197 protein-coding genes, 5 tRNA genes and 1 riboswitch (2 of these 203 only partly in view) are annotated in these 230686 nt (G+C 55.1%); of the genes, 145 read left to right on the plus strand and 57 right to left on the minus strand.

Annotated elements, in window-relative coordinates; all coding sequences use genetic code 11:
- The 3 genes from G536_RS0102560 to G536_RS0102570 form a co-directional block, all read right to left on the minus strand.
- A protein-coding gene (locus G536_RS0102560; RefSeq protein ID WP_071837664.1) for a TonB-dependent receptor crosses the window boundary here: on the minus strand, positions 1–23 show its start. Its footprint begins 2431 nt before the window's first position; the window shows 23 of its 2454 coding nt (coding positions 1–23); it begins with the start codon at positions 21–23; its stop codon lies off the left edge, out of view.
- 145 nt (positions 24–168) lie between these two features.
- The gene (locus G536_RS0102565; protein WP_022822017.1) at positions 169–1530 is read right to left on the minus strand and encodes an Nramp family divalent metal transporter; all 1362 of its coding nucleotides are present in this window, start codon (positions 1528–1530) and stop codon (positions 169–171) included.
- Positions 1531–1759: 229 nt separating this feature from the next.
- A complete protein-coding gene (locus G536_RS0102570) occupies positions 1760–4120 on the minus strand; it encodes a T9SS type B sorting domain-containing protein (RefSeq protein ID WP_084708457.1) in 2361 nt (786 codons plus the stop codon).
- 863 nt (positions 4121–4983) lie between these two features.
- Between G536_RS0102570 and G536_RS0102580 the strand changes: the two genes are divergently transcribed.
- From G536_RS0102580 to G536_RS0102605, 5 genes are all read left to right on the plus strand, one after another.
- Entirely contained in the window at positions 4984–9495 is a 4512-nt protein-coding gene (locus G536_RS0102580) for a fibronectin type III domain-containing protein (protein ID WP_084708458.1), read from the plus strand.
- Between the two features lie 356 nt (positions 9496–9851).
- On the plus strand, positions 9852–14747 hold the full coding sequence (locus tag G536_RS0102590) for a T9SS type A sorting domain-containing protein (protein ID WP_022822022.1): 4896 nt from the start codon (positions 9852–9854) through the stop codon (positions 14745–14747).
- Positions 14748–14889: 142 nt separating this feature from the next.
- Entirely contained in the window at positions 14890–15546 is a 657-nt protein-coding gene (locus G536_RS25940; protein WP_022822023.1) for an HD domain-containing protein, read from the plus strand.
- A gap of 123 nt (positions 15547–15669) precedes the next feature.
- Complete coding sequence (locus G536_RS25945; RefSeq protein ID WP_022822024.1) at positions 15670–18135, plus strand: S9 family peptidase; 2466 nt, start codon at positions 15670–15672, stop codon at positions 18133–18135.
- 391 nt (positions 18136–18526) lie between these two features.
- Positions 18527–20293: a T9SS type B sorting domain-containing protein gene (locus tag G536_RS0102605; protein ID WP_022822025.1), complete on the plus strand. Its 1767-nt coding sequence runs from the start codon at positions 18527–18529 to the stop codon at positions 20291–20293.
- Between the two features lie 383 nt (positions 20294–20676).
- Here G536_RS0102605 and G536_RS32000 read toward each other — a convergent pair whose 3' ends face one another.
- Positions 20677–21228 carry a hypothetical protein gene (locus G536_RS32000; RefSeq protein ID WP_157530342.1) on the minus strand — a complete coding sequence of 184 codons (552 nt, stop codon included), beginning with the start codon at positions 21226–21228 and terminating at the stop codon, positions 20677–20679.
- Positions 21212–21529 carry a hypothetical protein gene (locus tag G536_RS0102615; RefSeq protein WP_022822027.1) on the minus strand — a complete coding sequence of 106 codons (318 nt, stop codon included), beginning with the start codon at positions 21527–21529 and terminating at the stop codon, positions 21212–21214. The genes G536_RS32000 and G536_RS0102615 overlap by 17 nt, the downstream gene beginning before the upstream one ends.
- A gap of 382 nt (positions 21530–21911) precedes the next feature.
- On the opposite strand from G536_RS0102615, the gene metK reads away from it, so the two are divergent.
- Positions 21912–23174 carry a methionine adenosyltransferase gene (gene metK, locus G536_RS0102620; protein WP_022822028.1) on the plus strand — a complete coding sequence of 421 codons (1263 nt, stop codon included), beginning with the start codon at positions 21912–21914 and terminating at the stop codon, positions 23172–23174.
- A 149-nt stretch (positions 23175–23323) separates the two neighbouring features.
- Here the strand turns inward: metK and hpf are convergent, their stop codons facing one another.
- The 4 genes from hpf to G536_RS0102640 all read right to left on the minus strand — a co-directional run bounded on the left by hpf (position 23324) and on the right by G536_RS0102640 (position 26171).
- Positions 23324–23623: a ribosome hibernation-promoting factor, HPF/YfiA family gene (gene hpf, locus G536_RS0102625; protein WP_022822029.1), complete on the minus strand. Its 300-nt coding sequence runs from the start codon at positions 23621–23623 to the stop codon at positions 23324–23326.
- A 36-nt stretch (positions 23624–23659) separates the two neighbouring features.
- The gene (locus G536_RS0102630; protein ID WP_022822030.1) at positions 23660–24547 is read right to left on the minus strand and encodes a tyrosine-type recombinase/integrase; all 888 of its coding nucleotides are present in this window, start codon (positions 24545–24547) and stop codon (positions 23660–23662) included.
- A 141-nt stretch (positions 24548–24688) separates the two neighbouring features.
- Positions 24689–24886: a 30S ribosomal protein S21 gene (rpsU, locus tag G536_RS0102635; protein ID WP_022822031.1), complete on the minus strand. Its 198-nt coding sequence runs from the start codon at positions 24884–24886 to the stop codon at positions 24689–24691.
- A 145-nt stretch (positions 24887–25031) separates the two neighbouring features.
- Positions 25032–26171 (minus strand): acyl-CoA dehydrogenase family protein, encoded by a 1140-nt coding sequence (locus tag G536_RS0102640; protein WP_022822032.1) that lies wholly within the window; start codon positions 26169–26171, stop codon positions 25032–25034.
- A 246-nt stretch (positions 26172–26417) separates the two neighbouring features.
- Here G536_RS0102640 and G536_RS0102645 point away from each other — a divergent pair, with 246 nt between their 5' ends.
- The 6 genes from G536_RS0102645 to G536_RS0102670 all read left to right on the plus strand — a co-directional run bounded on the left by G536_RS0102645 (position 26418) and on the right by G536_RS0102670 (position 34298).
- On the plus strand, positions 26418–27338 hold the full coding sequence (locus tag G536_RS0102645) for a polysaccharide biosynthesis/export family protein (RefSeq protein ID WP_033369490.1): 921 nt from the start codon (positions 26418–26420) through the stop codon (positions 27336–27338).
- A 52-nt stretch (positions 27339–27390) separates the two neighbouring features.
- A complete protein-coding gene (locus G536_RS0102650; protein WP_022822034.1) occupies positions 27391–29862 on the plus strand; it encodes a polysaccharide biosynthesis tyrosine autokinase in 2472 nt (823 codons plus the stop codon).
- 14 nt (positions 29863–29876) lie between these two features.
- A complete protein-coding gene (locus G536_RS0102655) occupies positions 29877–30653 on the plus strand; it encodes a tyrosine-protein phosphatase (protein ID WP_022822035.1) in 777 nt (258 codons plus the stop codon).
- Positions 30654–30713: 60 nt separating this feature from the next.
- Positions 30714–31721 (plus strand): NAD-dependent epimerase/dehydratase family protein, encoded by a 1008-nt coding sequence (locus G536_RS0102660; protein WP_022822036.1) that lies wholly within the window; start codon positions 30714–30716, stop codon positions 31719–31721.
- Positions 31722–31871: 150 nt separating this feature from the next.
- Positions 31872–33269, plus strand: a complete 1398-nt coding sequence (locus G536_RS0102665; RefSeq protein ID WP_022822037.1) for a tetratricopeptide repeat protein — start codon at positions 31872–31874, stop codon at positions 33267–33269.
- 198 nt (positions 33270–33467) lie between these two features.
- Complete coding sequence (locus tag G536_RS0102670; protein ID WP_022822038.1) at positions 33468–34298, plus strand: phosphosulfolactate synthase; 831 nt, start codon at positions 33468–33470, stop codon at positions 34296–34298.
- 172 nt (positions 34299–34470) lie between these two features.
- On the opposite strand, the gene G536_RS0102675 is transcribed toward G536_RS0102670, so the two are convergent.
- Entirely contained in the window at positions 34471–36732 is a 2262-nt protein-coding gene (locus tag G536_RS0102675; RefSeq protein WP_022822039.1) for a PAS domain-containing sensor histidine kinase, read from the minus strand.
- 504 nt (positions 36733–37236) lie between these two features.
- Between G536_RS0102675 and G536_RS0102680 the strand changes: the two genes are divergently transcribed.
- The 6 genes from G536_RS0102680 to G536_RS25955 all read left to right on the plus strand — a co-directional run bounded on the left by G536_RS0102680 (position 37237) and on the right by G536_RS25955 (position 42615).
- Positions 37237–37803 (plus strand): GNAT family N-acetyltransferase, encoded by a 567-nt coding sequence (locus G536_RS0102680; RefSeq protein WP_033369491.1) that lies wholly within the window; start codon positions 37237–37239, stop codon positions 37801–37803.
- A gap of 74 nt (positions 37804–37877) precedes the next feature.
- Complete coding sequence (locus G536_RS0102685; protein ID WP_033369492.1) at positions 37878–39233, plus strand: PQQ-dependent sugar dehydrogenase; 1356 nt, start codon at positions 37878–37880, stop codon at positions 39231–39233.
- 200 nt (positions 39234–39433) lie between these two features.
- Complete coding sequence (locus tag G536_RS0102690; protein ID WP_022822042.1) at positions 39434–40345, plus strand: TraB/GumN family protein; 912 nt, start codon at positions 39434–39436, stop codon at positions 40343–40345.
- Positions 40346–40370: 25 nt separating this feature from the next.
- Positions 40371–41027, plus strand: coding sequence for a spermidine synthase (locus G536_RS25950; RefSeq protein WP_022822043.1), 657 nt, complete (start codon positions 40371–40373; stop codon positions 41025–41027).
- Between the two features lie 77 nt (positions 41028–41104).
- Complete coding sequence (locus tag G536_RS0102700; RefSeq protein WP_026879772.1) at positions 41105–41761, plus strand: DedA family protein; 657 nt, start codon at positions 41105–41107, stop codon at positions 41759–41761.
- 116 nt (positions 41762–41877) lie between these two features.
- On the plus strand, positions 41878–42615 hold the full coding sequence (locus tag G536_RS25955) for a shikimate dehydrogenase family protein (RefSeq protein ID WP_022822045.1): 738 nt from the start codon (positions 41878–41880) through the stop codon (positions 42613–42615).
- Between the two features lie 100 nt (positions 42616–42715).
- Here G536_RS25955 and G536_RS25960 read toward each other — a convergent pair whose 3' ends face one another.
- The 4 genes from G536_RS25960 to G536_RS0102730 form a co-directional block, all read right to left on the minus strand.
- A complete protein-coding gene (locus tag G536_RS25960) occupies positions 42716–45202 on the minus strand; it encodes a TonB-dependent receptor (protein ID WP_022822046.1) in 2487 nt (828 codons plus the stop codon).
- Between the two features lie 300 nt (positions 45203–45502).
- Positions 45503–48112 (minus strand): TonB-dependent receptor domain-containing protein, encoded by a 2610-nt coding sequence (locus G536_RS25965; RefSeq protein WP_022822047.1) that lies wholly within the window; start codon positions 48110–48112, stop codon positions 45503–45505.
- Between the two features lie 380 nt (positions 48113–48492).
- Positions 48493–49335 (minus strand): ABC transporter permease, encoded by an 843-nt coding sequence (locus tag G536_RS0102725; protein ID WP_084708460.1) that lies wholly within the window; start codon positions 49333–49335, stop codon positions 48493–48495.
- A gap of 112 nt (positions 49336–49447) precedes the next feature.
- A complete protein-coding gene (locus G536_RS0102730) occupies positions 49448–50386 on the minus strand; it encodes an ABC transporter ATP-binding protein (protein ID WP_022822049.1) in 939 nt (312 codons plus the stop codon).
- 139 nt (positions 50387–50525) lie between these two features.
- Between G536_RS0102730 and G536_RS30220 the strand changes: the two genes are divergently transcribed.
- On the plus strand, positions 50526–51896 hold the full coding sequence (locus G536_RS30220; protein WP_022822050.1) for a sensor histidine kinase: 1371 nt from the start codon (positions 50526–50528) through the stop codon (positions 51894–51896).
- A 105-nt stretch (positions 51897–52001) separates the two neighbouring features.
- The gene (locus tag G536_RS0102740; RefSeq protein ID WP_022822051.1) at positions 52002–52736 is read left to right on the plus strand and encodes a LytR/AlgR family response regulator transcription factor; all 735 of its coding nucleotides are present in this window, start codon (positions 52002–52004) and stop codon (positions 52734–52736) included.
- Positions 52737–52899: 163 nt separating this feature from the next.
- Here the strand turns inward: G536_RS0102740 and wrbA are convergent, their stop codons facing one another.
- The gene (gene wrbA, locus G536_RS0102745) at positions 52900–53514 is read right to left on the minus strand and encodes an NAD(P)H:quinone oxidoreductase (protein WP_022822052.1); all 615 of its coding nucleotides are present in this window, start codon (positions 53512–53514) and stop codon (positions 52900–52902) included.
- Between the two features lie 388 nt (positions 53515–53902).
- Here wrbA and G536_RS0102750 point away from each other — a divergent pair, with 388 nt between their 5' ends.
- The 6 genes from G536_RS0102750 (at position 53903) to uvrB (ending at position 59950) form a co-directional block, all read left to right on the plus strand.
- Positions 53903–54601 (plus strand): RNA polymerase sigma factor, encoded by a 699-nt coding sequence (locus tag G536_RS0102750; protein ID WP_026879774.1) that lies wholly within the window; start codon positions 53903–53905, stop codon positions 54599–54601.
- Entirely contained in the window at positions 54582–56216 is a 1635-nt protein-coding gene (locus G536_RS0102755) for a hypothetical protein (RefSeq protein WP_157530344.1), read from the plus strand. The genes G536_RS0102750 and G536_RS0102755 overlap by 20 nt, the downstream gene beginning before the upstream one ends.
- 31 nt (positions 56217–56247) lie before the next feature.
- Positions 56248–56628, plus strand: coding sequence for a DUF6970 domain-containing protein (locus G536_RS25975; protein ID WP_157530346.1), 381 nt, complete (start codon positions 56248–56250; stop codon positions 56626–56628).
- 50 nt (positions 56629–56678) lie between these two features.
- Entirely contained in the window at positions 56679–57035 is a 357-nt protein-coding gene (locus tag G536_RS25980; protein ID WP_026879775.1) for a DUF6970 domain-containing protein, read from the plus strand.
- A 151-nt stretch (positions 57036–57186) separates the two neighbouring features.
- Positions 57187–57681: a hypothetical protein gene (locus G536_RS0102770; protein ID WP_157530348.1), complete on the plus strand. Its 495-nt coding sequence runs from the start codon at positions 57187–57189 to the stop codon at positions 57679–57681.
- 232 nt (positions 57682–57913) lie between these two features.
- On the plus strand, positions 57914–59950 hold the full coding sequence (gene uvrB / locus G536_RS0102775) for an excinuclease ABC subunit UvrB (protein ID WP_022822058.1): 2037 nt from the start codon (positions 57914–57916) through the stop codon (positions 59948–59950).
- A gap of 121 nt (positions 59951–60071) precedes the next feature.
- Here the strand turns inward: uvrB and G536_RS0102780 are convergent, their stop codons facing one another.
- From G536_RS0102780 to G536_RS25985, 4 genes are all read right to left on the minus strand, one after another.
- Entirely contained in the window at positions 60072–60800 is a 729-nt protein-coding gene (locus tag G536_RS0102780) for an esterase family protein (protein WP_022822059.1), read from the minus strand.
- A gap of 53 nt (positions 60801–60853) precedes the next feature.
- Complete coding sequence (locus tag G536_RS0102785; RefSeq protein WP_022822060.1) at positions 60854–61462, minus strand: GDSL-type esterase/lipase family protein; 609 nt, start codon at positions 61460–61462, stop codon at positions 60854–60856.
- 157 nt (positions 61463–61619) lie between these two features.
- Positions 61620–62384: an oxygenase MpaB family protein gene (locus G536_RS0102790; RefSeq protein ID WP_022822061.1), complete on the minus strand. Its 765-nt coding sequence runs from the start codon at positions 62382–62384 to the stop codon at positions 61620–61622.
- Between the two features lie 246 nt (positions 62385–62630).
- A complete protein-coding gene (locus tag G536_RS25985) occupies positions 62631–65408 on the minus strand; it encodes a rhamnogalacturonan lyase family protein (protein ID WP_022822062.1) in 2778 nt (925 codons plus the stop codon).
- 768 nt (positions 65409–66176) lie between these two features.
- Between G536_RS25985 and G536_RS30225 the strand changes: the two genes are divergently transcribed.
- Complete coding sequence (locus G536_RS30225; RefSeq protein WP_022822064.1) at positions 66177–66776, plus strand: RNA polymerase sigma-70 factor; 600 nt, start codon at positions 66177–66179, stop codon at positions 66774–66776.
- A 246-nt stretch (positions 66777–67022) separates the two neighbouring features.
- On the opposite strand, the gene G536_RS0102810 is transcribed toward G536_RS30225, so the two are convergent.
- Positions 67023–67367 carry a hypothetical protein gene (locus G536_RS0102810; protein ID WP_157530350.1) on the minus strand — a complete coding sequence of 115 codons (345 nt, stop codon included), beginning with the start codon at positions 67365–67367 and terminating at the stop codon, positions 67023–67025.
- A gap of 27 nt (positions 67368–67394) precedes the next feature.
- Positions 67395–67889, minus strand: coding sequence for a Panacea domain-containing protein (locus G536_RS0102815; RefSeq protein ID WP_022822066.1), 495 nt, complete (start codon positions 67887–67889; stop codon positions 67395–67397).
- Between the two features lie 386 nt (positions 67890–68275).
- Between G536_RS0102815 and G536_RS30230 the strand changes: the two genes are divergently transcribed.
- Genes G536_RS30230 through G536_RS0102830 form a run of 3 tightly spaced genes read left to right on the plus strand, consistent with a single transcriptional unit; the run spans position 68276 to position 70894 of the window.
- The gene (locus G536_RS30230; protein ID WP_022822067.1) at positions 68276–69052 is read left to right on the plus strand and encodes a hypothetical protein; all 777 of its coding nucleotides are present in this window, start codon (positions 68276–68278) and stop codon (positions 69050–69052) included.
- Between the two features lie 41 nt (positions 69053–69093).
- The gene (locus tag G536_RS30235; RefSeq protein ID WP_022822068.1) at positions 69094–70152 is read left to right on the plus strand and encodes a sensor histidine kinase; all 1059 of its coding nucleotides are present in this window, start codon (positions 69094–69096) and stop codon (positions 70150–70152) included.
- Positions 70133–70894 (plus strand): LytR/AlgR family response regulator transcription factor, encoded by a 762-nt coding sequence (locus tag G536_RS0102830; RefSeq protein WP_022822069.1) that lies wholly within the window; start codon positions 70133–70135, stop codon positions 70892–70894. Before G536_RS30235 ends, G536_RS0102830 begins: the two co-directional genes overlap by 20 nt.
- Before the next feature lie 92 nt (positions 70895–70986).
- On the opposite strand, the gene G536_RS0102835 is transcribed toward G536_RS0102830, so the two are convergent.
- Together G536_RS0102835 and G536_RS0102840 are read right to left on the minus strand one after the other, a co-directional pair.
- On the minus strand, positions 70987–71529 hold the full coding sequence (locus G536_RS0102835; RefSeq protein WP_022822070.1) for a GNAT family N-acetyltransferase: 543 nt from the start codon (positions 71527–71529) through the stop codon (positions 70987–70989).
- Positions 71530–71886: 357 nt separating this feature from the next.
- Complete coding sequence (locus tag G536_RS0102840) at positions 71887–72243, minus strand: hypothetical protein (protein ID WP_022822071.1); 357 nt, start codon at positions 72241–72243, stop codon at positions 71887–71889.
- A gap of 402 nt (positions 72244–72645) precedes the next feature.
- Here G536_RS0102840 and G536_RS0102845 point away from each other — a divergent pair, with 402 nt between their 5' ends.
- The 6 genes from G536_RS0102845 (at position 72646) to G536_RS0102870 (ending at position 77845) form a co-directional block, all read left to right on the plus strand.
- Entirely contained in the window at positions 72646–73959 is a 1314-nt protein-coding gene (locus G536_RS0102845) for a site-specific integrase (RefSeq protein ID WP_022822072.1), read from the plus strand.
- Positions 73956–74882 (plus strand): hypothetical protein, encoded by a 927-nt coding sequence (locus G536_RS0102850; protein WP_022822073.1) that lies wholly within the window; start codon positions 73956–73958, stop codon positions 74880–74882. The genes G536_RS0102845 and G536_RS0102850 overlap by 4 nt, the downstream gene beginning before the upstream one ends.
- A 113-nt stretch (positions 74883–74995) precedes the next feature.
- A complete protein-coding gene (locus tag G536_RS33035; RefSeq protein WP_022822074.1) occupies positions 74996–75331 on the plus strand; it encodes a helix-turn-helix domain-containing protein in 336 nt (111 codons plus the stop codon).
- 35 nt (positions 75332–75366) lie between these two features.
- Complete coding sequence (locus G536_RS0102860; RefSeq protein WP_157530352.1) at positions 75367–75771, plus strand: hypothetical protein; 405 nt, start codon at positions 75367–75369, stop codon at positions 75769–75771.
- Positions 75768–76928, plus strand: a complete 1161-nt coding sequence (locus G536_RS0102865) for an AAA family ATPase (RefSeq protein WP_022822076.1) — start codon at positions 75768–75770, stop codon at positions 76926–76928. The genes G536_RS0102860 and G536_RS0102865 overlap by 4 nt, the downstream gene beginning before the upstream one ends.
- Positions 76929–77197: 269 nt before the next feature.
- Entirely contained in the window at positions 77198–77845 is a 648-nt protein-coding gene (locus tag G536_RS0102870) for a hypothetical protein (RefSeq protein WP_022822077.1), read from the plus strand.
- A gap of 231 nt (positions 77846–78076) precedes the next feature.
- On the opposite strand, the gene G536_RS0102875 is transcribed toward G536_RS0102870, so the two are convergent.
- The 5 genes from G536_RS0102875 to G536_RS0102890 all read right to left on the minus strand — a co-directional run bounded on the left by G536_RS0102875 (position 78077) and on the right by G536_RS0102890 (position 85018).
- Positions 78077–79663, minus strand: a complete 1587-nt coding sequence (locus tag G536_RS0102875; RefSeq protein ID WP_022822078.1) for a hypothetical protein — start codon at positions 79661–79663, stop codon at positions 78077–78079.
- Between the two features lie 61 nt (positions 79664–79724).
- The gene (locus G536_RS32005) at positions 79725–79895 is read right to left on the minus strand and encodes a hypothetical protein (RefSeq protein WP_157530354.1); all 171 of its coding nucleotides are present in this window, start codon (positions 79893–79895) and stop codon (positions 79725–79727) included.
- A gap of 200 nt (positions 79896–80095) precedes the next feature.
- Positions 80096–81970 (minus strand): site-specific DNA-methyltransferase, encoded by a 1875-nt coding sequence (locus G536_RS26010; protein ID WP_022822079.1) that lies wholly within the window; start codon positions 81968–81970, stop codon positions 80096–80098.
- A 15-nt stretch (positions 81971–81985) separates the two neighbouring features.
- A complete protein-coding gene (locus G536_RS0102885) occupies positions 81986–84778 on the minus strand; it encodes a restriction endonuclease (protein WP_022822080.1) in 2793 nt (930 codons plus the stop codon).
- Between the two features lie 167 nt (positions 84779–84945).
- Positions 84946–85018 (minus strand) — tRNA-Gly (locus tag G536_RS0102890).
- A gap of 160 nt (positions 85019–85178) precedes the next feature.
- Here G536_RS0102890 and G536_RS0102895 point away from each other — a divergent pair.
- Genes G536_RS0102895 through G536_RS0102905 form a run of 3 tightly spaced genes read left to right on the plus strand, consistent with a single transcriptional unit; the run spans position 85179 to position 87148 of the window.
- Positions 85179–85412 (plus strand): hypothetical protein, encoded by a 234-nt coding sequence (locus G536_RS0102895; RefSeq protein ID WP_157530356.1) that lies wholly within the window; start codon positions 85179–85181, stop codon positions 85410–85412.
- A gap of 55 nt (positions 85413–85467) precedes the next feature.
- Positions 85468–86004 carry a GNAT family N-acetyltransferase gene (locus G536_RS0102900; protein ID WP_022822082.1) on the plus strand — a complete coding sequence of 179 codons (537 nt, stop codon included), beginning with the start codon at positions 85468–85470 and terminating at the stop codon, positions 86002–86004.
- A 55-nt stretch (positions 86005–86059) separates the two neighbouring features.
- A complete protein-coding gene (locus tag G536_RS0102905; protein WP_157530358.1) occupies positions 86060–87148 on the plus strand; it encodes a hypothetical protein in 1089 nt (362 codons plus the stop codon).
- Between the two features lie 21 nt (positions 87149–87169).
- Here the strand turns inward: G536_RS0102905 and G536_RS0102910 are convergent, their stop codons facing one another.
- From G536_RS0102910 to G536_RS0102925, 4 genes are all read right to left on the minus strand, one after another.
- Positions 87170–89428, minus strand: coding sequence for a B12-binding domain-containing radical SAM protein (locus tag G536_RS0102910; RefSeq protein WP_022822084.1), 2259 nt, complete (start codon positions 89426–89428; stop codon positions 87170–87172).
- Between the two features lie 74 nt (positions 89429–89502).
- On the minus strand, positions 89503–90909 hold the full coding sequence (locus tag G536_RS0102915) for a hypothetical protein (protein WP_022822085.1): 1407 nt from the start codon (positions 90907–90909) through the stop codon (positions 89503–89505).
- A gap of 119 nt (positions 90910–91028) precedes the next feature.
- Positions 91029–91571, minus strand: coding sequence for a helix-turn-helix domain-containing protein (locus G536_RS0102920; protein WP_033369493.1), 543 nt, complete (start codon positions 91569–91571; stop codon positions 91029–91031).
- A gap of 41 nt (positions 91572–91612) precedes the next feature.
- Positions 91613–91894: a hypothetical protein gene (locus tag G536_RS0102925; RefSeq protein ID WP_169515032.1), complete on the minus strand. Its 282-nt coding sequence runs from the start codon at positions 91892–91894 to the stop codon at positions 91613–91615.
- A 203-nt stretch (positions 91895–92097) separates the two neighbouring features.
- Between G536_RS0102925 and G536_RS0102930 the strand changes: the two genes are divergently transcribed.
- Positions 92098–92379 (plus strand): hypothetical protein, encoded by a 282-nt coding sequence (locus G536_RS0102930; RefSeq protein ID WP_022822088.1) that lies wholly within the window; start codon positions 92098–92100, stop codon positions 92377–92379.
- A gap of 80 nt (positions 92380–92459) precedes the next feature.
- On the opposite strand, the gene G536_RS0102935 is transcribed toward G536_RS0102930, so the two are convergent.
- Positions 92460–93557 (minus strand): YncE family protein, encoded by a 1098-nt coding sequence (locus tag G536_RS0102935; RefSeq protein ID WP_022822089.1) that lies wholly within the window; start codon positions 93555–93557, stop codon positions 92460–92462.
- Positions 93558–93602: 45 nt separating this feature from the next.
- The gene (locus G536_RS0102940; protein ID WP_022822090.1) at positions 93603–95579 is read right to left on the minus strand and encodes a TonB-dependent receptor; all 1977 of its coding nucleotides are present in this window, start codon (positions 95577–95579) and stop codon (positions 93603–93605) included.
- Positions 95580–95740: 161 nt separating this feature from the next.
- Positions 95741–95979, minus strand: a riboswitch (cobalamin riboswitch).
- A gap of 117 nt (positions 95980–96096) precedes the next feature.
- On the opposite strand from G536_RS0102940, the gene G536_RS0102950 reads away from it, so the two are divergent.
- Positions 96097–96699 carry a DNA-3-methyladenine glycosylase gene (locus G536_RS0102950; protein ID WP_022822092.1) on the plus strand — a complete coding sequence of 201 codons (603 nt, stop codon included), beginning with the start codon at positions 96097–96099 and terminating at the stop codon, positions 96697–96699.
- Between the two features lie 76 nt (positions 96700–96775).
- On the opposite strand, the gene G536_RS0102955 is transcribed toward G536_RS0102950, so the two are convergent.
- Both G536_RS0102955 and G536_RS0102960 read right to left on the minus strand, forming a co-directional pair.
- Positions 96776–97981, minus strand: coding sequence for a class I SAM-dependent methyltransferase (locus G536_RS0102955; RefSeq protein WP_022822093.1), 1206 nt, complete (start codon positions 97979–97981; stop codon positions 96776–96778).
- A 240-nt stretch (positions 97982–98221) separates the two neighbouring features.
- Entirely contained in the window at positions 98222–98848 is a 627-nt protein-coding gene (locus tag G536_RS0102960) for a hypothetical protein (protein WP_157530360.1), read from the minus strand.
- Positions 98849–98989: 141 nt separating this feature from the next.
- Here G536_RS0102960 and G536_RS0102965 point away from each other — a divergent pair, with 141 nt between their 5' ends.
- Positions 98990–99745, plus strand: coding sequence for a DUF4397 domain-containing protein (locus G536_RS0102965; protein WP_022822095.1), 756 nt, complete (start codon positions 98990–98992; stop codon positions 99743–99745).
- Between the two features lie 128 nt (positions 99746–99873).
- Positions 99874–101193 carry an adenosylhomocysteinase gene (ahcY, locus tag G536_RS0102970; protein WP_026879779.1) on the plus strand — a complete coding sequence of 440 codons (1320 nt, stop codon included), beginning with the start codon at positions 99874–99876 and terminating at the stop codon, positions 101191–101193.
- A gap of 104 nt (positions 101194–101297) precedes the next feature.
- On the opposite strand, the gene G536_RS0102975 is transcribed toward ahcY, so the two are convergent.
- A complete protein-coding gene (locus G536_RS0102975; protein WP_022822097.1) occupies positions 101298–102344 on the minus strand; it encodes an LLM class flavin-dependent oxidoreductase in 1047 nt (348 codons plus the stop codon).
- A gap of 135 nt (positions 102345–102479) precedes the next feature.
- On the minus strand, positions 102480–103358 hold the full coding sequence (locus G536_RS0102980; RefSeq protein WP_022822098.1) for an SDR family oxidoreductase: 879 nt from the start codon (positions 103356–103358) through the stop codon (positions 102480–102482).
- Between the two features lie 351 nt (positions 103359–103709).
- Here G536_RS0102980 and G536_RS0102985 point away from each other — a divergent pair, with 351 nt between their 5' ends.
- The 7 genes from G536_RS0102985 (at position 103710) to nadD (ending at position 109107) form a co-directional block, all read left to right on the plus strand.
- Positions 103710–104477 (plus strand): glycosyltransferase family 2 protein, encoded by a 768-nt coding sequence (locus G536_RS0102985; RefSeq protein WP_022822099.1) that lies wholly within the window; start codon positions 103710–103712, stop codon positions 104475–104477.
- A gap of 46 nt (positions 104478–104523) precedes the next feature.
- Complete coding sequence (locus G536_RS26015; protein WP_022822100.1) at positions 104524–105570, plus strand: glycosyltransferase family 9 protein; 1047 nt, start codon at positions 104524–104526, stop codon at positions 105568–105570.
- Between the two features lie 16 nt (positions 105571–105586).
- Positions 105587–106876 carry an O-antigen ligase family protein gene (locus tag G536_RS0102995; RefSeq protein WP_084708462.1) on the plus strand — a complete coding sequence of 430 codons (1290 nt, stop codon included), beginning with the start codon at positions 105587–105589 and terminating at the stop codon, positions 106874–106876.
- 72 nt (positions 106877–106948) lie between these two features.
- Positions 106949–107596, plus strand: coding sequence for a sigma-70 family RNA polymerase sigma factor (locus G536_RS0103000; protein ID WP_022822102.1), 648 nt, complete (start codon positions 106949–106951; stop codon positions 107594–107596).
- 12 nt (positions 107597–107608) lie between these two features.
- Positions 107609–107902 (plus strand): hypothetical protein, encoded by a 294-nt coding sequence (locus tag G536_RS0103005; protein ID WP_157530362.1) that lies wholly within the window; start codon positions 107609–107611, stop codon positions 107900–107902.
- Positions 107903–107911: 9 nt separating this feature from the next.
- On the plus strand, positions 107912–108496 hold the full coding sequence (gmk, locus tag G536_RS0103010) for a guanylate kinase (protein WP_022822104.1): 585 nt from the start codon (positions 107912–107914) through the stop codon (positions 108494–108496).
- Positions 108493–109107 (plus strand): nicotinate (nicotinamide) nucleotide adenylyltransferase, encoded by a 615-nt coding sequence (gene nadD / locus G536_RS0103015; RefSeq protein WP_022822105.1) that lies wholly within the window; start codon positions 108493–108495, stop codon positions 109105–109107. The genes gmk and nadD overlap by 4 nt, the downstream gene beginning before the upstream one ends.
- Positions 109108–109178: 71 nt before the next feature.
- On the opposite strand, the gene frr is transcribed toward nadD, so the two are convergent.
- The 3 genes from frr to G536_RS32860 form a co-directional block, all read right to left on the minus strand.
- Positions 109179–109742 carry a ribosome recycling factor gene (frr, locus tag G536_RS0103020; protein WP_022822106.1) on the minus strand — a complete coding sequence of 188 codons (564 nt, stop codon included), beginning with the start codon at positions 109740–109742 and terminating at the stop codon, positions 109179–109181.
- 92 nt (positions 109743–109834) lie between these two features.
- On the minus strand, positions 109835–110617 hold the full coding sequence (gene pyrH, locus G536_RS0103025; RefSeq protein WP_022822107.1) for a UMP kinase: 783 nt from the start codon (positions 110615–110617) through the stop codon (positions 109835–109837).
- Between the two features lie 395 nt (positions 110618–111012).
- Positions 111013–111516 (minus strand): acyl-CoA carboxylase biotin carboxyl carrier protein subunit, encoded by a 504-nt coding sequence (locus G536_RS32860; RefSeq protein WP_022822108.1) that lies wholly within the window; start codon positions 111514–111516, stop codon positions 111013–111015.
- Positions 111517–111614: 98 nt separating this feature from the next.
- Between G536_RS32860 and G536_RS0103035 the strand changes: the two genes are divergently transcribed.
- The 51 genes from G536_RS0103035 to G536_RS0103285 all read left to right on the plus strand — a co-directional run bounded on the left by G536_RS0103035 (position 111615) and on the right by G536_RS0103285 (position 150819).
- The gene (locus G536_RS0103035; RefSeq protein ID WP_026879780.1) at positions 111615–114212 is read left to right on the plus strand and encodes a M1 family metallopeptidase; all 2598 of its coding nucleotides are present in this window, start codon (positions 111615–111617) and stop codon (positions 114210–114212) included.
- A 251-nt stretch (positions 114213–114463) separates the two neighbouring features.
- Positions 114464–114546: transfer RNA gene (locus G536_RS0103040), tRNA-Tyr, on the plus strand.
- Between the two features lie 73 nt (positions 114547–114619).
- Positions 114620–114692 (plus strand) — tRNA-Gly (locus G536_RS0103045).
- A 60-nt stretch (positions 114693–114752) separates the two neighbouring features.
- Positions 114753–114824 (plus strand) — tRNA-Thr (locus tag G536_RS0103050).
- 172 nt (positions 114825–114996) lie between these two features.
- Positions 114997–116187 (plus strand): elongation factor Tu, encoded by a 1191-nt coding sequence (gene tuf, locus G536_RS0103055; protein ID WP_022822110.1) that lies wholly within the window; start codon positions 114997–114999, stop codon positions 116185–116187.
- A 117-nt stretch (positions 116188–116304) separates the two neighbouring features.
- A tRNA-Trp gene (locus tag G536_RS0103060) sits at positions 116305–116375 on the plus strand.
- 63 nt (positions 116376–116438) lie between these two features.
- Positions 116439–116633, plus strand: a complete 195-nt coding sequence (gene secE, locus G536_RS0103065; RefSeq protein ID WP_022822111.1) for a preprotein translocase subunit SecE — start codon at positions 116439–116441, stop codon at positions 116631–116633.
- Positions 116634–116644: 11 nt separating this feature from the next.
- Entirely contained in the window at positions 116645–117205 is a 561-nt protein-coding gene (nusG, locus tag G536_RS0103070; protein WP_022822112.1) for a transcription termination/antitermination protein NusG, read from the plus strand.
- Between the two features lie 193 nt (positions 117206–117398).
- A complete protein-coding gene (gene rplK, locus G536_RS0103075) occupies positions 117399–117842 on the plus strand; it encodes a 50S ribosomal protein L11 (RefSeq protein ID WP_022822113.1) in 444 nt (147 codons plus the stop codon).
- Between the two features lie 17 nt (positions 117843–117859).
- The gene (gene rplA, locus G536_RS0103080; protein ID WP_022822114.1) at positions 117860–118555 is read left to right on the plus strand and encodes a 50S ribosomal protein L1; all 696 of its coding nucleotides are present in this window, start codon (positions 117860–117862) and stop codon (positions 118553–118555) included.
- A gap of 19 nt (positions 118556–118574) precedes the next feature.
- Positions 118575–119129, plus strand: a complete 555-nt coding sequence (gene rplJ, locus G536_RS0103085; protein WP_022822115.1) for a 50S ribosomal protein L10 — start codon at positions 118575–118577, stop codon at positions 119127–119129.
- A gap of 69 nt (positions 119130–119198) precedes the next feature.
- Positions 119199–119576 carry a 50S ribosomal protein L7/L12 gene (gene rplL / locus G536_RS0103090; RefSeq protein WP_022822116.1) on the plus strand — a complete coding sequence of 126 codons (378 nt, stop codon included), beginning with the start codon at positions 119199–119201 and terminating at the stop codon, positions 119574–119576.
- A gap of 270 nt (positions 119577–119846) precedes the next feature.
- Positions 119847–123749 (plus strand): DNA-directed RNA polymerase subunit beta, encoded by a 3903-nt coding sequence (gene rpoB / locus G536_RS0103095; RefSeq protein WP_425402113.1) that lies wholly within the window; start codon positions 119847–119849, stop codon positions 123747–123749.
- A 342-nt stretch (positions 123750–124091) separates the two neighbouring features.
- On the plus strand, positions 124092–128444 hold the full coding sequence (gene rpoC / locus G536_RS0103100) for a DNA-directed RNA polymerase subunit beta' (protein ID WP_022822118.1): 4353 nt from the start codon (positions 124092–124094) through the stop codon (positions 128442–128444).
- A 111-nt stretch (positions 128445–128555) separates the two neighbouring features.
- Positions 128556–128894, plus strand: coding sequence for a DUF3467 domain-containing protein (locus G536_RS0103105; protein ID WP_022822119.1), 339 nt, complete (start codon positions 128556–128558; stop codon positions 128892–128894).
- A 233-nt stretch (positions 128895–129127) separates the two neighbouring features.
- Positions 129128–129556 carry a 30S ribosomal protein S12 gene (rpsL, locus tag G536_RS0103110; RefSeq protein ID WP_022822120.1) on the plus strand — a complete coding sequence of 143 codons (429 nt, stop codon included), beginning with the start codon at positions 129128–129130 and terminating at the stop codon, positions 129554–129556.
- 85 nt (positions 129557–129641) lie between these two features.
- A complete protein-coding gene (gene rpsG / locus G536_RS0103115) occupies positions 129642–130109 on the plus strand; it encodes a 30S ribosomal protein S7 (RefSeq protein ID WP_022822121.1) in 468 nt (155 codons plus the stop codon).
- Between the two features lie 104 nt (positions 130110–130213).
- Entirely contained in the window at positions 130214–132358 is a 2145-nt protein-coding gene (gene fusA, locus G536_RS0103120) for an elongation factor G (RefSeq protein WP_022822122.1), read from the plus strand.
- 20 nt (positions 132359–132378) lie between these two features.
- On the plus strand, positions 132379–132684 hold the full coding sequence (gene rpsJ / locus G536_RS0103125; protein ID WP_022822123.1) for a 30S ribosomal protein S10: 306 nt from the start codon (positions 132379–132381) through the stop codon (positions 132682–132684).
- 289 nt (positions 132685–132973) lie between these two features.
- Positions 132974–133594, plus strand: a complete 621-nt coding sequence (gene rplC / locus G536_RS0103130) for a 50S ribosomal protein L3 (RefSeq protein WP_022822124.1) — start codon at positions 132974–132976, stop codon at positions 133592–133594.
- Between the two features lie 8 nt (positions 133595–133602).
- The gene (gene rplD / locus G536_RS0103135) at positions 133603–134241 is read left to right on the plus strand and encodes a 50S ribosomal protein L4 (RefSeq protein WP_022822125.1); all 639 of its coding nucleotides are present in this window, start codon (positions 133603–133605) and stop codon (positions 134239–134241) included.
- Positions 134241–134528: a 50S ribosomal protein L23 gene (gene rplW, locus G536_RS0103140; protein ID WP_022822126.1), complete on the plus strand. Its 288-nt coding sequence runs from the start codon at positions 134241–134243 to the stop codon at positions 134526–134528. Before rplD ends, rplW begins: the two co-directional genes overlap by 1 nt.
- A 43-nt stretch (positions 134529–134571) precedes the next feature.
- On the plus strand, positions 134572–135399 hold the full coding sequence (gene rplB, locus G536_RS0103145) for a 50S ribosomal protein L2 (protein ID WP_022822127.1): 828 nt from the start codon (positions 134572–134574) through the stop codon (positions 135397–135399).
- Between the two features lie 3 nt (positions 135400–135402).
- Positions 135403–135681 (plus strand): 30S ribosomal protein S19, encoded by a 279-nt coding sequence (gene rpsS, locus G536_RS0103150; RefSeq protein WP_022822128.1) that lies wholly within the window; start codon positions 135403–135405, stop codon positions 135679–135681.
- Position 135682: 1 nt separating this feature from the next.
- A complete protein-coding gene (gene rplV, locus G536_RS26020) occupies positions 135683–136150 on the plus strand; it encodes a 50S ribosomal protein L22 (RefSeq protein WP_022822129.1) in 468 nt (155 codons plus the stop codon).
- Positions 136151–136155: 5 nt separating this feature from the next.
- The gene (gene rpsC / locus G536_RS0103160) at positions 136156–137037 is read left to right on the plus strand and encodes a 30S ribosomal protein S3 (RefSeq protein ID WP_022822130.1); all 882 of its coding nucleotides are present in this window, start codon (positions 136156–136158) and stop codon (positions 137035–137037) included.
- Positions 137038–137074: 37 nt separating this feature from the next.
- A complete protein-coding gene (gene rplP, locus G536_RS0103165) occupies positions 137075–137500 on the plus strand; it encodes a 50S ribosomal protein L16 (protein ID WP_022822131.1) in 426 nt (141 codons plus the stop codon).
- 1 nt (position 137501) lies between these two features.
- The gene (rpmC, locus tag G536_RS0103170) at positions 137502–137714 is read left to right on the plus strand and encodes a 50S ribosomal protein L29 (protein WP_022822132.1); all 213 of its coding nucleotides are present in this window, start codon (positions 137502–137504) and stop codon (positions 137712–137714) included.
- Between the two features lie 2 nt (positions 137715–137716).
- Positions 137717–138007: a 30S ribosomal protein S17 gene (rpsQ, locus tag G536_RS0103175; protein ID WP_022822133.1), complete on the plus strand. Its 291-nt coding sequence runs from the start codon at positions 137717–137719 to the stop codon at positions 138005–138007.
- A 1-nt stretch (position 138008) separates the two neighbouring features.
- Positions 138009–138377 carry a 50S ribosomal protein L14 gene (rplN, locus tag G536_RS0103180; protein ID WP_022822134.1) on the plus strand — a complete coding sequence of 123 codons (369 nt, stop codon included), beginning with the start codon at positions 138009–138011 and terminating at the stop codon, positions 138375–138377.
- Between the two features lie 3 nt (positions 138378–138380).
- Entirely contained in the window at positions 138381–138647 is a 267-nt protein-coding gene (gene rplX, locus G536_RS26025; RefSeq protein ID WP_022822135.1) for a 50S ribosomal protein L24, read from the plus strand.
- 15 nt (positions 138648–138662) lie between these two features.
- Entirely contained in the window at positions 138663–139220 is a 558-nt protein-coding gene (gene rplE, locus G536_RS0103190) for a 50S ribosomal protein L5 (RefSeq protein ID WP_022822136.1), read from the plus strand.
- Positions 139220–139489, plus strand: coding sequence for a 30S ribosomal protein S14 (gene rpsN, locus G536_RS0103195; protein ID WP_022822137.1), 270 nt, complete (start codon positions 139220–139222; stop codon positions 139487–139489). Before rplE ends, rpsN begins: the two co-directional genes overlap by 1 nt.
- Positions 139490–139684: 195 nt before the next feature.
- Positions 139685–140083, plus strand: a complete 399-nt coding sequence (gene rpsH / locus G536_RS0103200; RefSeq protein ID WP_022822138.1) for a 30S ribosomal protein S8 — start codon at positions 139685–139687, stop codon at positions 140081–140083.
- Between the two features lie 16 nt (positions 140084–140099).
- The gene (gene rplF, locus G536_RS0103205; RefSeq protein ID WP_022822139.1) at positions 140100–140654 is read left to right on the plus strand and encodes a 50S ribosomal protein L6; all 555 of its coding nucleotides are present in this window, start codon (positions 140100–140102) and stop codon (positions 140652–140654) included.
- A 9-nt stretch (positions 140655–140663) separates the two neighbouring features.
- Positions 140664–141014, plus strand: coding sequence for a 50S ribosomal protein L18 (gene rplR / locus G536_RS0103210; RefSeq protein WP_022822140.1), 351 nt, complete (start codon positions 140664–140666; stop codon positions 141012–141014).
- Positions 141015–141020: 6 nt separating this feature from the next.
- Positions 141021–141629 (plus strand): 30S ribosomal protein S5, encoded by a 609-nt coding sequence (gene rpsE, locus G536_RS0103215; protein WP_022822141.1) that lies wholly within the window; start codon positions 141021–141023, stop codon positions 141627–141629.
- Between the two features lie 6 nt (positions 141630–141635).
- Complete coding sequence (gene rpmD, locus G536_RS0103220; RefSeq protein WP_022822142.1) at positions 141636–141815, plus strand: 50S ribosomal protein L30; 180 nt, start codon at positions 141636–141638, stop codon at positions 141813–141815.
- A gap of 12 nt (positions 141816–141827) precedes the next feature.
- On the plus strand, positions 141828–142274 hold the full coding sequence (rplO, locus tag G536_RS0103225; protein ID WP_022822143.1) for a 50S ribosomal protein L15: 447 nt from the start codon (positions 141828–141830) through the stop codon (positions 142272–142274).
- 13 nt (positions 142275–142287) lie between these two features.
- The gene (gene secY, locus G536_RS0103230; RefSeq protein WP_022822144.1) at positions 142288–143607 is read left to right on the plus strand and encodes a preprotein translocase subunit SecY; all 1320 of its coding nucleotides are present in this window, start codon (positions 142288–142290) and stop codon (positions 143605–143607) included.
- A 6-nt stretch (positions 143608–143613) separates the two neighbouring features.
- Positions 143614–144384, plus strand: a complete 771-nt coding sequence (gene map, locus G536_RS0103235; RefSeq protein ID WP_022822145.1) for a type I methionyl aminopeptidase — start codon at positions 143614–143616, stop codon at positions 144382–144384.
- Positions 144385–144388: 4 nt separating this feature from the next.
- A complete protein-coding gene (gene infA, locus G536_RS0103240; RefSeq protein WP_022822146.1) occupies positions 144389–144607 on the plus strand; it encodes a translation initiation factor IF-1 in 219 nt (72 codons plus the stop codon).
- A gap of 8 nt (positions 144608–144615) precedes the next feature.
- Positions 144616–144732: a 50S ribosomal protein L36 gene (gene rpmJ, locus G536_RS0103245; RefSeq protein WP_022822147.1), complete on the plus strand. Its 117-nt coding sequence runs from the start codon at positions 144616–144618 to the stop codon at positions 144730–144732.
- Between the two features lie 26 nt (positions 144733–144758).
- Positions 144759–145136, plus strand: coding sequence for a 30S ribosomal protein S13 (rpsM, locus tag G536_RS0103250; RefSeq protein WP_022822148.1), 378 nt, complete (start codon positions 144759–144761; stop codon positions 145134–145136).
- Positions 145137–145215: 79 nt separating this feature from the next.
- On the plus strand, positions 145216–145608 hold the full coding sequence (gene rpsK / locus G536_RS0103255) for a 30S ribosomal protein S11 (RefSeq protein WP_022822149.1): 393 nt from the start codon (positions 145216–145218) through the stop codon (positions 145606–145608).
- Positions 145609–145738: 130 nt separating this feature from the next.
- Positions 145739–146344: a 30S ribosomal protein S4 gene (rpsD, locus tag G536_RS0103260; RefSeq protein ID WP_022822150.1), complete on the plus strand. Its 606-nt coding sequence runs from the start codon at positions 145739–145741 to the stop codon at positions 146342–146344.
- Between the two features lie 145 nt (positions 146345–146489).
- On the plus strand, positions 146490–147479 hold the full coding sequence (locus G536_RS0103265; RefSeq protein ID WP_026879784.1) for a DNA-directed RNA polymerase subunit alpha: 990 nt from the start codon (positions 146490–146492) through the stop codon (positions 147477–147479).
- Positions 147480–147657: 178 nt separating this feature from the next.
- Positions 147658–148263: a 50S ribosomal protein L17 gene (gene rplQ, locus G536_RS0103270; protein ID WP_022822152.1), complete on the plus strand. Its 606-nt coding sequence runs from the start codon at positions 147658–147660 to the stop codon at positions 148261–148263.
- A 220-nt stretch (positions 148264–148483) separates the two neighbouring features.
- Positions 148484–149755, plus strand: coding sequence for a phosphopyruvate hydratase (eno, locus tag G536_RS0103275; RefSeq protein ID WP_022822153.1), 1272 nt, complete (start codon positions 148484–148486; stop codon positions 149753–149755).
- A gap of 136 nt (positions 149756–149891) precedes the next feature.
- A complete protein-coding gene (locus G536_RS0103280; RefSeq protein ID WP_022822154.1) occupies positions 149892–150209 on the plus strand; it encodes an FtsB family cell division protein in 318 nt (105 codons plus the stop codon).
- A gap of 121 nt (positions 150210–150330) precedes the next feature.
- Positions 150331–150819 carry a hypothetical protein gene (locus G536_RS0103285; protein ID WP_022822155.1) on the plus strand — a complete coding sequence of 163 codons (489 nt, stop codon included), beginning with the start codon at positions 150331–150333 and terminating at the stop codon, positions 150817–150819.
- A gap of 56 nt (positions 150820–150875) precedes the next feature.
- Here the strand turns inward: G536_RS0103285 and G536_RS0103290 are convergent, their stop codons facing one another.
- Together G536_RS0103290 and hscA are read right to left on the minus strand one after the other, a co-directional pair.
- Positions 150876–152093: an anhydro-N-acetylmuramic acid kinase gene (locus G536_RS0103290; protein WP_022822156.1), complete on the minus strand. Its 1218-nt coding sequence runs from the start codon at positions 152091–152093 to the stop codon at positions 150876–150878.
- Between the two features lie 202 nt (positions 152094–152295).
- On the minus strand, positions 152296–154155 hold the full coding sequence (gene hscA, locus G536_RS0103295; protein WP_022822157.1) for a Fe-S protein assembly chaperone HscA: 1860 nt from the start codon (positions 154153–154155) through the stop codon (positions 152296–152298).
- A 424-nt stretch (positions 154156–154579) separates the two neighbouring features.
- Between hscA and G536_RS0103300 the strand changes: the two genes are divergently transcribed.
- The 9 genes from G536_RS0103300 (at position 154580) to G536_RS0103340 (ending at position 166675) form a co-directional block, all read left to right on the plus strand.
- A complete protein-coding gene (locus G536_RS0103300) occupies positions 154580–156679 on the plus strand; it encodes a DUF4331 family protein (protein WP_033369496.1) in 2100 nt (699 codons plus the stop codon).
- Positions 156680–157130: 451 nt separating this feature from the next.
- Positions 157131–159239: a DUF4331 family protein gene (locus tag G536_RS0103305; protein WP_022822159.1), complete on the plus strand. Its 2109-nt coding sequence runs from the start codon at positions 157131–157133 to the stop codon at positions 159237–159239.
- Positions 159240–159391: 152 nt separating this feature from the next.
- A complete protein-coding gene (locus tag G536_RS26030; protein ID WP_022822160.1) occupies positions 159392–160717 on the plus strand; it encodes a tetratricopeptide repeat protein in 1326 nt (441 codons plus the stop codon).
- Positions 160718–160773: 56 nt separating this feature from the next.
- A complete protein-coding gene (locus G536_RS0103315) occupies positions 160774–161442 on the plus strand; it encodes a HupE/UreJ family protein (RefSeq protein WP_022822161.1) in 669 nt (222 codons plus the stop codon).
- A 93-nt stretch (positions 161443–161535) separates the two neighbouring features.
- On the plus strand, positions 161536–161922 hold the full coding sequence (locus tag G536_RS0103320) for a hypothetical protein (RefSeq protein WP_022822162.1): 387 nt from the start codon (positions 161536–161538) through the stop codon (positions 161920–161922).
- Positions 161923–162026: 104 nt separating this feature from the next.
- Positions 162027–162251, plus strand: coding sequence for a hypothetical protein (locus G536_RS0103325; RefSeq protein WP_022822163.1), 225 nt, complete (start codon positions 162027–162029; stop codon positions 162249–162251).
- 47 nt (positions 162252–162298) lie between these two features.
- A complete protein-coding gene (locus G536_RS0103330) occupies positions 162299–164665 on the plus strand; it encodes a TonB-dependent receptor (RefSeq protein ID WP_245575739.1) in 2367 nt (788 codons plus the stop codon).
- 99 nt (positions 164666–164764) lie between these two features.
- Positions 164765–165619, plus strand: a complete 855-nt coding sequence (locus G536_RS26035) for a murein L,D-transpeptidase catalytic domain family protein (protein WP_169515033.1) — start codon at positions 164765–164767, stop codon at positions 165617–165619.
- A 228-nt stretch (positions 165620–165847) separates the two neighbouring features.
- Positions 165848–166675, plus strand: a complete 828-nt coding sequence (locus tag G536_RS0103340; protein ID WP_022822166.1) for a murein L,D-transpeptidase catalytic domain family protein — start codon at positions 165848–165850, stop codon at positions 166673–166675.
- 73 nt (positions 166676–166748) lie between these two features.
- Here the strand turns inward: G536_RS0103340 and G536_RS0103345 are convergent, their stop codons facing one another.
- The 4 genes from G536_RS0103345 to G536_RS0103360 all read right to left on the minus strand — a co-directional run bounded on the left by G536_RS0103345 (position 166749) and on the right by G536_RS0103360 (position 171477).
- The gene (locus G536_RS0103345) at positions 166749–167810 is read right to left on the minus strand and encodes an Ldh family oxidoreductase (RefSeq protein WP_022822167.1); all 1062 of its coding nucleotides are present in this window, start codon (positions 167808–167810) and stop codon (positions 166749–166751) included.
- A gap of 85 nt (positions 167811–167895) precedes the next feature.
- Positions 167896–168873, minus strand: coding sequence for a transglutaminase family protein (locus G536_RS0103350; RefSeq protein WP_022822168.1), 978 nt, complete (start codon positions 168871–168873; stop codon positions 167896–167898).
- Between the two features lie 114 nt (positions 168874–168987).
- Complete coding sequence (locus tag G536_RS0103355) at positions 168988–169923, minus strand: alpha-E domain-containing protein (RefSeq protein WP_022822169.1); 936 nt, start codon at positions 169921–169923, stop codon at positions 168988–168990.
- A 63-nt stretch (positions 169924–169986) separates the two neighbouring features.
- Positions 169987–171477 (minus strand): circularly permuted type 2 ATP-grasp protein, encoded by a 1491-nt coding sequence (locus G536_RS0103360; RefSeq protein WP_245575741.1) that lies wholly within the window; start codon positions 171475–171477, stop codon positions 169987–169989.
- Positions 171478–171854: 377 nt separating this feature from the next.
- Here G536_RS0103360 and G536_RS0103365 point away from each other — a divergent pair, with 377 nt between their 5' ends.
- On the plus strand, positions 171855–172931 hold the full coding sequence (locus G536_RS0103365; RefSeq protein WP_022822171.1) for a zinc-binding metallopeptidase family protein: 1077 nt from the start codon (positions 171855–171857) through the stop codon (positions 172929–172931).
- Positions 172932–173060: 129 nt separating this feature from the next.
- On the opposite strand, the gene G536_RS0103370 is transcribed toward G536_RS0103365, so the two are convergent.
- Both G536_RS0103370 and G536_RS0103375 read right to left on the minus strand, forming a co-directional pair.
- A complete protein-coding gene (locus tag G536_RS0103370; RefSeq protein ID WP_026879789.1) occupies positions 173061–174014 on the minus strand; it encodes a Ppx/GppA phosphatase family protein in 954 nt (317 codons plus the stop codon).
- Positions 174015–174080: 66 nt separating this feature from the next.
- Entirely contained in the window at positions 174081–174965 is an 885-nt protein-coding gene (locus G536_RS0103375) for a class I SAM-dependent methyltransferase (protein ID WP_022822172.1), read from the minus strand.
- A gap of 140 nt (positions 174966–175105) precedes the next feature.
- Between G536_RS0103375 and G536_RS0103380 the strand changes: the two genes are divergently transcribed.
- The 14 genes from G536_RS0103380 to G536_RS0103445 all read left to right on the plus strand — a co-directional run bounded on the left by G536_RS0103380 (position 175106) and on the right by G536_RS0103445 (position 191749).
- On the plus strand, positions 175106–175588 hold the full coding sequence (locus G536_RS0103380; RefSeq protein ID WP_022822173.1) for a DinB family protein: 483 nt from the start codon (positions 175106–175108) through the stop codon (positions 175586–175588).
- An 11-nt stretch (positions 175589–175599) separates the two neighbouring features.
- Positions 175600–176397: a diaminopimelate epimerase gene (gene dapF / locus G536_RS0103385; RefSeq protein ID WP_022822174.1), complete on the plus strand. Its 798-nt coding sequence runs from the start codon at positions 175600–175602 to the stop codon at positions 176395–176397.
- An 8-nt stretch (positions 176398–176405) separates the two neighbouring features.
- Positions 176406–176921: a GNAT family N-acetyltransferase gene (locus G536_RS0103390; protein ID WP_022822175.1), complete on the plus strand. Its 516-nt coding sequence runs from the start codon at positions 176406–176408 to the stop codon at positions 176919–176921.
- A gap of 311 nt (positions 176922–177232) precedes the next feature.
- A complete protein-coding gene (locus G536_RS26040) occupies positions 177233–178480 on the plus strand; it encodes a glycosyltransferase family 1 protein (protein ID WP_051166828.1) in 1248 nt (415 codons plus the stop codon).
- Positions 178481–178526: 46 nt separating this feature from the next.
- Positions 178527–179714 carry a UDP-galactopyranose mutase gene (glf, locus tag G536_RS0103400; protein WP_026879790.1) on the plus strand — a complete coding sequence of 396 codons (1188 nt, stop codon included), beginning with the start codon at positions 178527–178529 and terminating at the stop codon, positions 179712–179714.
- Between the two features lie 190 nt (positions 179715–179904).
- The gene (locus G536_RS32585) at positions 179905–181218 is read left to right on the plus strand and encodes a family 1 glycosylhydrolase (RefSeq protein ID WP_211223313.1); all 1314 of its coding nucleotides are present in this window, start codon (positions 179905–179907) and stop codon (positions 181216–181218) included.
- A 1-nt stretch (position 181219) separates the two neighbouring features.
- Positions 181220–182155, plus strand: coding sequence for an SDR family oxidoreductase (locus tag G536_RS32590; RefSeq protein ID WP_026879791.1), 936 nt, complete (start codon positions 181220–181222; stop codon positions 182153–182155).
- Between the two features lie 206 nt (positions 182156–182361).
- Entirely contained in the window at positions 182362–185766 is a 3405-nt protein-coding gene (secA, locus tag G536_RS0103415; RefSeq protein ID WP_022822176.1) for a preprotein translocase subunit SecA, read from the plus strand.
- A gap of 150 nt (positions 185767–185916) precedes the next feature.
- Positions 185917–186585 carry a deoxyribose-phosphate aldolase gene (gene deoC / locus G536_RS0103420; protein WP_022822177.1) on the plus strand — a complete coding sequence of 223 codons (669 nt, stop codon included), beginning with the start codon at positions 185917–185919 and terminating at the stop codon, positions 186583–186585.
- Positions 186563–187126, plus strand: a complete 564-nt coding sequence (locus G536_RS26050) for a hypothetical protein (RefSeq protein ID WP_022822178.1) — start codon at positions 186563–186565, stop codon at positions 187124–187126. The genes deoC and G536_RS26050 overlap by 23 nt, the downstream gene beginning before the upstream one ends.
- 80 nt (positions 187127–187206) lie before the next feature.
- Positions 187207–188397, plus strand: coding sequence for a M20 metallopeptidase family protein (locus G536_RS0103430; protein WP_022822179.1), 1191 nt, complete (start codon positions 187207–187209; stop codon positions 188395–188397).
- Positions 188398–188434: 37 nt separating this feature from the next.
- A complete protein-coding gene (locus G536_RS0103435; RefSeq protein ID WP_157530368.1) occupies positions 188435–189265 on the plus strand; it encodes a hypothetical protein in 831 nt (276 codons plus the stop codon).
- A 232-nt stretch (positions 189266–189497) separates the two neighbouring features.
- Complete coding sequence (locus G536_RS0103440) at positions 189498–189941, plus strand: Hsp20/alpha crystallin family protein (protein WP_022822181.1); 444 nt, start codon at positions 189498–189500, stop codon at positions 189939–189941.
- Between the two features lie 290 nt (positions 189942–190231).
- A complete protein-coding gene (locus tag G536_RS0103445) occupies positions 190232–191749 on the plus strand; it encodes a Do family serine endopeptidase (RefSeq protein ID WP_026879793.1) in 1518 nt (505 codons plus the stop codon).
- Positions 191750–191842: 93 nt separating this feature from the next.
- Here G536_RS0103445 and G536_RS0103450 read toward each other — a convergent pair whose 3' ends face one another.
- From G536_RS0103450 to G536_RS0103460, 3 genes are all read right to left on the minus strand, one after another.
- Entirely contained in the window at positions 191843–192253 is a 411-nt protein-coding gene (locus tag G536_RS0103450; protein WP_022822183.1) for a hypothetical protein, read from the minus strand.
- Between the two features lie 201 nt (positions 192254–192454).
- Complete coding sequence (locus G536_RS0103455) at positions 192455–192883, minus strand: hypothetical protein (RefSeq protein WP_022822184.1); 429 nt, start codon at positions 192881–192883, stop codon at positions 192455–192457.
- A 41-nt stretch (positions 192884–192924) separates the two neighbouring features.
- Positions 192925–193422: a hypothetical protein gene (locus tag G536_RS0103460; RefSeq protein WP_169515034.1), complete on the minus strand. Its 498-nt coding sequence runs from the start codon at positions 193420–193422 to the stop codon at positions 192925–192927.
- Between the two features lie 220 nt (positions 193423–193642).
- On the opposite strand from G536_RS0103460, the gene amaB reads away from it, so the two are divergent.
- Positions 193643–195241: an L-piperidine-6-carboxylate dehydrogenase gene (gene amaB, locus G536_RS0103465; protein ID WP_084708466.1), complete on the plus strand. Its 1599-nt coding sequence runs from the start codon at positions 193643–193645 to the stop codon at positions 195239–195241.
- A gap of 67 nt (positions 195242–195308) precedes the next feature.
- Here amaB and G536_RS0103470 read toward each other — a convergent pair whose 3' ends face one another.
- Positions 195309–195824, minus strand: coding sequence for a hypothetical protein (locus G536_RS0103470; protein WP_022822186.1), 516 nt, complete (start codon positions 195822–195824; stop codon positions 195309–195311).
- A 199-nt stretch (positions 195825–196023) separates the two neighbouring features.
- On the opposite strand from G536_RS0103470, the gene G536_RS0103475 reads away from it, so the two are divergent.
- The 8 genes from G536_RS0103475 to G536_RS0103510 all read left to right on the plus strand — a co-directional run bounded on the left by G536_RS0103475 (position 196024) and on the right by G536_RS0103510 (position 207447).
- Entirely contained in the window at positions 196024–196593 is a 570-nt protein-coding gene (locus G536_RS0103475) for an RNA polymerase sigma factor (RefSeq protein ID WP_026879795.1), read from the plus strand.
- Between the two features lie 99 nt (positions 196594–196692).
- Positions 196693–197484 (plus strand): hypothetical protein, encoded by a 792-nt coding sequence (locus tag G536_RS0103480; RefSeq protein ID WP_022822188.1) that lies wholly within the window; start codon positions 196693–196695, stop codon positions 197482–197484.
- Entirely contained in the window at positions 197481–198791 is a 1311-nt protein-coding gene (locus tag G536_RS0103485) for a hypothetical protein (RefSeq protein WP_022822189.1), read from the plus strand. The genes G536_RS0103480 and G536_RS0103485 overlap by 4 nt, the downstream gene beginning before the upstream one ends.
- A gap of 73 nt (positions 198792–198864) precedes the next feature.
- Positions 198865–199428, plus strand: coding sequence for a PPC domain-containing DNA-binding protein (locus G536_RS26055; RefSeq protein ID WP_022822190.1), 564 nt, complete (start codon positions 198865–198867; stop codon positions 199426–199428).
- Between the two features lie 133 nt (positions 199429–199561).
- Complete coding sequence (locus G536_RS0103495; RefSeq protein WP_022822191.1) at positions 199562–202870, plus strand: hypothetical protein; 3309 nt, start codon at positions 199562–199564, stop codon at positions 202868–202870.
- Positions 202857–204824: a DUF3857 domain-containing protein gene (locus G536_RS0103500; protein WP_022822192.1), complete on the plus strand. Its 1968-nt coding sequence runs from the start codon at positions 202857–202859 to the stop codon at positions 204822–204824. The genes G536_RS0103495 and G536_RS0103500 overlap by 14 nt, the downstream gene beginning before the upstream one ends.
- Before the next feature lie 34 nt (positions 204825–204858).
- Positions 204859–206847 carry a DUF3857 domain-containing protein gene (locus tag G536_RS0103505; protein WP_022822193.1) on the plus strand — a complete coding sequence of 663 codons (1989 nt, stop codon included), beginning with the start codon at positions 204859–204861 and terminating at the stop codon, positions 206845–206847.
- A gap of 90 nt (positions 206848–206937) precedes the next feature.
- A complete protein-coding gene (locus G536_RS0103510; RefSeq protein WP_022822194.1) occupies positions 206938–207447 on the plus strand; it encodes a DUF4442 domain-containing protein in 510 nt (169 codons plus the stop codon).
- A gap of 895 nt (positions 207448–208342) precedes the next feature.
- Here G536_RS0103510 and G536_RS30245 read toward each other — a convergent pair.
- Entirely contained in the window at positions 208343–209575 is a 1233-nt protein-coding gene (locus G536_RS30245) for a metallophosphoesterase (protein WP_084708468.1), read from the minus strand.
- 463 nt (positions 209576–210038) lie between these two features.
- Here G536_RS30245 and G536_RS0103525 point away from each other — a divergent pair, with 463 nt between their 5' ends.
- Positions 210039–211760: a CotH family protein gene (locus tag G536_RS0103525; protein ID WP_084708469.1), complete on the plus strand. Its 1722-nt coding sequence runs from the start codon at positions 210039–210041 to the stop codon at positions 211758–211760.
- Between the two features lie 104 nt (positions 211761–211864).
- Here the strand turns inward: G536_RS0103525 and G536_RS30250 are convergent, their stop codons facing one another.
- Together G536_RS30250 and G536_RS0103535 are read right to left on the minus strand one after the other, a co-directional pair.
- Positions 211865–213433 carry a DNA integrity scanning protein DisA nucleotide-binding domain protein gene (locus G536_RS30250; protein ID WP_022822198.1) on the minus strand — a complete coding sequence of 523 codons (1569 nt, stop codon included), beginning with the start codon at positions 213431–213433 and terminating at the stop codon, positions 211865–211867.
- A 126-nt stretch (positions 213434–213559) separates the two neighbouring features.
- Complete coding sequence (locus G536_RS0103535; RefSeq protein WP_022822199.1) at positions 213560–214387, minus strand: TonB family protein; 828 nt, start codon at positions 214385–214387, stop codon at positions 213560–213562.
- 112 nt (positions 214388–214499) lie between these two features.
- On the opposite strand from G536_RS0103535, the gene G536_RS0103540 reads away from it, so the two are divergent.
- From G536_RS0103540 to G536_RS0103580, 8 genes are all read left to right on the plus strand, one after another.
- On the plus strand, positions 214500–214958 hold the full coding sequence (locus G536_RS0103540) for a RidA family protein (protein ID WP_022822200.1): 459 nt from the start codon (positions 214500–214502) through the stop codon (positions 214956–214958).
- Positions 214959–215727: 769 nt separating this feature from the next.
- Positions 215728–216255, plus strand: a complete 528-nt coding sequence (locus G536_RS26075) for a hypothetical protein (RefSeq protein ID WP_245575743.1) — start codon at positions 215728–215730, stop codon at positions 216253–216255.
- Between the two features lie 180 nt (positions 216256–216435).
- Complete coding sequence (locus G536_RS0103555) at positions 216436–218643, plus strand: TonB-dependent receptor plug domain-containing protein (RefSeq protein ID WP_026879797.1); 2208 nt, start codon at positions 216436–216438, stop codon at positions 218641–218643.
- Between the two features lie 135 nt (positions 218644–218778).
- Complete coding sequence (locus tag G536_RS32685; protein WP_022822204.1) at positions 218779–220725, plus strand: MutS-related protein; 1947 nt, start codon at positions 218779–218781, stop codon at positions 220723–220725.
- Between the two features lie 149 nt (positions 220726–220874).
- Positions 220875–221843, plus strand: a complete 969-nt coding sequence (locus tag G536_RS0103565) for a bestrophin family protein (protein ID WP_022822205.1) — start codon at positions 220875–220877, stop codon at positions 221841–221843.
- 163 nt (positions 221844–222006) lie between these two features.
- Positions 222007–223575, plus strand: coding sequence for an FAD-dependent oxidoreductase (locus tag G536_RS0103570; protein WP_022822206.1), 1569 nt, complete (start codon positions 222007–222009; stop codon positions 223573–223575).
- A 53-nt stretch (positions 223576–223628) separates the two neighbouring features.
- Entirely contained in the window at positions 223629–224507 is an 879-nt protein-coding gene (locus G536_RS26080) for a cyanophycinase (protein ID WP_051166830.1), read from the plus strand.
- Between the two features lie 236 nt (positions 224508–224743).
- Positions 224744–226111 (plus strand): DUF389 domain-containing protein, encoded by a 1368-nt coding sequence (locus G536_RS0103580; RefSeq protein WP_033369498.1) that lies wholly within the window; start codon positions 224744–224746, stop codon positions 226109–226111.
- A gap of 9 nt (positions 226112–226120) precedes the next feature.
- Here the strand turns inward: G536_RS0103580 and G536_RS0103585 are convergent, their stop codons facing one another.
- A complete protein-coding gene (locus G536_RS0103585; RefSeq protein WP_022822209.1) occupies positions 226121–227524 on the minus strand; it encodes a chloride channel protein in 1404 nt (467 codons plus the stop codon).
- A gap of 283 nt (positions 227525–227807) precedes the next feature.
- On the opposite strand from G536_RS0103585, the gene G536_RS0103590 reads away from it, so the two are divergent.
- The gene (locus G536_RS0103590) at positions 227808–229958 is read left to right on the plus strand and encodes an FUSC family membrane protein (RefSeq protein ID WP_022822210.1); all 2151 of its coding nucleotides are present in this window, start codon (positions 227808–227810) and stop codon (positions 229956–229958) included.
- 229 nt (positions 229959–230187) lie between these two features.
- Positions 230188–230686, plus strand: the 5' end (the start) of a protein-coding gene (locus G536_RS26085; protein WP_022822211.1) for an MFS transporter. It continues 791 nt past the right edge of the window; the window shows 499 of its 1290 coding nt (coding positions 1–499); its start codon is at positions 230188–230190; its stop codon lies beyond the right edge, outside the window.

Consider the following 230686-nt stretch of genomic DNA (forward strand, 5'->3'; position numbering starts at 1 on the left):
GAACCAAAAACCACCAGAAGCATAAGTACGCTAAGAAAGTAGGAGAGCTTCATATTGTGAAGGCAAACAACAGGTGAGTTTAATGCTGCTTAAAAATATTTTTAGACAAGTCTAAAAGCGTTGTCAAAAAAAGGTGCAGCCACATCAGCGTAGCTGCACCTTTCAATACTAACCGAAGAAGGTTTCAAACAACAAATACACATTCAGAACGATGATAATGCTGGACACCAGCCAGGCGAGGGCTTGCACCCAGGGCCGGTTGACGAATACGCCCATCTTGTCTTTGCTACCCGTGAACAGTACCAAGGGCACCACAGCAAAGCTCAGCTGAAAGCTGAGAATCACCTGGCTGAGCACCAGTAGCTCACTAGTACCTTTTTCGCCGTAGAGCAGCGTTACAATGAGGGCCGGCACCACCGCAATACCACGCGTAATGAGCCGGCGGAGCCACGGTTTCAGCTTGAGGTTCAGGAAGCCTTCCATCACAATCTGGCCAGCCAAGGTGCCCGTCAAAGTGGAGTTCTGGCCCGAAGCCAGCAGTGCTATGGCAAATACGGCACTAGCCGCTCCCGCCCCCAGCACCGGCGCCAGCAGCTTGTGCGCGTCGCTGATGTCGGCTACGCTGTGCAGGCCGTTGCGGTGAAACGCCGCCGCCGCCGTAACTAAAATGGCCGCATTCACGAAAAACGCGAGAAACAAGGCTACTGTCGAGTCGATGGTAGCAAACTTGATGGCCATACGCTTGCCGCTTTCCGTCTGCTCGATGGCCCGGGTCTGCACAATGCTGGAATGCAGGTACAGGTTGTGCGGCATAACGGTGGCGCCCAGAATACCAATGGCAATGTAAAGCATCTTGGGATTGGTGACCACCTGCGGCTGCGGTACCAGCCCGCCCACAATGCCAAACCAATCGGGCTTGGAAACAATGATTTCGTACAGAAAGCAGCCGAAAATCACCACCGATAACCCCGCCACGATACTCTCCACCACCCGGAAGCCCCGGCTTTGAAATAACAGTACCACCAGCACATCCAGAATAGTAAGCACCACGCCCCAAGGCAATGGCAAGCCAAACAGCAGGTTAAGCGCAATAGCGGAGCCAATGACTTCAGCCAAGTCGCAGGCGGCAATAGCTATTTCGCACAGAAACCACAGCACCAGTCCTACCGGGCGAGAGTAATGGTCACGGCAGGCTTGCGCCAAGTCACGGCCCGTTACAATACCTAGTTTGGCAGCTAGGTGCTGCAAGAGCATGGCAAACAGGTTGGAAATCAGGATAACCGATAGCAGGGTGTAGCCGAATTGGGCGCCGCCGGCAATATCGGTGGCCCAGTTGCCGGGGTCCATGTAGCCTACGGCTACCATCAGGCCGGGACCCCAAAAGGCCAGCAGCTTGCGCCAGAACGAGGCATTTTGCGCGGGTACTTTAATGCTGCCGAATACCTCACTCAGAGAGGGGGCATTGCGCGGCTGGCGCCACCCCGGCTCTGACACGGGTACTACAGGAGGAGTTTCAGTAACAAGGGGCATAAACTCGGGTATGGAAGCAGACACAAGATACGTTTTTTAGGCGTATCTAAATTAATTTTTAAAGCGGTATAAATACTGATTAGCCGTCTGATTTGTTTCCGGACTTCAGAAAACACCTGTTGGCTTGTTACCAGAATTACGATAGAACTTCATAAAAGTGCTTGCAAGGGCCAAAGAAAAAGGGCGCTGCAACTTGCAGCGCCCTTTTAGTAGCGTGGTTAGGGGAGGACTAGCGAGCTAGCTCAACCCAGCCTTTGCTGGTTCTACCGTCACGGTTGGTGAGCAGGTAGTAGTACACGCCAGCGGGCTGGTCTTTGCCGTCCCAATTGTTCTGGTAGCTGGCGTACTCTTTTACGAGGCGGCCCCAACGGTTGAAGATCTGGATTTTGCCACCCACTTCTTCGGTTGACAGCACCAGTACGTCGTTCTTGTTGTCGCCATTTGGCGTGAATACGTTTGGCGTCTCGAAGGGCAGGATTTGCAGCTGCTGCGTGAACTCGCTCGGCGTGCATTCTGTGCCACCAGCGCGGTTGCTGATGCGCAGCTTGAACTCATACGTGCCACCTTCTGGTACACGCAAGGTTAGTTCGCGCGGCGTGAAACGGCGTGAGAAGATTACAACAGGCTCGCCGGTTAGGGCGTTGCCGTCTTTGTCTTTCACGCGCTGATAGGTCCAGGTTGATGTAACGGCGGCTGTATCAGTAGGAGTAGCAGGCGTTGGAACCGTCGACGCATTAACAAACGAGAAGATACGGGGCGGAATAGCACCGACGTTGGTAATACCCGACTGCGCAGGGAAACCGGCGCGGCCAGTAGCCGTGAAGCGGGCCGTGAGAGCCGGCGCCACGCGCACCAGAATCGACGTGGTGTCAACGCAGGTAGGAGCTGGGTTCGAGCGGAAGTCGCGGGCAATAATGCTCACCCGGTAGCGGGTGGTCTGGGTAGGACGCACCGTAACGTTTTGCTTGTTCAGGTCGGCGGTAGCCAAACCGTTAGCTGCAACCCAGGTATAATCGTAGCCGGCGAGGCGGGGTGTAGGCGCAGGAGTACCAATGCCTTGCAGCACCGAGTCGGGGCGGGTAGGGGTGGCCGTTAGGTTAACAGCAGTACCCGAGCATACGAAGGTGTTGTTGGCAGCAGCTACTACGCGAGCCGGGTTGCGGCTCTTCACCGAAATAACGATAACGCGGCTCTGCTGACCAATAATAGGGCAACCATTGTCACGAATCTGAACCGGAATGCGGAAGGTTCTGCCAGCAAATCTTACATCGGGCTGGAGGTCGAAAATACCAACCGGACGCCGCGTACCGTTGCCTACCACGCGGAAAGTGCCTGCGTCGGTATCAAGATAGGTAGGGTCGCCAGGCTGAGCAGCAACCAGCGCCGGATAAGTTACCGTTAGCAAATCGTTCGGGTCGGGGTCGGTGAAGCGCACCAATACCCGAGTGTAGTTGCAGGTAGAAGCCTCGATGAAAGTCGAGTCGACGGTATTGCGGATGGTTACGCCCGAGCCAGTGTTGTTGCCGGTAGCAACGGGGTTGCCGGGAACGGCATTCGAGCAGTCGATAACTACCACGAAAATGTCCCGACGTACGCTACCAATCAGGGTGCGTACACCGTTGATACGGCGGTACTCCGATACTTTGCCCGTTACAACGTACTTGTTCTCAGGGCTATCAGGAATATTGGTGTACAGGTACGGGGTAAAAGTGAAGCTACCAGTAGTTGCGTTGAACGTGAAGGTAGGAACCCCAGTTTTCACAGGGCAAGCACCCGTGAAGTTGAAAGAAGCAATGGGGAAGGCAGCGCTGTAGGTGCTAGTAGCAGCGCCTAAGTCACCGATGCAAGGACCAGTTGCGGGAGTAGTTAAATCAACGTAACGGCCGATCGTGCTAACCGGACGATAAGGAATTGGGTCGCCGCAGTTAGATAGAGGCTGCTCCAGCGAGTACACTAGTTCGTCACCGTCTACATCGGTAGCCGTGAAGTTGAGGGTGGATTGCTGCTTCCAGCAAACGAACGGAACGGGTACGTTCAGCAAGTCAAACTGAGCCGAGGTGTTGGATGGGTTGGGCGAGCCAACGAGGGGCAAGTTGTTGAGGGTGGCCTCGTAGTGAATGTTATCCTGTCCTACCAAGTTGGCGGTGGAAGGGCGGGCGCTGTCGTTCACGCTGATACGCCACTCGGCTTTCGGAGGCAGGGTTACTTCGGCCTCATAGCGGCCAGTTTCGTAGTTGGTGGGCAAGCCACTGCCGCAAGGGTTAGGGCCGGCTGGGGCGGTAGCGCAGTACGGCGAACCGATAGTAGAGCCACCGAGCAGGGGTGCTACAATATCGCCAGGGTCACCAGCGGCACCTGTAGAGCTACAGCCATTGCTCCGGAACCGGAAGGTAGCCGTAGTGTACAAGTCAGCTCCGCCGCAGTCACGGAACACCCGCAGTGTGAACTTGTAGCGGTTTGGAATGCCCGGAACGGGTGCGTAAGTGATTTGCCCGCCTTGGAAGTGGGAGGCTGAGGCCGACTGTAGCCCGACGAGTGACAAACACCACGACGCGACTAGTAAGAAGGTGAAATGTAAAAGTCTCTGCATGAGAAGGGTGAATGGATGAGGAAAAGAATGAAAAAGCAGGGTGGTGGGAAAACGTTGCGGTAATATAAAAACAAATTCCCCTAATGACCATAATTTATAGTCGATTAAGTAAATTTTACGGCAACAATAACCATGCCCTTTGAACTATTCCTATTAAAAATAGGTTAGTCGTGCTTGAATTTTATACGTGGTTATAATTTAACGGAGCTAATAGGACTGTTTATTCTCTATATACATTAGTTTGCAAGATAACGGGAGTGAGTTGCAGCCCTTTGAAAATAGTTATAGGTTGGGTTGGAATTATGATGAGTATTGCTTTTAACTACTCGTTCACTTATCGTAAGTAATCATACTACTTATAAGAAATGTCACAAGGAACAGATGTGTGCTATCTGCGACTACCCTCATACTCTATATAAGGCAGATGCAGCATAAAGCTTATGCCTGTGCGGGCATGTAGGCTAAATCTAGTGTATACTCATACTTGTGAGGTTTAGTAGGTGAGGCGGTTGCTGAGGTGCAGCATGGCACTGACCAGATGCCTTGTATGTAGCCTTAAAATGTATGCTACCAATAATGATTTGAGAGAAAAACAGAGCTGATAATATGCTTTGATGAATCTTTTATATTTATTAGATGCCGCTTACCACCCCCACTTCTTTTTTACTAGGCTGATTTGCAGCCCAGCCCTTGCATAAAGGCTGGCTTGCTGAAGAACTCAACTGCCGCTTCCATTGCTACACGCTGCATGCGTGCTAGCATAGTAGCGGCACAGCTGTACCCAGCACTTAAAGAGGCAACCACCCGCGCTTTTACACCCAAATACCAGTTTTTCTCTTCACCCACATAAACCCTTGCACTGTATGGCATCACGCTTACAAGCACTTAGTAAACACTGGCGACTTTGGCGCAATGCCTTGGTTACCACGCTGGGCATAGGCCTGGCAACCAACGCTGCGCAGGCGCAGGACGTCAGCACTTACACGCTGACTTCCACGGCGGGTACCTACACCCCGGTTACCGGCGGCACTGCCCTGCCCGACATGCTGGCAGACACCTACATTACGCCCACGGCTATTCCGCTGGGTTTCACGTTTGTGTTCGACGGTACACCTTACACCCAGGTAAAGGCGTCGTCGGATGGTTTTCTGAGCTTCAACTCAGCGGCCACTAGTGGCTTCTCAACTTTAGCGGGCGCTTCGGCTGCCAACCGCCCGCTAGTAGCCCCGCTCGGCGACGACCTGGATGGCCGGCCCACCGGGGCTACGGCCCTGGCCTCGTACCAGACTACGGGTACGGCGCCTAACCGGGTATTCACCTTCGAGTGGCAGAACTGGGAGTGGCGCTGGAACGCCAGCGTAGCGGTGCTTTCCTTCCAAGCTAAGCTTTATGAAGGCACCAACCGCGTAGAGTTTGTGTACCGCCAAGAGGCAGGCGCCACCAATGCTACCGCTACCTCGGGAGCATCTATTGGCTTGGCCGGTGCAGGTACTGGTGCGGGTTCATACCTGTCCTTGAGCGACGCTACCGCCAGCCCAACGGCCAGCTCGACCACCGAGAATACCAATATCAACGTCAAGCCGGCTACCGGCCAGGTGTACGCATTTTTGCCGGGCCCAACTCCGGCCTGTCCGGCCCCACGCAACTTTGCTGTGGGTGCGGTTACGTCGACCACTGCACCTGTTAGCTGGACCAGCGTAAGCACCGGCAACACCTACACGGTGGAATACGGCCCAACCGGCTTCACACCAGGTGGTACAGGTAGCACGCGCGTACCCAACATCACCGGTACCAGCTATACCATCACCGGCCTTACTCCCTCAACTGCTTACCAGGCATACGTAACGCAGAACTGCGGTACGGCCAACGGCAACAGCACCCAGACCGGGCCTATTTCCTTCACTACTCTCTCTTTGCCACCTGCCAACGATGACTGCGCTAACGCGGTACTGCTGACGGCAGGAGCCACCTGTACTACCACCAGCGGTACGGTACTATCGGCTACGCAATCATTAGCGGCTAGCACCTGCGGCACCGGCACTGCGCCTACTACCGCTCGCGACGTTTGGTATCGGTTTGTGGCCACCGGAACATCCCAGCTGATAACGGCCACGGCCAGCTTCACGCCAGTGCTGGAAGTACGTTCGGGTAGCTGCGCCACTTCGGCCAGCGTGGTTTGCGCGGCTGGCACTCGGCTGGCAGTAGCCGGCCTGACGGTAGGTAGCACCTACTTCTTGCGGGTATATCCAAGCTCCAGCACGGCTCCTACCACGCCTACCTTCACGGTGTGCGTAACCGATGCACCGAATGCTCCGACCAACGACAACTGCACTACGGCTACTGCCCTGCCTGCTCTGGCTCTGACGGGTGGTTGCACCAACGTAACGGGCACCAACGTGGGGGCCACCGATACGCCCAACGTACCAGCCCCCGGTTGTGCCAGCTACAGCGGCGGCGACGTATGGTATTCGTTCACGGTACCTGCCAACGGCGTAATTACGGTGCAAACCGACTCGGTAGGCGGCAGCTCGATTACTGACACGGGCTTGGCTCTGTATTCAGGCGCTTGCGGCAACCTGACGTTCATTGAGTGTGATGACGATGACAGTCCGAATGGTAACTTTTCGCTGATTACACTGACGGGTCGCACCGCCGGCGAGGTTATTTATGCCCGCGTGTGGGAATTCGGTAACGATGCCTTCGGTCGGTTCAAGATCTGTGCTTCTTACAATCCGCCACCCGCCAACGACGACTGTGCCAACGCGGCACTGCTGACGTCGGGAGCAACTTGCACGCCAACGAGCGGCTCTATTTTGGGCGCCACGCAGTCGTTGGCCGCCAGCACCTGCGGTACGGGCACGCCGCCCACCACCGCCGGTGACGTATGGTACCGCTTTGTGGCTACGGCCAGCGGCCAGACCATTTCAGTAACCAGCTCGTTTTCTCCGGTAATTGAAGTGCGCTCGGGTAACTGCACCACTTCGGCCAGCGTATCGTGCGTAGCCGGCTCACAACTGGCGGTATCGGGGCTGACGGTAGGTACTACTTATTACGTGCGGGTGTACAATAGCTCTATCACGGCTCCTACCACACCTACGTTTACCATTTGCATAACCAACCCACCCGCCAACGACGACTGTGCCAGCGCGGCACTGCTGACGTCGGGGGCAACCTGCACGCCAACGAGCGGCTCTATTTTGGGCGCCACGCAGTCGTTGGCCGCCAGCACCTGCGGTACGGGCACGCCGCCCACCACCGCCGGTGACGTATGGTACCGCTTTGTGGCTACCGCTGCCGACCAAATTGTTGAGGTATCGTCTTCTTTCACGCCTGCCGTTGAAGTGCGCTCGGGTAGCTGCGCTACTTCGGCCAGTGTAGTATGTGGTACCGGCTCGCGGCTGGTAGTTAACGGGCTGACGGTAGGTACTACCTATTTCCTGCGCGTTTATAACAGCAGCAACTTTGCGCCTACGACACCTACATTCACGGTATGTGTAAGCAACGCACCGAATGCTCCAGCCAACGATAACTGCACCACGGCGCAGGCGTTTCCAACTTTGGTAACGGGTGCTGGCTGCAATTACGTAACGGGCACCAACGTGGGGGCCACCGATACGCCTAACGTACCAGCCCCCGGTTGTGCCAGCTACAACGGCGGCGACGTATGGTATTCGTTCACGGTACCTGCCAACGGCGTAATTACGGTACAAACCGACTCGGTAAGCGGCAGCTCGATTACTGACACGGGCCTAGCCTTGTACTCAGGTACTTGTGGCAACCTCACTTTGCTCAACTGCGACGATGACAGCAGCCCGAACGGTCTTTTCTCGTTGATTAGGCTTACGGGCCGCACACCTGGCGAGGTTATTTATGCCCGCGTGTGGGAATTCGGTAACGATGCCTTCGGTCGGTTCAAGATCTGTGCTTCCTTTGATGTGGCGCCAGCCAATGATGAAGTGGCCAATGCTGTAACCCTCACATTCGCGCCTGACTGCATCACGCCAGTGCAAGGCTCGAACACGGCGGGCTCTACTACTACGCCTAACGGCTACACCAATGGCTCTGGCAACTGTGGCACCAACTCCACGCCGCTCGATGTGTGGTACAAGTTCACGACGGCCGCTTCGGGCCGGGGCTCTACGGAGGCTACTCTAACGGTAACAGGTGCTGGCTCGGGTGTGCTGCGCTTGTTCACGGCGCCATCGGCGGCTGGTCCGTTCACGGCCGTAACCAACGGCTGCTCGGCAGCGGCTTCGGCATCTGCGGCCATTGCTGGGCGTACATTTACGGCTACCAACCTGACTCCTGGTACCACGTATTACGTGCAGGTATCTAACTACAACTCTTTCGACGGTGGCACAGCCTTCACTATCTGCCTCACTGCCCCAAGCAACTGCCCAGTTCCGGCCGGCCCGGCTGCTACTGCGCTTACTTCCACTACCGCTACGCTGAGCTGGTCGGTAGGAGCTACCACGCCAAGTGGTACGTTCACGCTTGAGTACGGCCCACGCAACTTCGTGCTGGGTAGTGGTACGCGCGTTACGGGTATTTCCGGCCTTTCCACTACGCTTTCCAGCCTCACCCCCGACACCGAATACTGCTTCTATGTGCGGCAGGAGTGCGGTACCGTGAGTGGTAACAGTGCCTTCGCTGGCCCAGCATGTTTCCGTACCAGCATAGCTCCATCACCCAACGATGAGCCGTGCAATGCTACTGTTCTCACGGTAGGTGCCGCTGCTGTAACAGCCAACAACATTGGTGCTACCACTACCACGCCAGCCGGCTACCAAAACCCTGGCTGCTCGACGGCCGGTGCACCTAGAGACGTCTGGTTCCGTTTTGTGGCCACGGCTACCTCGGCGGATATTACGGTGACGGGCAACCCCGCCGGCCAAGTACGCCTGTTCTCGGCGGCTACCTGCACTGGGCCATTCACCTCGTTGGCCTGCCAGGCTAGCGCCGGACCGAACACGGCAGCCGGTGTGCTGAACGCCAGCGGCCTAACGGTGGGCACCACTTACTACGTATCTGTGTCGGGCTACAGCTCCAGCGACTTCACGGGTTCCTTCACCATCCAGTTGGCTAGAGTACTGTCAACAGGCAAAGGTGAGCTAGCTAACGGTGAAGTAAGTGTGTACCCTAACCCAAGCCACGACGGCACGCTCACGCTGAGCTTGCGCGGAATTGATGGGGTGAGCAGCACGCAGGTGGAGATGTTCAACTCATTAGGTCAGCGCGTACTTACGCAGCCAGTAAGCATCCGTGGTGGCGCAGTAGAGCAGCCGCTAGCTATACAAGGCTTGGCCAAGGGCATCTACACGTTACGTGCTCAAATCGGGCAAACCACCATCACCCGCAAAGTGGTGCTGGAATAGCTTCTAGCAAGTAGCGGGCAGCTCGGCTCTAGGGCAAGCTGCCTGCTTTTGCAATGCTAGCCATGTATTTGAATACAAAAAGGAGCGACGCCCTGCGTCGCTCCTTTTTGTTTGGTAACGGGTCGTTCCAAAGCGGCATCTACAAGGAGCAGCACCCGAAACCGTGGGGATGGAAATGGGTGCTTGCGCGGCAGGGCGCATCCTGCTTTGTATCGGTAAAATTCTATTTGCTGCTTTAAAGTAGGGGCGGGGTTGCGCTTAAGGATGAAAAAATGGGACTTGACTAATTAGCTAGTACGCTTATCTTTAGCCGTCCTGCTCCAGGATTCACCCTTCTTTCACCCTTTTTCCACCTTATGGTCACACCTTTACCTTGGCGTTTTTCAACGCAAATTTTTCATGGTGCCCGCTACTTGCTGCTACTAGCCGTTTGGCTGTTGGCTGCCGGTGGCGCTTTGGCCCAAACGACTACCATCGGCTCGACAGCTGTACCGGTAGTAGCGCCGGCAACCAGTTCCTACTTGTACGGGCCCATTTACCGGTCGTCGGCTAGTTCCACCTTTGATTACTCTCGTTACGCGCACCTCTACACTCCTGCGGAGTTGGGAGTGCCGACAGGAGCGGTTATCACGGAACTTGCTTGGTTGAAATCGGATGCTGGTACTCTGACCGGCAACAACGTATTCAACGTGTTGCTTTCCAACACAACTACCACCGCGTTGGCAAATAGCACCAACTGGACTACGCTTTCTGCTGGTGCTACTTCGGTATACACTTCCACCACTCAGCAGATTACGGGGGCAGCCGGTACCTACTTCAGCGTAACGCTGACCCAGCCTTTCGTTTATAGCGGCGGCAACTTGCTGGTACTGCTCGATCATCAGAAGCAAGGTACTGCATCAGGCGCTATCAATTTCGTAACCAACCCAGCCGCTGGCTTTGCTATTGGGTATTCCGATTCTGGCCCCATAACTGGCGGGCTGACTACAACGAGCTACGGTGACCGGCGGCCTACGCTGCGGATTACGTACGCTCCTGCCAGTGCATGTACTGCTCCCCCTACGGCCGGTACCGCACTAGCTTCTGCTGGCTCAGTGTGCCCTGGTAGTTCGGTGGTTCTGACCTTGCAGGGCGCTACATTCGGTACGGGCCTAACGTATCAGTGGCAAGAATCTACCAACGGCACCACCTACACCGACATCAGCGGTGCTACTGGCTTCACGTACACCACGCCCAACCTAACGGCTACGCGCTATTACCGTGCCCGCCTAACGTGCAGCGGCCAGTCGGCTACTTCCACGGCTGCGCAAGTAACCGTGGCCCAAGCAACGTACGCCACCTTGCCCGTTATCCAGAGCTTTGAAAACACCTGGGTGGACATCTGCACCACCCGTGATGCGCCCAATGCCAACTGGCGTACCAACCCCACTACTGGCAATACCTCGTGGCGCCGCGACGATGACGGCGCCTCCGCCGGCTGGACCAGCCCTACTGTGGGCATCTACACGCCTACGGCTAGCCAAGGTAGCCGCTCGGCCCGGTTCCATAGCTACTATGCTGGTGCCGGTGGCGTAGGTAGCCTTGATTTGTATGTGAACCTGAGCACCGCTGGCGGTAAGCGCCTAGCTTTCGACTACATCAATACGGCTGGCAATGATTCGTTGCTGGTAACGGTGTCCAATGACGGCGGCGTTACGTTTGGCGCGCCTGTGTTACGGCTCGGCAACAGCGGTACGGTGGCCCAGGGGTTCCGGCCCCAGAGCGTAACCCTGACTGGTACGTCGGCTACCAGCGTTGTGCGCCTGACCGGCAAAGTAACTGGCACGTTCACTTCGGATATTGGTATAGATGATTTGCGGCTTGAGTCAGTGAACAGCTGCTTGTCGCCGTTGGCTCTGACTGCTACTGGCGCCACGGCTACTACCGCAATAGTATCGTGGACTAGCGCTGGCACGGGCACTTACACCGTGTTTTATGGTCCGGCTGGCTTCACGCCGGGTGGCACAGGCAGCCAGCAACTAGCGGCCACCGGTACCACGGCTACTATTACGGGCCTGACGGCCAGCACCAACTACGAGTTCTACGTACGGCAGAACTGCGGTGCCACCTCGTCGGGCAATGCCGGTCCGGTAGCGTTCCGCACCGACTGCCTGACGCCGCTTTACGCCGCGCTGCCCGTTGTTGAGAGCTTCGAGAATACCTGGCTTAGCCGCTGCAACACCAACGAAGTGCCCAGCAACAACTGGCGCAACACGCCCGCTACCGGCAATGCCTCCTGGCGCCGCGACGACGACGGCACCTCGGCCGGCTGGTCTAGCCCTACCTCGGGCACCTACACGCCAGCTGCCAGCCAAGGCAGCCGCTCGGCCCGGTTCCACTCGTACTTGGCTACCGCGGGTAGCATCGGCACCCTCGATTTGTTTGTGAACCTGAGTGCCGCCGGCAGCAAGCGCCTGTCCTTCGACTACATCAATGTGAGTGGAGTGTCCGCCACCCGCGCCGACACGTTGACGGTGCATCTATCAACTGATGGGGGCGTAACTTTTGGGCCGGCGCTGCTGCGCTTGTTGCCTACGGGCGCGAGCAATGGTTGGTCCAGCCAAGCTATTATATTGAGCAGCACTTCGGCTACGGCCGTCGTGCGTTTCCGCGTCAATTCCGATTTCAGCCTCACCGACGTAGGGCTGGATAACGTGCGGCTCGAGTCGGCGCTGGGTTGCTTGGCCCCCGTCAACCTGACCACTACCGGCACCACGGCAACTTCGGCAGTGGTATCGTGGCAGGGAACTGGTACCGGCACCTACACCGTGTTTTACGGAGCCCCTGGTTTCACGCCGGGCGGTACGGGCAGCCAACAGATTACGGGCCTCACGGCTACTACCGCCACTATTTCGGGCCTGGCCGCCAGCACCAGCTACGAGTTTTATGTACGCCAAGACTGCGGCGGTTCCTCGTCGGCCAATGCAGGACCAGCTACCTTCCGCACGGCCTGCCTGACGCCACTCTACGCTACGTTGCCCGTTATTGAGAGCTTCGAGAATACGTGGCTTAGCCGGTGCGACACGCGGGAAGTTCCTACCAACAACTGGCGCAACACCCCCACCACCGGCGACAACTCGTGGCGCCGCGAAGATGATGGAGTAGGAGGAGCTTGGTCGAGCCCAACTTCTTGGAGCTATACCCCATCGGGTAGCACTGGCTCGCACTCGGCCCGCTTCCACAGCGGCCAAGGGGCTAGCGGCACCATAGGTACCTTCGACCTATTCGTGAACCTGAGCCAGGCTGGCAACAAGCAGTTGTCCTTTGACTTCATCAACACCAGTGGCTCCGACTCGCTGACCGTTCATCTCTCCACCGACGGTGGCCTCACGTTCGGGCCAGCGCTGTTGCGCCTCGGCCAAAGCGGTAGCACCACGGCTGGCTTCAGCCAGCAGGCCCTCATCCTGAACAGCACTTCAGCTACGTCCGTCGTACGTTTCCGCGGCCGCGCCGACTTTGGCGTAACGGATATCGGCCTCGACAACATTCGTCTGGAATCGGCACTGGGCTGCCTGACACCGGTGAACTTGGCTGTTACGAATACCACCACTACCTCGGCTACCGTAACGTGGCAAGGCACTGGTACGGGTTCGTACTCAATTCAATACGGCCCGGCGGGCTTCACGCCTGGCAGTGGTACTACTCTGCCGAACGTAACTAGCCCGTATACCATCACGGGGCTGACACCGGGCACGCAGTACCAGTTCTATGTGCAGCAAACGTGCAGTGGCACGCAGTCGGGGTTGGCTGGTCCTATCAACTTCAATACCCGCATTGTGAACGACGAGCCGTGCGGCGCTATTACGCTGACTTTGGGCAGCGACTGTACGGCCCCGGTACAAACCACCAACGACGGCGCTACCACCACTACGCCCAACGGCTATACCAACGGCGGCTCCGGCAACTGCGGTCCGTCGGGCCTGACTACGCCGCGCGACGTGTGGTTCAAATTCCGTACGAACGCGGCTAACCGCGGCGCTACCGAGGTAACTCTGACTGTGACGGGGGCTCCGGCTAACGTGGTGCGCGTGTTCTCCGGCGCTTTATGCTCCGGCGCGCTGGTGCCAGTAACCGGTGGCTGCGCGGCGTCGGTATCGTCTACCTCACCGGCACCGGTGCTAAACCTGACGGGTCTGACGCCAAGCACCGACTACTACGTGCAGGTTTCGGGCTACACCAACACAGCTACCCAAGGCAACTTCACTATGTGCGCTGTGGCTCCAAGCACTTGCCCAGTACCTGTTGGGCCAGCTGCTACCACGCTCACCTCGACTACGGCTACGCTGAGCTGGTCGGTGAATTCGGCTACGCCAAGCGGCACGTATACAGTAGAGTATGGCGCACCGGGTTTTGTAGTAGGTAGCACGGCTGGTACCCGCCTCACGGGCATCACCGGCACTTCCACCACCATTACCGGCCTGACCTCTGATACGCAATACTGCTTCTATGTGCGGCAGGAGTGCAACGCGGCCAGCGGCATCAGTGCCTTCACCGGCCCTACTTGCTTCCGTACGGCCCTCGGCCCAGCTGCCAATGATGAGCCCTGCAACGCTACCGTTCTCACCGTAGGTGCTGCTGTAACGGCCAACAACATTGGCGCTACCACTACCACGCCAGCCGGCTACCAGAACCCTGGCTGCTCGACGGCCGGTGCACCCAGAGACGTCTGGTTCCGTTTCGTGGCTACGGCCACCACGGCCCAAGTGCGGGTAACGGGCAACCCAGCGGGCCAAGTACGCCTGTTCTCAGCGGCGGCGTGCGCAGGTCCGTTTGCGCCACTGGCGTGCCAGGCTAGCACGGGTCCTAACACGGCGGCCGGCTCAATGAACGCCAGCGGCCTGACCATCGGTACCACCTATTATGTGTCCGTGTCGGGTTATAGCTCCAGCGACTTCACGGGTAGCTTCACTATTCAGCTCCTGACGGTGCTTTCATCGGGCACGGGCCACTTGGCACAGGGCGAAGTGAACCTGTACCCCAACCCAAGCCACGATGGTACGCTGAACTTGGCTATTCGCGGCGCTGGCTCTGTGGGCACGGTGCAGGCTGTGCTCTTCAACAGCCTCGGCCAGCAGGTATTCACTCAAGCGGTGGCTGTGCAGGCCGGCAATGCCGATAAGACGCTGCCCGTGCAGAACCTCGCCAAAGGGTTGTACACGCTCCGCTTGCAGGTCGGCCAGACGATTATCACCCGCAAGGTGGTGCTCGAATAGCTTGGGCTACATTCGCAAACCTGAAAAGGGGAGGAGCTTTCCTCCCCTTTTTTTGCGCCTTACTTTTTGCGTTAGCGGGGGTGTTGGAGCCTCGAAACCAACGGATGCCTTACATTTAGCTTGTTCCAGTTGCTACTTCTCTATGAACACTCAACTAGCCACTCACTGGCACCAGCTTACCACCCCCTTGCTGGCCGATGCCGCCCGCCGCGACGCCATGCTGCACCACTTGACGGCCGCCTACACGGCTTCGGGAAGGCACTACCACAATCTGCGCCACGTGGAGGTGCTATTGAACGCCGTGCAGCAGCAAGCTGATGCCGTGCAGGATATGCCGGTAGTACAGCTGGCCGTGTGGTTTCATGATGCGGTGTACAACGCCCTGCGCGACGACAATGAAACCCGTAGCGCCGAGCTGGCCCTGACGTTTCTGGCGGAAACCACGCTACCCTTGGACCGGCAGCAGCGGGTTGCCTTTCTCATTGAGCGCACCAAGGATCACACCCAACCCCAACCGCCCGACGACACCGACCTGCATCTGTTTTTGGATGCTGACCTCGGGATTCTGGGGGCTCCCGAAGCTACCTATTGGGAGTACGCCCAGCACGTACGGAAGGAATACCGCCTCGTGCCCGATATCCTGTACCGCCGTGGCCGCCGCAAAGTGCTGGAAAAATTGCTGCATACCTCCGTGCTCTACCAGACCGAAACCTACCGCACCCAACTAGATGCCGCCGCCCGCCGCAACCTGCAAGCCGAACTGCACGCCTGGGAGCAGGAGGGGAAGCTACCTTCTTAGCCTTATCCCCCAAGGCTAACAGCTAATAGCACTTTCAAGCAGGGGTAGCCCCACGCTTGCAACGATTAGCGGCGCAACCCCATCCTTTCGGTCCGCCATTTCTTCACTCGTCATTCTCGTCTGATGCGTTTTTACTCTTGCCTGAGCTTAGCTCTTCTTGGTTCAGCTTCTGCTTTTGCCCAAACTCCAACTGCCTCAACGGGTAGCCTGGCCCCGCTTACCGTTGAGAAAATCATGCGCGACCAGGCGCAGTGGTTGGGCACGGCGCCATCGAACATCTACTGGGCCGAGGATGGCAAGCAGATTTACTTCAACTGGAACCCCGACAAAAACCGCCGCGACTCGCTCTACCAAGTAGCGCCGACTGGCGGCGCGCCGCGCAAGGTGGCTCTGGCGGCGCAGCGGAACCTACCAGCCAGTGAAGGCCAGTACGACACCAAATACACCTGCAAAGTGTACGAGCAGGACGGTGATATTTACCTGCTCGACCTGAAAACCCAGCGCCGTCGCCGCGTAACCAACACCGCCGAGCGGGAAACCGACCCGGCCTTCGCCCAAGGCGAAAAGCTGGTGGTGTACACTCGCGCCCAAAACCTCTATACCTGGGACCCTACCACCGGCGAAACCACGCAGCGCACCGATTTTCGTCGCGGCAGCAAACCCGGCAGCCCCCTGCTCGACCAGTCGGAGAAGTACTTGCGGGCGCAGCAACTGGCCTTGTTTGAGGTGCTGCGGCAGCGCGACCAGGACCTGAAAGCGCGCGAACGGCAGCAGAAAGCTCTGGCCAAGCTACGCCCCAAAGCCATTTACCTGGGCCAGCAAACCGTGCGCGACCTGCAACTCAGCCCCGATGGCCGCTACGTAACCTACACGTTGGCGCAGGAGCCTACCACCACCAAGCCCACCGTGGTGCCCAGCTACGTGACGGCCTCGGGCTTCACCGAAGATTTGAACTCGCGCACCAAAGTAGGCGGCCCCCAAACGGCATTTGAACTGGGCGTGTACGACGTGGCGCGGGATACCACCTTCGTGCTGGGCTACCGCGAATTGAAGGGCCTCGACGAACAACCAGCGTATCGCAAAGAGTACCAACTGCCCGCCAAAGCCCCGCAGCCCACCGATACCACCAAAGCCAAAGCCGCTAAAAAGCAGAAGCCCGCCACCGAGCTACGCCGCGTGCGGCCGTACGGGCCGTTCTGGTCGCCGGACGGGCAGCGGGCCTTCCTGGTGATGCGCTCCGCCGACAACAAAGACCGGTGGATTGTCGCCCTGGACCCCACCACGCAGAAAATCAGCTTGCTCGATAGGCAACACGACGACGCTTGGATCAACGGCCCCGGCATTGGCTACGACGAAGGCAACGTGGGCTGGCTTGATAACCGGCGCATCTGGTTCCAGAGTGAAGAAACCGGCTATTCTCACCTCTACACCCTGGACGTGGTAGCCAACCAGAAAAAGGCGCTGACCAAAGGCAACTTCGAGATTCAGAAAGCCCAGCTCAGCCATGACCGGAAAACCTGGTACCTGACCGCCAACGCCAGCAGCCCCGGCGAGCAGCACTTCTACCACATGCCCGCCGACGGGGGGGCGCTCCGCCAGATTACCACCCGCCCGGGTGCCCACGAAGTCACGGTGTCGCCCGACGAGAAAACGCTGGCTGTGCGCTACAGCTACGCCAACAAGCCCTGGGAGCTGTACGTGCAGGATAACAAGCCCGGCGCCAAACCGCGCCAACTCACCCATTCCACCACTCCCGAGTTTGAAAGCTACTCCTGGCGCGACCCGGAAATCGTGCAGATAAATGCGCGCGACGGAGCCACCGTGTACGCTCGGCTGTACCGCCCGGCGTCGCCGCAGGCGCAGGGGCCGGCCGTTATTTTCGTGCACGGCGCCGGCTATTTGCAGAACGCCCACAAGTGGTGGAGCACCTACTCGCGCGAGTACATGTTTCATAACCTGCTGGCCGACAAAGGGTACACTGTGCTGGATACCGACTACCGGGGCTCGGCGGGTTACGGCCGCGACGTGCGCACCGGCATCTACCGCTACATGGGCGGCAAAGACCTCACCGACCAAGTGGACGGCGCCAAGCTGCTTACCGATAAGTATGGCGTAAGTCCGCAGCGCATTGGTCTGTACGGCGGCAGCTACGGCGGCTTCATCACCCTGATGGCCATGTTCACGCAGCCCGACGTGTTTCGGGCCGGCGCCGCCCTGCGCTCCGTTACGGACTGGGCCCACTACAACCACGGCTACACCGACAACATCCTCAATGAGCCCTACAACGACTCTTTGGCCTATGCCCGCTCGTCGCCCATCAACTACGCCAGCGGCCTAAAAGGCGCCCTGCTCATGTGCCACGGCATGGTGGATACCAACGTGCATTTTCAGGACATTGTGCGCCTTTCGCAGCGGCTCATCGAGCTGAAAAAGGAGAATTGGGAGCTAGCCGTGTACCCCGTGGAGGACCACGGCTTTGTGGAGCCTAGCTCCTGGACCGACGAATACCGCCGCATCCTGAAGCTGTTTGAAACCAACCTGAAAACGACGGGCCCGGCCTCAGCGGGCGGCAGTAGCGGCGGTAACTAGTCGGCAGACTGCCTAAACAAGGCCGCCAAGCTCAAAAGAACGCGGCCAACGAAGCTTGTAGTGGGTATAATAATTCAAATAGTGCCGCTGTTGCTATGCTTGAGTAGCGGCAGCGGCAAATTGCATTACGTCCGGTTAGGATAGGTTGCTGCCAAGACAAGCCAGGCAAACGCTTGCACTGGTTTTGCGCGAAGCTGGCGCATATTATACGCTGGTTTGCCGGCCTTTATTTAGAAGAAGCGAAAAGGATCAGACTTGAATATTGTGGGGTTTGAATAGCGTAAGCGGCTTTATATCAAGGATGTGAAATAAAAATAGATGGATTGCTATATGGGAGAGTGGATTGTTATTTGCGGTTCACCCATATAGTAAAATCTTATTCCACCTCTTCATGAATAGAACCACTACCCGCCTTTTCACGCTTGCTCTCACCCTCGGCATCGGCAGCCTCCTCCGGCCGGCCGTTGCTCAAACCACCTACGTGCCGGCCGCCGTTACCGGCTACACTGCCGATGTAATTGCCAACGGCCAGGGCTCCGTCATCAGCTCTACCACCAACACCGTTGATAGGGGCAACTCCGATGTGCGCTGGTGCTTTGCCGACTCCACGTTCCGGACGCCGGCTGGTTTGCGGCCCACCCGTGCGCTACCTCCCAGTGGCTTTTTCCGGAGTATTACCACGCCAGGCCTCACTTATCAGATGGGCCCCAGCGCCGGCAACAACTCCCTGCGTATTGATGGGGCTGGCTCCGGCACGCTTACCCTCACCAACCCGCAGCCGTGCAGTGAGGTGATGGTGCTGGCCACCGAAGGTAACGGCAGCACTGCACCCAAAACCTTCACCGTTACCTTCACCGACGGTACCAACCAGGTATTTCCCAGCATAGTAGTGCCCGACTGGTTTGGGGGCTCCATCACACCGGCTATTCTGGTGGGCAGCCGAGTGAACCGCGGCAACAACCCCGTGGATGGCATCGACAACCCCATCACCGACCCCCGGATTTATGAGGTGCGCCTGAACTTGGTCGTAGCCAACTACAGCAAATCGGTGCAGAGCGTGAGCGTATCGAAAACCTCCACCGACCCGGTGCTGAACATTATGGGCATTAGCCTAGGCTCCAACTGCCTGGGCGTACCGGTTGGCGGCACGGCTACGGCCAGCCCGGCCAGTGTGTGCCCCAGCCAGCCCGTAGTGCTAGGCCTAACGGGTGCTACCGTGTCGGGTGGCATCACCTACCAGTGGCAGGCTTCCACGGATGGCGGCACCACCTTCACTGACATTGCCGGTGCCACTACCAACCCCTATACGGTACGTCCTACTGTTACCACCCAGTACCGCGCCCGCCTTACTTGCCGGCTACAATCCACTAACTCCGCGGCCGTTACGGCCACGGTATTGCCCAACACGGCGGCCGTATCCTATGTTGCGCAGGGGGCAGCGGCCACGTTCTGCCAGTCGGGTACGGCACCGGTGTTGGTAGCCACTCCAGCCGGGGGACGCTTCAGCAGCACTACTGGGTTGGCCATTGATGCTGCTACTGGCACCATCAACCTGGCTACTAGCACAGTGGGTACCTACACTGTGACGTATACCATTCCCACGCCGTGCCCGGCCACTGGCACTACCACGGTAACTATTGCGCCACCTGCCACCGTGCTGAGCTACACGTGCCCACCCTTCTACAAAAATGGTCCTAATGCCGTGCCGACCATTACGCCAGCTACCGGTAGCCGCTTTTCAGCCCCAACCGGCCTCTCCATTGATGCTGCTACTGGCTTTGTCAATCTGGCCGCTTCCACGGTGGGTACCTATACCATAACCTACACCACGGCCAATGGATGCGTGAGCACCAGCCGCTTTGAGGTAGGCAAAGAACGAATCATACCCAACGTTATTACGCCTAACGGTGACGGGCTTAATGATGTGCTGTTCGTGCCTATTCCCCGCTACAGTAACCTTCCGATTACTCCCTCACTAGACAATTTCCACTTTCAAGTATTCAATCGTTGGGGCCGGCGTGTATACAACAGCCATGATCAAAGCGATACTTGGACTGCTGCCGAAGCCAGTGGTGGCATGTATTACTACCTGCTGGAATACACCAACTGCGCCGGCGTCCGCGAATCATATAAAAGCTGGCTGGAAGTGGTGAAGTAAGCAGCCACCTAAAGCATCAATTTTCAACATAGAAAAGGTCCTCATCCATTGGTGAGGACCTTTTCTATGTTGGTGGTATTGTTTTCTAATAGAGCAACACTCCTAGTACTACCGTTTCGAAGTGGCAGCATCGGAGTCTGCATTGAGCCGATACCCTACCATTAGGCTCAGGCTTCAAGGCAGATAAGTGTAATTAGAAGCCTTGTTACCATTGTAGTAGAAGTAGGTGTTCTCCATATATATTCGGCCGTTGAGCGTCAGCATCAGCCGGTCGCGCTTGATGCCGGCTTCCAGATAAGGCAGTGGAGTGCCGTAGAACCGGTCTAGGAAATACTGCTGTCTGCCAAGGGAAGACAGCCGGGAAGTCTGGGGCCAAAATACGTTCAGCTCGTACCGCCCCCCACTACCACCTGGTAGTCGGTGCCCACCGGCAGGAAACCACGCAGCCCAAACTGCAAATATGCCTGGGCACCCCGCCAAGCAAAGCTACCCGCTGCCGAGCTACTGCCCGAAAACTTCACCGGATTTATTCGGCCGAAAGTGGTGGCCAGCACTGCAGTATGACAGGCCAGCCGCCGTCCGGAGTTCACAATATCAAGGTACATGCCGCCTTGCAGATGGGGAAAGTTATCGGCACTCAGCCTATCGAGTGCTCCACGGGTCTTGTCAGCAGCCTTAAAACGCAAGGAATTATAACGGACCCCACCCAATACTCCAATTCGTACCGCTATAGTACCGCGCTGGGGCGTAGCCGACCGGATAACCTGTTCAGATTGTGCCTGTCCTGAGCACTGCTGATTATAAGTATGCACTAGGTGCTGAAGGGCCTCGGCAGTGAAAGGAGTGGTAGGTAAGAGGTTGACTAAGGCCTCACAATCACCAAAATACACGAGGAGCTGGCTTTGGTAGTCGTTGGCATCAATGATGCTCCTCACCCCCATTAACTAGGCCTAGGTACCTCCGGCCGCTAAGCTCTAGGTGCGGCTGGCCGTGGCGCTGCACCCAGTAATGCTCTGTTCCCTCCAGGCTGGCTCCTTGCAAAGATGCCGGGCCCAGCACCAGCACATCGGCCAGCACCGAATCTGGCTTTTGCCGCCGCACATCCCCGTAGTTCAAGAAGCTGTAGCGGGTTTCGGCGTATCGGTCAACGGGCAGCAACTCATGGCGCATGAGCCGGCCAGAAGCCAAATACACGCTTTTTAGCTGCCGGGCTGGGTAGGGAGCTGGCCGAACCATGGGGCCTTCGGAACCGCACTACACTGGGCGGATCCTTCCAAAAAGCATTTTCCAGTTCTCCACGTAATGTGTCGCCAGAAGTCAGTACTAAGTAGCCAGGCTCAAAAGACTGGCTGCAAGCGGCCTGTGCCCATAAGCACAGCAAGCCAATAATTCCGTACCGCATACGTGCGTGCTTGAACTCTTAACAAGTATAATCTTGATAATCTAATATTGCCCAAGTATAGGCAACCTCAACCGCTAAGTAAGATTTTCCAATATAGGAGGCAGGCAATTCTAACTGAAATGATTCACACTTTTATAAAACTCGTAGCTTTGCGGTCCTGCCCAACGGCAGGGCGGGGGCTACCGGCCCCGTCAGCTGACCATTCAACTACTTCTGATGCCGTACCTGTTCACTTCTGAATCTGTTTCAGAGGGCCACCCCGATAAAGTAGCCGACCAGATTTCTGATGCCATCCTCGACGAATATCTGCGTCAGGACCCCGCTTCGAAAGTCGCCTGTGAAACCCTCGTTACAACAGACTTCGCGCTGGTAGCTGGTGAAATCAAATCGAAGGCGCACGTAGATGCCGAGCCGATTATCCGCGACGTTATCCGTCGTATCGGCTACAATAAGCCCGAATACCTGTTCAATGCCGATACCTGCGAGGTGATGAACCGCCTGCACGAGCAGTCGCCCGACATCAACCAGGGAGTGGAGCGCGCCAAGGATGAGGAGCAGGGTGCCGGCGACCAAGGCATGATGTTCGGCTATGCCACCAAGGAAACGGAAAACTACATGCCGCTGGCCCTGGACCTGTCGCACCGCTTGCTGCGCGAACTGTCTGCCATCCGCAATGAAGGCAAGGAAATGACCTACCTGCGGCCCGACGCTAAAAGCCAGGTAACCATCCGATACGCCGACGATAACACGCCTGAGGCCATCGAAACCATCGTGGTAAGTACCCAGCACGACGACTTCGATACCGACGAGGCCAAGATGCTGGCCGTTATTTCCGAAGACATCAAGAACATCCTGATTCCGCGGGTGAAGGCTCAGCTCAGCGCCGACGTGCAGGCTCTCTTCACCGCCGACATCATCCACCACATCAACCCCACTGGCAAGTTCGTAATCGGTGGCCCGCACGGTGATTCTGGCTTGACGGGTCGCAAAATCATTGTGGACACCTACGGTGGCAAGGGCGCCCACGGTGGTGGTGCTTTCTCCGGTAAAGACTCTTCGAAAGTAGACCGCTCGGCCGCATATGCCACCCGCCACATTGCCAAAAACCTGGTAGCCGCCGGCGTGGCCGACCAAGTGCTAGTGCAGGTAGCCTACGCTATTGGTGTAGCGCAGCCAGTAGGCGTGTTCGTTACTACCTACGGTACCACCAAAGCCACTGGCGCCAACGGCCAGAAACTCACCGACGGCCAGATTGCCGAGAAAGTGCAGCGGCTGTTCGATCTGCGCCCTTACGCTATTGTGCAGCGCTTGGGCTTGCGCAACCCTATCTTCGCTGAGTCGGCGGCATACGGCCACATGGGGCGCCAGCCCGGCAGCAAGCAGGTACAGAACCTCGATGGTACCATCCGCACCGTGGAAACCTTCACGTGGGAAAAGCTCGATTACGTTGATAAAATCAAGGCTGAATTCGGTTTGTAGTTCTGTTACTGTTAGCCATTAGCTGTCGGCTACTAATTTGCAGCCGCTTGAAGTTGGCAGTAACCCAACAGAAAACAAAAAGCCCCATCTGACTTCTCAGATGGGGCTTTTTGTTGAAAAAGCTAACAGCCAATGGCTAATAGCTATAATTAATGGCTCATTATTTTCTCTTTATGCTTGGTAATCTGGCGTTTCAGGCTGTCAGCAGCGGCATCGGCGGCGGCTTCAAATGAAGCGGCATCTTCCTGCGAGAAAAGCGTAGCGCCCGGTACTAGGAGCTTAATTTCTACGGTTTTATTGTCAATCCCATCTTTGTTGTTCAGCTTCAGAATCACTTCACCTTCTGTGACACGGTCATAGAAAGTTTCGAGCTTGTCGAGGCGCTTCTGGATGAAGTCGAGCAGTTTTTGGTCGGCGTCAAAATGAACCGAATGCATCTGTACTTTCATCAGGGGTAGGGGTTAAATTAGAAAAAGGAACACAACTCAGGCCTTTGGATGGGCCTGTTCAAAAACCGATTTCAACTTGTCGATTGACAAGTGAGTGTAAACCTGAGTAGCCGCCAAGTTGGCGTGGCCAAGCAAGTCTTTAATAGCGTTTAGGTCGGCGCCTTTGTTAAGCAGATGCGTGGCAAAGGAGTGGCGCAGAACGTGTGGGTGCTGTTGTGATGAGGCGGTGGTTATCTGGCTCAAATAGTGCTTCACGGTCCGATAAACCAACTTTTCATACATCGGCTCCCCCTTGTCTGTAACGAGGAGCGCCGCGCTGGTGTTGTCGATAGCACCTATTTCTCGCTTACGAAAAGCTATATAGCGCTCTAGCACAGCTAGTAAACTTTGGTTGAGCGGTACCAGCCGTTGCTTGTTGCCTTTGCCGGTTACGCGCACCGTTTGCCCGTATAAGTTCACGTCATCGGGCGCAATGCCAATCAGCTCGGAAAGGCGGATACCGGTACCATAAAGCAGTTCCAGTACCAGCTGGTCGCGGGCGCCCCCAAACGTGTCCGGAAACTCGAACGAGTTCAGCAGGCTGTTCAGGCTTTCTTCCGGCACAAAGTCGGGTAGCTTCTTGGCCATTTTGGGGGCCTTAATGCGCAGCATGGGGTTTCGGCTGATACGGCCTGTAGTTAGCAGAAACTTGAAGTAGGAGCGGAGGCAGGCAATCTTGCGGTTGACGGTGCGCGGGTCGAGGTCCTGCTGCATCAGCGTCACCACCCATGAGCGAATAAGGGTGTGGTCGGCTTCGGCGAGGTCCGTTAGCTCATACGTGGCTTGCAGATACGCAGCAAACTGACGCAAATCCGTCTGGTAGGACAGGAGCGTGTGCGAACTATAGCGCCGCTCCGACCGGAGATAGTTGAAAAATAAATCCATACATCGGGTGCCAACCGCTGAGGCTGGACAACCAATGTATGGATTTCAAGGCAGGAAAAAAATCGAAATACTCGGACGCGAAAAAACCGGCTGAAGTGCCCTAAAGCAACTTAGCCGGTTTAATTCGTAACGGGGCGAAGACTACGCGTTGGCGTCGTTGCCGTAGGTCACCTGCTTGTAGATGGCCTTCTGCTTCTGCTTACGGTTGGTGATAGAAGGCTTCTGGAAGAACGTGCGACGACGCAGCTCTTTCAGAACGCCCGTGCGCTCAAACTTCTTTTTGAACCGCTTCAGCGCGCGGTCAACCGACTCGTTGTCTTTGATTTGTACGATGATCATATGTTCAGGGGAGTTGAAATTCAGCTTTGAAGGGCCGCAAAGATAATGATGGATTTCACAGATTAAAAACGCATTACGCAGATTTCAAAGTTAAAGGCTATTTAAATCTTCAGAATCTGCGTGAAAACCGTCTAATCCAAGATTGTTATTTCAGCAATGTGCGGGCAATAACCAATTTCTGAATCTCGGAAGTGCCCTCACCGATGGTGCAAAGCTTGGCGTCTCGGTAATATTTTTCGGCTGGATAATCTTTGGTATAGCCATAGCCACCAAAAATCTGCACGCCCTCGTTGGCCGTCCGCACCGCCACTTCCGACGCGTACAGCTTAGCCATTGCCGATTCCTGATTCACGTTCAAGCCTCGGTCTTTCATGTCGGCCGCCCGGTACGTAAGCAGCGAAGCCGCCTCTATTTCAGTAGCCATATCGGCTAGTTTGAACCCGATACCTTGGAAGTTGCTGATGGGCTGGTTGAATTGCTGCCGCTCTTTCGAGTATTGCAAGGCTGCTTCGTAAGCGCCTTGTGCAATGCCCAAACTCAGCGCCGCAATGCTGATCCGGCCGCCATCCAGCACCTTCAACGACTGTACGAACCCGTCGCCCACTTTACCAATTACGTTTTCCTTGGGTACGCGGCAATCGGTGAAAATCATTTCGGTGGTTTCCGAGGCGCGCATACCTAGTTTGTCTTCCTTACGGCCCGCCGCAAACCCAGGGGTGCCGCGCTCCACAATAAAGGCCGTCATGCCGTGCGAGTCACCAACTTCACCGGTGCGGGCGATAACTACGGCCACATTACCGGACTTGCCGTGGGTGATAAAGTTCTTGGCGCCATTTAGCACGTAATGGTCGCCATCGGCAACAGCTACGGTACGCATGTTGCCGGCGTCGGAACCCGTGTTGGGCTCAGTGAGGCCCCAAGCGCCAATCCACTCGCCGGAAGCCAGCTTGGGCAGGTACTTGCTTTTCTGCTCTTCGGAAGCGTGTTGCAGGATGTGGCCAGTGCAGAGGGAGTTATGAGCAGCCATGCTCAGCCCGATGCTGCCATCGATTTTCGACAGTTCCACAATGGCCGTTACATATTCTGTGTAGCCGAAGCCGGAGCCACCGTATTCTTGCGGCACCAGTACGCCCATCAGGCCTAGTTCGCCTAACTTATGAAATACATCAATCGGAAATTCCTGTGACTCGTCCCACTTCATCATGTGGGGTTTAATATGCTGCGCACCGAAGTCACGCACCATCTGGGCAATCATTGTCTGGTTTTCAGTGGCGACCAGTTCCATGGGCAAAAGAGGTAAGAGAGTGGGATTTAGGGTAGTAACTGTTCAGGAGCAGCTTTGGGTTCGTGAAAGTACGATTTTGCTCCGGCTCCGGCCAAGTATAGGATTCCGGCTAGGACCGCCAATTTTGAAAGGCGGCGCCAATTAGGTTACTTTGAAGGTTTTTAGGAGTTTTTACCCCACCCGGACGCTGCCCCGCCAGGGCGCGTCCTTTCACTTTTCCGGCTTCCCTGGGTTGCCTCCGTCTGCATGCGACAATCCGCCTTCTATTCTATTTCCCGCCTCCTGTCCTTATGCGTGCCGATTCTGCTGCTGCTTTCAGCCTGCGGAACTACGCGTGTGTACAATCAGCGCACCATGTTCCGCCTCAGCGACGGTAAAGGGCTGGATACAATGAAGCTACGCGGCGTAGTAAATCGGGTGAATCGGAACTATATCATTCAGCCCAACGATTTACTGGCGGTGCGGGTGTATACCAATAACGGCGAGCGAATCATCGACCCTAATGGTGAACTGCAATTTGGAGCGCCAGCAGGTATGCTCCCAACGGGCACCAACGGCAGCCGTACGCTGGCTACCAACGCCGGGCAAGCCGCATCGCCCTCCGGCGACTCGGAGTTTACAGTGCAGACAGATGGTACCGTGCGCCTACCACTTATCAACCAAATCAAAATAACCGGCTACACTCTCTTGCAGGCTGATAGTGTGCTAAAAGTGCGTTATGAAGAGTTCTATAAAGGAGTATTTGTGGTAACCCGTGTAACCAACAGCCGAGTGGTGGTATTGGGCTCACCGGGCGGTAAAATTATTCCGCTCGTAAACGACAATATGAACCTGATTGAAGTGCTGGCTGCTGCTGGCGGTATTGATGGTGGAGGTAGTGGAAATAACGCTGGTGGTGGTTCGCTGTATCGTTCTGGAGGTAGGGCTTCTAATATCCGAATCATCCGCGGCGACCTGAAGAACCCTCAGGTAGAGCAGGTGGATTTAACTACTATTAACGGGATGCGTCGTGCTAATTTGCAGGTAGAGCCCAATGATATTATTTACGTAGAACCTGTTCGTCGCCCTGTTTCTGATGCTTTGGTTGATGCTAGCCCAGTAATAACACTGTTCAGTGCAGTGGTTGGTACTTTGCTGGCTATTGTTAGTATCTCCAGAACTCTCTAGTAAACGGCTATCCGTAATTTAGCTGTTTGTGCTAAACTTCTTATTCATTTAGATGGCCGTTAACGAAAACGCCGAACTGGAAGAACTGATCCGCAATGCCACCGGTGGGGTGCCAAATGCCCCTGTTGCGGAAGCAGAGCCTACCGATGAGGGGGATAGCCTCGACCTTGACACACTGTTGTTAGTGGCACGGCGCAGCTTGCTGTGGCTATTACTGCTTATCGGGTTGGGTCTTACTGGTTCTTGGCTGTTTCTGCGCTATACTAAACCTGTCTACCAGTCATCGTCTCTGTTGAAGATTGACGAAAAGACTGAAGCTGGCGCACTAGGTCTAGGTGGCGCACTCGGATCTGCTGATAACCAACATAGTATCAACAAACTGTCAGGAGAAGTCGAGCTAATCAAATCAAACATTATTTATCGTCGGCTACGCGACTCACTGGACCTTAACGTAAACTACTATGCTGAGGGCACAGTATTGGAATCAGAACTGTATGGCTTATCGCCATTCGAAGTTGAATACAGCGGCGGTATTGTATACAATACCAAGTTCAATCTAAAATTCGTAAGCCCTCAGAAGTTTCAAATCAGCTACTTGTTAGGTGGGCAAGAGCAAAGTAGCACTCAGGTTGTTGGTAAACCATTCCAGATTGTAGGCATGACGCTGGTTGTACGACCGACCATCCATTTCAATTCGGAAGTACTGGAACGGAGCTACCACTTTATTATCAACGACGAAGGTGCTATTAATAGCTACCTCGACCGGAACCTGCTGGTAGAAATAGTAAATCCTAGTGCTAATACCATCCAGATTTCTTTCCTAGAGTTCAATCCCGATAAGGCCCGCGCCATCGTCAACCGGATTGACACGGTGTATCTACAGGAAAAGCTGGCTCAAAAACGCGCAGCTAGTGCCCAGACGTTGAAATTTCTGGATCAGCAACTCAATGAGAACGGCCAGAACTTAGAGCGCGCAGCCGAAAATTTCCAGGATTTTGTTCGTCGTACTAAAACGTACGACGTTCGCTCGAGCGTGACGGATTTGAAAACTCGGGTAGAAAAGCTCGATGATGAGCGGCTGGCATTGGAAGAAAAGCGGGTATTACTCAACGATTTGACAGGACGGGTCGAGCGTGGCAACATTACTACGCGCGAAGATCTAACCGTGGAACAAAGTATTCCAGGGCTGACTACCTTAGCCGACCCACAACTCTCGCAGCAGCTCAGCGACCTGAACGGCCTGCTGCTCGACCTGCGGCGGGTAGAACGCTCCAACCGGGAAACTACCGAGGCAGTGAAGTCGCGCCAGGACCGGATTGCGTATGCCAAAGATAACATCCGGCAAACCTTGCTCCAAAACCAGCGCTTACTAGGCAAGCAGTTGGCCAAGCTGAACGAGCAGTGGAATGCAGTCAACGCTGAGTTGCAGCTGGTACCCGAAAGGGCCACCGAAGAAGACCGGCTGAAGCGCCCGCTGGCGCTTTATGAAAACACCTACGTAATGCTGATGGGCAAAAAAGCCGACTTCAACATTGCCATGGCCGGCACTACCCCCGACTTTCAGATTCTTTCTCCGGCCAGCTTGCCAACGGCGCCTATATCGCCGGTACGGCTGATGGTGTACGCTATTGGGCTGGCGGGCGGTATTGCGCTGGGTTTGGGGTTGATGGCCGTGCGTTACCTTATGCATAACACCGTCACCAACGTGCGGGAATTGGAGCGCGCTACTACGGCCTCAGTGCTGGGCGTGATTCCAACCTATGACAAGGAGAAAATGGCAGTGTCGAAGCTGGTGGTGGACAAAAGTCCTAAATCAGCTATCAGCGAATCAATCCGCTCTATCCGAACCAACCTGGATTTCATCAGCTCGGCCAAGAAAAAGCGGCTGATATCCGTAACGTCTACCATTTCCGGTGAAGGCAAAACGTTCGTGTCGGTGAACTTGGGCGGCATCATTGCCTTGTCGGAGCAGCGGGTGGTAATTTTGGACCTGGACATGCGTAAACCGAAGGTGAACATTGCCTTTGGAGCCGAGAATGTTAAGGGCATTAGCACCATCCTTATCGAAAAGCACAGCGTGATGGAGTGCATCCAGCACACCTCCATTCCCACACTCGACTTCATTTCGGCTGGCCCGACACCTCCTAATCCTTCAGAACTGATTCTAAGTCCGAAGTTTGATGAGATGCTGGCTGAATTGCATCAAGTATACGACGTGATTCTGATTGATACGCCGCCGGTAGGACTGGTGACGGATGGCATTCTGATTATGCGTAAAGCTGATATTCCGATTTATATCGTGCGGGCCAACTACTCCAAAAAAGCCTTCCTCAAGAACATCAACAAGCTGATTCGAGCCAACAATTTCACTCGGCTTTGCACCGTGCTCAACGATGCTCGGGCTAGCGGCCTTTATGGCTACGGGTATGGTTATGGTTATGGTTACGGCTACGGGCAAGGTTACTACGAGGAAACCAAACCAGTGGACAGTACCCTAACGCGCTTGCGCAAACGCTTCTCCTGATACCGGTTTCAGCTATGGTATCCTTGCTGCAAAAGTGGTTTGGCGGTAAAGTGGAACAGGCCTCACCGCTAGTGGGGGCTGACGGCTTGGTGTCTCTACGAACCGATATGCACTCCCATTTGCTGCCCGGCCTTGATGATGGTGCCGAAACTGTGGAACACTCAGTGGAGTTGCTGCGGGAATTACGGGCGCTGGGCTACCGGAAGCTGGTGATGACGCCTCACATTATGGGCGACTTCTATAAAAACACGCCGGAAGGCATCAGGGCGGCGTTGGCCGCAATGCAGCAGGCTGCCACCAAAGCCGGTCTGACAGACGTAGAACTCCATTGTGCGGCTGAATACTACCTCGACGAGTGGTTTGGTAAACGGCTAGACCGAGGCGACGAGCTACTCACCTTCGGCGGCGACAAACGGTATCTGTTGTTTGAAACCAGCTACATCAACGAGCCTTTCAACTTGTCAGAAACCGTGTTTCGGCTGCAAAGTCTGGGCTATAAGCCCGTATTAGCCCATCCAGAGCGCTATACCTACTTCTATGGCCGGTTCGACGACCTGAAGAAAGTGCGCGACAACGGGGTGTTGCTTCAACTTAACCTCAACTCGCTGGCTGGCTATTACTCGTCGGGTGCGAAGCGGCTAGCGGAAAAGCTGATTGATGCCCGCATGGTGGATATGGTAGGCACGGATGCGCACAACCTCAAGCACACCACTACCCTACGCGACAAAACCTTGTCAGCCGGCTATATGCGCAAGCTGCTCGATCTGCCATTGCTCAATTCTACCTTATAACGTTTTGGAACGCGGAACGCAGTCAGTTTTCCAGCTTTCAGAGTTGCAATACCTCAAGCAATGATTTTCGTTACGGGCGGCAGTGGCCTTGTAGGTAGCTTTCTGATTCCGGCGCTAGTAGCCCGCGGCTTACGGGTGCGCGCGCTCTACCGCAAGGAAATTCCACTTATTGCAGCTGCCGACGCAGTGGAATGGGTGGAAGGTGACCTGCGCGATACTACTCTTCTGAAAGCCGCTCTGGAAGGCGTAACCCACGTTTTTCACTGTGCGGGGCTGGTATCGTACGCGCCCCAAGACGAAGAAGCATTGTTGCAGGTGAACGTGGAGGGAACCGCCGCCGTGGTAGATGCCTGCCTGGAGCAAGCAGGCGTCCGGCTCTGCCATGTGTCGTCGGTGGCGGCATTAGGGGGCGGTAAGGCGCAGGACGCTGGTACCGTCTCGGCTAGCCCGGAAGTGCTGGACGAGAGCAGCAAATGGGAGTTGGGCGCAGCACACGGCGCGTATGCTACTTCCAAATACTTGGCCGAACTGGAAGTATGGCGCGGCATTTCAGAAGGCCTTTGGGCCGTGATGGTCAATCCGTCGGTTATTCTGGGGCCCGCCAACTGGCAGCGCAGTAGTACCCGGCTGTTTCGCTACGCTTGGCAGGAGCATAGCTTCTACACCCCCGGCAACCTTAACCTAGTGGATGTGCGCGACGTGGTGGGGCTGATGCTGCGCCTGACACTGGATAGTGCCACCGGCGGCGAACGGTACATTTTGAACGGCGGCACGTTGCCGTTGCAGGAGTTTCTAAGTCGGGTAGCAACCTGCTTTGGCAAAAAGCCTCCTACCATAGAAGTGCCGGAGTGGGCCGCTGAAACTATTTGGCGTTTGGAGCACGTCCGGTCGCTGGTAACGGGTGCCCGGCCGCTCATCACCAAGGATACAGCTCGCGCCGGCCGCCATCCTGTTGTGTACAACGCCGGTAAAGTGCAGCAGGCAACCGGCCAGCCGTTTAGGCCGCTCTCGGAAACCATAGCGTGGTGCTGTCAAGAACTGAAAGCAGCGGAGCAAGCTGCAATGTGAGGCCCGGAAAGCGCCTCTACCAGAACTTGCCGGGCTCCGGTGCGGTTGTTGTATATTAGGCCATCACCCTCCTGCAAGGAGTTTCTACCCGAATAAAGTGCACTGAACTGCCGTTTTGACGGTTCGGTACTTGATTGTAGCTGAATGAGAATGAATGAAAATTTTGAGGATCGAGACGAGGTTCTGGACACCGTGCGCCGTTTCGAGCGGATGGTAGCCAACAATGAGCCTGTCTTTTTTGATTTGGCCGACTTCGAGAATATAATCGACCATTATACCACCAACACTCAATACGACAAGGCCTTACAAGCCTGCGAAGCTGCAATTGCCCAATATCCTTTCAGCACCGAGTTGCTGATTGACCGCTCGCAAGTGCTGGCCATGAAAGGCGAGTACACCGCCGCGGCCACCCAGATTGAAGATGTAGCCCAACTCGACCCCGACAACCCCGATGTGGCCGTTACGCGTGGCATTATTGCCACCCAGAAAGGTGAGTTTGCCGAGGCCGTGGCGTTTTTTCAGCAAGCTGCCGAGCGGGCGCCTGACCGTGACGATATCTACTTCAACTTAGGCTTAGCGTACCAAAGCTGGCAGAAGTTCAAGAGCGCGGCCAAGTATTATAAGAAAAGCCTGCGCCTGAACGCCGAAAACGACGTGGCCGTGCAGGAACTGCTGTACTGCCTGGAAGTAAGTGAGCGGCTGGAAAGCAACCTTGACTTCTTCCAACGCTTCACCGACGATGACCCGTACTCGGCGGTGGCGTGGTACAATTTGGGCCAGGCGTATTACCGGTTGGAGCAATTTGATAAAGCCATTGGCGCTTTCGATTATGCCATCCTAATTGATGCTAAGTTCTATGAGGCACATGCCTATCTGGCTAGCACCTACGTCAGCCAGGAGAAATACCGGGAAGCCATTCAGGAGTTCGAACTAAGCTACGAGGAAGGCCAGCCGACCCCGGAGGCGCTCTGCAACATTGGCGAGTGCTACGAAAAACTGCGCGAGTGGGACCTGTCGCGCCGGTTCTACCAGCGGGCCATCGACCAAGACCCAACTATGGACGAGGCATGGTTTGGTATTGGCATCATCATGAACGAGCAGGAGCGCCACTTCGAAGCCATTCACTTTTTCCGAAAGGCAGTGGAGCTGTACGCCGAAAGCGTGGAATATTGGTTGGCCCTGGCCGCCGCCGAATACCAAGTGGGCAACGTGGTCAGCTCCCTGGAAGCCTATGAAAAAGCCACTGAAGTAGCCCCCGACAGCAAAGATGCGTGGCTGAACTGGAGCATCATCCTGTACGAGCAAGGTAATTTCAGCGGTGCCATTGACCTGATGCGCAATGCAGTGGAGGTACAGCCCGCCGAGGCTGAACTGCACTACCGCCTGTGCGCCTACCTGCTGGCCGCTGGCCGCTACCGTGAAGCCTACGAAACGTTGGAAAACGCCTTGGTACTGGACTTCGACAAGCACCGCTTGCTATTCGACTACTTCCCGGAGTTGGAGTCGCAGAAAGCACTGTCCCGCCTGATCGACCAGTATCGAAAGTAGCCGCTCTGCTGTTCTTGGTTTCAGATACTGGCATCTGATGATAGGTTACAATTAAAGAAGGCGCCTCACTGCCTAGTGGGGCGCCTTTTGCTTTAACGGCGCTGCTTTATAAAATTCAGGGCTACTTTTGACGCAGCATTTTCAGAGCGGGCTTCCCCAACCGGCCGCAAGCCCGTAAGATTCTAAGACCCATACAGAATGAATTACAATCTTTCTCAACTGCCCGAGCGGACTGAAAAACCTCGTGAGCAAGGCTTTACCATGGTGATGGACAAAGGCTTGAGCGTGCGCGAAACCGAAGACTTTCTGGAAGTCGGGGCCCCGTATACCGACATTGTGAAGCTAGGCTGGGCCACGTCCTACGTGACGCCCAACCTGAAACGCAAGCTGGCGGTGTATAAAGAGGCCGGTATTCCAGTGTATTTCGGAGGCACTTTGTTCGAGGCATTTATCATCCGTAATCAGTTCGATGATTATCGGCGGTTGCTGTCTGAGTTCGGGATGGAGTACGCCGAAGTATCGGACGGGTCTATCGACCTCAACCACGACCGGAAGCTGGACTACATTCGGGAGCTAGCCAAAGACGTGAAGGTACTGTCGGAAGTAGGGTCGAAGGATGCCGAGAAGATTATCCCGCCTTATAAGTGGATTTCACAGATGAAGACCGAGCTGGAAGCCGGCGCCATCAAGGTAATTGGTGAGGCGCGTGAAGCTGGCAATGTGGGCCTATTTCGCAGCACCGGTGAAGTTCGTTCGGGCCTTGTAGAGGAAATTCTGACCCAGATTCCGTTCGAGAAAATTCTGTGGGAAGCTCCACAGAAGGCGCAGCAAGTGTGGTTTATTAAGCTGCTGGGCCCCAACGTAAACTTGGGCAACATTGCCCCCAACGAAATTGTGAGCCTGGAAACCATCCGTCTGGGTTTGCGCGGCGACACATTCACCGATTTCCTCGACATGGATAATGTGAGCGAAGATTTTCGCCCCGAAAAACCTACTGGTCGTCCCGGCACCTCAATGCCCCGCGGCTAAGTAGGTAATAAGTAGTAGGTAGTAAGCCAGTAACCGGTGCGCTAAGAAGTAGGCAACGACTGTTGGCTGCTTTCTATGGAGTGCTGGCTACTTAGCTCACGGACACTAAGAAACCCAACGGCCCGCCTGGTTAACCAGGCGGGCCGTTGGGTTTCTTAGTGTCCGAAAGTTATTATAAAGTAACACGGAAGGTAGTGCCTTGGCCCGGTACGCTTTCCACGTCGAGGCTACCGCCATGATCCTCAACTATACGGTTGATGAGGTAAAGGCCGGCAGCAGAGTTTATTTGCTGTGGTGAGCGTGAAGCGCGCCCGCCTACCCGTGAAGGTTCCAATCCCAAGCCGTTGTCCTGCACCACCAGCTGGGCACGGCCAGTTGGGCCAGGCTTGCTTTCCAACCGAAGCCGTAAGGGGCGGCTAGGGTCATGCTGCCTAATGGAATTGCTTAGCAGGTTGGTGATAATGCTGAGCAAGTGCGGCCGCACATACGACACGGTAGGCAAACTTTGAAAATGGGTGGAAACTTCACCCCCTGAAGCTCGCAGGTGCGGATGCAAACCCAGCAATGCTTCGCGGGTAAGTGTTGCCAACGACAACTCCTCGGGCGGTAGCTGGTGCTGCTCTTGAGCTTTCACGAGCTGCGTTAGGTTTCGGACTGTTGCATTCCAGCGGCTCAGGCTGTTATCGGCCATTACCAGCAAAGCGTCGGCATCAGGGTCATGAAACGTTACGGCCTCGCGCATCTGCCCAAATAGTGCCTGCAAATTATGGATGGGCTGGCGCAACTCATCCGCCGCCGACTTCACAAAGGCATCTAACTCACGGTTCGCACGAGTCAATTTCTCGTTTTGCTTCTGTAGCTGCGTTGATTCTTGCTTTAGGGCTTCAATATCAGTGCTGCTACCGTACCATTTTACAATGTGGCCTTCTGCATTGCGTAGAGGTTGGGCGCGGTGTAGAAACCAGCGTAGCTCGCCATCATGCTGGCGCAATTGGCTTTGGTATTCCCAGGTAGCGTCGGCCTCAAGGCTGTGTTGTTGCTCAACTAAAGCTTGCACTACATCGGCCCCAGGAACCAGGCTGGGGACACTCTCGCCAGTAGATTGCTGCACTTCGAAGCCCATGTAGGAAATAGCTGCCTTGTTTACAGTGGCCGCTGTACCGTCGGGGTTAAGCGTCCACAGTAATTGAGGTAGCGTATCAGTCAGTTCCTGGCACGGGTCGGGTTTGTCGGAGGGGGGAGTGCTGGTAGATGTGGGCTGCAAATCTTGCACATCGGTCATGGTACCAAACCAGCGCACTACTCGGCCGGCCTCGTTACGAGTGGGCGCCATATGCGCAATGTGGCGCCGGTATTCACCATCGTACCGCCGAATACGCGCATCCCAGCTCCACGGCTCTCCTTTGCTTAAGTGCTCGGGTAGCTCGTGCAGTATCTGGGCCCAATCGTCGGGGTTGAGGGCATCCACCCAATCGTGGGTATGAATGGCTTCCGGAGGCTGACCAGTGTAGCGAAACCACTGGGGGCTCAGGTATTCTACCACGCCTTCACCTGAACTGATAGAAGTTATCTGCGGTAGATTCTCGACTATATCCTGGTAAGGAGTAATAGGCTCTGCTTCAAGGTCTTGCTGAACATGAGCCGTAACCTCTTGCCCAAACACGAGCACCCCGGTAATGCGTTGGTTGGTATCGAGCAGAGGCCGGAGGCTGACGTCGAAATAGCGGGGCTGGTTGTTGGCATCAGGCAGGGCAAGGTTGTGTGCCGCTGCTAGTTGGCCGGTTTGGTAGGTGTGGCGAATGGCCTGTAGCGCCTCCGGAGCCTGAAGGTCGGTCAGGACGTTGGCGGCCAACCGGCCTAGCAACTGGTTTTGATTGAGCAGCGCCGCCACCGCTGGGCCAACGTAGCTAATGCGGTGTTCTGGCCCGTGCAGCGTGATGACATGGCCCGGAACGTGGGCTAGGGTGTCGCGCAACTGAGCAGCCTCCTCAGCTTGAGGCGCAGTAAAGGGCGCAGCCGGGCTAGCTGGGGCTGCCAAGGCCGTATTGTGGGCCGTAGCCAACCAGTGCGTAACTGTTTGGTCGCCGAGGTCTATGCGGGTTAAGCTCGGCTGCCACCATCTGGCTTCGGCAATGGTGCCGGCCGACGCTGCTACTGGAAGCAGTGCTGGCGGCTGCACCCAGGGCATCGAGCGGACCACGCTGTGCGCGTAGGCCCACGCCGTAGCCACTGGCCCTAGCTGCAACTGGGCGTCGTGTAGAAGCTGGCCCACCAGCACCAGTGGGGTAGCAGCAGAAGGCGCAAGCTCCGCCAAGCCTACGCTGCTTGCCACGATGCGACCATCGTTATCAAGCAGAAGAGTAGGGGTAGGCAGGTAAGAAAAGGCCTCAGCAAACGGGTGTGACGCTGGCTGAGCGGACAGAGCGAAGGGCATTAGATAAGGCGCAAAAGCAACTTAACAACAAGCGGGAGCTGCTTAAAAAACGGGCAGGGAAACCCGGTACTCTAGCGGTAACATAATTTAAATTATTACAAGTATATGTAATAATTCCCAGAATGCTACTCGGGTATTTTCATTTTAGTACGTAATACGCCTAAATCATATAGCCAGGATTGATTAAGCGGTGAAGAATTAGTTGGTACTATTGCAGAAGCCTGTGAATGAAGTGCTTCGAATGAAAGATCATCTATCAGTCGGTCGCCATTTTATGAGGCAAACTCAACCGCAAAACTGGTGGCTGGTAAATCAGATTTCTCAATCGGAGAAATTACCGCGTGTACGATAAAGTTCTTGCAACGTGTAATTTCAGAAAGAAAAAATATTCTTCAGCAAAGTACGTCTAACTGCGTAACCAGCCAACAGCTACTCTCTATAGATTGGAGTGAATAAGCAATTGCCTATCATTGGCAGCCAACGCATATTCCCAGCCGCCCTCCTGTGCTATCCATCCAATTGAACCCGTTCCCGGAGCTTCGCACGGCCCGGCTGCTACTGCGTGAGCTAACTGAAGCAGATGCACCTATGCTGCTGGTGCAACGCTCAGATATCCGCATCATCGAGTACTTGGAGCGGGAACCTGATACCACCATAGCCCAAACGCTGGAACTTCTCAGCTTAATAAAGCGCAACATCACCGAGAATAAGGGTATCACCTGGGGAATAGTGCGGCCAGCAAGCCCGGATGTGCTGCTGGGTACTATTGGGCTCTGGCGCATGATTCCCAAGCACCATCGGGCCGAAATTGGGTACGCGCTGCACCCCGATTACTGGCAGCAGGGTATTATGAGCGAAGCCATGGCCGCAGTGCTGGCTTTCGGCTTTGAGGTGCTGAAGTTGCACAGTGTGGAAGCCAACGTAAACCCACGCAATAAAGCGTCGTGCAAGCTTCTGGAGAAACACGGCTTTGTGCAGGAAGCGTACTTCCGACAGAATTACTTTTTCCGTGGGCAATTCCTGAATTCCAGCATCTACTCCTTGCTTACTCCCGAGGCCCGGCAAGGCTAGTCTGATACGTAAGTGCAACTATAGCAGCAAGAAAGAAGTAGGAGAAAAGAAACGACGTGCTTTCTTTTTCTTTTATGCTACGATTTCCTTTCCAGTTGCCGGTAGCGGCCTTGGTACTGCTGGTCTCTGCCTGCAACCAGGGTAAACCTGCTGCCGATACTCCTACTAACACGCCTGCTCCGCCAATGGCCGCTTCGCCCGACTCTGCGGTGTCGGAGGCGGCGGCTCCTACGCTACCCGAACCGTACGCCACCAAATCGGTGACCAAGCGCAGCAAGGTGATAGGCTGGCCAGCCGGCAAAACGCCGGTGGTGCCCGCAGGCTTCACCGTAACGGAGTATGCTGCCGACTTCAAGAGCCCGCGCTGGGCTTATATCACGCCCAACGGCGACGTGCTAGTGGCCGAAGCCAACACTATTCCCACTACTTTCAAGAAGAAAGTGGCCGCCAAGCTGGACCTCGACCCCTCGAAGTCGTTGCAGGAAACCAGTGCCAACCGCATTACGTTGCTGCGCGATACCAACAAAGACGGTAAGCCCGATGTGCGCGAAACGTTCCTGGCCAACCTCAACCAGCCTTTCGGGATGCTGGTGCTGGGCAATTACTTCTACGTGGCCAATACCGACGGTGTATTACGCTACGCCTATAAGCCCGGCCAAACCAAGATTACCGGCCCCGGCGAAAAGATTCTGACCCTGCCTGGCAAAGGCTACAACAACCACTGGACCCGCAACTTGCTGGCTAATGCTGATGGCTCGAAGATTTACGTGAGCGTGGGCTCCAGCTCCAATGTGGGTGAAAACGGCATGGAGTACGAGCAGCGCCGGGCCAATATTCTAGAAATCAACCCCGATGGCACGGGCGAGAAAGTGTACGCCGCCGGCCTGCGTAACCCGGTAGGCATGGATTGGAACCCGAGCACCAAAGCCTTGTGGACGGCCGTAAACGAGCGGGATGAACTAGGCGACGACTTGGTACCCGACTACCTGACCAGCGTGCAGCCCGGCGCCTTCTATGGCTGGCCCTACTCGTATTTCGGCCAAACGGAGGACCCACGCCGCAAGGGTGAGCGGCCAGATTTGGTGAAGAAAGCCGTGGTGCCGGAAGTGCCGTTAGCCCCACATTCTGCTTCCTTAGGGCTGGCATTCTACGATGGCAAGGCCTTCCCGGCTAAGTACCAGAAAGGGGCTTTTGTGGGGCAGCACGGCTCCTGGAACCGCTCGGAGTTTACGGGCTACAAGGTGGTGTTCGTGCCGTTTGAGAACGGCAAGCCCGCTGGTAAGTCTGAAGACTTTGTGAGTGGCTTTGTGGCCAACACCGGCGACAAGGAAGTGTACGGCCGGCCCGTGGGCGTAACGGAAATGCCCGATGGCTCACTCCTGGTGCTCGATGATGCTGGCAACAAAGTATGGCGTGTAGCCGCCCAATAGTTGCCTGAACTACTGTAACGGAAGCCCCGCTTTGCAATTCAACCTATAGCCGCACTTATATGGGCTTAGAGGTGGTTGTAAGGCGGGGCTTCTGCTATTGATTGGTGTTGCGCTGGCAATAAAATCTTGGGGAGGTGTAATGAATTGCAAAGGCCCGCGAATAATGTGGCATCTTTCCTGTCACTCTCTATTCAAGCACTATGTTTTTGCCGAAAAAAATCACGCTGCTGGCGGTGTTGGCCCTGGCTTCTTTCAGTACTCAGGCCCAAAAGGCCCCGCGTAAAGCCACCGCTACCAAAACGCAGGTTGCCTCAGCTGCTCACTCACTCCTGTGGGAAATTTCTGGTAAAGACCTGGCGCAGCCTTCCTATTTGTTTGGCACCGTGCATCTAATATGCCCCGCCGATTTGTTGGTGAGCGAGCCGCTGAAACAGGCATTCAGTAAAACGCAGCAGGTGGTAATGGAACTCGACATGGATAGCCCCACCATGATGCAGGAAATGCAGAGCGACATGCTGATGAAGGACGGCCAGAATCTGCAAAAGCTCCTCTCTACCTCCGACTACACCGCCGTTGGCACCTATATGCAAGCGAAAGTGGGCTTGCCGATTGATAAAGTTGGAGCCGTGAAGCCCTTCATTCTCAGCTCTATGCTCTACCCGGCACTGCTGGGCTGCACGCCGGCCAGCTACGAGGGTACCTTTGTGAAAATGGCACAGGAGCAGAAGAAAGAAGTGCTGGGTTTGGAAACCGTGCAGGAGCAGTTAGGCCTGTTCGACAAGATTCCGTACGGTGAGCAAAGCAAAATGCTGGCCGATATGGTAAACAAAGAAGCGGAAGCCAAGCAGGAACTGCAGAAAATGATGGCGCTCTATAAGACGCAGGATGTGGAGCAACTGCACAGCCTCACGGCCAGCAGCATGTTCAATTTCGAGCAGTACGAAGACTTACTTCTCGATTCGCGCAACCAGCACTGGATTGCTGGTATTGGGCAGTATGCTACGGCCAAGCCCACGTTTTTTGCCGTGGGTGCCGCTCACTTGGGCGGTCCGAAGGGCGTGCTGGCGCTACTACGGCAACAGGGCTACCAAGTGAAGCCGGTGGTGCAATAAACCCGTTGCTTACCTTTGCGGGCGTATGCTGACCCCGCTAATTCGCCTGTTGAGCTACTTGGTTCCCATCACCCGCACCGTACAATCAGAGGTGAGCGGGCCGCTGGAAGTGACGTGGCGCAAAGGCCATAAGGTGCTCGATACGCGCCACGCCAACTACTCGTACGGCTCATTGCAGCAGGTGCTGCGCTATGGGCTGCTGTTCGTGAAGCCCCGGCAAGCCAGCCATACCCTGCTGCTGGGGTTGGGGGGCGGCTCGGTGGTAGCTACTTTGCGCAAGGAGCTAGGGTACGAGGGGCAGATTACGGCCCTTGAGCTGGACCCCGTAGTTATCAGGCTGGCCGATGCGGAGTTTGGTGTGCGGCCCGATGCCCAACTCGATATTGTGTGCGCCGATGCCTTCGACTGGATACGCACCGCGCCGGCCAGCCAGTTCGGCCTAGTGATTGTGGACTTGTTTGTGGACCTGCACCTGCCGGCCGGGCTGCAAACCGCCGACTTCTGGCAGCACGTGCGGCGGGTGCTGTACCCCAGCGGTTACGTGCTGTTCAACACGCTCAGTGAGGTGCCGCTGTACGTAGGCAACGACGAACTGCCGACTTATTTGGCCGGGGCTGGCTTCTCGGTGCAGGATCTGGAAGTAGAGCGCCTCAATCAGCTGCTGATTCTGCAGAAGTTGTAGCCGCGCAAGGATTTATGCGCCGCCGGGCCGTTCGTTCGGTGGGCATGTGCTTTCTTTGTAGCCTAAACCCGGCTTCTATGGAAATCCTGAAACACTTTGTTGATTTTATCCTGCACCTCGACAAGCATTTGGGGGCAATTATTCAGGATTATGGCAGCTGGACCTACGCCATTCTCTTTCTGATTATTTTCGTGGAAACCGGGGTGGTGGTGCTGCCCTTTCTGCCCGGCGACTCCCTGTTGTTTGCGGCTGGTTCGTTGGCCGCTTTGCCCGGCTCACCCCTAAATGTGTGGGTGATGATTGGCCTGCTCATTTTGGCTGCCGTCCTTGGCGACACACTCAACTACCACATCGGCGACTATCTGGGGCCGCGGGTGTTCCGAGAAAATTCCCGGTTTCTGAAGCGCGCCCACTTGGAGCGCACGCAGCAGTTCTATGAGAAGCACGGCGCCAAAACCATCATTCTGGCCCGCTTTATCCCTATTATCCGCACGTTTGCGCCGTTTGTGGCCGGCGTGGGTACCATGAGCTACAGCAAGTTTTTGAGCTACAACGTGGTAGGCGCGGTGCTGTGGGTATCGTTGCTAACGCTGGCTGGCTATTACTTCGGGGGGTTAGAAGTAGTGCAAAAGAACTTCTCGTTGGTGGTGCTGGCCATTATCGGGCTGTCGGTGCTGCCGGTGATATTCGAGTTCATTAAGGCACGCCGCACCAGTGGCCGGCCAGTGGCGTAGGTTGGTTACTGCCCGCGCTTCGTCAGAATAATCTTATTTCTTTTATAAAAACCACTCGTTCCTTGGGGGCGGGTGGTTTTTTGTGTTGCTTGCTGCCAAATTGCTAGTTGCTTGTTATGTCTGAATTCGGATTGCTCGGCCGCTCTTTGAAGCACTCATTTTCGCAAACGTATTTCACCCAGAAATTCTATAGCCTCAACCTGACCGAGCACCACTACGAGCTGTTCGAGTTGCCAACCATCGACGAGCTACCGGCGCTGCTGGCCGCTCACCCCGATTTGCGCGGCCTGAACGTCACGATTCCTTACAAAGAGCAAATCTGGCCTTTCCTCAATGAGGTGGCCCCGTCGGCGGCCCGCGTGGGTGCCGTCAACGTTATTGAGTTCACCGACGACGGCCGTCTGATTGGACACAACACCGACCTAGCCGGGTTTCGGGAGTCGGTGCGCGGGCTGCTGCCGGCGGGCTTCACTAGCCGGGCCCTGATTCTGGGGAGCGGCGGTGCTTCCAAGGCTGTAGAAGTAGCCCTGCGCGACTTGGGTATCGGCTATTGGGTGGTGTCGCGCAATCCGCTGGGCGCGGGTCTCACCTACGCCGACCTCACGCCGCAGCTGTTCCAAGACCATCTGCTCATTATCAACGCCACCCCGCTCGGTACCTACCCCGAAACCGACCAATATCCGCCTATCCCGTACGAGTACCTCACCAGCCAGCACCACCTCTTCGACCTCATCTACAACCCCAGCGAAACCGAGTTCATGCGCCGCGGCCAAGCCCTGGGTGCCCAAACCAAGAACGGCTTCGAAATGCTCTGCATCCAAGCCGAAGAAGCCTGGAAGATTTGGGCGCGGTGAAGTGGTGAGATGGTGAAGTGGTGAGATTGATGTTCCGCTGGCGCAAGCTGCGTGGTTGAAACGTCAAACTCACAATTTCACCATCTCACCACTTCACCACCTAGCCTCCGTTGTTGCTGCTGCCTTGCTTGCCATCGTTGTTTTGGATGGAGCGGCGCTGACGCTGGGGGCCGTTGTCGAGCTTGCCGAAGCGGTAGTTGAAGGACAGACGGAAGTTGCGCTGATACGAGTAGAAGTTGGTGTCGCTGCGGAACTGCGCGGTTTCGGTGCTAGCGCGGAACTCGCGGCCGGGTGCCAGGAAGTTGCTGGCGTTGAAGGTGAGGTCGGCTTTCTCTTTGAGCAAGGTGCGTTTAGCGCCCACTGTGTAGTAGTAGCCGCCGGAGTAGCGCGACTGAAGCTGTACGCCGCCGGTCCAGAAGCCGCCGTAGCTTTGCAGCGTGTACAGCTTGCCGACTTTCAACGACGCATTCAGGTTCATGAACAGATTCAGGCGGCTGGTGGTACGGTTGAGCGCGGCGCTGTTGAGGCGGGTGTAGTCGGCGCTGATGTTGCTGCTCAGGTCCAACTTGGTGGTCGGCTTCAAGGAACCATATAAGCTCAGGCCATAGCTGGTGTTGGTGGCAATGTTGCCGTAAGTGGTTTCGGTGCGGGCCAGCGAATCGTTGTAACGGTTGTACTCCTCAATGGAATTGCCGGTGCGCCGCGCGTAAGACGACACGTTGAGCGAGCTTTTCTCCCCGAAAGTGCCGTACGTCAGCTCAAACACGTCGGCCAGCTCGGGCGCGAGGTTGGGGTTGCCGTAGCTGACGTTGTTGGGCGTGCTTTGGTTGACGTAGGGGTTGAGGTAGTAAATCTGGGGGCGCTGAATTCGGCGGGAGTAGCTGAATCGTATCGTCTGGCCGGGCTTTTTGAGGGTTCGGGTCGCACTTACGTTGGGCAGCAGGTTGATGTAGTTGCTGGTGAATCGCCCCGCTTCACTCCGAAACTCCCCCGCAATAGCCGTGCGCTCCAGGCGGGTGCCCAAGCTGAAGGCGTACTTTTTGCCTCCCGAGAAATTATAAGTGCCATAAGCCGCCAACACGTTCTGCTGATAATTGAAGGCATTAGAGCGCAGAAGGCTGCGGATAAAGTCGGTTTGCTGGGCCAGCAGTAGCGAATCGAGCGAGTAGTCGCTGCTGACTTCGCGACGGATTAATTTGGCCCCAGTTTCCAGCGTAGTCGAGTCGCGGAAGGGGTGGGTGTAGTCGGTTTGGAGGGTGGTTTCCAGATTGCGCGACAGGTTGGTGCTCCGTTCCCGATACTCCAGGGGGCCGCTCAGTACGTCGGCACCGCGGTATTGGTCTAGGCGGTAGTTCTGGTCGTTGTTGCTGCGGGTGTGTTGGGCCAGCACACTCCACTCGCGCCGGGCCTGGGTTTCGCCGAAGGTGCGGGTATAACCAGCGTTTAGGTCGTAGTTGCGGTTTTCGTAGCGTTGCAGAATGTCGCGGGTGTACAGCGCATCGAGTTTCAGCGTATCGGGACCATCATACTGGTTGAATAGGTCCTGCGGGGAACGGTTCTGGTAGGCATTGCCATTGCCGCTGAGCGTGAAGCTGTGCAGCGGCGACGGGTCGTAGGTGAGTTCTAACTGCCCGAACCCGCCGCCGCCCGTGCTGCGTGAGGTGGTGCGCTGGTCCAGACGGCCTTCGCCGAAGGACGTAAAATCGGTGCGGGTGGAGCTGCTCTTGTAGGGGTAGCGGTTGGCAAAGCCGCTGAGCTTGGTGTTCACCCCAAACTTGCCGCGCCGCACGTTCAACGAGCCGTTCAGGTTCTGGTTTCGGTTGCCGGCACTGGCTCCTACACTGCCGTTGGTGCCCTGCAAGCTGTTCTTTTTCAACACAATGTTGATAACCCCGCCCGAGCCTTCGGCGTCGTACTTAGCCGAGGGGGCGGTTACCACTTCAATGGCCTTGATTTGGTCGGCTGGAATCTGCTTGAGCGCCTCAGCCAGGTTGCCCGACAGCATGGCCGAGGGCTTGTTGTTGATGAGGATGCGCACATTGGAAGTGCCCCGTAGCTGCACGTTGCCGTCGCTATCCAGGTTTACCATGGGCGTTTTGCGCAGCACATCCGAAGCCGTGCCGCCCGCGTTGGTGGCGTCCTGCTCGGCGTTGTATACCAGGCGGTCGGGCCGGGTTTCTACCAGCGCCCGTTGGCCGGTTACGGTTACTTCGCCCAGCTTTTGGGTGGAAGCCGTCAGCTTGAGCGTGCCCAGCGCCACGGTCTGGGCGGTTACCGTTACGGCTTCCAGCTTGGTGGTGTAGCCCACAAAGCTGATTTGCAGCCGATACGAGCCGGGTGGAACATCCTTCAGTTCAAACTTGCCCTGCGCATCACAGGTGCCGCCGCCCACCGGCGTGGTGCCCGTTTCGGGGAGCAGCGCCACGGTGGCAAATTCAACGGGTTTCTGGGTGGCAGCATCCACCACGGTGCCGGTGAGGCGGCCGGTTCCTTGGGGTGCGGTGGTGGCGGAAGTGGCCGGAATCTGAGCCCAGGCAGCAGGCGAAGCCAGCACGGCTGCCACAAGCAGCGTAACAATTTGTTTCATAGAACAAGGCAGGATAAGCTAAGAGGATAAGCGCACTGTATCAAAGACTCCACCGGGCAGTAATTGGTGGCACAACGTTATAAAAGTATATAGTAGTATTTCAAAGTAATCTTGAATTCAATCAAATCTACCAGCCAACAAAAACGTCTGCCATCCTGAGGCGGTAACCAAGGACCTTCCCTTAACTGAACGTCAGCCGTGGCAACGACTTGTTCTGCGGGTATGTGGTCCTTGGTTGCTGCTTCAGAATGGCAGACGCAGGTCTAGCTACTTACTAGCTATTGCCTACTATTTAGTTGGTTACTGTTGGCCCTGGCCGCTTTCACCCTGCTTGGTATCGTCGTTCTGGATGCTGCGGCGGCGCTTCTGGGGCTGGGTGCCCACCTTGCCGAAGCGGTAGTTGAACGACAGCCGCACGTTGCGCATGTAGATGTAGTTGTTGTTTTCCTGCCGGAACTGCTCGGTGTCAAGCACGGTGTTCAGGTTGCGGGTGGCTTTGATGAAGTTGTCGCCGCTGAGGATAATATCGGCTTTCTCTTTGAGCAGCGACTTGCGCATGCCCAGTGAGTAATACGTCCAAGCGGCTTGCTTGCCCTGAAGCTGGATGCGCGGCGAGTTCAGGCCGGTATTAGCCTGGATGCTCAAGCCCTTGTTGAGCTTGTAGCTGGTGTTCACGTTCACGCTATACATCACCCCGCTATTAGAGTACGCCGAAGTGTTGATAGTACCATCGCCGAAGCTGAGCGACGGACTTTCCAACGACACGTAGTACACGTTCACGTTGCCGCTCAAATCCCACTTCGGTACCGGCTTCACCGAGCCAAACAAGCTCACACCGTAGGTGGCATTGCGCCCGATGTTGCGGAAAGTCTGGTTGTTTACGCCGTTGACATCAATGAAGCGCACCGTTTCAATGGCCTTATTGGTGCGCCGCATGTACGCCGACATATTCAGCACCGAACCCTTGATGAAGGTGGTGTAGTTCAGTTCCACGCTGTGGGTCAGCTCGGGGTTGAGGTCGGGGTTGCCATAGCTGATGTTGAGCGTGTCGGAGGCGTTGACGAACGGGTTCAGGAAGAAAATCTGGGGGCGCTGAATGCGTTGGGAGTAGGCTACGCGTACCGTCTCGCCCGGTTTCTTGGGGTTCTGGGGCTGGTAGCTTACGCTCATGTTGGGCAGCACGTTGGTGTAGTGCTGCTTCACGCCCGAGTTTTCGGCTTGCTGCTGCTGCTCGAACGTGCCCTTGATGCGGGTGTCCTCCACCCGAGCCCCCAGCTTGAAGTTCACCTTTTTACCGGCCGCAAACCCGTAGGTGCCGTATGCCGATACCACATCCTGGTTGTAGTTGAACAGGTTGGAGCGGTTGGGGTTGAAGGTCTCGGCTAGGCCGTCGTATACATCATAGTCGCTGCTCACGCGGCGCATAATGGCCTTGGCGCCAACTTCGAGCAGCGCCGTTTCCGACATCGGGTGCGCGTAGTCGGTTTGCAGGGTGGTTTCCAGATTGCGGGCCAAGTTGTCGCTCCGTTCCCGGTAGGTTACCGTGCCGTCTTCGTTGCGGCCGTCGTACTGGTTGAGGTCGTAGTCCTGCACGTTGCGGTTACGGTTGTGCTGGGCCAGCACGCTCCACTCGCGCCGCTTCTCCTCGAAGGTGCGGGTGTAAGAGCCGCTCACATCGTAGCTCTGGGTACGAAACCGCCGGTCCGATACCCGCGAAAACTCGTCCTGAGCGGCTGCCGGAAACAGCACGTTGTTGAACTGGCGGTAGTCCACGGTGTTGCGGAAGGCGTTGCCCTGCACGCCCAGCGTGATGTTGTGGTACTTAGCCGGGTCGTAGTCGAGGCCCAGCCGCCCGAAGCCGCCGCCGCCCAAAATATTGCCGTTGCCGTCCTGCTGGAGGGCCAGTTCCTCGCTGCCATCTGAGTTTTTCAGGTAGCGGGTCAGGTTGCTGCGGTTGGGGCTATAAAACAGGAAGCTGCTCAACGAACTGTTGATGCCTATTTTACCTTTGCGGTAGTTGACGGAGGCGTTGGCATTGGAATTCCGGTTGCCGCCCGAAATGCCCGCGCTGCCGTTCACGCCCTCCAGGTTGTTTTTCTTAAGAATGATGTTGATGATGCCGCCCGTGCCTTCGGCGTCGTACTTGGCCGAGGGGGTAGTTATCACCTCCACGCTCTTGATCTGGTCGGCCGGAATCTGCTTCATAGCATCGGCCACCGAGCTGGCTATAATACCGGAGGGCTTGTTGTTGATGAGTACCCGCACGTTGGAAGTGCCGCGCAGTTCCACGTTACCGTCGGGGTCTACGTTCACCAGGGGCACTTTGCGCAGCACATCGGCCGCCGTGCCGCCCGCGTTGGTGATGTCCTTTTCGGCGTTGTACACAATGCGGTCCGGCTTGGTCTCGATGACGTCCCGCTCCCCCGTAACCGTTACCTCGCCCAGCTTTTGCGCCGTAGCGGCCAGCGTCACGCTGCCCAGCTCGGTGGTGCCGTCGGTGATGGTCACGGTTTCGGTGCGGTTGCCATAGCCCAGGAAGCTGATTTGCACCCGGTATGTGCCAGCCGCCAAGCCCTTCAGCACGAATTTGCCCCGCTCGTCGCAGGTGGTGCCGTCAATGGGGGTATCGGAGGTGGCGGGCAGCAGGGCCACGGTGGCAAACTGCACGGGCTTTTTGGTGGCGGCATCCAACACCGTTCCAACCAAGCGGCCGTTGCCTTTAGGCGCTTCGGGCAAGGCCAAGCGCGGCTTGACCGGAGCAGCGCCGGGGGCACCAGAAGCGCCAGGGGCACCGGCGGGGCGGGCGCCGGCCGGGGGCGTACCCGCGGGCGGGGTGGTTTGGGCCGTGGCAGTGAGAGGACCGGCTAACGCGCTGGCTAGGCCTAGCGAGGTAAGTAATAATTTGCGCATCGAAGCAGAAAAATAGAGAGGCATCAGGGGGAGGAAGGACAGGCAGGAAAACCGCGGCCGCCCGGCGGCACCCAACTAATCGGCCGGGCAGGGGTAGCATTACAGCCAGCAGTGAAAAACCTGGGGCTGGCCGAAACGGCAGGTGGTGGATAGAGCGAGGGTGGTAGCAGGAACTGGCCAGCAAGGCCACAAAACGAATGTGCTTTTTAAAACGACAATAGGCTGAGTAGCACTACATAACTACTTAAATAGAAGCGCGGTACTGTTTTGAAAACGGCTAAGGACACCTCGGCTTGCCAACTGTTGCATGCGGCTGACCACCGCCGGCTTGCTAACTGAAAACGTAACACTGGCAGCCCAAAATTACCACCTATTACGGCTCAGTTGGTGACGTTGCGCCGGTAAAGTAGCAAGTAGCCCACCACCAGCACGCCCGCAAACCAGCCCAGGCTGTACCACTCGTGCTTGGCCAGTTCGTGCGCCACTTCCAGCCCGGCTTTCGTCATCTTCATCGACATGGCCGTGCCCAGCGGGGCGGCGTACGGAATCTTGTCGGCGTGTTCCCATTGCAGCAGCGCAATGGTAGCTACCACAGCCCCCATGCCCACGCCCACCGGTACTACAAAGGAGCGCCAGTACAAGCTTACAATGTACTGCACCGCCAGCAGGCCCAAGGTGGCCACGTAGGTGCGCAGCAGCATCCAGCAAACCACCTCAAAAGGAATAGCATAGGTTTGGAACCCGAGTTTGGGCTTGAGCACGCCCAGCAAAGCGCCGGCACTTAGCATCAACCCGGCAAAGAGCAGCAGCGCCACCGCATTCAGCACCAGAATCACGAGCAGTTTGGAGGCAAACACGGCGCCGCGCCCCACCGGCTGCGCGTACAGATGCTTCCAGGCGGTGGCCTTGGTTTCGATGTGCACTACTAGGCTGGTCAGTAGCACCACGAACAGCGGCAGCAGCAACGTGCCCGCCGTTTGCCAAGCCGTGCTAATGAAGCGCGGCCACGGCGTACCACCCGCTTTCAAAATAATGTCGCCCTTGAAAAAGTAGATGCAGAACGTCAGCAGCACCGGCAGCGCCCCGCTAACAAGCGTGAGCCGCAAAGCAGCCGTGCGGCGTAGCTTCAGCGCATCGGCGGCCAGGGTGCGTCGGAGTTGGGTGAGGGCGGCTGGGGCAGCGGGCAGCGCCGAGAAGGAAGGGGATGTCAATGTAGATTCCATAATTCAGGATAGAAAAGACGGGGTAAGAATGGAGTATTTAGTAGCAAGTACTTGGTAGTAAGTATTCAGTAGTAAGTGGTCTGGCTACTGAATACTTACTGCCAAATACTTGCTACTCACCTCTCACTAGCTCGGGTTTTGCCTCGGTGAGGTGTAGGAAGGTATCCTCTAGGCTGGGCTGCTCTAGGCGCAGGCCGTAGAGCGGCTGGCCCGCTGCCACCAGCGCGGCGGCCACTTCGGCGGTGTGGTCGTTGGAAGTCCAGGGTAGCCAGAGGGCACCGGGCGCAGTTACCACGGCGTCGGCCAGGAGGCGGGGCAACAGGTTGCGGCAGGTTTCGGCGCTGTCGGTTTCCAGCACCAGCCGGGCCCGCCCGGTTTGCAGCTGCTGCAACTCCCGCAAGCTACCCTGAAACACCAAGCTACCCTGCTGAATTACGCCAACGTGGGTAGCCACCTTCTCGATTTCGCCAATGAGGTGGCTGCTGACCACGATGGTTTTGCCGTGCTCGGCGCGCAGCTTGCGCAGCAGCTCCCGCATTTCAATAATGCCGTTGGGGTCGAGGCCGTTGGTGGGCTCATCGAGCAGCAGTAGGTCGGGGTCGGAGAGGAGGGCAATGGCGAGGCCCAGGCGCTGCCGCATGCCCAACGAGTACTCGCGGGCGGGCCGGTGGGCATTATCCGTGAGGCCGACCAGCGCCAGTACTTCGGCGGTGCGGCTGGCGGCTACCCCGCGCAGGCGGCGGGTGGCTTCCACGTTTTCGTGGCCCGTGAGGTGGTCGTAGAGCGAAGGGTTTTCGATGAGCGCACCCACCCGGTTCAGCAGGGCCACTCGGTGCCGAGCCAGGTCGTGCCCAAATAGGTGGATAGACCCAGCCGCCGGCCGCAACAGTCCCAGCAACAGCCGCATGGTAGTGCTTTTGCCCGCCCCGTTCGGTCCCAGAAAGCCATAGATGCTGCCTGGCTCTACGTGCAGGTTCACGTCGTGCAGGATGGGGCGCTTACCGAAGCGGAACGAGAGGCCGCGGGTTTCGAGTAGAGGAGTGGCTGACATAACGATAGGGGAGAAGGAAGACGACAGCAAACGTAGGGGAGCCAGCTATATCTGCGGAGCGCTATTCAACCAACCCGGCTGTTGGGTGCTCCAACACCGGGTTCAGGGCAGTGAATCATGATTTAACGGCTTGGCACGAGTGCTCCTGCTATTCACCGCCCGGCGTGGCCAGTTGGCGGCGTGCCCCACCGGGTTCATTGAAAATCAAGCCCTCTGGGTGGTAAACCCTGTATTTTTAGGCATGGAAGTATCATCTGTATTCGTTGCTGGTTCCGAGCGTAGCATATCCGCCGACAAGCAACTAGGCTGGTGGGCGCGGCTACGGATTTTGCTGGGGGCAGCCAACTGGCCGGCCACTTCGGAATCGGGCCGTATTCCCCTTTGGATTCATGGGTTGCTGTGGCTATGGCTGCTGGGCCTCGATACCCTCAAAGCCAGTAATGCTGTGGCCCGGCTGCCGCACTTTCCGGTTGGCCCGGCCGAATGGCAGCCGCTACTGGCCACGCTAGGGCGGCTGCTGCTGGAAGACGTAGGCAGCGCCACGCTTTTTTATCTTACCTGGCGCTGGTTGGTGCCGCGTACACTGGGCCGGGGCCGGGTGGTAGAGTACGTGGCGCTGGCAGCCGTACTGGTGCTGCCCTATGCCGGCTTGGTTGGCTGGGTGATGCCCCAAGTGTTCAACGACAAAATACGCATTGCCACGGCCAAGACTACGGCCTTCACTACCAAATCGAAAAAGCCGGTTACCATAGTAGTGCATGGTAAAAAAATGCCGGTAACCGAGCCGAGAGAATGGTTGCAGCTGTTTGGCGCCAGCATTGTAGGAACACTGATTGTAGGCAGCAGTTCGGCGTTGCGCATTACGGGCGACTACCTGCGGGGCCAGCGCAACCGCCGCGAAATGGAGCGCCAACAGCTACTCATCGAGTTGGCTATGCTCAAAACCCAAATCAACCCGCACTTTCTGTTCAACACGCTCAACAACATCTACTCGCTCACCAGCCGCAAGTCCGATAAGGCCCCAGAAGCCGTGCTGCGCCTCTCCGAAATCATGCGCTACCTGCTCTATGAAAGCAGCACCGACACCGTGCCGCTTAGCCGGGAACTGGCCCATTTGCGCAGCTTCCTGGATTTGCAGCGCCTGCGGTTGTCGGCCACGGCTCAAGATGCCATTCAACTGACCGTAACCGGCGCCCCCGCCGACTGTGCCCACCCGATTGCGCCGCTGTTGCTGCTGCCACTGGTGGAAAATGCCTTCAAGCACGGCGACCTAGCCGCTCGCCCCGTGGCCGTGCAGATTACGCTGGAACTGGCATCCGATGGGCAGTTGCGGTTCTCGGTGCTCAACCACGTAGCCCCCGCCGACGCCGAGCGGGAGCTACCCAATCAGCCTGGCGGGGTTGGCCTTGTGAATCTGCGCCGCCGCCTGGCGCTGCTCTACCCCGGCCGCCATACCTTGCAAGTGCAAACGCCACTCAATCAGCACCTCGTGACGCTGGTCTTAGGGTAAGACGGTTTGAGGGTAGGAAGGCAGGAAAGGTTCTTGCTGCTCATTGCGTGCTATCCTCAGTCCCCAAACCCTCTTACTTTTAACCCTCTCTACTCTTACACTTCCATGACCTGCGTTATTCTCGATGATGAGCCGCTGGCTCTGGATTTGCTGGCCGACTATTGTGCCCAGGTGCCGGGGCTGAAGCTGCTGGGCCAGTTTGATGAGGCGCTGGTAGGCCTGGCTTTCCTGCAAGACAACCCCGTGGACGTGGTGTTTCTGGATATTCATATGCCGCGCCTGACGGGCCTGCAACTCGCGCAACTGTTGCCCCAGCCCGGCCCGCGTATCATCTTCACCACCGCCTACGACCAGTACGCCGTGCGCAGCTACGAGCTCAACGCCACCGATTACCTTCTGAAGCCCGTTGCCTTCGAACGGTTTGTGCAGGCAGTACAGAAAGTCCGGCAACAACTGACGCCGGCGGCTCCGTCTGCCGTTTCTGCTGCACCCGCCATGGCTGAGGTGTACCCAACGGCGCCGGATGCCATGTTCGTGAAGAACGAGCACCGCTTGCAGCGCGTCGCTTTCGATGATATTCTCTATATCGAGGGCATGAAAGAGTACCTTATGATTTATACTACCACTGGCAAGGTGCTCACGTTGCAGTCGTTTCGGCGGGTGGAGGAAGTGCTGCCGCCTGAGCGGTTTGCGCGCATCCACAAGTCCTTCTTAGTATCCATGAGCCGCATCGAGCACGTGGAGCGGGGCAAAGTGCAAGTAGCCGGCCGCTTACTCCCCATCGGTGACACCTACCGCGAGTCGTTTGCCGCCCTTATTCGGACCTGGCAGCAGTTGTAGTGAAAGCCGGAATAGTGCTTTGCTGCTATACCAGGGGCACTGAAAAACAGAGTAGCCCGAAAAAACGCCAGCCACTCCTTTTGCAAGAAGTGGCTGGGTAATGCTGCAATGGTGTGCGGGAACAGTGCTATTATTTGTAATCCGAATGCTAAATTAAATGAAATTATTTAACTGCTAGCTTCTTAGCTATTTCGGAAGTATGGCGGCCCTGGTAGCGGGCACCCTCTAATTCGTTGGCACTTGGCTGACGCTCGCCTTGGCCACCGGCCACGGTGCTGGCGCCGTAAGGAGTGCCGCCCGTTACTTCCTCGTGGCCCATCTGGCCCTGCCAAGCGTAGGGCAGGCCCACAATCACGAAGCCGTGGTGGAGCAGTTCAGTATGGAATGCGCGGAGTGTAGTTTCTTGGCCGCCGTGCTGAGTAGCGGTGCTCACGAAGGCGCTACCTACTTTGCCTACCAATGCTCCTTTGGCCCATAGCCCGCCGGTGCTGTCCATGAAGGCCTGCATCTGGCCGCACAAGTTGCCGTAGCGGGTAGGCGTGCCAAATACAATGTTGTCGTAGTCTACCAGCTCGTCAGGATTGGCTACGGGGATATGCTCGAAAGCCTTTTGGGCACCGGTAGCGCCGGTTTTATCGAGTACTTCCTGGGGCAGTGTTTCGGGCACACGCTTAATTACCACTTCGTTGCCTTCCACTTCGCGGGCACCTTCAGCAATGGCCTCGGCCAACTTATACACGTGGCCATAGGTGGAATAAAAAAGGATCAGGGTCTTCATGAAAAAGGGGTAGGGTTAAGTGAGAGAAAGAAAGCAACTGCCTATTGGAAGTACTGCCAAGCTAATCATTTGCGGGGTTATACGGTGCAAACATATGTAGGTACATTTTATAGAAGATAGATTTTATAAAAAATAAATTTTGCCAGCCTGAAAGCCCGTTGCTATTGCCAGCAAGAAAAATTTAGCACCATGTTACTACCGCATGCAACCGTAGCGGGCGGGAACGGGCTCTAGTGGTTGTAGCCGGCCAGCTGATAAGGTCGGCGCTGGTATTTTGTTTAGTTAGCTTGCCGCCTATGCAACTTATATACGTCCACTACGCACCGGCCCAACGGGGGCTGCGGTTTGCGGGGGCACACGGTACCGGCTTCGGGAGCCGCGTGGCGCAGTGAGTGCGCTTTCGTCTTTGGCACTGCGGCCCTCTAGTGGGCTGCGGGGGCTGCTAGCCGGTGCATCCGCATCGTCGTCATCATCGACTGAGGCTTTCACTTCGCCTGTTCCTACCGTGCGCCAACTCACGCCGCCTTCTCAGCTAAGCGAGGCCGAACTAATTGATGGCTGCTTAGCCGGCAGTCGGCTGATGCAGAAATACTTATACGAGCGGTTTTCCGGCCGGATGATGGCTGTATGCTTGCGTTACGCTCAAACCACCTTCGAGGCCGAAGACGTGTTGCAGGAAGGCTTTATTACCGTGTTCCGTAACTTAGGCAGCTTCCGCCGCGAATGTCCGCTGGAGTTCTGGATTCGGCGTATCATGGTAAACGCTGCTCTGCGCCAGCACCGCCGCAATGCGCCGCTGGTAGCCGTGAGTGAAGGCGAGTACCCGGAAGAGCTGGCCGGCGAGGAATTTACGCTGGCCAACTACGGTTTCGAGGACCTGCTAGCTATTGTGCAAGAGCTGGCCCCACGCTACCGGATGGTGTTCAACCTGTTCGCCATTGAAGGCTACGGCCACAAAGAAATTGGGGAGATGCTTGGCATTTCCGAAGGCACCAGTAAATCACAGTACTCCCGGGCACGGGCAATTTTGAAGTCGAAAATCGAGCGTCTCGACGCACAATCCAAGCATGGCCACTTCCGCACCTAATCCTACTCCCGACCCACGGCCCACCGGCGACTTGGAGCATCTGTTTCGGCAGAAGTTCGCAGAAGCCGAGGTGACGCCGCGTGCCGGCCTCTGGGAGCAACTCGACCACGAGCTGCTTGTTGAGCAAAACAATACCTACCGGCGCAAGCTCACGTGGCACCGCTGGGTGGCTGCCGCCTGCCTGCTGCTGTTCTTCAGCGCAAGCGGCTGGGCTATTCTGCGCAAGTGGCAGAACTCCACCTCCAGTGTAGCCGAATATAGCACAACCACCAACTCCTCGGGTACCCGTGTAGCGGCCAATAACCAAGCCACCGCTGCCACTGGTGCTGCTGCGGCTAGCGCCGAAGGCCAAAAACCAACCGGCAGCGCTACTGATACCAACAACGGCCTGCTAGCTTTGGAGGGAGAATATATTTCGGCCGATGCTACCCGTTCAACCCTAAGCCAAGCTCCAGGTAGTGAATACGACGCTTACGCTGCTCAAATAGCTGCCGCTGGCCAAGGCATATCAGAGACTAGCCGCAGCCAAGCCCGTCAGGGCCGCACGTATGAGAGCAGTGAGGTAGGCGCCGAATCGGTATTTGCTGGGAGCCGCTACCCTGGCCTAACTTCTAGCGTGGCTGCGCAGTTTGGTGCCAACTATGCTACCGAAAGCAACGCCAGCCTACCAGGCTGGAATGGGTTGACGCCGCGCTTCGCCAACCTGCGCGGTGGCTGGTTGGGTGCCCGCCCCGATACCCTGAAAGCCTCGTTGCTGGCCGTGCCGCAGCCAGGCGCTCTGGCCGCGGCCAAAGATGAAACCCAGCCGCCTGCCAAGCAGTGGCGCCGGTTACGCCTAGGGGCTACGTACGCCGCTGCCTCCTACAACCCCAACATCAATTTCTCGCACAGCGACGGCCGTGTGCAGGCTGATGCCGTTACCAATGCCCTGCGCAACTACTACCAAGACGACGCTGAAACCGAATACCGCCGCAACCTGCGGGCCGGCCTTAGCCAGCGCGTTGCCGTTACGGCCGCGTATGCTCTCAATAAGCACTGGACCTTGGTTTCCGGAGTGGAAGCAGCCGAGCAGCACGCTACTTCTGCCACCAGCTACGGTTTTATTGATGGCCGTCAGGTGAGCCGCCAGGTGGCCAATTTATTTGATAGCCGCGGCAATAATGCCTTCACTTCGGGCGCGGCAGCGGTAGCTCCAACGGCTACCCGCAAAACCTCGTACCGCTACCGGACCATGGCCGTGCCAGTGGAAATCCGCTATGGCTCTGCGAAACCTGGCACCTCGCTCTACGCTAAAGTAGGCGCGGCTGTCGGCTTGCTGTTGGGTACTCGTTCGGAGCTGGAAGGTTCGCCGGAGGCTGCCCGCGTGTATTCGCTGGGTTCCTCTGATTCGCCGTATCGGCAGCTGCAAACCTCGGTACGGGGTGGAGCCGGGGTGCGCTACCAACCCGCCGCTGCTAGCTGGAGCTTGGCACTAGGTACCACCACCGAGGTTGGTTTGACTACCCTCAACGCCAACCCTAGCCAGCGTGCTCTCAACCAGTCGCGGCCTTACAGCATCGGGCTAGAAGCCAGTGTGGATTTCGGTAGCGCGAAACCCGCCGCCGTAATGCCGTAGTGAGTTACAGTCTTTTTGCCTTTCTCAGTTTATGCTTCGCATTCTTACTTGCTTGATGGTCGGGCTTTCCTCACTGTTCATTACGGCTTGTAGCTCCGTGGCCGATGATGATATGAGCCCTGCTTGCGTCAGTAATTTTGCTGATACGCTTATTGCTCAACTTCTTGCGCAGCCCAAGCAAACACCAGTCGCCGAAATCACGCAGTACACTTACCAAGGCCAAACGGTGTACCTCGTAACGGGAGGTAGCACGGCTGGCGCGGCAGGTACTACCCTCAACTACCTGTTCGATACCTGTGGCAACGTACTCTGTGCTGCCACAGGCGGCCCCAACGGACAAGGCGACGGCCGCTGCCCTGGTTTCCAAGCCAGTGCTACCAACCCGGTCCTCGTTTGGCGCGATCCGCGCTGATGATTGAGGGAGTTACGACATGCTATTATCCGCCCTGATTTGTACAAATGATGAAAACACTACTCTTTCTTTTGACTTGCTGGGTGATGCTGGGGTTGGTACAGTGTCAAAAAGACGCAGATGTAGGCCCTAAGCAGTGTTCGGGACTGATTCAGGCAAAAATAGAGGAGCTTCAACGCAAGCCCAAGCAGAACCCGGCTGCCCGCATCTACGAGTATCAGTATGATGGCCGCACGGTGTACACCATTTCCGCCGACTGCTGCGACCAGTTCAATACCCTGTACGATGAGTGCCTGAACCCCATTTGCGCGCCCAGCGGCGGCATCACAGGCCGTGGCGACGGCAAATGCCCCGACTTCGCAGCCAAAGCCACCAACGAGCGGCTTGTTTGGCTCGACCCCCGGTAGTATCTCTCAGCCCTTGCAGATTTCCTGTCCATCACATCCACTTCCAATGATGAAAACGTTACTTTCTCTCGCAACAGTTGGGTTAGTGTTAGGCTTGGCTTCCTGCCAAAAGGAAGAGGTAGAGCCAGCGGACGTGGTCTGTAAGTTCCCAGTGACAACAATTTGTTCTGATGGTACTTACGTGGCCAGGGATGTGCTGGTGGGGATGCGCGAAGCCAGCACCTTGCCACAGACGTTTCAACTGTTTAACAGCAATGCCTTTGTAATTAAATCGGTGATGGGGCCGCTGTATATTTCCAGTCTGCCCGCCGATAGCATCGACTACGTAGTGCGGGAGTTGAACCGGAAGGCGTATATCAACTCCGGGGCCTGGAAAGCCGTGAAAGATGGCAACGTGTATCTGCACTACCAGACCCGCGCCCTCACCGTTATTCCGCGCTTGCTGGACATGACAGTAGCCAACCAGCAAGACTGGGCCGCCACCGTGCAGCGCCTGCAATTGCAGGAGCAGCCTACCATGGTGAAATCTTGCTATCTGAATGTGCCGCTGTGCAGCGAGAAGTATTGGGTGAGCCAACTGCAACCGAATCCGCTGGTGAAATGGGCGCAGCTCAACAATATTATCCGCATTCAGCCCGGTGGGTAAGTCAAGTTGTCTGGCCGCCGCAGGAACAACCTGAGTGTAACTATTGAACAACCTTGCCCGGATTTCTCTCGTGGAGGAACGACAATACCGTTACTGATGACGTCCCGTTTTCAAAAACCTCTTCGCGTTGTCGGGGAGGTTTTTTTGTTTGCCAGGAAACCTCCACTTTGCTAATGCAGTTATCAAAGGCTGACCTTTTTGTCAACCCGGTCAGGCAGCTACTCTACCGCACATGAACTATCAGCTTACCTCGGAATTCAAACCCACCGGCGACCAGCCGCGCGCCATCAAGCAGTTGGTGGAAGGCGTGAACAACGGCGAGCCGGCGCAGGTGCTGCTCGGGGCCACGGGTACCGGCAAAACCTTCACCATGGCCAACGTAATTGCCGAAACCGGCAAGCCGGCGCTGGTGCTGTGCCACAATAAAACCCTAGCCGCCCAGCTCTACGGCGAGTTCAAGCAGTTCTTTCCCAACAACGCCGTAGAGTACTACATTAGCTACTACGACTACTACCAGCCCGAGGCCTACATTGCCAGCACCGACGTATTCATCGAGAAGGATCTGGCCATCAACCAGGAAATCGAGAAGCTGCGGCTGCATACCACCTCCACGCTGCTCAGCGGCCGCCGCGACGTAATTGTTATTGCGTCGGTTTCGTGCATCTACGGTATTGGCAACCCCGAGGAGTTCAGTAAAAACGTGATTTACCTGGCGCCCGGCCTGCGGTACTCGCGCAACAACCTGCTCTATCAGTTCGTGCAGATTCTGTATTCACGGACCGAAATGGAGTTCACCCGTGGCTCGTTCCGGGTGAAGGGCGACACGGTAGACATCTTCCCAGCCTACGCCGACTACGCGTACCGCATCTTCTTCTTCGGCGACGAAATCGAGGCTATCCACAAGATTGACCCGGTGAGTGGCAAGAAGCTGGCCGACGAGAAATCGGTGACGCTGTACCCAGCCCAGTTGTTCGTAACCGGCAAAGACACGCTCAACCAAGCCATCAAGGAAATCCAGTTTGATATGGTGCAGCAGCACGCCTACTTCGAGAAGGAGGGGCGCGACTCAGAGGCCAAGCGCATCATGGAGCGCACCGAGTTCGACCTGGAAATGATTCGGGAGCTGGGTTACTGCTCGGGCATCGAGAACTACTCGCGTTACTTCGATGGCCGCAACCCCGGCACCCGCCCGTTCTGTTTGCTCGACTACTTCCCCGACGACTACTTGCTGGTAGTGGACGAAAGCCACGCCACCATGCCTCAAATCCGGGCTATGTGGGGTGGCGACCGAAGCCGCAAAACGGCCCTTATCGAGTACGGTTTCCGCTTGCCTTCTGCCCTCGACAACCGCCCGCTTACCTTCAACGAATTCGAAAGTATGTACCGCCAAGCGGTGTTTGTATCGGCAACGCCCGCCGATTATGAGCTGACCCAGGCCAATGGTGTGGTGGTGGAGCAGATCATCCGACCTACGGGCCTATTGGACCCCGAAATCGACATTCGCCCTTCGGTGAACCAGATTGACGACCTGCTGGACGAAGTAGACAACCGTGTGAAGCAAGGCGACCGGGTGCTGGTAACCACGCTCACCAAGCGTATGGCCGAAGAACTCCAGAAGTATATGGAGCGCCTGGGTATCAAGTCCAGCTACGTGCACTCCGACGTAAAAACGTTGGACCGGGTGGAAATACTGCGGCAACTGCGCCTCGGCGAAATTGACGTACTGATTGGCGTAAACCTGCTGCGCGAAGGCCTTGATTTGCCCGAAGTCAGCCTGGTAGCCATCCTCGACGCCGACAAAGAAGGTTTCCTGCGTGACCAACGCAGCTTGATCCAGACTATGGGCCGCGCCGCCCGTAATGATAGAGGCAAAGTCATCATGTACGCCGACCGGATGACTGGCTCTATGCAGCGCGCTATTGATGAAACCAACCGCCGCCGCGCCACCCAGTTGGCCTACAACCAGGAGCACGGCATCACGCCGCGCACCGTGCGCAAGAGCCACGCTGAAATCATCGGCCAGACTTCTCTCTCCGATTACCGCATTGTAGAGCCACAGGGCTACGCTGGCCCCGACACAGATACCGCGCTGGCCATTGCTGCTGAGCCGGTGGTGTCGATGATGACCAAAGTGGATTTGGAGAAGCTCATCAAGCAAACCGAAAAGCAGATGGAAGCCGCTGCCAAGGACCTCGACTTCCTCACCGCCGCCAAACTCCGCGACGAGCTGGCGGCCCTCAAGCAGGTGCTCAAAACCAAGCGCGACTAAGCGTTCTGGTATAGTTCTTAAAGAAGGGAGATGGGCAGCCACGGTGGTTGTTCGTCTCCCTTTTTTGGTGCAGTAAACTCTTGTAGGCTTGACGCCAGATGGCTGCGTTGGGTATGCGTTTTTACAAGTATAAATCCACCATGCGGCGCCAGGCGGCCGGGTTGTGCGCTTCGCCTTCCCAGATGGGTAGTTCGTGACGGATGTCCTTGCTGGCTAGCTGCTGGCTTAGGAACAGGTTGTCTTGCAGAAAGGCATCTTCGTTGCCGATGGCCAGCGTGATTTCCAGGCGCCGTAGCTGGGTGAGGTAGAACTCGTCGGCGAGGTGAGGGATGAAGCGGTTGGGCGTGTTCAGGTACACGTTTTCATCAACGTAGCCCTGGAATAAATCCTGGAAGGTGGCCATGCCCTGGGTGAGGTCGTAGCGGCCACTCATGCCCACCACTTTGCCAAACAGATTAGGGTGCCGGAACGCGAGGTTGACGGCGTGGTAGGCGCCCATGCTACAGCCAGCGGCAATCAGAAACGGGTTGGGGTTTTGGGCCACGCTCAGCGGTAGTACCTCTTCCAGAATGTATTGCTGGTAACGCAAATGGCGACAAATCCGCTCCGCTGGGGGCTTATTGAAGGCGTAGAGGCTCTCGGCATCAATGCTGTCAACGCAGTACACTTGCAGCAGCCCGGCCTCAATTTTGAGTTGCAGCGCCTCAATTACCCCCCAGTTCTCGTAGTCGTAAAAACGGGCTTTGCGGGTGGGGAAAAGCAGCACCCGCGCCCCGGTTTCGCCAAAAACCAGCAGCTCCATTGGTCGGCCTAGGGCAGTACTATCCCATTTATGATATTCGCGACGCATCAGCAAGTCGTTCAGTTGACACTAATAAAAGGTGGACTGTTCTGCTGGTGGGGTTAGGATTGGAGGCGTAGAATGCGGTTCAGGTGGGCACTGATTTCTTGCTGCCACAGGGCATAGCCTTGGGGCGACAGGTGCAGGCCGTCGGGCTCGAAAAGCGCCGGCTGCGGATTGCTCCGCTCATCGAGCATCGGGTAGTATAGGTCGAGGAAGGAATAAGGTGGGCCTTGGCTGGTAATCAGCCGGTTGATACAATCGTTGGCGTACTCGATGCTGCCGCGCAAGTGCAGCCGCGCCAAACTTAGTTTGATGGAAATGAAACACACCGGAATGTCGCCGAGGCTGCTTCTGATGGCGGCGGCTAGGTTCTCGTAGAACAGCACCACCTCTTCAGGCGTACGGCCGTCGCCGAGGTCGTTGTCGCCGGCGTACAGGACCACCATAGCGGGTTGGTGCTGGGGTACCACTCGCTTGAAAAACCACGCGCAAGCCGCCAGTGTGGAACCGCCAAAGCCTAGGTTTATGGCCTGAACTTGCGGAAAGCTGCGTTCCAACTCGCGCCAAAGCGTGAACGTGGAGCTGCCATAGAACACCACCTTCGGTAGGCTGGTGTCGGTTACTTCCTTGGCTTCGAGCTGCCTTATTTCCTCCTGGTACCACTGCATTGCTTGCCAATAGAAAGCGCCGGGCGCGTGAGCATAGTGAATTCAGGCTCAAGGTAATGGTCAGCGGGCTGGCATCCAGCCACACTTTCAGGCACGGCAAGCAAAGGTCGGCGGAAACTGTGACCTAGCGTTTACGCCAATGTTAGGAATTGCCGACTTACGACGGCCGGTAGTCGAGGGCCAGAATCCGGTCTTTGTACTCGGTGGGTAGCAGCCCTATTTTGGCCCACTTGTTCAGGGCCAGATGCTGGGTGCGGCGGTATAACGGCAGCAGCAGCGGCAGCCAAGTCCAACGGCCCAACTTCAGCAACACTCTGACGCGCGCCGGTACTACCAGCCGCTGCGCTTGCAGCAGCAACTTGTAGCGCAGAGCGCCCAGGTGCCGCCGGTATTGATGGTACAGGTCGGCAGTGTAGTGGCTGTGAATCAGATTCTGGTCGAGGTGCTGCTGCCGAACTGCCAGCCAGGCGGCGTGGGAAATGGGCAGGTCGGGTACGCCCATGCGCTGGCCCACCCGGCAAAACACCTGGAATACTTCTTCTTTCTCGGGCTCCGTGAGGGGCCGTTCCAGCACCTCAAACGCTCGAATGGAGTAGTCGATGAGCAGGAATAGTACGTCGCGGTAGGCCCAGGCTGGAATAGCCATACCGCGCTTGGCTTCCACGGCTCCGTGTATGGCGGCAATGGTATCAATGGCCCGCTCGGCGGCGGCGCGTTCGGCAAACACAATCTGGCGGGCGTAATCCACGGTGGAGAAAAGCCGGGCCAGCGGGTCGGCGGGCAGCTTGCCGGTGAAGTACAGCCAGTCCACGGCCTTGTTTAAGGCAAACTCGGCGGCGGCCCCTGCAAAGATGAATAGCACTGTATCGGCCTTGCCCCAGATTTCACGCACCACCGACCCTTGAGCCACAAAATATTCCATAGGTAAAGCAAGAACACCAGAACAGACACAAAAGTATTAAAAGTACTTTGTATTGCAAAGTTAAACTTGATTTCCATCACACTAATGTGAAGTTTCGCCTACCGGCCCGTCTGCTCTTTCTGCTTGAAGAAGTGCTTCGGCGGTTAACCTAAAAGAAAAAGAGGCAGCCGATTGGCTGCCTCTTTTGTGTGCTTGCGCTGTGGCGATTTGCTGATAATAGTTCGGCCTCAGGGTTTCACGTTAGCTTTAGTGGTTGATGAGCAGGCGCTTGTTAACCACTTTTCCGTTGGTGATGAGCTGACAGTTATACACGCCGCTGGCCCACGAGCTGGCATCCAACGAAACTTGGTAGAGGCGGCTGGCTTCTACGGTACCGTTGTAGAGCGTGGCTACCAATATGCCTAGCTGGTTGTACACCTTCACCTGTGCTGTGCCCGCCTGAGTTGGCTGGAACGACACGGTAGTTTGCTCCGACACGGGGTTCGGGTAGGCGTTCAGCTGTGGTTCACCGAGGGCAGCTTTCGGTTTGCTACTGGCTGTGTTGGCGTTGGTGCAGGTGTTGTCGGCTAGCACGGTTACCGTTACGGTTTGGGTACTTATGTTGCCAGAAGCATCCACGCAGCGCAGGGTCACTTGGTTGGGGCCGATGTTGGCACAGGTGAACGTGCGGGGGCTAATCGTCATCGACACAATGCCGCAGTTATCGGTACTGCCGTAGTCGATGTCGGCGGCTTCAATGGTGCGCGCGCCGTTCTGTAGGCTTACCTGCAAGCCCGCCGCTCGCAGAGTTGGCGCCGTATTGTCCACTATCAGCACCGTTACGGTTTCGGTGGCTACGTTGCCGGTGCTGTCGGTTACGGTGATGGTTACGTTGTTGGGGCCGATGTTGGCGCAGGTGAACCGGCTGGGGCTGATGCTCATGGAGGAAATGCCGCTGCCTACGTCGTAGCTGCCATAATCCACGTCGGCGGCCTCAATAGTGCGGGTGCCGTTGGTTTCCAGTGCTGTGAGGAAACCGGCCGCCAGGATGGTAGGTGGCGCGGTGTCCAGCTTCATACCGTCGCCGAGGTAAAAGCCAGTATGAGGCGGCTGGTTGTAGGCTACGTTCTGCCAAGCAATGCTCATGCGGTAGTGCGAGTCGTGCATGAGTGTGTTCATGCGGTACTGCGTGGGAATGGTGGTCGTGAAAATCAGTAGTTCTTCGTTGTTGGTATGGCGCCAGATAACCTCTTCGCGCCAGTCGCCAAATAGGTCGGCGCTCAGGTTAGGAGTGGCTTTGGTGGTGTTGTTGGAAGCACCGCCCAGGGCCGCCACGCTCAACATGGTATTGAGGCGGCTGTTCTGCCAGTCCCACTTGCTGATGGTCACGTTGTCCAGGGATTCGCGCAGTAAGTCACCGTCCCACCACACCGCAAAGTTGATGTGGCTGGGCCGGGCCGTGGAAATCTGGGTGCCATTAGCAGCGTACAAGCCGCCCCGGCTGCTCCACGATTCCGAGCCCAGGGTGCGAGGGTCGAGGTCCATAGTCATGCCGCGCCCAACGTCGCCCTGGTTGGGGCCGGGGGCGCCCCAGATGAGCGTGCCAGTGCGTGCGTCGCGGAAGTCGTTGGGGGCGGAGCCGTACTGGCTTTGGGTTTCGTGTACCGAGAAAACCTCCAGGCCGGGACGAGCCGGGTCGAAGTCGGAAACGTGCATGGCGTCGCCGTGGCCGCGGCCGGTGCTATACATGCCTTTGCCGTCGTCATCGATGGCCATCGAGCCGTACACAATTTCATCTTTACCGTCGTTGTCCACGTCGGCTACGCTCAAGTTGTGGTTGCCTTGGCCGCGGTATGCCAGGTTGCCGGGCGTGCCGTCGTTGCTGTCGAAAATCCAGCGCTGGGTGAGCTGGCCATTCTTGAAATCCCAAGCCACTAGCACCGAGCGGGTATAGTAGCCGCGGCACATCACTAGGCTGGGGTGCACGCCATCTAGGTAAGCTACGGCCGCCAAGAACCGATCCACCCGGTTGCCGTAGTTGTCGCCCCAAATGGTGTTGAGTTGGGCTGGGGTGGGATTGTCACCGATGGCTGGGTCGGGGTGACGTTGGGGCAGGTAACGCACGCTTGGATAAGCGGCGCCGGTCAGGCCATTGAACACGGTGAGGTACTCAGGGCCGCGCAGGATGTAGCCGTTGGCATTGCGGTGGTCGGCGTTGGCATCACCCAGCACTTGTCCGGTACCATCCACGGTAGCATCGGCGGTTTTGCAGGCCACTTCGGCCTTGCCGTCGCCATCCAAGTCGAACACCATAAACTGAGTGTAGTGCGCGCCGGCCCGGATGTTGCGGCCCAAATCAATGCGCCACAGTTGGGTGCCATCCAGCTTATAAGCATCCAAGTACACGTTGCCAGTGTAGCCGCTCAGCGAGTTGTCCTGGGCATTAGAAGGGTCCCACTTTACAATGATTTCGTACTGTCCGTCGCCGTCTAGGTCGCCCACTGAACAGTCGTTGGGGCTATAGGTGTAGGCTTGGCCGGTAGGCGTTACGCCAGCCGCGGGGCGCTGCAAGGGCAGGCGCATGTACTGCTGGGCCCATACTGGCGCAGTTTCCGGCGTAGCCGGGCCACCCGATACCAATACGCCGTTCTGCACGGGCAGCACATAGTAGCTGGTGCCAGGCGAAGAGTCGGGGCTTTCGTCTACGAAGTTGGTGCTGGCCGTGAGTGGCGTAGCGTTGAGCTTGGTAGCCGAGCCGCCCGCCGATTTGCGGTACAAATCGAAGCCCACGTTGGGGGCATCAGTGGCCAACAAACGCCAGCTCACGAACACCTTGCCGTTTCCTTGGTCAACGGCTACTACGCCGCGGCCCAGCGTTTCCATCTGGCGTACCGAGGGGGAGCTACCTTGTGCCAGGGCAGTGGCTGGCGCACCCAACGAGGCTGCTAGTAGCCCGGCCATAGCCAGCTTTCCGGCGCCGTGCCCGAGCTGGCGCCGGAGGTAGGCCGGCAAGCCCGACAAGGATTGGTAAAAAGTTTTTTTCATAACGGTGGGGGTTAGTGCCAGTGAAGGCGGTGGAAAAAGGCCCGCAGGCCCAGGAATTCTTGCGCAAAAAATGGAAAGCAGCTGCTTATATGCGCCAAACGGGTAGTTCTGGACACTAAAGGCACAGAGGCTGGTACTAGCTTAAGCTGAGCTAGAAGCCGGGTTTGGAGGGCATCGAAATCGGGTATGTTGCCAACCGGGGTAGTGTCTGGGCTAGTGAGCTGCGTATATCGGTGCATCCAGCGTTGCGCCTGTGCAGCGTGGGCCGGCCAGGCTAGCCAAGTGCGCACGGCACAAGTCTCCGCTGGCGAAGACTGCCACTGTAGGTAGCGCAGATAAACGTCAAAAGTCACCGGGTTAACCATAATCACCAAAGGCGCATTAGCCCCTTCCTCTACAAACGACACCCGACATGCCTCATACCCTTAGTCCGAGCAAAACTTTTTTCTGAGAAATATTCCGATGAAGGCTAGTGATTTGGTAATGACCGTGTTGTAGTGTCGTGGTGATTCAACCGGGTGTACGGTAAGGCTACCTGATAAATGCTTTTGAGCATGGAATGCTATGGCCACCAGGACAAGGCATAGGATGTTTCCTGAACAGTGAAAAGTAAGTAATTACTACCCTTGGCTTTTGATGCGCTGCCAGCCATGAGAGTACAGGAATGTAAGGACAAGAGCGGGCCAGTACATTAGGTGCAGGATGGTTTTCAATGGCTTGAAAACCTGTGAATTGTCGAGTTGCCCTCTACCGCTTGTGCTACCTTGTATGAAGCTCACCCACACGGCTTTGGAGAATTCCACTTCCACTTCCGCTTGTCAGCATGACAGTTGCCAGCAGCAATTCAAGCACTTGTTTCAGCTGCACGCGCCGGGGATATACCGCTTCGCGTACAATCATTTGCGTTCCTGCACTGAAGCACAGGAAATTGTGCAGGACTGCTTTCTGAAATTCTGGGAAAAGCGTCATGCGGTAAGCCCCGATGCCGCATCCCTTAAAGGCTACCTCTACACATCGGCCTACCACGCTATTCTCAATCAGGTACGGGGCCGGCACAGCTGGGCGTACCAAGATTACCCGTCCTACCTGGCCACCGACCAAGAGCCACCCACCGCCGCGCTGGAGTATCAGGAGCTTACGGCGTGCTACACGCACGCGGTGGCGCGGCTACCTACTAAGCGGCGCGAAATATTTTCTATGAGCCGCCAGCAAGGCTTGTCGAATGCCACTATTGCGCAAAAATTGAATATTTCTATCAAAACGGTGGAAGCCCAGATAACCCAGTCGCTGAAGTTCCTGCGCACTTGCTTTCAGGCACACGGCGCTACCGTTGCGCTACTGGTGCTGGTTTGCCAGGCTGGGCAATGATAGTTGGGTGTTATATCAGCACAGTGAGTCATTTGCTGACTTACCCGCTGGCTTGTATTCTCTCTTCATCTAAGGCGGAAAAGAGAAAATAACGGCAGGTACTATGCTTGCTTTTCGTGTTCCTTCTTGCGTTCCGGTTCATTGAGCTGAGCTGGAACGCTTACTTTTTACCGAAGGCACTTGCAGTATTTCTTATGAAAGCAAAAGCTCGCGCGCTGTATTCTGTGGTGTGCTTGAAGCAATTAGCTACCCTCTTTTTTTAGGTAACACATTAATGATGGTATCCTTGGCAATACCGCCTAGCAACACAAAAAAACCCGAGGTTAATATTGTATCAATGAGGCTAATCTGTTTTTCAGATAAAAAGGCCCAGGCTTCGGGAGCTAAAAAATGCCACGAGCGGAAGAGGATAGCAATGCAGAATATCCCCACAAAGACGTTGATTACGAGCTTCAGCCGGCCGAGCAGCGTCTTGCGAATCTCTCTTTCAAAAAGAGCCTCGTCTTCTTTAGCTGCCGCCGCTCCTGCATTCACCGAAATGCTCTGCGCTTCTTCCTGCGCAGCAACCCGAATTGTTTCCAGCGCCTTCATATCGCGCCCAGCACCTGGCACCTCCATCTAAACTGCTGTCTGGGCCAACGATTGGTAATGCTCGCGAATCGTTTCCTGCGGAATAATACCGTTGCGAGCTGTCTTCGTCCAAGGGCTACCGTCTTTGTGAGTAACCGCAGATAGGTAGAGTCCGTCCTTGTCGCCGTACACGTCCCAAATTTCACTTAGCAGGCCCTGCGTGCGCACGTCTTCTTCAGGAATAACGGGCACAACGGGCGAGCCTAAGCCTACTCCCCACAGGCCAGAAGTCATCTTGGTGATACGTGAGCGGCCATACTCCTTGAAGGCTTGGTACACACTCGGGATAACCGGCCCATACTGCCACGCCTCAACTGCTTCGCTGATCAACGGTTCCCCAAAAAGGCCGAGGTTCCAGCCGTGCGCGATGTACACCAGCTTAAGCAGCTTCATGGGCGTCACTTCTTTGCCAGTCTCCAACGACTTTTGAACAAAGAAATTAGCAACAGCCAGCGGGTCGTAGACAGGGTTTGATGTATTCATTTTTCCTCCCAATACATAGTACGCAAACGGCTATTTGCTTTGCAGCGGGTAGCCGTCTGTCGAAGCGGTTAACATAAAATTAGCCTCTCTTCAAAGATACAACGGTACTAACTCATAAACTGTTTGCGAATTGAGTAGGGGAGGCCTTATTGCTACTATTTGGGTATCGCTCCAAGAAGAAAATTGATAGGATAGCGCATTAAAGTGCTACAGTGAAGGTACCGATAGGCTTATCGGAAGGTGCTTGCTCCGGCATGTGTTTACTTGAGTTCACCCCGGCTTTTCCTGCACTCACTCGATTTATCCGGCATTCACGTTGAAAGGCTACACGGGCTGGCTGCGGAATCTTCACTTTTGAAGCACTTCGCCACTTTATCCCATCAGCCATGAACCCAATTGAAAAACTCAGCCGCGACGTAACATTTCTGAAAGCCTATGCCTTAGCCGCCACCCTGCTGCCGGCCGTTTTGCTGTTAGCCTCGGCCGGTCGGCCCGATAAGCCGGTGCATTTCGGGGAAGTGTCGGTGGAGCGCCTAAACCTAGTGGAGCGCGACGGCACGGTAAAAATGATAATGGCCAACCAAGCCCGGTTTCCGCAGGGCGTTACTATTGATGGCAAGCACTTGGCTTTCAAGCGCACCCATCCTGGTATGCTCTTCTACAATGCCAAGGGTGAGGAATGCGGCGGCTTGATTTTCGACGGTAATCGGGATAAAGATGGGAAGGTGTCGGCCGGTGGGCACTTCTCGCTCGACCGGTTCGGCCAAGACCAGGTTATTGCGCTCAACTACCAGGAGCAGGGAGGCAGCTACAAAGCCGGCCTCACCTTCAACGATGCGCCTGAGGCATCAATGACGGCTCTGGAAGAAAAATACAAAGACGCTACGCCCGAGCAACAGCAGCAAGCCCGAAAAGCTGGCCAGCTGGGCTTGCAAACCCGTTTGTATGTGGGTACTACTGCCGGCCGTTCCTCGGCCATGATTATGGCCGACCAGCGAGGCGAAACCCGGATGATGCTAGTTGCTAACACCGCACAATCCACCCTGGACTTTAAAGACCGCCAGGGCCACACCCGCCTCACCATTGGGGTGGACAGTACCAACCAGCCGGTGTTGCGTTTCTTCGACGCCAATGGCCAGCCAGCTAAACCAGCTGGGCAGTAGATTAAGCCACTTAACGCGCCCCTTCTATCTTGCTGCCTGCTATGCGCAAACAGCCCTGGTTTTACGTGTTTGTCTTTGGCCTGGCTTTGTTGCTGGCCCTGTACACCCGCCTGATGATGGCCGAGCGTGCCGCGGATTTCTACCTGTTTGCCGACGCGCCGTTCTGGCTGTTTCTCGAAGCGTTACTGGTGGTATACCTGCTCGACCGCCTGCACCAGCACGCTACTCGCCGTGGCCAGGCCAGCGAGCGGGCCGGCTACTACTTTGGGTTGCTGTGGCGGGGCGCAGTGCTTTTCATAGGGTTACTGCAACTGATGCAAGGAGCGCTCATTCTAACTCACATAGGCCGCGGCGACTACGGCACTTGGTATGAGTTTGTCCGTGGGTTGGCAGCGGCGGCACTGCTTTATTTGCTGGTGGGCAGCGTGTACCTGCCTTTCCTCTACCAGCAGCACGCCAGCCACGTGCGCCTAGCGCTGGAGCGGGCCGAGCAAGCCGTTACTCACGCTCGGCTCCGGGCCTTGCAGCAGCACGTTGACCCACACTTTCTGTTCAATAACCTCAACATTCTGGCTGCCCTGATTGAGCCGGACAATCAGCCAGCCCAAGACTACTTGGCCCACTTGGCTGGTTTATACCGCTATTTGGTGCGCACAGGCCAGCACGAAGCCGTACCTGTGGCCGAAGAGTTAGCTTTTGCGCACGATTACCAATTTCTGCTGACTCGTCGCTTCGGCCAGGCTTATGAGTTCATCCACGACGTGCAAGCCAGTGCCGACGACCTGCGCACGGGATTGGTGCCGCCTGGGGTGCTGCAAGAGTTGCTCACAAATGCCGTCAAGCACAATCTGGCCAGCCGGGCCCAGCCGTTGCGGGTGCGTGTACAAGTAACGCCAACCACCCTAACTGTGCACAATGAGCGGCGGCCCCGGCCCACACCTGCCACTGGGGAGGGCAGCGGTCTGGCAGCTTTGCGTAGCCGGCTTACCTTGCTAGCCGACGTGCCCGTGCGCATTGATGACACCCCCGATTATTTTGCCGTGACGCTGCCGCTCACTCCGGCCCTTGCTCTGCCTAGCCATGCGCCTACTGTTGCTTGAAGACGAAGAACCCGCCCTGGCGCTGTTGCGCCGTTTTGCTTTAACGTATTACCCGGCCGCTACCATTGTGGGCGAGTGCCAGCAGGTAGCCGAAGCAGCTGAATTTCTGCGCACCCATCCTGCTCCTGACCTGATTCTCTCAGACATTGAATTGCTCGATGGCAACGTATTCACTTTATTCAACCAAGTGACGGTGAGCAGCCCCTTTATTTTTGTGACGGCCTACGACCAATATCTGGTGCAAGCCTTCGAGCAAAACGGCATTGGGTACGTGCTTAAGCCTGTGCAGTACGCCTCCTTCGCGGCGGCATTACAGAAATACGAGCGGCTGCGACAGGTTATGCAGAGTGCGGCGCTACAACAACTAGCGGCCGCCTTGCCTCAGGCCGCCCCGGCGCCTCGCTACAAGCAACGGCTACTTAGCAAGTCGCGCCAAGGCGTGTATGTACTCGCTGTGGCAGACGTACTCTGTATTCAGTTGCGCAACGGGGTGGCCCATGCCCTAGACGGTAGCGGGCGCACCTATCCATTATCTGAAACCCTGGCCCAACTAGAAGCGGAGCTTGACCCAAGAACTTTCTTTCGTTTGAACCGTAGCGAGTTGGTGGCCCTAGTAGCTATTGAGCGCCTGGAACCCTATTTCAATGATACGCTGGCGGTGTATCTACGAAACCAGCCTGGTGCGCCGCTGGTAAGCAGCAGCCACCGTACGCCCGAACTGCGTAAGTGGTTAGCTGGGTAGTTCGGACGAGCAGCGAGGCAGTTGGTTCACTTGTTACCGGGCCACTATTTGTGGTAGCAGCCAGACAGCTGTTAGTGCAGGGAGGCAACACCTTAGGTAGTTTGTGAGGCCCAGGTTTGCTTGTTGATTTCAAATACGAAATTGAGGTTAGAAGCCTCCCCATAGTAGGCAACTTCCTGCTCGTCCACCTTGGTAGCGCCCAGGCGCTGAATAGCAGTTTGTGAGCGGGCATTGCTCGCCCCAATATGGAAGCGCACTGCATCCACAAATTGAAACACGTAATCGAGCAACAGTCCTTTGACAGTTAAATTAATGCCCTTGCCCCAGGACTGTCGGCCGTAAAACGTGTAGCCAATGAGTATGCTATTCTCGTCGGCATTGTATTCGTAGAGGCGGGTGCTACCTAAAATGGCTCCCGTAGCGTTGTTCACTACTTTGAAAGCGCCTCCACTCTGTAGGGCCCCCGCGAAAAAGTTAGTGAATACGGCACGTTGCCAGCGGTCCTTATTGGGGTGCTGCTCCCATATCAGCGGGTCGGCGGCCACCGCGTACAACTCGTCGAAGTCGGTAGGCTGCAACGGAACTAGCGTAACGGCAGCGGATGATAAGGTGGGCTGTGAGTGGAAGGATGGCATGCAGACAGAAGTATAGAATAATTGTAGCAAAACAACAGGGGCTACGCATTTATCAGCGGCCATATAGTGGCTCGCACACCAGCATCCTTCAACATACTAAGTTCAGCGCCAGCCGAACCACCAATCGGTACTGAATAAGTGGGTAATAGGTAGTCTGCTTGGCTGCATTCATTGGCTTGTTTGCCGTCCGGCGCATGTCTCTTTGCTTAGTGCAGTGAGCCTGCCAGGCCGGCTCAATTAGTTTGCTTGCCAGTTCTACGCCTTTTGCAACGGGTGCTTGATTTGCGCATGATCATTCAAGTTCAAATAGTACGAGCTACGGGCGGGTACTGCACGGCTCGCTCTGATAACTATAGTTCAGGCCTGGATGCGCCGGCGGAGCACGTAATATGCCACTCCATCCCCGTCTTCTACCAGCACAAACGTACTCATCAGCTCCCAGCCCTGTCCATTCAGCCAGTTGAGTGCATCAATGGCAGAACGAAACTCCACCGCTTTGCCCGAGGCATCACGAAATAGATTTTCGGAGACAAGCTTCTGCTGCTGCCCATAATCAATCGAGACTACGTACCGCCCGTTTATCTTCTGCCGGGCCTTGAGTTGGCAGTACTCCTCTGTTCGTTTGTTAGTAGCTGGAATACCCTCCGGCGTTTGAGCATATGTAGCTGAGAGGGTGCCAAGAGCAAGGGCAGAAGCAACAAGTATCTTCTTCATGATCAGTGTAAGCTAATTGGAATGTTAGCTCTACCGTCCAGAATCATACCATACTATCAAAGAGTGCCCAGCCAAGCCAGGCTAGTGGAAGCAGTAGACAAAAATTGCCGTCTATTCAACACAACATTGTGTAGGCTAGCACATAACTCAAAAGCAAATCAGCCGCCTGAACTACAGTTCAGGCGGCTGATTTATAGTGAGCGAGAAACGAGGCTCGAACTCGCGACCCTCAGCTTGGGAAGCTTAGGCACTGTATATACTGCGCATTATCAAAAGTGCTTCTCTGTGGCATTTGAGGGGATTTTCAATTATTTTAGTCTTGCCGTTTATCATTGATATCTGCTTATTAATTACATTTGTGTAATTCGTCGTGTAATTGATAAAACGACTAATTACACGCCTATGAGCAAGACTACACAGCATAAGGAGGGCAAGGCTAGTGTGGAGGTAGTGTACTACACCAGCAATACACTTGCTGATGGGTCACACCCGTTTTTCGTTCGCATCACGAAGGACCGCAAGCGCAAGTACATCGCTACTGGTTTGTGCATGCTTCCAAAACATTGGGACAAGGACGCAAAAAAAATTAGGAACAATTTTCCCAATCCCAGCGACCGGCAAACACTGAAAAATGACCTGCGGGCATGGGAGGAAAGATATGAAGAAGCTGCTGGTGAACTCGCTAAAGCCGATGAGCAGCATGATGTTCACTCGGTAGCAGCCCGCGTGGCTGAAAATCGAAGTAAAACTCGAAGTGGAAGGTTGTTGGCCTATTGTGACGAACTGAGTGATTCGTACCGTGCTATGGGTAAGGTGGGCAATGCCGGCATCTATAAGGACCTACGCAATCAACTGTTCAAATTTATTGTGGCCGAGTGTAGGGTGGAGGATTTGCCTTTAGAACGGGTGAATCTGTCGTTTTGCGACAAGTGGGAGCGTTACCTGCGTTCAACAGGTGCGAAGGAAATCACCCTCTCCCTACGGTTCCGCACCTTGAGGGCTGTACTTAATAAAGCTATTGCCAACGGCTTGGCTAAAGTCGAACATTATCCTTTCGCTCGAACGGCAGCCGAACGCCACAAATTCAGTGTTGGCAAATTCGACGTGAGCACTACAAAACGAGCTGTAAGCCGTGATGCGATTCGGTTGCTGGAGGGCTTGACTCCTGACACAGCGCGGTTGCAATTGGCAAAAGATGTGTTCCTTTTTTCCTTCTATTGCGGGGGAATCAACTTTGTGGACTTGGCGCAGCTTCGGTGGCGTGCGCTTACGGCCACTGATGCGAGCGCCACGACGTACCGATTGAATTATGTGCGGCAGAAGACACAAGGCAAGTTTAGCCTTAAGCTCTTACCGCCAGCTGCTGCGATAGTGGACAAATACCGAAAACTTACTCATGCCATACCGGACAGCTATATCTTTCCCATACTTGACGTGGTGAAGCATCAGACGTCCACGCAGGTAAAGAACCGCCTTCACAAAGTTCTTGGGCAAGTCAACCAAGACCTCAAGGTATTGGCTCCGCTTGCTGGTATTGATACTCCGCTCACTACTTATGTAGCTCGGCACTCATTTGCTACTAGCCTGAAGTATAGCGGCGTGCCTACTGCTGTCATTAAAGAGACAATGCAGCATGCGTCTGAAGCGGTCACTGATCGTTATTTAAAGGAATTTGCTTCTGATATAATGGATGCTGCATATGAACAGCTATTATGAGTCTAATAGAATTTCGTGCCGCTAGGCTCTTAGCTTCACAACCTCGTTTATTGTTCAGTTGGGCACAGGATGGCACACGAGAGGATTTGCAAAGACAGTTTAACAACGATAGCCTAACTACCAAGCACAAGCAAATTGGAGCATTACACGAGCTCTTTATAGCCGAACTGAGGTATAATTTGAAATTGTTGCACCCATCTGATGATAAGGCAGCACGTTACCTCAAAGTGGTAGAAGAAATCTTTGCTAGAGGTCTACAGCAACAGATCTTAACCCTGATAAAGGGTCTTGTAATACAAATTGGCTCAGAACAAAACAGTTCTAGACAAGGAATGACTCGTGATGCAATTGCGTGGTTGAAAATTCAGAATGGCTTGAAAGCAAGTGCTCTTCCTCTCAACAGTAATGAGAGAAGTTTACTTGGTGCTCTCTATGTTTTGGCGATTGGGGCAGTGAGGTATGTGCAAGCTGGCATAGAAGAAGTAAGGAACCAATATGACGTTTTGGAGCCGCTTCCATTAACTGACAAAGATTATAATGCTGCTTTACAGCAACCATTAGGGGCTAGAAGAGACGATACTCAAAACCAAGAATTTACGCTAGACACTTGGGGAGGATTATTGGAAAATGGCTTCACTGTCATAATGCTAAAGAATGTTTTAAGCCGGGTTATACCACCACTGCTTGACGAACAGGGTAAACCAACAGTGGATAGTAAACCACGCATGTGGGCAGCAGTGGTGGCTGCACTCCGAGACGCAGAAAAGATTAGTAGAACTGATAATGCAGCGTTTCACCGCAACGTAGTCCGAGAGTTTGGCGACGTAGCGTCAGAGAGCCAATTACGAGTAGGATATAACGATAACAATCTAATTATGCGAGCCCTGCATAATAGTGTAAAAGGGCTAGTTAGCGATATATAAGGCCTTATCACGTTTTCACGTTTTTTTCACGTTCCGTGAAAACGTGATAAGTTGCTGAGGACGTGCAGTCTATTTGCTGTCACTAAGCCGGTTTACATCCCCGGTGCGACCCTATGCCAGCCCTAATAACTTCGGGAGTAGAGTACTCCCAAGTTTTGATTGACGTCGAGGACATCTTTCAAAAAGTTTTCAACCAAATAATAGCACAAGGCCCCGCCTTACCCGAAGTAGGAGGGATTGAACTAGCTCAAGAAATAACACGGCTAAGTAAGCCACGCATTTATGCGTTAGTTTCAGCGCGTGGTATTCCTCACGCAAAACGTGGTAATAAGCTCCACTTCCACCGAGCTGAACTGTTGAAGTGGATAAATAACGGTCGTCGCAATGAGGAAACTGGGCCTAGCATTTACACAGCTAAGCAAGGTCGTCGTCGTAAAACTGCTCAATGATGGCTGGGGATCAAATACCAATGGAAGCTCCAGCCATGGACACCAACACCTCTTGTTTTGATGAGCAAGCGCACCGTGCGGAGCTTGCTGACCTACGCCTATGGTTAGATGAAGAATTCTTCAACCTGGACTTAGGACGTATTCCTCAAGACAGTAAACGGGTACGACTGCTAAAGTTATTGGCCCGTGCCTATGACCTTTACAATGGCCTAGTTACGCAAACGATCATGGAGGAGATGATCGATGCGCTGGCACGGCAAGAGAACAAGCGTCTTAGAACAGAAATCGGGCTGCTTAAGCAAGAAAATGCCTTTTTGAGGAAGGAGGAAGCCTATCATAAAAGCGCCCTTAAGCAAGAACGAGCGGTTAATTGGGCCTACTTTGAATTGACTTCAAAATACTTGCCCAATACGCAGCAAGAAGGAGGAACCTCATCATGAGCTATGCAGATCGAGTGGATGCCTTCTTTCCTCGTCGTTTTACCCGGAGCGAAGAAACAGAGTACACAGGGCCCGACCGCACTGCATTGGTAGGTGATGAAGTGCGAGCCGACTCGGACGTACCTGAATTAGTACCTGTCGTGCGTATCAATGGGGAGACTTTCGCTGTGCGCGGGGACATTTCCTTCATCTCGGGTAAACCCAAGGCGGGTAAGAGTGCTGTGAGTGTAGGTATGGCGGCGAGTGCCTTATTGCCCTTAGGTCATCAAGAGGATACCCTCTGCATCAGCGTACTACCAGCTAATGGGCGGCCTGTAATTATCGTTGATACGGAGCAGCCCAAGGCTAACACCAAAAAAACGTCTACTAGTATTTGCCGCATTCTGGGGCTAGAGCCCGCCAATCACCCATCGAACCTGAAGGTCTACAACTTTCGGAGTTACAAGAAGGAAGAGAAGTTACTACGGGTGAAAATTCTGTTTGAAACGTATCCAGACACCCATCTGTGGATAATTGACGGCTTAGCCGACTTAATTGATGACGTGAATGGAGCTACTGAAAGTGGCAAAATTGTAGACTGGTTCATGATTCAAGCGACCAGGCTTAACACGACCATTATTCTGGTGGTGCATGAGAATCCGGGCAGCGACAAAATGCGGGGCCATTTAGGTAGTGAAGCAGAGCGCAAAGGCGGTGGGGTTATCAACGTAGCCAAAAATCGAGAGGGAAACTACCACACGATTAATAGCAAAATCCTACGCAATGCGCCTGATTTTGAAACGGTGTACTTCTCCTACTCCCAGGGCCGACGTTTTTTCGTGACTGATGGCCGAGCCGCGGCTCTTGTCTGCGCCGAAAAGGATAAAGATGAGCGAGACTTGGCCCGGCTATGTTTCCCGGAGGGTACCGACTCACTTCGTCACACAGAATTGGTTAAGCGCATCGAGAACCTGCGAAATGTGAAGGAAACAGCTGCAAGCAAGTGGAAGAAGCGAATGCTGGCGTGCGGCATGATTGTGAAACGTGAGGTAGAGCAAGATTACATCTTATCAGAAAGCTTAATGCTTGACCTACTACCTAGCCCAGGTTTCCAAGCAGATCTACCACTACACACCCCTTTCACTATGAGCATCACCTCACCTCGCGGGGCTGTATAGAGCATGCGGGGTGAGGTGATGTATCACTGGGCAAAGCACGCACATAGGATTTAGCCTAACTACATCACCTCTACTCCTGCTTATACTATGAGGGGTGAAGTGGTATGATAAAACCAAGAATTCTGAATGCACAAATCAAACTGCCTAGATCTGGGCTGTGGATGATTTCTTATGCGTCCACATGAGCATGAATTTTCCTTTTCGATGATGATTTCAGAACGTTTGCGTGCGTTCGCGAACATTCATAACAATAATTTCTCTGCCTTTTTATGCGTAACATAAACCAAAACTGCATCCAGTGCGAAGAGCCTATGCAAGGCCGCGCCAACAAGAAATTTTGCTCAAATGCGTGCCGTGCACAACACTTCAGAGACAATCCCATAGAAACCGCTGCTGTAATCACGCAAGTCCAACCGTCGACTTTTCGTAATCCTCCGGTACAGTATGCATCTCCTCCTATCGAGCACGCTCGAGTGATGCCATTAGCTGAAGAGGAAGACGACGATGAAGATGATGCCGACGATAGAATTCGTGCGAAAATTGCCCAGAAGCGCAAAGCCGAAGAGGATGTTGAACTCAGCAAAAAGCTTGATGGGCGTTACAGCAAGTTGGTAGATGAGTGCCTAAAAGCTGATGGTACGAATTTCAACGACGACGACGATGACGAACTACAAGCATGGTTGGATGAAATAGATGATTTGATCGTCGATTACCGCAGCCATCCTGGTATAGATCTATCGGCTGGTTACGCTCGTGAACGTTTGGACGACCTTCACTGGCTACGTGACAAATTCAACCGTTTATTAGGAGAATGGGTAGACCAGCCTACCTCTTGGCGTCACAATATCCAACCCGTTTATTTTGAAATGTCTACGAAGCGTAAGAAGCTATTACGTGCTCATCTGCTCTTGAAATAGCTAGAAAACAGGCAATCACACGGATTAATCACACTATCTGGTTGTCTGGCAGAGAGCAGCGCCAACCGCTTAACTAAGGCTCAGGCCGCTGGCTACCGCGGAGACGATGTACAGAGTATTTGGACCGCTGCCGCGAAAAATTTCAGCAGGGCTAGAGCATACAACCTCACCACACACTAAATGATATTCGTGTGGTGAGGTTGTATACTTTTATATCAACTCTTGAAAAAATTACAGCAGTTCCGGCAGGCCCAAATCATCTAGCAGCAGCGGCAGATACCGAGCGTCAAAATCTTGGGTGGTTCGCAAAAGTTGTTGAAAACCTAGTTGCTGAAGGGCGGTATCCAATACAGTACGTAGCGGCCCATAAGTACTGGTGAGCAAGCAATAGAAACCAGTGTGCAGGTCGGTGGCATCAAATGCCATTTCCAGTAGTATGCTGCCCGCCCGCCGTACTCTGGCAATCCAAACATATTTAGGGAGCAAGCGCAAGGTAATGCGCTGCGCCTGGGCCAAATTGCCGGGTGGGTTTTGTAGCTGGTCAGCCTTGTACTCGTTGCTGTAAGATAAGTAGATGTCCCACACCAGCGGCAGCGGCTCGTTGGGAAAGATGCCCTGACAGAGCACCACCAACAACTGATTGAACACAGCAGCCTGTTCGTATACTTGTTCGTATTGGATGCGCACATCGGGCACTATGGGAACCGCCACAGCTACTAAGGCAGCTGGTTCGCGTTGGCTCCAATCGCCATGCAATGGCCAAGATGTTTCTAAGTGCCCTTCGGTGTCGTTGAAGCCTAAGCGTGAGTAGGGGCCAATGCCATCGTCATGCACGTACATGCGCTCAATCCCGTCCGAGAGCAAGGCTGTACTACCGGAATAGTTGTGCCCAGGTTGCGGCTCCCGGTAGCCGGTCGCGGTTATTAGGTGTCCGCCGCTGGCAAAACCTATGAACAGCAGCACAGGCAACCCCATTTTCAAATAAGCATAAATGAATGCTTTGGCTTCCTGAAGCTGGCGGGTGGCTTCACCAGATTCAACATCTTCTGGTGTAGGCACGGCGTAATTACGATACTCTGATACCAGTCCCACGGATTCAATAGCCGTTAGAATCTGGTTGGTATCGAGGCCCCGACTAGGGAAGTTGCGACCGTTGTTGTGAAACAGGTTACCCGCCGACTCAGTGATATGGTAAGGCGAAGGCAACTTGGTTTGAAACAGAAATGCCGTTTTGTGGAAGGCCATCCACAAGGCTGTGGTGGCACAGGCGCTGACGTTGGTATCCTGCTGCTGAAAAATGAGCGTTTCGATAGTCAGCTTACGCCCGAGCAAGTTGACAGGGTAAGGCCGCCGCACTGGATAGCGACGTTGCTTTTGGTTTCCATCGGTGTATGGGCGTAACAAAGTAGCCCCAATAGGAGCAGGTAGCGGCTTTACCACGACATATCCCAAGTATGCTGTCCATATCTCGTGATTTTCCTCAGGCAAGGCTGCCAGCAGCTCGTCTTCCGTGAATGACAATGCGAAGAAGTGCACTCGCTTGCAATACCGCTCGTAGGGGGCAAAGCAGTGAGCATAATAGTGGGTATAATCCGTCAGGTAGGATTGGCTTACATATGGCGATTCGACTAGAATAGTTTGCGCATTTAGCCCGTCGTTTTTTTCCCCCAGATACTCCTTAAAAAAGGCAAACTGCTGGCTGCGGCAAATAGTGGCTGCCTGCACCCACCTGTTTTCCAGCACTGCGGCCAAGTTTGCTTCGGAATAAGGTAGTAGCGTGGTTTTGATAATAACGGGTGGATCGGTGTGTAGAGGCATAAGGAGAAATGAAAACGGCGTTCCAATTAGGAACGCCGTCTGAACATATTGTGAAAACCTATTAGAACGATACGGGAACGTTGAGGCGATTACGATCAATAATAGCCTTTTCCTGCAAAGATTTCACGTCGCGTTTCACCTGTGCAACTCGCTCCCGATAGTTGGGGCTTTGCAATTCGGCTTGTACTCGTTGCAAGTCGAAGGTGACTTGGGGAGATTTATTTTGTGCCATGGGAAAACAGAAAAAACGTGAAAAACGGAAATGAAGATAGGGATGTGCTGATAAAAAGTGCCTGAAGGCTAGGTGGCATACGGAAATCGGACCGCAAAGTACGCGAATGCCCTCCGAAACTACAGAAGTTTCGGCACAAATAGTCGCAGTATTTATGAGAAATACACCTGTCTATCATAAAAGGTGCCTTGTTCTAATCATTAGGTAGCAAGCAGGTTATCCTTCAGGTGCATCTTAAGGTTCCACTTTGCGGTGGTGTTGAAAGCGCGTTCGGGAGCGATGAACTTCTCAGAGGGAGGCTGATGGCTGAGCTGCTGCACAGTGGCATCGGAGAGGGTGTCATCGAGAGCAAGTAGGACCGTTTTGTTGGTCTCTTGATCGGTGACGCGCACAATACGGTTGTCAGGATATTGAGGCAGCGGCTCGGATATGGTGTAATTAAGAGAAAAACCATTTTTAAGTAGGATTTCGGCCACGCGGGCGGGCTGGCCGTCGTCCACAAAGGGCAGTTGCAAGGTAGCTTGCTTCTTAGCCAGATACTTTTTCAACTCAGCTAGCTGCTCGTCGGCTGACTGACCTGGTTTTGGCTGGAAGCGAGCGGCCGGGAAGCGACTAGGCTCCATACGCCACACGTAGAACCCGGTTTCTAATGGCTGAGGATTTTCGCCGTAGCCAATTACGACGCGCTTGGCTCGCTCAATAGTGAGGTCAGAAATCTTATGGTAACCAGCAAGGTGGGCTGGGCTTTGTGCAGTTGTTCGTTCAGGTAGTTGAACAAGAATACACTGTCTGTTTCCACCATCTAATTTGTTTTGGTCTACTACAGCCTGGAATGTAGTGCCTGAACCAGCGAAAAAGTCCAGAACTATATCACCCTCGTTCTTTGAAGTGGCTATTTTGACTAACGTTTGAAGCGTGGTACTCGGTTTGGAGTGGTCAAATATTTTGGCAACAGAAAAAATTTCTCTCAACTGCTGAGTAGCATCTTCATTCATACCATGTTTATCCCACCAAGATTCTGCCCTAATTCGTTTCCCTTCTTTGCTGGATAAGAACACTCGTTGAATTGGGCCAGTCTTGCCCGTTTTACCAAATATGATACGGCCATCAGCAATACGCCTTTTTACTTCCGCCTCATTAAATACCCAATATCTTCCTTCCGCTGGTAGATGTACTGTCCCAGTCGCTTCGTTAGTGATAGGAAAGTGAGGACCTTTATGGTTAGCCGATAAGTCTTGTGTAGTCCATAGGCCATCAGGGTGGTTGTCAGGATTAGAAAAATTCTTGTCAATATATTCCTGGGTCATTGGCAGGCCGAATTCTTGTATCTGCTCAATTGATTTGGCATAACAGATAATGTAATCATGTACAGGGGGGATAAGCCCCATATTGTTACCGTTAGTCTTTTTTTTCCAAATGATTTGGCCAACAAAATTTTCTTCGCCAAATGTATCATCTAGCACTTTGCGTAGATTATGGCCTTCGTTGTCATCAATAGAAAGAAATATTACTCCATCTTCACGCAGCAGCTGCCGGGCTAGCAGTAAGCGGCTGTATATCATGGATAGCCAATCTGAATGGTAACGGCCATGGGTATCAGGATTGGTGTCGGTAAGTACGCCATCTTGAATACCGCCTGTCTGCTCCCAATAGGGTAGCTTGTCCTCAGTGTAATTATCGCTGTATACAAAGTCCTTACCCGTATTATAGGGCGGGTCAATATAGATGCACTTCACTCTTCCACGGTAGCCGCCTAGTAGCAATTTCAGCACTTGTAGGTTATCGCCCTCGATAATAGCGTGTCGGCCCTTCTCCGGCTGAAACGACCGGGCTGCGTCGGGCACCAGCGTAGTGGTAGTGGGCGCAAACGCTGCTTGCCGGGCAGCCGTTTTCCCGCTCCATGTGAAGGCATAGCGTTCGGCAGCCGGGGTAGTCAGGCCTAGAGCTGCTTGCACTGCGGTAGGGTTAGGCTGGCCCTCATTGGTAAACAAGTCGGGCCAAAGGCGGCGTAGGTCGGCTAAACGCTCGGCGTTCAGGTCAGGAGTGGTAGGCAAGTAATCGTTCAGGGTTTCCATTGGGGGCTGTTGGGGCTAGGCAGTGACCGGGGCGTGGTCGGCTTCGCCGGGGTGCTGGATGCGGGTTTCAAAGCTGCCGAAGTCCTTAATGGGTGCGGCGTAGCGGATATGAGCCTCTAAGCCCAGAGCCGCGAAGTGCCTGGTGGCGCATTCCATCTTAAATTTCTCGTCCTCAGTCAGGGCTTTAGGGTCGGTGAGCGTGTTGGTGCCCTTGGTTTCCACCACGAAGTAGAAAGTGTCTTCTACCTCACCACCCAGCTTCTTACGTTGATATACTATGCCCCAGTCGGGTTCGTAGTAGCGGCCGCCGGGCACGGGGATGCGATATTTGTCGGGGAATTTAAGGAAGCATACTACTTTAGCATTACGGTCAGCGTCAAGGGCAAAGTCAGCTTCTACGTCGCTATCAGGCTGCATCTGGTCATAAAGGCCACGCTGCGGAGTAGCGGCCAAGTTGTCGGAAAAAGTTTCCCATGTAGGAGGAAACATAGCTGCTTGCTCGGCGGCACTATACCCAGTGGGCAGCACTCGGTATTCTAGCCCGCGCAGCATGGTATCGATAGCTACCCGGCGCAGGTGCGGCAAGGCTAGCTGTACCCAGCGTACTGGGTTGGTAGCCAGTTCGCGCAAGGCAGCGGCTGGTAATTGCTGCAAGATTCCCAACACGGTGGTATAGGCTAGGCCACTCCCTTCGCTTAATTCTTCAACAGCATCAATAGGGGCTAATTGGGCACTTAAAGCCACAGCTTCACCTGAACCACCATCTACTAGCTCAATGTCCTTCTCGCTGCTGCCTAAACTCTGAATCCGCACTAGCGTTACCTCAGCCTCGTAAGGCGGTACTCGAAGCGTGGCTAAGGCAGTAGCTCCTTCCCGGATAAGGTCGGTTTCGCTGAAATGTACAGTGTAATCAGTGCGGCGGGCCAGTCGCCGCCAAAACTCCTGAAAATCAGCGCTATTAAATAGCTTGTCGTTGCGGCGCACGGTTTTCTTAGTCGCCTTGTCGTCTTTATGTTGGTGGCGCATGGGTGCTCCACGTAGTTGCTGCCCATCAGCTTCTCGCAAGTCGTCTTGGTACTGGCTGACGAAGGCTTGATAAGTTTCGTTAGGTACGACAGTCAGTAGGTTCATTTCCTCTCCTTCTGGCGTGTCGGCTAGGTCGCGCTGTCGCTGACCTTCCTGGTTCACGCACAGACGCAGCCCGCGCCCGATTTCTTGGCGCTTTTTAATGTCAGAATACGACTGGTTGAGAGTGGCAATAGTGAAGATATTGGGGTTATCCCATCCTACCCCCAGCGCGGAGTGCGTGAAGATGATTTCAACAGGGTTATCCAATGACAGCAGCTTACCCTTCTCTTTCAGGATAAGCCGGTACATATCGCCGTTGCTGGCCATCTTGGCAGCCGAATCGGTGTAGTCCTCCGGGGCGGGGTTCTTCTTAGCCGCCGCGAAGTAGTAGCCTTGCACAGCCGTTACCTGTTCGGGCGTTGGGGCGGTGCCGCCGTTGTGCTCAGCGTAAGCGGCGCGGTATTCCTCCTCAAACAGCGTTTTAATAAGCGGCTGCTCGCCTACGTAGTTGGCTACGGTGTCGATAAACACGAGTGCTAAGCATTTAATGCCCTTCGGATGCAGAGTAGCTCGTTTCTGGAAGTGGCGTAGTAGCAAGTAGCGCAGTTGCAAGCGAAACAGCCCTTCAAGGTCGCCTGCCTTTTGGCCTTGCTCCAGTTCTACGCCGTTAGTGAAGGAAATGCGGTAGCGCGTCTTGCCCAGCGGTTTCCAGATGCGGTCAATCTCATAGCCTGCGTAGCTCGGGTTATTAGATATTTTTATATCGCTGAGTTTATCGCCTTTTTTCAGCCATGTACTTTCCTTCAATTTGACGTTACCGCTGGCATCCCGTTTCCAAAACTCTAATTTGGCCTTTGGCAAGGCTAATAGTTTCGCGTCCACGTCCAGCAGTGTTAATTTAAGAGTGCCCTCATCGCCCTTCTCTGCCACGGTCAGCACTTCTATCTTCTTCACTAAACCCTCGCGGTATGAATCGTAGGGCGTAAGGCGATATAGTCGGTTGCGCAATACCTTGTGCGTTGCGGAATAACGGAGCGTAGCTAGTGCGTTTAGCGGTTGTAGGCGCTCCAAGGCGTTTTCGGTGTCCATACCTTCCTGCGGCTCATCCATCACGATGATGGGGCGCGTTCGGCCCAGAGCTTGCAGGTATGTTAGTCCGTCAATGCTGTTGTCGCGCCCACTTTGATTAAGAATAGCCGTGTCGCTGGTAAAAGATTGAATAGTCGTTACCATCACCTGCGGTGCAGGGTTGCTCACGAAGTCGCGCACTTTGTTCAGTCTCTTGGAATCATAGGCAAATAAACCAAGCCGGAATCCGTAACGGGCGGCTAGCTGGTCGCTGAAATTATCCATCGTGCCCACTACCCCAGCCCGGATAGCTACAGAAGGGACTATGATAATGAACTTGGAAAACCCAAAGTCTTGGTGCAGCTTATAGAGCGTTTGCAGGTACACTAGCGTCTTACCGGTGCCAGTTTCCATCTCAATACAGAAGTCGCGACGAGTTGTCAGCGTTTCGGCAGTGTCGAGGTGGCCAGACGTAGCTGGGTCTAGGCCGTTAGCTAGCATGATGCGCTTGGCGCTGGCATGTAATTCGTCCGGGGTAAGGTCGCAACGATTTATTTGCGCTGTATGCAGGAAGGACGTGGCAAAGCTATTGCGGGGCTGGCCTTCAAATAGGCCCAGTACGGAATCAATAGCTTGTTGCTGGTACGGGAGAGTTTCGAGTTGTAGAATCATGGCGTTAGCCACGAAAGTAAGTTGCTACACTGAGAGCCCAAACTATATTGATGGGCAGGCTAAAATTTGTTCCACTAACAAAGGATATGTGTGCTTGTGTAATTCATATTGTAATTCAAAAACAAATCAGCCACCCAGACTTGCATCTAAGTGGCTGATTTACAGTGAGCGAGAAACGAGGCTCGAACTCGCGACCCTCAGCTTGGGAAGCTGATGCTCTACCAACTGAGCTACTCTCGCGGAAATTGGTGAAGCAAAAGTAAGCGCTGAAAATCAAATTGCAACTCTTGTTGGTTTTCAGGTAGCTGCGAATGTCAGGGGAGGAATTTGGCGGCCCGTTTGTATGTTCCAACCCAACGGGATGCCTATTCCGTATGATTTATTCACCAATTCAGTTTCTATGGCTCCGCTTCCTCCTGTTACGCGCCGTCTGGTAGGGCGCCTGAACATGTTGGCTGGTTTTATGCTGCTAGTTGCATTGGGACTGCGTATCTACGTCACGTACTACGCTTACCAGCAGGCTGGTATGGCTGCTCTGCTCAACCGGGAGCTAGTTGTGAGCTTGCTGTTGCTGATTGGGGGCATTCTGCTGGTGCGCCTGGGATGGAGTATGGCCCATCGGAGCCGGGTGTAAAGGCGTCGTCGTGGAGGTGGTTTCTGATTTCAAGGCTTGCGTACCTTTGGGCACTATGTCGTCACCACTTGTTATTTCAGTTGCCCGGCCCAACGCTGCCACTGCCGCGCAGCTAGCCGCTTTGGGGCGCCAAACATTTGAGAATACTTTCGCCGCCGATAATACACCGGAGGATATGGTCACTTATCTAGCGGCTACCTTTTCCGAGGAAAAGCAGTTGGCCGAGCTGCATGACAAAGACACTGTGTTTCTGCTGGCTCGTATGCAGCAGGAGCTGGTGGGATACGCCAAACTGCGCTTCCATTCCACGCTGGGTGTAGAGCCTGGTAAGGCACCCGACCAGCGTGTGGAGATTGAGCGGCTGTATGTGCGCGAAGATTGGATTGGCACTGGCCTAGGTGCTTCGCTGATGCGGCGCAGTATTGAAGAAGCTCGGCAACAAGCCTGCCGCTCGGTGGTGCTGGGCGTGTGGGAGAAAAATCAGCACGCCATTGCTTTTTACCAACGCTTCGGCTTCAAAGTAATCGGGCAACACGAGTTTACACTGGGCTCTGATAGGCAAATCGACCTGATTATGCGTAAGGGTTTATAAAAGTGGAGTTACGCTTCTGCTTTACCTTTGAGCCTTGTCTTACTTTACTGCTTGCGTGAGAAATACTTATCCCGTCTGGATTCCGTGGTGGTATCGTCGGGTGGCGTGGTGGCCAGCGTGGGCCTGGCTGCTCACCGCCTGCACCCTCGATACCGAGAAAAAGGCTCCGGCTACATTGCCTACCGGGCACTACGAAGGGCAGGTAAGCTACCAAGGCACGGAGTTGCGGACGGTGCTGGATTTACGCGAAGCCCGCCCCGGTCAGCTGCAAGCCGACGTTTCTTTCCCGGATATGCCCGACCTGGATTTCACGGGCGCCAACCTGATATACACGGAACCCCAGTTGCGTTTCGACGAAGGACTGCCAACAGGCGGCATCGACGTAACGGCTGTGCAGGAGGGTGACTTTCTGCGCGGCGTGTTTTCTCTGGACAGTGTGCGGGTGGATTTTGTGTGGGTGCGGCGGGGCCAGCCTGAAGCCCGGGCCTACCAGCAGAAGCAACTCGCGGCGCAACCCCGACTCGGGGCCCCCGCCCTTACTTTGCTGGTGCCCAACGATACAGTCAGCCAGCACAGCGCCGTGGCGTTGTTCACCGATGCTGCGCATAAAGGCGCTACTACTGCCCGCGCCGCCCAGCTAGCCCGGCAGGGCTTTCTGACTACGGTGATTACGGTTCAGCCAACGGCCGTGCCTGATTCGGCCACGCTTCAGACGGCTGCGGCGGTGCTGGTAGCGCTACGCCGGGCGCCCGCCACCGACACCACTCGTATTGGCCTCTGGGTGAGTGGCAGCACCGCAGTGGCCGTAGCGCCTGCTGCTACATTGCCGAAACCAACGGCGGCATTTGTAGTGCTGGAAAACGTGCCTATACCATCCAATGAAGAAGCCAAGCCGTTTCAGGTGCTTGCTAGCCAGCGGATACCCGTGCTGGCGCTGTATGCCGCCGCCGATACTTCGCTGAATGCCGCTACCAGCACCAGTCGGCTCCGGGCAGCTTTGGGGGGGCGGCGTAGTACGCTACGCACTTTCCCAAAGGCCGACGCCAACTTCCGGGTGCCCGGTAGCTTGAACTCGGAGGGAAAGTGGACTTGGCCCCAGCCGGCTTCGGGCTACGTGGAGGCCATCCGGCAGTGGCGAAAATAGCGCAAGTCTATTTCTGGTACCCTACAGAATTAATAGTCCCTTTTCCCGTAGCAGCAGCCAAGCCGGCGACTCCAGAAACCGCTCGAACGACTGCCCAGCCGGGAAGGAGCGGGCTACGTCTTTTACAAGCAGCTTGGTGTCGTAGTCCTGGGTCAGGCCGGCCAGTAACTGTTGCAGCCACTCGCCTAGTGCAACAGGCACAGTCACTTCGAAGTCTTCGGCTTGCTCGTAGAACGTCAGGACGGCGCGCGGGCCTTTCTTGCCGTTTTCCTGCCGCAGTTCGGGCGCGTTGCCCAGCCAGAACAGCCGTTGGTTTTGCTTAGCAAAGTCGGGTTTGGCGGGTTCCTGCAAAGCCTGCTCAATGAGGTGGCGCGAAACCGTCGTTTTCGGCACCCGGAAATCAAACCAGAAGCTCAGCGGCTCATGCAAGGCTACGCTGTGCAGGTAGTTATAGAGCGCCTTAGCCAAGCCCGGCCCGAATTGCTCGTGGTCGGCTCCGGTGGGGTCGTCGTGCCACAAGTCGTTCCAGGCGAAAGGGCCGGGCTCGGGGCCAATGGCTACCACCTGGTACTTCGCTGGGTTTTTGCCCACCGGTGAGTGCGCCGTCATGGAAAAGCGGTGCCAGTACCCACTCTGCACAATACCGGCCGCAAACAACTGCCGCACCACTTCCAGGCTGTCCACGGTTTCCTGGGCAGTTTCGGTGGGGAAGCCGTACATCAGGTAGGCGTGCACCATGATACCGGCCTGCGTGAAACCGTCTGTCACGCGGGCCACCTGCCCAATCGTGACGCCCTTTTCCATCAAAGCCAGCAACCTATCCGAAGCCACTTCCAGCCCGCCCGATACCGCAATGCAGCCCGAGGCGGCCAGCAGCCGACATAGGTCGGGCGTGAAGGTTTTCTCGAAGCGAATATTGCCCCACCACGTAATGCTCACGCGCCGTTTAAGCAGCTCGATGGCCAAGTCGCGCAGGGCCAGCGGCGGGGCAGCTTCATCCACAAAGTGAAAGCCGGTCTGGCCGGTTTGAGCAATGATTTGCTCGATACGGTCTACCAGCAACGTGGCCGGCGCAGTTTCGTAGCGCGAAATATAATCCAGCGTGACGTCGCAGAACGAACAGCGCTTCCAGTAGCAGCCGTGCGCCACCGTGAGCTTGTTCCAGCGCCCGTCGCTCCAGAGGCGGTGCATGGGGTTCAGCACCTCAATCACCGACAGGTACTCGCTCAATGGCAAATCCGAATAATCAGGAGTGCCCACCTCCGGGTGCGGAATATCAGGGTGCGGGTGATTGACATACTCCACCTCGCCGGCCGCATTGCGCAGAAATGTACGTTGTAAGGTTTGAGCTGTTAGCTGCTGGGTGTTAGCTGCTGACTGTTGTTCTGCACTGTTGTTGTTGAACGAAGAGCTAACACCCAGCAGCTCTGAACTAATAGCCTCTAAAAGACGCAGCCACGGACCTTCGCCGTCGTCCAGCGTCAGGTAGTCGATGTAATCGAAAAAGCGGGGCTCCCGAATTTGGCGCAGCTCGGTGTTGGGGTAGCCACCACCCATCAACGTTTTGGTGTTCGGGCTGATTTCCTTGATGCGGCCGGCCAGCCGGAGCGCGCCGTACAGGTTGCCCGGAAACGGCACCGTGAACCCCAACACATCGGGCTGCACCCGCGCTACCAGCTCATCGGCCAGTTCCAGCAGCATGGTATCCAGTAGATTAGTCGGAGCCAATAAGGCTTCGTGCATGGCATCAAATGTGGTGGCCGACATACCTAGCTTCTCAGCGTAGCGCGAAAAGCCGAACTGCGGCCCCACGGTTTCCTTTATTAAGTCGCCGAGGTCTTCCAGATACAGCGTGGCGAGGTGGCGGGCCTGGTCGGTGAGGCCCATACTGCCGAAGGCCGTTTCCAAATCGGCCACGTTGTCGAAGCGGCCGGCTTCGGGCAGAAACCTACTGTGGCAGATGCGTGGCGCCAGCGTGTTGTCTTTGTTTTGCAGGAACCGAATAACCGGTTCGATGGTGCTGAGGTAGCTGCGCTGGAGCCGCAGCATGCGGCGGGCATTGTCGCTGAGTTTGAAGTTGCCGGCTTCAATGGCCGCAAACACCCGGCGCAGCCCCGCCTGCGAGAACAGCTTCAGCACCAGTTCCAGCCCCAAATCTGCCTGCGTGACGTGGGTGTAGCCGCGCCCTCCCAAAAAGCCTTTCAGGTAGGCAGTGGCCGGATACGGCGTATTCAGCTGCGTAAGCGGCGGGGTAACAAGCAGGATGCGAAGGTCAGACACGGCAGCACAACAAACGAGGCGGACCGCAAAGATACGGCTCGATGAAACGCCAAATGGTCTACTGTCGTTCCGTTCTACTGCCCCATCTTCATCAACGAGGGGTTCAGCCGCAAATACACCTGCGCCGAAACGGGCGTGGAGCCATAATAGGCTTTAATGTCGGCATCGGGCCGGTACACGGTAGCTTGGGCGCCAAGCGTAAGGTCGGTGTGGGCTAGCTGCGCTACGCGGTAGTTGGCCCCCAGCGTGAGAGCGTGCACGTTGTAGTTGAGGTGGCCGGTATCGGGGGCGTTGCGGGGAATTCGTAGCTCCTCGTCAGACTTCTGCACGAATTCGTAGCGGCCGTACACGGCAGGCTTGCCGAGCTGCACGTTGGTTTCGGCTAGAACCGAGTGCGAAGCCGGGTCGGTGTGGCCGTCAGCTACGTGCTGGTTCATGCCCCACACCAGCGCCGAAGTGATGTACCGATAGTCGCCCCACATGTTGCTTTGGATGATGGAAGCCGTGGTGCGCTTCACGTCCTCGTCGATGTGCAGCTCCTCAGGGCTCTTGATAAAGGCGCGGCTCACCTGCAAGGCTAGGCTGGGTGTAGGGTTCCAGTTTAGGCGGCCTGCCCACGAGTCAGCACGAGGCTTGTCGAAGCCATAGCGGTGCTCGTTGGGCTCCCGGCCCGTAAAGTTGGAGCCTTCCAGCTTGAACTGCTTGTAGCGCAATCCCAGCGTAGCCACCCCAAACGTAATATGGGTAGCGTCTTGCCAGTGGTGACCCAGCGCAGCATCGGGGTTGGGCATGGCCGAAATCCGGTGCATAAAGGCCACAGGACCGATAGCCGGCTCGCCGGGGTAGCCGAGGTAGGCGGTGAGGTCAACGTCTTCGCTGAAAGAATGCGTGTAGGCCACGCTCAGCGCCGAAAACAGGTCGTGGGGGTGCTGGCGGTCTACTAGAGGCTGGCCCTTATACGCTTCTCCGCTTTGGAACAGCAGCGGGTAGCCGTTGCCGCTTTCCGTGAGCGGGTCGAGGGAAAGCATGGCCGTCAGGTTCAGCAAGCCTTTCTCGCCAATCGGACGCTGGGCCATGGTCATAAACCAGTTAGGAGCCCCAAACGCGCCGCCACCCCGCTGGCCAGCGTCGCGCCCGAGGTTCTGGCGGGAGTAGCGCACATTCACGGCTCCGTGGTTCATCACCATCCATTGCCCGTGGTGGCTCATCCACATATACATAGGCGTTTTGTCGGGGTTCCAGGCCGTGCCCGAGCCGTTGCGGTTCATGGGCAGGTTGCGCGAGTAAGCGTGGCTCATATTCATGCCCATGCCTTCATGGCCCATTGCACCATGGTCCATACCTGCGTGATTCATGTGTGCTTGGCTGGTATCAGGTGGCGCCATGCCAGGCATCTGGTGGCCTTGGTGCTGACTGTAAGCAAGCGTGCTAGCCAATGGCAGCAGGCTTGCCAGGAAAAATGCGCGTTTAGAATGTGCCATAAAAAAGCCGGGGTACTGAAAGGAAGTAACTCCTATCAATACCCCGGCGGGCCTTATCAGGTTATACAGAATCCGGCTGGTATACGTACGAAACTCGGCCGTTCAGCTTCCGCGCTGGGTTATGCCAGCTGGTCCAATGACAGACGCTTGGGCATCAGGTCGCGGCGGAATTCGCTAACGGAGCGGCCGGTCACTTGGCGGAACTGGTTGCTTAGGTGCTGGCCGCTGCTGTAGCGCATCTGGTCGGCAATTTCGCTCAGCGTCATTTCGTTGTAGCTCAGCATCTCTTTCACCTGCTCGATTTTCAGCCGAATCAAGTATTTCTCGATGGTAAGATTGGCCGTGCGCGAGAAAACTTTGCTCAGGTGCGAATACGTAGCTGCAAACCGGTCGGTAAGGAAAGCCGAAGTGGTAAGAGGCATACGAGCCGTGCGCAAGTGCTCCAGATACTCGGCCAGTGCGGCTTTAATTTGTTCGGTCATCTGCTCGGCCCGGCCCATGAGCACATCAAAGCCGGCTTCACGCAGAATGGGGGCCACGGCTGCCGGGTCGGCGGGCGTGTCTTTATCGAGTTGGGCGTGGCCCAGCGTTACCTCCGTGGGGTGGTAACCAGCTTGTTCGAGTAAGGAGCGGACGGCCTCCACGCAACGTGGACAAACCATATTCTTGATATGAAGCAGCGTTGTTTTCACGGGTTACAAGATTATTTATTCAAACCACTTACAGTACGCGCAGGCTTGCGCACGGTTGCCGAAGTAGAAGCCGAACGAGGCTTGCGAGCAGGCTGAACAGTTTCTGCTGTCCAACTCTTCCCAAACCAGTGAGCGGCTGCCCAGCTTACAAAGGGCACAACTCCCAGAAATGTTACTGCCAACAGCCAGAAAAATACGAAAAAACTGCCAACTAGCCGGCCGAAAAATTCATCCTCGAATCCGAATAAAAAACTAATCAGCGCAAATGACAGCGCCAGGCTAATGGCGGCCAATACGCCGGCCCGGCGTAGCAGCGGCTGATAGTTGAAAGAAGTAACGCGACGACTCATACAAACAAGGGTAGACCCCCAAATATACCGTTTCCAACCGAGGCCGGCGACTACTCCGTTGTGGGGTGCTCCGTAACGATGCGCTTCCGTTGCCGTATCAGGGAAGGCTATTTTGCCTTGTACCCTGCCAACCTCCCTTCTGTACTATGAAATATTCCACGCTGCCCCGCTTGCTGGTTGCTGCCGCTTTGCTTGCCACGCCCGCGCTTACTTCCTGCGGTACAGGCACCAAGTCTGGTGATACCAACGTAGAATCCGACGTTGCCAAAGACAATGACGCCGATGCCCTGGAACCCACCGGCACTGGCGGCGACGAAGCCACGTCCGGCATGAACAACGACACCAGCACCGCCCCCAGCAACCGCGAAGTGTACGAAGGTGCCGCCGAGCGCGAAGACCGTAACAACGACGGCATGACCGATAAATAGACGGTTCAGTGCTCGATTCCAGCAATAAAAAGGCCGGCTCCCATACGGAGGCCGGCCTTCTTACTAATTATTAATATAGATTAATAGAACACAAACCCATTCGGGCCAATTTTAACTGTAAAGGAGTCGATAGCTGCACCCGTGTTCCGGAACCGGACTACTTGCCCGGCGGTGCTGAACGAAGGAGCAATGCCGCTGTATATGGTATTGTCCTGTGGGTCGATGCCGAGGCCGTAGATGCTGCGACGCCGAAAGAGGGGCGTAGTGGGCAAGTCGTTGTCGTTGATGCTTAGCCGGTACACGCCGCCCTGAAAAGTGTAGTACAGCTGGTCGCGGCTGCCGTTGATGCTCAGGCGGCCCGGCTGGGCTAGGTTGGTATTGAAAATACGAGTGCTAGCCGTGAAACTACCAGGCGTAAAGCTCGACAGGCTACCCTTGCTGGTGAGGTTGTAATCGACGTTATAATTGATGTCGTACACCACCCGGCCGCTGCTCAGTACCCACACGCGGTTGTTGCGGTCCAGTACCAGGCTATTTGGAGCATCTCCTACAGTAACGGTGCCTTCCACGGTATCGGTATCGGTGTTGATAACAGTAACCGTGCTGCCACCGTTGTTGGTGACGTATACCCGGTTGCCCACTACCAGCAGGTGCTCTGGCTGTTTGCCTACGGCAATAGTTTTTATTACGGTATTGGTTTTGAGGTTGATAACCGATACCTGGCCGGTGGCCACTGAGTACGATACAGTTTCGGTAACGTAGCCTTTCTCGGCCGAAGCCGCTGCAAAGTAGCGGGGTAGCTTGAGCCCAGTAATAGTAGCCAACGAGCGGAACGTGCGCAGGTTCACCACTTCCAGCTTGTTGCTGTTATTAACCACAATGTAGCCGGTGCTGTCCCGCACAGACATGTTCTGAGCTACGTCGCCAAGCGGGCGGCTGTTGGCGGCCGAAAACAACGAGAGGTTTGAAACTTTGTTGGTAGCCTTGCTAAACGAGCTGATTTCAGCGTTGGATTGCAGAAAGTTGCCTTCGTTCACTACAAACACGGTTTTGGTCTCTACCGTCGGTTCGGCAGGTTCCGGAGTGGAAGAAGGGTCGCAAGCCAGCAAGCTGAAAGCGGCAGCAGCACCCAGTACCAGCCGGGTAGGTACGCTCGAAAAGGTGGAAAATGGTTTCATTGAAACTAGGAAAAAAAGAAAAGTGAGGACAGAAGAAAAGGCTACCTAGCGCCAGGCTAAGCGCACACTCAGGGCCATCGAGCGGGGCGGCATGGCTCGGTTCAGGTAGCTTTGGTAGTCGAGGTTGGTGAGGTTGAAGCCCTGCACCAGTCCCACCAGTTTCCAAGTAGGATTGAGTACCAGCGTGCGGCCCACGGAAGCATTAACCAAGAAGTAAGACGGCAGGAAACTCAGCCCCGAGGCATCGGTGTAACGGTAGCCCGTGAAGGTGCACGACGTGCTGGCCTGCCAGGCCTGCCACTGATGGTCGGTGGTGAAAGCTGCGGTGTGCAGCGGCACATAAAGAAGTTGCAGGCCAACAGGGTCGGTATCGGTGGGAGTGCCTTGCACCTTCTCCGACTGCGTGTAGGCATACGCCAAGCGCGAGGTAAGCTGGTACGCGCCTGGCTTCCAGGTGAGCTGGGTGCTGGCCTCCAAGCCTTGGGCCCGCACTTTGCGCAAATTGCTCGGAGCCCAAACGCCCGTACTACCCGGTAGCCACTGCACCCAGTTGTCTACCAGCTGCCGGTAGCCAGTTAGCTCGGTTTGCAGCGTAATGTGGGCCGGGGTTCTGCGGAAAGTGTGTACCAAGCCCGCTTCGTAGCCGAATCCGCTTTCGGGGAGCAGGTTGGGGTTGCCACCGGGGCGCCAGTATCGTTCGTTGAGGGTAGGAGCCCGGTAGCTGCGCGAGGCATTGCCTTTCAGCTGCACACTTTGAGTGGCGGTTTCCAAGAGCTGCCATTCTGCGCCAAGGGTAGGCGTAAGCGGCGGACGGCGGCCCGGTAGCACCGCCTGGCGCAGGTTTAGGGAAAGGTGCAGCCGGGAGGTAGGATCGAAGCGCAACAGGCCGTAGCCGGCGTACCGGTTTTCGGTGAGTGCACTAGGACCGTAGCCATCTACCCGCGCCGCAAAGTGCTGCGCTTCGGCCCCCAACCGCACCGAAAGGGTAGTGGCTACGTTCCAGGTGTGCTCGGCCTGGGCCTGTGTGGTATGTACCGTTGATTCGCTGAGGCCGTTGGAGTCGTCGCGGTAGTTCAGCACGTCCTCAAACCATGCCGTTCGCACCGCCCATTCGTGCCGAACGCCTACTAGGCGGTAACCGGCCGTGAGGCGGCGGCTCTGGTCCCGCTCCTGCGCATTGCTGCTGGCAGCTCCAATGGCGGGCTGAAGTTGGCGGTCAGTATCGGTGAGCCAGAGGGCGGCCGTTAGTTCGCCGCGTTGTCCCACCCGCAACGTGAAATCCTGCGCTATGCTGGCCTGCCACAAACCGGCCGTTTCCTGCCGCCGCCGCACAATACCGCCAAGCTCGGGGGAACTGTACCGGAAGTTATTGTCGGTTTGGCGGTACGAGAGGCTGGTACGCAACGCTAGCTTCTGGTTGCTGAAGCTGCTTTCCAGCGTGCCGGCCCGCAACCCAAAGCTGCCGCCTTCCACCTGCAATGCCCCTTGTAGCCCCGTGCCCCACCGCACCGGCGACGACAGCAGCAGCGTGCCGCCCACCGCTCCCGAGCCGTAGAGCCCTGCCGCCGGCCCCGGCTGTACGTCGATCTGGGTGTTGCCGCTCACAGGCAGCAACGAGAAATCCGTTTGTCCCAGCGTGGGCAGCATGATGTTGAAGCCGTTCCAGAGCACCGCCGTGTGCTGCGCCGATGTGCCCCGCATGGTAATGGTGCTGAGTTGGCCAGGTCCGTAGTTTCGCAAGTAAAGCGGCGTGCGGGCCGACAGGACATCAGTTAGCGTGCCAGTCCGGTAAGGAGCTAGTGCCGCCGAATCCAGGGTAAGCACGCGGCTGCCCACCGCGAAGCGGCTAAGCTTTACGCCTTGTACCCGCACGTTGGGCAACTGCTGCACCGAGTCGATAGATGAAGGCGACTGAGCCCAGGCGGCAGTACCGCTCAGCAGTAGTAGAAACGAGTATAAGCCGCGAAGCTGGCGCGCCTTCCGAAGAAAGACGAGTTGGCGCCGCGCGTAAAAAGGTATCATCAGAACCAAATTTTCAGCTTAGGAAAATTCAGTTCAAAACTTCCATCGTGGGTTTCCTCCGAAAAAGAATACCACGCCGAAGCCGAGGCCGAAAACAGGAAAATTGGCCGCCCAAAAGTAGCCACTGCATTCATTCTCCGCCCTTCCTCCGAGGACGCTGAACATTAGGAAATGCAAAGGCAGGTCTCCTGGCTTGCTCCCGGCGCGCCGCCTTCCCGTCTCTCGGGCCGGTACCTGCCAACTACGGCGGGGGCACCAGCCTTCAGCGAAACAGTGGCAGCAGAGGCGCGCCAAACTCGTGAAGCGTACAGTTGCGGGGACAGCTCCGGCATTCAACCGGATTCCCTTTTCAGCCTCGCTCCGCAATTGGAGTCTGGCCACCTTTACGGCCGCAAAGATAGAAGGTAGATTCCGGTTTTAGGTTGTCGGTTTCCGGTAGAGCCCGTATGGACGAGTATGGCGCGCAGTAGCTCATGGGTATAGCTGCTGCCTTTCCCTTCCAGCCGAACCTGTTTTTATGAAACTTCCCGCCGCTTTCTATCAGCGCCCCGACCCCGTTCAGATTGCTCGCGAATTGCTGGGCAAGCACGTTTTTTCCTGCCTCGACGGGCAACTGACGGGCGGACGCATTGTAGAAACGGAAGCCTACTCTCACCTTGGCGACCAGTCGATGGAACTGCACCTGAAGCGGCGCGGTACGCATGGGCACGCCCTGCGGGAAATAGGTGGCCGGGCGTATCTATACCAAGTGTATCAGCGCCATACGCTTTTCAACATCAGCACCAACGCCGCCGACAAAACCGATACCGTGCTGATTCGGGCCATTGAGCCGCTAGTAGGTGTGGAGTTGATGCTAGAGCGGCGTGGGCTGACAGAAGCGGCACCCAAACTCACGGCTGGCCCTGGCGTGCTCACCCAGGCGCTTGGCCTCACGCCCGCCCTCACCGGCACCGATTTGCAAGGCGACACACTCTGGATAGAAGACCACGGCGAAGAAGTGCCGGAACAGCAAGTGCGCCGCAGTGCCCGCGTGGGCCTGGCCTACGCCGGCACCGAAGCCGCCAACTTACCCTGGCGTTTCCGCATCATAAACAACAAGTGGACCAGCCCAGCAAAGTGAACTAGTGAGTCTGACACTTCAGCCATGCGAATAGCACAAGTTAGGCTGACTTATGTCAACTGAAACGTCAACCGCACTATTTCATCAATTCACCTTGTAATTTCTCACACACCAATATCATCAGCTTGCCTTCCAGATTGGTGGTAGCAAATAGATAGATACTGCCACCTTCCCGGATACCAGTGCGGTGCCTGAACTCAGCCACGGTGTCGGGGAAGTTGCGGGTGGTGACGTGGGCGCGGGCTTCGGGGCCGAGGTGGGCTTTCAGGGCGGGCGCATCGTAGCGCTCCACGGCCAAAATGCGGAAGATGCGGCCCGGAAAGTTGGGGCGCAGTACATCTGAGGTGTAGAGGTGGCTATGCTGGTGTAGCTTCAGCAGCTCGAAAGCCGTGCCCACGCTCCGGAATCCGCCGGCTTTCAGCACGGCCACATTAGGCTCGTATAGATAGCCCTGTGGCTCGGCGTAGCGCGAAACTGCGCGGGCTTCCCGCGCCCGGTTCAGCCGGAATTCCTGCTGCTCGCCAGTGCGCAGCAGGTTCACGGTATGCCGCTCCGGGTCAACGGCTGGCTCGGGGCCCAGCTCATACAGCACTTCCTTGCATTCGTTGTCCACGGCTACCACCCACACCTGCCGCACTTGCCGCAATTCCTGCAAGGCCTGCTCGATGTCCAGCATGGGCGAGGTTTTGAGCAACACCCGGCGGCCTTTGTGCAGCAGCAGGGGCAACAACCGCAACACGTCCGGCTCACAGTCCTGGAGCCGGAAAATCTTGCGGGCGGCCGTGTCCCGGCGGGCTGGGTCTAGGTAGATCCAGTCGAAGGTATCGGGCGTGTTGCGCAGGAAGTTCACCGCGTCGGCCGTGTGGTAGTGCACGTTCGTAACGCCGAGGTGCGTGAGGTTGAAGCGCACTACATCAGCCAGGGCGGCGTTTCGCTCCACGTAATGTACCTCCGGAATCTGCTCGGCGAAGTGTGCCACATCCACGCCAAAGCCGCCGGTGAGGTCAACGAGGCGTTGGCCGGTTACTAGGGAAGCTTTGAAAGCAGCTGTGCGGGCTGACGAAGCCTGCTCCACTGATAAGGCGGGCGGAAAGATAAGGTCGGGGTTGTCAGCCCAGGCGGGTACTTTGAGGCGGGCTTTTTGGCGGGCCTGAATCTGACGCACCAGTTCCGGAATGGGAAGGCTGGGGTAGCGGCGAGCTTGCAAAGCCAATTGAGCGGGGTCGTCGTACAGGTGCTTGGCAACGTACCGACGCGCCGCTTCGGGCAACGGAAATTCCATGAACTTCTCCTACGAACAAAAAAAAGCGCGGTTCACTTATAAAAAGTTGCCGCGGCTGCGGTAAGGTACCAGCTAAGCTGGTGCCTTACCGCAGCTATTACTGCCAAATAAACGATTCCAGGACAAGGAAGAGTGCCCTTCCCAGTGATATTGTGCGCTTTAGCCAGCAGCAATAAGCATAAACCGGCGAATAAGCACGGCTAGCCACACTTATTCGCCGGTTTATCACAGCAAGTATTTTTAGCGAATCTGCCAGCGGAAAGCCAACTGCGGCTGGCCAGTAGGTGCTGCCACTCCAACGGCGCTAGGCGCCAAACGTTGAAAAATACTGCCCGTACGGTGAGCCGCCGGCTGACCAGCATTATAGGCATTTACGGCCTGCTCGAAATGCTCGTTGGTGTGGCGCGTGATGAATACGTTGGACAGCAAACTTGCGCCTATTATGCCCAGCGTGACTTTCTGGGCATTGCTGAAGTAGTGCCGGTCACCGTCGCCGCTCAGTACTTGGGCGCCATACGTTGCTACCCCGCCCACAAACACCAACCGCTCCCCCAAAAATAGCCACTTCTGCCGCCGATACTGATTCAGGTTCTCCAAAGCCTCAGTATTGTCCTTGAGGTAGGGCCGCAACTTTTGCCCGAAGAAACCGGCATTCTGATAGTCATTATCAGTAGGGTCTTGCTTTGTAGCGAAGTAAAAATTCTTCTGCACCCCGTTCAGTCCCCGATTCTGATCTTCGGGGCTTAGATTAATCGAAGTAACGGTTTGTTGGGCCTGTAGCGAGTGGATGCTTAGTAGCCCCAAAACACTAAACGAGACAAGTAAGGAGCGGTGTGTGAACATAGTGGGCAGAACGGAGTAGCGCATAATAGTACAAATGTAAGCAGCTGCAAAACAAGAAACTAGGCCTTTTTGCAGTAAAAAAATTCTAAAAATAGCCCAACAAAATATCTGGGTTATACGTTCTGGGCGCAGTACTTATATTTTCCTTTCACCACTGTATCTGCCATGAAATTCAACTTCACCCCGTCCCGTCGCTCTTTCTTGCTGGCTGCTATTCCGGCTGCGCTGGTTTTTGCAAGCTGCGGCAACGATGACGACAACACCCCGGCTACGCCCTCCCAAGGCAAGGTGCTGTTTTCGCACGCTGCTCCTACTGCCAGCTCTCAAGTGAAAGTATTGGCCAACGATAAAGATTTAGGAGCTCTCAACTATGGCTTTACGGGAAGTTACCTAACGCTAGATGCTGGTGCTCAAGTTGTTAAAATCAACGACGCTAGCTCCAACGTAACGGCCGTAACGCAAACCGTTACCGTTGAAAAAGACAAAAACTATTCGGTGTTTGCCTACTCGCCTACTGCGTCGTTGGGCTCAGTTGCAGCCTTGGCTGTTACCGACGACCTAACCGCACCCGCCACTGGCAAAGCCAAAATCCGGTTGGTACACTTGGGAGTAAGCGCGCCCAGCCAGGTGAGCCTCTCGCAGCCCGGCGCAGTGGGAGCTACCGACATCATTCCGAATGTGTCGTTTGCCAATAGCTCTCAGTTCGTGGAAATTACCCCCGGCACATACGGGTTAGCCATTTCAACCGGCACTGGAGCCACCGCAACCACTGAAACCCTAGTAGGCGACGGTACTGGCACAGGTACGGGCACCAAAGCATACGTAGCCGGTAAACTGTACACGGTAGTGTTGCGCGGTATCAAGAGCACCACCGTTGCTCAAAACTTACGGCTGCAAGCAGTTATTGTAGAGAATAATTAGTAGCCAGTAGCCCACCTAGTATCAACGTAAAAAGCCTGCTTTGTAGAAAGAGCAGGCTTTCTGTATTGTATAGTCTGAATAACAAATTGGCTATCTTTGTAGTTGACTCGCAAAAAACTTCCTATATCATGGTTGAGACCAAGACTACGGCTTACGTTCCGTACAAAGTGAAAGATATGAGCCTCGCGGAGTGGGGCCGCAAGGAAATCCGTCTGGCTGAAGCTGAAATGCCCGGTCTGATGGCGTTGCGTGAGGAGTTTGGCAATTCAAAGCCGCTGGAAGGCGCGCGTATTGCCGGCTGCCTGCACATGACCATTCAAACGGCCGTGCTCATCGAAACCCTGATTGCGCTGGGTGCTGAGGTTACGTGGTCGTCGTGCAATATCTTCTCCACTCAGGACCATGCCGCTGCCGCTATTGCTGCTGCTGGTACTCCGGTATATGCCTGGAAAGGCATGAACGAAGAGGAGTTCAACTGGTGCATCGAGCAGACGCTGTTTTTCGGCGAGAAGCGCGAGCCTCTGAACATGATTCTCGATGACGGCGGTGACCTGACCAACATGGTGCTGAACCAGTTCCCCGAACTGGCCGCAGGCATCAAAGGCCTGTCGGAGGAAACTACTACGGGTGTACTGCGTCTGCTGGACCGTGTGAAAAACGGCACTCTGCCGATGCCGGCCTTCAACGTAAACGACTCGGTTACCAAGTCGAAGTTCGACAACAAATACGGCTGCAAGGAGTCGGCTGTGGATGCTATCCGCCGCGCCACCGACGTAATGATGGCCGGTAAAGTAGCAGTAGTAGCTGGCTACGGCGACGTAGGAAAGGGTACGGCTGCTAGCTTGTCGGGTGCTGGTGCCCGCGTTATCGTAACGGAAATCGACCCCATCTGCGCCCTGCAAGCCGCCATGGATGGCTTCGAGGTGAAGAAAATGGAAAACGCCATTCCGCGCGCTGACATCGTAATTACCACCACTGGTAACTGCGACATCATCCGCGAAGAGCATTTCCGGGCCCTGAAAGACAAAGCTATTGTCTGCAACATCGGCCACTTCGACGATGAAATCGACATGGCGTGGCTTAATAAAAACTACGGCCACACCAAAGACACTGTGAAGCCGCAGGTTGACCTCTACAACATCGACGGTAAAGAGGTTATCATTCTGGCTGAAGGCCGCCTCGTGAACCTGGGTTGCGCCACTGGCCACCCTTCGTTCGTGATGTCGAACTCGTTCACCAACCAGACGCTGGCGCAGTTGGAGCTGTGGCAGAACGCCGATAAATACGAAAACCAGGTGTATACTCTGCCCAAGCACCTCGACGAGAAAGTAGCCCGCCTGCACCTCGCCAAGATTGGTGTAGAGCTGGACGAGTTAACGTCGAAGCAAGCTGACTACATCAAAGTACCCGTAGCTGGCCCGTTCAAGTCGGACCTGTACCGCTACTAAATCACAGATTATTCGAAGTAAGAAACGGATGCATTTCTTACTTCAGCGTTAATTAAAAAGGGCTGCCAAAACTGGCAGCCCTTTTTGTTTGGGTTTACGAAGGGTTAGGCTACTGAAGCAGTTACGCCCAGCCGCTCACGCACTGCCGGGCCCACTATCTGCCCAAATAGCTCGGTGGAACGTAACACCGTCTCGTGTGGCATACCCTCTAGCATCAGCTGGCCGATGAAACGCGTGTTGCCGAACAGGCCGTGCAGGTATACCAGCTTCTCGATGATTTCCTGTGGAGAACCTACAAATAGCGGACCCTGCGGTCCGCGTAAGTAGTCGAACTGCTGCCGCGACATAGGTGGCCAACCCCGCTCCCGGCCAATACGATTCATCACCAGGGCATAGGCCGGGAAAAACTCATCGGCCGCCTGCCGAGAGTTTTCGGCTAGGTGGAAGTGGCAGTTGAGGCACAGCGGCAGCGCGCCTGTATGACCCGCCTGCTGGGCCGCCCGGCGATGCAGCTCAGCAAACGACACGTACTGCGCCGGGGCTCCGCCGAGAATAGCAATGGTCAGGCCCAACCCCAACGAGCCAGCCCGAGCTGCCGAAGCAGGTGTGCCGCCCACGCCAATCCAGATGGGCAGCTTAGGCTGCAAAGGACGCGGGTACACACCTTTGCCCGCAATACTTGGCCGGAGCTTGCCCTGCCAGCTTACCACTTCCTGTTCATTCAGCTGCAACAGCAGGCCGAGCTTCTCGGTGAACAAGGCATCGTAATCCTGCAAATCCTGCCCGAACAGTGGAAACGACTCGATGAAGGAGCCCCGGCCGGCAATGATTTCAGCCCGGCCGTTGGAAATCAAATCGAGCGTGGCGAAATTCTGGAACGTGCGCACTGGGTCAGTGGAGCTGAGTACCGTAACGGCGCTGCTGAGCCGCACGCGGCTGGTAACGGACGCTACTGCCGCTAGCACCATCTCCGGCGACGATACCACGTAGTCGGCCCGGTGATGCTCCCCGATGGCTACTACGTCTAGGCCGGCTTCATCGGCGCGGCGGCCTAAGGCTACGAGTTCCTGGGTGCGTTGGGCCGCGGCCGTGTCGCCACCCGCTACGTGGGCCGGGGCTACTTCGCCAAATGAGCTAATGCCAAGTTCCATATAATTAAATCAGGTAGGTACATGAATGCGGTTGCCTAACGCGGCAGCTTTACGATTTGTTTATCGGCCAATCCGTAAAAGTGTTGTTTGCGCAGGTAGATGTTTGGCTGCTGATATTCGCTGCCAGCTACAGCTTTATTCTTTCGTTAGAAACTGTTGGCCTGTCAGTTTCTCGGAGTGCTGCCAAAGCTGCTGGGCATTTTCGAGCGTATTGTAGCCTGATTTCACGGCTTCCGGACGTTTCTTCACAAAGTAGCCGCCGTTGGTGTCGGCTACTTCCGGGTCCGTGGCCAGGTAGATGCTAGTTTGGGCGCCTTCCTCCGAGGACGTCATAAACGGCGCCGCTACTTTATAAAATGCCTTGGTAAACCAGTTAGAGCTTTGGCCGAAGCTGCTGGCTACCACGCCGGGGTGCAGGCTATTGGTGGTAACGTTGATGATGCCGTACTGCCGGAGCCGCCGGGCCAACTCCTGCGTGAACATGATGTTGTAGAGTTTGGAGTTGGCGTAGGCCCGCATAGGCGAGTAGCCGCCAGCCACTTCCAGCGTCTTGAAATCGGGTTTGGCAAACTGGTAGGCCATGGAAGCTACGTTGACAATCCGGGCTGCTGAACTCTGCTGTAGCTTATCCAGCAGCAAGTTGGTGAGCAGAAAAGGTCCCAGATGGTTGGTAGCCAGTGTCAACTCATAGCCGTCGGCGGATACCTGCCGGTCGTCGCCTAGCACCAGTCCGGCGTTGTTGATCAGTACATCCAGGTGGCCGTAGCGCTGCCGAAACTCCTCGGCCGCCCGCCGTACCTGCCCCAGGTCGGATAGGTCGCAGAGCAATACATCTACGCGGTGGCCGGGCTGGGCCACCTGCTGAATTTTGTGGCGGGTGCGGGCAGCCTTATCAGCGTTGCGGGCCAGCAGCACCACATGAAACCCTTGCTGAGCTAGTGCTTGGGCCGTAACGGTACCAATACCAGCTGTGGCCCCCGTAACGAGGGCAATTTTTTCGGAGGATTGAGTCATATACAGAAGCAGATTGAATGGCCTGTATACGGACACAACGCTCTTGCAATCATTTTACACAAGCTTCGATGCTGTGCTGACTATCGCACAACCTTTAGCCGGCGACTGGGCATTGCCGACCTTCGGGAAACTGCTACCCGAATTATATAAGAGCCAGCATTGAGGTGGGCAAGGGAAAGATTGACGGTTGCCGTCGAGCAAGGGGCTGCACCCGTATCCTGAGGTAGCTGTAGTGTAGGATAGTTGAGCTGTAGGCATAGTCTGCTGCGGTGCGCTGTAGTGCAGGCTTTGATTGCCCCCATTGGAGAGAGGGTAACCTGCCCGCGCAAAACCCCGATATTTGCTTGCGCTATGCCCCAGGTCCCGCTGTCCGTCGTCATTATTACCTTCAACGAAGAAGCCAACATTGCCCGTTGCCTCGAAGCCGCCCGGCCCATTGCCGACGAGCTAGTAGTGGTGGATAGCTTTTCAACGGACCGCACCGCGGAAATCTGCCGCCAGCTAGGTGCTCGGGTAGTGCAGCACGCTTTCGAAGGCTATGTGGAGCAAAAAAACTACGCCACCGCCCAAGCCCAACACGACTACGTGCTGCAACTGGACGCCGACGAGGTACTGACCGACGAGCTGCGCCGTAGCATTCGGGCGGCAACAGCAAACTGGCAGCACGCCGGCTACACCTTGGCCCGCCTTACCAACTACTGCGGCAGCTGGGTGCGCCACGGCGGCTGGTACCCCGACCGGAAGCTGCGCCTCTACGACCGACGGCTGGGAGCGTGGCAGGGCCTACTACTGCACGAGCGGTTTGAGGTGCAGCCTAGCCAAACGGTCGGCGAGCTGGCGGGCGACGCGCAGCACTACTCCTACAACTCCGTGGAGCAGCACGTCGGTCAGCTCAACCGCTTCACCAACATTGCCGCCGACGAGCTGTGGTTGCGCGGCAAACGGCAGGTGACGGTCTTTCATCTGCTGCTCAAGCCGTGGTGGAAGTTTGTGCATGGCTACTTTTTCCGGCTTGGCTTTCTCGATGGGTTTGCTGGTCTGTGCATTGCCACCATTTCGGCCTGGGGTGTATTCCTGAAGTTCGCCAAGCTGAAAACCCGAAAACGCCTGGCCCCATGACGTACCAAGTAGCCTATTCCATAGTATCCGCCAACCAAACCGCCGCATGAAAACCTTCCTTGTAAGCCGCACCGATGCCATTGGCGACGTAGTGCTTACCCTACCGGTGTGCGGCCGTCTGAAGCAACTTTTTCCGGGTTGCCGCGTGGTACTGATTGGCCGCACCTACACCCAAGCCATAGCCGAAGCCTGCCCCTGGGTGGATGCTTTTCTGAACTTCGACGAAATAAGCGCTCTGCCTGAGTCCGAACAGGTGCAGCTCCTGCAAGCCCAGCAGGCCGATGCCATTCTACACGTCTTTCCTAATAAGCTGCTCGCCAAGTTGGCGCATAAAGTGCGGATTCCGCTGCGCATTGGTACCCGCAACCGGCTGTTTCATTGGCTGACTTGTAACCGGCTGGTCGCCCTCAGCCGCCGTCATTCTCCGCTGCACGAAGCGCAGCTGAACCTGCAACTACTGGCCCCGCTACATTCCGAAACTGTAGTGCCGCTCACCCAACTTGCAGAATTAGTGCAGTTGCAGCCGACCGAGGTACTTGCGGCGCAGTGGCAGCAATTATTGTCTCAGCGGCAACCAGCACAGCTAAATGTGGTATTGCATCCACGCAGCCGGGGTAGTGCCCGGGAATGGGGACTGCCGCATTTTGGGGCACTGGCACGGTTGCTGCACGCGGCTGGCCACCGAGTGTTTGTAACTGGAACCTCGGCAGAAGGGGAGGAGTTGCGCGCGTGGCTGACCGAGCACCAACCATTTCTAGCCGCCGACCTGACCGGGTGCCTTACGTTGCCACAACTGCTGGCCTTTCTAAGTGCTGCCGACGGCATTGTGGCTGGTAGCACGGGGCCACTACACGTAACTGCCGCGCTAGGCCGTTACACACTTGGGCTATACCCGCCTATCCGGCCGATGCACCCAGGGCGCTGGGCACCGCTAGGTCCGCATGCTGGCTACTTAGTATTCGACCGTCCCGATTGCCAAGATTGTCGCCGTGAGCCAGCGGCGTGTACTTGTATCAAAGCATTGGCTCCCTTGCAAGTGCTGCATCAAGTTCTTGCGTGGAAACCAATGCCTAACTTGCCGAGCCAAGTTTAGGCTCCTGTTGTCTTCTATGACTGAAGTACTTGTTGCCCCTTTTTCCTTGCGTCAGCTTTATCGAGATGGGCGCTTGTCTCAGTATTTACTGCTGTTAGCTTGTGCGGCCGCCGTAGTGGGCTTATTTGCGTCTCGTGCGCTGGTTGCTTTAAGCCCGTTAGTAGGGTTAGTAGCCGCCTGTACCCAACCAAACTTTCGGGCTAGCATCAAGCAGTGGTTTCATTTGCGCACGGTGGTATGCATCGGGTTGCTCTACGTGTTTCTGATTGTCAGCGGCACTTATACCACGCAACTGGCCGTTTGGCAGCATGAGGTTTACCGGAAGCTGCCATTGCTGGTAGTGCCGCTGGCTTTTGCCGTGGCAGTCCCCCTCACAAAGCGGCAGAAATTTGGCATTGGGCTGCTATACGTAGCTTTAGCTACAGCCTTGGCTATCAGTACACTGGGGCGTTATTTGCTCAACCCGGAAGAAGCTAACCGCCTAATTAGTATTGGGCAAAACGTGCCAGCCATAACGGGTATATTCCATATTCATTTCAGCATTCTGCTGGCATTGGCATTCTTTTTTGCCCTGCTGCTGCGCCGGAACCCTTTAGCTACACTCCCGATTCGGTGGGGGTTGCTGTGTTGCGCAGTGCTGATGTTCGTAATTATGCACGTGCTGGCCTACCGCACCGGTCTAATGGTGCTCTACGCTATGATCCTATTCGATGCCGCTATCCTTATTGTGCTACAGCGTCGCTTCATGCTGGGGGCGGTTGTGCTGGTTGCCATGATCGGGTTGCCACTAGGTGCTTACTTTACTCTAGAGCCCATTCAAGGCCGGGTAGCGGTAACCTTAGAAGATATCGACCAGTATCAGTCCGGCCGTAACATCAACGATTATTCCCTGGCCAAGCGGTTTGCGGCCTGGGAAACCGCTACTATCATTGCGCAGGAGCATCCGTGGCTGGGCGTAGGCATGGCCGACGTCGATGCGGCCATGTTAGGCCAGTACAGCTACCACAGTTTTGGCTTGAAGCCCAAGAACTGGGTGATGACTCATAACCAATACTTGGAGTACTTGGTTGGAGGTGGTACAGTAGGGCTTATACTATGGTTGCTGGTATTGTTCCAACCTTTTTTGCAACCTGCGTTGCGTCAAAATCCGTACGTGATACATTTCCTACTCATGATGAGCGTCGCTAATCTGGTCGATTCGCTGCTGCAAATGCAAATCGGCTTCAACATGTTTGTATTTCTCTACGGATTTATTGTAGTGAGTGCAGAACGGGCGGCGCGCTACCCAGCTAGTATGGCCCCTTGAACGGGATAGTATAATCTGTACATTTGTCTACAAGGCGGTTTATGCACCTCCGCCGCTATTTGCTGAGCCTCTATGAGCGACTCTCCCGAACGGGTTCCGAAGTTAAGTAAGGAAGAAAAGGACCGACGGTTCCAGGCTGAACTCATGCCTGTAATCGACTCTCTGTACAATTTTGCCTTCCGCCTGACACTAGACGAAGACGATGCCAATGACCTCGTCCAGGAGACCTATTTGAAGGCATATCGGTTCTTCGAGTACTTCGAGCAGGGAACCAACGCCAAAGCATGGCTGTTTCGCATCCTGAAAAACTCGTTCATCAACGACTTCCGGAAAAAGAGCAAGCAGCCAGCCAAGGTCGACTATAGCGAAATTGAAGGCTACTATAATTCGGAAGACGTCGAGTCCGACAGTGACGTGGGTGGTTCCTCGTCCGATATGCGGCAACAAGCCGTGCGCGACCTCATCGGCGACGAAGTGGCCAGCGCACTCAACTCACTGCCCGTGGATTTTCGCACCGTCATCATCCTCTGCGACCTGGAAGGGTTTACCTATGAGGAAATGGCCAAAGTGCTGGATATCCCTATCGGAACAGTCCGTTCGCGCCTCCACCGGGCTCGTAATTTCTTGAAGGACAAGTTGGAAAAATATGCGCAATCAATGGGCTATGGTGGCCTAATTGGAAGCGCAGATGCTGACCAAGAAGACGACTCAACCGACTAATTAATATTAATCATGGAAAACACCTCTACAACGCAAACCAATTCTGTTACGCACCAGGTAGTCACACCTGCTGCTGACTGTGACCGTGTAAATATGATACTCGACCAGCTTGTAGTGGGCCATGAGCCTACCGTGGAAGACGAAGAGTATATCGTTAGCCACTCCGATGATTGCTCGCCTTGCTTCGAGGACATCACCAAACAGCAAGCTTTTATCGGCTTCCTGACCTCGTATGTAGGACGTAAAGGAGCACCAACTGCCCTGCCACAAACAATTTTGTCGCGTTTACAAGTGGAAATGGCCTAATTTTGCCCGATGCAGGGCAAAATTATTGTGTTTTCGGCTCCTTCCGGCGCCGGCAAAACGACCATAGTTCATCGGCTGCTGGATCGGATTCCAGAGCTGAACTTCTCCATTTCCGCGTGCACCCGCGACCGTCGGGGCCGGGCTGAAGCCAACGGTAAGGACTACTACTTCATTTCTGTGCAGGAATTCCAGGAGAAAATCCGGGAAGAAGCCTTCGTGGAATGGGAGGAAGTGTATGAAGGGGCCTTTTACGGCACGCTCAAATCAGAAATTGAGCGCATCTGGGAAAGTGGTAGACACGCTATTCTGGATGTAGATGTGAAAGGTGGCCTGAGTATCAAGGAGTTCTATAAAGACCGAGCCTTGGCAGTATTCGTGCGGCCTCCATCGCTGGAGGTGCTCGAAGGTCGTCTCCGTCAGCGGGCTACCGATTCTGCGTCTAGTATTTCTGCTCGTCTCTACAAGGCCAACTTCGAGCTTACGTTTGAAGACCGGTTTGATGTGACAGTGGTGAACGACGACCTAGATGAAGCTGCCGCTGCTGCTGAGAAGCTAGTGCGCGACTTTATTACCGCCGAATCGGCAGTGTTGTGAATCCGGCGGAAAACGGCAAACAACGGGTAGGCTTGCTATTTGGCTCCTTCAACCCCATTCATATTGGGCACTTGATTCTGGCGCAGCACATGGCCACTCACACCGATTTATCGGCCGTATGGTTTGTAGTGTCGCCGCAAAGCCCATATAAGGTTGGGCAGCAACTCCTACCGCAAGCAGCTCGGCTAGCGCTGGTGCAGGCCGCTATTGCTGGTAATGAGTTGCTACGCACCTCCGACGTGGAGTTTCATCTACCCAAGCCTAGCTACACCATCACTACGCTCGATCAGCTTGGTCGCCGCTATCCGCAGCACGAGTTTGTGCTGCTCATGGGTGGCGACAATTTAGCTGGGTTGGCGGGCTGGAAAGAGGTGGAGCGTATCCGGCAGGAGTTCGATATGTACGTTTATCCCCGGCCGGGGTATGAACTGCCCCGCGACGTCGCGCCTAATCCGCGCCTGCGCATTGTGGAGGCGCCGCTGCTGGATATATCTGCTACGTTCATCCGCGAATGTCTTCAGGCAGGCAAGTCAATTCGGTACTTGGTACCCGAGGTCGTGGAGCACCAGATAATCACCAACGGCTACTGGAAAGCTCATGAGCCGATGTAGGCTATTAGATATAAGACGCAAAAGGCCGCTCCGATATATCGGAGCGGCCTTTTGCGTCTTAAGTATTGAAATCAGATAGTCATGATTTCCGACTCCTTCTTGCTCATTAGGTCATCAATTTTGCTGATGTAGCTATCAGTGGCTTTCTGCACCTTGGCTTCGGCGTCTTTAATGGCGTCTTCGGCCGCACCATCCTTCAGCAGCTTGCGCAACGAGTCATTCACATCTTTGCGGATGCCGCGGATGCGTACTTTACCAGTTTCAGTTTCGTTTTTCACCTGCTTTACCAAGTCGCGGCGGCGCTCTTCCGTCATGGGCGGAATGTTGAGACGGACACCTTCTGCGTCAGAAACTGGATTCAAGCCTAGGTCGCTATTCTTGATGGCCTTTGCAACTTCTGATATCATGTTTTTCTCCCACGGCTTGATAAGCAGTGAGCGAGCATCGGGAGTTGATATGTTGGCAATTTGAGCAATGGGCGTTGGCGTCCCGTAGTAGTCTACACGCAACGAGTCGAGCATGGCCGGGGTGGCCTTACCAGCACGAATACGGCTCAACTCTGACCCCGTATGTTGCAGCGACTTGGCCATTGACTCTTCGGCTTCGCTCAGATAAAACTGAATTTCTTCGTCCATTTTTTTGAAAGAATTAAGAATTGTGCGCTAAAAAATAGGGCAAGTAAGCCATGAGTTGACTATCTGGCTCTACTTCTTGAGTAGGAACACGCTTAAGTAAGCGGATTATCGAGGCTAGGTTGCAAGCTACTGTGCTTGCTGTCCAAGGTGGCGGCGCTGTTGCCGCCGTTCATAGTGACAAGCGTACCTATAGTTTCGCCATCAATCAAGCGCTGTAGGTTGCCTTCCTTGTTCATATCAAAAACGATGATAGGCAAGTTGTTTTCCTTGCACAGCGTGAAAGCCGTCATATCCATCACGTTCAGGTTCTTCTCCATTACCTCCTCGAAGGTAATTTCCGGGTAGCGGGTAGCTGAAGGGTCCTTTTCTGGATCGGCGGTGTAAATACCATCCACTCGGGTGCCTTTCAACACAACATCCGCCTCTATTTCGATAGCGCGCAAAGAAGCTGCCGAATCGGTAGTAAAGTACGGTGAGCCGATACCTGCTCCGAAGATGACCACCCGGCCTTTCTCTAAGTGCCGTACAGCCCGCCGCCGTATATATGGCTCACATACTCGCTGAATAGTAAGGCCCGACAACAGCCGAGTGCTTACTTCCAACTTTTCCAAAGCGCTTTGCAAAGCCATTGAATTGATGACCGTAGCCAGCATGCCCATATAGTCGCCCTGCACCCGGTCGAGCCCCAAGGCTGCGGCCTGCACGCCACGGAAAATATTGCCTCCCCCAATTACCACCGCCACCTCCGTACCTGTTGCGGCCGCCAATTTGATTTCCTCGGCGTATTGCATGAGCCGAGTGGCATCAATGCCATACTGTTGCTGGCCCATCAGAGCTTCGCCGCTTAGCTTGAGCAGAATTCGTTTGTATTTCAAAATCCGAGAGATTAGGTAGGAAATCAGGGGTAAAATTTCACAGAAAAAGTTAATTCTGTGCTTGCGGCTGCATTAAAACTAGTAAAAGCTGCTCTGCCTGAAGAACGTTGAGTGCTGTGCTTGACTCGAAAGAGAGAAAAAAATGCGTGTTGCGCTGCTTAGATTCCACGGCGCGTTCCAACCAGGATATACGTTCTCCAGCTTGGTCACGCTCTGCTCGTAGCAAACGCACTTCCGCCTTTAGCACTTCCTGCGCTTGTAAATCACGGTCAAGACTTCCTCGATTTCGCGTAAGCGCTGCTTGTCGTTCATAGGAAAAGGATGAATTACCAGAGGGCAGCAAGGTAGAGTATGTAGGGTAGTCAGCTGCCGAGTACTAAACGAGCCATTTACAATCAAGTGAATTGAATAAGCACTTGGCCTTTTGTTACGTTGTCGCGAAGCTCGACTTTAATGACGCCAATTGTTCCGTCGGCTGGAGCTTTGAGAATGTTTTCCATCTTCATTGCTTCCAGTACTAGTAAGGCATCACCTTTCTGTACGGTTTGGCCTGGCTCCACCCGAACGGCTACAATAAGACCTGGCATAGGAGCTTTCAGTTCGTTCACTTTGCTGACGCCGATAGCACTCATGCCGAGCTTGCTAAGCAATAAGTCAAAGCGGTCCTTCACTTGGAGTTCCACCAATTGACCGTTCAGCTTCACCCGGAAAGTCTTGGCAGTATAGTCTGCGTCCACTACTTCGGCCACTACTGATTGGTTGTTGTAAACCATATGAAACCGGCTTTGCCCCAGCGCCGTGATGTTCCACTCAAATAGCTCATTATTGACGGTTATCGCACCGTTGGGGTGATAGTCTACATCCCAGGTTTGAGTGGAATTGGTGCTGACTTGTAGCATAAGTAGGAGGAGAGGAGCGGGGTGAAAAGGGCTTAAAGATAGTCCAAATCTCAAATAATTTCGGAACTTGAGGTCCCATACACTCCTTGCATTTTCGCATGAAATATTCGCTTCTCGGCGTTTTAAGTCTTGTTCTTGTGTGCCAGTTGGAAGCAGCAGCTCAGGCGGTTAAGTCGAGCAAGTCAGCAACCAATAAAGCTGCTCACAAGAAAACGCCAGCAGCCAGTGAGTCAGTTTCAGCCTCGCCTGCTCCCGCCTCTATAGTTGTACCATCCTGGCTGCCACCAACCAACCCGGTGCAGCCAGCCGCTACCATTGTTCACGATTTACTTGATACCAAGCTTGATGTTCGGCTGGACTGGAGCCGGCAGTGGTTACTTGGCACGGCCACGCTCACATTGCGGCCCCATTTCTACCCTCAGAATCAGGTAGTGCTTGATGCCAAAGGGTTTGACGTAAAATCGGTACGCTTGGTAACTGGCACCAAAGAGAAGAATCTCAACTTTACCTACGATAAAAAGAAGCTAACCGTCACGCTTGACCGGCAGTACAGTCGAGCTGAGCCCTACCAAGTACGTGTGCAATACACGGCTAAACCCAATGAATTAGAGGCAGGGGGGAGTGCTGCTATTACCGGGGACAAAGGATTGTATTTCATCAATCCTATGGGCACCGATAAGACCAAGCCGCGTCAGGTTTGGACGCAAGGTGAAACCGAGGGCAGTTCGTGCTGGTTTCCGACCATCGACAAGCCTAACCAGCGCATGACGCAGGAAATTAGCCTGACGGTGGAGGCCAATTTGAAAACGTTGTCCAATGGCTTGTTGGTTGGCTCCAAGAAAAACAGCGACGGTACCCGCACCGATACTTGGAAACAAAGCCTGCCACATGCTCCCTATTTGACCATGCTAGCTGCCGGCGACTTTGCTGTAATAAGCGATTCGTGGCGTGGTAAAGCGGTTGATTATTACGTTGATCCGAAATTCGCTGGTACTGCTAAAGCAGTTTTCGGTAATACGCCGGAAATGTTGACCTTCTTTTCGCAGAAGCTTGGCGTTGATTTTCCGTGGGAGAAGTACAGCCAAGTAGCCGTTCACGACTTTGTGTCGGGAGCTATGGAAAACACTACGGCCGTCACATTCGAGCAAAGCATTGTGCAGTTTACTGCCCGTGAGCTACTCGATGTGGGCTACGAGCCTGAATCCACGGTAGCGCACGAGCTGTTTCACCATTGGTTCGGCGACTATGTCACAACTGAATCATGGGCGAATCTGCCCCTTAATGAATCCTTTGCTGACTATTCTGAATTGCTATGGGCCGAGTATAAGTACGGGGCCGATGCCGCTGCTTTGGTGCAGCAGGAAAAGATGAACCGCTACCTAGAAGAGGCGCAAAGCAAACGGGAGCCGCTCATTCGCTATCACTATGCCCAGAACGAAGATATGTTCGACCGGCATTCCTACGACAAAGGCGGCCGGGTGCTGCACATGTTGCGCAAGTACGTCGGCGATGATGCTTTCTTCACTGCGCTGAACCGATATCTGACGCACAACAAGCTCTCAAGCACCGAGCTTTCCAAACTCCGCCTGGCTTTCGAGGAAACCACCGGCGAAGATTTGATGTGGTTTTTCGACCAGTGGTTTTTGCAGCGGGGACACCCCGAGTTGAAGATAACGCATAGTTATGCTGGCAACCAAGTGAGCTTGCGCGTTCAGCAACTCCAGGATTCTACATTCACGCCTATCTACCGCCTGCCCGTTACAGTTACCACTTGGGTTAATAATCAGCCAACCGACCACCGCATTGTCGTCACGAAAGCCGACCAGACGTTCCGGTTACCGGCCAATCAGCGACCCAGCCTCGTCAAATTCGATAATGAAGCCCAACTGCTAGGGCAGATAGAAGAGGAGCGGAGCCAAGATGAACTGCTCTACCAGTTCAGCCACGCCCGCAGTTATCTACAGAAATACGAGGCCATCGACCAACTCCGAAGCAAAAACTCGGATCTGACAGTAAGCGCAATGCTACGCAATGCTCTGGATGATAAGTTCTGGGCTGTTCGTTTGGCGGCCGTGCAAGCTTTGCGTCGCTACAAGGGAGCCGAAGGTAATGCCGTGCGCAAAGAGCTTCAGCGAGTAGCCACCACCGACAAGAACAATCAAGTGCGTGCCACTACCATAACCACACTGTCCGCCTTCAACAATGAAGACTACGGTGCTATTTATACCGCCGCGCTATCCGATAGTTCCTACCATGTAACTAGTGCAGCCATACAGGCACTGGCTAAGTCACCTACTCCTGATTCCCGTGAGCGTATCAATGCGTTGCAGGAAACAAAGAGTCGTGAAGTCTTAAGTGCGCTATCTGCCTATTACTCCCTCAATGGCAACTCAATCGAACAATACCAGTGGTTTCTACGCCGCCTACCCGATGTGAGTGAAGCGGATTTGTATCAGTCGTATCTGCCTAACTTTGCCACTTTCATGCTACGTATTCCGGTTGTGGAGCGAGATAAAGGCGTCCAGAAGCTAGAAAGCTTAGCGCGTACTAGTCCGCGCAATTATGTACGGCTGGGTGCCTACCGGGGGCTGAACATCTTAGCACCCAGCATGCCTACTCTAAAAGCCACAATGCAAGATATCCGTAGCAAGGAAAAGGACGAGCAAGTAAAAGCATACTATGCCCTCATGCAGTAGTCAGATGAAAAATATTTTATAGTGGCAGTTGGCGCCTTTCAATGGCTTTGGGATAATGTAATCAGTGAGTTAGCTGGTGTGCGAATAATGGAGCAGTCAGGATATCCAAAAAAAAGTAAGCTGTTTTTGAAGCGGGCGCTTGACTTACATCATAAAGCCACTAATTTTGCAACTCAATTTAACAACCTGGCTAAGTAGCCGAACTTGTTGAAGCGAGAATATTCAAAGCAAATGGCTGTGAATAAATGCTTGGGGGGGTTCCAGAGCGGCCAAATGGGACAGACTGTAACTCTGTTAGCGTAAGCTTTCGAAGGTTCGAATCCTTCTCCCCCCACAAGCAACCAACTGAACAGCCAGCAGGCGACAACCATTTTGGTTGTCTATGTTAAGCATTGGTTGATATATATGCGGGAGTAGCTCAGTTGGTAGAGCGGCAGCCTTCCAAGCTGCAGGTCGCGGGTTCGAACCTCGTCTCCCGCTCAGTGCAACTAGTTGTAAACTGTGTGACATTCGTTGTAGCTTTGCAGAAATAAAATATAAGCCGTTTTAGCTCAGTGGTAGAGCACTTCCTTGGTAAGGAAGAGGTCATGGGTTCAAATCCCATAAATGGCTCAGAATTACGAGTGCCACCAGAACAATAGCATTGCTTTTGGTGGGATCTATGAGACAAGTAAAGCGACGTGCAATCCTTATTTAACGGAGCTGCGTTTCGCTTTCTTGTAGTATAGCCGAGTCACGTTTTTCTGCCTACTTTACTTTAAAGTTCTTTTTTAATCTCATTACAATGGCCAAAGAAAATTTTGATCGTTCCAAGCCGCACGTGAACATCGGTACGATCGGGCACGTCGACCACGGCAAAACCACCCTGACTGCTGCTATCACCACGGTATTGGCGGGCAAAGGTTTGGCTGCTAAGCGTGACTTCTCGTCGATCGATAACGCTCCCGAAGAAAAAGAGCGTGGTATCACGATCAACACGGCTCACGTAGAATACGCTACTGCTAATCGCCACTATGCTCACGTTGACTGTCCTGGTCACGCTGACTATGTGAAAAACATGGTAACTGGTGCTGCTCAGATGGATGGCGCTATCCTTGTAGTAGCTGCTACTGACGGCCCAATGCCTCAGACTCGTGAGCACATCCTGCTTGCCCGTCAGGTAGGTGTACCTCAGCTCGTTGTGTTCATGAACAAAGTGGACATGGTGGACGATCCAGAACTGCTCGAGTTGGTAGAGATGGAAATCCGCGAGTTGCTTTCTTTCTACGATTTTGATGGCGACAACATTCCAGTTATCCAGGGTTCTGCCCTAGGTGGTTTGAACGGTGATGCTAACTGGGTTCCTAAGATCGAGGAACTGATGGATGCTGTTGACAGCTTCATTCCAATTCCTGCTCGTTTGACCGACCTGCCCTTCCTGATGCCAGTAGAGGACGTATTCTCTATCACTGGTCGTGGTACTGTTGCTACCGGTCGTATCGAGCGTGGTATCATCAACTCGGGTGAGCAAGTTGACATCTTGGGTATGGGCGCTGTCGCCGGCCTGAAGTCGACCGTGACCGGTGTTGAGATGTTCCGCAAGATTCTTGACCGTGGTGAAGCTGGTGACAACGTAGGTCTGTTGCTCCGTGGTATTGAAAAAGAAGCCATCCGTCGTGGTATGGTTATCTGCAAACCAGGTTCGGTAACTCCTCACCAAAAGTTCAAGGCTGAAGTGTACGTTCTCTCGAAAGAGGAGGGTGGCCGTCACACGCCGTTCTTCAACAACTACCGTCCACAGTTTTACCTGCGTACCACCGACGTTACTGGCATCATCACTTTGGGTGAAGGTGTAGAAATGGTAATGCCTGGTGACAACGTTACCATCACTGTTGAGTTGATCAACAAAGTGGCAATGGAAAAAGGTCTGCGTTTCGCTATCCGCGAAGGTGGACGTACAGTAGGGGCTGGTCAGGTTACTGAAATCCTCGACTAATTTTTGCTAGAACAATACAATCCGTCTCCGATTTTTTTCGGAGACGGATTTGTTTTGTCTAAGTAGTTCAGTACATTTGCAGTCCCAATCCCACAGAGGTGGGAAGAGGATAAATACACGAGTGTAGTTCAAGGGTAGAATAGAGGTCTCCAAAACCTTTGATGGGAGTTCGAATCTCTCCACTCGTGCTTTAAGCAAAGCAGGTCAAGCCTAGCTTCATGTAATCAAAGCCAGCCCATAGGCGACGCACAATGAGCAAGCTAACTAAGTACTTCCGCGATACAACTGAAGAAATGCGTTACAAGGTAACGTGGCCTTCTTTTGAGGAGCTGCAGAAAAGCGCCGGTTTGGTGCTGATCGGTTCATTAGTTTTTGCTGCTGTTGTAGGCCTAATGGACGTAATTTTCAAAACCGGTTTGGAGGCGTTCTACAATTCCTTCCGTTAATCGGTCCGCAGATGGGAGAGTTGAAATGGTACGTGGTTCGCTCAGTTAGCGGACAAGAGAAAAAGGCCAAGACCTATCTCGAAACTGAAATTGGTCGGCACGGTCTTTCTGACCTGATGCCACAAGTGCTGATTCCAGCAGAGAAAGTGTATGAAATGAGGAACGGCAAAAAGCGGGTACGTGAGCGTAACTTCTTTCCCGGCTATATCCTGATCCATGCTGATCTTTCACATGGTGAAGTGGACCACATCATCACTAGTACGCCTGGTATTCTAGGTTTTCTAAGTGATAAAGAAGGAAAGACTGCTAATACGAAGCCTGTTCCACTGCGCTTAGCTGAAGTAAACCGCATCCTCGGCATAGTAGATGAGACAGAAGAGGAAACCGCGACACTGGAAACTCCTTTTGTAGTAGGTGAACTAGTAAAAGTGGTGGATGGTGCCTTTAGCGGCTTCTCCGGCAATGTGTCAGAGGTATTCGAGGAGCGTAAGAAGCTCAACGTAATTGTGAAAATATTCGGCCGTAGCACTCCAATGGAGCTAAGCTATACCCAGGTTGAAAAAGAGTCATAACTGAGAATTTCAGATCGGAGAGCTTAGAACTCGGACCAACGTAACGTCCAAGTTCTAAGCTCTCAACTCTAAGTTTCAGACAAGAAAACGTCGTCGGTTATCGACTCCGGACCGACGGGGCTTCCACTCGGAGTTATTAAAAAACTGAGGATGATGCGGGTTACGTCGCTGACTCCAAAGCCTTACAAACCAAATGGCCAAGGAAATTAGAGGTTATCTGAAGCTTCAGATAAAGGGAGGTGCCGCGAACCCCGCGCCGCCGGTTGGACCTGCACTTGGTAGCAAAGGCCTTAACATCATGGAGTTCTGCAAGCAGTTCAATGCTCGCACCCAAGATAAGGCCGGCCAAGTTTGTCCTGTACTCATCACCATGTACACCGACAAGTCGTTCGACTTCGTTGTGAAAACTCCTCCGGTGCCAGTTCTCCTCATGGAGGCTGCTAAGCTCCAGAGTGGTTCGAAAGAGCCCAACCGTAATAAGGTTGGTTCGGTATCATGGGACCAGGTGCGCACCATCGCTGAAACGAAGATGCCAGACCTGAACGCTTTCAAAGTGGAGTCCGCAATGTTGCAAGTAGCCGGTACGGCTCGCAGTATGGGCATCACTGTGTCGGGCACTTCTCCTTTTGCTGAATAATTAACGACGGAGAAGACATGGCACAAGTAAGCAAAAAACGCAAGGAAGCCCTTGCTAAGCACGATCTAACTCAGGTTCGTAACCTAGTAGAAGCGGCCAAAGTGGTAAAGGACATTACCTATACCAAATTCGACGCTTCTGTAGATATCGACGTTCGTCTGGGTGTTGATCCTCGCAAAGCCGACCAGATGGTACGTGGAGTAGCTACGTTGCCCCACGGTACTGGCAAAACCGTTCGTGTATTGGCCCTCGTGACTCCTGACAAGGAAGCCGAAGCTACTGCTGCCGGTGCTGACTATGTTGGGTTGGACGACTACATCTCGAAAATCGAGAAGGGCTGGACAGACATCGACGTAATCATCACTATGCCATCTGTGATGGCAAAGGTTGGTCGTTTGGGTCGGGTACTGGGTCCTCGTGGCCTGATGCCAAACCCGAAGTCGGGTACCGTAACTACGGACGTAGCCAAAGCGGTGCAAGAAGTGAAAGCTGGTAAAATTGACTTTAAAGTTGACAAAACAGGTATCATTCACTGCTCGGTAGGCAAAGTGTCTTTCGATGAGCAGAAGCTCGCTGAAAACGCTATTGAAGTAATTCAGACGCTGACCCGTTTGAAGCCTTCTTCGTCTAAGGGTACGTACATTAAGAGCATCACGCTTTCGAGCACGATGAGCCCTGCCGTTCCGGTTGACACGCAAGTAACTTCCGCTTAAGTAAAACCAACACGACGATATGAACCGGGAAGAAAAACAAGCCCTAGTCGACGAGTTGAGCGAGAAGTTTCAATCGCACAACGCGTTCTACATTGCCGATGCTTCGGGAATGTCGGTGGCGAAAATCAACGAATTTCGTCGCCTGTGCTTCAACCGTGGGTTGGAGTACAAGGTGTACAAAAATACCTTTATCCGTAAGGCCCTCGACACCCTGGGTGGCGACACGGCTGAAATGGATGCTGCACTGGCTGGCCAGTCGGGCGTACTGTTCTCGAAAGAGTCAGGTTCGGCCCCTGCTAAGTTGCTGAAGGATTTCTACAAGGCGCAGAACTACGGCAAAAACGCTGTTCCAAAGCCTGCATTGAAAGGTGCTTACATTGATGCTAGCATCTATGTAGGAGCTAATCAACTGGATACACTCAGCACCATCAAAGGCAAGCAAGAGCTTATTGGCGATGTTATCGGCTTGCTGCAGTCGCCTGCCAAGAATGTTATCTCTGCTCTGTCGAGCGGCGGGAGTAAACTGGCTGGTATCCTCAAAACGCTTTCCGAAAAAGAAGAGGTTGCAGGCTAACCGCTGCTCATCTTTTTCACGCATACAATTCAAAAGTTCAACAACCCCCTTTTTTAACAATCTACAGAAATGGCAGATTTGAAAGCATTCGCCGAGCAGCTCGTTAGCCTGACGGTAAAAGAAGTAAACGAGTTGGCTACCATCTTGAAGGATGAGTACGGCATTGAGCCAGCTGCTGCTGCTCCCGTAATGGTTGCTGGTGGTGGCGCTGCTGCTGCTGATGCTCCAGAAGAGAAGACTTCGTTCGACGTAATCTTAAAAGCTGCGGGTAGCGCTAAACTGGCTGTTGTTAAGCTGGTGAAAGACCTGACCGGCCTTGGCTTGAAAGAAGCTAAAGAACTAGTTGACGGTGCCCCTAAGCCTTTGAAAGAAGGTGTTACCAAAGACGAAGCTGAGTCGCTGAAGAAGCAGCTGGAAGAAGCTGGTGCTGAAGTAGAGGTTAAGTAATTACTCTGCAACGCCGCTTTTAACCGACAAATAAGGAGAGGCCTGGCAACTAAGCCAGGTCTTTTCCTGTTTGTAGGCAACAAACTATACTGAAGTTCGTTTGCACGCCGCTTTGCGGCTTTTTGTGCCTACGGACCCTGATGCGTGAAGTTCTGCTTCGCGCTTCTGTGTATCGGCTAAGATAAGCTAACAAGCAGCTTGCCGATAATTTGTCACCATTTATTTGGTGAGTCAGTGCTTTCCCAGTGTCATTTCTTAACCCCACATACATTGGCTACACCGAACGCACAAACTGCATTGCAGAAGCTGCAGGCCGCTGACGAGCGGATCAATTTTGCCAAGATTAAAAAGGTTATCGAGTATCCGGATTTCTTGGACGTGCAGGTTCGCTCTTTCATGGACTTCTTCCAATTGGAAACGGCTGCCGAAAACCGCACTGATGAGGGCCTTTTCAAAGTATTCGCCGAGAACTTTCCGATTTCGGACTCGCGCGAAAACTTTGTTCTGACATTCATCGACTATCACGTAGATCCTCCGAAATATTCGGTGGATGAGTGTATCGACCGCGGCTTGACTTATTCAGTGCCGTTGAAAGCTAAGTTGCGCCTGGTCTGCAATGACACGGACAACGAAGATTTCGAGACGATTGAGCAGGAAGTGTTTTTGGGGAATATCCCTTACATGACCGAAAAAGGCTCGTTCGTTATCAACGGTGCTGAGCGTGTTATTGTATCGCAGCTGCACCGTTCACCAGGTGTGTTCTTTGCGCAAAGCAAGCACACCAACGGCACGAAGCTGTATTCGGCCCGTATCATTCCGTTCAAAGGTTCGTGGATTGAGTTTGCCACGGACGTGAACAACGTGATGTACGCTTACATCGACCGGAAGAAGAAGTTTCCGGTTACTACGCTGCTCCGCGCTATCGGTTACGGCACCGACAAAGACATTCTCGATTTGTTCGGGTTGTCGGAAGAGGTGAAGGCTGACCGCAAGAACCTGAAGCGCGCCGTTGGCCGCAAGTTGGCTGCCCGGGTGCTGCGTACTTGGACGGAAGACTTCGTAGACGAGGATACCGGTGAAGTGGTGTCTATCGACCGGAACGAAGTGTTGCTGGAGCGCGACTCGACTATTCAGGAGGACGACATCGAAACGATTCTCAATGCAGGCCCTAAGTCGGTGATTCTGCATAAGGAGAACGTGAACATTGCGGACTTCGCTATCATATACAACACGCTGCAAAAGGATAACTCCAACTCGGAGAAAGAAGCCGTTGAGCAGATCTACCGTCAACTCCGGAATACGGAGGCTCCCGACGAAGAAACTGCCCGCGACATCATCCAGAAGCTGTTCTTTTCGGACAAGCGCTATGACCTCGGCGACGTAGGCCGCTACCGTATCAACAAGAAGCTTGGCATCGATATGAGCCAGGAGGCTCGGGTGTTGACCAACCAGGACATTGTTCTGATTGTGAAATACTTGATCGGTCTGATCAACTCGAAGGCCATTGTCGATGACATTGACCACTTGAGTAACCGCCGGGTGCGCACGGTAGGGGAGCAGCTGTACGCCCAATTTGGTGTAGGTCTGGCCCGTATGGCGCGTACCATCAAGGAGCGCATGAACGTGCGCGACAACGAGGACTTCAAGCCAGTTGATCTGATCAACGCCCGTACGCTGTCGTCAGTTATCAATTCGTTCTTCGGCACCAACCAGTTGTCGCAGTTTATGGACCAAACCAACCCGCTGGCTGAGGTGACGCACAAGCGTCGCGTATCGGCTCTTGGGCCAGGAGGTCTGTCGCGCGAGCGGGCTGGTTTCGAAGTACGTGACGTTCACTACACGCACTACGGCCGCCTCTGCACCATCGAAACGCCGGAAGGACCGAACATCGGTCTGATTTCGTCGCTTTGCGTGCACGCTCGGGTTAACTCGATGGGCTTCATCGAGACGCCTTACCGCAATGTAGAGGGTGGTAAAGTAGACGTTAGCTCGAACGTAAAATACCTGACGGCTGAAGAAGAAGATACTCACCACATCGCGCAGGCTAACGCCCGTATCGATGAGGAAGGCAACTTCACGAACGAACTTGTGAAAGGTCGTTTCGAAGGTGACTTCCCGGTAGTAGGTCCTTCGGAGTACAGCTACATGGACGTAGCCCCCAACCAGATTGTATCGGTTGCTGCTTCGCTGATTCCTTTCTTGGAACACGATGATGCCAACCGTGCTCTGATGGGTTCGAACATGCAGCGCCAGGCTGTTCCGTTGTTGAAAGCCGAGGCCCCGATTGTGGGCACTGGCTTGGAAGGCCGCGTAGCTAGCGACTCCCGCACTCTTGTAGTAGCGGAAGGCGACGGTGTTATCGACTACGTAGATGCTAACCGCATCGTGGTGCGTTACGACTTGACGGAAGACGATATCCTTGTAAGCTTCGATGCTGAGAAGATTTCGTACGACCTCATCAAGTTTCGTCGCACCAACCAGGATACTTGCATCAACCTAACGCCGCTGGTGAAAACTGGTGAGCGGGTGGTGAAAGGCCAGGTACTCTGCGAAGGTTACGGCACGAACAAAGGCGAACTAGCCCTTGGTCGTAACATGCAGGTGGCGTTTATGCCATGGCAGGGTTACAACTTCGAGGATGCCATTGTCATCTCGGAGAAAGTAGTGCGCGACGATATCTTCACTTCGATTCACATCGAGGAGTTCGAGTTGGAGGTGCGCGAAACCAAGCGTGGCGAAGAAGAACTGACTTCGGAAATTCCGAACGTGAGCGAAGAAGCTGTCCGCAACCTCGACGACAACGGTATTATCCGTTTGGGTGCTGAGGTGAAGGAAGGCGACATTCTGATCGGTAAAATCACGCCTAAGGGCGAGACGGACCCGACGCCAGAAGAGAAGCTGCTCCGTGCCATCTTTGGTGACAAAGCCGGCGACGTGAAGGATGCTTCGCTTAAGGCGCCGCCATCCTTGAACGGTGTGGTTATTGGCACCAAGCTGTTCTCCCGTCCTAAGAAAGACAAAAACCTTCGGGCCAAGTCGAAGAAGGAAGTGGAAGAACTGAAGGATGCCTACGCTAAGGAGTTGCGTGCGGTGAAGGCCGTAATGGTCGACAAACTAGTGCAACTACTGGAAGGCAAAACTTCGCAAGGGGTGAAGCACAAGTTCGGCGACGAAATCCTGGCGAAAGGTGCCAAGTTCGGGAAGAAGAACATTGCAGATGCGCTGTTTCCCGAGAAGAACCCTTACAAGGACGAGAGCAACTACGCCGTGCCGGAGGAAGTCAACATGTTCAAGGACCTCGTTCTTGAAGGTTGGACGGCCGATGCCCGCGTAAACACGATGGTAACGCAACTGGTGAAGAACTACGCCAAGCGCCGTAACACCATCACGGCCCGCTTCAAGCGCGACCGGTTTACGCTGGAAGTAGGCGACGAACTGCCAGCAGGCATCGTGCAGTTGGCTAAAGTATACATCGCCAAAAAGCGTAAGCTGAAGGTGGGTGATAAAATGGCTGGTCGTCACGGTAACAAAGGGGTGGTAGCCCGCATCGTGCGCGATGAGGACATGCCTTTCCTGCCCGACGGCACGCCAATGGACATCGTGCTCAACCCGCTTGGTGTACCAAGCCGGATGAACATCGGTCAGATCTACGAAACGGTATTGGGTTGGGCCGGCCTTAAGCTGGGCCGCACCTATGCTACCCCAATTTTCGACGGTGCTACCGAAGAGGAAGTGTCGAAGGAACTGGCGGAAGCTGGTCTGCCGCACTTCGGTCGTGCGTATCTGCACGATGGTCTGACTGGTCAGCGTTTCGACCAGCCGGTAACAGTTGGTGTGATTTACATGCTGAAGCTGGGTCACCTTGTTGATGACAAGATGCACGCTCGTTCTATCGGACCGTACTCGCTCATCACGCAGCAGCCGCTGGGTGGTAAGGCGCAGTTCGGTGGTCAGCGCTTTGGTGAGATGGAAGTATGGGCGCTTGAGGCGTTCGGTGCTTCCAACGTGCTCCAGGAAATCCTGACGGTGAAGTCGGATGACGTGGTAGGCCGTGCCAAAGCGTACGAAGCCATTGTGAAAGGCGACGTGTTGCCTAAGCCGAATATCCCCGAGTCATTCAACGTACTCATTCACGAGTTGCGTGGTCTGGCCTTGGAAATCACGCTTGACTAAGGTTTGAAAGTAGTGGCTGCTAATACTTTGGTACTGGCAGCCACTTTTCAAGTCTATTAACATAGAGTGCCCGCGGTTCGGGGAATCGATAACAACCGCTGCCGGCGTCGTTCCGAGATAAGGTCAGAACGGCATCAACCTCCGATGGTAGTTGGCCGCAATTTGATTCAGTTGCTGAATCACCCGATTACCAGACCTGGCGAGAAACTACTGCGCGGCGTACCTATCCGACCCACAGAGCACTTTTCGCAGAGTCGAACTGTTACGTTCTTTCCGACCATTCTTAAGACTGGCGGAACCAACGAACAGATAAAAGCCACCAGCTAACAACAGCTACCCTACATGGCGTTTGCAAAAAACAAGAAACTGGTACAGGACTTCTCGAAAGTCACTATCTCGCTGGCCTCGCCCGAATCCATTTTGGAGCGGTCGAACGGTGAAGTAGTGAAGCCCGAGACGATCAACTACCGGACGTACAAGCCCGAGATGGGCGGCCTGTTTTGCGAGCGGATTTTCGGTCCCGTAAAGGACTGGGAATGCCACTGCGGCAAATACAAGCGGATTCGTTACAAAGGCATCATCTGCGACCGTTGCGGCGTAGAGGTGACCGAGAAGAAAGTACGCCGGGAGCGGATGGGCCACATCGAATTGGTGGTACCCGTTGCTCACATTTGGTACTTCAAGTCTCTTCCCAATAAAATCGGCTACTTGCTGGGCCTGCCCACCAAGAAGCTTGATCAGATTATTTATTACGAGCGCTACGTAGTAGTGCAGCCGGGTGTACTGGGCGAAGAAGGCGTGCAGCAGCTCGACTTCCTCACCGAGGACGAATACCTCGACATCATCGACAAACTCCCCCGGGAGAACCAGATGTTGCCAAACGAGGACCCGAATAAATTCATCGCCCGTATGGGTGCCGACGCGCTGCAACTTCTGTTGGAGCGTATCAACCTCGACGAGCTGTCGTACTCGCTGCGCGACTCTGCTGCGCACGAGACTTCGCAGCAGCGTAAGGCTGAAGCACTGAAGCGTCTGCGCGTAGTGGAAGCATTCCGTGACGCTGCTACCCGCGTGGAGAACAAGCCCGAGTGGATGGTAATCCGCATGGTGCCGGTGATTCCACCGGAACTGCGCCCTCTCGTTCCGTTGGATGGTGGCCGTTTCGCTACCTCCGACTTGAACGACCTGTACCGTCGTGTTATCATCCGTAACAACCGCCTCAAGCGCTTGATCGAAATCAAGGCTCCTGAAGTGATTCTGCGGAACGAAAAACGCATGTTGCAGGAAGCCGTTGACTCCCTCTTCGACAACTCGCGTAAGGTAAATGCCGTGCGTGCTGAAGGCAACCGTGCGCTGAAGTCGCTGTCCGATATGCTGAAAGGCAAACAGGGCCGCTTCCGTCAGAACTTGCTCGGTAAGCGTGTCGACTACTCTGGCCGTTCGGTTATTGTAGTAGGCCCTGAGCTGAAACTGCACGAGTGCGGTCTGCCTAAGAACATGGCAGCCGAGCTGTTCAAACCGTTCATCATCCGCAAGCTCATCGAGCGCGGCATTGTGAAGACGGTGAAGTCGGCAAAGAAAATCGTTGACCGCAAGGACGCTGTAGTGTGGGACATCTTGGAGAACGTACTGAAGGGCCACCCGGTTCTTCTGAACCGTGCTCCTACCTTGCACCGCTTGGGTATCCAGGCATTCCAGCCGCGTCTCATCGAGGGTAAAGCTATCCAGCTGCACCCATTGGTGTGTACCGCATTCAACGCTGACTTTGACGGTGACCAAATGGCTGTGCACGTTCCACTCGGACCAGCCGCTATTCTGGAAGCCTCCATGCTCATGCTGGCGTCGCACAACATCCTGAACCCTGCCAACGGCGCGCCAATTGCGGTACCGTCGCAGGACATGGTTCTGGGCTTGTACTACGTAACCAAAGGCAAGCGCAGCACCGAAGACGAGAGCATCCAAGGCGAAGGCCGTATGTTTTACTCGGACGAGGAAGTTGTAATTGCGCTCAACGAAGGTCAGTTGTCCAAGCACGCCTATATCAAGGTGCGCACGCTCGTTCGTGACGAGGAAGACAATCTAGTAACAAAAATCATTGAGACCGTAGCTGGCCGCGTGCTGTTCAACCAGCTCGTACCAACCGAAGTAGGTTTCGTAGATGAGTTGCTGACCAAGAAAAAGCTTCAGCAAATCATTTCGATGGTGTTCAAGCGGACCGGTATGGCCCGCACCGCACAGTTCCTCGACGACATCAAGACGCTCGGCTTCCAGTCGGCGTACAAAGGTGGTCTGTCGATGGGCTTGGGCGACATCAACATCCCGAAAGAGAAAGATGCCCTGGTTCTGCAAGCACAGAACGACGTGAAGGCCGTTACTCAGAACTACCAGATGGGTCTGATTACCGACAACGAGCGTTACAACCAGGTTATCGATATTTGGACCCGCATCAACAACCAAATCACTGAAACCCTCATGGGCCGTCTTGAAAAAGAGGACCAGGGCTTCAACTCGATTTACATGATGATGCACTCCGGCGCCCGTGGTTCGCGTGAGCAGATTCGTCAGCTCGGTGGTATGCGTGGTCTGATGGCTAAGCCACAGAAGTCGCTGCAAGGTTCAGTTGGTGAGATTATCGAAAACCCGATTCTGTCTAACTTCAAAGAAGGCCTAGACGTAATCGAGTACTTTATTTCCACCCACGGTGCTCGTAAAGGTCTTGCCGATACAGCACTGAAAACGGCTGACGCCGGCTACCTGACCCGCCGTCTGGTAGACGTATCGCAAGACGTTATTGTGAACGAGAGCGACTGTGGTACGCTGCGTGGTATCGAAACCTTCGCGTTGAAAGACAACGAGGATATCGTAGAACCACTGTCAGAACGTATCCTTGGTCGTGTAACTGTACACGATATCGTTGATCCAGTAACGGAAGAAGTGATTCTGCTAGCTGGCGAGGAAATCATCGAGGACATCACCCGTCGTATCGACAATGCTGGTATTGAATCGGTGGAAATCCGTTCGGTACTGACGTGCGAATCGAAGCGTGGTATCTGCGCCAAGTGCTACGGCCGTAACCTGTCGTCGGGCCGTATGGTCCAGAAAGGTGAAGCCGTTGGTGTAATTGCTGCTCAATCCATCGGTGAGCCTGGTACTCAGCTAACCCTGCGTACCTTCCACGTAGGTGGTACGGCTTCTAACATTGCGGTAGAAGCTAGCCTCAAGGCCAAGTTTGCTGGTGTAGTTGAGTTCGAAGATATCCGCACTGTAGAAACTGCCAACCCTGACGGGGAGCCGGTGAAAGTAGTGATGGGTCGCTCGGGTGAGATTCGCATCGTGGAGAAAGGCACTGGTAAAGTGTTTATCTCGAACCACGTGCCTTACGGTTCTTTCTTGCTGGTTGAAGAAGGCCAGGAAGTGGAGAAAGGTGCGGAGTTGAACAACTGGGACCCTTACAACGCGGTTATTTTGGCCGAGTTCGATGGTACCGTTCAGTACGACGCCATCACCGAAGGCATCACCTACCGCGAGGAGTCAGACGAACAGACTGGTCACCGCGAGAAAGTGATTATCGAATCGAAGGCGAAGGATCAGAACCCAGCCATCATTATTCGTCCTGGTAAGAAAGGCGAAGAAGAAGGCCAGCGTGGTTATAGCATTCCAGTAGGTTCGCACTTGAATGTGGAGAACGGCCAGAAAATTAAGGCAGGTTATATCCTAGCCAAGATTCCGCGTGCCGTAGGCAAAACCCGCGACATTACCGGTGGTCTACCCCGCGTTACGGAGCTTTTCGAAGCACGTAACCCATCGAACCCGGCTGTTGTGTCGGAAATCGACGGTGTGGTAACCTATGGTACCGTGAAGCGTGGTAACCGTGAAATCTTCGTGGAGTCGAAAGACGGCGTCAAGAAGAAGTACATGGTGCCACTGTCCAAGCACATCTTGGTGCAGGACAACGACTTCATCCGGGCCGGTATGCCACTCTCCGACGGTGCCATCACGCCATCCGACATCCTAAGCATTCAGGGCCCAGGTGCCGTGCAAGAATACCTCGTGAACGAGATTCAGGAAGTATACCGCTTGCAGGGTGTGAAAATCAACGATAAGCACATCGAAGTGGTAGTTCGCCAGATGATGCAGAAAGTTGTGATTCTGGATGCCGGTGACACGTCGTTCCTCGAAAACCAGGTAATCGACAAGATTATCTTCATGGAGGAGAACGATACCATCATCGACATGAAGGTGGTAACCGTATCCGGCGATTCGCCTAACCTAAAGCCTGGCCAGATTGTGAGTGCCCGTCGCCTGCGCGACGAAAACTCCAGCCTGCGCCGCCGCGACTTGCAGTTGGTAGAAGTACGCGACGCTCAGCCGTCAGTATCTCGCCCAACCCTGCAAGGTATCACGCAGGCTTCGCTGGGTACCCAATCGTTCATCTCGGCCGCATCCTTCCAGGAGACAACCAAGGTGCTGTCGGAAGCTGCTATTCGTGGCAAGGCCGACGAACTGTTGGGCCTGAAGGAGAACGTAATCGTTGGTCACCTCATTCCAGCTGGTACCGGTCTGCGCGAGTACACTCGCCAGATTGTCGGCTCGAAAGAGGAAATGGAAGCCCAGCAGTCGGCAAAAGCCGACGACACGGTAGCTCCAGCCAAGCGTCCGGCTCGCGCCTCACGTCGCGAATCGGTGCAGGACTAGTCCTGAGTTAAGTCAATAAGAGAAGCCGGCCGGAGTAATTCGGCCGGCTTTTTCTTTATTAGCAGCTTCAACAAGAACGGCCGGTACACCCACGGTCTTATCCTACACCACATGAACCAACCCCAGCAACCCGACCCAAACGCTCCACAAGACCCGAATGCTATCAACATTGAGCTTTCCGAAGAAATAGCGGAAGGGGAATACGCCAACTTAGCTATGATTGCACATAGCAATAGTGAGTTCGTAGTTGACTTTATCCGCCTGATGCCTGGCTTACCGAAAGCCAAAGTGAAAGCGCGCATTGTCATCACACCTGAACACGCGAAGCGGCTGCATGCTGCACTCGGCGAAAATATCGAGCGGTACGAGCAAGCGTTTGGCACCATCAAAGCCCAGCAAGATGTTCCGAACTATCCGATGGGATTCGGCGGGAAGATGGGAGAGGCGTAACCGCAGCGAAATACTTCCATAAGTGAAACGCTCCTGGACATATTCAGGAGCGTTTTCTTTAGCAATAGACAGCTGAATTCCAGAAGCAAGGAGTTGATAAAACGAGTGAACGTAGGGAGCTTGCTTTCTCTAAAATTAACTATTTCAACACGTTTGCTATTCTAACCCAACTTCTATACCTTTGCAAGCCTAATTTTTTGGGAGAGAACCCTCCTTGACAAAACACACAATAAATGCCTACCATCAATCAGTTAGTACGGAAAGGCCGCGAGAAGCTGACGACGAAGTCGAAGTCACCGGCTCTTGATTCGTGCCCGCAGCGCCGTGGCGTTTGCACCCGCGTATACACCACCACGCCCAAGAAGCCGAACTCGGCTATGCGTAAAGTAGCTCGTGTGCGCCTCACCAATGGCAAAGAAGTCAACGCCTACATCCCAGGCGAAGGCCACAACCTGCAGGAGCACAGCATCGTGCTGATTCGTGGTGGCCGCGTGAAAGACTTGCCAGGTGTACGTTACCACATCATTCGTGGTGCTTTGGATACTGCCGGTGTAAACGGTCGTACCCAGCGTCGCTCGAAGTATGGCGCTAAGCGTCCAAAGCCAGGTCAACCAGCCGCAGCAGCAGGCAAAGGCGGCAAACCAGGAGCTAAGAAGAAGTAATCGAAACCGAGTGAGGTAGTGCGAAGTGCTGGATAGCACATGGTTCTTATCCCACTTCCCATTGCCTCAACTCATTTCTATACCCATGAGAAAGTCAAAACCAAAGAAGCGCATCCTCCTGCCCGACCCTAAGTACAAGGAGACGCTAGTAACCCGTTTCGTCAACTACATGATGTACGACGGGAAGAAAAACCTAGCCTACACCATTTTCTATGATGCTTGCGAGCTAGTAGAGCAGCGCACCAAAGAGAGCGGCGTTGAAATGTGGCGCAAGGCACTGAACAACGTAATGCCAACCGTAGAAGTGAAGAGCCGCCGTGTAGGTGGTGCTACCTTCCAGGTTCCAATCGAAGTTCGCCCCGACCGTCGTATTTCGGTAGGTGCTAAGTGGTTGATTCAATACGCTCGTCGTCGTGGTGAGAAAACCATGAAAGACAAGTTGGCTGGTGAAATTATCGCTGCTGCTAAGGGTGAAGGTGCTGCTGTTAAGAAAAAAGACGACACGCACCGGATGGCTGAGGCCAACAAAGCCTTCTCGCACTTCCGCTTCTAAAAAAATGAGTGATTGAGTGAATGAGTGATTGGGTTTAATGGTTAAGACCACAAACTCAACAATCACTTATTCACTCATTCTCTCATTCACTCATACAAAGAGACATGGCTGTTAACAAAGACCTGCAATACCTCCGTAACATTGGGATTATGGCGCATATCGACGCCGGTAAGACCACAACCTCGGAGCGCATTCTTTACTATACCGGTAAGACCCACAAAATCGGGGAAGTGCACGAAGGTGCTGCCACGATGGACTGGATGGAGCAGGAGCAGGAGCGTGGTATCACTATCACGTCGGCTGCTACTACTACATTCTGGAACTATCCTACTGACGCTCAAGGTGACCCTACGCCAGACACTCGTCAGTACAAAATCAATCTGATTGACACTCCTGGCCACGTTGACTTCACTGTAGAAGTTGAACGCTCCTTGCGGGTTCTCGACGGTGCTGTTGCTCTGTTCTGTGCCGTTTCGGGTGTAGAGCCGCAGTCGGAAACCGTATGGCGTCAGGCTGACAAGTACAAAGTGCCCCGCATCTGCTTCGTCAACAAGATGGACCGTGCTGGTGCTGACTTCTTCAAAGCCGTTAACGAAATCAAGGAGAAACTAGGTGCTAACCCAGTTCCTCTGCAGATTCCGATTGGTGCTGAAGATACCTTCAAAGGTGTTGTTGACCTGCTGACCGGTAAGGCTATCGTATGGGATGATGCCACGCAAGGCAAAGCCTACCACGAGATTCCAGTTCCCGAGGATCTGGTTGACACCGTTGCTGAATGGCGTCAGAAGCTGGTGGAAAGCGTTGCTGAATACGACGAGGTTCTGTTGGAGAAATTCTTCGACGATCCAGACAGCATCACGCGCGAGGAAATGATGGTTGTTATTCGCAAAGCGGTTATCGACATGAAGTTCTCGCCTGTAATGTGCGGTTCAGCCTTCAAAAACAAAGGTGTTCAATCGATGCTCGACGGTGTAATGGCTTACTTGCCTTCGCCTCTCGACATGCCTGCTATCATCGGTACCAACCCCGATAATGGTGAGGAAATCGAGCGCCACCCCGACAACGATGAGCCTTTCACCGCACTGGCGTTCAAAATTGCTACTGACCCCTTCGTAGGTCGTCTGTGCTTCTTCCGCTGCTACAGCGGAGTGCTAGATGCTGGTTCGTATGTTTTCAACAACCGTACGGGCAAAAAGGAGCGTATCTCGCGTTTGATGCAGATGCACTCCAACAAGCAGAACCCAATTGATAAAATCCAAGCTGGTGACATTGCTGCTGGTGTTGGTTTCAAAGACATCAAAACGGGTGACACGCTGACCGACGAGAAGTCGCGCATTGTGCTTGAGTCGATGTCGTTCCCTGAGCCAGTTATCGGCTATGCTATTGAGCCTAAAACTCAGGCTGACGTTGATAAAATGGGTATGGCTATCGCCAAACTTGTGGAAGAAGATCCTACACTCGTGGTACAGACTGACCCCGAGACGGGCCAGACCGTACTGAAAGGTATGGGTGAGCTTCACCTCGAAATCATCATCGACCGTATGCGTCGTGAATTCAAGGTGGAAATCAACCAGGGTGCTCCAATGGTAGCTTACAAAGAAGTTCTCACTAAAACGGTTGAACACCGTGAGACCTATAAGAAGCAGACCGGTGGTCGTGGTAAATTCGGTGACATCGTATTCGAACTCGGTCCGAAACTGGTTGATCCAGAGAAGCCAGGTTTGGAGTTCGTGAACGACATCACGGGTGGTGTTATTCCTCGCGAATTCATCTCGCCAGTTCAGAAAGGTTTCGAAGAAGCCATGAAGAACGGTCCGTTGGCAGGCTTCCCTATCGAGGGCATGCGTGTACGTCTATACTTCGGTTCGTACCACGATGTTGACTCGGATGCTCTGTCGTTCGAACTCGCAGCTCGCGGTGGTTTCCGTGAAGCCGGTAAGAAAGCTGGTCCGAAATTGCTAGAGCCGATCATGGCTGTAGAAGTAGTTTCGCCAGACGAATACACCGGTCCGGTAACGGGTGACTTGAACCGTCGTCGCGGTATCATGAAAGGCATGGACACCAAAGGTGGTGCTCAGGTTATCAAGGCTGACGTTCCATTGTCGGAGCTGTTTGGCTACGTAACATCGTTGCGTACGATTTCTTCGGGCCGTGCTTCGGCTTCGCTGACTTTCTCGCACTACGATCAAGTGCCGCAAAACTTGGCCGAAGCCATCATCGCTAAGCAAAAGGGTAACTCCATTCGCTAATCCGCTTTCACACAAAAGACATGAACCAGAAAATTCGCATCAAACTCAAATCCTACGACCACAACTTGGTGGACAAATCGTCGGAGAAGATCGTGAAGGCGGTGAAGGCTACGGGCGCTATCGTAAGCGGCCCCATTCCATTGCCGACCGACAAAGAGAAATTCACTGTTCTCCGTTCCCCTCACGTGAACAAGAAGTCGCGTGAGCAATTCCAGCTCTGCACGTACAAGCGTCTTGTTGATATCTATTCGACTTCGTCGAAGACCGTAGATGCACTGATGAAGCTTGAGTTGCCAAGTGGCGTTGACGTTGAAATCAAAGTCTGAGGACTGAGTTTGTCTACTAATTAGGTGATACCCTACTGGCTTTCGAGTTAGTAGGGTATTTTCTTTTAAAACGTGGGAATGATTATCCACTAAGCTTGGTTGGAAAACCCCAATTACCTGGCAGTAGCTAGCTCATTACTAAAGCACAGTTTTGAAGCTAAAGTCGTGACAGTGAAAATATTTAAGAATGACGTTGTTAATTCTCGTAACAATTTCCTAGCTTTGCACTCCCATTACGAAAACGCCACTCGGGCGTTTTCTTCTGCGTCTTTTACTAAACAAAAACAGAATGCCTGGCATCATCGGTAAAAAGATCGGTATGACAAGCCTCTTCACTCCGGACGGGAAAAACATCCCTTGCACGCTCATCGAAGCGGGTCCGTGCGTAGTGACGCAGGTTAAGACTACTGAGAAGGACGGCTACACTGCCATCCAGCTCGGGTACGGCGAGAAAAAAGCAAAGAACACCACCAAAGCATTGGCTGGTCACTTCGCAAAAGCCGGTACTACCCCCAAGAAAAAACTAGTTGAGTTCCGCCTCGACGCAGAGTCTACGTACGCTGCTGGTGCTGAAATCAATGCTTCCCTCTTCGAGGAAGGCGAATTTGTTGACGTAGTAGGCACCTCGAAAGGCAAAGGCTTTCAGGGCGTTGTAAAGCGTTACAACTTTGCCGGTGTAGGCGGCCAGACCCACGGTCAGCACAACCGTCTACGTCACCCTGGTTCTATCGGTGCCTGCTCGTGGCCTTCGCGCGTATTCAAAGGAATGCGCATGGGTGGCCGGATGGGTAACGACCGGGTGAAAGTGCAGAACCTGAAGGTGATGCGCGTGGTAGCCGACAAGAACCTCATCCTGGTGAGCGGTTCGATTCCCGGTGCCAAGAACTCTTTCGTGGTCCTGGAAAAATAACCTTGAAGATGGAACTGTCAGTATATAACATCAAGGGTGAAGATACCGGTCGCAAGGTAACGCTGCCGGAAGCCGTATTCGGCTTGGAGCCCAACGAGCACGTGATGTATCTCGACGTGAAGCAGTACTTGGCCAATCAGCGCCAGGGCACGCACAAGTCGAAGCAGCGCAATGAAGTGCACGGTACTACCAAGAAGCTGAAGAAGCAAAAAGGCACCGGTGGTGCTCGTGCCGGCAGCATGAAGTCGCCAGTATTCATCGGTGGCGGCCGTGTATTCGGTCCTGAGCCCCGTGACTACGGCTTCAAGCTCAACAAAAAAACAAAGCGTCTTGCTCGTCTGTCTGCTCTCTCGAGCTTGGCTAAAGACGGCAAAGTAGCCTTGGTAGAGAACATCACTCTGTCGGCTCCTAAGACCAAAGACTTCCTCAGCATCCTGAACGGCCTCAAGCTGAACAACGGCAAGAAGACGTTGCTGGTAACTGGTGAAGTAGACAAGAACGTAGTTCTGTCGGCTCGTAACATTCAGCGTGTAACCGTGGCTACGCCCGTTGCTCTGAACACCCACGACCTGTTGAACACGGACACGCTGCTGCTGTCAGAGGACGGCCTGAAGTCGTTGGAACAACTTTATACCGTCGCTGAGTAATGAGCACACTGAAGAAACCAATCGTGACCGAAAAGGCCACGGGCCTGAATGAAAAAGGCCAGTACGTTTTCGAAGTAGAGCGTACCGCGAATAAGGTTCAGATCAAGAAGGATATCGAGCAGTTCTATGGCGTAACGGTTGTTGGTATCAGCACCATGCGCACGAATGGTAAGATCAAATCTAAGTTCACGAAGGGTGGGTCCATCTCGGGCCGTCGCGCCCATGGCAAAAAAGCCGTCGTGACCGTGAAAGAAGGCGACGTTATCGACTTCTACAACGGCATCTAGCCTCGCGCCCTTTCTGCAAAAGAGCATAATCTAAGCAAGAGTAATGGCACTCAAACAACTAAGACCAACATCACCGGGTCAGCGCTTCCGTATCGCCCCGACGTTCGACGAAATCACGACGTCGACGCCAGAGAAGTCGCTGTTGGCACCCATGAAAAACTCCGGTGGCCGCAACAACTCTGGTAAAATGTCTAACCGCTACATCGGTGGTGGACACAAAGCCAAGTATCGTATCGTTGACTTCAAGCGTGACAAGGCCAGCGTGCCTGCCACAGTGAAGACCATCGAGTACGATCCAAACCGCACGGCTCGTATCGCCTTGCTTCAGTACGCCGATGGCGAAAAGCGCTATATCATTGCGCCCGCCGGTGTTGAAGTAGGTCGCACGGTTGTATCGGGTTCGGGTGTTGCGCCGGAAGTAGGCAATGCATTGCCGCTCCGCGAAATCCCACTAGGTACTATTGTTCACAACATCGAGCTGATGCCTGGTGCTGGTGCAGCAATGGCCCGCTCGGCTGGCACGTACGCTCAGCTCGTAGCCCGTGAAGACAAGTACGCCACTCTGAAACTGCCTTCCGGTGAAATGCGCATGGTTCTCGTAACCTGCATGGCTACTGTTGGTACCGTATCGAATGGTGACCACATGAACGTACGTCTCGGTAAAGCCGGTCGTAACCGTTGGTTAGGTCGTCGTCCGCGCGTTCGTGGTGTTGCAATGAACCCTGTTGACCACCCAATGGGTGGTGGTGAAGGTAAATCGTCGGGTGGTCACCCACGTAGCCGTAACGGTATCTTCGCTAAAGGTCAGAAGACCCGCAACAAGAATAAGTACTCAGAGCAGCTCATCGTTAATCGCAAAGGCAAGAAATAACCAATGGCACGTTCACTAAAAAAAGGGCCGTACATTGACTTCCGGCTCGAGAAAAAAGTAACGACGATGGAAGAATCGGGCAAAAAGGCTGTCATCAAGACTTGGTCGCGCCGCTCGATGATCTCTCCAGACTTCGTTAGCCACACCTTCGCGGTGCACAATGGCAATAAATTCATCCCGGTATACGTGACCGAAAACATGGTCGGTCATAAGCTCGGCGAGTTCGCACCAACGCGCAACTTCCGTGGCCACGTAGCCAAGAAAGATAAAGGCAAACGCTAAGATGGAAGCAAGAGCTAAACTAAGTAATGTTCCTACCTCGCCGCGCAAAATGCGCTTGGTAGCCGACATGGTACGTGGTCAGAAAGTGACCCGCGCCTTGGGCTTGCTGAAATTCGAAGCCAACTCAGGTGCCGAGCGTATCGAGAAACTGTTGCTTTCGGCTTTGGCCAACTGGCAGCAGAAAAACGAAGACGAGCGCATCGAGGATGCTAACCTCTATATCAAGGAGATTTTCGTGGACGAAGGACGTCAGTTGAAGCGTCTGCGTCCTGCTCCTCAGGGTCGTGGTCACCGCATCCGCAAGCGTAGCAACCACGTCACTCTTGTGATTGACGCAAAAGTTGAGCGCATCGGGAGCAAAGCAGCTATCGAAGCTGTTGCTGCTACAACTACTGAAGGCAAAGCCACGAAAACCCGTCGTAGCTCAGCCAAGAAATCCACTGAAACTACGGCTCAAGCCTCCGCATAAGCACTATGGGACAGAAAGTAAATCCGGTTGGCTTCCGTCTAGGCGTCATCAAAGGATGGGACTCGAACTGGTACGGCGGCAAGGACTTTGCCGACAAGCTAGTTGAGGACGAAAAAATCCGCAAATATATTCTCGCTCGTATCCCGAAAGGTGGCATTAGCCGCATCGTTATCGAGCGTACCCTCAAGCGTATCACCATTACTATCAACACGGCTCGTCCGGGTGTGGTAATTGGTAAAGGTGGCGCTGAGGTTGATAAGATCAAGGACGAGCTGAAGCAAATCACCAGCAAAGACGTTCAGATCAACATCTTCGAAATCAAGCGTCCAGAACTTGATGCCAAGCTGGTAGGTGAGAGCATTGCTCAGCAGCTCCAGGCTCGTATCTCGTTCCGTCGCGCTATGAAGATGTCTATCCAGGCTGCAATGCGTGTTGGTGCCGAAGGCATCAAGATTCAGTGCGGTGGCCGTTTGGGTGGTGCTGAAATTGCCCGTTCCGAGCAATACAAAGAAGGTCGTACGCCGTTGCACACGTTGCGCGCTGATATCGACTACGCTTTGTCGGAAGCTCAGACCGTATATGGTAAAATCGGCATCAAGGTGTGGGTAATGCGTGGTGAAGTGTTCGGCAAGCCCGACCTCTCCCCGAATCAGGTTCCTGCTAACCAAGGCAACGAGACGCGCGGTGGCAACGACCGTGGCCCACGCGGTGAGCGTGGCGACCGTGGCGGTGACCGTGGCCCACGTCGTGACCGGGGTGGCGACCGTGGCGGTGAAAACCGCGGCGGTGGCGCTGGTGACAACCGTGGTGGTGCTAACGCTGGCCCACGTCGTAACGGTCCTGCCGGTGGTGGCAACCGTGGTGGCGGTGGTGCTCCACGTCGCTAGTCTTTTTCCTTCTTCTGAATTTCAATTTTAATAACTCATGTTACAACCGAAAAGGACCAAGTATCGCAAGATGCAAAAGGGTCGCGTGACAGGTCTCGCCTTCCGCGGCAGCTCCATAGACTTCGGTTCCTTCGCTATCAAATCGTTGGAAGTGGCTTGGATTACGGCTCGCCAGATTGAGGCTGCTCGTATCGCCATGACCCGCGCAATGAAACGTGAAGGGCAAGTATGGATCCGTATTTTCCCAGACAAGCCAATTACCAAGAAGCCTGCTGAAGTGCGAATGGGTAAGGGTAAAGGTTCGCCCGAGTATTGGGTAGCCTGCGTGAAGCCTGGTACTATCATGTTTGAATCGGACGGCGTATCGCTGGAAGTGGCTCAGGAGTCGCTCCGTCTGGCTGCTCAGAAGTTGCCAGTTCGGACTCAGTTTGTTGTTCGTCGCGACTACGTAGAAAGCAAGTAAGATGAAGAACACTGAAATCCTGGCCCTCTCGGATGAGGCCCTGAACGAACAAATTAAGACCGAAAAAGCCAATGGCCAGTCGCTGCGTTTCGCGCACGCTATTTCTCCATTGGAAAATCCAGGTCGTTTGAAAACTAGCCGCAAGAACGTCGCCCGTTTGCTGACTGAGCAGACCCGTCGGAAGAACGAGCAGGCTACTAAAACTGCTAACTAACGATGGCAAGCAACGAAGAGCAGCAGGCAACATCCGCCGTTGAGCGGAATCTGCGCAAAGAAATCATCGGGCGCGTGACCTCCGCTAAGATGGACAAGTCCATCACTGTAATAGTGGAGAGCAAAATGAAACACCCGATCTACGGTAAGTTCGTTACCAAGTCGACCAAGTTCATGGCTCATGACGAGAATAACGAATGTGGCGAAGGCGATACTGTTCGCATCATGGGCACCCGCCCGTTGAGCAAGAACAAGCGCTGGAGATTGGTTGAAATTGTAGAACGCGCCAAGTAAGATGATACAGCAAGAATCCCGTCTGACCGTCGCTGATAACAGCGGCGCCAAAGAAGTTCTCTGCATTCGTGTCCTCGGTGGCACGGGCAAGAAATACGCCAGCGTAGGCGACAAGATTGTAGTTGCAATCAAGTCGGCTATCCCTTCTGGTAACGCTAAAAAAGGCACTGTATCAAAAGCAGTTGTAGTTCGCACGAAGAAAGAGATTCGTCGCAAAGACGGCTCTTATATTCGTTTCGACGACAACGCTGCGGTACTGCTCAACAACAACGATGAGCCCCGCGGTACCCGCATCTTCGGCCCAGTGGCCCGCGAACTGCGCGAGAAGCAGTTCATGAAGATTGTTTCGCTCGCTCCTGAAGTTCTCTAAGCAATGGCAACGAAGACCAAAGACAAAAAGCCTGCGAAACTGCACGTGAAAACTGGTGATACCGTTTTGGTTATCGCCGGCGATGAAAAAGGCAAAACCGGCGTTATTAAGTCGGTGAACCGCACCACGGAGCGTGTTATCGTAGAAGGCCTGAACCTGGTAACTAAGCACAATAAACCAAGTGCGAAGAACCCACAGGGCGGCATCACCAAGATCGAAGCTGGTATTCACGTGAGCAACGTGAAAGCAGTGGAAGCTCCAAAAGCCTAATTCGGTACGACGACAATGGCACGACTCAAAGAGAAATATAATAAGGAAGTAATACCAGCGCTCCAGGAGAAATTCCAGTTCAAGAGCATCATGCAGGTTCCACGCATCACCAAGATCTGCATTAACCGCGGTATTGGTGCTGCCGTAGCCGATAAGAAGCTGGTGGACAATGGTGTGGATGAGCTGTCGACCATCACTGGTCAGAAAGCTGTTCCAACCATCGCCAAGCGTTCGGTTTCGAACTTTAAGCTGCGTGAAGGGATGCCAATTGGCGCCCGTGTAACGTTGCGCGGTGAGCGGATGTATGAGTTTATGGATCGTCTTTTGACGGTTGCTCTACCCCGCGTACGTGACTTCAAAGGCATCAACGATAAGGGCTTTGACGGCCGTGGTAACTATACCTTGGGCGTTAAGGAGCAAATTATCTTCCCTGAGATTTCGATCGATAAGATCAAGTCGATTTCGGGTATGGATATTACTTTCGTAACGAGCGCCGAAAACGACGAGCAGAGCTATGAGCTTCTCAAAGCTTTCGGTATGCCTTTCGCTAACGCCAAGAAACAAAACGACTAATGGCTAAGGAATCAGCAAAAGCAAGAGCGCGCAAGCGCATCGCTCTGGTTGCCCGTTACGCCGAGAAGCGCAAGGCGCTGAAGGCTGCTGGTGACTACGAAGGTTTGGACAAGTTGCCCCGTGACTCTTCGCCTGTGCGTCTGCACAACCGCGACTTAATCGACGGCCGTCCTCGTGGTTATATGCGTAAGTTTGGCATCAGCCGTGTACGCTTCCGCGAAATGGCGTTGGCAGGTAAGATCCCCGGCGTAACAAAGTCCAGCTGGTAATTTGTTACCTATTGCTTCTTAGCTTTTGCTAGAAGCAATGATACTTGGCAGGTTGCCGAGAGAAACCATTGGCCGTTCCCGCAAAGACGAGCCAAGAAGTCTTAAACGAAAATTTCACTGTCGTCTTTCGGCGGCAGTGAAATTTTCATATCTTTGCGGCTCCCTAAAAAAGGGCGCCTCTTTTTTTACCCTGAAATGAACACAGATCCAATTGCCGATTACCTGACCCGGGTGCGCAATGCCATCAAGGCAAACCACCGGGTAGTAGAGATTCCGGCCAGCAACATCAAGAAGGAAATTACGAAGGTGCTCTACAAAAAGGGCTACATTCAGAGCTACCGTTTTGATGATGCTGCAGTACAAGGCACGATCAAAATCGCGCTGAAGTATAACCCTGCTACCAAGCAGCCTGCCATTACGAAGCTGGAGCGCATAAGCTCACCTGGTTTGCGTACTTACGCAGCCGTTGACAACATGCCCCGCGTATTGAGCGGTCTGGGTATTGCTATCCTCTCTACTTCGAAAGGGGTAATGACGGAAAAAGAAGCTAAAGCCGAGAACGTGGGCGGCGAAGTGCTGTGCTACGTTTACTAATCGACAAGAACTAGATATGTCACGCATTGGTAAACTGCCCATCAGCCTGCCCTCCGGTGTTCAGGTTGAAGTGAGCAAAGAAAACGAAGTAACTGTAAAGGGACCTAAGGGTACTTTGTCGGTTCCGGTTGACCGCGACATTACGGTTACGCAAGCCGACGGTCAGTTAGTAGTTGAGCGTCCTACTGAGCAGAAGCGCCACAAGGCGATGCACGGTCTGTACCGTTCACTGCTAAACAACTCCATCCAAGGAGTTAGCACTGGCTACGAGCACAAACTGGAGTTGGTAGGTGTAGGTTACAAAGCGGCAATGGCTGGTACTACGCTCGAACTTTCTTTAGGTTACTCGCACAATATCTTCTTGGCGTTGCCAAAAGAGGTAACTGCTACCGCTGTAACCGAAAAAGGTAAAAACCCTATCGTTACTTTGACTAGCATCGATAAACAACTGCTCGGTCAGGTGGCCGCTAAGATCCGTTCGTTGCGCAAAGTTGAGCCTTACAAAGGCAAAGGTGTGCGCTTCGTTGGTGAGCAGATTCGTCGTAAGGCTGGTAAAACAGCTTCGAAATAATAACAGACCATGGCTTTCGATAAAGCAACTAGAAGAAAACGGATCCAGCGCATCATCCGCACAAAGGTGGCTGGCACGTCCGAGCGTCCACGTCTGTCGGTGTTTCGCAGCAATACGGGCATTTATGCTCAGATTATTGACGATACAACCGGTCACACGTTGGCGTCTGCTTCCTCGAAGCACGTTTCGGTGGAAGGGGGCAACGGAGTCGCCCTCGCCGCCGCAGTCGGCAGAGAAATTGCCGCCCGTGCTACAGGAAAAGGAATTTCGAAAGTGGTATTTGACCGTTCCGGTTATCTCTACCACGGCCGCGTAAAATCATTGGCAGAAGGAGCCCGCGAAGGCGGCCTCAATTTCTAAATCATCATGGCAGAATTTAACAACGGCCCTCGTGGTGGCAACGCCGACAACCGTGGCGGTGGCAATGACCGTCGTGGTGGTGGCAATGACCGTCGCGGTAACGACCGTAACGCCGAACAATCGCGCACCGGCGACTCGGACTTAAAAGAGAAAGTAGTTGCTATCAACCGCGTTGCTAAAGTAGTGAAAGGCGGTCGTCGCTTCAGCTTCTCGGCTATCGTAGTAGTAGGTGACGGCAACGGTACCGTTGGCTACGGCCTCGGTAAGGCAAACGAAGTAACCGACGCTATTGCTAAGGGCATTGATGACGCGAAGAAAAACCTTGTTCGTGTTCCTCTCTACAAGCACACTGTGCCTCACGTAATGGAAGGCAAGTACTCTGGTGGCTTTGTGTTGGTACAGCCGGCTGCTGCTGGTACTGGTGTAATTGCTGGTGGTGCTATGCGTGCTGTGTTCGAAAGCGCTGGTATCAAGGATGTACTAGCAAAGTCGAAAGGCTCTTCGAACCCCCACAACGTGGTGAAGGCTACTTTCGATGCATTGCTGAAAATGCGTGACCCGATGCAAATCGCTCAGGCTCGCGGCATCACTCTCGCCCAAGTTTTTAACGGTTAATAAGCAATGGCGCAGATTCAAATTAAACTCGTCAAAAGCGTTATTGACCGCCCTGAGCGTCAGAAGCGCACGATTAAGGCCTTGGGCCTTGGTAAAATCGGCAGCACCAAAGAGGTAGAAAACACTCCTCAGGTAGCTGGTATGGTAGCTGCAGTGCAGCACCTGTTGGAAGTAACCGCACTTTAGGATATCCCGACCATGAATCTCAGCAATCTCCAACCCGCCGAAGGCTCAACGCGCAATAACAAGCGCCTTGGCCGTGGTACGGGTTCCGGCCGTGGCGGCACTTCGACGCGCGGTCACAAAGGCCAAAAGTCCCGTTCGGGCTATTCTAAAAAGTCAGGCTTCGAAGGTGGCCAGATGCCGTTGCAGCGCCGTGTACCTAAGTTCGGTTTCAAGAACATCAACCGAATCGAGTACAAGGCAGTTAACCTAGACGTATTGGCTGGTTTAACTGAAAACGGTGCTGTTACCACACTTGATAGCGCATTCTTCGTATCAGCTGGTTTGGCCTCGAAAAGCGCAAAGATCAAAGTACTAGGCCGTGGTGAAATCACTAAGGCCCTAGAAGTTCACGCTCATGCTTTCTCAAAATCTGCTGTTGAAGCTATTGAGAAAGCAGGGGGTAAAGCTGTGACGCTGTAAAGCAAGACTGGCAATGAACAAGTTCATCACTACGATCAAGAACATTTTTGCGATTGAAGATCTGCGTATGCGGATCTTCAATACGCTTTTCTTCATTGCCATATACCGGTTAGGTTCTTTCGTGGTGCTACCGGGCGTTGATGCAACTCGTCTAAAGACAGGTGGCGCATCAGGGGTGTTTGGTATTTTGGATACGCTACTTGGTGGCGCATTCAGTAATGCTTCCATCTTTGCCTTGGGCATTATGCCTTACATCTCGGCTTCTATTGTGCTACAGTTGCTCACGATAGCAGTGCCCTATTTCCAAAAGCTTCAGAAAGAAGGGGAGTCGGGCCGAAAGAAAATCAATCAGTATACACGTATTCTCACCATCCCGATTGTGATGGCGCAGTCGGTTGGCTTTATTGCCACCATCAATGCTGATGCCATTACCAACCCTGGTACGTTCTTCACCATCACCACGATGCTGATTATTACGGCTGGCACGTTGTTTTGCATGTGGTTAGGTGAGAAAATCACGGATAAAGGCATTGGTAATGGTATTTCCATGATCATCATGATCGGGATTGTATCACGACTACCAGGTGCAATTATCGGTGAGGCAGCTGCCAAAGGGATGCGCGGTTCATTGATCTTTTTGATTGAACTAGTTGTCCTGTTTTTGGTGGTAATGGCAGTCATCGTGCTAACACAGGCTGTGCGCCGGATTCCGGTACAGTATGCCAAGCAAGTAGGTAGCACTGCTCAGTTAAACGCACAGCGTCAATTCATCCCGATGAAGGTGAATGCAGCTGGGGTAATGCCTATTATCTTCGCGCAGTCGTTGATGTTCGTGCCTGCTATACTTGCTTCTGTTTGGCAAAACGATAGTGAAACTGCTAGCTACATCGGCGTGAAATTCTCTGATTACACGTCGTGGCAGTACAATTTAGTTTTTGCTACTCTCATCATTGTCTTCACTTACTTCTATACAGCTATCAGCGTCAATCCTAATCAGATTGCTGATGACTTGAAGCGTAGTGGCGGCTTCGTGCCTGGCGTAAAGCCTGGCCGTGACACCTCCGAGTATATTGATGAGGTTCTTACTCACATTACGTTGCCTGGCGCTGTTGCATTGGCTCTGATAGCAATTTTTCCTTCTCTTGCTCTGTTAGCTGGTATTACACGTCCATTCTCTGCCTTTTATGGTGGTACCTCACTTATCATCATGGTAGGTGTAGTGCTGGACACGCTCAACCAAGTAGAAAGCTACTTGCTGATGCGTCACTACGATGGCATGATGAAAACGGGCAAGTTGCGTGGCCGTTCACAGAACATAGCAATGGCATCATAGTCAGTCATGATTGTTTACAAGACTGAGGAAGAAATAGAACTCATTAGAGCTAGTGCTAAAGTGCTAGCTCAAGCCCACGGAGAAGTTGCGGGCATGATTCGGGAAGGAGTAACTACGCGAGAGCTAGATAAGCGCGCCGAGGAATTCATCCGAGACCATGGCGGACAACCATCTTTCAAAGGTTATAATGATTTTCCTTACAGTCTCTGTATTTCTCCTAACTCAGTTGTAGTACACGGTTTCCCTGGAGACCATACTTTGAAGAGTGGAGATATTATCTCAGTGGACGCCGGAGTATTGCTGAACGGTTACCATTCCGATAGTGCATATACTTACCCAGTAGGTGAGGTAAATCTAGAGGTCCTTCAATTATTGGAGGAAACCAAAAAGTCACTGTACCTCGGTATTGAGAAAGCAGTAGCTGGTAACAGGATGGGCGATGTTGGCTATGCTATTCAGAACCACGTTGAAAAACAAGGTTATGGAGTAGTTAGGGAACTAGTCGGTCATGGAATTGGTAAGAAGTTGCACGAGCGGCCAGAAGTGCCAAACTACGGTAAACGTGGTTCGGGGCTGAAACTGCAAACCGGGCTGGTTCTCGCTATTGAGCCAATGGTGAATCTAGGTAAAAAGGATGTAGTGCAAGAAAAGGATGGCTGGACTATCCGAACCAAGGACTATAAACCTTCAGCACACTTCGAGCACACCGTAGTAGTACGAAAAGATAAAGCGGAGATTCTTACCTCCTTTGAATACATAGAAAAAGCCTTACAGTAGCCTTATGGCCAAACAAACTTCCATTGAGCAAGACGGAGTCATCCTGGAAGCCCTTTCTAATGCCATGTTCCGGGTGGAACTAGAGAATGGTCACCAACTGATTGCCCACATTTCGGGTAAGATGCGGATGCACTACATCAAAATTTTGCCGGGAGATAAGGTAAAGCTGGAAATGTCACCCTACGATCTGTCGAAGGGACGAATTGTGTACCGTTACAAATAACCGACGACATGAAAGTCAAAACGTCCATCAAAAAGCGTAGTGTCGATTGCAAAATCGTTCGCCGTAATGGCAAGCTCTACGTCATCAACAAAAAGAACCCGCGCTACAAGCAGCGTCAAGGGTAGTAGCACCAGACTTTTTAATAAAGCACATGGCTCGTATTGCAGGGGTAGATATCCCAGATAACAAGCGCGGTGAAATCGCGCTGACTTACATTTTCGGCATCGGCCGTCCTTCTGCTCAGCAGATCCTCACTAAAGCAGGCGTTGACCTGAACAAGAAAGTGAAAGATTGGACTGAAGCTGAAGCTGGCGAAATCCGTGGCGTAATTGCTGCTGAATTCAAGACCGAAGGTGTGCTGCGCTCAGAGGTGCAGTTGAACATCAAGCGTCTGATGGACATCGGTTGCTACCGTGGTCTACGTCACCGCAAAGGTCTGCCAGTTCGTGGTCAGCGTACCAAGAACAACTCGCGTACCCGCAAGGGCAAGCGTAAGACTGTTGCTGGCAAGAAGAAGGCTACTAAATAAACCGTAGCGGGAATCGACTTTTGTTTTGACTTAGTCATAGCATTAGTCAACACCTTCCGCACATTTTCGCGATAACCAAATGGCACAAAAAAGAAAAGACAAAGCCAAGAAGCGCGTTGTCGTTGTTGAGCCAGTAGGCCAGGTACACATCAAAGCCTCGTTCAACAACATCATCATTTCCATTACCAACAACAACGGCCAAGTTATTTCTTGGGCTTCTGCTGGTAAGATGGGCTTCCGTGGCTCGAAGAAAAATACGCCTTACGCTGCTCAGATGGCTGCTACCGACTGCGGTAAAGTAGCTCACGACTTGGGCATGCGCAAAGCCGAAGTGTTTGTGAAAGGTCCGGGTGCTGGCCGTGAGTCAGCTATCCGTACGCTGGGTAACGTGGGTATTGAGGTAACGACCATCAAGGACGTGACGCCGCTGCCCCACAATGGCTGCCGTCCTCCCAAACGTCGTCGCGTATAATTATCTGAACTGGCAAACCTTGTGTTTGTCTCTGGTGTCGGGTTTCTGGTGCGCCTTTTCTATCTGGTAAGGCACGTCTGAGAAGCCCGACACGCGCAGTTCAACCCCCTCAAAACTTTACAACCCCAAAATGGCACGTTATACCGGTCCAAAAACCAAGATTGCCCGTCGCTTTGGTGAGCCGATCTTTGGCCCAAGCAAGGCACTCACCAAGAAAGCCTATCCTCCTGGCCAGCATGGCCGTGGTCGTCGTAAAAAACAAAGCGAGTACGCTGTCCAGTTGATGGAGAAGCAGAAAGTTAAATATATGTACGGTGTGCTCGAAAAGCAGTTCGAGAACCTATTCCATAAAGCAGCCACTATGCCCGGTATCACCGGTGACAACCTGCTGGCTTTGCTGGAATCACGCCTCGACAACACTGTGTACCGTTTGGGCATTGCTACAACGCGTCGTGCCGCTCGTCAGTTGGTGTTGCACAAGCACGTTACTGTGAACGGTGAAATCGTAAACATTGCTTCTTACAAACTACGCGCTGGTGACATCGTAGCAGTACGTGAAAAGTCGAAGTCACTGGAGGCCATTACTACTAGCCTGAGTGCTCGTAATGCTCGTGCTTTCTCGTGGTTGGAATGGGACGGCAAGGAAATGGCTGGTAAGTTCATCAGCGCTCCTTCGCGTGAGTTGATTCCGGAGAAAATCACGGAGCAGCTTATCGTCGAGTTGTACTCGAAGTAATCTGGGAATGGGTCTGCCTATGCAGACCACTCTCTTACTTCGACTTTCTTTAAATGGATTCAAGTATTGGGTAGTGGGTACTGAGACACTTCATTAGGTCTCAATATTCAATACCCATTACTCAATACTAAAACCGCCCCAACTTATGTCAATCTTAGCTTTTCAAATGCCGGAGAAGGTAGTGATGGAGAAATCCGACGACTTCTACGGAACGTTTGAATTTAAACCGCTGGAGAAAGGCTACGGCGTCACGATCGGCAACGCATTGCGCCGTATCCTGCTGTCGTCGCTGGAGGGCTACGCCATCACGTCGGTTCGCACCAGCAGCGTTCTGCACGAGTTCATGACCATTGAGGGTGTAATTGAGGACATGTCCGAAATCATCCTCAACCTGAAGCAAGTGCGCTTCAAGAAGGTTAGTGATGCAATCGAGGACAAAATCACGGTTCGCATCAAAGGCCAGGAAACGTTTACTGCTGGGGATATCAACAAATTCACCAACGGTTTCGAAGTCCTAAACACGGACCTCATCATCTGCCACGTTGATCCTTCAGTAGAGCTAGAGTTTGAATTTTCGATTCAGAAAGGCCGTGGCTACGTGCCTGCTGAAGAGAACAAGCCAGCCGACCAAGTATTCGGTCAGATTGCTATTGATGCCATCTTCACGCCAATCAAAAACGTGAAGTATAGCATTGAAAACACGCGGGTAGAACAGAAAACTGACTACGAGAAGCTCCTCATCGAGATTCACACAGACGGTTCAATCCACCCAGAGGAAGCGCTGAAAGGTGCTGCTAATATTCTGATTCAACACTTTATGCTGTTCTCGGACAGCACCATGACCTTTGAAACGGCTAAGGCCGAAGAAGAGGAAACTGTAGATGAAGAAACGCTGCACATGCGCAAAGTTCTGAAGACGCCATTGGCGGATATGGACTTGAGCGTGCGCGCTTACAACTGCCTCAAAGCTGCCGACATCAAAACGCTCGGCGACTTGGTGCAGTTGGATATGTCGGACATGATGAAGTTCCGCAACTTCGGTAAGAAGTCGTTGACCGAGCTGGAAAACCTCGTTGAGGAGAAAGGCTTGAACTTCGGTATGGACTTGAGCAAGTATAAGCTCGACGAAGAATAGAAATTTTCAAGGTGCTCTTTCTGCCGCAGTTTATGCTGCTAGAAAGAGCACCTTTTTTTGCCCATTCACTTTTTTCATTAGTGAGCCCAAGGGACAACGGTTCTAATGAGAAGGCAACTTAATCTAAGTAAGCCTTCCGCCGTGGTCGTTGTTCGCAAGCCCACACATTTCCTCTTTTATGCGTCACGGTAAAACCATCAACCACCTCGGCCGCACGGCCTCGCACCGCAATGCCATGCTGGCGAACATGGCTTCGTCTTTGATCATGCACAAGCGCGTGACGACGACTGTAGCTAAAGCTAAAGCTCTGCGTCAGTTTGTAGAGCCCCTCCTCACCAAGTCGAAGAACGATACTACACACTCGCGTCGTACGGTTTTCTCGGTATTGGAGAACAAAGAGACTTTGAAAGAACTGTTCGGTGACGTAGCAGCTAAAATTGCTAACCGTCCCGGCGGCTATACCCGCATTATCAAGTTGAGCCAGACTCGTCTTGGTGACAACGCTGAGATGTGCATCATCGAATTGGTTGACTACAACGAAACGTTGTTGGAAGCTAAGACGGCTGGTGAAGCTAAGACTACGAACACCCGTCGTTCGCGCGGCAAGAAGAAAGCAAGCACTACTACGGCTGGTGAAGGCGAATCTTCGGCAGAAGTTGTAGTTGACGCTCCAGTAGCGGCTGCACCAACCACAGAGGTGTCGGCTCCGGAAGATACCCCAACGGACACGCTGAAAGAAGGTGAAACACGCGACGAGAAGAAAGACGAAGAGTCTGCTTTGTAGTCTGAGCGTATAGTAGAAAGATGAAAAGGGACGTGCCAATCGGTACGTCCCTTTTTTATTTGCTTGAAGATAGCCTTACAGGATTAGGGCGAAAGGTGGCGAAACAGATAGGCTGTTTTATGAAATTCTTACCTTGCCGCCACAAACACTGTGTCTTTGTCGAGCCTTGTGAAGGGCTCGTTGCGTGAACACTCACTTTTCCAACCTCACTTCTTCCATCATGAGCATTATCACTGCCATTCATGCCCGTCAGATTTTTGATTCACGCGGCAATCCAACCGTTGAAGTGGACGTAACCACTGACAGCGGTACTGTGGGCCGGGCGGCTGTGCCTTCGGGAGCCAGCACTGGCAAACACGAAGCTGTGGAGCTACGCGACGACGATAAGAGCATGTACATGGGCAAAGGCGTGCTAAAAGCCGTTGAGAACGTGAATAGCCAGATTGCTGAAGAGCTAATCGGCTTCTCGGTGTACGAACAGGGCCTGCTCGATAAGATTATGCTGGAGCTGGACGGCACGCCGAATAAAGCTAAGCTAGGCGCTAACGCCATTCTGGGCGCTTCGCTGGCAATTGCTCGCGCAGCAGCTCAAGAGGCCGGTATGCCGCTGTACCGCTACGTAGGTGGGGTAGGGGCTACTACGCTGCCCGTGCCCATGATGAACATCCTGAACGGGGGCTCGCACGCCGACAACTCCATCGACTTCCAGGAGTTCATGATTATGCCAGTAGGCGCTTCTTCGTTCTCGGAAGCACTGCGTTGGGGTACGGAGATTTTCCACCACCTCAAAAACGTGCTCAAAAAGCAAGGTTTTAGCACTAACGTGGGCGACGAAGGCGGATTTGCCCCAAACATCAAATCCAACGAAGACGCCATCAAGATTGTACTCCAAGCCATTGAAGTGGCTGGCTACAAGCCTGGCGAAGATGTGATGATTGCTATGGATGCGGCCGTGTCGGAGTTTTATGAGGATGGGCACTACCACTTCAAGAAAAGCACTGGTGACAAGCTCACATCTTCGGAAATGGTGTCGTACTGGACCGACTGGACCAAGAAGTACCCGATCATCAGCATTGAAGATGGTATGGATGAGGACGACTGGACCGGCTGGAAGGCACTAACGGACAGCATCGGCTCGACCACGCAATTGGTAGGCGACGACCTGTTCGTGACGAATGTGACCCGCTTGCAGCGCGGTATTGACGAGAAGATTGCCAATGCCATCCTCATCAAGGTAAACCAGATTGGTACGCTCACCGAAACCATTGACGCCGTGAACCTGGGCCGCCGCAATGGCTACAAGAGCATCATGAGCCACCGTTCGGGCGAAACGGAGGATAACACCATTGCCGACTTAGCAGTGGCGCTGAATACCGGCCAGATTAAGACGGGGTCGGCTTCGCGCTCCGACCGGATGGCCAAGTACAATCAGCTGCTCCGCATTGAGGAGGAACTGGGTGAAGTGGCATATTTCCCCGGCCGCAAGATGTAAGCTGCTTCGTAAGGAGAAATACTAAAGCGACCCTGCTGCCAATTGGCGGCAGGGTCGTTTTTTGTTGATAGAAGAATGGTCCAAAAGAAAAGCTGTTATCTTTTCAGGCAGTAACGAATGCCTTTATCTTTGCCCTATGGCTATTCCCAACGTCCTCACACGTACCCCTGGCTTCCTGCGGAGCTTCTACTTCTATGCGGGACTGAGCTTTCTGGTGTGGATGCTGGTGTTTGATGCCAACGATTTTGTGAAACAGTATGATATGTACGCCAAGCTTCAGGAGCTTCAGGCCGAGCGCACGTACTATCTCGACAATATCGAAATGGTGAAGAAGGAGCGGGCTGAGTTGCTGAGTAGTCCGGAACTGCTGGAAAAGTTTGCGCGGGAAAAATACATCATGAAACGACCCAGCGAGGATGTATTTATTCTGGTTCCGAACCAGGAGGCTAATTAATGCTAGGCGCCGTAGCCAGATGCCAGTGGCAATAATGCATTTTGCATGAACCATGCGGAATTCAGCCAGGTTGCATAGCAATGGGCGCGCCACGGAAAGGCACCAGTCCCCTGTAAAGCCTATGAAACGACTACCCTGGCTGCCTGGTATTGCTGCCGCCATTGGTGCCGGCCGCTGCCGCACTGTATTACTGCTGCTATTACTAACGTTATTGAGCGTGCCATTAGGTGCTACCACGCCGGTCATGCTACCTCCTACGCAGATACAGATGGCGCGGCGGTTTTTGCTGGCGGTGCTGCACGGCGAGTTTCAAGCAGCGCAGGGGCTGCTGGCGCCCGAAGTGGGTCAGGCCCTCACGCCCGCGCAGTTTCGGGTGGCGGCGCTGCCTCTGTATCAGCGCGGTCAGCACTTCGGGCCAGCCATTGACTTATACAAGCTGGGTTTCAGGCTTCGAGATGGGCAGGCGCCGCAATCTTTCGTGGCTTTTATGTTCAAGGCCGATACGCTGGCCACGCGCCCGGAGGTGCAACTGGACGTAACGTTCCGCGACTCCACGGCCCGTCAGATTCTGAGCTTCGGACTGATACCATTGGGAATGCAGGTTCACTAGGGTAAGTAACGCCCGATTTAGCTGTCTTGTCCGTTCTAGGAGCTATTATCTGAGAATCATCCCGGCAGGGAAATCTTACCCATCGTAACGGCCGGAACCCGCTGTCGGCCCGCACCAATAACTATTGGTTGCCCGGCTACGGCTTCATTGGCTAGTACGGCAAACAGAATGGCCTCTTTGGCATCGGGTAGGATGCCGAGCTGCTTGGTAGTGGAGAAACGACAGTGAGAGAGGTGGCGTTGCAATGCGGCTTGTAGGCTGGGGTTGTGCGCCCCGCCACCACTAGCATAAACGGCTAGGCTTGCCTGACTCCCGAAAGCCTGTATTACTGCCTGGGCAATGCTGGTGGCACTTAGTTCGGTAAGCGTGGCCAACAAATCCTCTAACCCGAGGTGTGTGGTATTACTCTGCTCTTGAGCGTGGCGTAAGTATTCTGTACCAAACAGCTCGGGGCCGGTGGTTTTAGGTAGGAGCGCCGCAAAGAATGGATGAGCGAGCAGCGTTTTTAGTAGCCCCTCATGGACCTGACCCGCTGCCGCCAGACGCCCATCCTCATCATAGGCCATACTAGGGCGGTGGGCGCGTACAGTGGCGTCGAGTAGGGTGTTGCCGGGGCCGGTGTCGGTGCTGAAGGCGGTGCTATCGTCTTGGCCGCGGCGGGGCAGGTAGGTGAAGTTGGCAATGCCGCCTAGGTTCAGAAGTAGCCGTTCTTCTTCGAAGCTGCTGAGCAATAAGTAGTCGCCATAGGCCGCTAGGGGGGCACCCTCACCGCCGGCGGCAATGTGTTTCTGGCGAAAGTCGCTCAGCGTGATGATGCCGGTGCGTACGGCTACATGGTCGCCATCGCCAAGTTGGAGAGTGGCATTGATAGCGAAATCGGGACGCTGGTGCTGGTGGAGCGGGGCATGGTAGACGGTTTGGCCGTGGCTAGCTATGAGGTCTACCTCGGCGGCGGGCACCTGCCACTCCTGCAAGCATGCTAGCACCATATCGGCATGCAGCAGCCCTAGCCACGGATTCAGTAGCGTGAGGTATTCGAGACTCACACGTCCATCGGAGCCGCCCGCAAATACCTGCCGAATCCGTTGGCGCACATCATTACTGTACGGTACCGTAGCAAAGTTCTCTAGCATCAGCTTGGTTTCTAGCCCGTAGCCTTCCAGCTTACATAGCGCCACATCCAGCCCATCAAGTGAAGTGCCCGACATCAACCCGATAATACGCCGGCTGGGCTGCTGAGCAATTCGAAGCAGGCGAGCTAGCTGACTATTCATGTGTTTTGTGCCGTTTACTGCCGCCAGTGGAAGCAGGTATGTAGAGGAAACAAATTATGTACTCTTTATTGCTACACAGTGTCCTTAGGCTGCTCCCAAGGCACAATACTGTTTGCATAGATAGCAAAACGCCCAGCTAATTGCTTGGCCGGGCGCTTTCGAGAAGAGGAAGTACTCTAAAATGGACTGTTGATTGGCTGGTTTACTCGATCTTCTTACCAGCCATAGCCTGCTTTATGGAAATGTTCATCACTCGTTCAGCGTAGGGGCTGGTAAGGGCTTCCAACTCGTCTACTGCTTTCAAAATGGTGTCTTTGTCTTTGGCTTCGAGGGCTTCACGCAGGTTCTGAGTTGCAGCGGCCGTCAGCGTGATTTCTTCTTCGGTGAGGTGCTGGTGGTTTTTTTCCACGAACCGCTCCACTTGATACAGCATCTGCTCGGCCACGGTGCGGGCCTCAATCACCATGCGGGCGGCCACATCCTCACGAGCAAACGTGAGCGAGTCCATCAACATCTTCTCCACCTGGTCGTCGGTGAGGCCGTATTGCGGCTTGATTTCCACGGCCTGGCTGGTACCCGAGCGCAGTTCAATGGCTTCCACTTTCAGAATACCATCGGCGTTCAGAATGAAATTCACATCCACCTTGGGCAAACCAGCGGGCATAGCCGGAATACCGCGCAGGTCGAACTCGGCCAGCTTGCGGTTTTCGCTCACCAAGTCCCGTTCCCCTTGGTACACCGATATTTTCAGGTTCACTTGCCCGTCCACGCTGGTGGTGTATTGGCGGCCGGCTTTGGTCGGGATTTTCGAGTTGCGGGCAATGATGGGGTCCATGAGGCCGCCCAGCGTTTCGATACCCAGCGTGAGCGGCGTCACGTCGAGCAGCAGCACGTCGCGGCGGTTACCGCCCAGGATGTCCGCCTGAATAGCGGCGCCTAGTGCTACCACTTCGTCGGGATTGAGCGAACTGTTGGCGGGCTGTTTGAAAAACGCGGATACGGAATCATACACCAGCGGTACCCGCGTCGAGCCGCCCACGAGCAGCACGGCATCTAGGTCGGTGGGCGTGAGCTTGGCATCGGTGAGGGCTTGGCGGCAGCTTACAATGGTGCGTTCTACCAGTGGGCCCACCAAGCTGTTGAACTTCGCTTTGCTGAGCGGCAGTTGCGTGCCGTGGAAGTCGAATTCCAAGGAATCTTGCTGGCTGAGCTGCTTCTTGGCTTCTTCGGCCAACAAGCGTAGCTCTTGTTGCCTCGATGGGTTCTGAAACAGAACTGCGGAAAGCTGGTATTCAGCGGCCCAATAGTCGTAAATGGCGCGGTCCAGGTCGTCGCCGCCCAGGTAGGTGTCGCCGTTGGTGCTGAGTACCTCGAAAATGCCTTGCTGAATGCGCAGGATACTAACGTCGAAGGTGCCGCCGCCCAGGTCGTACACGGCCACGGTTTTCTCCTCGTCGGGGCTCAGCCCGATGCCGTAGGCCAGCGCGGCTGCTGTGGGCTCATTCACGATGCGCAGCACTTCTAAGCCAGCCAAGCGGCCAGCGTCGCGGGTGGCTTGGCGCTGGGAGTCGTTGAAGTAAGCCGGTACCGTGATAACCGCTTTGTTGACGGGCGTTTTGAGGGCGTGCTCGGCGCGGCTCCGCAGTTCCTTCAAGATTTCGGCCGACAGCTCGATAGGGGAGTAGAACTTCTCGCCGACCCGGATTTTTACCAGGCCCTCCGAGTTGTCGTCGATTACCCGGTAGCCAAGCTCGGTTGCGTGGTTGCCGAGGTCTTTGTAGCTTTTACCCAATAGGCGCTTCACCGAGTAAATCGTGTTTTGCGGATCAGTGAGCAAGTACTGTTTGGCGTCGGTGCCCACAATGGGCGTGTCGCCGCCAGCGGGGAAGTGCACCACCGACGGCACGATGGTACCCCGGTCCAGGTCGTTGATGGCGTGCGGCTGCCGGGTTTCCGGATGGATGTAGGCTACCAACGAATTGGTCGTGCCTAAATCAATACCTACGATAATCTCTTCCTGCTGAATACTCCCGGTGGAGAGGTTGATTGCGACTTTAGCCATGCCTAGTAGAACGGAGCGCCGGAGCGTGCAAAATGGGCGCTACAGAGCCCGGCAGTAATAGAACTGGCAGGGTGTAACGCAAACGCAAAAATAACGAAGAATTGCCGGTAGAGGCTTCTTCGCTCATTTCTATGGTATCTATCCAATACGCTTCTAAAAAACTGTTCATAATTAAGGGAAAGTAAAGCGTAATAAGTCCGGATACGGTTGGGTTTGCGTAGCTTGATATAGAATTGAGGTTATATAATTTAAGTGCAAACAAAATACGTGATTCAGGGCCGCCTAAAATGATACGTGCACGGCCAATTTATTGCTGATTACCCGCCCCGATTTCCCCTGTTGCAGCTTCTCGACTTGCTTCCACTACTTGCCGATTTTCGGTAGGCTGGCTGTTTATTTTCCATTTTCTCCCACCATCTTCACCATGAAAAAAAGTCTTACACGTCCCATTATTCCGGTAGCAGTAGCCGCCGCTGCCGTTGCAGGGTTTTTGGCCTGGAGCAACCCCAGCACGCAGTTGGAAGCCAGTAGCCACCGGGAGGCTCCCCTCATTGCCGACGACCCATTAGCCGATAACACCGACCTCTACGCATTCCGCGACCCGGTTAACTCGGAGATGATCAACATCATTGCCAACTATATTCCGCTGGAGCTACCCCAGGGTGGCCCGAACTACAATACGTTTGGGGAGAACGTCCGTTACGAGATTCATATAAAGAACTCGACCACGGTAAACCCCACCGGCGACAACATCACCTACCGCTTCACATTCACGCGCACCAATCAGGACCCCACTACGTTTTTCAATATCCGGCTGGGGCAGCAGAACCTGAAGACCACTTACATCTGCGAAAAGAGCGTGAATGGTGGTGCTTTCAGCACTATTGTTACCAACGGCGTGGTGCCGCCGCCTAATATTGGGCCGCGTTCCATTGAAAGTGGCGCAGGGTTGAACACCACCTACAACGCCCTGATGACGGGTGCCATACAGACGGCTGGCGCGGCCAAAATCTTCTGTGGCCCTGTTGATGACCCCTTCTTCGTGGATTTGGGCGGCATCTTCGATTTGGGCGGCGTACGTACCGCTACTGCTCGCGACGGGGTTGCCCGTAAGAACACCCACGCCATTGCCCTGCAAATCCCGATTTCGGAGTTGCAGAAAGACGGCAAAACCGGCGTTATGGCCGCCAACATCCTCGACCCCGACTTCGTGATTGGAGTATGGGCGTCGGCTAGCCGGCCATCCATGCGCACGCTGAATGCTGATGGCACCCAGACCCACACGGGTAGCTGGGTGCAGGTGTCGCGCCTGGGTATGCCGCTCACCAACGAAGTGATTATCCCGGTTGGTGGCAAAGATGGCTGGAACGCCCGTGTGCCCGGCGCCGAGCGTGCCGCCGACGATGACTACTTCACCAACCCTGAGTTGGGCCTGTATATGGCTGATAACGCGCCGGTTGCCCCCGCTGCCCCCAAGCCCGCCGGCCAGACGTATTATGGCGAAGCCGTACCCGGTTTGGGTTCGTTGCGCATCCAGTCGAACTCGTTGCAGAGCTTCGACTTCCGCAATGGAGCTAACGGCGTCTCAGGCCTTACGGCCGCACAACGTGCTGGTACCGTGTTTGCTGATGCCACGTTTGGTCCGTATCTGCTGCGGGCCGGTAAGCCTCGTTCGGTTGACATTCTGCCGATTTTCCACACGGGGGTGCCCAACCTGCCGCCGTATCAATTGGCCAATGGTAAAAACGGTAATCCGCTAGCAGCTGGTAAGCCCTTTATCAACAACTTTCTGCCGGTTATCGGCGACATGTTGCGCCTGAATATGGCCGTGCCCACCACGCCCCGTAACTCACCTGCTTTTAGTTCGGAAGGTTTGTTGGCGGCTGCGGTTGCTGGTCTTACGGTAGCCCCTTACAACACCAACGCCAATCTGGAATTTATTCCGAATATGGATGGCTTCCCGAATGGTCGGCGGTTGGAAGATGACGTAACCCGCATCGAACTACAAGCTGTGGGTGGTGCTGTACTAGCAGCTATTGGCCTGTGGTACGACGACTATACCGCTGGTGGAGCTAATCCAGTTACGGCACAACTAGGAGGTGTACTCAGCTTCCGCACGGGAGTAGAAGCCAACGATACCACGTTCAAAGCAGCATTCCCATACCTACAAACGCCGTGGAGCGGCACCAAAGCCCAGCGCGTGGCTTTGTCGCAACGTGCTCCTTCGGGCGGATTGGGCTTACAGGGCGGAGCTATTGCCTCGTTGCAAGCCTTCCCAAATCCGATAGTTGACCAAACGACGTTCCGCTACGAAGTAGGCGTAAAAAGCACCCTCTCGTTGGTGGTTTCTGATATGATGGGCCGTAAAGTAAGCACGCTCATCAAGTCGAAAGAATACAAGCCGGGTACCTACGAGTACAAGTGGCAATTACCTGAATCGATGGCTGCTGGTACATATGTAGCCACATTCTACAGCGGCGCTACAGTGGTACAATCTGTGAAGCTGATCCATCAGCCTCGCTAGGTAGCACAGTAAGTAGTTAATAGGAGAGCCAGAGAAGTTGCCGGCGCGTTATGCGTCGGTAGCTTCTCTGGCTCTCCTGTTTTTATGACATTGGGTGCTGTTACGGGCATTTGCTGGCAGGAATAACGCAAAACAGATCAGAAAGACGAGAATAGAAGGATTCGGAGGGTATTTGTATTTATAACGAAAATAATAAATAATTGTATATAATTACGGTTAAGCTAAATCCAGATATAGTGGCGTCTGCGTATTGATCAGTAGTAAGGCACTTGGTTCACAGGGGCCTAAGTACGCTGGCAATTCCTTTCGATAGTACGCTGCTTCCCGGCTGCCTTGTGGTGGTCGTTCGTTACGCTTTTTTGCCTTTTTCTTCTTTCTGACCCACTCCCAAAACCTACCGATTTTCGGTGGGGTGGCTGTTTATTTTCCACCATTTAACCCTTTTTTTATCATGAAGAAAACGCTTACCCGTCCTATCCTCCAACTGTCAGTGGTGGCCGCTTCGGTGGCTGGCCTGATGGTGTGGAGCGGACAAAAAGCCCCGCTAGAGGCCTCCAGTCACCGGGAGGCCCCGCTCATCGCCGACGACCCGGTAGCCGACAACACCGACGTCTACGCGTTCCGTAGCCCTGATGACCCTACCAAGGTGACCATCATTGCCAACTACATCCCGTTTCAGCTGCCGCAGGGTGGCCCGAACTACTACCACTTCGGGGAGAATGTTCGCTACGAGATTCACATCAAGAACAAGACCACTACAGAAGGTGATGACATCACCTACCGGTTTACGTTCACCCGCACCAACGAAGACCCCACCACGCACTTCAACATTCGGCTGGGGAAAGAAAACCTGAAAACCACCTACCGAGCCGAAATGAGCATGGCGGGTGGTCCGTTCACTACCATTGTAGCCAATGGCGTGGTGCCCGCCTACAATGTAGGGCCGCGCGCTATTTCCAGCCCGGTGGGCTTGAACGTAGCCGACTACAACACACTTATTCAGAATTCCATCCAGACGCTGGGTAACGGTACCAAGGTGTTCTGCGGACCAGTAGATGATCCATTTTTCGTTGACATTGGAGGCATCGAGGATTTGGGCGGCGTACGGCGCAACAGTGCCCGCGACGGTCTGTTCCACAAGAATGTGAACACCATTGCTCTCCAGATTCCGATCAACTTGCTGCAAAAAGATGGCAAGCCGGTTTCGCAGGCGGCCAACATCCTCGACTCCGATTATATCATTGGGGTATGGGCTTCGGCTAGCCGGCCATCTATGCGCACCTTGGGTAACTTCGGGATTCCAACTACCTCGGGCGAATACGTGCAGGTTTCGCGCCTGGGCATGCCGCTCACCAACGAAGTGGTGAACCCCGTAGGCAGCAAAGACGAGTGGAACGGCCGCACGCCGTACAACGAGAACCGCGCCTTCGACAATTACTTCAACAACCCCGAGCTGGCGCTGTATATGGACGACAGCAAGTTCGGTTCGGCAGTACCCGGTATCGGCGACCTGCGCATCCAAACCCGCTCACTCGGTCAGTTCGACTTCCGCAACGGTGCCAACGGTCTTGCAGGCCTGCTTGGCAACCCAGCAACGGCAGGTACGGCTCTCGCGCCACAGGCTCAGGGTGGTTTCGGCGAGTATTTGCTACGCACCGGTCAGCCACGTTCCGTAGACTTGCTGCCGATTTTTCATACCGGTGTTCCTAACCTGCGTCCGTACCAATTAGCTACGGGTAAAGGCGGCAATCCACTGGCAGCAGGCAAGCCGTTCATCAACAACTTCTTGCCTGTTGTTAATGCCAACGGTATTGGTGGTGACATGCTACGCCTGAACATGGCCGTGCCGGTTACGCCCCGCAACTCGCCTGACTTCAGCCCACTGGGCTTGGTATATGCAGCTGTAGTTGGCAACACCGACCCGCGCTACAACGGCTCTACCGCCTTGCAAGCCATTCCGAACATGGACGGCTTCCCGAACGGCCGCCGTTTAGAGGATGACGTGGTACGTATCGAACTACAAGCTGTAAGTGGCTTGGTGCTGGCCGCCATCGGCTTGCCCTACGACGATAACCCAACCGGGATGCCGAGCCCCTACTCGCAGAAAATGCAGGAGGTTATTAGCTTCACCACAGGTGTAGGCCGCAACGATACCACGCTGAAGATGATGTTCCCCTTCCAGCAAACGCCTTGGGCTGGTACCAACCCACAATTGGGCGGACCTCGCTACAGCGACGGAGTAGCGCAAGCCAACCGTGGTGCTGCCTCGGCGCTGGGCTTGCAGCCTGCTAAAGTGGCTACTGCTGAGAACTACCCGAACCCGTTCACGGATCAAACCACGTTCCGCTATGACGTAACGGTAAATGCTCCAATTAGCATCACCGTTTCGGATATGATGGGCCGTAAAGTGGCTACTATCGTCAAAAGCAAAGTGCACGCTCCTGGCTCGTACGAAGTGAACTGGCGGACCGGCAACCTGAAAAAGGGCGACTACATTGCCACGATTTCAACCGGCTCGACGGTGCTGCAAACGGTGCGCCTAGTACACGATACCAAGTAAAAATTGGATCCTTAATTACTGGTTGAGCTACCAGTAATCCAGTGTCAAATTTACCTCGTAGATTGACGTAGGAACTAGATAGCCGGCTCCGTTTGGGGTCGGCTATTTTTCCTCTTGGCAACCCCTCTTCGCTCTCCTTTTCCCACCAATTCATGCGTAAATACTTTTACCCGATTCTGCTGGTAGGCTTTGCGGCGGCAGTGGCAGCCCTGTTTTTCTTCCGTAAGCCTGAGGCCGTACCGCAGCTCAAAATGCGCCACGGCGACTTAGCTGCGGGCGGCGAATGGCTGAACACCCAGCAGGCTGTAGCCGGCTTGCAAGCCAAACTGCGTACCAACCCCGACGATACGAAGTCGCAACTATTGCTAGCTCAAGCCTACATGCAGGAGGCGCGCGTGACTGGCGACCATGCCTACTACGATATGGCCGCCATGGACCTGCTCAATAATATAACCCGCCGGGAGCCCGAAAACTTCGAGGCGCTGTGCTGCAAAGCCTCGCTCAACCTCACCCAGCACCACTTTTCGGAGGGCCTAGCCTTGGCCGAGCAAGCCGTGCAACTCAACCCCGAAAACGCGTTTGTGTACGGCTTGCTCTGCGACGCTAACGTGGAGCTGGGCCGTTACCCCGAGGCCGTCCGCATGGCCGACAAAATGAACACCATTCGCCCCGATTTGCGTGCCTACGCCCGCGTTTCATACCTGCGGGAAATCTACGGCGACTTGCCGGGCGCCATTGAGGCTATGGATATGGCCGCCAAAGCCGGCTACCCTGGCCTGGAGCAAACCGAATGGTCACGGATTCAATTGGGCCACCTCTACGAAAATACCGGCGACCTACAGAACGCCCAGAAACAGTACCAGGAAGCTTTGAATGAGCGGCCTGGCTACTCGTATGGCTTTGCCGGCCTGGGCCGTGTAGAAAAGGCACGCCGTAATTACAAGGAAGCCATTGCCTACTTCCAGAAGGCCCGCGCTACCGTGAAAGATTACGCCTTCGCCGACGAGCTGGCTGATCTGTACCGACTGAACAACGAGCCCGCCAAAGCCGACGAAATGGCCAAAGAAGCCATTGCCATGCTAGCCAGCGACGCCAAAGAAGCCGACGACAACGAGTTGATGGGCCACTACGCCGACCGGGAGTTGGCGTATGCCTACCTGAAAACCAAGGAGCTGGACAAAGCCCTCGAACACGCTAAAATCGAGTACGCCCGCCGCCCCGACAACATCGACGTGGAGGAAACGCTGGCCTGGGTGCACTACAAGCGTGGCGAATATGCCGAAGCTGACAAGCAGATGCAGCGTGCCCTGCGCATGAAAACCAAGACCCCCACGCTGCTGTGCCGGGCCGGCCTGATAGCCACCAAAACCGGCCGCCTGGCCGAAGGTCAAGCTCTGATTCGGGAAGCACTAGCCCTCAACCCATACCTCAGCCTGGATTTGGCTGATGAAGGCAAGCAACTGCTGGCCGCCCGCTAAACCCATTGCCCGCCGCCAGGATTTTGCGCCTTCTGCGGGAAAACACTCCAGCTCCGATGTCCTCTTTCCGTCCGTCTGCCCGCTACCTGTTGCCGCTGCTGGTGCTGTTGCCCGCCGTGTCCGATGCGCACGTGCTGGATGTGGATTTGAGCAAACTTTCCCGCACCGATATTCTGTGGACCTACCTTCAGCTAGGCTTCACGCACATCTTGCCCCTTGGCCTCGACCATATTCTGTTTGTGCTGAGCATCTTTTTTCTAGAGCCGCGCCTAAAACCGGTGCTCTGGCAGGCCACGGCCTTCACGGTGGCCCACTCCATCACGCTGGGCTTTGCTATGTACGGCATCATTGCACCACCTACTGCTATTGTGGAGCCAGTTATTGCGCTGTCCATCTTGTTTGTGGCCATTGAAAACATCTTTGCCGACCGGCTCAATCCGTGGCGGGTAGCCATTGTGTTTGGGTTCGGCCTGATTCACGGGCTGGGCTTTGCCAGTGCCCTCACCGGCCTAGGACTGCCGCGGACCATGTTCTTCGAATCGTTGATTTCCTTTAACGTCGGCGTGGAGTTGGGCCAGGTCAGCGTGATTCTGCTGGCGTGGCTACTGGTGGGCCGCTGGTTCAGCAATAAAATTTGGTACAAGCAGCGCGTTGTTATTCCCGCTTCTGTAGTTATTGGCCTAGTAGCTGCCTATTGGACTGTAGAACGGGTTTTCTTTACCTGATGCGGTACTGCCAGCTATAGCCCACTGCCAAAGGCCTGATTAGAACAAGTAGCGCATCAAACTCACCACTTCACAAACTCACTATTTCACCGCATGCTCCGCACCTACCTCGTCTTGCTGCTGCTCATGCACTACCTGCTGGTAGTGGGGGCAGGGCTTGTGGGGCGGCCGGAGCCGGTGCGGCAGCACGCCGCCGACTACGTGCACAGCGCCGACTGCCAGCGCCAGCACTACCTCCAACTCGACTGCTTCGACCATTGCAACGGCGAACAGTACGTTACCACCAAGCCCGGCCAACACCAATCGTGGCCGCAACTGCTGAGCAGTTTGAAGGGGCTGGATGTGCATTGCCAGCTAAGTGCGCCTGTCGTGCTGGTGGCGGTTGATTTTTCGAGTGAGCCGCAGTACGTGGCCGAAGCGGCAACACCGTTTCCGGTTGGGTTTCTGCGCGAGTTATACGCCCCTCCTCGTCGGGGATAAGTCGATTCTGGTCGATTGTGACCATGCCGAAGCGAGTTCCGCTTTGCGCTTTATCGTCTTATCCTTCATGCTGTAGCCGTTTTGCGGTTGCACCCCCCTGGCGTATGAACTTTCTATCTACTGCTTTTCAATTGCCGGTGGCCGCTGCCGCTGGTACTTCCGTTGCTTCACAACTCACGGGCGCGGTTTCCACTATTCAGCCACCCGTGGCAGCGCAGCCTGCCCACCAAGAACACAAAGTCCGCCAGATGGCCAGCCTCGCTACGCACCGGGCGCAGGTGCTGGCTCAGCGCCGCAACACCATTCCGTCTTCTGCTAAGCGCTGGTAAGTATGAAAAACTTCTATCCGGGTTTAGTATCAGCATTTCTTTGCGCTTTGCGCCAGTTACTGCTTACCTGTTCAGCATCTTTCTCAGCTTATCGACGCCACTGGCTGCGTCTGGCCGTGGTGTTACTGCTGGTAGGCCCCGGTGCACCGCTGCTAGCCCAGAACACGGGCACCATTCGGGGCTTCGTGGCAGATTCCACATCCAGGCAGCGCATACTAGGTTTGAGCGTGCGGCTGCAAAGCTCATCTGGAGCAGCTACAGTTGGTACGGCTACTGATGCGTTGGGTAACTTCCGGCTTGGCGGGTTAGGCGCCGGAACCTACACGGTGCAAGCCGCCGGCCTGGGCTACGGCGCCAGACTGCAGACAGTAACACTGACCGCCGGCGAAACCAAAGCTATCAGCTTCAGCTTGCCTACCATTTCGTTGAATCTTAGCGAAGTGACGGTGGCCCAGCCGCGCGACGTAAACCAGTCGTTGGCGGCCATTTCCCATATCGACCAGGTGCTACGGCCCGTGAATTCGGCGCAGGACTTGCTGCGGCTGGTACCCGGCTTGTTCATTGCCCAACACGCGGGCGGCGGCAAAGCCGAGCAGATTTTTCTGCGGGGCTTCGATGCCGACCACGGTACCGATTTCGCGGTGAGCATTGATGGGCTGCCGGTGAACATGGTCAGCCATGCGCACGGACAGGGCTACGCCGATTTTCACTTCGTGATTCCCGAAACCGTGGACCAGTTGCGGGTGTACAAAGGGCCTTACACAGCTCGATTCGGCGATTTTGCCACGGCCGGTGCTGGCGAGTTCACCACCAAAACCAGCCTCGACCGTAGCCAAGTGAAGCTGGAGCTAGGGCAGTTTGACACGCGCCGCGCCTTGGTCATGCTGGATTTGCTGGGCCACAACGAGCACCACTTGTTCAGCAAAAAGCCCGAAAGCGCCTACGTGGCCGCCGAGTACAACTTCACCAACTCGTACTTCGACCAGAAACAGCACTTCAAGCGCTTCAACGGTCTGGCCAAGTACACCGGCCAGCTCACCGACCAAACCTCGCTCACGTTGCTCGGCTCGCACTTCACGTCGAGTTGGGACGCCAGCGGCCAGATTCCGGAGCGCGGCGTGCGGGAGGGTCTGATTTCGCGCTACGGCAGCATCGACCCCACCGAAGGCGGTAGCACCGACCGCACCAACGCTTCGGTGGTGCTCACGACTGGCCTGCCGCACGACGCCGTGCTGCGCCAGCAAGCCTACTATTCGAAGTACGATTTCAGCTTGTATTCCAACTTCACCTTCTTCCTGCAAGACCCAGTGAATGGCGACGGAATCCAGCAGCTCGACGACCGGCACCTGTTCGGCTACACCGCCACCTACGACCGGGATACGCAGCTCGGCAGCCGCAACCTGCATTCCACCCTGGGCGTGGGTACCCGCAACGACTTCTCTAACCTGGCGCTGCGCCACACCGTGCGCCGCAACGTACTCGACACCATCACCGCTGGGAAACTATACGAGCGCAACATCAACGCCTACCTCGACGAGACGCTGAACCTCACCGAAGACCTGACCGTGAATGCCTCGGTGCGGGCCGACGTCTTTACGTTCGACTTCCGCGGCCAGCTTTATGACACCGCCGCCACTCAACTAACGCCCTTGCGGGGCCGCACCACCAAAGCGCGGGTGTCGCCAAAACTTAACCTGTACTACCAACTCACGCCCAACACGCAGCTGTTTGCGCGCTCCGGAATCGGGTTTCACTCCAATGATGCGCGCGGTGTGATTCGCGGCACTATTGGCGACAATGTGCTGCCCCGCGCTATCGGTTACGAGGTGGGCAGCACGTTCAAGCCCTTGCCCAGCCTGGTGGTAAATACGGCGTTGTGGGCGCTGCATTTGCAGGATGAATTAGTGTACATCGGCGACGCGGGGGAGGTGGAAAGCACCGGCCCCACCCGGCGGTTCGGCGTGGATGTGTCGGCGCGCTACCAGTTCACGAAAGTGTTGTTTGCCGACCTCGATTTGAACTACAACCACGGCCGGCAGGTACAAGCGCCTTCCGATGCAAATTACATTCCGCTGGCTCCCAGCTTCACGAGCACCGGTGGCCTGACGTTCAAGCAGCCCAGCGGCTTCAATGCCAGCCTGCGCTACCGCTACATCGACGACCGGCCCGCCAACGACGACGGCAGCATCACTGCCAAGGGCTATTTCCTGCTCGATGCCGTAGTGCGCTACACCCGCGCCCGGTTCGAGGTGGGTGCCACCGCCGAAAACCTATTGAACGTGAAATGGAACCAAGCGCAATTTGCCACCGAAACGCGCTTGCCTAACGAACCGCTCGGCACGTCGGTTGATGAGCTGCATTTCACGCCCGGCACGCCATTTTACTTGAAGCTAAACGCCAGCGTGTTCTTTTAAACACGTTGATTGAAACCAGTGCAACTTGCTTCCGGCCGCCCGAATGCTGACTTTCGGGCGGCCGAAATGTGTTGTTTGCTTATGAATTTGCTTTACTGTTTGCCATTTGCTGTTGCTTGTACTGCGCGGATTCTGCTGCCACTAGGGCTGCTGGGAATGACGGTGGCCTGCCAATCAACGGTAGGAGAGCCAGCTGCGGGGCCACTGACCGCCGCCACGCAAAGCGTAGCCCTGATACCCGCTGACTCCATAAAAACTGCTCCCACGCTACCCGATTCGCTCCAACTGACGCCCGTGTTACCTCTGTCAAACCTGCCCGACTCCGTGCGGCAGGTGGTGCGGAAGTTGCAAGCGGAACTAGGACCGGAAGCCGCCGACTTGCGGCCGGCCGTGTTGGAGCAGGCTTGCGTGGGGTACCTGGCCCTGCGGCACGCTGGCCGTATCCAACATGGTGGCGTGCTGGCCGTAGCCGATATGGATTTGCCTTCGTCGGAAAAGCGCCTGTGGGTGCTGGACTTGGCTGCGGGACGTGTGCTGCACCGCAGCCACGTAGCGCACGGCCGCGGCTCCGGGCAGTTACGTGCCCGCCGGTTTTCCAACGTCACAAAATCGGAATGCACGTCGTTGGGTTTTTATCGCACTCAGGACACGTACGGCGGTAAGCACGGCCTTTCGCGCCGACTGCGTGGCCTCGATGCTGGCCAGAATTCCAACGCCGCGTCGCGCTACGTGGTGCTGCACGCCGCCGATTACGTAAGTGCCAGCTACTTGCAGCAACACGGCCAGGTAGGTTACAGCCGGGGCTGCCCGGCCCTGCCTCCCGATCAATACAAGGCCATCATCAAGAGCTTGCCGGAAGGCTCCTGCCTGTTTCTGAGCGGCCCTGGGGTAGCGTCGAAATGGCTGGATGGCGAGGCCGCGGCTCAGCAATTGGCTGCGCGGGGCTGGCGCTAAGTTGCACGCAATACGTTTGAGGTATACTATATTTTACTTGGTAAATGCTCTGATAGTCAATTGATCAGCTTGCCTGGAAATTGCAGATGGAATTAAGTTGACGATAGGAATGTTTAGATAGCTCAATACTTAAAATAGCTCGGGGCGTATACCGTTCGTTCCGCTATTACGTATAGACTCCTTCAACGAGGAGTTTCGTTCTAAAAGCAGGGGCAACCCTTTGTGCAGATGGAAAAAACAAGCGTAGTATATCGTCAGCGTTTCAAGCGCCGGGCCCGCCGGGTGGCGCGTCGGGTGTTGCCTTTCATGGCGTCGCTGTTCATGGCTACGCCCCTGGCCAGCCCGGTGCTCAATTCCAAGGTGAAAGCCGCTAGTGTAGAAGCCAAGTTGCCGACCAACCAGGAGCTACAAACAGCTTTCTACAACCAGCGCACCCACAACCTGTATCAGGAAATGGCGCTGGAAAGCCAAGGCCTGCGGTTCGAAGTATTCGAGAAGGCGCTGACGGGCTACTTGAACCTGCAAACCGAAGGCCGCCTCTCCAATGAGAAGCAGCTTCTTACGGTAGTGGATTTTGAATTGCCTAGCACCGAAAAGCGCCTATGGGTGCTGGACTTGGCTGCCAAGCAAGTGAAATTCCACACGCTGGTAGCCCACGGCCACAACTCGGGCGAAGACGTAGCCACTACGTTCTCCAACCAGAACGAGTCGAATATGAGCAGCTTGGGCTTCTACGTTACCAAAGGCGAGTATATGGGCAAGCACGGCCGCTCACTCAAGCTTGACGGCGTGGACGAAGGCTTTAACACCAATGCATTGGAGCGTTCTGTAGTGATGCACGGTGCTGATTACGTGAGCGAAGACTTCATCCGGCAGAATGGCCGCTTGGGCCGTAGCCTTGGCTGCCCCGCGCTACCAATGGACCAGAAAGACGAAATCATTGAGGCCGTAAACGGTGGTACCTGCCTGTTCCTGAACGGGGCCGACCAGTCATACTCTTCGAAATACCTCAACCAAGACGTAGCCATCAATGCGCTGCTATCCAGCAACAGTTGAGCGACATACACTGAAAACGAAAAGGCCATCCTTGTATGAAGGATGGCCTTTTTTGTGATGCGAAAATCCTGGTCTACAGCTTTATGCCAAACTTTGCGCCTACCGTTTCTAGGTCGCGCACTACGGGGTCAAGCAAGTTGATGCCTTCGAGCAGACGTTTGGCGGCGGTTTCGCGCTCTGGGTCGCCGGGGATGAGGACGTGCTGGCCTTCGGTGGCGCGGGCGTTACGGAAGGTAGTAATCCAGTTATCCATGTGGGCCTTAAACTCGTCGGCAGGGCGGAAGGCGTCCACGCGCATCGCCCCGAAGAAGTGGCCGATGCCTTGGCCTACTGGGTCGGCGGGTGGTTGCAAGAATGCCACGAATGGCGGCACCCACGGCCCGTAGTTGGCTCCCGAAAGCACCGCAGAGAAAATGTCAACTACCGCGCCTAGGCCGTAGCCTTTGTGTGAGCCGGTTGCCCCGCCAAGTGGTAGCAGTGCCCCACCATTCTTCACGGCGTTGGGGTCGGTAGAGCCGGTGCCCTCCGCATCTTGTGCCCAGCCTTCGGGAATCGGAATGTTTTTGCGCTGGGCAATTTCTAGCTTGCCGTTGGCAGCGGTGGTAGTAGCCATGTCCAGCACGAAGTCGGGTTGCTCGCCGGCAGGTACGGCTACCGCAATGGGGTTAGTGCCCAGCAGACGGTCCAGGGAGTAGGTGGGGGCTACTAGCGGCGAGGCGTTGGTCATGGCCATGCCAATCATATCGTGAGCCAAGGCTTTCATGGCGTGGTAACCGGCAATACCGAAGTGGTTGGAGTTGCGCACCGACACCCAGCCCGTGCCTACTTGCCGGGCCTTCTCAATAGCCACTTGCATGGCCTTCGGGCCCACCACCAAGCCCAAACCACCATCACCGTCCACTACGGCCGTGCTGGGGGTTTCGTAGGTCACGCCCACGCGCGGCGCGGGGTTGATGCGGCCGGCTTCCCAGAGCCGGACGTAGCCCACCAACCGCGCCACCCCGTGCGAATCGACCCCGCGTAAATCGGCGGAAAGCAGCGTTTCGGTGGCTAGCGTGGCGTCGTCGTCGGGGCAACCGATGCTTTTGAAAACGGCTTCGGTGAACGTGAAGAGGTGGTTGTAGGAGAAGTTCATAGCACAAGCAGCGGGTATAGGATGCCCAAACTTACGGCAGTTTCAGTAGAGCACCGGGCAACCAACTGCATCTGAGGGCTGCTTACTACTGCTGCTGTTGTTGCTGTTGCTGCCAGTTTACGTATTTGCGGTAGGAGTTAACCGGTACAATCGGCTCCTTCACTTCCTGCACATATACCGGGTCTTCCATGGTAAGAAGCGGCTGCTCAGGCGTTGGGTCGCCATTCTCGATGTGTACTGATACGGTGAGCGTATGCGCGCCCGTGCCTTTATAGGTGCCTTTGATGGGCGTACAGTCCAAGAAATTTCGCCCGATGGCCATGCGCACGTGCCCGTCGTTCACAATGCAGTTGTTGGTGGGGTCGAGGCCCAGCCAGCCGTAGAAAGGAATGTAGGCTTCCACCCAGGCGTGGGTGGCGCCGGCTCCGCGCACGCCTTCCTGCTTGGGGCACACGTAGCCGCTCACGTAGCGCGCCGGAATGCCCATCAGGCGTAACATATACAGCAGCATGTGCGCAAAATCCTGGCAAACGCCTGCCCGCAACCGCCAGATTTCCTCGGTAGGCGTTTCCACGTTGGTGACACCTTTCTCGTAGCTGAAATGGTCGTAGACGTACTCCGACAGCACCAGCGCGTTTTTCAGTGGCTTGTCGGCGCTGTTCACTTCTTCGCGCAGCGCGTTCCAGATTTCGCCTTTCAACTGGGACGCTTCCGGCGTCAGAAAATCCATGTACGCTACATCGTGGCGCAATCCGGCTAGGTGCTGCCACTGCACTTCCGCCGATTCCTCATCCATCGGGAACTGAATGGCGTGGGTGTCCACCTCCAGGTTGCTCTCGATTACCAACTCGGTATGCGGCTCAATGACCGTGAACACGCCTACTTTATTGCCGAAATAGTCGGTAAAGAAGGCTAGCTCCGGGTCGTAGGAAATAGCTACCTCGTGCTTATTAACGGTCAGCCGATCGTCTTCCAGGGGGTAAACCATCAGTTGATTGGCACAGTCGATAACCGGAGCAGCGTAGGCGTAACGGGTCAGGTGCTTGATCGTGTAGGAAGGCATTTTGTTGGCTGTTAGCTAGTAGCTTTTGGCAGCTAGCTTCTTTAAAATGAGGTTCAAGCCTGAATGAGTGCGGAAAGCCAACAGCTACCAGCCATCAGCTAACCGATAAAAAAATCAACTGTTGCCGAAGTAGTATTTGTTGAGAGCCGCGGCAATGTCCAGCAATTCGGTTCGGGTTTGCCGCAAAAACTGATCGAGCAGGTTTGCATTGCCGGCACTGAGGCTGCTGTAGGTTACGCTGTTCTTGGCTTTGCCTACCAGAAAATGCAGTTGCTCGTAGCTGGTAGGTAGGCTTTTGTCTTTCAGCCGTTCGCAGCCCCGCATCAACTGGCGCAGGCTGTAGGCCAAGGAGTGAGGAAAATCCGAGTTGTACACCACCATGTGCAGTACGGTTTCTGGGTCTAGGTTGCCCCGGTGCGTTTTCGAGTACAGCTCGTGGCCGTAGAGAGAATACAAGATGTGGCGCAGCTCGGGCGTACCCGTGGGGTGGTGCCCGGCCAGCGCAAAAGCCTGCCGGTTAAGGCCCAGGATGTCAATGATTTGGATGGTGCGTTCTAGGTATTTGCCCAGGTTCAGAAACACATACCCTTCGTCGCGGGGCATGGTGTGCTGCACCGTGCCCGTGAACAGTAGCCCTTGCCGCAGCAAATTATCCAGGCCCGACACGGGGTCTTCGGTGGTGGTTTGCTGGGCTAGCTCCTCGTGCCGGATGGTGTGGTAGTACTCGTTGAGGCTCTGCCACACTTCCTTGGTAATGTGGTCTTGCACGGCACGGGCGTTTTCGCGGGCATGCATCACGTTGTTGTACACCGACACGGCGTTGGCCTTATCGAAAACCAAATGCTCGATAACCTGCGCCGTATCGCGCACGGCTTCGTTTATTTCCTCCGAGGTTAAGTCGCCGTAGTTGTGCAGCAGCGGCTTCCAGCCTTGGTAGCGGTGCTCGTCCTGTGAGGTGATGTAGCTGATGCGAATCACCTGCAACATAGACTGTGTGCGCTCCATGTAGCGAGCCAGCCAGTAAATAGTATCAGCAACGCGACTCAGCATGCAGTGAGATTGTGAAATGGTGATTTTGTGAGATGTCGGAATGACGGTCTATGATTACTTATTTCACCCGAATTCTGGGCCTAGTACCCACGTGTCTTTGCTGCCGCCACCCTGAGAGGAGTTTACCACTAAGGAGCCTTCGCGCAGCGCTACCCGCGTGAGGCCGCCGGGCACGATATCAATACCCGACGGGCCGTAGAGGGCAAACGGGCGCAGGTCTACGCGGCGGGGTTGGAGCACGCCGTCGATGTAGCAGGGCGTGGAGGAGAGGCTGATGATGGGCTGGGCAATGAAGCTGCGTGGATCGGCGGTAATAGCGGTTTTGAAGTCGTCCATTTCCTGCTCGGTGGCGCTGCTGCCAATCAGCATACCGTACCCGCCCGACTCGTTGGTGCGCTTAATCACCATGCGCTCCATGTTGTCGAACACGTGCTGGCGATTGTCGGCGTCGGCCAGCTGATAGGTGGGCACGTTTTTGAGGATGGGCTCCTCGTTGAGGTAGTACCGAATCATGTCGGGCACGTAGCAGTACACGGCCTTGTCGTCGGCCACGCCGTTGCCCATGGCATTCACGATGGCCACATTGCCCTTGCGGTAGGCCCAGTACAGCCCCGATACGCCCAGCGCACTATCGGGCCGAAACACTAGCGGGTCGATGTAGTCATCATCGACGCGGCGGTAGATAACGTCCACCCGGGTGAGGCCCTTGGTGGTTTTCATGTACACGAAGTGGTTGTGCACAATCAGGTCGCGGCTTTCCACCAGCCGGATGCCCATCAGGCGGGCCAGCGTGCTGTGCTCGAAATAAGCGGAGTTGTAGATGCCCGGTGACAAGAGCACCACCGTGGCTTCGCTGGCTTGCCGGCTGCCCAACGCCAGCAGGTTGCGGAACAGCAAATCCGGGTAGTCTTTCACCGGCTGCACGTTGTTTTTGGGCAGCAGATCGGGGAAGATGCGGTAGGTAATACTGCGGTTTTCCAACATGTACGACACGCCCGACGGGGTGCGCAGGTTGTCTTCGAGCACGTAAAACTCGCCGTCATGGTCCCGGATCAAGTCCACGCCCGCAATGTGGGTGTAAATGTCGTGCGGAACATCCACGTTCATCATCTCCCGCAAAAACTGCGGGCACGAGTACACCAGGGCGGCCGGAATGATACCGTCTTTGATAATGAATTGCTGGTGGTAGATGTCCTTCAGGAAAATATTCAGCGCCTTCAGCCGCTGCTTGATGCCCGCCTCAATGCGCGTCCATTCCGAGTAGTTGAGGATGCGCGGGATGATGTCGAACGGGAAAATTTTCTCGATGCCTTCGCCGCTGCTGTACACGGTAAACGTGACGCCCTGGCTCAGAAACAGCTTTTGGGCCAACTCCACCTTGCGGTTCATCTCCGGACCGGCCAAGTTTTCGATGGCCGACACAAAATGCCGGTATTCGGGCCGGATGCTGGCTGCCTGAAACATTTCGTCCCACACGTTGGGCTGGTCCCGGTAGGAATGGAGTAGCGGATTGTCCTGCATAAAATCGAAGGATAAGAGAGAAACCAGCGACAAAAAGACTCCCGCTACCGCCAACAAGAAAAAACTTGATTCAGCGGAAAGGCTAGGCTGCGCAGGGTATTAGTTCTGGAATTAAGGTAATAAAAAGAGAAAACCCTTACTTTTTTCAAGTCTAATTGAAACTTGATATAGGTTTCTACTTGCTATTGCCTGAAAAACATAGGGGTGCCTAATAGTGGATTTACAGCCGCTAGAAGTCTGCAAAAGCGAATACAGCCGGACCTACAGCCGTAAACAGTTGGCTGTAAATCCACTACCTGCCGGCCTTACTAGCAAGTGCCACCGTACAAGCTTGTCGTGCTAAGGGCAGCGGCTTTTAAAAAATAGCCGTACACGGGCGAAAATCAGCCTGCTACTTTCCTTCAGCTCTTATGCAACTCTTTAAGTGCACGTACTGCGGCCAACTCTTGTATTTCGAAAACGATAAGTGCGAAAGGTGCCACCACTCTCTCGGCTTCGAAACCGAACGGCTGGAACTGTTGCCGCTCATAGCCGAACCCGATGGGCGTACGTTTCAACTGTACGGCAATGATGCACCTGGTTCACTCACCTATACCTACTGCCAGAACCACCTGGATGCGGCCTGCAACTGGCTGGTGCCGAGTGCCAGTGCCACACCGTTCTGCACGGCCTGCGCCCTCAACCGTACCATTCCCAACCTTGCCGAGCCGGAACATAAAGCGCGGTGGCGGCGGCTGGAAGTAGCCAAACATCGGCTTGTGTATAGCTTGCTGCGTATGGGCCTGCCGGTGGTTAGCAAAGCCACTGATCCGGAGCACGGTCTGTGGTTTGATTTCCTGGCAGATAATAGCTCACAGGGCGGCGAGAAAGTGCTGACCGGTCACGACGACGGCCTGATTACCATCAACATTGCTGAGGCCGACGACATCGAGCGGGAAATGGCGCGCAAAGCCATGGCCGAGTTGTACCGGACGCTGCTCGGGCACTTTCGCCACGAAGTGGGCCACTACTATTGGGACCGGCTCATCGACGAAACTCCGCAGCTAGCGGAATTTCGGCAGCTGTTTGGCGATGAGCAACAGGATTACAGCGAGGCCCTGAAGCGGCATTATGCCCAAGGGCCACCTTCCGACTGGCCTCAGCATTTCATCAGCTCCTACGCCAGCAGCCACCCTTGGGAAGACTGGGCCGAAACCTGGGCCCATTACCTTCATATTGTGGATACGCTACAAACGGCCCATGCTTTTGGCCTGAGCCTGAACCCTGTAGGGGCCGATACCAGCCCGTACCTGCAAGCCACCATCAGCGAGGAGCCCTACGAGCAGCCCGATTTCTACGCCATCATGGATCAGTGGCTGCCGCTCACGTTTGCCATGAACAGCCTCAACCGCAGCATGGGCCAACCCGATTCCTACCCATTCATCATCAGCCCGCCAGTGATGGAAAAAATGGCCTTCATTCACCGGGTATGCCAAGGCGCCCAATAGGAGGTAGGCAAGTAGCCGTTTCCTGAAAATAGTAGTGCGCGTTGCCTCTGCTAAAACTATAAACGAATAGCGCGGAACCCCCTGGGCTTCCGCGCTATTCGTTTATTCAGTGCCCTAAAGCGGCGTAGCCTAGCCGTGCAGCATTTCAGCTAGTAGGCCTTCTTTCAGCGCGTAGGAAGAGGTACGGATGCGGGTAATGCCCGAAATACCCAGCACGTAATCAATCAGGATGGTGGCAACTACCAGCATGTCGGCACGCATGGGCAAGATGCCCGGAATGGCTAGCCGCTGCTCGTGGTTGCCGCTCAGTAACTGCCGGTAGCTGTGCTGAAAGCTGCTCAACTCTAGTTCAGTGCAGGGCGGTAATTCTGCTTCGGTGCGCAACTGGCCCAGCTGCATGTCGGCCAGGCTGTCGAAGCTGCCGGACGCGCCCACCAACGTAACGGGCTGGTAGTGCTGCACCGCAGCAGCTAACGGCGCCAGCACAGCACTCAGGTGCGCCTGCTCGGCTGCTACGGCGCTGGCCGGAACGATGCCGCTGGGGTCGGGAAAAAACATGTCCAGTAGCCGCTGCGCCCCGATTTCAAAGCTCTGCTTCCAGAAAATGGTGTCCTCATCTGCAACGATAAACTCCACCGAGCCGCCACCGATATCCACTATCAAGTTTTTTTCCTGCCCCAATGGCACCGCTTGTCGCACGCCTTTGGTAATCAGCTCGGCTTCCCGCTCGCCCGGAATTACATCGACCTTGATGCCAGTCTGCTCGAAGATGGCCTGCACCAACTCCGGGCCGTTGCGCGCAACACGCATAGCACTGGTGGCCGTAGCGCGCACCTCCGTAACCTGGTGCAGATCAATTTCTTCCTGAAAGGCATTCACTGTGTGCAGAGCCCGCGCAAAGGCCGCCGGCGTAATTTCTCCTTTGCTGATGCCGCCTTCGCCCAACCGCACGCCCACTTTGGTACGCAGCAATATCAGCGTCTCGTAGTGCTTTTCTTCGGGCAGCTCCACAATCAGCAGATGGAAGGTGTTGGTGCCCATATCAATAAGGGCAAGTCGGCGGTGACGAGGAGTAGTTGTCATGGTAGCGTGTAAAGACTAGAAGCTAGTTCCCCCCCTCTTTTAAAAAGGGGCTAGGGGTGCCGGTGGCTACGTAGCGAACCGGCAGAACGTGCCCAGCGGCAACTTGCGGGCCCCGGCATCGTGCAGGTAGATTTCCCCAATTTCGCGCTTCTCCCGCATTTCAGGGAAGATTTCGCCCACCAGGTTATCCAAAATCAGTGCCGAGAAACCTAAGGAATAGAGATTGACGAGGAAGAAATGGTCCGTGGGGTCGAGGAGCTCTTTGCAGAGCTTGAGCATTTCATTGAGCTCGTCTTCCAGCTGCCACTTCTCGCCGTTGGGGCCCCGGCCGTAGGCAGGCGGGTCGAGGATGAGGCCTTGGTACTTGCTGCCGCGCTTCACTTCGCGTCGCACGTATTTCATGGCGTCTTCCACCAGCCAGCGCACCCCGTCCAGGTTGCTAGCTTCCATGTTGTCGCGAGCCCAAAAGTTCACCTGCTTCACCGAGTCGAGGTGCGTAACGTCGGCGCCGGCGGCGCGGGCGGCTAGGGTGGCAGCCCCGGTGTAGGCAAACAGGTTGAGCACGCGCGGCACGGCGGCTTTGCGCTGGCGCGTTTGCTGGTAGATGAACTGCCAATTGGGGTCTTGTTCCGGAAACAGCCCCACGTGCTTGAACGACGACATGCCCAGCCGAAACCGCAGTTTCAGGCCGTCGGGCCGCTCGTAGCCAATTACCCACTGCTCGGGCGTGCCGGGTTTTATTTTCCACTGGCCGCGCTCCTGGCTGCCTTTTTCGCGGGTGAAGGTGGCGTCGGCACGCTGCCACTCACTGGCGGCGAGGTGCGGGTCCCAGATGGCTTGGGGCTCGGGACGGGCCAGAATGTGCTTGCCGAAGCGCTCCAGCTTCTCGAAGTTGCCGGCGTCTAGTAGCTCGTAGTCGGCCCAGGGACTGGTGGTGAGGAACGTGTACATGTAGGGCAAAGGTAATTGTTGGCTGCTGGTTGTGAGTAGTTGATTATTGGTGGCTTGCGCTAGCCTTGCCCAACTATCAAAGGGCTGACCTACGTACTCCATTAATCAACTAGTATCTATCAACGACCAACCAGCACCCCATGACTGAACCCAAACGCATTGCCGACCAGCTCCGTCGTGCCTTCGATGGCGACGCCTGGTCGGGGTCTTCGTTGCAACAAACTCTAACGGGTATCACGGCCGCGCAGGCCGCCGCTTACCCGTGGCCTGGCGTACACACTATTGGCGAGCTGGTGCGGCATCTTGCCTCCTGGACTGCCACGGCAGCGCAGCGCGTACAATCCCGAGAGCATACCCCGATGACCCGCGACGACTGGCCGGCTTTTCCGGTGGTGGCTGATGAAGCCGCCTGGCTGCGGGCCCGGCAGGAGCTGCACGAGGCGCACGAGCAACTGGTGGCCCTCGTGGAAGCTCTGCCCACTGCTGAACTGGATACGGTGCTGGGCGACGTGCGGGAACGGGCCGATGGCTCGGGTGTATCCATCTACGTGCTGCTGCACGGCATCATTCAGCATTATCTTTACCACGCCGGGCAGATTGCCTTGTTGCGAAAATTCGTCTGACCCGCTTCCCCGTGATTCTTACCTTCTATAAATACCAAGGCACCGGCAACGACTTCGTGATGGTGGACGACCGTGCCCACCGCTTCGACGAAACCAACCGGGCCCTCGTGCATCACCTCTGCGACCGGCGCCGCGGCATTGGCGCCGATGGCCTCATCCTGCTCCGCCAGCACTCGGACTATGATTTCGAAATGGTGTACTTCAACGCCGACGGCCGCATTGGCTCGATGTGCGGCAACGGTGGCCGTTGCACCGTGGCCTTTGCCAAGCAGCTCGGCGTAATTGACAGCACCACTCACTTTTTGGCTGCCGATGGCCCGCACGAAGCGCAAGTTGAGGCCGACGGCACCGTACACTTGCGCATGCAGGACGTAACCGGCCATCAGCACATAGCGGAGCACGACGGCGTATTTCTGAATACTGGTTCGCCGCATCTGGTGCGCTTTATGCCCGCCAGCACCCTGGCCGAACTGAACGTATTTGCCGAAGGCCGCGCCATTCGCTACGGTGACATCTTCAAGGAGCATGGTACTAACATCAACTTCGTGGAGAAACCTGCTACGCCCGAACTGCCGTGGCAGGTGCGCACTTATGAGCGGGGCGTAGAAGACGAAACACTGAGTTGCGGCACCGGCGTTACGGCTGTGGCCCTAGCCGCTTCGCAGCACGGCGCCGAAAGCCCAGTGCGCCTGCAAACGCCTGGCGGTGAGTTGCGCGTTACCTTCGAGGCGCTGCCCGACGGCGCTTTCACCAACATCTTCCTTATTGGGCCTGCCCAGCGGGTATTCGACGGCCAAGTGGAAATCTGAGCGAGGCTATGCTGCACAACGAGCTGGTTTTTCTGCGGGCATTGGAAGCAGAAGATTTAGAGTTTCTGTATGTCTTGGAAAACAACGACGCGCTGTGGACCATATCCGACAATGTGGTACCGATTTCGCGCTATACCCTACGGCAGTACCTCGACAACGCCGCCGCCGATTTGCAGGAGGTGCGGCAGCTACGGCTGGTTATCTGCGCTAACGACGATAAACGGGCTGTAGGAACCGTCGATTTGTTTGATTATCAGGCGCATCATCAGCGGGCAGGTGTTGGTATTGCACTGTTGCCTACGAAGCGGAAGCGGGGATATGCTCAGGCGGCTCTGCGCCTAATGACTGCTTACGCCCGCACCACGCTACACCTGCATCAGCTGTATTGTACAATTGCCGACGACAATGTGCCGAGTCTCCGTTTATTCGAGAAAGTGGGATTCGTGGCGGTAGGGGTCCGTAAACACTGGCTACGCCGGACCAATGGCTGGCAGGACGTAGTAGAATATCAATGTTTACTATGAAATAAGCAGTAGGCGTAATTGCGGCACTTCTGGTTTATACTTATTTCAATATAAGCAAAACTATATAAATGGCAGTGTCGAGCTTGTAGTTGTACTAATGTTATTGAAATATAATTATTATGTGCTACTACTGCTGTTGAGCTGCCTGTAAAGCTCTACAGTTGAATTTATCAGTTGTAGGAATTACTTCTTTCAGCGTGTATCCTTTTGCTGGGAGGCTACGTAGAATATAAATACCCCGAACGGTGGCCTCCAGTGGACTATTGTGCCGGCTCGAGGGTGTATCAATTACTTCTTCTTACTGCTACTTTATGTCGCTGAACGACCCAGCGCAGGGGGCTTTGTCTGCCACCAGCTCACCTGTTTCTGCTCCTCAACCAACCGCTGGGTTATTCCCAGATCTAGTGTGCTTTGCGCACCTGCACTGGGATTTTGTGTGGCAGCGTCCTCAACACCTCCTGACGCGCTTTGCTCAGCAAGGCCGCGTATTTTACGTAGAAGACGCTTTCTACCACGCCGACGACCTGATTGAGGCGCACATAGAAGTGAAGCCGCGGCAAGAAGGAGTGCAGGTGTTGGTCGTGCATTTGCCAGCTCGGCTGCGCAACAATGAAGCCGCTGCCGATCAAGCGCAGGAAGAAGTATTGCAACAGTATTTCCAGCAGGAAAACATCAGCCGCTACATTTTTTGGTACTACACACCTATGGCACTGGGCAAATCCAGCCAGTTCCAGCCGGTACTTACCGTGTATGACTGCATGGACGAGCTGGCCGCTTTCAAGTTTGCGCCGCCGGCTTTGCGGGAACGGGAGCAGGAGTTGTTTAAGCGTGCCGATTTGGTATTCACGGGTGGCTACACCATCTACGAGTCCAAGCGCGAGCAGCACGCCGACGCGCATCCATTTCCGAGTAGCATCGACAAAGACCACTTCGGCCAGGCCCGCCAAACCATGCCTGACCCCGCCGACCAAGCGGGTATTGCGCATCCCCGCATCGGGTTCTTTGGTGTGGTTGATGAGCGCCTCGACATCGAGCTGCTAGGCCAACTAGCCGAAGCGCACCCCGAGTGGCAGTTTGTTATCATTGGGCCCGTAGTGAAGATTGATGCGGCTACGCTGCCGCGTCAGCAAAACATTCACTACCTCGGCGGCAAAAACTACCAAGAGTTGCCTGCCTATTTGCACGGCTGGGATGTGGCCACGCTGCTCTTCGCCGACAACGAAAGCACCAAGTTCATTTCGCCCACCAAAACCCCGGAATATCTGGCCGCTGGCCGTCCGGTTGTGAGTACCCCCATCCGCGACGTGGTGCGCCCCTACGGTGACCTGAACCTCGTGCAGATTGCCGCCACCGCCGACGAATTCGGCAGCGCCATAGCGCGGGCTCTCGAGCAAACCAAAGACGCCGACTGGCGCCGCCGCACCGATGACTACTTGGCTACCATTTCCTGGGACTTAACCTGGCAGCAAATGACAGCGCTGATGAAAGACCGACTACAGGCAAAAACTGCCGCGCCCTCTACGGCCGCCGCCTCTTCTCCACTTGCTTCGCTTGCTTAACCTATCGAATCCGTCACTTCTCATCCAACCAAAACACGCTTAGCATATGTTTGATTATCTGATTGTTGGGGCCGGTTTTGCCGGCAGCGTGCTAGCCGAGCGCCTAGCCACCCGCTCGAATAAGAAAGTTCTCATCGTAGACAAGCGCAACCACATTGCTGGCAACGCCTACGACCATTACAACGAGGAAGGCATCTTGGTCCACAAGTATGGTCCGCACATCTTCCACACCAATTCCAAGGACGTATTCGAATACCTGTCCAACTTCACCGATTGGCGCCCCTATGAGCACCGCGTACTGGCTTCAGTAGATGGCCAATTGGTACCGATGCCCATCAACCTCGACACCATCAACAAACTGTACGGCTTGTCACTCAACAGCTTTGAGGTAGAGCAGTTCCTGGAGTCGTTAGCTGAAGAAGTACCCGTTATCAAAACGTCGGAAGACGTAGTAGTTAGTAAAGTAGGTCGCGAATTATACGAGAAATTTTTCCGCAACTACACCCGCAAGCAGTGGGGCCTCGACCCGTCGGAGCTGGACAAGTCGGTAACGAGCCGGGTACCAACCCGCACCAACCGTGACAGCCGCTACTTCACCGACAACTACCAGGCCATGCCGCTGCACGGCTATACCCGCATGTTCGAGAAGATGTTGGACCACCCCAACATCAAGGTGATGCTCAACACCGACTACCACGACATCATCGACTTCATTCCGTTCAAGGAAATGATTTTCACGGGTCCGGTAGACGAGTATTTCGACTTCAAGTATGGCAAGCTGCCGTACCGCTCGTTGGAATTCAAGCACGAAACCCTCAACCAGGAAAACTACCTGGAGGCGCCCGTAGTTAACTACCCCAACGACAACCTCTACACCCGTATCACCGAGTTTAAGGCCCTCACCGGCCAGAAGCACGCGAAAACGGCCATCGTGTATGAGTATCCGAAAGCCGAGGGTGATCCATACTACCCCGTGCCACAGCCCGAAAACGCTGAGTTGTACAACCAGTATAAAAAGCTGGCCGATAACACCCCGAACGTGCATTTCGTGGGCCGCCTGGCTACCTACCGTTACTACAACATGGACCAGGTAGTAGCCCAGGCCCTAACGATGTACAAGAAACTGACCGAAAAGAGCGAGGAGGCTGCCAAAGCTGCTAAGCCCGCTATTATCGGTTCCGCTTCCATCATCGATAAGCTAGTACCCCGCGACCCAGCCAAAGGCAAGCCATAAGCTAGCATACATCCGAGTTTAGCGGTTTGCGCCGCTACCTGTCATCTGATTTGCAGAAAGGTCTGATAAGACTCATCTGGAAATCAGATGACAGACTTGTTTTAGGCCCAGGCAAACTCGACACTCTGCCTGCTTTGCAAGCTGAATAACCAACGTTTGCCAGCCGATTTTTTCACCAACGACCAACCCTATGCCCGATAAGAACGTGGAAATGTGGGGCGGCGTAGAATGTACCATCCGCCGCATTGGCAATGGCTACACCGACCAACTGGAACGTAGCGGCCACCGGTACCGCCTCGAAGACCTCGACCTGTTTGCCGAACTAGGCATCAAGAAGCTGCGCTACCCCATCCTGTGGGAGCAAGTGGCCCCCAACAGCCTCGACGAGCCCGACTGGACCTGGACTGATGAACGGCTAAATCGGTTGCGGGAACTTGGCATCGACCCAATTGTAACGCTGCTGCACCACGGCAGCGGTCCGCGCTACACCGCGCTGCACCACAAAAACTTTGTAGCTGGGCTAGCTCGCTTTGCTGGTATGGTAGCCGAGCGCTACCCCTGGATCAGCCACTACACGCCCATCAACGAGCCCCTCACGACGGCGCGGTTCAGCGGCCTCTATGGCATCTGGTACCCCCACGGCCTCGACGACCAAACGTTTGTGCGCATTCAGCTCAACCACATCAAGGGTGTGAAAGCCGCTATGCAGGCCATTCGCCAGGTGAACCCGCAGGCGCAGTTGGTGCAGACCGAAGACTTAGGCAAAACCCAGTGCACGCCGAGCCTCACCGAGCAAGCCGAATTCGAGAACAATCGGCGCTGGCTGACCTTCGATTTATTGTGCGGCCGCTTCAACCAAAGCCACCCGCTATGGGGCTACCTGCGCACTAACGGTGCTACCGAAAAAGAGCTGCTGGAACTGGTTGAAGCTCCCTGCCCGCCCGACGTGCTAGGCATCAACTACTACATTACCAGTGAGCGGTTTCTCGATGAAAACCACGAAGCTTACTTTGGTCAGCACCGGGTTTCCAGCCACGAGCGGCCGGATTATGCTGATGTGGAAGCCGTGCGCGTGCGCCTAGTGGAGCTAACCGGCCAATACAACCTGCTGCTAGAAGCCTGGCACCGGTACCAACTGCCAATGGCCATAACCGAAGTGCACCTCAACTGCACCCGCGAAGAACAAATGCGCTGGGTACAGCAAAGCTGGGATGTAGCGCAGCAGCTCAAGCAGGAAGGCGTTGATATGCGCGCCATCACCATCTGGTCGTTGCTGGGCGCCTACGATTGGACCTCCCTGCTCACCCACGACGGCGCGCACTACGAAAGCGGCGTCTTTGATCTGTCGAGTGGTACTCCGCGGCCCACGGCCCTGTTCAAGATGGTGCAGAGCTTGGCGCGCTATGGGCACTACCAGCACCCGTTGCTTGCAGCAAAAGGATGGTGGGAACGGGAAGAGCGTTTCCAGTACCACCATCATTGTCCCACTCCTCACACCCTATAGCATGATGCAACTACTTCCTCCCAACGACTTGCTAGCCTCCCAAATGCCACCCGTAATCCAGCCGCTGCTGGTAACGGGCGCCACTGGCACGCTGGGCCGAGCCTTCCAGCGGATATGCGCTATGCGGGGTATTGAAACGGTGGTGCTAACCCGCGCCGAACTCGACATTTCCGACGTATTGTCGGTGGAAAAAGCACTAGCTCAGTATAATCCATGGGCCGTGGTAAATACTGCCGGCTACGTGCGGGTTGATGAGGCCGAAAAAGATTTCCAGCGCTGCTACCTCGAAAACACAGTGGGACCGACCATTCTGGCGCATGCCTGCGCCGCTCGGGGTATTCAACTGCTCACCTTCTCCTCCGACTTAGTGTTCGATGGCAGCCAGTCGGTGGCCTACGTGGAGAGCGACCAGCCCCGGCCTCTGAACGTGTATGGCAACAGCAAGCGCCTGGCTGAGCGCGACGTACTGCTTCAGCACCCCGGTGCTTTGGTAGTACGGACCAGTGCTTTTTTCAGTGCCTGGGACGAGCACAACTTCGTGCACGCGGCCTTGCGAGCTGGCCAGCAAAAGCAAGCGTTTCAGGCTGCCGATAACGTGTTGGTTTCTCCCACCTTCGTGCCCGACCTAGTGAATGTGTCGCTTGATCTGCTCATTGATGAGGAAAGTGGCGTGTGGCACTTGGCCAACCAAGGCGCTTATACCTGGGCTGAACTAGCGCGCCTAGCTGCCGATATGGCCGGCCTCGACCAATCGTTCGTGGTGCCGTGTTCCATGGAGGCTTTTGGGCTGCCGGCCGCCCGCCCAGCATACAGTGTGCTCGGGAGCAAGCAGGGCAGTCTAATGCCGTTAGTAGAAGACCGGCTGTACAAATGCGTAACAGAAATGATGCCCGCGCTGAAGCGGGAGCCCGAGGAGGCTATTGCGTTGGCGTCGTGAGGTAAATGGCGTGGTGAAACTGGCTGTAACGCCTATTGCTAACCTGACAACCTTTCTTATCTGGCAAACCCCGCACTCTTTTTGAGGGAGCGGGGTTTCGTCGTTTTGGGGGCCGGGGCGACGCAGATACGGCGTTTGGCGGAGAGTTTCCCGAAAACGACGTAAATTTGAGGTACGCCCTTGCGTTTCAGCTTAAATAAACCAGCATGTTTGATTTTTTAGGGAAAACCGTCGCCAAGATTTTCGGAACCAAATCGGACCGGGATTTGAAGGAGATTATCCCCTACGTGGCGCTTATCAATGCCGAATATGCCAAACTGGCACAACTATCCGACGATCAACTGCGCGAGCGTACCAATGAGGTGCGTGCCCGTATTGATGCGCATCTAAAGGCTATCGACGAGCAGATTGGCGCGTTGCATGCCCGCGTCAACGACGACACTACGCTCGACATTGCGCAGAAAGAGCAGGTTTTCGACCAGATTGATGAGCTGGAAAAGCAGCGCAACAAGGAGTTGGAAGTGGTGCTGATGCAAGTGCTGCCCGACGCTTTTGCTATTGTGAAAGAAACCTCGCGCCGCTACAAAGACAACGGCCAGTTGGTGGTAACCGCCACCGACTACGATCGGGACTATGCGTCGCGCAAGCAAAACGTTACCATCCAGGGCGACCAAGCTATCTGGTCCAACAAGTGGCTGGCCGGCGGTGCCGAAATCACCTGGGACATGGTGCACTACGACGTACAGCTGATTGGCGGCGTAGTACTGCACCAGGGCAAAATTGCCGAAATGGCCACCGGGGAAGGCAAAACCCTGGTTTCCACCTTGCCGGCTTTCCTCAACGCGCTGTCCAAGCGTGGCGTGCACTTGGTAACCGTCAATGACTACCTGGCCAAGCGTGACTCGGAATGGAATGCACCGCTGTTCGAGTTCCACGGCATCACCGTGGACTGCATCGACAAGCACCAGCCCAACACCGACGCCCGTCGCAAAGCCTACGCTTCCGACATCACCTACGGTACCAACAACGAGTTCGGCTTCGACTACCTGCGCGACAACATGGCGCGCGACCCGCAAGAGCTGGTGCAGCGCAAGCACCACTTCGCTATGGTCGACGAAGTGGACTCGGTACTGATTGACGATGCCCGGACGCCGCTTATCATCTCCGGCCCCGTGCCGCGCGGTGATGTGCATGAGTTCTATCAGCTCAAGCCCCGCATTCAAATGCTGGTGGATGCCCAGAAGAAGCTGGTGCAGCAATATCTAGTGGAAGCCCGCAAAGGCCTGAAAGAAGGCAACGAAGGTCCTAAGGAAGGCGAGGCTGGCTTGTCGTTGTTCCGCGCCTACCGCGGCCTGCCCAAGAGCAAGCCGCTCATCAAGTTCTTGTCGGAAACTGGCAACCGGGCCGTGCTGCAAAAGGTGGAGAACTTCTACCTGCAAGACAACGCCCGCCAGATGCCGCAGGCTGATATGCCGCTGTACTTCACCATCGACGAGAAGAACAACCAGATTGAGCTGACCGAAAAAGGCATCGACCTGATTACGGCGCAGGGCGAAGACCCACACCTGTTTATCATGCCCGATATCGGGATGGAAATTGCGGCCCTGGAAAACAGCAAAACCCTCACCAACGAGGACAAGCTGCACCAGAAAGAGCAGCTGATGCAGGACTACCAGGAGAAGAGCGAGCGGGTACACACCGTGAACCAACTGCTGAAAGCCTACACCCTGTTCGAGAAAGACGACCAGTACATCTTAACCGACGACGGCAAGGTGAAGATTGTGGACGAGCAGACCGGCCGCGTAATGGAAGGCCGCCGCTACTCCGACGGCTTGCACCAGGCTATTGAGGCCAAGGAAAATGTGCGCGTAGAAGACGCCACCCAGACCTACGCCACCGTAACCTTGCAAAACTACTTCCGCATGTACCACAAGCTGGGCGGCATGACGGGTACGGCCGAAACCGAAGCTGGCGAGTTCTGGAGCATCTACAAGCTCGACGTGGTGGTAATTCCTACCAACCGCGGCATTTCGCGCAAGGACGAGCACGACAAGGTGTACAAGACCGTGCGTGAGAAGTACAACGCCGTAGCCGAGGAAATCCAGACGCTGGTGCAAGCCAACCGCCCGGTGCTGGTAGGTACTACCTCGGTGGAAATTTCCGAGCTGGTAAGCCGCATGCTGAAGCTGCGCGGCATTCCGCACCAAGTATTGAACGCCAAGCAGAACCAGCGTGAAGCCGAAATTGTAGCCGCTGCCGGTCACCCCGGCACCGTAACCATTGCCACCAACATGGCCGGCCGTGGTACTGACATTAAGCTGCGCGGTGTAGCCAAGGAGTCGGGCGGGTTGGCTATCATCGGCACGGAGCGCCATGAGTCGCGCCGCGTTGACCGCCAGCTGCGTGGTCGGGCCGGCCGCCAAGGCGACCCAGGTTCGTCGCAGTTCTTTGTGAGCTTGGAGGACAACCTGATGCGCTTGTTCGGTTCCGACCGGATTGCCAAACTCATGGACCGCATGGGTCTGGAAGAAGGCGAAGTGATTCAGCACTCCATGATTACCAGCAGCATTGAGCGGGCGCAAAAGAAAGTCGAGGAAAACAACTTCGGCCAGCGCAAGCGCCTGCTGGAGTACGACGACGTAATGAACGCGCAACGTGAAGTGGTGTACAAGCGCCGCCGCAATGCCCTGTTCGGCGAGCGGTTGGAACTGGACATCTGGAACATGATTTACGATGTGGCCGAGGACGTGGTAACCAGCCACAAGATTTCCGGCGACTACGAGGACTTCAAGCTGGCGGTCCTGCGCATTTACGGCTACGACACCTACATCACCGAACAGGAGATGAAAGGCCTGGCCGCTGGGCCGCTCACCCAGAAGCTCTACGACGAGGCCCTCGGCTACTACCACAGCAAGAACGACCACATTGCGACCAACGCTATGCCGCTCGTAAACGACCTGCTGGCCCAGAATGCCCCGTTCGAAAACGTAGCTGTGCCGTTCACCGATGGCCGTAAGCAAGTATCAGCGGTAGCCAGCCTGCGTCGTTCCCAAGCCACGGGTGGCCACGAAATCATCCGAAGCATGGAGAAAACGGTGGTGCTGTCCACCATCGACACAGCCTGGACGCAGCACTTGCGGGCCATGGACGACCTCAAGCAGGTGGTGCAGAATGCGGTGTACGAGCAGAAAGACCCGCTGCTGGTGTACAAGTTCGAGAGCTTCGAGCTGTTCAAAGGCATGATTGGCAAAGTGAACGAGGAGACGTTGGCCTTCCTGTTCCGCGCCGACGTACCAGTGCAAGCTGGCGCCGAAGGCACCAACGAGTCGGAATTCTACATCGAAGACGAGCTGCCCACGCCGGCCCCCATGCCTAGGCTGAAAGCCGAGAAGGAAATATCCTCGATTTCGTTGGGTGCGGGCCCCGAGGACATGGGCCCCGACGACTTGCCGCTGGAAAAGCAGCAGCCAGCCAAAGCGCAAAAAGTTGCCAACCGCAACGAGAAAGTGAGCGTGCAGTACATGGACGGTCGGATTCTGCGGGACGTGAAGTTCAAGACCGTAGAAGAAGACCTGCTCAACAACCGTTGCGTGTTGGTTGACATTGCTTAAGCAGCTTGGTTGAATGAAGTAAGGCGGGAGCCGGCGAAGGTCGTCGGCTCCCGTTTGTTTGGGAGGCAGTCTGCGTAGCGGCTCCACTGCGTACGTACTTGCATCCGTGCCTCGTTCTACCTGGTAAAAAACCGCCGTTACTTTCAGCCCATGAACCTCGCCCCCTACATCGACCATACGTTACTCCGGCCCGATGCCACTCCCGCGCAAATCGAGCAGCTATGCGCCGAAGCCGCCGAACACCGCTTTGCTACCGTGTGCGTGCCACCTTGCTACGTGCGGCTAACCGCCGAAAAGCTGCAAAATTCCAAGGTTGCCGTGTGCACGGTCATCGGGTTTCCGCTGGGATATCAGTTGGCTAAGGTGAAATTTTTTGAAGCCCACCAAGCTTTGACCGAAGGCGCCACCGAGCTGGATATGGTCATCAACATCGGGGCGTTGAAAGCCGGCCGGACCGAGGAAGTGGAAGAGGAAATAGGGCAGCTGGCCGAACTGTGCCACCTGCGCGGAGCCTTACTGAAGGTGATTATTGAAACGGCCTTGCTAAGTGAAGACGAAATAGTGCTGGCCTGCCAGCTGTGCGAAGAAGCCGGCGCCGACTTCGTAAAAACATCCACTGGGTTTGCTAGCCGGGGTGCCTCCGTAGCCGATATTATGCTGATGCGCCGAACCTTACCCGGCCAGATACGGATAAAAGCAGCCGGCGGCATCCGGACTCGCACGGCCGCGCTGGCGTTAATAGCCGCTGGCGCCGACCGAATCGGCTCGTCAAATAGCCTAATTTTGCTTCACGAAGATGATACTACCATACCTGCGTAACGTGCTGTTTCTCGCTGCTTTTTTCACGCTGAGCGCCTGTGCTTCTAGCGCCCCGGCCACTACCACGGCCGCGCCTGCCGATACCACCAAAGTGAAGTCCACAACGGCCACCACCTCTCGTACTGCCTCAGCTGAAGACCTGAGCCGCTACCGGCCCACCTTCTCGGCTCCCAAGGAAGCAGCTGCTACATCGGCCGCAAAAGTGACCATAACACCCACCAATCAGGTAAACGCCCAGATTGAGCAGCGCCTCCGCGACCAGGCCTACACCAACCAGAACGTGAAATACGCCCAGGGTTATCGGATTCTAGCATACGTAGGGTTGGAGCGGGAGAAGGCCATGGCCGTTCGGCGGGCTGTCATTAGCCGCTACCCCGACGAAACTGACTACCTCACTTTCAAGCAGCCCGTTTTCCGCCTGCACATCGGCGACTATCTGACGCGCCTAGAAGCCGAGCAGGCCATGTTGCGTATCAAGCCACTTGCCCCCAAGGCCGAATTGGAATCCGCGCAAGTGCTCCTAAGTAAAGTGGCGTATTAGAAGCAGTCAATTATCGGTTGTTGACCTGCGCTGACAACCAACGACTGACAATTGATAACCGACAACTGACAACGAGTTTTATGCAACACTTGCTTTCCCGCATCAAAACCCTAGCCGCCGACGCAGCTGCCGATACTGTAGCGCTGCGCCAGCATCTGCACGCCAACCCAGAACTGTCGTTTCAGGAGTTCAATACTGCAGCCTTCGTGACGGCTGAGCTGGAAAAGCTGGGTCTTGCGCCGCAGCCCATTGCTAATACCGGCGTAGTGGCTCTCATTGAAGGCCGCAACCCCGGTGCCCGCACGGTAGCTTTGCGCGCCGATATGGATGCCTTGCCTATTACCGAGCAGAACGAGGTACCCTATAAATCAACCAACCCTGGCGTGATGCACGCCTGCGGCCACGATGTGCATACTTCGTCGTTGCTGGGCGCAGCCCGCATTCTGGTGCAGCTGCGCGACGAGTTTGAGGGCACCGTGAAGCTGATGTTTCAGCCAGGCGAGGAGTTGCTGCCGGGCGGGGCTTCTTTGATGATAAAGGAGGGCGTACTCGAAAACCCCAAGCCGGCCAGTGTACTGGGCCAGCACGTATTCCCGATGCTACCTGCCGGGCAGATTGGCATCCGGCCGGGCCGCTACATGGCCAGCACCGACGAGCTATATCTGACCGTGCGCGGCAAAGGCGGCCACGGGGCTATGCCTGAAATGAACCTCGACCCGGTACTAGTAGCGGCCCACATCATTGTGGCGGCGCAGCAGATTGTGAGTCGCCGGGCCAGCCCCAAAATGCCTTCGGTACTGTCGTTTGGGAAGGTAATTGCCAATGGCGCCACCAACGTTATTCCCAACGAAGTGCATATCGAAGGTACCTTCCGCACCCTAAACGAGGAGTGGCGCAACGAAGCCCATGAGCACCTGCGCCGCCTCTGCGAAGGGTTGGCCGATTCCATGGGCGCAACGTGCGAACTGGAAATCCGGCGCGGCTACCCCTACTTGGAAAACGAGCCCCAGCTAACGGCCCGTATTCGGGCAGCCGCCGAGCAATACCTGGGCGCTGAAAACGTAATCGAGCTGGACCAATGGTTGGCAGCCGAGGATTTTGCTTACTTCTCGCAAGCAGCTGATGCTTGCTTCTACCGCCTCGGCACCCGCGCCGCTGATGGCCGGTTTGCTTCATCAGTGCACACGCCTACCTTCGACATCGAGCCCAAAGCTCTGGAAACCGGTCCCGGTCTGATGGCTTGGCTCACGCTGAATGAACTGGCGGAATAGTACTAGAAGTGTGGTGTTCCTGTTTATCTAATCTCTCGTGATGCGTTTTTATTCCTTATTGCTATTGATAACGGGTAGCTGCTGGTTGGCTACGGCAGCCACGGCCCAGCGCCGTGCCATCCGCGACTTAACCTTGCTGCCCGAAGCGCAAGTAGAGCTGGCCCTGAAAGGCAACGATTACATACTAGCTGGCTTCAGCCTAATTACAAATCCTAACAGCAGTGAAGGCGGTACATTTGCTGCTGGGCAGCTCCGGCTTGGCTACGAGCATTTTTGGAGCGAAAAGTGGAGTGGTGGTGCTACCCTCCGCATCTTGGGCGGCGGCAATAACGAGTCGGGTGACTTTCTTGGCTTGAGCGGCAATGTGACGCCGGGCCTGCTGGTGCGGCACACCGGGAAGATTGGCTCTCTGAATTTCAGCCAACGCCTTGGGTTGGAGTACGCAACCCAAATCAGTAGTTCCCTAAACAACGATAACACTGACCGCGCTTATGCCCGCTTGCGTTTTGATCTGGACCGCGTATTTCCACTCAGCGAGAAGCTGGCCCTTCGTCCTCGTATTGCCTACGAGTTGGCCACTTACTTGCGTTTACAGCGCGATGAGCAGGAACTGAAGGAGCGGGTGGTAGATTTTGGCAACTTACGGGCTGAACTCGGTGTACGGCTGTCGCCGCGTGTAGATTTTACACCTTGGGTGGCTTCGCAAACCCGTTATTTCAGAGGCCTGCCATCATTGGATATGAATGGCGTAATAATTCGGAGCGGTAAGGCCAATTTTATAACGCCCCTGGTAGGGCTGGATGTCCGGTTAACGTTGCCAACCAAGAGCGCAAACATAGATAGAGAGGCGCTACCTACCCAGCATTAAAATCTATCAATGACATTATGTCTTAATAATATATCGTCGATTTTATTGCTTAATTTGCTTCATTGGCAGTATAAGGAAAATGATGATTTTATTAGGTGAAGTGTATATTGATTAATCAAGACAAAATGTCTTGAAAATATAGAGTAAGAGATTCTGGTACAGATTTTATAGAATCAGGGTGTACCCGCAAGGGAAAACATTAATCTCTGACTTCAACATAGCATCTTTTACCATGGCAACTCTGCTGTATAACAACCGTCCTGCTCTTCGCCCAAACCGTGCTTTCAACTCATTGCTGAATGAGATGCTGCGTGATACCCTCCCCGCCGCAACGGAGCCCGCTAAATCGTTCGTGCCCGCTGCCGACATACTGGAAACCGCTCAAGGTTTCGAACTGCACCTTGCACTACCTGGCGTAGTGAAAGAGGACGTTAAAATCGATTTCCAGGATAGCCAGCTAATCGTGAGCGGTGAGCGGAAGGCCCCAACCGCTGACGAAAACGCGCCGAAGTTCCGCCGCCTCGAAACCGGCTTCGGTAGCTTCTCTCGTAGCTTCCGCCTCCCCGAAACCGTAGACGTAACCGCTATTGACGCAGCTCTCACCGACGGCATCCTGCGGGTGTTGCTGCCCTTCGATAGCAAAAAAGTGACGAAACATCATATCGAAGTGCGCTAAGCGCTGCGAAAAACTGTAAAAAAGGCATCCTATTGGGTGCCTTTTTTGTTGGTTCGTGTGTTGCTACTAATATATAGCGGCAAGCGTAGCAGGAACGGTTGAGTGGCACGTAATTAGCTACGCGTATAGCTCCAACTTCTAGTTGAAAATCCTGCCTGATGCAACTCTATACCAATGGATCAGCATCTTTCGTTAGGAGCCCAGAATGAGAGGGCAGGTTCATTTGCTTTTCATGCTGGTTTTGTAAATTCGAATCACATCTTTTCTTCTTTTTCACCTTCATATTACCCATGCAAGCAAAACAAATGATGCTCGGTCTGCTGGGCTCCGCCATCTTGGGTGGCGGCGTAGCAGTAGGTGGGTACAAGCTGCTGGAGCCTGAGCGTACCAATACGCCACAGGCCATTGCGGCTGACCCTAATGTTCGCTACACGAGTGAGCTGCGCAGCAGCAACTACGTGGTGCCCGAAGGGCTCAATTTCACGGCCGCTGCGGCTTCCGTAACGCCAGCCGTAGTACACGTAACCACTGAATATGCTCCGAAGCCCAGCCAGAATGCCGCGCAGATGGACCCCTTCCTGCGCCAATTCTTCGGTGACGACTTCGAGCAATATCATGGTCGTGGCCGCAACCAAGGGGTGCAGCAAGGTTCCGGCTCGGGCGTTATCATTGCAGCCAATGGTTACATCGTAACCAACAACCACGTAATCGACAAGGCCGACAAGATTACGGTGATAATGGACGACAAGCGCAAGTTTGAAGCCGAGTTGGTAGGCACCGACCCAACTACGGACTTAGCACTGTTGAAAGTGAAAGCCGATAACTTGCCCTTCATCCGGTACGGCAATTCCGACCAAGTGAAAGTAGGGGAGTGGGTGTTGGCCGTAGGTAACCCCTTCAACCTGAACTCGACGGTTACGGCTGGTATCATTTCAGCCAAGGGCCGCAACATTGGTATTTTGCGTGAGCAGACTGGCCGTAACCAGAACATGGGTGTTGAGTCGTTCTTGCAGACTGACGCCGTAGTGAACCCCGGTAACTCAGGCGGGGCATTGGTTAACCTCAACGGTGACCTGATTGGCATCAACTCGGCCATTGCTTCGCAGACTGGCTCTTTCGTGGGCTACTCATTTGCAGTGCCAAGCTCCATCGTGAGCAAGGTAATTGACGACCTGCTCAAGTATAAAGTGGTACAGCGTGCTTTGCTGGGCGTAAGCATTCAGGAAGTGGACGCTACGCTGGCTTCTGAGAAGAAGCTGTCTAGCCTGAACGGTGTGTACGTGCAGGGTATGACGGAAGGTAGCTCGGCAGCGGACGCAGGTATCAAAATCGGCGACATCATCACCGAAATCAACGGCACCAAGGTGAACACCTCGTCGCAGTTGCAAGAGCAGGTAGCTCGCTTCCGCCCCGGCGACAAAATCAAGGTGACGTACTTGCGTGGTAGCGATACCCGTACCACCTCCGCTACACTACGCAATGCCACCGGTACTACCGACATCATTCGGGAGGAAGTAAGCAAGGCAGTTAAGTATGAAGGCGCTACGCTGCAACCTGTTAGTAAGCAAGAGCTTAGCAAGTTAGGCCTGGATGGTGGCGCTAAAATCAGCGGTATCGGCAAGTCAAACTTCCGCGAAACTGGTATTGCCGACGGCTTTATCATCACCCGCATTGATAAGAACCGCGTGAGCAAACCCCAAGACGTAGAGAAGTTTTTGGAGGCTGCTAAGGAAAGCCAAGGTGCCCTTGTAGAAGGTGTGTACCCTGATGGCCGCAAAGCCTACTATCCCATCGGACAAGCTGAGTAAACTAGCCAGTTAGCTAACACCCAGTGAAAAGGCCTCCGCTACTCGAAGCGGAGGCCTTTTCACTGGGTGTTAGGCTTGTGTCGAATAACGCCTTTAGTGAGCACAAAGCCATTCCATGGCTGTACCCTCGTCGCCGAAAAGACGCATTTGATATGGGCGCTCCGGTGCTAAGCCGAAGGTAAGATATTGCATTTGGATAGGATCAGCATCGTACACCGCCATCCGGGCCGGCGAGCAAAGCACACTGATGCGTAGCGTCTGCGGAGCCAACCTATTTGCTGCTTGTGGGTAAAAAATGGTGGTAGTCCAGTGGCCTAGTTCTGGGCTGATTTGGTCGCGCCGGCGTACATCTAGCAGCCAGAAGGCGGTAGTGGTTTGCTCAGCCATAGCTAGCACAGCCGCAAAATCAGCTTGTAACTGGTGCAATGGCGCATCGTCAGGCCAACGTACAACCAACACGCCTAAGTCAGAGCGGTGCTGAATGGTACAGGTGATGAGCGACATTAGAGCGGGTATTATAAATGGAAAAAGACCGGCGCAATGGTCGGCAAGGTAAGAAGCAGTAAGCTATAGGCCGCCACAAAAGCTGTTGCCGTGGCTTCGGCTGCTCTGCCCTTACGAAAATATAAATTTATCGGTTAACCCAACGAAGGTCAGTCCCGATTTGGCATTTCAAGCGCTGCTGTACCGGATGGTGCCTGCTACTTATTCAAAAGGAATAGCCAACCACCGTTGCGCGTCCCCTTCCTGATCGAACAGTTGAAAGATGTAGGGGTACATCGTTTTCTGAAACCTGTCAAATAGCCGGGTGATTTCTACATTGGTTTGCAGCTGCTGGCGGGTGCCGGGTGGTACCATGTAGGCCATGCGTACCGGTCGATTGAAACGTGCTGCTAAAGTGGGGTAGAATACGTCATTCACCCAGCGCCCAGCCTCGGCATTAATGGAAAGGGCCCGCGTGTCGAGCAGCCAGCGCACAGTACTACGCCGTTCGGCTTCGTCGGCTAGGCTGCGGTAGCCAAGTTGCAACTCGTTAAGCGTAACATAACGATGCCACCGTGCAATCAACACCTCCAAGTCGGGCCGGTACGTGAGCGTAAGGTGGTCGGCAATTAAGAGGGTTTCGGGAAGCATGACATGCGTAGCCAGGAACGGGTAGCAAAGTTCGACAAAGATTACTTGTCAAGTAACCATTCTATAGCCTCTGCTTCATTCATGAAAGACTCCATACGATAAGGCAGAGTAGGCACGTGAGCCCGGGCGAAAATAGCTTGCAGTTCCGGTTGGCTGTCGATAGTGCGTTGCCGATGCGGCGACATTAGATAAGCCACGCGTAATGGCGCCTGTAGCAGGGTAGCAGCTTGCGGCAAAAATTCGTTAATCACCCAGCTAGTATGTGTGTGCTCGACTAATAGCCGGCGTCGCACATCAATAAACCACTGTGTTGCTGCATGTTGGCGCGCCAAATGCAGCGCTTCCTGATGGCCAATCTGCATTTCGGAAAGTGACGCATCACGCAGCCAGCGCAATACAAGTAGCTGTAAGTCGGGACGATAATTTAGCGTTAGATAATCGGTGTGGGTAATGAGGGGAGGCGTTGCCAGAGTAGAAAATTCCATAAGAAGCAACAAGAATGTGAGTTGTAATAATACAAAAATAGCTATTTTATTCAAATGGTGTTATGCCCTTGAAATAGCTTTATGCTTGCTCTTATGTGTGAATGATAAAATTTGATGTATAAATAGTTATAAAATTACGACATACTTTTCTGGTCTGCATAAGTAAAGGTGTAACTATCCTGCTCCTGTAGTCGGCTAATCGGGCTTAGTTCAGCGGGCAGCTTACCTTTATAGCACCCATCCATCACCCAACCCTCTCATTTCTTTCTTCCTCATGAAACAAGCTCTCGAAGAAGCCACCGCCACCGGCACCGACGTGCAGGAGCACGACCCGCACGGTATTCAGCAAGTACTGCGTGAGCTGGGTATCCAGGCCGAAAATGCCGCCTGGAGTACCGGCCTGCAATGGGGCGGCACCAGCAATACCCACTCGAAAACCATCCACTCGCCCGCCGACGGCCGCCGCATTGGCACCGTAGCCTTAGCCACTCCCGCCGACTACAACCAGGTAGTGGAAACGGCTCAGGCCGCGTTTAAAACCTGGCGCACCGTGCCGGCACCCAAGCGAGGCGAGATTGTGCGGCAGATTGGCAACAAGCTGCGCGAATTCAAGGAGCCGCTGGGCAAGCTGGTGAGCTACGAAATGGGCAAGATCTTGCAGGAAGGCCTTGGCGAAGTGCAGGAAATGATTGACATCTGTGACTTTGCCGTGGGCCTTTCGCGGCAGTTGCACGGCTTTACTATGCACTCAGAGCGGCCCGCGCACCGCATGTACGAGCAGTACCACCCGCTGGGCGTGGTGGGCATCATTTCGGCGTTTAACTTCCCGGTGGCCGTATGGAGCTGGAATGCCATGCTGGCTGCCGTCTGCGGCGACGTCTGCATCTGGAAGCCTTCCGAGAAAACGCCGCTGACCGGCGTGGCAGTGCAGCATATTCTGGCCGACGTGCTGCGCGAAAACGAATTGCCCGAAGGTATTTTCAACCTGATAATCGGGGATGCGGAAATAGGTGCTCAGATGGCCGCCGACACACGCGTGCCGCTGGTATCGGCCACGGGTAGCACCCGCATGGGTAAGAAGGTAGGGGAGGTGGTAGGCGCCCGCCTGGGTCGGGCGCTGCTGGAGTTGGGTGGCAACAACGCCATCATCCTGACCGAGCACGCCGACCTTGATATTGCCATTCGGGCCATCGTGTTTGGGGCCGTGGGCACGGCCGGGCAGCGGTGCACCACCACCCGCCGCGTTATTATTCACGAAGCAATTTTCGAGGATGTGAAGGCGCGGCTGTTGAAAATCTACCCCAACCTACCTATCGGCAACCCCTTACAGGAAGGTACGCTGGTTGGCCCGCTCATCGACCAAGACGCCGTGGCGGCTTTCACGAAGGCCCTAACCGATGTGCAGGCCGAGGGCGGCAAGCTGCTGACCGGCGGCAAAGTGCTGACCGGCACCAGCTATGAAAGCGGCACCTATGTACAGCCCGCGCTGGTGGAGGCCGAAAACCACTACCACATGGTGCAGGAAGAAACCTTCGCGCCCATCCTATACCTTATTAAGTACCGCGGTGGGGTAGAAGAGGCCATCGAGTTGCAAAACGGCGTGCGGCAGGGCTTGTCGTCGGCCATCTTCTCGCTGAACATGCGCGAAACCGAAACTTACCTCAGCCACACCGGCTCCGACTGCGGCATTGCCAACGTGAACATCGGTACGAGCGGTGCGGAAATTGGTGGCGCCTTTGGGGGCGAGAAAGAAACCGGCGGCGGCCGCGAATCGGGTTCCGACGCTTGGCGCGTGTACATGCGCCGCCAGACCAACACTATCAACTATAGCACCCAGCTCCCGCTGGCCCAGGGCATCAAGTTCGATGTGTAGCTAAAGCAGATAATCCAAGTAATTCATGTGAAACAGGCCCGTCGGGAGTACCGGCGGGCCTGTTTTGCTATTTAGCTATCTTGATATCTCCGTGGCCTTTGTAGTAAAGCGTTGAGCCTTGGTAGAATACGTAATACAGTCGGTAGATTTCGTCCGTTTTGTATTTGCTGTTGTCGAATGTAAAGCGGTAGCTATAGGAGCTAGTAGTTGTAGAAGAATCAGTAACAGTGTCTAGCACTCTGTACTTACGGTCTACAAGAACAAGCTTTACCGAAAGGCCACTCGCTGTAGTCTGGCAGGTCAATACTCCTTCAGTTTCCACCGGGTTCGGAAAGAAGCTGATGTTACGGAAGCTTCCGCTGGCCGTGCTGTTTACATCGAAGCCTAAGCTGTTGAACAACTTCTTTTCCTCTTTATTCCAATTGCCATCCAGCGTCCAGTCCGAGGGGTCGTTCTGGCTCTGCGGATAGTTTAGAAAGTCACGGTATGTAACGCCTTCATCGGGGCCAAAGTCAATTTTCTTTTTGCAACTGCTAGAGCCGAGAGTAGCAAGCAAAGAGCATAAGAGTAAGTAGTTCTTCATGCTAAAAAGTTGAAATAGGGGATATAAAGTCCGGTGAAGATAATGGCAGGCTGCCACAGTAATAGCTACGGCTTCATGCAACTTCCTCTCCGCGGGTGCTGTCTTTCACTTGCTTAGCCTCTCCGCTCTGGCGGCTTTGCCCGGAAAGTTGGATATTTACCGTTATCCTTTCTTTAACCAGTTGCCGCTGTCCGACCCTATGGAAGCTTTTGCGTATACCGACATCAATGCCCCGCTAGTGGAGCGGTGCCGCCTGGGCGACCGACGGGCGCAAGCCGAAATCTACAAGCGCTACGCCAAAGCTATGTTCAACGCTTCCCTGCGCATCACCGGCGACTACGCCGAGGCCGAGGATGTGTTGCAGGAGTCGTTTTTGAGTGCATTCCGGGAACTGCACAGTTACAAAGGTGATTCATCATTCGGCAGTTGGCTGAAGCGGATTGTCATCAATAAAAGTATCAACTGCCTGCGCAACCGGCGCCTGCAATTGGTGCCTTTAGGCGAGCAGCATGATGCCGCCGGCCCCGATACGCCGGACAGCTCACCGGATACCGAAGTGGTGCAGTGGCGCGCCGATGTGGTGCGGCGCTGCGTACAGGACCTGCCCGACGGCTACCGTGTGGTGCTGACCCTATATCTGCTGGAAGGCTACGACCACTCCGAAATTGCCGGCATCTTGGGCATCACTGAATCCACCTCGAAGTCGCAGTACAGCCGGGCCCGCAAGAAGCTGCTGGAGTTGGCTTCGCAACGCGGGCTTACAGCTTAGTAGCCACCTCAATGTGCCAAACCCGCGGCGCGCCGCCCACCCCTTTTTGGCGGCTTACCGTAGGTGAAAGCAAATCATGTGTTTAGTACCACCCCTGATATGAACGACAAAGAAACCGGTCTGGAGAATTTCATCGAGCGGCACCGTGCCGACTTTGATGTGTTCGAGCCGCGCCCGGATTTATGGGACGACATCGAGCAGAACTTGGCCGCACCCACGGCTGGTTCTGCCGCGCCAGCCGCCGATGAAGCGCCTGCTGTTGCCCCATTACGGGTAGTGAGGCTATACCCCGATGAAGCGCCTGCTGCTTCTGCCGCCCCCACCACCAATTTCCGTAGTAAATGGTTGCCCAATTCGGGTATGGCCGCCGCTGTGGCCTTGTTGCTGGCTGCCGGCATTGGCGCGGTATGGAGCAGCAGCCACCAAGACACTGTATGGGCCCGCACAGCCGGCACTACGCCGCTGGTACTGGCCCCCGAAAGCGAATCGGAAGACGTAAGCTCCGGGTTGTATTTTGGGGCTTCGCCGGTAGCCAACGCCCCCGAATCCTCGACGCAGTACCTCACTACGGCTTTGCAGCGCATGGAAACCTACTATGCCACCCAAATTGCCGAGCGCAAGGGTGAGCTACGGGAGTTAGAAGCCCAGACAACCGCTGCCAGCGCCCCAACTGCGGACTGGCGGCGTGAATTGGCCGGGTTGGACTCTACGTACCGGCAGTTGAAAGTGGAGCTCTACCGTAACCCCGAGCCCGACGTGGTGCTGGAAGCCATGAACCGCAACCTGCAAATCCGTCTCGATATTCTGAATCAGCAGACCCGCTCGCGTGAGCAGGTGCAGGAGTATCACGCGCAGCCTTTGATGATTGCCGATACCCACCCAATGCCATGAGCTATTTCCGCCATACCCTTTTGTGCACCGGCCGTGGGCTGGCGGTAAGCTGCCTGCTTGCAGTTAGTGCCGCCGCTCAAACGCAGCCACAGGCCGGAACTGCTACTCCACCTCGTCCCGGCTCCACCCCAGAAGTCCAATATTACCAGCCATCAACCACCGAAACGCCCGCTTTCTGGCCTCAAAACGGCACCAACCATACAGCGCACGTTAGCGGCTGCCCCCAGCAGTCGGAGCAGATAATGGATGTGCAGGGAGAGCAGGAACCTGGGCAAGTGGTTGAAAGCAACCAGCTGGCAGCCGAAAAAACGCGTAAGCTAAGCCGCACTTTTGCAGTGCCCAACGGCAAACCTTACGCTTTGGATACTCGCTATGGCCGGGTGCTGGTGAACGTGTGGAACCGTCCGGAAATCCGTACTGATGTAGACATCATTACTCGCGCCGACACCGACGAAAAAGCCCAACAGCTCCAGGAAATGATTCAGGTGGAGCTAACCGAAACCGACCCGGCAACCGGGGGCGTTGCGGTCCGCTCGAAGTTTGGCGCCATGCCCCATGGCTGCCGGAGCCGCACCAAGCTCTATGAGGTAAACTACACAGTGTGGATACCTCGCAATACTCCGTTGCGCGTATACAATACATTTGGCGAAGTCAGCATTCTTGGCGACTTGGTAGGTTCCACTGAACTGGCCGTGGAATACGGTACGCTACGCACCGGCCGCTTGGAAGGCAGCAAAAACCTGCTGCGCATCGGCAATGGACAGGCCTCGATACCATATGTGCGGCAAGCGGGAATTGATGCTTCCTACTCTCGGTTGCGGCTGGATGTCGGCCAAGTGGTAGACTTGCGCAACAACTACTCTGACATCAATATTGGGGTGGTGCAGGATTTGAGCGTGCACAGCAAATACGGCGACGTAGCGCTGGGTACCATCCGCAACTTGCGCGGTACCTCGGGCTTTTCCACTTTCAGCATCGACAAAATAAGCAACCAACTGGACATGACAGTGCAGTATTGCCCCAATTTTGAGGTGCGCAATACCGGCCGCAACTTCCGGGCTATCAACCTGGACGGGGGCTATAGCACCATCTTGTTGAACTTCGCCGATGAGGCCGGGTTCAACTTCGATGTAAACACTCAGCACGGTAAGCTACTGGTTGACAAGAAACTGGTGCACGTAGCATCAGAGGAAAGCAGCCCGGTTTCCAGTGACATGCAAGGCACTTTCGGGGTGGCCAAAGCCCGCTCTGCCTCCAGCAATGTCAACATAAAGGTGCGCTACGGCAACGTGCGCTTCAACCGCTAGTCTGGCCGACAACATTCGACGCGGCTTATCTAACGGCGTTCTGCATGTGGTGCAGGACGCCGTTCTTTGTTGAATGCTTACCTGCCTTGCCAACTTCTCGCGCCGCCTGTTGCTGTTTCTACTACTGGCGCTGGCGGCGGGGCCACTACTTGCCCAAACGCCAACTGCCATGTCTGCTTCCTCCTCGTCGGCTGTGCTACCTTCTGCTATGCGCACGTACACCCTGCGGCTGAAACCCGGACAGGATCTGCGTCAGCAGCTTAACGCTTTCGTAACGGAGCATCAAGTGAAGGCGGGGACTATGGTAACGGGTGTAGGTAGCCTTACACAGGCTACGCTGCGGCTTGCCAACCAGGAGAATCCTACGGTATACCGCGGCCACTTCGAAATTGTATCCCTCGTAGGTACACTCTCCGTCAACGGTAGCCATCTGCACTTGTCCGTATCCGATTCCACGGGGCGCACTGTCGGCGGGCATCTGCTCGATGGCAACTTGGTGTACACCACTGCTGAACTAGTAATCGGGGTGCTGGAAGAAGTGGAGTTTCGCCGCGAAATCGACCCCACATTTGGCTATCGGGAGCTAACCGTACACCCAACTCCCCCAAAACCATCTACCAAAAAGCCGCGGAGGTAACCGGAAAATTTTATTGGAGCCGGCCCAATCGTTCTATTTCAGGCAGGCGTTGCAATGCGTATTATTGTAGGAATATCCGCGGTGCTTTTTCAAGGCGGCCGGCTATGATTAATTCCTTACGCTATTCTGCTTGATGCACCGTTATCCTTATGGCCTGGCGCTAGCGCTGCTGGCTGGCGCGCCTAGCGTGGCCCTTGCCCAAACCCCTTCTCCAACGACCCCGCTGCCGCCTCTTACTTACTCGCCCGATGCGCTGAAAGAGGGTGTGGAACTGTACGACAAACAGCAGTACGAGGCCGCCGTTGCCCGCTACCGCGCCGTCACGCCCGGCGACTCGCTGTATCCGGCGGTGCAGAGCGAGCTGGCCACCACCTACTTGGCCCTGGAGAAATACCGAGAGGCACTGGAAGCCGCCAACCGGGCGCTGGCCCTGCACTACCTCGACCCGCAACCCTACGTGGCCGCCGCCTGGGCCGAAGAAGAGCTGAAGCACCTAGATAAGGCTCAGGCTTTCTACGATGCGGGCCTGAAGCGCTACCCATACCACCAGACGTTGTGGTTCAACCAGGGCGTAATGCAGGTGGAAGCCAAGCGGTTTGAGGATGGCTTCCGCAGCTTGCAGCGTGGCGTGAGCCTCAAGCCAACGCACCCCAACAGCCACTATCAACTGGCCAGCCTGGCTATGCGCCAGGGCCAAACCAGCCGCGCCATGCTTGGCTTGCTGGCGTACCTGCTGGTTAACCCCGATGGCTCGAACAGCCACGATATGCTCGTAACGTTAGAGCAGCTGGCTACCCACACGGCCGTTGTGGAGGAAAACCGTAAAATCACGCCTTTCCTGCCCAACGAAGCCTTCAAAGAGCTGGACTTACTCATCGACTCCAAGGTGGCGCTGCGCCCCGAGTACGTATCGAAAGTGAAGTTCAATGCGGCGCTAGTGAAGCAGACGCAGCTGCTGGTAGAGAAATTCCCTGCGGCGGCAACCGACGACTATTGGGTGCGCCTCTACGGCCCGCTGGTGGAGCAGCTCCGTCAGGGCGACAATCTAACTACTTTCACTTACCTCGTGCTGGCCTCCGCCGACGATAAAAAGGCGGCGCAGTGGGTGAAAGGCAACAAAAGCAAAGTGGAGAAGCTCTACACTGTCCTCACGCCTGCGCTGCTTCGCATTCGGGAGCAGCAGCCTGTGGAGCGCGACGGCAAAACCGTCCTTGCCAAAGCCTGGTTCGATGATGAGGCCCGCGTGGACGGCCTCGGCGAAGGCACGGTGCAGGGCGAAGAGCGCCGCTTCACCGGGCCATGGCTGTTTGTAAACCAAGCCGGCTCGGTGGAAGAGGAAGGCAACTACGGCCCCGATTTCAAGCGCACCGGTACCTGGCGCCATTACCACCCCAACGGCCAGCTGCAACGCACCGTGTCTTACCGCAACGGCGAGATGGAAGGCCTCGTGCGCGACTACCACGACAACGGTCAGCTTGCCTCAGAAATGCCCATGACTCAGGGCAAAGTTAACGGGTTGATGAAGGTGTTCACCTATTGCGGAGAGTTGAGCGAAACCCGCACTTTCCGGGCTGGCGAGCTGGAAGGGCCGTATCAGGAGCTGTATCCGGGGGGTAAGCTAAAAATGAAAACTGACCTGCGCGCCGACAAACAGGAAGGCGTGCAAACCTATTTCTACTCCGACGGCAGCAAGGAGTACGAATACACTTACGTAGCCGGCAAAAAGCAAGGCCCTTTCTTGGTCAACTTCGCCGACAATGTGCCCGAGAAGCGCGGTACCTACGACCAAGGGGAGCTGCACGGCCCCTATACCGACTATTTCTCCAACGGCCAGCTGGAAAATACCGGCACATTCACGCACGGCAAGCGCACGGGGCTGTGGAAAGAATATTTTGCCGATGGTAAACTGAGCGCCGAAGTTCCTCACGACGAAGCCGGCGAACTGCACGGTACCTACCACGACTACAACTACCAGGGCAAGCTGTTTTCGGACCTCGACTACGAGCATGGCCGGCTCACGCGGCTGCGCTACTACGACCCCACCACCAGCAAGCTGGTGCAGGATACGCCCATCAAGAAAGGCCGCGTGCCAGTGCAGCTGCGCGGTGCCGATGGCATTACTACTGGCACCGGTACCTACCTCGACGGGCAGATGGAGGGCGAGTGGCGCTGGCAGTACACCAATGGCGTATTGCAGCAGATGCGCAGCTACAAGCAAGGCCAACAGGAGGGCAGCGCCGTGGAATACTACGCCAACGGACAGCTGAAAAAGCGCACCAACTACCGCAACGGCAGCCTAGAAGGCACGTTCGAGTCGTTTTTGCGCGATGGCCAGCGCAGCCAAACTGGCTATTACCGCGCCGGTCAGCAGCAGGGCCCCTGGCGCGACTACTACGCCGACGGTCAAGTGAGCGAGGAGTATGAGATGCACCAAGGCCAGAAAAACGGCGTCACGCGCAGCTTTGCCCCGAACGGCAAGCTTACCGAGTCGCGTGTGTATGCTTTCGGGCGCAAGCTGGAGCTAACTACCTACGATACGTTGGGTGGCGTGCTGAGCCACATTGTGCAGCAGCCTGCTACCAAGGAGTTTATCTTTGTCTATCCTAACGGCAAAGTGCACTACCGCACACCGGTAGCCTGCTACGAAAACCGCGGGCCAGCCACCTGGTACCATCTTAGCGGGCAGCCGGAGGTGGTGCTCAACTACGAAGCCGACCGGCGCCACGGTCCTTATAAGTCGTATTTTCAGAACGGCCAGCTCCACTACAGCGGCGAGTTTCGCAACGGCGAGCGGCACGGCCTCTGGCAAGAGTATTACTCGAGCGGGCAGCTGCGCTCCACTATCAACTACCGCTACGGCAATTGGGTGGGCGAAACCCGCTACTACTTCCCCAACGGCAAGCTGGAAGCGGTGCAGAACTACCTCTACGGTACGCCCGAAGGTGTTTCGCAGTACTATAACCCCGCCGGCGAACTGCTGGAAGAGCGCCTCTACGAGCACGGCAACCTGGCTGCCTTCCGCCCCGGCCACGACCAATTGGGCCCCTGGCAGCGTATCGAAAAGCTGACTGGAACAATGAAAACCAGCTTTGCCAACGGCAAGCCCGCAACCGACGAAACTGTGCGCGGCGGCATGGTTGACGGAACTCGTACCACATACTACAGTTCCGGCCAGGTGTTTCGCCGCATGAGCTTTAAAGAAGGCCTGCTCACTGGCACGCTCACCGGCTACCACCCCAGCGGCAAGCTGATGGAGGAAGAGCAATACCTGCACGGCGAGTTGCACGGCCGCTGCCGCTATTACCGTCCTGATGGCACCCTGGAGCGAGAGGAAAGCTACCGCAGCGGCGAAAAACTGGGCCCGACTGTATATTACGATACCAAGGGCAAGCCCACTAAGACGGAAATTTACTGGAATCAGTACGTGTATGAAGGCAAATAAGCACTTGCGCCGCCACGCCGCGCTACTCGTTTTCTCAGGATTGCTAGGCTTGGTGGCGCCCGCCCTAGCCCAGCAGCCCGCGCAGCTTGTAACTGAAATGCAGGCGAAATTTCCGGGCGAAAAAGCCGTGTACCTCGATTACCGCACCGACGTAACCCTAGAGCTGAAAGGCGACTCGGTGGTGGTGCTGGCCCGGCACCATCAGGACATGCTGCACCTTGATGCACAGTCGGCTATGTACGCCAACGACCGGGTGTTTAACTCGCACTTCAGCCGCTTGCAGAAGCTGGACGCCCGTACCATGGTGCCGGCCGGCAACAGCTACAAAGCGGTGAAAGTGACGGATTTCAAAGAAAAGTTCGAGGTGCAGTCGGGCATTTTCTACGACGATACGCGGGCTACAACGTTCAGCTTCCCGGCCGTATCGGCGGGGGCGCGTACCGTTACCGACTACACCGTGCGCCACCCCGACCCGCGCTTTCTGATGCCGTTCTACTTTGGGGCGCACATTCCCATGCGCCACGCCGAGCTGACGGTGACGGCCCCGCGCAGTATCAAGGTTAGCCACAAGCTTTTCCACGTCGAAAACACCCCAGTCAGCTTCACCAAGCAGGAAAAAGGCAACCTAGTCACCTACCGCTGGGCCGCCGACAACCTGCCCAGCCCACCCCGCGACGACGACGGCCCGGAGGCGGCGTACTACTTACCGCATTTGGTGTATTTCGTGGAGGAAGTGCCCTCGGCGGCCGGGCAAGCACGCCGCATGCTGGCGGGGGTACCGGAGCTGTACAACCTGTACTCGGGCTTCGTGAGCAACCTCAATACCAAGGAAAGCCCTGATTTGCGCCACATCGTCGATTCGTTGGTGGTGGGAGCCAAAACCGAGCAGGAGCGGGTGCAGCGCATCTACTATTGGGTGCAGGACAACATCCGGTACGTGGCCTTCGAAAACGGGATGGGCGGCTTCATTCCGCGTGATGCCGGGCAGGTGTACGCCAAGCGCTACGGCGACTGCAAGGATATGGCCAACCTCACCCGCGAGATGCTGCGCATGACCGGCGTGAAGTCGTACCTCACCTGGATTGGTACCCGCGACTTACCCTACCGCTACTCCGAACTGGCTACGCCCGGCGTTGATAACCACATGATTACTACTTACGAAGCCAGTCCCGGTAAGTACGTGTTCCTGGATGCCACCAACAAGTACATGCCCTACGGCTTGCCCTCGTCGTTTATTCAAGGTAAAGAGGCACTGCTGGCTATTGATGGCAAAACCTGCAAAGTGGTGGAGGTGCCGGTGATGGAAAATAACCGCAGCCCGGTGGCCGACGTGTCGGTATTGACGCTGGACGACAAAGGGGGCTTGCGCGGCAAAGGCAGCCTGCAACTTGGTGGCTACGCCAAGGTGCGGCAGAGCTATGCCCTCGACGGCCTCAACCAACTGGAGGAAACTCGCTACGTGAAAGGACTGCTGGAACGCGGTAACAACAAGTTCTTTGTCGACAAGTACAGCGTCAGCCACCTCGACACCCACGACCAGCCCCTGACCATCGACTACGAGTACCGCTTGCAGGATTACGTGCAGAAGCTCGACGACGAAATCTACGTGAACCTGAACTTGGACCAGCCCTACGCTCACGATAAAATTGACGCTGCCAAGCGCCGCCTTCCCCGCGTAAACGAGTACGCCCACCAGAACCGCACCCGCACCGAGCTGGAAATTCCGGCCGGCTACGACGTGGAGTATCTACCCGCCACTGCCGAGTCCAAAGACCCGCTGTTTGGCTTCCGCATCAAATATGAGCGGCAGGGCAACAAGATTGTGCAGGACAAAGAGCTGTACATCAACTACCTGATGCTTCAGCCCCAGCAGTTCAACCAGTGGAATGCCGGCATCGATAAGCTGAATGCCGCCTACCGGGAAACCGTGATTTTCAAGAAAAAGCGGGTGTAATTCGGGTAGTTTCTATCATCATTATCAACCCTATATGAAGTTTTTATCTGCTGCTCGGGCTACCACGTTGGCTGTGCTGCTGGCCGCTGCCATGCCGCTACTAGCCCAAACGGTACCCACTACGCTGCAATACGCCACCTATACCTGGGATGCCAAGCGCACCAAGCGCCTAGCGGTTTCAGAGGAGGAAATCAAGCAGCCAGCCTTGATGCTGCGCGATTTTACAGCCCACGAGTACCTATACAGCCCGCAGGACAAGGGCTTGAAGCTATATTCGACGGAGCACCGCATCGTGCGCGTCAACACGTCGGAAGGCATTGAGCGGTTCAACAAAATTTATATTCCGCAGGATGGCGGCCAACTGCTGTTCCTCAAAGCCCGCACCATTAGTCCGCGGGGAGAGGTAGTGGAGGTGAATGAGAGCAGCATCAAGGAGCTGAAAGACGAGGATGGCCGCCGCGGCTACAAGATTTTCGCGGTGGAAGGCGTCGAGAAAGGCTCGGAAATCGAGTACGTATTTCTGCGCGAGCGGGCGCCCAAGTTCTTCGGGCGCGACTACCTGCAAAGCGACTTGCCGGCTCGCGACGTGACCTTTGAGCTAATTTCGCCGGAAGCCCTGACCTTTGATGCCCGCGTGTACCACGGCCCAGCCGCCTCCCGCGACACCGTGCTGGCCGGCAAGCGCCACATCCGAATGAAGCTGACCCAGGTGCCCGCCGCGCATGAAGAAGCCTTTGCCGAAACAGGAGCCGAACGGATGCGGGTGGAATACAAACTGGCATACAGCGCCCAACGAGGCCGTACCCGACTCTTCACCTGGTCGGATGCCAGCCAGTACCTGCACGAAAACATTTATACGTTAGGCAAGGACGAAGCCAAGGCGGCCGATAGAGTGTTGAAAGCCGCCAAAGTGCCCGCCGGCGACACCGAAACCCGCGTGCGGGCCTTGGAGCAGTACCTAAAAACCAACTTCAATGTGCAGGAAGGTGGCGACTTTAACCTGGCGCGGGTGGCCGCTACGCACAACGCTTCTGATGTGGGCATCACCCGGCTGTTCGGGGCGCTACTCAAGCGGCTGAGCATCGAGCATGAGCTGGTAGTAACCACCGACCGGTCGGACGTAGTCTTCGATGAGTCGTTTGACTCATGGAACTACCTCGACAACTACGCCCTCTACTTCCCCGAAACCAAGCAGCTGCTGGCCCCCGCCCGCCCCGATTTTCGCTACGGTATGGTGCCCTCTGGCTGGACCGCCAATAAGGGCCTATTCGTACGTACCGTGAAGCTGGGCTCCACCGAATCGGCGGTGGGTACCGTGCGCGAGATTCCGACGCTAAGCGCTGAGCAGAGCCCTTCCGACCTGGACATTAAAGTGAAGTTTACCCCGGAGCTAGACAAGGCCTTCGTGGATTTACACCAAGTGTTGGGCGGCTACCACGCGCAGGAAATCCAGCCATTCTATTCGCTGATTCCAGAAGAAAAGCGCACCGAGATACTACAGGCGCTGGTGAAGAGCAGCGTGCCCGATGCTACTTTTCAGAGCGTGAAAGTGACCAACGGCGAGGCCGGGCTGAGCCCGCTCAGCAAGCCGTTTCTGATAGACGCCAACGTGGAATCGGTGGCGCTGCTCAACAAGGCTGGGCAACGTTACCTGTTCAAGATTGGCGACCTGCTGGGGCCACAGTCGGAGCTGTACCAGGTGGAAGCCCGGCAATACGACGTGGAAAACGACTTCAACCGGCGCTACAACCGTATCATCACGCTGGAACTACCCGCTGGCTACCAAGTGCGCAACCTGCAAGACCTGAACGCCGATGTGAAAGCCGGCCCCGACGCCAAAGATCCGCTTTACTACTTCAACTCGAAGTATGACGTGCAGGGCCAGATTGTGAAAGTCACTATCACGGAAGCCTACCGCCAGATTCGGTGGCCCAAGAAGGATTTTGAAGCCTTTCGGGAAGTGGTAAACGCTGCCGCCAACTTCAACAAAGTGGTGTTGGTGCTGGAAAAGAAGAAAAGCTGATACCCGCAGTTTGCACAGTGTATATAGCGGTACGTGTAGCACGAGGCAGAAGCTTCGTGCTACATTTACTTTATACCCGTTCCGTCTGCTATGCTCCCCACCGATTCACTCGATACGCCAGCCGCCGCGGCTTTCCGGCGCACCATCTCCAACCCGCTGAAGCTACGGCTGTTCATGTTACGCAGCTTACCCATGGCGTATCTGGCGGGGCTGCGGCTGCGGGAAGTGACGCCCGAGCGGGCGGTGATTACGGTGCAGTTCAAGTACCTCACCAAGAACCCATTCCGCAGCATCTACTTTGCGTGCTTGAGCATGGCCGCCGAAATGGCCAGCGGCCTGCTCGCTATGATGCACACCCAGGGTGCCGGCCGCGTCTCGATGCTGGTAGTGGGTTTGGAAGCTGATTTCACCAAGAAAGCCGTCGGCCTGATTGCCTTCACTTCCGAAGACGGCCTCCGCATTGCCCAAGCCATAGCTGACAGCCGCACCACCGGCGAAGGCCGCACCGTAGTCTGCACCAGCACCGGCATCGACCAGGCCGGCGACGTGGTAGCTACCTTCCGGATTACCTGGTCGTTTCGGGCCAAATCGAAGATTTAATAAACACTATGATGGCAGTATATGTCCACTGGACAGCGAATGATAATTAGGCTATGGCTGCTGAGTATTGGAGCTATGGGAACTACTCTATTTACGCCTCTTGAATTCTCACCGCTTCCATTAGAAAATATACCCCGTTGGGGATTTTGGGGGCTGGCGTTCCCTGCTTGCCGAATGCTAGGTGTACACATAGGTGTACTGCCTAAGTTGTGGCGCGCAGTGCCTTGGGTGCTTTGGGCGCCGCTGTTAGTGGTTCAGGCTCTTTGGATGCTTTTGTCAGTTCCAGAAACGCTTTCCGGGCCATGGTCTAAAGCGTTTGAACCAATGGCAGGCTTATTTGCCCGCCAAGAAAAATGGGTCACCATACGAGTCTTGTTTCGAAGAGGATGGCAGGTTGTAGCAGTGCAACAGATAGCGCCTATGAGTTTCTACCCGCGTTGTCATCGAACAGCAATGATAACCCCCTTACTGCCTGGTTTGCAGTGGGCCACTCGATTAGAGCATCGCAAAAACGAGGATTGTGTGCTTGGCGCTTCTTGGCAGATAGTTGCACCACAAGAGCTAATTGTCTCTAAACGCTATCCATTCGAGCTCGAAAAAGCAGTACAGCTAAGTTGCGATTCGGCTTTGCTTCATGCTTTGCACACATGGCAAGTGAGGCGCCGGCAGTATCGCACAATTGAAAATTGAATGCTTGCCCGTAATTCTCCGTTCCCAACCACTTCTTGGCGATGACGCTTACCATGCCTTCCTCACTGAACACAATAACCTAGCAAGGATAAGGTGAAGGTTTCAATTGTAGCGAAGAGCCGAGTTGTAGCCCGCTCAGTGTGCGAAGCCAGTTTCAGGATTAGGGCATACTTCCAGGCTTATACAGGGAATTGGGGGGGATTGACTACAGTGCTACCACTCGCATTACTTGCGAGAAGTTGGTTCCTGATAGCTGCACATAGTACAAGCCTGCTGCCAGTGAATTGCGTGGTAGTGTGAATCGGTGCCAGCCAGCATCAACTACCCCCTGATGCAAAGTGGTTACCTCTTGGCCGAGGGTATTGAGCACTCGCAAGTGCACCGTTGTTGAGGTTGGTACCGAAAACTCAACTAGTGCATCGCCTTGAAGTGGGTTAGGCGAAATGGGGTAGAGGGTTGGCTCGGTGCGTAGCGGCCTATGTAGTACATAGGTGTGCACAAGTGTCTGGCGCCGCGTAAAAAATTGTAGCGATAAGCTATCTGGCGTAGCGTTGAGAAGCATAGCGCCATAGTCACCATTGTAGATAGTGTTGCTTTCAGGCTGTGGCGTCTGTCTAACCCGATAAACGCTGCGTCCGCCTAAGCCATTTACAAAATAGGGCAGGCCATCAACTGTCAGCTGCTCGTAGTGATGGTCGTGGCCGGCTAGGACCACGGAGGCCCCCCATGCACGAAACGGCCATTGCAACGCCTGCGTGTTGCCATGATAGCCTGACGAATAAGGTGCGTGATGCAGATAAACAACTTTCCAGCGTGCTGTGGAAGTAGCAAGCCCAGCTTGCAGCCATCGGGCCTGAGTGGAAGTTGCCGTAATGCCATCCGGCTCGGCTGGGTCACTGTTGAGAGCAAAAAAGTGAACATTGCCGCGCACAAAATCATAGTAGCGGCCGTTGCCAGGCAGCGTAAAATAGTCGCGGTAAGGCTCCCCATTTCGAGTGTAATAGTCGTGGTTGCCGAGCGAGGGAAAAAAGCGGTTGGTAGAAGCGCTAGGTCCGTAGCGCCCTTTGTACTTATAGATATAATTGTGATAATACTGGCCGATATTCTGGTCTATAGTGCTGGAATCTCCTACATCATAGTTGTTATCACCGAGGGTTATGATGAATTCAGGGTCCCAGCTTTTTACTAGTTGGGCTACGTCGCGTTCTGCCGGACCCGCAAACCCATAGTCTCCAATAGCTGCGAAGCGTTGCCCTATACTTAGGTGAGCCAGCAAACAGAGACAGACCACCGATGTTAGGTGCCAAAAATGTGACCGTAAAGAGGCAATCATTGGGATATGCTCATGAGAAGTTGAATAGATTGAAGATTTTTTAGTTGTTATAATAAAATGAAGATTTGCTGTGCGTACTTCGCACGCCTTTATCGGGTAAGTCATATTTAAAGGCTTGCGGATTTGGTGTCTAAAAATACCTATTTGAAAGTATAAAACTGATTTTGAATTGATGAAATACTCCTAGAGTATCACAAATACTGTTTGCTGATAATCTCATGTCGTATTAAAGATACAATAGTCTTGCTGCTTGATTACGGAATAGTTACAAATAAAATTGATAAATAGCTAGTTATAGGATTTGAAAAGTTAGGTGGCTAGCCTACACATTGATTATAGGGGCTAAGTGCTCCATTAATAGCAGTGCACTTTCTACTTACGACGCAGTTTTGAGAGCATTACTATGCTATTGCTATTTGCTGCAAGTATCAAAAATACAGATTATTAGCACTGAGTAAGCTTGAGCGAAAGGTCAATTTACATTGGCTGGAAAGAGAATTATCCTCGTGCATATTATATGAAGGCATAGTTGGTTTCGATTTAATAATTAAAAAATAAATAAGAAAAAATGAATAAAAAATTTACTTCAGTTAATCTAATTCTACTAACTATTACTTTGCTCTTGTCAGCTGGATCAGCATTAGCTGGTGATACAATCAGAGTTAAACCTAATCTCTATCATGTAGATCATAAGAAAAATATAGTTATCATTAACCAGTCTGTTAGTGAATTGATTGGCGGGGTTAATGAGCCAAAAAACCATCTAATGCTAAGTGAAGATTATGAGTTTTTAGCTCCTGTATATTCAATAAGTGAAGCCTCTTCGTATAAAGTAGTATGTAATGATTCAGTATACACTGCTTATTTTACTAAGCTACCAATTATTCATATTAATACAAGAAAGCAGATTGTAGATACTCCAAGTGTTTACGCTACTTTCTCAATGTCGGAAAACAACCGTGCTTTCACACAATCGGCAATAGGAATAGAATTACGAGGTGCTTCGTCACAAAGCTTGCCCAAAAAGTCATACGAACTGAGCTTTTGGAATGATACATTAGGTGCTACTTCGCGTGATGTACGCTTATTGAATATGCGCAATGATAATAAATGGAATTTGCAAGCTATGTACAATGAGCCGCTACGTATGCAAAGCAAAGTTTCGAATGAATTATGGCAGGACATTCATCAAATATATTACAAAAACTTAGAGCCAGATGCTAAGAATGGCATAGCTATGACCTATGTTGAGGTATTTATTAATGACGAGTACAAGGGGATTTACGCACTGAGCGAGCGAGTAGACCGGAAGCAGTTGAAACTCAAAAAATACGACAATCAAACGATCAAGGGGGAACTATATAAAGGCGGCGACTGGGGTGCCACTACTTTCACTGGTCTACCGCCTTTCGATAATACAAGCTTGACATGGGGTGGCTTTGAGTACAAGCACCCAGAAGAGGAAATAGATTGGTCTAATCTGTATAATTTTGTTGATTTCGTTGAAAATAGCTCTGCCCAGGATTTTAATAATAATTACAAAAATAAGTTCAAGCTTAGTAACGCTGTTGATTATTATATTTTCTTGAACTTGTTGAGAGCATTAGATAATACTGGAAAGAACTTATATATAGCTAAATATAAAGCGGGTGAGCCTTATTATTACGTTCCTTGGGATTTAGATGCGGTATTTGGTAATAATTGGCAAGGCAATCAGGATAATGTTACAGTTGGTTTGCTTTCCAATGGCTTCTATGATCGACTAAATCAAGATTGTTCGCCTAATGGTTTCCGGATGGCATTGGTGCAGCGTTGGGCTGAATTGCGTGCCACTGTTATAACCCAGAACAGTATTATGGCTAGGTTTGCGGTTAACAACAACTACCTAGTCAGTAATAATGCATATGAGAGAGAGCATATAGCTTGGAATAGTTTTGCGTACGATGCAACACAACTTGCCTATGTTAACTCTTGGTTGAACAACAGAATAGCTTATTTGGATGTTGCATTCAGTCAGAGTTGCATTGCTTTAAGTAACGTAAATGCAACTGCTGCAACCAAAATAGAGCTGAAAATATATCCTAATCCAACAAATGGTTATTTTATGATAGAAAATAATTTCTTCGCTCGTGAAATATGCGTACAGGATATGAGTGGTAAAGTAATTATACAACAGTCACTAAGTGGTAAAACTAGCAAAGTAGATATTAGTTCTTTGCCAAAAGGTTTATATATAACGACTGTTAAGAGTGAAAAAATATCTAAGAGAGATAAGCTGGTAATAAACTAAAACTATCTGTTCCTAAATAATTAAAAGCGCCGTTGCCACTGCATATTTAGTAGCAGAGAGCAGCGGCGCTTCTGCAAATCATGATGTCTGATATAATAGGCAGATTATTCTTCCTCCCCCAGCCGCTCCTTGGTAATAACATTCACCATGCCGTCTTCGCTAACTACAATGGCTAAGCAAGGATAGGGCGAGGTTTCCACGTAGCGGATGGCGGAATTGTAGCGCGCCCCGCGGGTGCTGGTGCCGCGCCCCGAGGCCTTGCCATCCAGAATGACGCCAATAGAGTAGCAGTAGCTTTCTGGGTCGAGGAGCACGGCGCCATCGATGGAGGTAACCAAGCGGGTAATGAGTGGCGTGAGCGGCACGGGCTCGATGAGGGTGCATTGTAGCTTTAGGCGGTCGGCCTCGGCCAGGGCTTCGGTGGTGACTACTAGTAGCGTGCCATGCTTTTGGCGGCTGGCTTCCAGCACCACTTCCCAAAGACGCTCAATCTTAGCGGGGTCGGTGAGCTGGAAGGTGCGCTTGAGGTCTTTGCGAAACCGACTGCGGTTGACGCGCGAACGGGGCAAACTGGGCTGGCTGTAAATGGTGCGCATTAGCACTTTGCCATCGTGTTGAAACTCCCAGGCAAAGTGGTTGATGAAATTGATAACAAACAAATCCTCCCGCGTTGGGTCGTAGTCGCCAATGAGACGGCCGAGGGCGTACACGTTTTCACTGTCGGCGAGCAGGCTCACGTCGGGCGTAGTCATTTCGAGCAGCTTGCGCACGGCCCGGTAGTCGGTGAGCGGAGTGGGGCAGGTGAGAGCGAAGACTTCCTCCACGTTGGGGTGGCGGCGGCGGGCCATAATCAGCTTGCCCACGCCCTCGGCACCTTCGTAGCGCAAACTGGAAATGGTGTTGAGCGTGTTGAACAGCCGCGCCGAACCGGGCTCGGCCCCCAGCGCTTGCGCCGGCGTGTCGAGCAGGCTTTTACCTGCCGCCCGCAGAATCTCCTCGGACTCGCGGGGGCGCGTGAGCATCCCAAAGCCGGGCTCCGTCTCGCTCAAGGTTTTGGCGCACTCCTCGGCAAAACGATAAATAGCGGCCACCAGCAGCGACGGCGCCAGGGGCTTGCCATCAATGTAGTAGCGGTGCGGCCGCAACGACGGATAGGCTCGCATGGCTTTGCGGCGCATGCGCAGCAACGTCACCACGTAGTAGTCGTTGATGGGCACGGGCCAACCCGCTACGTGCTGATAGATGCTGTTTTCGTCGTGCGCATCGAGTAGCTCCTGCACGGCATTGCGGATGCCCAGGGCCTCCTGCCGGCGGCTCAGCATTTCCTGCGTCGCGCCGTCGCGGGGGGTGGCGCTGGCCAAATGGCTCAGTAGTTGCAACTCCCGGCCGCGGGCCAGTGCGTGCGTAAACCGGGCCGGGTTGAGGCCATGATTAGCCGGTTCCAGATGTACTGGCGGCGCTTCGGTGGGCACTAAGGCATCGGAAGCGGTGCACAGCGCCAGCAGCAGCACGCTAGACTCTAGGTCGTCGTCAAGCGCGTTGAAAATGCCGTCAGCAATATTCTGAGCGGCCTGCAAATACCGCATCTGGTAGGGCCAGACGTGGTAGGTATCGGTTTCGGCAAGGGCCTGAGCCGTGACGGGCGGCGCGGAAAGCAGCGGAATGGAAAGCATAGGAAGGCGGAAAGAATTCAGCAGCACGAGTTGGCGCTCCGTGAGCGGAACGCATCAACCGGTCAGCAGCACCCTGGAAAGGAAGGCTTCAGCTGTTTTTAACGACGGACGAAACCCATAATTACTTTACAACTGGAATAGAACAGGCAAAACCATTTTTTGCTTCATCGGCTGGCCCTGGTAGGTGGCCGGGGTCCATTTGGGGGCTACTTTGATGAGACGCAACGCTTCCTGGTCGAGGCCCGAGCCGAGCGGCTTCACCACTTTGGCATCGGTGAGCGAGCCGTCTTTTTGGATGATGAACTCCACTTGTACCTTGCCTTCCACCTTGCGCTGCCGGGCTAGGGCGGGGTATTGCTGGTTTTTCTGAATCCACTCGAAAAACGCTTCCGTACCACCTACCGGGCGGGCGGGTTGGTCGGGTGTCACCACGGTAGCGCCGGATTTGGCGTTGCTGGCTGGTGCTGGAGTGCCCGTGGGGGCCGTAGTAGGGGCAATAGCTGGTTCGGTGGCCGGAGCGGGACCACCGGCGCCCATCGGTATCTGAAACGAAATCGGGACGCTGATACGCTGCCGCACTTTCTGACCTTTGTGCTGAGCGGGCGTCCATTTTGGGCCGCCTTTTATCAGCCGGATGGCTTCGGCATCCAGGGCCGGGTCGAGGGGCTTGGTGGCGGCTACGTTGGAAATAACGCCGGATTTCTCCACCACAAACGTCACTTCCACGGTGCCGGCCGCCCCGCGCTGCAAGGCCGCCGTGGGGTACTGCTGGTTGTCGGCCAGATACTGCGCGTAGCCTTCCACGCCACCCAGGGGCACGGCGGGCTGGGCCACGGCATCGTAAATCTGCTCGGGTTCGGGCTTGGGATATTTCAATTTCTGCTGGGCCAAAGCGGGGGCAGCCAGTGGCAAGGCCAGGGCTACCACAAAAGCAAAACGACGAAATGACTGCATAACGGTAGGAAAAGCCAGGGTGTGGGTACCGAAAGTTAATCAACAACCGCACCAACGGCCGTGTCGGTTCAGTGGCCGCCCATCAAGTACAAAAAACGGCTAGTTTTGACGTATGGCACCTGACACTACTTCCGCCGCCGACGCCTCGGCCTCGTCCACCGCTCACAATTCCAGCCGCGCCCCCGAGCCAGTTGGTCTGTATCCGCATGCCCGCCGGGTGGGCAACTTGCTGTTTCTATCGGGGGTGGGGCCGCGGCAGCGCGGCCAACAGGCGGTGCCGGGTGTGGAACTAGATGAGGCCGGCACCATCGTCCGCTACGACTTTGAAAGCCAGTGCCACGCCGTGTTTCAGAACGTGCGCTACATCCTGGAAGAATCTGGCGCCCGGTGGGAAGATTTGGTGGACGTGACGGTGTTCCTGACCAACATGAAGGCCGACTTTGCCACCTACAACCGTCTCTACGCCGAGTATTTCCAAAGCAACCAGCCCTGCCGCACCACCGTCGAAATCAACTGCCTGCCTACGCCCATTGCCATCGAGCTGAAGTGCGTGGCGACGGTGGCCGGATAACTACCCACTCAACAGATACTTTGGTATTGTTGCCATATAAATAGAAAACCATTGATTGATTTTCTGCTTGAGTGCAGCTTGATGAGCTTACCGCAAGCTGCCGTGTAAGTGACGAATATCTATTCTTGGAGCGTAGCTCGCTGCGGGCGTTTGTTTATGACACGCAGGGAAATGACGTAACCACCAATTTTTACGGGAGTGGGCAATTGATGCTGAAAGTGGCTTCCTGTTTCACCTGGCTGCCTTCTCAAGGGTATATACAAACATTGGAAGACGGAAAAGGCTAGGTACTTTCCCACTGTGAATTTGGACGCTCGATGCTGGTGCGAGCGTTGGTGGCGCTTAAAGGTCAAATGCTCGGCCAAGTAACAGAAGCAGCCGTAACCCGCTATGGAAAGCTGGTGCAGCAGAGCCCCGCTATTCTCCAGCACGTGCCGCTCAAATACCTGGCTTTGTACTTGGGTATAGCGGATTCATCTCTAAGCCGCATTCGGACAAGCACTAAGAATGGGGACTTGTTGTAATTTCTTGTCATTTGGCAGTGCTGCGCATGCTGGGTGCAGTTCCTTTGCAGGGCGACCAATTCTTGCCCCCTATGGAAAATGTACCTGCTGCTCTAGGCGTGCTTTTTGTTCTGATTACAAGCTTTGCCGTAGGCCTATTCTATCGCGCTGCACATTCGTCCCGTGCAACGCTCTTTGTGCTACTTGCTTGGTTAATATTGCAAAGCGGGCTGAGCCTAGGTGGGCTGTATGTAGCGCCGGAGGCAATGCCGCCACGTTTGATGCTGGCTTTGTTGCCCCCATTGCTGACTATGGCCGCGCTGTTCTTTACTCGTGCCGGCCGCACCTACCTCGACAATTTGCGGCTCGAAATTCTTACGTGTCTGCACATCGTCCGGGTGGCCGTAGAGATGGTGCTGCTCGGGCTGTACGTATATCAGGCAGTGCCTCACTTAATGACGTTTGAGGGTCGTAACTGGGACATGCTGTCGGGTTTGAGTGCTCCGCTGGTATACTATGCAGTATTTCAAAGGAAATGGTTGGGTACAAGCGGGCTGCTCTGGTGGAACGTGGCATGCTTAGGCCTGCTATTGAATATAGTGGTACTGGCGGTGCTGGCCGTACCGTCGCTGGTGCAACAATGGGGGTTCACCCAGCCTAACGTGGCCGTATTGCATTTTCCCTACATCTGGCTGCCTAGCTGCGTGGTGCCGCTTGTGCTGCTTTCTCACCTGGCTGCTATCCGTCAGCTAACCAAACGGCCTCAACCAGAGCTCGTGGTGCCCACCAAGTAGCAGCTTATTCTTGGATTGATACTGAACTGTAGGTGCTTTTTGCAATTACCTTAGCGGGGTTTGCTGGCAGGGTAAAAGCGAAGTAAGATTTTGATAGAAGTGAATCTATAGCCATTTCCATAGTGCGTAGCACTTGCTGCCGCTGCGTAACTTTGATTTCGCCTTCTTCATCTAATCTTCATGAAACAAACTTTACCCGTTTCCCTAGTCTTGCTTTTTACTTTACCTGCCGCCGCCCAAACAGCCGCGCCAGATACGGCCGGTATTATTGGGCTGAATGAGGTGGTGGTATCCGCTAACCGCATTCAGGGCGAGCGGAAGCTGGATTTGCCGCAGCAGGTAGACGTGCTGAGTGCGCGCCAGATTCGGCTGCTTAACCCCGGCACTACCGCCGATGCGCTGCTGAACTCGGGTTGGGTGTTCGTGCAGAAGTCGCAGCTGGGGGGCGGCTCGCCAGTTATCCGGGGCTTCGAGGCCAACAAGGTGCTGCTAGTAGTGGATGGGGTGCGGCTCAACAATGCTATTTACCGCGCCGGCCACCTGCAAAACATCCTCACCGTGGATGTCAACTCCCTGGAGCGCACCGAAATCCTGAACGGCGCGGGCGCGGTGATGTATGGCTCCGACGCGCTGGGTGGCGTTATCAGCCTCTACACCAAACAGCCCCGGCTAGCCGATAGCACCAATTTTGCGGTGCACACCAGCAACCTGCTGCGCTACGCCACGGCCGCCCGCGAGAAAACCGTGCACACCGATTTCATGCTAGGTTGGCGCCGCTGGGCCACCTTCACCAGCGTAACGGCCACCGATTTCGACGAACTGCGCAAAGGCCGCCACGGCATGGACCGGTTTCCGGGCTTTGGGGAAGTGCACGAATATGTGGAGCGCCAGAACGGCCAGGACGTGATACTGCCTAACTCCAACCCAAACCGCCAGAAGTTCACTGGCTACCAGCAACTGGACGTGGTGCAAAAAGTGCTGTTTCAGCCGCAAGTGGGCGTGCGGCACTTGCTGAACCTGCAACTCTCTACCACCTCCGACATTCCGCGCTTCGACCGGCTCCAAACCTACCGCAACGGCGCCCTACGCTTTGCCGAGTGGGACTACGGCCCGCAACAGCGCCTGTTTGCCAGCTACCAGCTGGAGCTGACGCGCCCCAGTGCCCTGTATGACGTGCTGCGTCTAACGCCCGCTGTGCAAGACATCGAGGAAAGCCGCCTGGTGCGGGACCGGAACAATGCGCGCCGCGACGAAAACACCGAGAAAGTGCGCGTGCTGAGCGCCAACCTCGATTTGTTTAAGGACCTGAAACGCCACGAGCTGCGCTACGGGGCCGAAGTAACCCACAACAAAGTGCGCAGCATTGGGGAAGGCGTGAACGTGGACACCGGCGTGAAAACGCCCATTGTTACGCGCTACCCCAACGGCGCCACCTACGCCACCGCAGGCGTGTACGCCGCGCACCGCTGGGAAATAACCGACCGGTTGATTCTGTCCGACGGGCTACGGTTCAGCAACGTGAAAGTGGATGCCGATTTTGCCTTCGACTCGCCCTACAACAGTGTCAAGCAGAACTCGTCGTCGCTGGATGGGAACGTGGGGCTGGTGGCCATGCTGCCGGCCGGGCTGCGGCTGAGCGGCTTGGTAGCTACCGGGTTCCGCAACCCCAACGTGGACGATTTGAGCCGCACCTTCGAGCAAACGGCTGGTACCGGCCAAACGCTGGGCACGCTTATCATCCCCAACCCCAACCTGAAGCCCGAGCGGGTGGTGAACTACGAGGCCGAGCTGTCGGAGAACATTGAAAACCGGCTGCTGCTGTCCGTTACCGGGTTCTACACCACCCTGCGTGATGCCTTAGTAGTTCGTCCCTTCACTACCCCCGACGGCCAGACTACCACGCTCTACAACGGCCGCACCTACCAGACGCTGGCCCCGGTAAACACCAACAAGGCGCGCATTTACGGTGTTTCCAGCCGCGCCCAAGTGGCCCTGCCCGCGCATCTGCGCCTTGACGGCAGCCTCACCTATACCCAGGGCCGCGACAAAACCGCCGATGTACCGCTCGACCATATTTCGCCGCTCTACGGCCGCGGGGCGCTTACGTACCAGCTGCGCCGGCTGATGGCAGAAGGCTCGGTGCTGTTCAATGGCCGCAAAACCGTGGCCCAATACAGCCCCAGTGGCGAAGACAACCTGCCCCAGGCTACGCCGGCCGGCGCGCTGGGCTGGTACACGCTCAACCTGCGCACCAGCTACCAGGTAACGCCGCGCTGGGCCGTGCAGGCCGGCCTGGAAAACATACTAGACCGCAATTACCGCGTATTCGCCTCCGGCATCAGCGCGCCCGGCCGTAACCTGTTCATCACGGTGCGCTTCGAGCGGTGAAAAATTGGATGAGTAATTAAGTGAAGTAACCTCTGACGCTATTGGCGCAAACGTCAACAGACGTATGCGACTTCATTCAATTACTCATTCACTCCCTAAAGGGCTACCTTAGCTGCTTCATCTGATGCTGTTACCGTGCCCGTTTCCGCTGCTGTCCGTCCGCTTACTGTTGCTCCCATTGAGGTTTTCGCTGAGAACCTGACCACTCACACTGAACGCGAAGGCTATTTCGCTGGCCGGCATCAGCTGGGCGGCTGGTTGCGGGTGCTGCTGTTTGGCGGCGGTGCAGCTGGCGCGTGGATGCTATTTTCCAGTGGACAACTAGCGGCAGGGGTGGCCCTGATAGGCGTGGTATGGGTGCTGTTTGCGGTGCTGGTGCGCTGGCACTCGAGCGTAAGCTACCAGCGGGAACATCACCGGCTGCTGGCCCGCATCAACCAGGACGAGCTAGACCGGCTGGCGGGTAAACTCACTGCTTTCGACCCCGGCCTGCGCTACCTGGATGCCCAGCACCCCTACGCCGCCGACCTCGACGTATTCGGGGCGCACTCGTTGTTTCAGCTGATTAACCGGGCTACCACCCGCCTCGGGCACGACTGGCTGGCTAACTGGCTACTGGCTCCGGCACGCTCCATCGAAGTGCAGGCTCGCCAGCAAGCCGCCGCCGAGTTGGCCCCTGATGTAGCGTGGCTGCAAGAATGGCAAGCCCGGGCCCGGCACTTCCCACGCCAGCAAGCCGATCCGCGCGAGTTCAGCGCCTGGCTGGCCCGTCCCGATTTTTTCGCCGGCAAGCCCTGGCTGAAGCCGCTACTAATTGTGCTCCCCATACTAGTGTTTCTATCTATTGGCGCCTGGATAGTAGGCCTGGGCTTCTACGCGCTGGTAGTGGTGCAGCTGATAGTGGGCGTGCTGAATAGCCGCCTGGCCCCCGTGCGCAACGAGTACGCCGAGCAAGCCACCGCCATGCGCGACGCCCTCCGGGCCACCCAGGCCCAACTAGCCCATTTCGAGCAGGACCCCGACCGGCAGTGGCAGGCGCCGCGGCTGCAACAATTACGCGACACTTTGCAGGCCGCCAGTCATGGCGCCGCCGCCACCCAGCGGCTGGGTCAGCTATCCAGCGTGGCGGGGCTGTTCCGAGGGCGCGAGCATCCGTTGGGGGCGTTGCTGTTGAACAACCTACTCCTCTGGGATATGCACGCTGTGTGGCAGCTGGAGCGCTGGAAGCGTGGCCTCGGTCCCGAGTTGACAACAGTGCTGGAAGTGCAAGCCGAGTTGGAAGCACTGGTTAGTCTGGCCGGTTGGCAGTTTGCCAACCCTGCGTACACCACCCCCGAGCTAAGCACCGAGCAGCTGGAAGTAACTGCCACCGAACTGGGCCATCCGCTCATCTTCACCACCAATCGTATTACCAACGATTTTCACACGGCGGGGCTGGCGCAAACGGTCGTTATTACCGGGTCCAACATGGCCGGCAAAAGCACGTTTCTGCGGACGCTGGGCTTAAATATGGTGCTGGCCCAGGCTGGCGGCGTGGTGTGCGCCCGCCACTTCCGCCTCAGCCCGGCGCAGGTATTTACCGCCATGCGCACTCAAGACAACCTGGCCGAAAGTACCTCCTCATTCTACGCCGAACTCAAGCGCCTCAAGCTGCTGCTCGACCTTAGCGAAGGAGAATTGAAAATTAAAAATGAAGAATTAAGAATTGAAGGTGGCACTGCCAGCAACCAGCCAGCGCCGAACAGCGAAAAACCAACAACGAAAAACGAACAGCCTCCCGTTTTCTACCTGCTCGATGAGATTCTAAAGGGCACCAACTCCTTGGACCGGCACCGGGGCGCGCGGGCACTACTGCGGCAGCTGCACCAGCGGCGCGCAGCGGGCCTGGTCAGCACCCACGATTTGGAACTGGCCGCGTTAGAAGAGGAATGGCCGGGGCAAGTGCGTAACTTCAGCTTCAACAGCACTTTCGCCAACGGCCAGATTCACTTCGATTATCACCTCACACCCGGTGCCTGCCGCTCCTTCAATGCCAGCCAACTCATGCAACTCATGGGCATTGATGTGGCAGCGGATGACTGAATAATTGAGTGCTATTTGCTGAATGGGTGATTGGCAGCTAGATGTCTGTTTCTTCTACTAGCAACGCGTTGATAAACATTGCTTAGCAATGCAATGATTAGCCATCTAGCAATCAATAATTCAACCAACAACAATTTAACAATCCCCCCATGTACGTTCGTAGAAACCTGCGCTGGCACGTTATCTGGAAATATGGCTGGCGAGGAATAGTCGTTTTTACGGTGTACTCGGTGCTAATTTGCTTGCTGTACGCGGTGTTCAAGCAGCGCTGGATAGCCATTCCGTGGCAGCCGGTTTCCACGCTCGGTATTGCTGTGTCGTTCTACATCGGCTTCAAAAACAATGGTTCCTACGACCGATTCTGGGAGGGGCGGCAACTGTGGGGCGGCATCGTGAACTACAGCCGCACCTGGTCGATTCAGGCGCTAGAATACGTGACGTCGGTGGTGGATGCGCCCGGCGTGGACGCCCCGGCCGCCTCGCAGGACGAGCTGAGTGTGCGCCACCGCCGCTTGGTGTACCGGCATATTGCCTGGTGCAACGCCGTGCGCCTGAACCTGCGCCGCCAAAACGACCAGTGGGAACAGCAGGTAGCGCCCTTCCTCGACCCTATTGAATCGGCGGCAATGAAAACCAAACAGAACCCGCCGACCCACCTGCTGCGCCAGCAAGCCGCCGACCTGCGGATTCTGCGGGAGGAGCGGGGCCTGCTCAACGACTTCCAGCACGTGAACATGATGATGAGCATGGAGCAGCTCTTCAACTTGCAAGGCGGCTGTGAGCGAATCAAAAACACACCGTTTCCGCGTCAGTACGCGTTTTTCAGCTATGTATTCGTGTGGCTTTTTGCGGCGCTGCTGCCACTAGGCTTGATTGCCGAATTCGAGAAGCTAGGACCGCACCATCTGTGGATGACCGTGCCGTTTTCGGTGCTGGTGTCGTGGGTGTTCAATACTATTGAAATTGTGGGGCACACCAGCGAAAATCCGTTTGAAAACGAAATGAACGACGTGCCCATGACGGCTATCTGCCGCAACATCGAAATCGACTTGCGCGAGCTGCTCGGCGAAACCGACATCCCCGCCAAACTCGACCCCATCGATGATATTCTCTACTAAGTGCTGAGGTAATAAACTTGTGAAATGGTGAGTTTGACGTTCTAATCGCGCAGTTTGCACCAGCGGAACATCAAACTCACCACTTCACCATCTCACCCTAAGCTCGGCGTTAACTAACGCAGGGGGGCGGGCGTAAAGAAAGGCCTCCTAACCGACCTTTCTTATGGCCCAATTCAGCCCCACCCGCACTTCCGGCGCCACGCAGTCATCGTGGTTCCCAACGGCAACTCCGCTGCCCACTTTTCCTAAGCTCACCAAATCGACTACGGCAGATGTGGTGGTGGTAGGGGGCGGTATTGCCGGCCTGACCACAGCCTACCTGCTGGGGCGTGCGGGCCGGAAAGTGGTGCTGCTGGAAGACGGCGAATTGGCTTCCGGCGAAACCGGTCGTACTACGGCGCACCTCTCGTTTGCCCTCGACGACCGGTACACCACTTTGGAACAGCTGTTCGGGGAAGAAGGCGCCCGCCTAGCCGCCGACAGCCACCGCAGCGCCGTGGATACCATCGAACAGATAGTGCAGCGCGAAAACATAACCTGCGACTTCGAGCGCTTAACCGGCTATTTGTATTTGCCCAAAGATGGCAAGGTACAGGAGCTAGACGACGAGTTGGAAGCCGCGCACCGCGCCGGCCTCACCGATGTGCACCGCTTGCCCGATGCCGAGGCGCAGGGTTTCACTACCGGCGAATGTCTGGTATTCCCGAACCAAGGCCAATTCCACATTCTGAAATACCTGAGCGGGCTGGCCGAAGCCGTTACGCGCCAAGGTGGCCGAATTTTCACCAATACCCACGCCACCGAAGTGAAGGGCGGCAGCAAGGCGGGCGTCACGACCACCGAAGGCCACGAGGTGCACGCTGATGCCGTGGTAATTGCTACCAACACGCCCTTCAACGACCGGGTGGTGATGCACACCAAGCAGCACCCGTACCGCACCTATGCCATTGCCGCCCGCGTACCCAAAGGCGCCATCACCACGGCACTGTACTGGGACACTGCCGATCCGTACCACTACATCCGGCTGCAAAAAGTAGAGGCCAGTCCCGCTGGTGAGCCAGTGGATTACGATTTGTTGCTAGTGGGTGGCGAAGACCACAAAACCGGCCAGGAACCCAACCCCGAGGCGCATTTGCAGTGCCTGGAGGACTGGACCCGTGCGAATTTCCCGGCGGTGCAAAGCATCGAGTACCGCTGGTCGGGGCAGGTGATGGAACCGGTGGATGGGCTGGCCTACGCCGGCCGCAACCCCCTAGACGACGACAATGTGTACATCATCACCGGCGACTCAGGCCACGGCATGACCCACGGCACGCTTGGGCCCCTTATCGTTACTGACCTGATTCTGGGCCGCGAGAACCCTTGGGCGAAGCTCTACGATCCTGGCCGCACCACCCTGAAGCTAGAGTCAATTAAGGAGTACGTAACCGAAAACCTGAACGTAGCCGCCGAGTACACCGACCTGCTAACCGGCGGTGAAGTGGAGAGTGCCGAGGACGTGCAGCCCGGCACTGGCGCCGTGATTGGCCGAGGGCCGCTGAAAGTAGCTGTGTACCGCGACCCGCAAGGCCAAGTACATGAGTGCTCTGCTTTGTGCCCGCATTTGCACTGCATTGTGCATTGGAACTCTCTGGAAACCAGTTGGGATTGTCCCTGCCACGGTTCCCGTTTCGATGCGTATGGCAAGCTGCTGGCTGGTCCGGCCAACGAGGATTTGGCCAAGGTGGAATAGGATGCCTGTATCGGTGTTAACGCAAAACGCTCTTTATTTTCCTACTTCTCTCTATGCCTGCTTCCAAAAAAAAACCTGCCGCAACTCCTTCAGAAGCACTGTGCCCGCATCCGTTGGGTACGTTGATTTCCATTGGTGGTCACGAGCGAAAAGACGTTTCAACGGACACTGATGCCGACATGGCCGACGATTCGATTTTGCGCCGGGTAGTAGAGGAAATCGGCAACAAAGGCTACATCCTGGTGCTGCCCGTTGCATCGGAAGAGCCCAAGGAGTCGGCCGAAGACTACATCAAGGTATTCACTGATTTGGGCTGTAGCCGTATCGAAGTGCTTGACATTCAAAGTCGTCAGGACGCTGAAAGTGAGGAAAGCCTGCGCATACTCAATGAAGCTGGTGGCGTCATGTTCACCGGCGGCGACCAACTGCGCATCACGGCGCTGCTCGGCGGCACGGCATTTCAGCGGCGCCTCAAGGAGCGGTACACCACCGAGCCGTTTGTTATTGCCGGTACCAGCGCCGGCGCCACGGCCATGAGCACGCCCATGATTTACCAGGGCCGCAACAATGCAGGCATGCGCAAAGACGAAATCCACATTACCACTGGGCTGGAATTTCTGCACAACGTGGCCATCGACACCCACTTCGTGGCGCGGGGCCGCATTGTGCGCATGGCCCAGATTATTGCCACCAACCCCTCGTGCATTGGGCTGGGGCTGGAGGAAGATACGGCCGTGGTAGTAACCCAGGGACGGGAGCTGGAGGTGATTGGCAGCGGCTTGGTGGTAGTGCTTGATGGCATGGGCGTCACCGACACCAACATCCACGCGGTAGAGCCCGGTAGCCCGTTTTCCATCCGCGACTTGCGCATGCATCTACTCAGCAGCGGCCAGCGCTACACACTGCCCATCATCGAGCAGATGCATGTGTAAGCACATCGGCTTTCCTTGGTTGTGCGGACAGTAAACGATTTGCAACCCAACATTTGACCGTCATTCCTCGACTGTGCTCGAGGTAACGGTCAAATGTTGGGTTGCTGTTCACGCTGCTTGGTATGCGTTGATATTTCTGGGAACGACGCACCAGATACAACGCCCTCTACGTACGCGCTACTATACTGCCGAGCTACGCTGCCTGGTGGTGAAGCCGACTTTCTACCTTCCTGCCCATGCCTCTCCCAATTCTGCGTTGGTTGCGCCAGCGCTTCAACCTCTCGCACGACATGGCCGATGCGCCCGATATCATGGCCGATGTCGAGGCGGGTATAAAATTTCAGGGTACTAACTTGTGGGTGCTCATTTTCGCCATTCTTATTGCGTCGGTGGGGCTCAATGTCAATTCCACGGCCGCCATTACCGGAGCCATGCTCATCTCACCGCTGATGGGGCCGGTAGTGGCCATTGGCTTCGGGGCCGCTACCGTAACGATGGATTTGGTGCAGCGGGGCCTGAAAAACCTGCTATTTGCGGTGGTAGTTAGCTTGGTGGTATCGGCGCTGTACTTCCGCCTCACACCCCTCACCGACGCGGGCTCCGAACTGCTGGCTCGCACCCAGCCCACCATCTGGGACGTGCTGATTGCCTTGTTTGGCGGGGCCGCCGGCGCGGTGGGGTTCACGCGCCGCGAATGGGGCAATACTATTCCTGGTGTAGCTATTGCCACGGCTCTCATGCCGCCCCTTTGTACGGCCGGCTATGGCATTGCCACTGGGCACTGGGCGTATTCGTTTGGGGCGCTGTATCTGTTCTTTATTAACTGCGTGTTTATCAGCTTCGCTACGTTTCTGGTGGCCCGTGTCCTACCGCTGCCCTCGCACAACTTTGCCAGCCAGAAACAGGCCCGCCGGGTGCAGTTCAGCATCTGGACGGTGGCGCTGCTCACGGGCGTACCCAGCGTGTACCTGGCTGCGGGCTTTGTGCAGCGCACCATTTTCGAGCATAATGCTCAGCAGTTTATTGATGAGCAACTGAAGCTGCCGGGCTCCTACGTGGTAACCACTCGAATTGATGCCGACGCGCAAACCATCAATGTGCTGCTGGCCGGCCAGCAACTGCCGCCACCCCGATTGAAAGCCGCCCGCGCCACTCTAGGAAACTACCGCCTCTCAGACGCGCACCTGACCGTGCGCCAGGGCTTGGCCCAACTCGACTCAGTGGATGCTCAAACGATGCGCAACAGTTTGCTTGAGGATATCCGGAGCCGTAACCAGCAAACCATGGCCCGCTACGATGCCGAGTTGGCCAAGCTGCAACAAGTGCTTGCCGCAACAAATAGCAACTCAATCGGCCACCTGCCTACCGCGGCGGTGTTGCTGCGCGAAGTGCAGGCCGAGCACCCTACGGTGCGGCAACTTGGCCTCAGTGAGCTAATTCGCCCAGCCACCGACTCGCTCCAAGCCGATACCACCGTGGTAGTAGCAGTGCGTACCACCGCGCTGCTGCCGGCCCCCGAGCAGCAGCGGCTGCGCCAGTGGCTCACCGTACGCGCTGGCGCCAAGCACCCGGTGCGCCTTTTGGTGGAAAACAACACCAGGTAATAAGCAACCTTACTCGGGTAGCGCCGCGGCTGAAGGGCGGGTATCGGACGGTTTGGGCTGGGCCAGGGTTTCGCGCAGGAAGCCGGTTTTAAGGTGTTCGTAGAATGAATGCGGGTCGAGGAGTGAGGCTACGGCTTGGGCCATCATGCCGCTGAGCAGCAGCTGGAAAATGGCCGAGTGCCGGTCGGTCATTTCCAGCACCAGAATAGCCGCCGTGAAGGGCGAGCGGACCACCCCCGTCAGGAAACCCACCATACTCACCAGAATCAGTAGATTACGGTCTTCAAGCGGCACCTGGCCCAGGCGGCACAATCCGTCGCCGAGCAGGGCACCCGCGCTGAGCGAGGTGGCAAACACGCCGCCCGCGCCGCCGCCGCTGTAGCTGAGGGCCATGCCCGCAAAGCGCACCGGAAACAGGTACCAAGGCGTCTGGCCGTCGTTCTGGAAAAGCAGCCGGTTGATAATGGGCTTGCCGGTACCCATAGCCTCGGGGCCTACCATATAGATCAGGCCGGCCAATACCAGCCCGCACCCTAGCACCCACGCCGCCTGTTGGGGTACCGTCCCGAACCGTTTGCGGTAATTGCCCAACCACAGCAGCGCCTTGGCAAACACGGCCCCGGCCAGCCCGCAGATAATAGCCACCAACGCCACCGTGGCCAGAAACCAGCCGGCGTGGGCATTTACCTTCGGAAACCCCAGATACAGATAAGGCCCCAGAATAGCCTGCGCCGTGAGGCCCGCCACTATAACCGCCGAAAACACGGCCATCCGAAAGCGGGCCATGTGCATCTGGGTCAGCTCTTCCACCACGAATACAATGCCCCCGAGCGGTGTATTGAAAGCCGCTGCTAAACCGGCCGCGCCGCCCGTTACCAGCGCAATCTGGCGGGAGAGTTGGGGCCAGCCGGCGGGTTGCAGCCGGTTGATGGCCCGGAATATAGCGGCCGAAATCTGGATGGTAGGTCCTTCGCGCCCGATTACGCCGCCACCTATCAATAGGGCCACACTGCTCAACACCTTCACAAATGCCACCCGCAAGCTCAGCAAATAGCCTGTACGGTGATGTTGCCCGGGATTCGACAGCTCAATGGCGGCCATTACCTGCGGAATGCCGCTGCCTCGCGCCGCTGGTGCCCACCAATACACCGCCGCCCACGATGCCAGAAAGGCCAGCGGCGTAAATACGAAAGCCAGCAGCGGGTTTGCACTCAGCCACTGGAAGCTGCCGTGCTCGGCCCACATAAACAGCTTTTCGTAGCCCACCGCCACAATGCCCGTCACGATGGAGGCAAACCAAAACGGGAAGCTTTGCAGAATTAGGCGGCGCACCCGGTCGGTGTAGAGCCGGCGCAGCAGGTATCGGTCGAACCAGGCTAGGGCTCTGGCGTAGCGAGTAGGGGAGTCGGGCATCAGGTGAAACTGGGTCTGGAATACACCTGCTTACGCAGGGCGGGCCTTATTGGCTTATTATGAACGAACCTATTCAAGTGCCAGCTATACAATATTTGTCCTTCATCCGTGAGTATTCAGCCGATTACCTACCACTTAAACCGGCTACTATTCAGCTTCGGGCTAGTAAATCAGGCAGGAGGATTGCGGGCGGAATGTGCAGAAAGAGGGTGGGGGCGTTTGGTTTTTGCAGTAGCTTGGCGGCACTTCGCCGTATAGGTGACCTGAACCGCAGCCCGCTGCAATGAGCCAACGCACCCGAAAACTTCAATACTTCTTTTTCAGCCAGGATTTTTCCGACGGCTTGCGCATCACGCTGACCATCCTGCTGCCCGGCTTGGTATTCGGCTGGCTGGGCCACTTGGATATCGGCCTCGACCTGGCGCTGGGCGCGTTGTGCTTGAGCATCACCGACGCGCCCGGCCCCATTATTCATAAGCGCAACGGCATGCTGGCCGGGCTGCTACTGCTGCCGGTGGTGGCGCTGCTTACGGGGCTGGCGCAGTCCTCTATGTGGCTGCTGGGGCTGGAAGTGGTGGCGCTTAGCTTCCTGTTTACCATGTTCTTGGTGTACGGCGCCCGCGCCGGCTCGGTGGGCACGGCGGCGCTGCTGCTGGTTATTCTGATGATGGACCGTGCTATGGCGCTGCCGCAGTTGCTGCGCTTTACGGGCCTAGTAACGCTGGGCGCGGGGTGGTACTGCGTGCTGAGCGTGCTCACCAACCAGATTCGGCCGTACCGGGCGTCGCAGCAGGCGCTGGGCGAGTGTATCCGGGCGGTGGCGGGCTTCCTGCGCCTCAAAGCCGAGTTCTACCGCACCGGCACCAACCTCGAAGACGACTACCGCCGCCTGATGAGCCAGCAGGTAACTGTGAATGAAAAGCAAGACGCTGTGCGCGAATTGCTGTTTCGCACGCGCCAGATGGTAAAGGAATCCACCGGTACGGGGCGCCGGCTGGTGCTCACGTTCGTGGATTTGATGGACCTCTACGAGCACATCACCGTCACGTACTACGATTATTCGGCCATTCACGCGCGGTTTGCGGCTACGGGCGTGCTCGATGCCGTGGCGAAAATGGTGGAACTGATGGCCACCGAGCTGGAAAGCATCGGCTTTGCTATTCAAGCCAACCGCAGCCACACGCCCGGCCTTCAGCTCACTACCAGCCTAGAGCAGCTCAAAGCCCGCATTGACGTCCTCGACGACCCTAGCCAGCCCGGCCATACGCTGGTACTGAAAAAGATACTAGTGAACCTGCGTAACCTCAACCAGCGCCTCCAGGGTATTCTGGCCTACTTCGACGCCAACGCCGCCCCCGCCAGCCGGGAGCTGGAATTTGGCCGTTTTGTGTCGCACCAGAGCTTTGCCTTGGACGAGCTGCGCGGCCATTTCACGCTCAGCTCCGACGTGTTCAGGCATTCCATGCGCATGATGCTGGCTTGCTCGGTGGCGTTTGTGGTAGCTAAGGTATTGCTGCCTAGCCACCACAGCTACTGGATTCTGATGACCGTGACCTATATGCTCAAGCCGGCTTTCAGCCTCACCAAGGCGCGCAATATTCACCGGGTTTTGGGTACGCTGGCGGGCGGTATCCTTGGTGGTCTGGTGCTGTTTCTGGTGCACGACCGGCTGGCACTGGTGGCGTTGCTGTTTGTGTTCATGGTGACGTCGTTCAGCTTTACGCGCAGCAACTACATCGTGGCTGTCACCTTCATGACGCCCTTCGTGCTGATTTTGTTCAGTTTCCTGGGGCTGGGCTATTTGCAAGTGGTGGAAGAGCGGATTCTGGACACCGTGCTGGGCTGCCTGATTGCCTTTTCAGCCAGCTACCTGCTGTTTCCACGCTGGGAATCCGACCAGCTGCACGATTACATGAAAGCCGTACTGCGGGCCAACCTGCGCTATTTGAATACCCTCACCGACACGCTGGCGGGAGCGTTTATGGCCGAAGTGGAGTACAAGCTGGCCCGCAAGGAAGTGTACGTGAGTTCAGCTAACCTGGCGGCGGCGTTTCAGCGCATGATGTCGGAGCCGCGCGGCAAACAGCACCGCCCCTCTGAAGTACACGAGTTTGTGGTGCTCAACCATATTCTCTCTTCCAATGTAGCCTCCATTTCGTCGGCCCTGTTGGGTGGCTCCACCCGCCTGCCGTACCCCGGTACTTTGCTGAAGCCAGTACGCCAAGCCCAGCAAGCTCTCCACCGCAGCCTGCGCCGCCTCGATGTGACTGAGCCCGAAAACCCAACTGCTGCCGAAACATCTGCCACTTCCTCCGAGTCTGCTCGTCGCCCCGCCCCCGTTGCCGCCCCCGACCCGCAGCTCACTGAACAGCTAGATTTCATTCAGAAAGTAAGCGGCGACATCAATAAAGTAACCGAGGAAGTGTTAAGGTAAGCTTCGGTTAGAAGTGAAGTAACGGGCACCATATTACAGACTGCATCAGCAGTACTACCAACGAACGTCATTCCCCAACAAGCTCGGAATGACGGGCTTTTTGATTGTGGTTTGGCGCCAAACCACCAGCTGGTTGCCTACTCTGCATACGGCAGTAGGGGAGGGGTAAGCCGCTGAAAACCAGACAACCGGTTTCGTGGTTACGGATTTCCATCCTTCCTGCTCCTGCGTGCGCCATCTCGTCCTCCGCGAAAGTACCGGCCTGCGGTATTTCACTTTTTTCTATCTGTATGTGATGCAGGGCCTGCCGGCGGGGTTTGGTATGACGGCCGTGGTCAACTACCTGATTGGCCGCAACCTCAGCGCCGCCACGGTGGCCACATTTTCGGCGGTGGTGGGCTTACCGTGGGCGCTTCAGTTTGTGTGGGGCCCACTGATTGACAAGTACCAAGATTCCATTATCGGGCAGCGCAAGCAATGGGTGGTGCTCACGCAGCTGGTAGCGGCGCTGGCTTCGCTGGCTTTGCTGCTCGTCCACGACCCCGTGGCGCAGCTACCGTTGCTCAAGCTGGCGTTTGTGGTGCACAGCGTATTTGCCTCTATTCAGGATGCTAGTGTCGATGCCATTGCCATTTCGGTGGTGCCCGAGGCGGAGCGGGGCCGGGTGAATGCCTTTATGCGCGGTGGGTTTCTGCTGGGCATTTCGGCGGGGGCGGCGGGCCTGGGCT

This window comes from Hymenobacter norwichensis DSM 15439, from assembly GCF_000420705.1.
GTDB lineage: Bacteria > Bacteroidota > Bacteroidia > Cytophagales > Hymenobacteraceae > Hymenobacter > Hymenobacter norwichensis.

Bases quoted from the DNA above. Each gene is read 5' to 3' on its own strand.
- G536_RS0102565 (WP_022822017.1), bottom strand. From the start codon at position 1,530: ATGCCCCTTGTTACTGAAACTCCTCCTGTAGTACCCGTGTCAGAGCCG.
- G536_RS0102570 (WP_084708457.1), bottom strand. From the start codon at position 4,120: ATGCAGAGACTTTTACATTTCACCTTCTTACTAGTCGCGTCGTGGTGT.
- G536_RS0102580 (WP_084708458.1), top strand. From the start codon at position 4,984: ATGGCATCACGCTTACAAGCACTTAGTAAACACTGGCGACTTTGGCGC.
- G536_RS0102590 (WP_022822022.1), top strand. From the start codon at position 9,852: ATGGTCACACCTTTACCTTGGCGTTTTTCAACGCAAATTTTTCATGGT.
- G536_RS25940 (WP_022822023.1), top strand. From the start codon at position 14,890: ATGAACACTCAACTAGCCACTCACTGGCACCAGCTTACCACCCCCTTG.
- G536_RS25945 (WP_022822024.1), top strand. From the start codon at position 15,670: ATGCGTTTTTACTCTTGCCTGAGCTTAGCTCTTCTTGGTTCAGCTTCT.
- G536_RS0102605 (WP_022822025.1), top strand. From the start codon at position 18,527: ATGAATAGAACCACTACCCGCCTTTTCACGCTTGCTCTCACCCTCGGC.
- G536_RS0102615 (WP_022822027.1), bottom strand. From the start codon at position 21,529: ATGGTTCGGCCAGCTCCCTACCCAGCCCGGCAGCTAAAAAGCGTGTAT.
- metK (WP_022822028.1), top strand. From the start codon at position 21,912: ATGCCGTACCTGTTCACTTCTGAATCTGTTTCAGAGGGCCACCCCGAT.
- hpf (WP_022822029.1), bottom strand. From the start codon at position 23,623: ATGAAAGTACAGATGCATTCGGTTCATTTTGACGCCGACCAAAAACTG.
- G536_RS0102630 (WP_022822030.1), bottom strand. From the start codon at position 24,547: ATGGATTTATTTTTCAACTATCTCCGGTCGGAGCGGCGCTATAGTTCG.
- rpsU (WP_022822031.1), bottom strand. From the start codon at position 24,886: ATGATCATCGTACAAATCAAAGACAACGAGTCGGTTGACCGCGCGCTG.
- G536_RS0102640 (WP_022822032.1), bottom strand. From the start codon at position 26,171: ATGGAACTGGTCGCCACTGAAAACCAGACAATGATTGCCCAGATGGTG.
- G536_RS0102645 (WP_033369490.1), top strand. From the start codon at position 26,418: ATGCGACAATCCGCCTTCTATTCTATTTCCCGCCTCCTGTCCTTATGC.
- G536_RS0102650 (WP_022822034.1), top strand. From the start codon at position 27,391: ATGGCCGTTAACGAAAACGCCGAACTGGAAGAACTGATCCGCAATGCC.
- G536_RS0102655 (WP_022822035.1), top strand. From the start codon at position 29,877: ATGGTATCCTTGCTGCAAAAGTGGTTTGGCGGTAAAGTGGAACAGGCC.
- G536_RS0102660 (WP_022822036.1), top strand. From the start codon at position 30,714: ATGATTTTCGTTACGGGCGGCAGTGGCCTTGTAGGTAGCTTTCTGATT.
- G536_RS0102665 (WP_022822037.1), top strand. From the start codon at position 31,872: ATGAATGAAAATTTTGAGGATCGAGACGAGGTTCTGGACACCGTGCGC.
- G536_RS0102670 (WP_022822038.1), top strand. From the start codon at position 33,468: ATGAATTACAATCTTTCTCAACTGCCCGAGCGGACTGAAAAACCTCGT.
- G536_RS0102675 (WP_022822039.1), bottom strand. From the start codon at position 36,732: ATGCCCTTCGCTCTGTCCGCTCAGCCAGCGTCACACCCGTTTGCTGAG.
- G536_RS0102685 (WP_033369492.1), top strand. From the start codon at position 37,878: ATGCTACGATTTCCTTTCCAGTTGCCGGTAGCGGCCTTGGTACTGCTG.
- G536_RS0102690 (WP_022822042.1), top strand. From the start codon at position 39,434: ATGTTTTTGCCGAAAAAAATCACGCTGCTGGCGGTGTTGGCCCTGGCT.
- G536_RS25950 (WP_022822043.1), top strand. From the start codon at position 40,371: ATGCTGACCCCGCTAATTCGCCTGTTGAGCTACTTGGTTCCCATCACC.
- G536_RS0102700 (WP_026879772.1), top strand. From the start codon at position 41,105: ATGGAAATCCTGAAACACTTTGTTGATTTTATCCTGCACCTCGACAAG.
- G536_RS25955 (WP_022822045.1), top strand. From the start codon at position 41,878: ATGTCTGAATTCGGATTGCTCGGCCGCTCTTTGAAGCACTCATTTTCG.
- G536_RS25960 (WP_022822046.1), bottom strand. From the start codon at position 45,202: ATGAAACAAATTGTTACGCTGCTTGTGGCAGCCGTGCTGGCTTCGCCT.
- G536_RS25965 (WP_022822047.1), bottom strand. From the start codon at position 48,112: ATGCGCAAATTATTACTTACCTCGCTAGGCCTAGCCAGCGCGTTAGCC.
- G536_RS0102725 (WP_084708460.1), bottom strand. From the start codon at position 49,335: ATGGAATCTACATTGACATCCCCTTCCTTCTCGGCGCTGCCCGCTGCC.
- G536_RS0102730 (WP_022822049.1), bottom strand. From the start codon at position 50,386: ATGTCAGCCACTCCTCTACTCGAAACCCGCGGCCTCTCGTTCCGCTTC.
- G536_RS0102740 (WP_022822051.1), top strand. From the start codon at position 52,002: ATGACCTGCGTTATTCTCGATGATGAGCCGCTGGCTCTGGATTTGCTG.
- wrbA (WP_022822052.1), bottom strand. From the start codon at position 53,514: ATGAAGACCCTGATCCTTTTTTATTCCACCTATGGCCACGTGTATAAG.
- G536_RS0102755 (WP_157530344.1), top strand. From the start codon at position 54,582: ATGGCCACTTCCGCACCTAATCCTACTCCCGACCCACGGCCCACCGGC.
- G536_RS25975 (WP_157530346.1), top strand. From the start codon at position 56,248: ATGCTTCGCATTCTTACTTGCTTGATGGTCGGGCTTTCCTCACTGTTC.
- G536_RS25980 (WP_026879775.1), top strand. From the start codon at position 56,679: ATGAAAACACTACTCTTTCTTTTGACTTGCTGGGTGATGCTGGGGTTG.
- uvrB (WP_022822058.1), top strand. From the start codon at position 57,914: ATGAACTATCAGCTTACCTCGGAATTCAAACCCACCGGCGACCAGCCG.
- G536_RS0102780 (WP_022822059.1), bottom strand. From the start codon at position 60,800: ATGCGTCGCGAATATCATAAATGGGATAGTACTGCCCTAGGCCGACCA.
- G536_RS0102785 (WP_022822060.1), bottom strand. From the start codon at position 61,462: ATGCAGTGGTACCAGGAGGAAATAAGGCAGCTCGAAGCCAAGGAAGTA.
- G536_RS0102790 (WP_022822061.1), bottom strand. From the start codon at position 62,384: ATGGAATATTTTGTGGCTCAAGGGTCGGTGGTGCGTGAAATCTGGGGC.
- G536_RS25985 (WP_022822062.1), bottom strand. From the start codon at position 65,408: ATGAAAAAAACTTTTTACCAATCCTTGTCGGGCTTGCCGGCCTACCTC.
- G536_RS30225 (WP_022822064.1), top strand. From the start codon at position 66,177: ATGAAGCTCACCCACACGGCTTTGGAGAATTCCACTTCCACTTCCGCT.
- G536_RS0102810 (WP_157530350.1), bottom strand. From the start codon at position 67,367: ATGAAGGCGCTGGAAACAATTCGGGTTGCTGCGCAGGAAGAAGCGCAG.
- G536_RS0102815 (WP_022822066.1), bottom strand. From the start codon at position 67,889: ATGAATACATCAAACCCTGTCTACGACCCGCTGGCTGTTGCTAATTTC.
- G536_RS30230 (WP_022822067.1), top strand. From the start codon at position 68,276: ATGAACCCAATTGAAAAACTCAGCCGCGACGTAACATTTCTGAAAGCC.
- G536_RS30235 (WP_022822068.1), top strand. From the start codon at position 69,094: ATGCGCAAACAGCCCTGGTTTTACGTGTTTGTCTTTGGCCTGGCTTTG.
- G536_RS0102830 (WP_022822069.1), top strand. From the start codon at position 70,133: ATGCGCCTACTGTTGCTTGAAGACGAAGAACCCGCCCTGGCGCTGTTG.
- G536_RS0102835 (WP_022822070.1), bottom strand. From the start codon at position 71,529: ATGCCATCCTTCCACTCACAGCCCACCTTATCATCCGCTGCCGTTACG.
- G536_RS0102840 (WP_022822071.1), bottom strand. From the start codon at position 72,243: ATGAAGAAGATACTTGTTGCTTCTGCCCTTGCTCTTGGCACCCTCTCA.
- G536_RS0102845 (WP_022822072.1), top strand. From the start codon at position 72,646: ATGAGCAAGACTACACAGCATAAGGAGGGCAAGGCTAGTGTGGAGGTA.
- G536_RS0102850 (WP_022822073.1), top strand. From the start codon at position 73,956: ATGAGTCTAATAGAATTTCGTGCCGCTAGGCTCTTAGCTTCACAACCT.
- G536_RS33035 (WP_022822074.1), top strand. From the start codon at position 74,996: ATGCCAGCCCTAATAACTTCGGGAGTAGAGTACTCCCAAGTTTTGATT.
- G536_RS0102860 (WP_157530352.1), top strand. From the start codon at position 75,367: ATGGACACCAACACCTCTTGTTTTGATGAGCAAGCGCACCGTGCGGAG.
- G536_RS0102865 (WP_022822076.1), top strand. From the start codon at position 75,768: ATGAGCTATGCAGATCGAGTGGATGCCTTCTTTCCTCGTCGTTTTACC.
- G536_RS0102870 (WP_022822077.1), top strand. From the start codon at position 77,198: ATGCGTAACATAAACCAAAACTGCATCCAGTGCGAAGAGCCTATGCAA.
- G536_RS0102875 (WP_022822078.1), bottom strand. From the start codon at position 79,663: ATGCCTCTACACACCGATCCACCCGTTATTATCAAAACCACGCTACTA.
- G536_RS32005 (WP_157530354.1), bottom strand. From the start codon at position 79,895: ATGGCACAAAATAAATCTCCCCAAGTCACCTTCGACTTGCAACGAGTA.
- G536_RS26010 (WP_022822079.1), bottom strand. From the start codon at position 81,970: ATGGAAACCCTGAACGATTACTTGCCTACCACTCCTGACCTGAACGCC.
- G536_RS0102885 (WP_022822080.1), bottom strand. From the start codon at position 84,778: ATGATTCTACAACTCGAAACTCTCCCGTACCAGCAACAAGCTATTGAT.
- G536_RS0102895 (WP_157530356.1), top strand. From the start codon at position 85,179: ATGGCTCCGCTTCCTCCTGTTACGCGCCGTCTGGTAGGGCGCCTGAAC.
- G536_RS0102900 (WP_022822082.1), top strand. From the start codon at position 85,468: ATGTCGTCACCACTTGTTATTTCAGTTGCCCGGCCCAACGCTGCCACT.
- G536_RS0102915 (WP_022822085.1), bottom strand. From the start codon at position 90,909: ATGGCACATTCTAAACGCGCATTTTTCCTGGCAAGCCTGCTGCCATTG.
- G536_RS0102920 (WP_033369493.1), bottom strand. From the start codon at position 91,571: ATGGTTTGTCCACGTTGCGTGGAGGCCGTCCGCTCCTTACTCGAACAA.
- G536_RS0102930 (WP_022822088.1), top strand. From the start codon at position 92,098: ATGAAATATTCCACGCTGCCCCGCTTGCTGGTTGCTGCCGCTTTGCTT.
- G536_RS0102935 (WP_022822089.1), bottom strand. From the start codon at position 93,557: ATGAAACCATTTTCCACCTTTTCGAGCGTACCTACCCGGCTGGTACTG.
- G536_RS0102940 (WP_022822090.1), bottom strand. From the start codon at position 95,579: ATGATACCTTTTTACGCGCGGCGCCAACTCGTCTTTCTTCGGAAGGCG.
- G536_RS0102950 (WP_022822092.1), top strand. From the start codon at position 96,097: ATGAAACTTCCCGCCGCTTTCTATCAGCGCCCCGACCCCGTTCAGATT.
- G536_RS0102955 (WP_022822093.1), bottom strand. From the start codon at position 97,981: ATGGAATTTCCGTTGCCCGAAGCGGCGCGTCGGTACGTTGCCAAGCAC.
- G536_RS0102960 (WP_157530360.1), bottom strand. From the start codon at position 98,848: ATGCGCTACTCCGTTCTGCCCACTATGTTCACACACCGCTCCTTACTT.
- G536_RS0102965 (WP_022822095.1), top strand. From the start codon at position 98,990: ATGAAATTCAACTTCACCCCGTCCCGTCGCTCTTTCTTGCTGGCTGCT.
- ahcY (WP_026879779.1), top strand. From the start codon at position 99,874: ATGGTTGAGACCAAGACTACGGCTTACGTTCCGTACAAAGTGAAAGAT.
- G536_RS0102975 (WP_022822097.1), bottom strand. From the start codon at position 102,344: ATGGAACTTGGCATTAGCTCATTTGGCGAAGTAGCCCCGGCCCACGTA.
- G536_RS0102980 (WP_022822098.1), bottom strand. From the start codon at position 103,358: ATGACTCAATCCTCCGAAAAAATTGCCCTCGTTACGGGGGCCACAGCT.
- G536_RS0102985 (WP_022822099.1), top strand. From the start codon at position 103,710: ATGCCCCAGGTCCCGCTGTCCGTCGTCATTATTACCTTCAACGAAGAA.
- G536_RS26015 (WP_022822100.1), top strand. From the start codon at position 104,524: ATGAAAACCTTCCTTGTAAGCCGCACCGATGCCATTGGCGACGTAGTG.
- G536_RS0102995 (WP_084708462.1), top strand. From the start codon at position 105,587: ATGACTGAAGTACTTGTTGCCCCTTTTTCCTTGCGTCAGCTTTATCGA.
- G536_RS0103000 (WP_022822102.1), top strand. From the start codon at position 106,949: ATGAGCGACTCTCCCGAACGGGTTCCGAAGTTAAGTAAGGAAGAAAAG.
- G536_RS0103005 (WP_157530362.1), top strand. From the start codon at position 107,609: ATGGAAAACACCTCTACAACGCAAACCAATTCTGTTACGCACCAGGTA.
- gmk (WP_022822104.1), top strand. From the start codon at position 107,912: ATGCAGGGCAAAATTATTGTGTTTTCGGCTCCTTCCGGCGCCGGCAAA.
- frr (WP_022822106.1), bottom strand. From the start codon at position 109,742: ATGGACGAAGAAATTCAGTTTTATCTGAGCGAAGCCGAAGAGTCAATG.
- G536_RS32860 (WP_022822108.1), bottom strand. From the start codon at position 111,516: ATGCTACAAGTCAGCACCAATTCCACTCAAACCTGGGATGTAGACTAT.
- G536_RS0103035 (WP_026879780.1), top strand. From the start codon at position 111,615: ATGAAATATTCGCTTCTCGGCGTTTTAAGTCTTGTTCTTGTGTGCCAG.
- tuf (WP_022822110.1), top strand. From the start codon at position 114,997: ATGGCCAAAGAAAATTTTGATCGTTCCAAGCCGCACGTGAACATCGGT.
- secE (WP_022822111.1), top strand. From the start codon at position 116,439: ATGAGCAAGCTAACTAAGTACTTCCGCGATACAACTGAAGAAATGCGT.
- nusG (WP_022822112.1), top strand. From the start codon at position 116,645: ATGGGAGAGTTGAAATGGTACGTGGTTCGCTCAGTTAGCGGACAAGAG.
- rplK (WP_022822113.1), top strand. From the start codon at position 117,399: ATGGCCAAGGAAATTAGAGGTTATCTGAAGCTTCAGATAAAGGGAGGT.
- rplA (WP_022822114.1), top strand. From the start codon at position 117,860: ATGGCACAAGTAAGCAAAAAACGCAAGGAAGCCCTTGCTAAGCACGAT.
- rplJ (WP_022822115.1), top strand. From the start codon at position 118,575: ATGAACCGGGAAGAAAAACAAGCCCTAGTCGACGAGTTGAGCGAGAAG.
- rplL (WP_022822116.1), top strand. From the start codon at position 119,199: ATGGCAGATTTGAAAGCATTCGCCGAGCAGCTCGTTAGCCTGACGGTA.
- rpoC (WP_022822118.1), top strand. From the start codon at position 124,092: ATGGCGTTTGCAAAAAACAAGAAACTGGTACAGGACTTCTCGAAAGTC.
- G536_RS0103105 (WP_022822119.1), top strand. From the start codon at position 128,556: ATGAACCAACCCCAGCAACCCGACCCAAACGCTCCACAAGACCCGAAT.
- rpsL (WP_022822120.1), top strand. From the start codon at position 129,128: ATGCCTACCATCAATCAGTTAGTACGGAAAGGCCGCGAGAAGCTGACG.
- rpsG (WP_022822121.1), top strand. From the start codon at position 129,642: ATGAGAAAGTCAAAACCAAAGAAGCGCATCCTCCTGCCCGACCCTAAG.
- fusA (WP_022822122.1), top strand. From the start codon at position 130,214: ATGGCTGTTAACAAAGACCTGCAATACCTCCGTAACATTGGGATTATG.
- rpsJ (WP_022822123.1), top strand. From the start codon at position 132,379: ATGAACCAGAAAATTCGCATCAAACTCAAATCCTACGACCACAACTTG.
- rplC (WP_022822124.1), top strand. From the start codon at position 132,974: ATGCCTGGCATCATCGGTAAAAAGATCGGTATGACAAGCCTCTTCACT.
- rplD (WP_022822125.1), top strand. From the start codon at position 133,603: ATGGAACTGTCAGTATATAACATCAAGGGTGAAGATACCGGTCGCAAG.
- rplW (WP_022822126.1), top strand. From the start codon at position 134,241: ATGAGCACACTGAAGAAACCAATCGTGACCGAAAAGGCCACGGGCCTG.
- rplB (WP_022822127.1), top strand. From the start codon at position 134,572: ATGGCACTCAAACAACTAAGACCAACATCACCGGGTCAGCGCTTCCGT.
- rpsS (WP_022822128.1), top strand. From the start codon at position 135,403: ATGGCACGTTCACTAAAAAAAGGGCCGTACATTGACTTCCGGCTCGAG.
- rplV (WP_022822129.1), top strand. From the start codon at position 135,683: ATGGAAGCAAGAGCTAAACTAAGTAATGTTCCTACCTCGCCGCGCAAA.
- rpsC (WP_022822130.1), top strand. From the start codon at position 136,156: ATGGGACAGAAAGTAAATCCGGTTGGCTTCCGTCTAGGCGTCATCAAA.
- rplP (WP_022822131.1), top strand. From the start codon at position 137,075: ATGTTACAACCGAAAAGGACCAAGTATCGCAAGATGCAAAAGGGTCGC.
- rpmC (WP_022822132.1), top strand. From the start codon at position 137,502: ATGAAGAACACTGAAATCCTGGCCCTCTCGGATGAGGCCCTGAACGAA.
- rpsQ (WP_022822133.1), top strand. From the start codon at position 137,717: ATGGCAAGCAACGAAGAGCAGCAGGCAACATCCGCCGTTGAGCGGAAT.
- rplN (WP_022822134.1), top strand. From the start codon at position 138,009: ATGATACAGCAAGAATCCCGTCTGACCGTCGCTGATAACAGCGGCGCC.
- rplX (WP_022822135.1), top strand. From the start codon at position 138,381: ATGGCAACGAAGACCAAAGACAAAAAGCCTGCGAAACTGCACGTGAAA.
- rplE (WP_022822136.1), top strand. From the start codon at position 138,663: ATGGCACGACTCAAAGAGAAATATAATAAGGAAGTAATACCAGCGCTC.
- rpsN (WP_022822137.1), top strand. From the start codon at position 139,220: ATGGCTAAGGAATCAGCAAAAGCAAGAGCGCGCAAGCGCATCGCTCTG.
- rpsH (WP_022822138.1), top strand. From the start codon at position 139,685: ATGAACACAGATCCAATTGCCGATTACCTGACCCGGGTGCGCAATGCC.
- rplF (WP_022822139.1), top strand. From the start codon at position 140,100: ATGTCACGCATTGGTAAACTGCCCATCAGCCTGCCCTCCGGTGTTCAG.
- rplR (WP_022822140.1), top strand. From the start codon at position 140,664: ATGGCTTTCGATAAAGCAACTAGAAGAAAACGGATCCAGCGCATCATC.
- rpsE (WP_022822141.1), top strand. From the start codon at position 141,021: ATGGCAGAATTTAACAACGGCCCTCGTGGTGGCAACGCCGACAACCGT.
- rpmD (WP_022822142.1), top strand. From the start codon at position 141,636: ATGGCGCAGATTCAAATTAAACTCGTCAAAAGCGTTATTGACCGCCCT.
- rplO (WP_022822143.1), top strand. From the start codon at position 141,828: ATGAATCTCAGCAATCTCCAACCCGCCGAAGGCTCAACGCGCAATAAC.
- secY (WP_022822144.1), top strand. From the start codon at position 142,288: ATGAACAAGTTCATCACTACGATCAAGAACATTTTTGCGATTGAAGAT.
- map (WP_022822145.1), top strand. From the start codon at position 143,614: ATGATTGTTTACAAGACTGAGGAAGAAATAGAACTCATTAGAGCTAGT.
- infA (WP_022822146.1), top strand. From the start codon at position 144,389: ATGGCCAAACAAACTTCCATTGAGCAAGACGGAGTCATCCTGGAAGCC.
- rpmJ (WP_022822147.1), top strand. From the start codon at position 144,616: ATGAAAGTCAAAACGTCCATCAAAAAGCGTAGTGTCGATTGCAAAATC.
- rpsM (WP_022822148.1), top strand. From the start codon at position 144,759: ATGGCTCGTATTGCAGGGGTAGATATCCCAGATAACAAGCGCGGTGAA.
- rpsK (WP_022822149.1), top strand. From the start codon at position 145,216: ATGGCACAAAAAAGAAAAGACAAAGCCAAGAAGCGCGTTGTCGTTGTT.
- rpsD (WP_022822150.1), top strand. From the start codon at position 145,739: ATGGCACGTTATACCGGTCCAAAAACCAAGATTGCCCGTCGCTTTGGT.
- G536_RS0103265 (WP_026879784.1), top strand. From the start codon at position 146,490: ATGTCAATCTTAGCTTTTCAAATGCCGGAGAAGGTAGTGATGGAGAAA.
- rplQ (WP_022822152.1), top strand. From the start codon at position 147,658: ATGCGTCACGGTAAAACCATCAACCACCTCGGCCGCACGGCCTCGCAC.
- eno (WP_022822153.1), top strand. From the start codon at position 148,484: ATGAGCATTATCACTGCCATTCATGCCCGTCAGATTTTTGATTCACGC.
- G536_RS0103280 (WP_022822154.1), top strand. From the start codon at position 149,892: ATGGCTATTCCCAACGTCCTCACACGTACCCCTGGCTTCCTGCGGAGC.
- G536_RS0103285 (WP_022822155.1), top strand. From the start codon at position 150,331: ATGAAACGACTACCCTGGCTGCCTGGTATTGCTGCCGCCATTGGTGCC.
- G536_RS0103290 (WP_022822156.1), bottom strand. From the start codon at position 152,093: ATGAATAGTCAGCTAGCTCGCCTGCTTCGAATTGCTCAGCAGCCCAGC.
- hscA (WP_022822157.1), bottom strand. From the start codon at position 154,155: ATGGCTAAAGTCGCAATCAACCTCTCCACCGGGAGTATTCAGCAGGAA.
- G536_RS0103300 (WP_033369496.1), top strand. From the start codon at position 154,580: ATGAAAAAAAGTCTTACACGTCCCATTATTCCGGTAGCAGTAGCCGCC.
- G536_RS0103305 (WP_022822159.1), top strand. From the start codon at position 157,131: ATGAAGAAAACGCTTACCCGTCCTATCCTCCAACTGTCAGTGGTGGCC.
- G536_RS26030 (WP_022822160.1), top strand. From the start codon at position 159,392: ATGCGTAAATACTTTTACCCGATTCTGCTGGTAGGCTTTGCGGCGGCA.
- G536_RS0103315 (WP_022822161.1), top strand. From the start codon at position 160,774: ATGTCCTCTTTCCGTCCGTCTGCCCGCTACCTGTTGCCGCTGCTGGTG.
- G536_RS0103320 (WP_022822162.1), top strand. From the start codon at position 161,536: ATGCTCCGCACCTACCTCGTCTTGCTGCTGCTCATGCACTACCTGCTG.
- G536_RS0103325 (WP_022822163.1), top strand. From the start codon at position 162,027: ATGAACTTTCTATCTACTGCTTTTCAATTGCCGGTGGCCGCTGCCGCT.
- G536_RS0103340 (WP_022822166.1), top strand. From the start codon at position 165,848: ATGGAAAAAACAAGCGTAGTATATCGTCAGCGTTTCAAGCGCCGGGCC.
- G536_RS0103345 (WP_022822167.1), bottom strand. From the start codon at position 167,810: ATGAACTTCTCCTACAACCACCTCTTCACGTTCACCGAAGCCGTTTTC.
- G536_RS0103350 (WP_022822168.1), bottom strand. From the start codon at position 168,873: ATGCCTTCCTACACGATCAAGCACCTGACCCGTTACGCCTACGCTGCT.
- G536_RS0103355 (WP_022822169.1), bottom strand. From the start codon at position 169,923: ATGCTGAGTCGCGTTGCTGATACTATTTACTGGCTGGCTCGCTACATG.
- G536_RS0103365 (WP_022822171.1), top strand. From the start codon at position 171,855: ATGCAACTCTTTAAGTGCACGTACTGCGGCCAACTCTTGTATTTCGAA.
- G536_RS0103370 (WP_026879789.1), bottom strand. From the start codon at position 174,014: ATGACAACTACTCCTCGTCACCGCCGACTTGCCCTTATTGATATGGGC.
- G536_RS0103375 (WP_022822172.1), bottom strand. From the start codon at position 174,965: ATGTACACGTTCCTCACCACCAGTCCCTGGGCCGACTACGAGCTACTA.
- G536_RS0103380 (WP_022822173.1), top strand. From the start codon at position 175,106: ATGACTGAACCCAAACGCATTGCCGACCAGCTCCGTCGTGCCTTCGAT.
- G536_RS0103390 (WP_022822175.1), top strand. From the start codon at position 176,406: ATGCTGCACAACGAGCTGGTTTTTCTGCGGGCATTGGAAGCAGAAGAT.
- G536_RS26040 (WP_051166828.1), top strand. From the start codon at position 177,233: ATGTCGCTGAACGACCCAGCGCAGGGGGCTTTGTCTGCCACCAGCTCA.
- glf (WP_026879790.1), top strand. From the start codon at position 178,527: ATGTTTGATTATCTGATTGTTGGGGCCGGTTTTGCCGGCAGCGTGCTA.
- G536_RS32585 (WP_211223313.1), top strand. From the start codon at position 179,905: ATGCCCGATAAGAACGTGGAAATGTGGGGCGGCGTAGAATGTACCATC.
- G536_RS32590 (WP_026879791.1), top strand. From the start codon at position 181,220: ATGATGCAACTACTTCCTCCCAACGACTTGCTAGCCTCCCAAATGCCA.
- secA (WP_022822176.1), top strand. From the start codon at position 182,362: ATGTTTGATTTTTTAGGGAAAACCGTCGCCAAGATTTTCGGAACCAAA.
- deoC (WP_022822177.1), top strand. From the start codon at position 185,917: ATGAACCTCGCCCCCTACATCGACCATACGTTACTCCGGCCCGATGCC.
- G536_RS26050 (WP_022822178.1), top strand. From the start codon at position 186,563: ATGATACTACCATACCTGCGTAACGTGCTGTTTCTCGCTGCTTTTTTC.
- G536_RS0103430 (WP_022822179.1), top strand. From the start codon at position 187,207: ATGCAACACTTGCTTTCCCGCATCAAAACCCTAGCCGCCGACGCAGCT.
- G536_RS0103440 (WP_022822181.1), top strand. From the start codon at position 189,498: ATGGCAACTCTGCTGTATAACAACCGTCCTGCTCTTCGCCCAAACCGT.
- G536_RS0103445 (WP_026879793.1), top strand. From the start codon at position 190,232: ATGCAAGCAAAACAAATGATGCTCGGTCTGCTGGGCTCCGCCATCTTG.
- G536_RS0103450 (WP_022822183.1), bottom strand. From the start codon at position 192,253: ATGTCGCTCATCACCTGTACCATTCAGCACCGCTCTGACTTAGGCGTG.
- G536_RS0103455 (WP_022822184.1), bottom strand. From the start codon at position 192,883: ATGCTTCCCGAAACCCTCTTAATTGCCGACCACCTTACGCTCACGTAC.
- amaB (WP_084708466.1), top strand. From the start codon at position 193,643: ATGAAACAAGCTCTCGAAGAAGCCACCGCCACCGGCACCGACGTGCAG.
- G536_RS0103470 (WP_022822186.1), bottom strand. From the start codon at position 195,824: ATGAAGAACTACTTACTCTTATGCTCTTTGCTTGCTACTCTCGGCTCT.
- G536_RS0103475 (WP_026879795.1), top strand. From the start codon at position 196,024: ATGGAAGCTTTTGCGTATACCGACATCAATGCCCCGCTAGTGGAGCGG.
- G536_RS0103480 (WP_022822188.1), top strand. From the start codon at position 196,693: ATGAACGACAAAGAAACCGGTCTGGAGAATTTCATCGAGCGGCACCGT.
- G536_RS0103485 (WP_022822189.1), top strand. From the start codon at position 197,481: ATGAGCTATTTCCGCCATACCCTTTTGTGCACCGGCCGTGGGCTGGCG.
- G536_RS26055 (WP_022822190.1), top strand. From the start codon at position 198,865: ATGCTTACCTGCCTTGCCAACTTCTCGCGCCGCCTGTTGCTGTTTCTA.
- G536_RS0103495 (WP_022822191.1), top strand. From the start codon at position 199,562: ATGCACCGTTATCCTTATGGCCTGGCGCTAGCGCTGCTGGCTGGCGCG.
- G536_RS0103500 (WP_022822192.1), top strand. From the start codon at position 202,857: ATGAAGGCAAATAAGCACTTGCGCCGCCACGCCGCGCTACTCGTTTTC.
- G536_RS0103505 (WP_022822193.1), top strand. From the start codon at position 204,859: ATGAAGTTTTTATCTGCTGCTCGGGCTACCACGTTGGCTGTGCTGCTG.
- G536_RS0103510 (WP_022822194.1), top strand. From the start codon at position 206,938: ATGCTCCCCACCGATTCACTCGATACGCCAGCCGCCGCGGCTTTCCGG.
- G536_RS30245 (WP_084708468.1), bottom strand. From the start codon at position 209,575: ATGACTTACCCGATAAAGGCGTGCGAAGTACGCACAGCAAATCTTCAT.
- G536_RS0103525 (WP_084708469.1), top strand. From the start codon at position 210,039: ATGAATAAAAAATTTACTTCAGTTAATCTAATTCTACTAACTATTACT.
- G536_RS30250 (WP_022822198.1), bottom strand. From the start codon at position 213,433: ATGCTTTCCATTCCGCTGCTTTCCGCGCCGCCCGTCACGGCTCAGGCC.
- G536_RS0103535 (WP_022822199.1), bottom strand. From the start codon at position 214,387: ATGCAGTCATTTCGTCGTTTTGCTTTTGTGGTAGCCCTGGCCTTGCCA.
- G536_RS0103540 (WP_022822200.1), top strand. From the start codon at position 214,500: ATGGCACCTGACACTACTTCCGCCGCCGACGCCTCGGCCTCGTCCACC.
- G536_RS26075 (WP_245575743.1), top strand. From the start codon at position 215,728: ATGCCGCCACGTTTGATGCTGGCTTTGTTGCCCCCATTGCTGACTATG.
- G536_RS0103555 (WP_026879797.1), top strand. From the start codon at position 216,436: ATGAAACAAACTTTACCCGTTTCCCTAGTCTTGCTTTTTACTTTACCT.
- G536_RS0103565 (WP_022822205.1), top strand. From the start codon at position 220,875: ATGTACGTTCGTAGAAACCTGCGCTGGCACGTTATCTGGAAATATGGC.
- G536_RS0103570 (WP_022822206.1), top strand. From the start codon at position 222,007: ATGGCCCAATTCAGCCCCACCCGCACTTCCGGCGCCACGCAGTCATCG.
- G536_RS26080 (WP_051166830.1), top strand. From the start codon at position 223,629: ATGCCTGCTTCCAAAAAAAAACCTGCCGCAACTCCTTCAGAAGCACTG.
- G536_RS0103580 (WP_033369498.1), top strand. From the start codon at position 224,744: ATGCCTCTCCCAATTCTGCGTTGGTTGCGCCAGCGCTTCAACCTCTCG.
- G536_RS0103585 (WP_022822209.1), bottom strand. From the start codon at position 227,524: ATGCCCGACTCCCCTACTCGCTACGCCAGAGCCCTAGCCTGGTTCGAC.
- G536_RS0103590 (WP_022822210.1), top strand. From the start codon at position 227,808: ATGAGCCAACGCACCCGAAAACTTCAATACTTCTTTTTCAGCCAGGAT.